Origin of the sequence: Alcaligenes sp. SORT26, from assembly GCF_017377875.1 — a bacterium.
Taxonomy (GTDB): domain Bacteria; phylum Pseudomonadota; class Gammaproteobacteria; order Burkholderiales; family Burkholderiaceae_B; genus Alcaligenes; species Alcaligenes parafaecalis.
On the sequence record NZ_CP070975.1, the window covers coordinates 2697868 to 2928553 of the forward strand.

Annotated in this window: 197 protein-coding genes, 4 tRNA genes and 1 pseudogene (2 of these 202 running past the window's edge); 68 read left to right on the forward strand and 134 right to left on the reverse strand. The window is 55.6% G+C overall.

Features of this window, described 5'->3' with window-relative positions; genetic code table 11:
* Positions 1 to 1278: the 3' portion of a TonB-dependent receptor gene (locus tag JYG33_RS12365; protein ID WP_207872523.1), read on the forward strand. 1065 nt of this gene lie to the left of the window's left edge; the window shows 1278 of its 2343 coding nt (coding positions 1066-2343); its start codon lies beyond the left edge, outside the window; its stop codon occupies positions 1276 to 1278.
* A 35-nt stretch (positions 1279 to 1313) separates the two neighbouring features.
* The gene (locus JYG33_RS12370; RefSeq protein ID WP_207872524.1) at positions 1314 to 2462 is read left to right on the forward strand and encodes a YncE family protein; all 1149 of its coding nucleotides are present in this window, start codon (positions 1314 to 1316) and stop codon (positions 2460 to 2462) included.
* A 129-nt stretch (positions 2463 to 2591) separates the two neighbouring features.
* On the opposite strand, the gene JYG33_RS12375 is transcribed toward JYG33_RS12370, so the two are convergent.
* The 6 genes from JYG33_RS12375 to JYG33_RS12400 form a co-directional block, all read right to left on the reverse strand.
* Positions 2592 to 2930 (reverse strand): DUF6616 family protein, encoded by a 339-nt coding sequence (locus tag JYG33_RS12375; protein WP_207872525.1) that lies wholly within the window; start codon positions 2928 to 2930, stop codon positions 2592 to 2594.
* Between the two features lie 198 nt (positions 2931 to 3128).
* The gene (locus JYG33_RS12380; RefSeq protein ID WP_243430170.1) at positions 3129 to 4370 is read right to left on the reverse strand and encodes a hypothetical protein; all 1242 of its coding nucleotides are present in this window, start codon (positions 4368 to 4370) and stop codon (positions 3129 to 3131) included.
* Positions 4371 to 4401: 31 nt separating this feature from the next.
* A complete protein-coding gene (locus JYG33_RS12385) occupies positions 4402 to 6936 on the reverse strand; it encodes a TonB-dependent siderophore receptor (RefSeq protein WP_207872526.1) in 2535 nt (844 codons plus the stop codon).
* A 139-nt stretch (positions 6937 to 7075) separates the two neighbouring features.
* Positions 7076 to 7258, reverse strand: coding sequence for a hypothetical protein (locus JYG33_RS12390; RefSeq protein ID WP_207872527.1), 183 nt, complete (start codon positions 7256 to 7258; stop codon positions 7076 to 7078).
* Positions 7228 to 8232: a FecR domain-containing protein gene (locus tag JYG33_RS12395; RefSeq protein ID WP_207872528.1), complete on the reverse strand. Its 1005-nt coding sequence runs from the start codon at positions 8230 to 8232 to the stop codon at positions 7228 to 7230. Before JYG33_RS12395 ends, JYG33_RS12390 begins: the two co-directional genes overlap by 31 nt.
* 5 nt (positions 8233 to 8237) lie before the next feature.
* A complete protein-coding gene (locus JYG33_RS12400; RefSeq protein ID WP_266120609.1) occupies positions 8238 to 8807 on the reverse strand; it encodes a sigma-70 family RNA polymerase sigma factor in 570 nt (189 codons plus the stop codon).
* A gap of 305 nt (positions 8808 to 9112) precedes the next feature.
* Between JYG33_RS12400 and JYG33_RS12405 the strand changes: the two genes are divergently transcribed.
* Complete coding sequence (locus tag JYG33_RS12405) at positions 9113 to 10633, forward strand: Fic family protein (protein ID WP_207872529.1); 1521 nt, start codon at positions 9113 to 9115, stop codon at positions 10631 to 10633.
* A gap of 135 nt (positions 10634 to 10768) precedes the next feature.
* Here JYG33_RS12405 and glmS read toward each other — a convergent pair whose 3' ends face one another.
* Complete coding sequence (gene glmS, locus JYG33_RS12410) at positions 10769 to 12595, reverse strand: glutamine--fructose-6-phosphate transaminase (isomerizing) (RefSeq protein WP_207872530.1); 1827 nt, start codon at positions 12593 to 12595, stop codon at positions 10769 to 10771.
* A gap of 201 nt (positions 12596 to 12796) precedes the next feature.
* Here glmS and JYG33_RS12415 point away from each other — a divergent pair, with 201 nt between their 5' ends.
* A complete protein-coding gene (locus JYG33_RS12415; RefSeq protein WP_207872531.1) occupies positions 12797 to 13273 on the forward strand; it encodes an Lrp/AsnC family transcriptional regulator in 477 nt (158 codons plus the stop codon).
* Between the two features lie 7 nt (positions 13274 to 13280).
* Here JYG33_RS12415 and JYG33_RS12420 read toward each other — a convergent pair whose 3' ends face one another.
* From JYG33_RS12420 to JYG33_RS12435, 4 genes are all read right to left on the reverse strand, one after another.
* Complete coding sequence (locus tag JYG33_RS12420; protein WP_207872532.1) at positions 13281 to 14399, reverse strand: glycosyltransferase family 4 protein; 1119 nt, start codon at positions 14397 to 14399, stop codon at positions 13281 to 13283.
* A 108-nt stretch (positions 14400 to 14507) separates the two neighbouring features.
* Positions 14508 to 15878 (reverse strand): bifunctional UDP-N-acetylglucosamine diphosphorylase/glucosamine-1-phosphate N-acetyltransferase GlmU, encoded by a 1371-nt coding sequence (gene glmU, locus JYG33_RS12425; protein WP_207872533.1) that lies wholly within the window; start codon positions 15876 to 15878, stop codon positions 14508 to 14510.
* A 26-nt stretch (positions 15879 to 15904) separates the two neighbouring features.
* On the reverse strand, positions 15905 to 16789 hold the full coding sequence (locus JYG33_RS12430) for a PhaM family polyhydroxyalkanoate granule multifunctional regulatory protein (RefSeq protein WP_207872534.1): 885 nt from the start codon (positions 16787 to 16789) through the stop codon (positions 15905 to 15907).
* Positions 16790 to 16833: 44 nt separating this feature from the next.
* Positions 16834 to 17661 carry a DUF4743 domain-containing protein gene (locus JYG33_RS12435; RefSeq protein WP_207872535.1) on the reverse strand — a complete coding sequence of 276 codons (828 nt, stop codon included), beginning with the start codon at positions 17659 to 17661 and terminating at the stop codon, positions 16834 to 16836.
* 275 nt (positions 17662 to 17936) lie between these two features.
* Between JYG33_RS12435 and coxB the strand changes: the two genes are divergently transcribed.
* The 5 genes from coxB to JYG33_RS12455 all read left to right on the forward strand — a co-directional run bounded on the left by coxB (position 17937) and on the right by JYG33_RS12455 (position 22063).
* Positions 17937 to 19097: a cytochrome c oxidase subunit II gene (gene coxB / locus JYG33_RS12440; RefSeq protein WP_207872536.1), complete on the forward strand. Its 1161-nt coding sequence runs from the start codon at positions 17937 to 17939 to the stop codon at positions 19095 to 19097.
* Positions 19098 to 19172: 75 nt separating this feature from the next.
* Complete coding sequence (gene ctaD, locus JYG33_RS12445; RefSeq protein WP_207872537.1) at positions 19173 to 20780, forward strand: cytochrome c oxidase subunit I; 1608 nt, start codon at positions 19173 to 19175, stop codon at positions 20778 to 20780.
* A 17-nt stretch (positions 20781 to 20797) separates the two neighbouring features.
* On the forward strand, positions 20798 to 20911 hold the full coding sequence (locus JYG33_RS18675; protein WP_009457495.1) for a cytochrome oxidase small assembly protein: 114 nt from the start codon (positions 20798 to 20800) through the stop codon (positions 20909 to 20911).
* Between the two features lies 1 nt (position 20912).
* A complete protein-coding gene (locus JYG33_RS12450; RefSeq protein WP_207872538.1) occupies positions 20913 to 21137 on the forward strand; it encodes a DUF2970 domain-containing protein in 225 nt (74 codons plus the stop codon).
* A gap of 50 nt (positions 21138 to 21187) precedes the next feature.
* Complete coding sequence (locus JYG33_RS12455; protein ID WP_207872539.1) at positions 21188 to 22063, forward strand: cytochrome c oxidase subunit 3; 876 nt, start codon at positions 21188 to 21190, stop codon at positions 22061 to 22063.
* A gap of 43 nt (positions 22064 to 22106) precedes the next feature.
* Here JYG33_RS12455 and JYG33_RS12460 read toward each other — a convergent pair whose 3' ends face one another.
* A complete protein-coding gene (locus JYG33_RS12460) occupies positions 22107 to 22313 on the reverse strand; it encodes a twin transmembrane helix small protein (protein ID WP_042485541.1) in 207 nt (68 codons plus the stop codon).
* A 28-nt stretch (positions 22314 to 22341) separates the two neighbouring features.
* On the opposite strand from JYG33_RS12460, the gene JYG33_RS12465 reads away from it, so the two are divergent.
* Genes JYG33_RS12465 through cyoE form a run of 4 tightly spaced genes read left to right on the forward strand, consistent with a single transcriptional unit; the run spans position 22342 to position 25664 of the window.
* Positions 22342 to 23124 carry an SURF1 family protein gene (locus JYG33_RS12465; RefSeq protein WP_207872540.1) on the forward strand — a complete coding sequence of 261 codons (783 nt, stop codon included), beginning with the start codon at positions 22342 to 22344 and terminating at the stop codon, positions 23122 to 23124.
* Between the two features lies 1 nt (position 23125).
* Positions 23126 to 23755, forward strand: coding sequence for a hypothetical protein (locus JYG33_RS12470; RefSeq protein ID WP_207872541.1), 630 nt, complete (start codon positions 23126 to 23128; stop codon positions 23753 to 23755).
* Positions 23756 to 23758: 3 nt separating this feature from the next.
* Entirely contained in the window at positions 23759 to 24832 is a 1074-nt protein-coding gene (locus JYG33_RS12475) for a COX15/CtaA family protein (protein WP_207872542.1), read from the forward strand.
* Entirely contained in the window at positions 24771 to 25664 is an 894-nt protein-coding gene (gene cyoE, locus JYG33_RS12480; RefSeq protein ID WP_042485530.1) for a heme o synthase, read from the forward strand. Before JYG33_RS12475 ends, cyoE begins: the two co-directional genes overlap by 62 nt.
* Positions 25665 to 25949: 285 nt before the next feature.
* Here cyoE and JYG33_RS12485 read toward each other — a convergent pair whose 3' ends face one another.
* Positions 25950 to 28571, reverse strand: a complete 2622-nt coding sequence (locus JYG33_RS12485; protein WP_207875847.1) for a cation:proton antiporter — start codon at positions 28569 to 28571, stop codon at positions 25950 to 25952.
* Between the two features lie 288 nt (positions 28572 to 28859).
* Here JYG33_RS12485 and JYG33_RS12490 point away from each other — a divergent pair, with 288 nt between their 5' ends.
* Both JYG33_RS12490 and JYG33_RS12495 read left to right on the forward strand, forming a co-directional pair.
* Positions 28860 to 29297, forward strand: a complete 438-nt coding sequence (locus JYG33_RS12490) for a DUF2946 family protein (protein WP_207872543.1) — start codon at positions 28860 to 28862, stop codon at positions 29295 to 29297.
* Between the two features lie 98 nt (positions 29298 to 29395).
* On the forward strand, positions 29396 to 31447 hold the full coding sequence (locus JYG33_RS12495; protein WP_207872544.1) for a TonB-dependent copper receptor: 2052 nt from the start codon (positions 29396 to 29398) through the stop codon (positions 31445 to 31447).
* Positions 31448 to 31699: 252 nt separating this feature from the next.
* Here the strand turns inward: JYG33_RS12495 and rpoH are convergent, their stop codons facing one another.
* The 11 genes from rpoH to JYG33_RS12550 all read right to left on the reverse strand — a co-directional run bounded on the left by rpoH (position 31700) and on the right by JYG33_RS12550 (position 43949).
* A complete protein-coding gene (gene rpoH, locus JYG33_RS12500) occupies positions 31700 to 32596 on the reverse strand; it encodes an RNA polymerase sigma factor RpoH (RefSeq protein ID WP_207872545.1) in 897 nt (298 codons plus the stop codon).
* 287 nt (positions 32597 to 32883) lie between these two features.
* Positions 32884 to 33777 carry an S-formylglutathione hydrolase gene (gene fghA, locus JYG33_RS12505; protein WP_207872546.1) on the reverse strand — a complete coding sequence of 298 codons (894 nt, stop codon included), beginning with the start codon at positions 33775 to 33777 and terminating at the stop codon, positions 32884 to 32886.
* 130 nt (positions 33778 to 33907) lie between these two features.
* Positions 33908 to 35014: an S-(hydroxymethyl)glutathione dehydrogenase/class III alcohol dehydrogenase gene (locus tag JYG33_RS12510; protein WP_207872547.1), complete on the reverse strand. Its 1107-nt coding sequence runs from the start codon at positions 35012 to 35014 to the stop codon at positions 33908 to 33910.
* A 152-nt stretch (positions 35015 to 35166) separates the two neighbouring features.
* Positions 35167 to 36408, reverse strand: coding sequence for a cardiolipin synthase ClsB (gene clsB / locus JYG33_RS12515; protein WP_207872548.1), 1242 nt, complete (start codon positions 36406 to 36408; stop codon positions 35167 to 35169).
* A 47-nt stretch (positions 36409 to 36455) separates the two neighbouring features.
* Positions 36456 to 37307: an endonuclease/exonuclease/phosphatase family protein gene (locus JYG33_RS12520; protein ID WP_207872549.1), complete on the reverse strand. Its 852-nt coding sequence runs from the start codon at positions 37305 to 37307 to the stop codon at positions 36456 to 36458.
* A gap of 18 nt (positions 37308 to 37325) precedes the next feature.
* Entirely contained in the window at positions 37326 to 39113 is a 1788-nt protein-coding gene (gene aspS / locus JYG33_RS12525; RefSeq protein ID WP_207872550.1) for an aspartate--tRNA ligase, read from the reverse strand.
* A gap of 42 nt (positions 39114 to 39155) precedes the next feature.
* Positions 39156 to 39815 carry a DUF502 domain-containing protein gene (locus JYG33_RS12530; RefSeq protein WP_189392817.1) on the reverse strand — a complete coding sequence of 220 codons (660 nt, stop codon included), beginning with the start codon at positions 39813 to 39815 and terminating at the stop codon, positions 39156 to 39158.
* An 11-nt stretch (positions 39816 to 39826) separates the two neighbouring features.
* Positions 39827 to 40030 (reverse strand): zinc ribbon domain-containing protein, encoded by a 204-nt coding sequence (locus JYG33_RS12535; RefSeq protein ID WP_347708952.1) that lies wholly within the window; start codon positions 40028 to 40030, stop codon positions 39827 to 39829.
* Positions 40031 to 40294: 264 nt separating this feature from the next.
* Positions 40295 to 41554 (reverse strand): putative Na+/H+ antiporter, encoded by a 1260-nt coding sequence (locus JYG33_RS12540; RefSeq protein WP_207872552.1) that lies wholly within the window; start codon positions 41552 to 41554, stop codon positions 40295 to 40297.
* 43 nt (positions 41555 to 41597) lie between these two features.
* Positions 41598 to 42542, reverse strand: a complete 945-nt coding sequence (gene ubiA / locus JYG33_RS12545; protein ID WP_207872553.1) for a 4-hydroxybenzoate octaprenyltransferase — start codon at positions 42540 to 42542, stop codon at positions 41598 to 41600.
* 210 nt (positions 42543 to 42752) lie between these two features.
* Positions 42753 to 43949, reverse strand: a complete 1197-nt coding sequence (locus tag JYG33_RS12550) for a PLP-dependent aminotransferase family protein (RefSeq protein ID WP_207872554.1) — start codon at positions 43947 to 43949, stop codon at positions 42753 to 42755.
* A 296-nt stretch (positions 43950 to 44245) separates the two neighbouring features.
* Here JYG33_RS12550 and JYG33_RS12555 point away from each other — a divergent pair, with 296 nt between their 5' ends.
* Genes JYG33_RS12555 through JYG33_RS12565 form a run of 3 tightly spaced genes read left to right on the forward strand, consistent with a single transcriptional unit; the run spans position 44246 to position 47503 of the window.
* Positions 44246 to 44851, forward strand: a complete 606-nt coding sequence (locus JYG33_RS12555; RefSeq protein WP_207872555.1) for a HutD family protein — start codon at positions 44246 to 44248, stop codon at positions 44849 to 44851.
* A 4-nt stretch (positions 44852 to 44855) separates the two neighbouring features.
* Positions 44856 to 46085 (forward strand): imidazolonepropionase, encoded by a 1230-nt coding sequence (gene hutI / locus JYG33_RS12560; protein WP_207875848.1) that lies wholly within the window; start codon positions 44856 to 44858, stop codon positions 46083 to 46085.
* Complete coding sequence (locus JYG33_RS12565; RefSeq protein WP_207872556.1) at positions 46082 to 47503, forward strand: formimidoylglutamate deiminase; 1422 nt, start codon at positions 46082 to 46084, stop codon at positions 47501 to 47503. The genes hutI and JYG33_RS12565 overlap by 4 nt, the downstream gene beginning before the upstream one ends.
* Before the next feature lie 11 nt (positions 47504 to 47514).
* Here JYG33_RS12565 and JYG33_RS12570 read toward each other — a convergent pair whose 3' ends face one another.
* From JYG33_RS12570 to hutU, 3 genes are all read right to left on the reverse strand, one after another.
* Entirely contained in the window at positions 47515 to 47817 is a 303-nt protein-coding gene (locus JYG33_RS12570; protein WP_035269706.1) for a DNA-binding transcriptional regulator, read from the reverse strand.
* A gap of 325 nt (positions 47818 to 48142) precedes the next feature.
* Complete coding sequence (gene hutH / locus JYG33_RS12575) at positions 48143 to 49678, reverse strand: histidine ammonia-lyase (RefSeq protein ID WP_207872557.1); 1536 nt, start codon at positions 49676 to 49678, stop codon at positions 48143 to 48145.
* Between the two features lie 17 nt (positions 49679 to 49695).
* Entirely contained in the window at positions 49696 to 51426 is a 1731-nt protein-coding gene (hutU, locus tag JYG33_RS12580) for a urocanate hydratase (protein WP_207872558.1), read from the reverse strand.
* Between the two features lie 192 nt (positions 51427 to 51618).
* Between hutU and hutC the strand changes: the two genes are divergently transcribed.
* Complete coding sequence (gene hutC / locus JYG33_RS12585) at positions 51619 to 52350, forward strand: histidine utilization repressor (protein ID WP_207872559.1); 732 nt, start codon at positions 51619 to 51621, stop codon at positions 52348 to 52350.
* Between the two features lie 13 nt (positions 52351 to 52363).
* Positions 52364 to 53197, forward strand: coding sequence for an aminoglycoside phosphotransferase family protein (locus JYG33_RS12590; RefSeq protein ID WP_207872560.1), 834 nt, complete (start codon positions 52364 to 52366; stop codon positions 53195 to 53197).
* 17 nt (positions 53198 to 53214) lie between these two features.
* On the opposite strand, the gene JYG33_RS12595 is transcribed toward JYG33_RS12590, so the two are convergent.
* Complete coding sequence (locus JYG33_RS12595) at positions 53215 to 54069, reverse strand: helix-turn-helix domain-containing protein (RefSeq protein ID WP_207872561.1); 855 nt, start codon at positions 54067 to 54069, stop codon at positions 53215 to 53217.
* A gap of 133 nt (positions 54070 to 54202) precedes the next feature.
* Here JYG33_RS12595 and JYG33_RS12600 point away from each other — a divergent pair, with 133 nt between their 5' ends.
* The gene (locus tag JYG33_RS12600) at positions 54203 to 54757 is read left to right on the forward strand and encodes a GNAT family N-acetyltransferase (RefSeq protein WP_207872562.1); all 555 of its coding nucleotides are present in this window, start codon (positions 54203 to 54205) and stop codon (positions 54755 to 54757) included.
* A gap of 126 nt (positions 54758 to 54883) precedes the next feature.
* On the opposite strand, the gene JYG33_RS12605 is transcribed toward JYG33_RS12600, so the two are convergent.
* Complete coding sequence (locus JYG33_RS12605) at positions 54884 to 56395, reverse strand: MFS transporter (protein ID WP_207872563.1); 1512 nt, start codon at positions 56393 to 56395, stop codon at positions 54884 to 54886.
* A 169-nt stretch (positions 56396 to 56564) separates the two neighbouring features.
* Between JYG33_RS12605 and JYG33_RS12610 the strand changes: the two genes are divergently transcribed.
* Entirely contained in the window at positions 56565 to 57446 is an 882-nt protein-coding gene (locus JYG33_RS12610) for a LysR family transcriptional regulator (RefSeq protein WP_207875849.1), read from the forward strand.
* Positions 57447 to 57489: 43 nt separating this feature from the next.
* Here JYG33_RS12610 and JYG33_RS12615 read toward each other — a convergent pair whose 3' ends face one another.
* From JYG33_RS12615 to JYG33_RS12635, 5 genes are all read right to left on the reverse strand, one after another.
* Positions 57490 to 58344, reverse strand: a complete 855-nt coding sequence (locus tag JYG33_RS12615) for an arylamine N-acetyltransferase (protein ID WP_207872564.1) — start codon at positions 58342 to 58344, stop codon at positions 57490 to 57492.
* Positions 58345 to 58501: 157 nt separating this feature from the next.
* Positions 58502 to 58822, reverse strand: coding sequence for a thioredoxin (gene trxA, locus JYG33_RS12620; RefSeq protein ID WP_207872565.1), 321 nt, complete (start codon positions 58820 to 58822; stop codon positions 58502 to 58504).
* Between the two features lie 77 nt (positions 58823 to 58899).
* Positions 58900 to 59436 carry a GNAT family N-acetyltransferase gene (locus JYG33_RS12625; RefSeq protein ID WP_243430171.1) on the reverse strand — a complete coding sequence of 179 codons (537 nt, stop codon included), beginning with the start codon at positions 59434 to 59436 and terminating at the stop codon, positions 58900 to 58902.
* A gap of 113 nt (positions 59437 to 59549) precedes the next feature.
* Positions 59550 to 60737 carry an MFS transporter gene (locus JYG33_RS12630; RefSeq protein ID WP_207872566.1) on the reverse strand — a complete coding sequence of 396 codons (1188 nt, stop codon included), beginning with the start codon at positions 60735 to 60737 and terminating at the stop codon, positions 59550 to 59552.
* A 28-nt stretch (positions 60738 to 60765) separates the two neighbouring features.
* Complete coding sequence (locus tag JYG33_RS12635) at positions 60766 to 61257, reverse strand: DUF2938 domain-containing protein (protein ID WP_207872567.1); 492 nt, start codon at positions 61255 to 61257, stop codon at positions 60766 to 60768.
* An 80-nt stretch (positions 61258 to 61337) separates the two neighbouring features.
* On the opposite strand from JYG33_RS12635, the gene JYG33_RS12640 reads away from it, so the two are divergent.
* Together JYG33_RS12640 and cml are read left to right on the forward strand one after the other, a co-directional pair.
* A complete protein-coding gene (locus JYG33_RS12640) occupies positions 61338 to 61781 on the forward strand; it encodes a helix-turn-helix domain-containing protein (RefSeq protein WP_207872568.1) in 444 nt (147 codons plus the stop codon).
* A gap of 316 nt (positions 61782 to 62097) precedes the next feature.
* On the forward strand, positions 62098 to 63297 hold the full coding sequence (gene cml / locus JYG33_RS12645) for a CmlA/FloR family chloramphenicol efflux MFS transporter (RefSeq protein ID WP_207872569.1): 1200 nt from the start codon (positions 62098 to 62100) through the stop codon (positions 63295 to 63297).
* A gap of 180 nt (positions 63298 to 63477) precedes the next feature.
* Here cml and JYG33_RS12650 read toward each other — a convergent pair whose 3' ends face one another.
* The 3 genes from JYG33_RS12650 to JYG33_RS12660 are packed head-to-tail and all read right to left on the reverse strand — an operon-like array spanning position 63478 to position 65638.
* Positions 63478 to 63954, reverse strand: a complete 477-nt coding sequence (locus JYG33_RS12650) for a GNAT family N-acetyltransferase (protein WP_207872570.1) — start codon at positions 63952 to 63954, stop codon at positions 63478 to 63480.
* 18 nt (positions 63955 to 63972) lie between these two features.
* Positions 63973 to 65004, reverse strand: coding sequence for an LLM class oxidoreductase (locus JYG33_RS12655; RefSeq protein ID WP_207872571.1), 1032 nt, complete (start codon positions 65002 to 65004; stop codon positions 63973 to 63975).
* Between the two features lie 10 nt (positions 65005 to 65014).
* Complete coding sequence (locus JYG33_RS12660; RefSeq protein WP_207872572.1) at positions 65015 to 65638, reverse strand: glutathione S-transferase family protein; 624 nt, start codon at positions 65636 to 65638, stop codon at positions 65015 to 65017.
* Positions 65639 to 65782: 144 nt separating this feature from the next.
* Here JYG33_RS12660 and gcvA point away from each other — a divergent pair, with 144 nt between their 5' ends.
* Positions 65783 to 66667, forward strand: coding sequence for a transcriptional regulator GcvA (gene gcvA, locus JYG33_RS12665; RefSeq protein ID WP_207872573.1), 885 nt, complete (start codon positions 65783 to 65785; stop codon positions 66665 to 66667).
* 75 nt (positions 66668 to 66742) lie between these two features.
* On the opposite strand, the gene JYG33_RS12670 is transcribed toward gcvA, so the two are convergent.
* Positions 66743 to 67936 (reverse strand): FAD-binding oxidoreductase, encoded by a 1194-nt coding sequence (locus JYG33_RS12670; protein WP_207872574.1) that lies wholly within the window; start codon positions 67934 to 67936, stop codon positions 66743 to 66745.
* Positions 67937 to 67941: 5 nt separating this feature from the next.
* Positions 67942 to 68985 carry an aromatic ring-hydroxylating dioxygenase subunit alpha gene (locus tag JYG33_RS12675; RefSeq protein ID WP_207872575.1) on the reverse strand — a complete coding sequence of 348 codons (1044 nt, stop codon included), beginning with the start codon at positions 68983 to 68985 and terminating at the stop codon, positions 67942 to 67944.
* Positions 68986 to 69139: 154 nt separating this feature from the next.
* Between JYG33_RS12675 and JYG33_RS12680 the strand changes: the two genes are divergently transcribed.
* Positions 69140 to 70090 carry a LysR substrate-binding domain-containing protein gene (locus JYG33_RS12680; protein ID WP_207872576.1) on the forward strand — a complete coding sequence of 317 codons (951 nt, stop codon included), beginning with the start codon at positions 69140 to 69142 and terminating at the stop codon, positions 70088 to 70090.
* Positions 70091 to 70427: 337 nt separating this feature from the next.
* Here the strand turns inward: JYG33_RS12680 and JYG33_RS12685 are convergent, their stop codons facing one another.
* On the reverse strand, positions 70428 to 71621 hold the full coding sequence (locus JYG33_RS12685) for an amino acid aminotransferase (RefSeq protein WP_207872577.1): 1194 nt from the start codon (positions 71619 to 71621) through the stop codon (positions 70428 to 70430).
* 476 nt (positions 71622 to 72097) lie between these two features.
* Here JYG33_RS12685 and JYG33_RS12690 point away from each other — a divergent pair, with 476 nt between their 5' ends.
* On the forward strand, positions 72098 to 72847 hold the full coding sequence (locus JYG33_RS12690) for a tyrosine-protein phosphatase (protein WP_207872578.1): 750 nt from the start codon (positions 72098 to 72100) through the stop codon (positions 72845 to 72847).
* Here JYG33_RS12690 and JYG33_RS12695 read toward each other — a convergent pair.
* The 4 genes from JYG33_RS12695 to JYG33_RS12710 form a co-directional block, all read right to left on the reverse strand.
* A complete protein-coding gene (locus tag JYG33_RS12695) occupies positions 72844 to 73944 on the reverse strand; it encodes an MBL fold metallo-hydrolase (RefSeq protein WP_207872579.1) in 1101 nt (366 codons plus the stop codon). The two genes, JYG33_RS12690 and JYG33_RS12695, sit on opposite strands and share 4 nt — an antisense overlap.
* Positions 73945 to 74309: 365 nt before the next feature.
* Positions 74310 to 74900: a TetR/AcrR family transcriptional regulator gene (locus JYG33_RS12700; protein WP_207872580.1), complete on the reverse strand. Its 591-nt coding sequence runs from the start codon at positions 74898 to 74900 to the stop codon at positions 74310 to 74312.
* Between the two features lie 63 nt (positions 74901 to 74963).
* Positions 74964 to 76199, reverse strand: a complete 1236-nt coding sequence (locus JYG33_RS12705) for a multidrug effflux MFS transporter (protein WP_207872581.1) — start codon at positions 76197 to 76199, stop codon at positions 74964 to 74966.
* A 184-nt stretch (positions 76200 to 76383) separates the two neighbouring features.
* Positions 76384 to 76932 carry a ferritin-like domain-containing protein gene (locus JYG33_RS12710; protein WP_207872582.1) on the reverse strand — a complete coding sequence of 183 codons (549 nt, stop codon included), beginning with the start codon at positions 76930 to 76932 and terminating at the stop codon, positions 76384 to 76386.
* Positions 76933 to 77477: 545 nt separating this feature from the next.
* Here JYG33_RS12710 and JYG33_RS12715 point away from each other — a divergent pair.
* Both JYG33_RS12715 and JYG33_RS12720 read left to right on the forward strand, forming a co-directional pair.
* On the forward strand, positions 77478 to 78020 hold the full coding sequence (locus JYG33_RS12715; RefSeq protein WP_222669157.1) for a Chromate resistance protein ChrB: 543 nt from the start codon (positions 77478 to 77480) through the stop codon (positions 78018 to 78020).
* The gene (locus JYG33_RS12720; protein ID WP_207875851.1) at positions 77995 to 79230 is read left to right on the forward strand and encodes an MFS transporter; all 1236 of its coding nucleotides are present in this window, start codon (positions 77995 to 77997) and stop codon (positions 79228 to 79230) included. Before JYG33_RS12715 ends, JYG33_RS12720 begins: the two co-directional genes overlap by 26 nt.
* Before the next feature lie 39 nt (positions 79231 to 79269).
* Here JYG33_RS12720 and JYG33_RS12725 read toward each other — a convergent pair whose 3' ends face one another.
* The 6 genes from JYG33_RS12725 to JYG33_RS12750 form a co-directional block, all read right to left on the reverse strand.
* Positions 79270 to 79656 carry a RidA family protein gene (locus JYG33_RS12725; protein ID WP_207872583.1) on the reverse strand — a complete coding sequence of 129 codons (387 nt, stop codon included), beginning with the start codon at positions 79654 to 79656 and terminating at the stop codon, positions 79270 to 79272.
* 61 nt (positions 79657 to 79717) lie between these two features.
* Positions 79718 to 80692: a tripartite tricarboxylate transporter substrate binding protein gene (locus JYG33_RS12730; protein ID WP_207872584.1), complete on the reverse strand. Its 975-nt coding sequence runs from the start codon at positions 80690 to 80692 to the stop codon at positions 79718 to 79720.
* A gap of 11 nt (positions 80693 to 80703) precedes the next feature.
* Complete coding sequence (locus tag JYG33_RS12735; protein ID WP_207872585.1) at positions 80704 to 81621, reverse strand: fumarylacetoacetate hydrolase family protein; 918 nt, start codon at positions 81619 to 81621, stop codon at positions 80704 to 80706.
* Positions 81621 to 82295 (reverse strand): GntR family transcriptional regulator, encoded by a 675-nt coding sequence (locus tag JYG33_RS12740; protein ID WP_207872586.1) that lies wholly within the window; start codon positions 82293 to 82295, stop codon positions 81621 to 81623. The genes JYG33_RS12735 and JYG33_RS12740 overlap by 1 nt, the downstream gene beginning before the upstream one ends.
* 146 nt (positions 82296 to 82441) lie before the next feature.
* Entirely contained in the window at positions 82442 to 82966 is a 525-nt protein-coding gene (ssb, locus tag JYG33_RS12745) for a single-stranded DNA-binding protein (protein WP_207872587.1), read from the reverse strand.
* 261 nt (positions 82967 to 83227) lie between these two features.
* Positions 83228 to 84439: an MFS transporter gene (locus JYG33_RS12750; protein WP_207872588.1), complete on the reverse strand. Its 1212-nt coding sequence runs from the start codon at positions 84437 to 84439 to the stop codon at positions 83228 to 83230.
* Between the two features lie 111 nt (positions 84440 to 84550).
* On the opposite strand from JYG33_RS12750, the gene uvrA reads away from it, so the two are divergent.
* On the forward strand, positions 84551 to 87469 hold the full coding sequence (uvrA, locus tag JYG33_RS12755; protein WP_207875853.1) for an excinuclease ABC subunit UvrA: 2919 nt from the start codon (positions 84551 to 84553) through the stop codon (positions 87467 to 87469).
* Between the two features lie 34 nt (positions 87470 to 87503).
* On the opposite strand, the gene JYG33_RS12760 is transcribed toward uvrA, so the two are convergent.
* The 3 genes from JYG33_RS12760 to JYG33_RS12770 are packed head-to-tail and all read right to left on the reverse strand — an operon-like array spanning position 87504 to position 90328.
* Positions 87504 to 88628 carry a deoxyguanosinetriphosphate triphosphohydrolase gene (locus JYG33_RS12760; protein WP_207872589.1) on the reverse strand — a complete coding sequence of 375 codons (1125 nt, stop codon included), beginning with the start codon at positions 88626 to 88628 and terminating at the stop codon, positions 87504 to 87506.
* A gap of 5 nt (positions 88629 to 88633) precedes the next feature.
* A complete protein-coding gene (gene aroB / locus JYG33_RS12765; protein WP_207872590.1) occupies positions 88634 to 89722 on the reverse strand; it encodes a 3-dehydroquinate synthase in 1089 nt (362 codons plus the stop codon).
* Positions 89723 to 90328, reverse strand: coding sequence for a shikimate kinase (locus tag JYG33_RS12770; protein ID WP_042485349.1), 606 nt, complete (start codon positions 90326 to 90328; stop codon positions 89723 to 89725).
* A 118-nt stretch (positions 90329 to 90446) separates the two neighbouring features.
* Here JYG33_RS12770 and JYG33_RS12775 point away from each other — a divergent pair, with 118 nt between their 5' ends.
* From JYG33_RS12775 to JYG33_RS12790, 4 genes are all read left to right on the forward strand, one after another.
* Positions 90447 to 92894: a PBP1A family penicillin-binding protein gene (locus JYG33_RS12775; RefSeq protein WP_207872591.1), complete on the forward strand. Its 2448-nt coding sequence runs from the start codon at positions 90447 to 90449 to the stop codon at positions 92892 to 92894.
* A 96-nt stretch (positions 92895 to 92990) separates the two neighbouring features.
* Complete coding sequence (locus tag JYG33_RS12780; protein ID WP_080655585.1) at positions 92991 to 93125, forward strand: lipoprotein; 135 nt, start codon at positions 92991 to 92993, stop codon at positions 93123 to 93125.
* Positions 93126 to 93166: 41 nt separating this feature from the next.
* Positions 93167 to 94435, forward strand: coding sequence for a diaminopimelate decarboxylase (gene lysA, locus JYG33_RS12785; protein WP_207872592.1), 1269 nt, complete (start codon positions 93167 to 93169; stop codon positions 94433 to 94435).
* Between the two features lie 200 nt (positions 94436 to 94635).
* Positions 94636 to 97548: an EAL domain-containing protein gene (locus JYG33_RS12790; protein ID WP_243430172.1), complete on the forward strand. Its 2913-nt coding sequence runs from the start codon at positions 94636 to 94638 to the stop codon at positions 97546 to 97548.
* Between the two features lie 759 nt (positions 97549 to 98307).
* Here JYG33_RS12790 and ccsB read toward each other — a convergent pair.
* The 3 genes from ccsB to JYG33_RS12805 form a co-directional block, all read right to left on the reverse strand.
* The gene (gene ccsB / locus JYG33_RS12795) at positions 98308 to 99666 is read right to left on the reverse strand and encodes a c-type cytochrome biogenesis protein CcsB (protein ID WP_207872593.1); all 1359 of its coding nucleotides are present in this window, start codon (positions 99664 to 99666) and stop codon (positions 98308 to 98310) included.
* A gap of 15 nt (positions 99667 to 99681) precedes the next feature.
* A complete protein-coding gene (locus JYG33_RS12800; RefSeq protein WP_207872594.1) occupies positions 99682 to 101724 on the reverse strand; it encodes a cytochrome c biogenesis protein ResB in 2043 nt (680 codons plus the stop codon).
* Positions 101725 to 101951: 227 nt separating this feature from the next.
* Positions 101952 to 102656, reverse strand: a complete 705-nt coding sequence (locus tag JYG33_RS12805) for a c-type cytochrome (protein WP_207872595.1) — start codon at positions 102654 to 102656, stop codon at positions 101952 to 101954.
* A gap of 157 nt (positions 102657 to 102813) precedes the next feature.
* Between JYG33_RS12805 and yihA the strand changes: the two genes are divergently transcribed.
* Together yihA and hemB are read left to right on the forward strand one after the other, a co-directional pair.
* Positions 102814 to 103437 (forward strand): ribosome biogenesis GTP-binding protein YihA/YsxC, encoded by a 624-nt coding sequence (yihA, locus tag JYG33_RS12810; protein WP_207872596.1) that lies wholly within the window; start codon positions 102814 to 102816, stop codon positions 103435 to 103437.
* A complete protein-coding gene (gene hemB / locus JYG33_RS12815; RefSeq protein ID WP_207872597.1) occupies positions 103434 to 104453 on the forward strand; it encodes a porphobilinogen synthase in 1020 nt (339 codons plus the stop codon). The genes yihA and hemB overlap by 4 nt, the downstream gene beginning before the upstream one ends.
* A 118-nt stretch (positions 104454 to 104571) precedes the next feature.
* Here hemB and dsbD read toward each other — a convergent pair whose 3' ends face one another.
* The 31 genes from dsbD to JYG33_RS12970 form a co-directional block, all read right to left on the reverse strand.
* The gene (dsbD, locus tag JYG33_RS12820) at positions 104572 to 106497 is read right to left on the reverse strand and encodes a protein-disulfide reductase DsbD (RefSeq protein ID WP_207872598.1); all 1926 of its coding nucleotides are present in this window, start codon (positions 106495 to 106497) and stop codon (positions 104572 to 104574) included.
* Between the two features lie 36 nt (positions 106498 to 106533).
* Positions 106534 to 106920, reverse strand: a complete 387-nt coding sequence (gene cutA, locus JYG33_RS12825) for a divalent-cation tolerance protein CutA (RefSeq protein WP_207872599.1) — start codon at positions 106918 to 106920, stop codon at positions 106534 to 106536.
* Between the two features lie 47 nt (positions 106921 to 106967).
* Positions 106968 to 107942, reverse strand: coding sequence for an AraC family transcriptional regulator (locus JYG33_RS12830; RefSeq protein WP_207872600.1), 975 nt, complete (start codon positions 107940 to 107942; stop codon positions 106968 to 106970).
* 132 nt (positions 107943 to 108074) lie between these two features.
* Positions 108075 to 108620 (reverse strand): flavin reductase family protein, encoded by a 546-nt coding sequence (locus JYG33_RS12835; RefSeq protein ID WP_207872601.1) that lies wholly within the window; start codon positions 108618 to 108620, stop codon positions 108075 to 108077.
* Between the two features lie 124 nt (positions 108621 to 108744).
* A complete protein-coding gene (locus JYG33_RS12840; protein ID WP_207872602.1) occupies positions 108745 to 109830 on the reverse strand; it encodes an LLM class flavin-dependent oxidoreductase in 1086 nt (361 codons plus the stop codon).
* 366 nt (positions 109831 to 110196) lie between these two features.
* The gene (rplQ, locus tag JYG33_RS12845) at positions 110197 to 110583 is read right to left on the reverse strand and encodes a 50S ribosomal protein L17 (protein WP_207872603.1); all 387 of its coding nucleotides are present in this window, start codon (positions 110581 to 110583) and stop codon (positions 110197 to 110199) included.
* A 203-nt stretch (positions 110584 to 110786) separates the two neighbouring features.
* Positions 110787 to 111770 carry a DNA-directed RNA polymerase subunit alpha gene (gene rpoA, locus JYG33_RS12850; RefSeq protein ID WP_003805337.1) on the reverse strand — a complete coding sequence of 328 codons (984 nt, stop codon included), beginning with the start codon at positions 111768 to 111770 and terminating at the stop codon, positions 110787 to 110789.
* Positions 111771 to 111922: 152 nt separating this feature from the next.
* Positions 111923 to 112546 carry a 30S ribosomal protein S4 gene (gene rpsD, locus JYG33_RS12855; protein WP_207872604.1) on the reverse strand — a complete coding sequence of 208 codons (624 nt, stop codon included), beginning with the start codon at positions 112544 to 112546 and terminating at the stop codon, positions 111923 to 111925.
* An 11-nt stretch (positions 112547 to 112557) separates the two neighbouring features.
* Positions 112558 to 112956: a 30S ribosomal protein S11 gene (gene rpsK, locus JYG33_RS12860; protein WP_003805343.1), complete on the reverse strand. Its 399-nt coding sequence runs from the start codon at positions 112954 to 112956 to the stop codon at positions 112558 to 112560.
* Positions 112957 to 112970: 14 nt separating this feature from the next.
* A complete protein-coding gene (gene rpsM, locus JYG33_RS12865; RefSeq protein WP_189392888.1) occupies positions 112971 to 113336 on the reverse strand; it encodes a 30S ribosomal protein S13 in 366 nt (121 codons plus the stop codon).
* A 36-nt stretch (positions 113337 to 113372) separates the two neighbouring features.
* On the reverse strand, positions 113373 to 113486 hold the full coding sequence (rpmJ, locus tag JYG33_RS12870) for a 50S ribosomal protein L36 (RefSeq protein WP_003805360.1): 114 nt from the start codon (positions 113484 to 113486) through the stop codon (positions 113373 to 113375).
* Positions 113487 to 113519: 33 nt separating this feature from the next.
* A complete protein-coding gene (gene infA, locus JYG33_RS12875) occupies positions 113520 to 113738 on the reverse strand; it encodes a translation initiation factor IF-1 (protein ID WP_003805361.1) in 219 nt (72 codons plus the stop codon).
* Positions 113739 to 113747: 9 nt separating this feature from the next.
* Positions 113748 to 115073: a preprotein translocase subunit SecY gene (gene secY / locus JYG33_RS12880; protein WP_003805363.1), complete on the reverse strand. Its 1326-nt coding sequence runs from the start codon at positions 115071 to 115073 to the stop codon at positions 113748 to 113750.
* A 12-nt stretch (positions 115074 to 115085) separates the two neighbouring features.
* On the reverse strand, positions 115086 to 115526 hold the full coding sequence (gene rplO / locus JYG33_RS12885) for a 50S ribosomal protein L15 (protein WP_094198139.1): 441 nt from the start codon (positions 115524 to 115526) through the stop codon (positions 115086 to 115088).
* Positions 115527 to 115537: 11 nt separating this feature from the next.
* Entirely contained in the window at positions 115538 to 115723 is a 186-nt protein-coding gene (gene rpmD, locus JYG33_RS12890) for a 50S ribosomal protein L30 (RefSeq protein WP_003805366.1), read from the reverse strand.
* A 3-nt stretch (positions 115724 to 115726) separates the two neighbouring features.
* Positions 115727 to 116248, reverse strand: coding sequence for a 30S ribosomal protein S5 (gene rpsE / locus JYG33_RS12895; RefSeq protein WP_003805367.1), 522 nt, complete (start codon positions 116246 to 116248; stop codon positions 115727 to 115729).
* A 12-nt stretch (positions 116249 to 116260) separates the two neighbouring features.
* On the reverse strand, positions 116261 to 116614 hold the full coding sequence (rplR, locus tag JYG33_RS12900) for a 50S ribosomal protein L18 (RefSeq protein ID WP_009459977.1): 354 nt from the start codon (positions 116612 to 116614) through the stop codon (positions 116261 to 116263).
* Between the two features lie 21 nt (positions 116615 to 116635).
* Positions 116636 to 117169 carry a 50S ribosomal protein L6 gene (gene rplF / locus JYG33_RS12905; protein WP_207872605.1) on the reverse strand — a complete coding sequence of 178 codons (534 nt, stop codon included), beginning with the start codon at positions 117167 to 117169 and terminating at the stop codon, positions 116636 to 116638.
* A gap of 12 nt (positions 117170 to 117181) precedes the next feature.
* Positions 117182 to 117577, reverse strand: a complete 396-nt coding sequence (gene rpsH, locus JYG33_RS12910; RefSeq protein WP_026484822.1) for a 30S ribosomal protein S8 — start codon at positions 117575 to 117577, stop codon at positions 117182 to 117184.
* 11 nt (positions 117578 to 117588) lie between these two features.
* Positions 117589 to 117894, reverse strand: a complete 306-nt coding sequence (rpsN, locus tag JYG33_RS12915; RefSeq protein ID WP_207872606.1) for a 30S ribosomal protein S14 — start codon at positions 117892 to 117894, stop codon at positions 117589 to 117591.
* 10 nt (positions 117895 to 117904) lie between these two features.
* Positions 117905 to 118444, reverse strand: coding sequence for a 50S ribosomal protein L5 (rplE, locus tag JYG33_RS12920; RefSeq protein WP_042489408.1), 540 nt, complete (start codon positions 118442 to 118444; stop codon positions 117905 to 117907).
* Positions 118445 to 118456: 12 nt separating this feature from the next.
* On the reverse strand, positions 118457 to 118777 hold the full coding sequence (gene rplX / locus JYG33_RS12925) for a 50S ribosomal protein L24 (RefSeq protein WP_153231432.1): 321 nt from the start codon (positions 118775 to 118777) through the stop codon (positions 118457 to 118459).
* 12 nt (positions 118778 to 118789) lie between these two features.
* The gene (rplN, locus tag JYG33_RS12930; protein WP_153231433.1) at positions 118790 to 119158 is read right to left on the reverse strand and encodes a 50S ribosomal protein L14; all 369 of its coding nucleotides are present in this window, start codon (positions 119156 to 119158) and stop codon (positions 118790 to 118792) included.
* Positions 119159 to 119436: 278 nt separating this feature from the next.
* Positions 119437 to 121377 carry a LapD/MoxY N-terminal periplasmic domain-containing protein gene (locus JYG33_RS12935; protein WP_207872607.1) on the reverse strand — a complete coding sequence of 647 codons (1941 nt, stop codon included), beginning with the start codon at positions 121375 to 121377 and terminating at the stop codon, positions 119437 to 119439.
* 100 nt (positions 121378 to 121477) lie between these two features.
* On the reverse strand, positions 121478 to 122110 hold the full coding sequence (locus JYG33_RS12940) for a transglutaminase-like cysteine peptidase (protein WP_207872608.1): 633 nt from the start codon (positions 122108 to 122110) through the stop codon (positions 121478 to 121480).
* A gap of 424 nt (positions 122111 to 122534) precedes the next feature.
* Positions 122535 to 135914: an Ig-like domain-containing protein gene (locus tag JYG33_RS12945; RefSeq protein WP_207872609.1), complete on the reverse strand. Its 13380-nt coding sequence runs from the start codon at positions 135912 to 135914 to the stop codon at positions 122535 to 122537.
* A 175-nt stretch (positions 135915 to 136089) separates the two neighbouring features.
* A complete protein-coding gene (locus JYG33_RS12950) occupies positions 136090 to 136704 on the reverse strand; it encodes a response regulator transcription factor (protein WP_207872610.1) in 615 nt (204 codons plus the stop codon).
* Between the two features lie 108 nt (positions 136705 to 136812).
* On the reverse strand, positions 136813 to 138099 hold the full coding sequence (locus tag JYG33_RS12955) for an HlyD family type I secretion periplasmic adaptor subunit (protein ID WP_243430350.1): 1287 nt from the start codon (positions 138097 to 138099) through the stop codon (positions 136813 to 136815).
* A gap of 71 nt (positions 138100 to 138170) precedes the next feature.
* Positions 138171 to 140354, reverse strand: a complete 2184-nt coding sequence (locus tag JYG33_RS12960; RefSeq protein WP_243430173.1) for a type I secretion system permease/ATPase — start codon at positions 140352 to 140354, stop codon at positions 138171 to 138173.
* A complete protein-coding gene (locus JYG33_RS12965; protein WP_207872612.1) occupies positions 140338 to 140559 on the reverse strand; it encodes a hypothetical protein in 222 nt (73 codons plus the stop codon). Before JYG33_RS12965 ends, JYG33_RS12960 begins: the two co-directional genes overlap by 17 nt.
* Positions 140560 to 140600: 41 nt before the next feature.
* Positions 140601 to 141986, reverse strand: a complete 1386-nt coding sequence (locus JYG33_RS12970; RefSeq protein WP_243430174.1) for a TolC family outer membrane protein — start codon at positions 141984 to 141986, stop codon at positions 140601 to 140603.
* A gap of 980 nt (positions 141987 to 142966) precedes the next feature.
* On the opposite strand from JYG33_RS12970, the gene JYG33_RS12975 reads away from it, so the two are divergent.
* From JYG33_RS12975 to cysG, 12 genes are all read left to right on the forward strand, one after another.
* The gene (locus JYG33_RS12975) at positions 142967 to 144394 is read left to right on the forward strand and encodes an NAD-dependent succinate-semialdehyde dehydrogenase (protein WP_207872613.1); all 1428 of its coding nucleotides are present in this window, start codon (positions 142967 to 142969) and stop codon (positions 144392 to 144394) included.
* A gap of 106 nt (positions 144395 to 144500) precedes the next feature.
* Positions 144501 to 145154, forward strand: coding sequence for a TetR/AcrR family transcriptional regulator (locus JYG33_RS12980; protein WP_207872614.1), 654 nt, complete (start codon positions 144501 to 144503; stop codon positions 145152 to 145154).
* Between the two features lie 213 nt (positions 145155 to 145367).
* Positions 145368 to 147713 carry an acyl-CoA dehydrogenase gene (locus JYG33_RS12985; RefSeq protein WP_207872615.1) on the forward strand — a complete coding sequence of 782 codons (2346 nt, stop codon included), beginning with the start codon at positions 145368 to 145370 and terminating at the stop codon, positions 147711 to 147713.
* Positions 147710 to 149005, forward strand: coding sequence for an acetyl-CoA C-acetyltransferase (locus JYG33_RS12990; protein WP_207872616.1), 1296 nt, complete (start codon positions 147710 to 147712; stop codon positions 149003 to 149005). Before JYG33_RS12985 ends, JYG33_RS12990 begins: the two co-directional genes overlap by 4 nt.
* Positions 149002 to 150945 (forward strand): 3-hydroxyacyl-CoA dehydrogenase NAD-binding domain-containing protein, encoded by a 1944-nt coding sequence (locus tag JYG33_RS12995; protein ID WP_207872617.1) that lies wholly within the window; start codon positions 149002 to 149004, stop codon positions 150943 to 150945. The genes JYG33_RS12990 and JYG33_RS12995 overlap by 4 nt, the downstream gene beginning before the upstream one ends.
* 125 nt (positions 150946 to 151070) lie before the next feature.
* Positions 151071 to 152396, forward strand: coding sequence for an outer membrane protein transport protein (locus tag JYG33_RS13000; protein ID WP_207872618.1), 1326 nt, complete (start codon positions 151071 to 151073; stop codon positions 152394 to 152396).
* 9 nt (positions 152397 to 152405) lie between these two features.
* Positions 152406 to 152924 carry a DUF4442 domain-containing protein gene (locus JYG33_RS13005; RefSeq protein WP_207872619.1) on the forward strand — a complete coding sequence of 173 codons (519 nt, stop codon included), beginning with the start codon at positions 152406 to 152408 and terminating at the stop codon, positions 152922 to 152924.
* Positions 152925 to 152943: 19 nt separating this feature from the next.
* The gene (locus tag JYG33_RS13010; protein ID WP_207872620.1) at positions 152944 to 153516 is read left to right on the forward strand and encodes a chalcone isomerase family protein; all 573 of its coding nucleotides are present in this window, start codon (positions 152944 to 152946) and stop codon (positions 153514 to 153516) included.
* A 23-nt stretch (positions 153517 to 153539) separates the two neighbouring features.
* On the forward strand, positions 153540 to 155204 hold the full coding sequence (locus JYG33_RS13015) for an AMP-binding protein (RefSeq protein WP_207872621.1): 1665 nt from the start codon (positions 153540 to 153542) through the stop codon (positions 155202 to 155204).
* Positions 155205 to 155358: 154 nt separating this feature from the next.
* Entirely contained in the window at positions 155359 to 157191 is a 1833-nt protein-coding gene (locus JYG33_RS13020) for an assimilatory sulfite reductase (NADPH) flavoprotein subunit (RefSeq protein WP_207872622.1), read from the forward strand.
* Positions 157192 to 157202: 11 nt separating this feature from the next.
* Positions 157203 to 158912 carry an assimilatory sulfite reductase (NADPH) hemoprotein subunit gene (gene cysI, locus JYG33_RS13025; protein WP_207872623.1) on the forward strand — a complete coding sequence of 570 codons (1710 nt, stop codon included), beginning with the start codon at positions 157203 to 157205 and terminating at the stop codon, positions 158910 to 158912.
* Positions 158913 to 158914: 2 nt separating this feature from the next.
* A complete protein-coding gene (gene cysG / locus JYG33_RS13030; RefSeq protein ID WP_207872624.1) occupies positions 158915 to 160369 on the forward strand; it encodes a siroheme synthase CysG in 1455 nt (484 codons plus the stop codon).
* Between the two features lie 304 nt (positions 160370 to 160673).
* Here cysG and JYG33_RS13035 read toward each other — a convergent pair whose 3' ends face one another.
* From JYG33_RS13035 to JYG33_RS13055, 5 genes are all read right to left on the reverse strand, one after another.
* Positions 160674 to 161423, reverse strand: coding sequence for an ABC transporter permease (locus JYG33_RS13035; RefSeq protein WP_207875857.1), 750 nt, complete (start codon positions 161421 to 161423; stop codon positions 160674 to 160676).
* An 86-nt stretch (positions 161424 to 161509) separates the two neighbouring features.
* Complete coding sequence (locus JYG33_RS13040) at positions 161510 to 162706, reverse strand: ABC transporter substrate-binding protein (RefSeq protein WP_207872625.1); 1197 nt, start codon at positions 162704 to 162706, stop codon at positions 161510 to 161512.
* Positions 162707 to 162716: 10 nt separating this feature from the next.
* Positions 162717 to 163526: an ABC transporter ATP-binding protein gene (locus tag JYG33_RS13045; RefSeq protein ID WP_207872626.1), complete on the reverse strand. Its 810-nt coding sequence runs from the start codon at positions 163524 to 163526 to the stop codon at positions 162717 to 162719.
* A complete protein-coding gene (locus JYG33_RS13050; RefSeq protein ID WP_207872627.1) occupies positions 163523 to 164614 on the reverse strand; it encodes an acyl-CoA dehydrogenase family protein in 1092 nt (363 codons plus the stop codon). The genes JYG33_RS13045 and JYG33_RS13050 overlap by 4 nt, the downstream gene beginning before the upstream one ends.
* Entirely contained in the window at positions 164599 to 165159 is a 561-nt protein-coding gene (locus JYG33_RS13055; RefSeq protein ID WP_207872628.1) for a carboxymuconolactone decarboxylase family protein, read from the reverse strand. The genes JYG33_RS13050 and JYG33_RS13055 overlap by 16 nt, the downstream gene beginning before the upstream one ends.
* A 129-nt stretch (positions 165160 to 165288) precedes the next feature.
* On the opposite strand from JYG33_RS13055, the gene JYG33_RS13060 reads away from it, so the two are divergent.
* Positions 165289 to 166251 (forward strand): AraC family transcriptional regulator, encoded by a 963-nt coding sequence (locus JYG33_RS13060; protein WP_207872629.1) that lies wholly within the window; start codon positions 165289 to 165291, stop codon positions 166249 to 166251.
* Positions 166252 to 166343: 92 nt separating this feature from the next.
* On the opposite strand, the gene rpsQ is transcribed toward JYG33_RS13060, so the two are convergent.
* From rpsQ to rpsL, 18 genes and pseudogenes are all read right to left on the reverse strand, one after another.
* Positions 166344 to 166619, reverse strand: coding sequence for a 30S ribosomal protein S17 (gene rpsQ / locus JYG33_RS13065; RefSeq protein ID WP_009462428.1), 276 nt, complete (start codon positions 166617 to 166619; stop codon positions 166344 to 166346).
* Position 166620: 1 nt separating this feature from the next.
* The gene (rpmC, locus tag JYG33_RS13070) at positions 166621 to 166812 is read right to left on the reverse strand and encodes a 50S ribosomal protein L29 (RefSeq protein WP_003803032.1); all 192 of its coding nucleotides are present in this window, start codon (positions 166810 to 166812) and stop codon (positions 166621 to 166623) included.
* A 9-nt stretch (positions 166813 to 166821) separates the two neighbouring features.
* A complete protein-coding gene (rplP, locus tag JYG33_RS13075; RefSeq protein ID WP_003803033.1) occupies positions 166822 to 167238 on the reverse strand; it encodes a 50S ribosomal protein L16 in 417 nt (138 codons plus the stop codon).
* A gap of 3 nt (positions 167239 to 167241) precedes the next feature.
* Positions 167242 to 168015 (reverse strand): 30S ribosomal protein S3, encoded by a 774-nt coding sequence (gene rpsC, locus JYG33_RS13080; protein ID WP_207872630.1) that lies wholly within the window; start codon positions 168013 to 168015, stop codon positions 167242 to 167244.
* A gap of 9 nt (positions 168016 to 168024) precedes the next feature.
* Entirely contained in the window at positions 168025 to 168354 is a 330-nt protein-coding gene (gene rplV / locus JYG33_RS13085; RefSeq protein WP_009462426.1) for a 50S ribosomal protein L22, read from the reverse strand.
* A 3-nt stretch (positions 168355 to 168357) separates the two neighbouring features.
* Positions 168358 to 168633 (reverse strand): 30S ribosomal protein S19, encoded by a 276-nt coding sequence (rpsS, locus tag JYG33_RS13090; RefSeq protein ID WP_003803039.1) that lies wholly within the window; start codon positions 168631 to 168633, stop codon positions 168358 to 168360.
* Between the two features lie 12 nt (positions 168634 to 168645).
* Positions 168646 to 169473 (reverse strand): 50S ribosomal protein L2, encoded by an 828-nt coding sequence (gene rplB, locus JYG33_RS13095; protein ID WP_207872631.1) that lies wholly within the window; start codon positions 169471 to 169473, stop codon positions 168646 to 168648.
* A 1-nt stretch (position 169474) separates the two neighbouring features.
* Positions 169475 to 169771 (reverse strand): 50S ribosomal protein L23, encoded by a 297-nt coding sequence (gene rplW, locus JYG33_RS13100; protein ID WP_003803043.1) that lies wholly within the window; start codon positions 169769 to 169771, stop codon positions 169475 to 169477.
* Positions 169768 to 170388 (reverse strand): 50S ribosomal protein L4, encoded by a 621-nt coding sequence (gene rplD / locus JYG33_RS13105; RefSeq protein WP_094198176.1) that lies wholly within the window; start codon positions 170386 to 170388, stop codon positions 169768 to 169770. The genes rplW and rplD overlap by 4 nt, the downstream gene beginning before the upstream one ends.
* 3 nt (positions 170389 to 170391) lie before the next feature.
* Entirely contained in the window at positions 170392 to 171066 is a 675-nt protein-coding gene (gene rplC / locus JYG33_RS13110; protein WP_003803046.1) for a 50S ribosomal protein L3, read from the reverse strand.
* A gap of 240 nt (positions 171067 to 171306) precedes the next feature.
* Positions 171307 to 172149 carry an ATP-binding cassette domain-containing protein gene (locus tag JYG33_RS13115; protein WP_207872632.1) on the reverse strand — a complete coding sequence of 281 codons (843 nt, stop codon included), beginning with the start codon at positions 172147 to 172149 and terminating at the stop codon, positions 171307 to 171309.
* The gene (locus JYG33_RS18760; RefSeq protein WP_347708953.1) at positions 172146 to 172964 is read right to left on the reverse strand and encodes a proline/glycine betaine ABC transporter permease; all 819 of its coding nucleotides are present in this window, start codon (positions 172962 to 172964) and stop codon (positions 172146 to 172148) included. The genes JYG33_RS13115 and JYG33_RS18760 overlap by 4 nt, the downstream gene beginning before the upstream one ends.
* A 207-nt stretch (positions 172965 to 173171) precedes the next feature.
* Positions 173172 to 174080 (reverse strand): annotated as a pseudogene (locus JYG33_RS18765) (glycine betaine ABC transporter substrate-binding protein); the annotation flags it as partial.
* Between the two features lie 139 nt (positions 174081 to 174219).
* Positions 174220 to 174531, reverse strand: a complete 312-nt coding sequence (gene rpsJ, locus JYG33_RS13125) for a 30S ribosomal protein S10 (protein ID WP_003803053.1) — start codon at positions 174529 to 174531, stop codon at positions 174220 to 174222.
* A 150-nt stretch (positions 174532 to 174681) separates the two neighbouring features.
* Positions 174682 to 175872, reverse strand: a complete 1191-nt coding sequence (gene tuf, locus JYG33_RS13130; RefSeq protein ID WP_207872634.1) for an elongation factor Tu — start codon at positions 175870 to 175872, stop codon at positions 174682 to 174684.
* Positions 175873 to 175949: 77 nt separating this feature from the next.
* Positions 175950 to 178052, reverse strand: coding sequence for an elongation factor G (gene fusA, locus JYG33_RS13135; protein WP_207872635.1), 2103 nt, complete (start codon positions 178050 to 178052; stop codon positions 175950 to 175952).
* 17 nt (positions 178053 to 178069) lie between these two features.
* On the reverse strand, positions 178070 to 178540 hold the full coding sequence (rpsG, locus tag JYG33_RS13140; protein ID WP_035269562.1) for a 30S ribosomal protein S7: 471 nt from the start codon (positions 178538 to 178540) through the stop codon (positions 178070 to 178072).
* Between the two features lie 139 nt (positions 178541 to 178679).
* Positions 178680 to 179051, reverse strand: a complete 372-nt coding sequence (gene rpsL / locus JYG33_RS13145; RefSeq protein WP_042489490.1) for a 30S ribosomal protein S12 — start codon at positions 179049 to 179051, stop codon at positions 178680 to 178682.
* 420 nt (positions 179052 to 179471) lie between these two features.
* Between rpsL and JYG33_RS13150 the strand changes: the two genes are divergently transcribed.
* The 6 genes from JYG33_RS13150 to azu all read left to right on the forward strand — a co-directional run bounded on the left by JYG33_RS13150 (position 179472) and on the right by azu (position 185496).
* The gene (locus JYG33_RS13150) at positions 179472 to 180176 is read left to right on the forward strand and encodes a response regulator transcription factor (RefSeq protein WP_207872636.1); all 705 of its coding nucleotides are present in this window, start codon (positions 179472 to 179474) and stop codon (positions 180174 to 180176) included.
* A 6-nt stretch (positions 180177 to 180182) separates the two neighbouring features.
* Entirely contained in the window at positions 180183 to 181274 is a 1092-nt protein-coding gene (locus JYG33_RS13155; protein ID WP_207872637.1) for a FecR domain-containing protein, read from the forward strand.
* A 19-nt stretch (positions 181275 to 181293) separates the two neighbouring features.
* Complete coding sequence (locus JYG33_RS13160; RefSeq protein WP_243430175.1) at positions 181294 to 183261, forward strand: CHASE2 and HATPase_c domain-containing protein; 1968 nt, start codon at positions 181294 to 181296, stop codon at positions 183259 to 183261.
* Positions 183251 to 184045, forward strand: coding sequence for an AraC family transcriptional regulator (locus JYG33_RS13165; RefSeq protein ID WP_207872638.1), 795 nt, complete (start codon positions 183251 to 183253; stop codon positions 184043 to 184045). Before JYG33_RS13160 ends, JYG33_RS13165 begins: the two co-directional genes overlap by 11 nt.
* A 114-nt stretch (positions 184046 to 184159) precedes the next feature.
* A complete protein-coding gene (locus JYG33_RS13170) occupies positions 184160 to 184795 on the forward strand; it encodes a LysE family translocator (RefSeq protein WP_207872639.1) in 636 nt (211 codons plus the stop codon).
* Between the two features lie 254 nt (positions 184796 to 185049).
* Positions 185050 to 185496 carry an azurin gene (gene azu, locus JYG33_RS13175; RefSeq protein WP_207872640.1) on the forward strand — a complete coding sequence of 149 codons (447 nt, stop codon included), beginning with the start codon at positions 185050 to 185052 and terminating at the stop codon, positions 185494 to 185496.
* Between the two features lie 146 nt (positions 185497 to 185642).
* Here the strand turns inward: azu and rpoC are convergent, their stop codons facing one another.
* The 17 genes from rpoC to mnmG all read right to left on the reverse strand — a co-directional run bounded on the left by rpoC (position 185643) and on the right by mnmG (position 204067).
* On the reverse strand, positions 185643 to 189908 hold the full coding sequence (gene rpoC, locus JYG33_RS13180) for a DNA-directed RNA polymerase subunit beta' (protein ID WP_207872641.1): 4266 nt from the start codon (positions 189906 to 189908) through the stop codon (positions 185643 to 185645).
* Positions 189908 to 194020, reverse strand: a complete 4113-nt coding sequence (rpoB, locus tag JYG33_RS13185) for a DNA-directed RNA polymerase subunit beta (protein ID WP_207872642.1) — start codon at positions 194018 to 194020, stop codon at positions 189908 to 189910. The genes rpoC and rpoB overlap by 1 nt, the downstream gene beginning before the upstream one ends.
* Positions 194021 to 194182: 162 nt before the next feature.
* Positions 194183 to 194560, reverse strand: a complete 378-nt coding sequence (gene rplL / locus JYG33_RS13190) for a 50S ribosomal protein L7/L12 (RefSeq protein ID WP_003800851.1) — start codon at positions 194558 to 194560, stop codon at positions 194183 to 194185.
* A 78-nt stretch (positions 194561 to 194638) separates the two neighbouring features.
* Positions 194639 to 195163 (reverse strand): 50S ribosomal protein L10, encoded by a 525-nt coding sequence (rplJ, locus tag JYG33_RS13195; RefSeq protein WP_207872643.1) that lies wholly within the window; start codon positions 195161 to 195163, stop codon positions 194639 to 194641.
* Between the two features lie 235 nt (positions 195164 to 195398).
* Positions 195399 to 196094: a 50S ribosomal protein L1 gene (gene rplA, locus JYG33_RS13200; RefSeq protein WP_042489519.1), complete on the reverse strand. Its 696-nt coding sequence runs from the start codon at positions 196092 to 196094 to the stop codon at positions 195399 to 195401.
* 3 nt (positions 196095 to 196097) lie between these two features.
* Entirely contained in the window at positions 196098 to 196532 is a 435-nt protein-coding gene (gene rplK, locus JYG33_RS13205; protein WP_009464323.1) for a 50S ribosomal protein L11, read from the reverse strand.
* A gap of 67 nt (positions 196533 to 196599) precedes the next feature.
* Positions 196600 to 197133: a transcription termination/antitermination protein NusG gene (gene nusG, locus JYG33_RS13210; protein ID WP_009464325.1), complete on the reverse strand. Its 534-nt coding sequence runs from the start codon at positions 197131 to 197133 to the stop codon at positions 196600 to 196602.
* 9 nt (positions 197134 to 197142) lie between these two features.
* Positions 197143 to 197523, reverse strand: coding sequence for a preprotein translocase subunit SecE (secE, locus tag JYG33_RS13215; RefSeq protein WP_009464327.1), 381 nt, complete (start codon positions 197521 to 197523; stop codon positions 197143 to 197145).
* A 45-nt stretch (positions 197524 to 197568) separates the two neighbouring features.
* Positions 197569 to 197644: transfer RNA gene (locus JYG33_RS13220), tRNA-Trp, on the reverse strand.
* 95 nt (positions 197645 to 197739) lie between these two features.
* Complete coding sequence (gene tuf, locus JYG33_RS13225) at positions 197740 to 198930, reverse strand: elongation factor Tu (protein WP_207872634.1); 1191 nt, start codon at positions 198928 to 198930, stop codon at positions 197740 to 197742.
* A gap of 45 nt (positions 198931 to 198975) precedes the next feature.
* Positions 198976 to 199050 (reverse strand) — tRNA-Thr (locus JYG33_RS13230).
* A gap of 39 nt (positions 199051 to 199089) precedes the next feature.
* Positions 199090 to 199163 (reverse strand) — tRNA-Gly (locus JYG33_RS13235).
* Between the two features lie 56 nt (positions 199164 to 199219).
* Positions 199220 to 199306, reverse strand: a tRNA-Tyr gene (locus tag JYG33_RS13240).
* Between the two features lie 390 nt (positions 199307 to 199696).
* The gene (locus JYG33_RS13245) at positions 199697 to 200635 is read right to left on the reverse strand and encodes a ParB/RepB/Spo0J family partition protein (RefSeq protein ID WP_207872644.1); all 939 of its coding nucleotides are present in this window, start codon (positions 200633 to 200635) and stop codon (positions 199697 to 199699) included.
* 29 nt (positions 200636 to 200664) lie between these two features.
* Positions 200665 to 201480: a ParA family protein gene (locus JYG33_RS13250; protein ID WP_207872645.1), complete on the reverse strand. Its 816-nt coding sequence runs from the start codon at positions 201478 to 201480 to the stop codon at positions 200665 to 200667.
* Between the two features lie 2 nt (positions 201481 to 201482).
* Positions 201483 to 202154 (reverse strand): 16S rRNA (guanine(527)-N(7))-methyltransferase RsmG, encoded by a 672-nt coding sequence (gene rsmG, locus JYG33_RS13255; protein WP_207872646.1) that lies wholly within the window; start codon positions 202152 to 202154, stop codon positions 201483 to 201485.
* Positions 202151 to 204067 (reverse strand): tRNA uridine-5-carboxymethylaminomethyl(34) synthesis enzyme MnmG, encoded by a 1917-nt coding sequence (gene mnmG, locus JYG33_RS13260; RefSeq protein WP_207872647.1) that lies wholly within the window; start codon positions 204065 to 204067, stop codon positions 202151 to 202153. The genes rsmG and mnmG overlap by 4 nt, the downstream gene beginning before the upstream one ends.
* Positions 204068 to 204973: 906 nt before the next feature.
* Between mnmG and JYG33_RS13265 the strand changes: the two genes are divergently transcribed.
* Positions 204974 to 206143 carry a methionine aminotransferase gene (locus JYG33_RS13265; RefSeq protein ID WP_207872648.1) on the forward strand — a complete coding sequence of 390 codons (1170 nt, stop codon included), beginning with the start codon at positions 204974 to 204976 and terminating at the stop codon, positions 206141 to 206143.
* Positions 206144 to 207308: 1165 nt separating this feature from the next.
* On the opposite strand, the gene JYG33_RS13270 is transcribed toward JYG33_RS13265, so the two are convergent.
* Positions 207309 to 208367, reverse strand: a complete 1059-nt coding sequence (locus tag JYG33_RS13270) for a metallophosphoesterase (protein ID WP_207872649.1) — start codon at positions 208365 to 208367, stop codon at positions 207309 to 207311.
* 1463 nt (positions 208368 to 209830) lie between these two features.
* Between JYG33_RS13270 and JYG33_RS13275 the strand changes: the two genes are divergently transcribed.
* The 3 genes from JYG33_RS13275 (at position 209831) to JYG33_RS13285 (ending at position 213376) form a co-directional block, all read left to right on the forward strand.
* Positions 209831 to 211198 (forward strand): diguanylate cyclase, encoded by a 1368-nt coding sequence (locus JYG33_RS13275; protein ID WP_207872650.1) that lies wholly within the window; start codon positions 209831 to 209833, stop codon positions 211196 to 211198.
* A gap of 220 nt (positions 211199 to 211418) precedes the next feature.
* Positions 211419 to 212267 (forward strand): archaetidylserine decarboxylase, encoded by an 849-nt coding sequence (gene asd / locus JYG33_RS13280; protein ID WP_207872651.1) that lies wholly within the window; start codon positions 211419 to 211421, stop codon positions 212265 to 212267.
* Positions 212268 to 212389: 122 nt separating this feature from the next.
* Entirely contained in the window at positions 212390 to 213376 is a 987-nt protein-coding gene (locus JYG33_RS13285) for a DUF4105 domain-containing protein (protein WP_243430176.1), read from the forward strand.
* Between the two features lie 206 nt (positions 213377 to 213582).
* On the opposite strand, the gene JYG33_RS13290 is transcribed toward JYG33_RS13285, so the two are convergent.
* Positions 213583 to 214500: a pyridoxal-phosphate dependent enzyme gene (locus JYG33_RS13290; RefSeq protein WP_207872653.1), complete on the reverse strand. Its 918-nt coding sequence runs from the start codon at positions 214498 to 214500 to the stop codon at positions 213583 to 213585.
* A gap of 561 nt (positions 214501 to 215061) precedes the next feature.
* Between JYG33_RS13290 and JYG33_RS13295 the strand changes: the two genes are divergently transcribed.
* From JYG33_RS13295 to JYG33_RS13310, 4 genes are all read left to right on the forward strand, one after another.
* A complete protein-coding gene (locus JYG33_RS13295; RefSeq protein WP_207872654.1) occupies positions 215062 to 215415 on the forward strand; it encodes a winged helix-turn-helix domain-containing protein in 354 nt (117 codons plus the stop codon).
* 273 nt (positions 215416 to 215688) lie between these two features.
* On the forward strand, positions 215689 to 216477 hold the full coding sequence (locus tag JYG33_RS13300; RefSeq protein ID WP_207872655.1) for a PhzF family phenazine biosynthesis protein: 789 nt from the start codon (positions 215689 to 215691) through the stop codon (positions 216475 to 216477).
* Positions 216478 to 216842: 365 nt separating this feature from the next.
* Positions 216843 to 217661 carry a hypothetical protein gene (locus tag JYG33_RS13305; protein ID WP_243430177.1) on the forward strand — a complete coding sequence of 273 codons (819 nt, stop codon included), beginning with the start codon at positions 216843 to 216845 and terminating at the stop codon, positions 217659 to 217661.
* A gap of 281 nt (positions 217662 to 217942) precedes the next feature.
* Positions 217943 to 218695: a DUF4880 domain-containing protein gene (locus JYG33_RS13310; RefSeq protein ID WP_207872657.1), complete on the forward strand. Its 753-nt coding sequence runs from the start codon at positions 217943 to 217945 to the stop codon at positions 218693 to 218695.
* A gap of 27 nt (positions 218696 to 218722) precedes the next feature.
* Here the strand turns inward: JYG33_RS13310 and JYG33_RS13315 are convergent, their stop codons facing one another.
* Positions 218723 to 222025, reverse strand: a complete 3303-nt coding sequence (locus JYG33_RS13315) for an autotransporter domain-containing protein (RefSeq protein WP_207872658.1) — start codon at positions 222023 to 222025, stop codon at positions 218723 to 218725.
* Between the two features lie 279 nt (positions 222026 to 222304).
* On the opposite strand from JYG33_RS13315, the gene JYG33_RS13320 reads away from it, so the two are divergent.
* Complete coding sequence (locus tag JYG33_RS13320) at positions 222305 to 222727, forward strand: hypothetical protein (RefSeq protein WP_243430178.1); 423 nt, start codon at positions 222305 to 222307, stop codon at positions 222725 to 222727.
* 129 nt (positions 222728 to 222856) lie between these two features.
* Here the strand turns inward: JYG33_RS13320 and JYG33_RS13325 are convergent, their stop codons facing one another.
* The 4 genes from JYG33_RS13325 to JYG33_RS13340 form a co-directional block, all read right to left on the reverse strand.
* Positions 222857 to 223246: a DUF6180 family protein gene (locus tag JYG33_RS13325; RefSeq protein ID WP_207872660.1), complete on the reverse strand. Its 390-nt coding sequence runs from the start codon at positions 223244 to 223246 to the stop codon at positions 222857 to 222859.
* Between the two features lie 112 nt (positions 223247 to 223358).
* Complete coding sequence (dinD, locus tag JYG33_RS13330; RefSeq protein ID WP_207872661.1) at positions 223359 to 224222, reverse strand: DNA damage-inducible protein D; 864 nt, start codon at positions 224220 to 224222, stop codon at positions 223359 to 223361.
* 101 nt (positions 224223 to 224323) lie between these two features.
* On the reverse strand, positions 224324 to 225697 hold the full coding sequence (mnmE, locus tag JYG33_RS13335; protein ID WP_207872662.1) for a tRNA uridine-5-carboxymethylaminomethyl(34) synthesis GTPase MnmE: 1374 nt from the start codon (positions 225695 to 225697) through the stop codon (positions 224324 to 224326).
* Between the two features lie 253 nt (positions 225698 to 225950).
* On the reverse strand, positions 225951 to 226553 hold the full coding sequence (locus JYG33_RS13340; protein WP_243430179.1) for an XRE family transcriptional regulator: 603 nt from the start codon (positions 226551 to 226553) through the stop codon (positions 225951 to 225953).
* A 109-nt stretch (positions 226554 to 226662) separates the two neighbouring features.
* Here JYG33_RS13340 and argE point away from each other — a divergent pair, with 109 nt between their 5' ends.
* The 4 genes in view from argE to JYG33_RS13360 are tightly spaced (at most 30 nt apart) and all read left to right on the forward strand, a layout consistent with a single transcriptional unit that may run on beyond the window.
* Positions 226663 to 227859 (forward strand): acetylornithine deacetylase, encoded by a 1197-nt coding sequence (gene argE, locus JYG33_RS13345; protein WP_207872663.1) that lies wholly within the window; start codon positions 226663 to 226665, stop codon positions 227857 to 227859.
* A gap of 30 nt (positions 227860 to 227889) precedes the next feature.
* The gene (locus JYG33_RS13350) at positions 227890 to 228864 is read left to right on the forward strand and encodes a threonine/serine dehydratase (protein WP_207872664.1); all 975 of its coding nucleotides are present in this window, start codon (positions 227890 to 227892) and stop codon (positions 228862 to 228864) included.
* A 2-nt stretch (positions 228865 to 228866) separates the two neighbouring features.
* Complete coding sequence (locus JYG33_RS13355; protein ID WP_207872665.1) at positions 228867 to 229871, forward strand: ornithine cyclodeaminase family protein; 1005 nt, start codon at positions 228867 to 228869, stop codon at positions 229869 to 229871.
* A 30-nt stretch (positions 229872 to 229901) separates the two neighbouring features.
* Positions 229902 to 230686: the 5' portion of a tripartite tricarboxylate transporter substrate-binding protein gene (locus JYG33_RS13360; RefSeq protein WP_207872666.1), read on the forward strand. It continues 187 nt past the right edge of the window; the window shows 785 of its 972 coding nt (coding positions 1-785); the start codon lies at positions 229902 to 229904; its stop codon lies beyond the right edge, outside the window.

Sequence of the window (230686 nt, forward strand, 5' to 3'; positions counted from 1 at the left end):
GCGGGCGAGCCGTGGTCGGTCTATAACACCAGTGGCGACCTGTTCATGCTGAAGGGCGAATACGACCTGAGCGATGACACCACCATCTGGGCCAGCGTAGGCCGTAACGACCGCAAAATGACTGCCAACGTCATGAACTGGCGTCTGCTGAACACCGATGGTGACTTTGCGCGCGACTCCGTGCTGGTATGGAACTCCAAGTTCGAGAACATTGCCGCCGATATTGGAGCGCAAACAAAATTCGTCACCGGGCCGATCAGCCATCAGTTGTCGTTCAATGCCAATGCGTCTGAACGAACCGTGTATCAGGCCCGAGCCAACTACCCGGTGGCCGGTCTGCCTTCCGGCAATATTTACGACCCCACCTACGTCTCCAAGCCCAACGTCGACTATTCGCCTGACATGCCCAAGAGCAACGAAAACACGCTGCAAAGCCTGGGGATTGCCGACACGCTATCCATGCTGGACGACCGTTTGCAGTTGACGGTCGGGGTACGCCAACAGCGCGTCAAACAAAAGACCTTTGATGCCGTCACGGGTCAGGTCAAAGGCGATGTCTACGACGAACGGGCGACCACACCTGCCTTTGCGGCTCTTTTCAAACTGACGGACCAAGTCTCTGTTTACGGAAACTACATTGAAGGCCTGAGTGCAGGCGCTCAAGCCCCCGCGACCGCCGTCAACGCCGGGCAGATGTTCGCCCCCTACAAGTCCAAGCAAAAGGAAATTGGCCTGAAGTTTGATGCCGGTAGTGTAGCCAGCACCCTGGCCGTATTTGAAATTACGCGCCCCAGCGCCATCACCAATGCCGACAACGTCTACAGCTTTGACGGTGAGCAACGCAACCGAGGCATTGAATGGGAAGTCTTTGGTGAGCCCGTCAAAGGTCTGCGCCTGATTGGGGGCTTGAGCTGGAAACAAGCCAAGCTGACCCAAACCCAGGGCGGGCTGTATGACGGTTACGACGCGCCCGAAGTGCCACGCTTTGAAGCCAAACTGGGCGTCGCCTATGACGTGCCTCAAATCAATGGTCTGACATTGACAGCCAACGCCATCCACACCGGCAAGCAGTACCTGGATCAAGCCAATAGCCAGTCCATCCCTAGCTGGCGTCGATACGACCTGGGTTTTGCCTACGCCACCAAAATCGCCTCTACCCCGGTGACCTTCCGTGGCACGGTCTACAACGTGGCCAACTCGCACTACTGGTATGGCGCCTTATGGCGCGGTGTCAGCCAGCCCCGTACCTTCAATCTGTCCGCCTCGTTTGAGTTCTGATGGCGCTGCCCACCCTTTTTATACGGCCTGACTCCATGACCCGAACTTTTGCCTCTACCTTGCTGTACGCCGCCCTTGCTGCCAGCCTGATGGCATGCAGCACGCCTGCCCAGAATCAGCATGCCAGCGCTCCCACATCAGTAGAAAACCGCGCCGAGCCCGTGCTGACTCGTGCACAGATTGCCCAGGGCATTTACGAACTGGTTTACAGCGACAAGCTGGACCTGCTGTTTGTCGCGTCTGCAGGCAGCTTTAGCGATAGCTCCGTACCCTATCAAATCCTGGTCGTGAACCCGGCGGATCTCAAGGTCGTGAGCACCATCCCCTTGACCCGCAAAGCCTTCAGTCTGGCCCTGGATGACCAGGCCAATCGCTTGTATGTAGGCAATACCGGCGAAGGTGCCATCACCATTGTCGACACGCAAAACCGCCAGGTGCTGCAGACTGTGCAAGTAGCCTCCATGCTCAAGGGCAAGGACGGCAAGGAACGGCCTGAATATCACTTCCGGCAACTGATGCTGGACCCCGCCAAGCACCGTCTGTACATGCCTGCCTTCGACAACACGCAAGGCAAGCTGTTCGTGATTGATACCCAGGCCAACAAGGTAGAAAAAATCATTCCAGGCTTTGGCTTTACGGCAACCGGGATTGCTTTGGATGCCAAACATCAACGCCTGTATGTCTCCAATATGCAGGGCGAGGCCGTGGTGGTCGACACGCAATCCAATGAGATCGTGAAACGCTTTAGCCTGGGCGCAGAGCAGCCCCTGAACCTGGCCTATGACGAGATCAACCACCGTCTGTTAGCGGTAGACCAAGGCCACCCCAAAATGCGTGGTTTCCAGGAACGTGGCATTCCCGGCTATCAATCCCGCCACCCAGGCAACCGGGTAGTCGCCATTGATCTGAACACCGAGAAAATGGTGGCTGAGATGCCCGCCTCCGGCCCCGTCAATTTGAAGCTGGACCCGGCCCGACAGCGCTTGCTGGTGACCAACCGTGAATCCGGCGAGATCACCGTATTCGACAGCAATACCTACCGCAAGCTGCACAGCATCAGCACACCCGCCCATCCCAACACCCTGGCCATCGCCAAGAAAAGCGGCGATGTGTATGCCACTGTGAAGAACGGCGAAGATGCCGCCAAGGGTACGTTTGAGAGCGTGGCACGCATTCAGTTCTGATGTTCAAAACGGATCGTAGATATTGATGATGAAATTGGGAGCAGGTTTTCACACCTGCTCCCAACTCCAACTTGCGTCACCTTTTCAGGTCCTGACTGCCAGAGCATCACACAGGAACAAAGCCTACGATCAGGCTTGGGCCAGCTCGACCAAGTGTTGGGCAAACCCTCCCTCTGCCCCCGACGCATTGACGTGGTCAAAATACTCGTACCAGCCGCTGGCTTTGATACCCGACAGTAAAGCCTCACATGCCTGTTGATCGGGAAAGCGCCACACGCCCATAAAGCGATGGTTACTGGCGCGATCAATCTCAGGCTCGGTCGCTGTCAGGGCCAACACTTCGATGCCAAGACTGGATAGACCCCCCATCGCTTCTTGAAGACCTGCCAGGAAATTCTGACGCTGCTCGACAGGCAGTGCATTCCATTTGGCATTAGGCGTGTAAAGCTCGATCAGGTAGTGAGACATGGGCGGTTTTCCTTTAGCTGAAAAGGCACACTAGGTGCTGAAAATTAATTTAGTTAGACATCTAATCTTATAGTTTGATAGCAAATACTGCAAGTCATCCAGATACAAAAAAAGCCCGAGTTCGGCATGACGCCGAACCCGGGCTTTTGGACCCACCTTGTCAATCAGTCTTGCAGCCTTGCTGCGTGCCAATCCCGTTTAGAACTGGATACGCACCATACTTTCCTTAGTCCCTTCTTCCTTGCTGTTGCCGTCATTCTTCACCGACACGTACAAGGCTTTTTCAGCAGGAATGTATTCCAGGCTATTGGGGTGCGGAGCCAGTTCAATCGTTTGCAGTGGCGTGTAGTTCACCGTATCAAACACGCTGACCGAACCCTTGCCTTCCCTCTCGCGTACACCACCGCGGTTGGCTACGAACAGACGCTGCGATTCAGCATCAAAACGTACGCCAATCGGCACTTCACCAGTAGGCATGACAGCCAGAGTTTTGCCATTGTCTGCGTTCAGCACAAACACTTGGTGGCCTGAGCTGCGGCGTTTGTATTCACGCTCCAGATGCAGGTTACGTGCATCGTCACGATCAATACCCTGATCCACACCGAACAGGCGATTTTGCGCAGGGTCGTAGGCCATGTTCAGAAGCTGATCGGCCTCGATTTCCCAGACCTGATCAATGTTCAAGGTCTGGGTATTCACCACCATAAGCTGACCTTGCATATTGGACACAAACAGACGGTTATTGGCTTCGTCCAGGGTGATACCCACGACGTTGTAGCCAAAGCCGGGCAGCACTTTTTCCAGTTCCAGAGTCTGTGTATTCACCACGAACAAGACACTGTCAAAACCCAGGCCCAGGCCGGGTGCAAACACGCGGTGGTTTTTCTTGTCCACCACCAGCTCACGCGTCTTGTACTTGTAGTCGTCCGTCACCTTGAAGCGTTCCATCATCTTCAACAAGCCATCTTTACGTGCCTGACCAAAGTCGGCAGCCGCAATAGCATCCTGAAAATTGATTTTGTCCTGCATGGGGATACGCTTGATCACCTCATTCTTGCTGGTATCCACCACGGCCATGCTGCCGTTGAAACCTTGGGTCAGATACAAGCGGTTGGCGGCATCATCCAGCGCCACCCCGAAGCTCTTGGCCTGCATCGGAATTTCTTGCTTGATGGCCAGCGTTTCCGGGTCCAGCACCAGCGTGCGAGACAAGGTTTCATCCTGCCAGTTGGGCGAGGACACATACAAGCTGGATTGCTTGGGACTAAACACAATTTCCAGCACTTCAGCGGCAGTCGGTTTTTGCATGATCTGGGCTTGAGTAACGGCTTGGTAGCCCGCAGGAGCAGGCGTTTTGGCGTGTACGTAGCCGGTCGACATGCTCATTGCCATAGCAAGGTACAGACCACGAACAAGATGGCGAGTAGTAGACGACGTCATAATTCAGGCTCGAAAAAAGTAGTTGGAGGAATTACCACTGGTAATCAATGGACAGATGCACATTGCGCGGCGCGCCGTAACGTGCCCGGAAGATCACGAAGTTGTCGTAGTAACGCTTGTCAAAGAGGTTGTTGACGGTCAGCTTGGCGTTCCAGTGCTGATTCACGCGGTAATTGGCATGCAGGCCAACCAGGGCATAGCTGCTGTGGGTGTCTTCCAGCACCTTGCCATTGCTGGCGGTGTAAGGACGACCAGCCGTCCACAGATCACGCTTGCCGAACCAGTTCACGGTGGCACCGGCGCTCAGGCCCTGGAGTGCACCGGAGAATTGGTACATGGTGCCCAGACGGAAGGTTTGGCTGGGAATGTAGGTGTTGATCCGCTCACCTTCACCATTCTTGGTGCTGGCGTAGCTGTAGGAGGCAAACACGTTCCAGTTATTGGTCAGCGCACCGTTCAGCTCCACTTCAAAACCTTTGGTTTTATTGCCATCACCCGAGGATACGTAAGGGCGGCTGCCATCAGGCAAGAGGAAGTCATCCGGTACCGAAGGGTCCAGCACGGCCAGGTTGTTTTGACGGGTCTCGAAAGCAGCCAGGGAGAACTGCAGGGCCTCCTCCATCAAGCTGCCTTTCAGACCGATTTCACGGTTAACCCCGGTGATAGGGTCCAGGAAGTTCTCGTTGATGTCCTTGTAGCTTTGCGGCTGGAACAGGCGGGTATAGCTGGCGTAGGCCGTCAGGTTCGGGTTGATGTCATACGTCACCCCAAAGTACGGCGTAATTTCATTGCGATTACGCAGCTCGTTGGACACGCCGGTGAACTGGCCGTCTTTACCGTAGTTGTCGCGGTAGGTTTTGTAGTCCGACAAGCGCATGCCCATGATCACATTCAGCGGATCAATAATGTTCAGGCGCGTGCCTGCAAAGAAGCCGTATTCGCGTGTGTGGGCCCGGTTCCATTCACCTGTGCGGCTGACGCTGGGCTCGGGCATATAGCCGTCCCAGTCGTAAATATTGGGAATGAACCAGTTGCGGGTATCGCTGACCTGCATGGTGTACGTAGTGTCACGCTTGCGAGTGCCGTTAAAACCAAACATCAACTGGTGCTCACGGCCAAACATCTTGAAAGGACCATTGGCCGACAACTCCAGGTTGTCCTGCTGGCGATAGCCATTGGCGGCCAGGTTGGCGCGAATGCCAATGCCGGATCCGTCCGGGCGCACCACGGGATTCACACCCTGCCCCAGGCCTGTAATCAAGGCATCACCATCGTCACGTTGATGGCTGTAGCTGAGCTTGGCATTCCACTTGTTTTCAAACTCATGCTCGACCGAGAAGAAGGCGTTTTGATGCTTCTTGTCCCAATAGGTCCAGTCCGGCACCAAGGACATGGAACGCGAGACATCGATACGGTCGCCCTCGCTGGTAAACAAAGGCACGCCCATATTGCCTTCGCCCCGCAGCTTCGCGGTCTGGTAGTCGTAGCCTGCAGTCAGCAAGGTACGGTCGGTCAGGTCATATTCCAGCATGCCGGACAGCAAGTCGTTCTTGTTGTCCTGGCCATCCATGAAGGAGTCCGCCTGCTTGCGAGAACCAATAACGCGCATGCGTAAACGGCCGTCTTCAGTCAGCGGGCCGGTCACGTCTGCCGTCACACGCTTGTCGTTCCAGGAGCCGTATTGGGCACTCAATTTGCCACCAAATTCTGCTTGAGGACGTTTGCGAATCAGGTTGATCAAGGCCGATGGTTCGCCAGTAGGAGACAACAGCCCGGTCGCACCGCGCACTACCTCCACGCGGTCGTATAAATCCATATCCAGAGAAATAGGATTGAACGCACCACGCCCGGCAGCACGGTAACTGCTTTGCACGCCATCCACCTGCACATTGCTAATGTCAAAACCGCGCGCCTGAAACTGAAACCCGCCACCCACAGCCGCCGTATTAGCGGTAACACCAGTGGTGAAGTTCATGACGTCATCAAAGCTGGTCAGCCCGAAGTCATCCATTTGCTGACGCGTCATGACACTGACCGATTGCGGCGTGTGCTGGGTGTCCATGTTCAAACGGGTGGCTGTGCTGCTGGTGCCGTTCAGTGTGTACAGGCCGGTGTCTTCCGTCGGCCGGTTCAAGCTGCCCTGAACCCGCACGGGTTCGAGCTGTGTGGTTTCTGTGACAGGCCACAAATTGACGGTATTGGCATCACGCGAATAGCGAATGCCTGTCCCTGCCAGCAGGGTATCCAAGGCCTGCACCACGCTGTAATTGCCTTTCAGACCCGCACTTTGCTTGCCTTCGGCCACACTGCCCGCGCCCACCAGATACACCCCGCTCTCTTGCGAGAAACGCATCAACACACGGCTCAAAGGGCCAGCAGGAATGTCATAACGCTGTGTCTTGTCCGCCGCCGGGCTGTTTTGCGTAGCCGCCTGGGCAGCCTGAGTACTGATGACAAAGGCACTGCCCGCCATCAGCAGGTACAAAGCCAGAGCCAATGGGCGCAAGGGAGTGCGATGCAATCCCGTTTCCCGGGATACGGAAAGTGGATCGGGGCGACGATGCATAAGGAGACATCCTTCAAAAACACGGGTCAGTCACAATAAAAACGATGAACCTGAACGATGTTCTTGCGTTGATGTTCAGTACTGAGCGAGCGCTGCGGCCCGCCTCCTGCTTCATTGGCGTCACGCCAATCAGGTCCTCTTACTGTCTAAAACCACCAAGTCTCCAAAACCCGGAACCTGCTTTTGCCTGTTTTTTTGAATTTTTTGTTAAAAAAACGGCAAGCCATTGAATTTCATAGGCTTTTATTTTTATATTTTTTGCTGAAAGCGGTGCTGAAATACCCTGAGCTATCAGTTCAGGGCTTCCACATTGGTCCACCATGGCAAGGGCTGGCCGATACGAATCGGCAGTGCCGAGGCCAGCATTTTCAACACACGGTCGGTATCGTGGATGGGGAAACTGCCATAGACCTTCAGGTCGGCAACGGAATCATCTACCCCCAAATAGCCTTTGCGGTAACGGCTCAATTCCTGAATCACGCTGCGCAACGTAATGTTGTCAGCCACCAGTACACCTTGCGTCCAGGCCTCCCGCGCCTGATCAGCATCCATGCTCTGCTTGATACGCTGAGCACTAAAATGCACCTGCTTGCCCGCCTGTACCGTGGCGGTGTTTTGACCCGTTGCGGTAGACACCTGCACAGCCCCTTCGTAGACAGCCAACTGCGTACAGTCCTTGTCCATACGCACATTGAATTTCGTACCCAAGGCACGCATATTGCCCTGCTGGGTCTGAACAGTGAATGGCCTTGCCGTGTCGTCCTTGGCCGTCTGAATGAAGATCTCGCCCGAAATCAACACGATATGACGAGCCTGGGCCGTGAACTGCACATCAATTGCAGAAGCCGTGTTGAGCCAGAGCCGGGAGCCATCAGCCAGAACAATCTGATTTTGCTCGCCTGTTTGCGTGGAGTGGTCGGATGCCAACGCCAGGACACTGGACGGCAGCCAGGACTGACGCCAGCTCAACCAGCCTAAAACCCCGGTCCCCGCCAGCGCGGCAACACTAGTCAGCACACGGCGGCGTTGATGCAAACGCTCATTGGCGCTGTGCAGTTTCTCCACCACGCGGCGCGAATCCGGCGCCGTGCGTACCGGCTCAAAACTGCGGCTGACTTCTTCCACATAGCGCCAGGCGGTGCTATGCATCTCGTCCTGCTTCAGCCAGCTTTGCCAGGCAGAACGCTCGGCCGCACTGGCTTTGCCATCACGCAAGCAGGCATACCACTCGGCGGCTTGCATCAAGACAGCATGGGGAGGCGTTACGGAAGAAGAAAAACTGGAACTGTGCTTCATGGGGCTTAGTACTGGGGTTCCTGACGCAGCTCGGCCACTGTCTGGCACGCATGCAGGCTGATGCACCCCAACATGGCTTGGGCCACGTACTTACGCACCATGCGGCCGGAAATACCCATTTCTGCACCGACTTCGTCGTCAGTCAGCTCGCAAATGACGGCAAGCGTAAAGGCTTTGGCAGCTTTGGGAGACAAGCTGCTTAGCATGGTGCTGATCTCTTCGAGCGCCTGCAAAATCATGGCTTGCCGCTCTGCTGAAGGGTAGAAAGTCTCCGGCGTCGCGGCCAGAATATCCAACCAAGCCTGCTCAATTTCCTGACGTCGCCAGAGATTGATGCACAGATTCTGCGCGGTCTTGCGCAAATAAGCCCGAGCTTCACCCGGGCTGGAAAACTGCCACTTGGAGCGGCTGCTTAACAAGCGTACAAACGTGTCCTGCGCCAAGTCAGCCGCCTGGTCTGCCCCACCCAATCGATGATGCAGCCAGCGCTGCAACCAACTGTGGTGGTCGCAGTAAAGTGACTCGACCGAATCGGCCGAAGACACACCTGACAAGGGTAGAACTGAAGATGACACGAGGGTACTCCGCACTGACAGCTAATGAGAATCGTTATCAATTATTATATGTTGCTGTCCGTCCAGTCCGCTAGCGGTGTGTGTTTGGGGCGACAAATGGGGCTATTTTGAGGGACTCCGCTCGCTTCTCCAGACCTTCAAATACAAAGTAATCAGCCTTCCTCTACTGGGCACAAATATCACGATTATCTCCATCCGTAGATGATAGGCAGGTAAGCTCCAAGTAAATCATTATTAATGAAATTCTGGTTTTTTGATTATTTGTGAATAAAATCTTGTAACGGTTAACTTTTTTTGAGTACAGCATGGCTACCCAAAATTATGGAGAGATCGGCTACGGCCACTTGGTAAACCTACTGGGGTTAAATGTGTCCGGCTACCGACTGCACGCCAAAATTGACAGTGGTGTGTTGTCTGTACGAGAACAGGGCAATGATCTGCACATACCCACCGCTGTAGCACCTAATACTGACGATCCATTGGCTCATCTCGAGTTCGCCCTGAAATACCAAGGCGTCGAACTCGAAGTCATTCAGGCTGCATGTACCAAATTGGAGCCAGGGCATATCCAGGCTCGACTGGATGCCTCCCCAAACGGGAAATATATCCGGACCATCGCGGCCCTCTATGAGAGCTTCACGCAACAATCTCTTCAAGCCAAAGCGATCTCCGCCCCTTACGTTAACTTGTTTGATCCTGAGGTTTATGTCTGCGGAACAAAGCGTCGTCAGAGTAAATTTCGGGTGAATTTTAACGGCATTGGAAACTTGGATTTCTGCCCCGTTATTCGCCGCAGCGCTACGCTGGAAGCATTACTCGATCGCGACATTTTTGCGGACCTGGATGCATTCGTAGAATCAATCGGCGGGGCCCAGAACCTGGATCGCGCTCTAGGCTGGGCCTATCTGGATGAAACACGCGGATCCTTCGCCATTGAGCATGAGGCGCCCTCAGAGGACAAAGCCAGGCGTTTTGTCCAATTACTGCGCAGTGCGCACGAGGGACGACCACTATCAGAGGACTACCTTACTGAATTACAGCGCGATACCATCACCAATCCCTTGCTGGAGGCAGTCGCTTTTCGCCACGAACAGAACTGGCTCCAGCAAGGTGGTCGACTGCGCGCATCAAACATTACCTATCTTCCCCCACCGCCCGAAGAAGTCAGGCCCTTGATGAATGCCTTGACCCGTTTTGCGAATGCTCCCGAATCGATCCACCCACTTCTGAACGCATTCCTGATCTCGTTTGCCTTTGTTTTCATCCACCCCTTCATGGATGGCAACGGTCGCATTTCCCGATTTCTGATACACCATGCTCTATGTCGGTCTGGCAAGCTCGATCAAGGTCTGATATTGCCTATTTCAGTTGCGATGTCACACCATGAATCCGAGTATCTAACTGCGCTGCAAAGCGTTTCAAAACCGATTCGTACTCTTTGGGAAGTCATGGTTCTGGAGGAAGATCGCATCCACGCGACCTTTATCGGCAGCGGCACACCCTATCGTTATTGGGACGCAACCGAATGCATGGAGTTTGGGCTGCGGATGACGCACTACGCGTTGGACACATCACTTATCAAGGAATCGGACTATCTGAAACGCTTTGATGCTGTCTATGAGCGCATCAATACGCATCACGATATTCTGAGCAAGGATCTACACGCCTTGATCCGAATGGCCCACAGCCAAGGGGGTACGATCTCACAGAACCGACGCAAGCAGTATCTGTATCGCGTGCCACCCCACGTCCTGGATGACATTGAGACGCAGGTCAAAGCAATCTTTTTTGACGACAGCGACACTGAGAGCACACTATCCAATTAAGTTGCCCAACAGCTTAAAAACCAACATCCACCGAGATGAACATCACTTCGGTGGATGTTGATAAAACTCGAGCAACGTCAATCGAAACTAGAGCCGGATAGACTTTGCTTCCGGTTCTCAGCAATCAATTGTCGCTCACTCCACCGTCACACTCTTAGCCAAATTCCGTGGTTTATCCACGTCCGTGCCACGCGAGCAGGCCGTGTGATACGCCAGCAATTGCAGCGTCACGGTATGCAAGATTGGGGACAGCTTGCCGTAGTGCTCTGGCATACGAATGACATGCACACGTTCGCTGCTACCGATACGGGTATCGGCGTCGGCAAACACGTACAGTTCGCCACCGCGTGCGTGGACTTCTTCGATATTGGATTTCAGCTTTTCCAGCAGCTCATCGCGTGGGGCGATGGTGACCACGGGCATGGCTTCGGTGACCAGAGCCAGAGGGCCATGTTTCAGTTCACCAGCAGGGTAACCTTCGGCGTGGATGTAGCTGATTTCTTTCAACTTCAACGCGCCTTCCATGGCGATGGGGTAATGCATGCCACGGCCCAGGAACAAGGCGTTTTCCTTGCTGGCGAAACGGTCTGCCCATGCCATGATTTGCGGCTCCAGAGCCAACACGGCAGCGATTGCGGTAGGCAGGTGACGCAAGGCTTTCAGATAATCGCCTTCCTGCTCCTGATTCAAATGGCCTTTGACTTGAGCCAAGGCAATGGTCAGCAGGAACAAGGCCGTTAGCTGGGTAGTGAAGGCTTTGGTGGAAGCCACGCCAATTTCCACGCCAGCGCGGGTGATGTAGGACAGTTTGCACTCGCGCACCATGGCGCTGGTGGCCACGTTGCAAATGGTCAGGGTCTGTTCCATGCCCAAGCTGCGAGCGTGCTTCAGAGCGGCCAGAGTATCGGCGGTTTCACCGGACTGGGAAATGGTCACGACCAGGGTGCGAGGGTTAGGCACACTGTCGCGGTAGCGGTATTCGCTGGCGATTTCCACATTGACGGGGATCTTGGCCAGAGACTCGATCCAGTAACGGGCAGTCAGACCAGCGTAGTAGCTGGTGCCGCAAGCCAGGATCAGTACATTGTCGATATCCTGAAAGACCTTATAGGCCTGATCGCCAAACAGTTCAGGCGTGACACTTTCGATGTCTTGCAAGGTATCGCCCACAGCACGAGGCTGCTCGAAGATTTCCTTTTGCATGAAGTGGCGGTATGGGCCTAATTCAGCGGCGGCGGTATGCAGATGCACGGTGTGTACGGGACGATCAACAGAGCGGCCGTCCTTGTCCATGATCCACACTTTGTTGATTTGCAGATCAATCACATCACCGTCTTCCAGGTAGATGATTTGATCGGTGGTGCCAGCCAAAGCCAAAGCGTCCGAGGCCAGGAAGTTTTCGTTCTGGCCTACGCCAACAACCAGCGGTGAACCGTGGCGAGCGCCGACGACGCGATGTGGCTCGTCCTGACAGAACACGGCAATCGCGTAGGCTCCGGTCAGGCGGCGAATAACCTGCTGTACCGCCTCGAACAGATCACCGTTGTACAGATGATCGATCAGGTGGGCGATGACCTCGGTGTCGGTCTGGCTCTCGAACACATAGCCAATACCTTGCAATTCAGCACGCAAATCGTCGTGGTTCTCAATGATGCCGTTATGCACCAAAGCGATGCGCGCTTTGCCTTTACCGGAGAAATGCGGGTGAGCGTTATGGGTAGCTGGCGCACCGTGTGTGGCCCAGCGAGTGTGAGCAATGCCGGTGAAGCCTTGCAGATGATCTGCCTGGACCTGTTCTTGCAGCTCGGCCACGCGCTGAGTACTGCGTGCCCGCAACAACTGGCCCTGCGCATGAACAGCAACGCCGCAAGAATCGTAGCCCCGGTATTCCAGACGCTTCAGACCTTCCAGCAGCACGGGGACAATATCGCGTTGCGCAACAGCGCCAACAATTCCACACATAGCCAACTCCTGTTCATGGCCCCTTCGGGTGGGCCAACTAATCAATTCAATCTGCTTATTCTGATCTGAAACACCAAAAATTTTATTTCTATTTTTCTTTTGAAATGAATTAAAATTTCACTTAATAATCAATATGAAATAAGAACAAAATTTAATTTATTTCTCGAAATTTAATTTCATAATAGATAGATAAACATTGTCATGATTGAACTGGACGAGCTGGATTTGCGAATTCTGGAGCAACTACAAAATGATGCTTCTATCAGCAATCAGGAGCTGGCGGCACGTGTGCATGCGTCCCCTCCAACCTGTCTGCGACGCGTGCGTCGTTTAAGCGAACAAGGGGTGATTCGGCGGCAGGTTGCCTTGCTGGACCCGGAGCAATTGGGCTCCAGTTTGACGGCGATTGTGGAGATCACACTGGACCGTCAGGGTGAAGAATACTTGCAGCAGTTCGAGCGCCTGATGACACCCGAGCCTGCTGTGACGCAGTGTTATCGCGTCTCTACCGGGGTAGATTTCATTGTGATTTTGCAGGTCAATGATATGCAGGCGTATCACAAGCTGGCTCACGCTCTGTTCACCAGCCAGGCGAATATCCGCAACATCCGCAGCTTCTTTTCGATTCATCAGGCCAAGTTCGAGACGCGAGTGCCTTTGCCTGCACCGAAGGTATAAGCCGGAATCAGGCCCGTACGCGTTGCTGTACCAGTTGCTGATACAGACGCAAATAACGCTGCACCATGACGGCAGGATCATGTTCCTGCTGCACCCAGCGATGAGCCAAATCGGCTTGCACACGCGCTGCAACAGGATTGCTCAAGGTGTCATCCAAGGCCTGGGCAATTGCTCGTGCATCGCCTACCGCGCACAAATTGCCGCGCCCATTATCCAAAAGCTCGCTTAAGCCACCAGCCATCGTGGCCGTAACGGGGACACCGTATACAAAGGCATCCAGAACGCTGGACCCCAGGGCTTCATGTCGAGAGCTCAGAACAAAGCCATCCATTAATCGATACGCTTGTTCGGGACGGGATTCAAAGCCAGCCAGTTTGTAGCAGGACTCCAAGCCCAACTGCGCAATCAGTTCCTGTGCCGCCGAAGATTCAGAGCCGGGCGCGCCAAAGTGTAAAAACACAAAGTCCTGACGGCGCTGATACAGGGCGTGAACAGCACGGATCAGGGTCAGGGGGTCTTTCTCGGACGTCAATGCAGCCATCGTCCCCAAAACACGGAAACCTTGCGGGTTCCAGCGCTGCCGCAGGTGATTGACGTAGACCTCGTCCTGCTCCACATATTCAATGGCACTGGGAATCAGATCCACAGAGAAGCCCAGACGACGCGGCTCTGCTGCTGCCGCCTGACTGATCGCCACCAGGCGATCTGCCTTGCTCCACTTCCAGCGCGTGCGCCGTTCTTTGGACGTTAACGGGCTGCTTGTCTGCAGTCCGCTACGCTGTTCAATCCGTTTACGGTCAACGGGGAAAGCCGTGCGACGGGTAAAGACCACCCGCTTGGGCAGCCAGAAATGCAGCACAGCCAACCAGCTCATGCAGGACGCGGTTTGGGAATGGACGATATCAAAGCCACGGCCATGCACCAGCAAGTAGCGCAGCGCTGCACCCACGGAGGCGCATTCGACCACGCTCAAACCCTGCTCTTTGGCACGCTTGGCCAGTTCTTCATCACGTCTGGCCAGCAAACTGACCTGGTGACCCGCCTGCTGCATATGCTGCAGACTCAGCAAGGTTTGCCGTTCGCCACCGCGCCAACCGCGCTCGAAATTAAGCTGCAGAATGCGCATGGCGACCATCCAGAATCAGCCCATCCGGGCTCGCTGCGCTACCCAAGCACGCAGCACGACTCCCCTTGCAAGGCAAAGGGGGCCATACCAAAGATGGGCTAAAACACATCAAGATTTACGGACCGGGCGCTTCCAGCCGGACACACTGCGCTGTTCCGAACGCGACAGGGTCAACTGATCATCCGGTGCATTGCGCACCAAGGTCGTACCCGCACCAATCGTTGCGCCACGGCCTACGGTCACAGGGGCTACCAACTGCGTATCGGAGCCGATGAACGCATCGTCACCAATCACGGTGCGGAACTTGTTCACGCCGTCGTAATTGCAGGTGATGGTGCCCGCGCCAATGTTCACACGCTGCCCCACATCGGCATCACCGATATAGGCCAGGTGATTGGCTTTGGAGCCTTCGCCCAGTTGGGTGTTCTTGATTTCCACAAAGTTGCCAACGTGGGTGTGATTGGCCAGAACAGCACCCGGACGCAGACGAGCGTATGGGCCAATACGGGCTTCTTCACCGACCTGAGCTTGCTGCAGATGGCTGAAGGCTTCGATTTGTGTACCGGCACCGACAGTAACGTCACGCAGAACACTGTGAGGACCAACACGCACGCCGTCTTGCAAGACAACCTTGCCTTCAAACACGCAGCCCACGTCAATGAACACATCACGGCCACATTCCAGTGTGCCGCGCAGATCAAAGCGGGCCGGATCGGCCAGTGTCACGCCTTTTTCCAGCAAGCGACGTGCCTGCTCGGCTTGCCACAGACGCTCCAGCTCGGCCTGTTGAATACGACTGTTCACACCCAGGGTTTCCCAGCCCGCAGCAGGTTGTGCCGCTTGCACAGACACGCCATCAGAAACGGCCAAAGCGATGATGTCGGTCAGGTAGTACTCGCCTTGAGCGTTGTCGTTGGTGATGCGAGTCAGCCAGTCTTTCAGACGGGCCGTAGGTGCCACCAGAATGCCGGTGTTTACTTCTTTCACGGCACGTTCGGCGTCGCTGGCATCTTTGTGCTCAACAATGCGCTGCACGGAGCCGTCTGCACCGCGAATGATGCGGCCATAGCCGGTGGAGTCTGCCAATGTCTCGGTCAACACGGCTACGCCTTGACCACGGGCTTCCAGCAAGCGGCGCAGGGTGTCGGCCTGGACCAGAGGTACGTCACCGTACAGCACCAGCGTGGCGTCGTCTTCCTGGTCGCCACCGACCAGTTCAGGCACTGCCTGTTGCACAGCGTGGCCCGTGCCATGCTGGGGTTGCTGCAGGGCAAAGGCCAGCTCGGCCTGTGCGAAGGTTTGCTGAACGCGCTCGGCGCCATGACCCACCACGACCACAACTTTTTCCGGCTCCAGTTCACGTGCGCTATCAAGCACGTGGGCCAGCATGGATTTGCCGGCGATAGGATGCAGTACTTTGGGCAGGTCAGACTGCATACGCTTGCCCATGCCTGCTGCCAGAATCACGATATTAAGCATAAAAATTTACCTACTAGGTTGGTCGATCAGTTCTTTTTGGTACTGCTTTTGGTGCTACGCGTAGCGGTTTTTTTAGCCACCGTTTTGGTGGCCGCCTTGGTTGCGGTTTTAGTGGCTGCTTTCGCTGCCGTTTTTACCGTCTTGGCCGCTGCCGGAGCACTGGTCTTGGCCGAAGTCTGGGCATTGGCCGCCGCTGGTTTAGGGGGCTTGGCCGACCCGGTCGATTTGGCCTTGGTCGCTTGCTGGCGATAGTTTTCTACCTGCTGCATTGATGCGGCTGTGGCGGTCGCCATGGCATCAAATTGCTGTTGCAGCATGTTCCACCACGCTTGCGCAGCGGGATTGCCTGCCCCGGCCTCCTGCTGGGCTCCAGGCTGTTTATCTTTTGGGGTGTCCTGCTTGGCAGCCGCTTCGGGCTGTGGTGCAGCTTGTTGATGCTGTGGCGAGGGCTGAGCCGCTGCTGACTGGGATGCCGTGTGCGCTGCCGCCTCCGGCTTGCTGGCCTGCGCCTTGGCACCTGCTGCACTATCTGCGCTCGCAGCACCCGCTGCCATAGGATTGAAAGCCATGAAGGCTTCAAAGGGATTTGCCCCACCCGCCGCCTGCGTTCCTTGCTGCGCCATCGCCTTGATCGCTGCCAAGGTGGAGCGCTGAATTTCCAGCCCTTGAATGGTCGTGCCCAGCATGGAGAGATTCAACTGCAGCCAGCTTTCCACGGCACGCAAATCACGAATGCGGCGGTCCAGATCATCGGGCGACAGGCTGGGCATCATGCCTGAGCCCAACTCACCCGCGCCACCGCTGGCCATGTTTTTCCAGGCCTGCGCCATCATGTCCATACTGCGCAGCAAAGGATTATTGCCGCCGCCCAGGGCATTGAAATCAGGTATACCAAAAGGATTCGGGTTCATGCGTAGCTCCCATCGGGTTGATGCCTGCCCGGTGATTCCCAGGTTCAGGCCAGCTTGTCCAGATGCTGCTTGATGCTGTCGATCAGCACCACTTGCGCTTCCAGAGTGAACAAATCTGCTTCTATCATTTGCCAGGCTTCATCCAGCGTCAATAAGCGAAACTCACTAACCTCGCCGTCCATATTGCGGGGCCGCACATCATCGGCCAGTACGCAGTCGCTGACCAGGGCGTTCTCCACCTGATAGCCTTCCGGCAGGCGACGGTGCATACGCAAGGACACGCGCAAGGGAGTGCAATCAGCCAGCACAGACTCGGGCAAGCCCGCTTCTTCATAACTTTCACGTATGAGGGAGGTATGCAGGGATTCCCCGCTGACCGCCAGGCCACCGACCAGCGTGTCCCACATATTCGGGTCTGTCGATTTGGTGGGGGAACGGCGCGCGGCCCAGATGCGACCGTCTGTGGACCAGCCATTCAAATGCACAGCCTGGGTCAGAAACCCCAGGGGACGCACAGCGCCGCGTTCAATACGGGACAGGCATTGCCCCTCACCAACGACATCCAGCAACTCGTCACGCCAGGCCCGGATGCAACCGCCTTCCTGCAAACGCAAGGCGACCTGATCCAGGACCTGAGCCAAGCTCAATTCCTGGCTGGGGCATTCGCTCAGACGCAAGACATCTTCTTCAATCAAGACCCCCGGCAAGGGCTCGATACAGCGGGCAGCCTTGGGGGTAATCCATCCGGCAACACGTCCATCAACAGTGACAGGACGGCTGCCCGGCGGGGGCAATTGTTGCAGTTGACTGGTCAAGCTGGCCATGCGTTGACGCAGGGCCTGAGTAAGTGATCGGTTCTGGAACAAAGTCATAGTCGGCGATTGTAATTCAAGCCTTGCCCCATTACGGCTTTTGTAGCGTTTAGTCCAACCTTGTCGTCTAGGGACATACCCTGCCCTTGAAGGCTAAAGCAAGTTCTATATAATTTCCGTGAACAGATAAGCTACTAAAAACTTCGAGCGGACCAGCACTTAGCTGCGACAAGCCCGCCACTGCAACACAGCAGTTTCTTCCAGCGTTGGATTTTTCGGAGCGTTGACGCAGCCGAACCCCGGTTTGGCATGGCAACACCAAAAGAGGGACAACAATGAAGATGTGGAGAAGTTTATTTGCTCTGACCGCCTGTTCGACGGCAGGGCCAAGCCTGGCTCAGATCACCCATATGGAGGGTGGTCCCCGTGTCAATCAGCTCAATTTGCATAACGGGGTTACCCCCATCGCCCAGGACATTGCCTGGCTGCATTGGATGATGCTGATCATCTGTACCATCATCTTTATTGGTGTGTTCGGCGTGATGTTCTATTCCATCATCCGGCACCGCAAGTCCAAAGGCGCAATCGCTGCCCGCTTCCACGAACACCTGGGTGTGGAAGTGGCCTGGACCATCATCCCCTTTCTGATCGTGATCGGCATGGCGCTACCCGCCACCAAAACGGTGGTCGCCATGAAGGACACCAGCAGCGCCGACCTGACCGTTAAAGTCACCGGCTATCAGTGGAAATGGGGCTACGAGTATCTGGACGGCCCGGCCACTGGCGTCAAATACCTGTCCAACCTGTCGACGCCCCGCGCCCAGATTGAAGGTCGCGAGCCCATTGGCCCGAACTATCTGATGGAAGTGGACAAGCCGCTGGTCGTGCCGGTTCACAAGAAAGTACGCGTCATGCTGACTGCCGAGGACGTCATCCATTCCTGGATGGTGCCCGAGTTTGGCGTCAAGCAAGATGCCATCCCCGGCTTTTTGCGCGACACCTGGTTCCGCGCCGACAAGGTCGGCACGTACCGCGGCCAATGTGCCGAGCTGTGCGGCAAGGACCACGCCTACATGCCCATCGTGGTGCAAGTGATGGAGCAAGAGGATTACGACAAGTGGGCCAAAGAGCAAAACGACTTGCTGACCGCCCAAGCCGACGATCCCAATAAAGAGTGGAGCAAAGACGAGCTGACCGAACGCGGCAAGCAGATCTTTGCGCAGAACTGCGTGGCTTGCCACCAGGCCAACGGCAAAGGTATGCCCGGCACCTTCCCCGCTCTGGATGGCGATACAAAATTTGTGCTCGCCCCAAAGAAAGGCCAGATCGACACGGTGTTGAATGGTCACCCTGGCACTGCGATGGCGGCCTTCCGCAATCAGCTTACTGATGTACAGATTGCAGCGGTCATCACCTACACACGTAACGCCTGGGGCAACGCTGGCAAAGGGCCCGACCCGGTCGTGATGCCCGCCGACGTCAAGGAACAGCGCTAAGTCTGCGCTCGCCGCCTATCACACTATCAATCTATCCCTGACTACGGCCAGGGGGAGTGCAGCAAGGAGTCAAGCATGAGTAGCGTCACCGTCGACCATGTAGCGAACCCGAGCGGACATGATGATCACCATCATGCCCATGCCACCCCTAGCGGCTGGCGTCGCTGGTTGTTCGCCACCAATCACAAAGATATCGGGACCATGTACCTGATCTTCTCCTTTGTGATGTTGCTGGAGGGCGGCGTGCTGGCTTTGCTGCTGCGTACCGAACTGTTCCAGCCGGGCCTGCAGTTTTTCCGGCCCGAGCTGTTTAACCAGTTCACCACCATGCACGGCCTGATCATGATTTTCGGTGCGATCATGCCGGCCTTTGTGGGCTTTGCCAACTGGATGATTCCGCTGCAGATTGGCGCATCGGACATGGCCTTTGCCCGCATGAACAACTTCAGCTTCTGGCTGCTGCCCGTGGGCGCGATTCTGTTTACCGCATCCTTCTTTGTGCCGGGCGGCGCACCCGCCGGTGGCTGGACCATGTACGCCCCCCTGTCCTTGCAGATGGGACCGGGCATGGACTTCACGATTTTTGCGGTCCACATTCTGGGCGCGTCCTCCATCATGGGGGCCATCAATATTGTGGTGACGGTATTGAACATGCGCGCCCCCGGCATGACGCTGATGAAAATGCCTCTGTTTTGCTGGACCTGGCTGATTACTGCTTACCTGCTGATTGCCGTGATGCCCGTACTGGCCGCTGCGGTCACCATGCTGCTGACAGACCGTCACTTTGGCACCCACTTCTTTAACGCTGCCGGTGGTGGTGACCCGGTTCTGTACCAGCACATCTTCTGGTTCTTCGGCCACCCCGAGGTCTACATCATGATCTTGCCGGCCTTCGGGATTGTGTCGGCCATTGTGCCGGCCTTCTCCCGCAAGGCTTTGTTTGGCTATGCCTCCATGGTGTATGCCACGGCCGCTATCGCGATTCTGTCTTTCCTGGTCTGGGCTCACCACATGTTCTCCACCGGGATGCCAGTGACCGGGCAGCTTTATTTCATGTATGCCACCATGCTGATCTCCATTCCTACCGGGGTGAAGATCTTCAACTGGGTGGCTACCATGTGGCGCGGTTCGCTGTCCTTTGAAACGCCCATGCTGTTTTCCATCGGCTTTATCTTCGTGTTCACGATTGGCGGCTTTACCGGCCTGATTCTGGCCGTGGCCCCGATTGATATCGCCGTACATGACACCTATTACGTGGTGGCTCACTTCCACTATGTACTGGTAGCCGGTTCCTTGTTCGCCCTGTTTGGCGGTGCCTATTACTGGCTGCCCAAGTGGACAGGCCGCATGTACAACGAGCGTCTGGGCAAGATCCACTTCTGGTCCACCATGATCTCGTTCAACGTGACCTTCTTCCCCATGCACTTTCTGGGTCTGGCGGGCATGCCGCGTCGCTATGTGGACTATGCCGGTCAGTTCACGGACTTCCACCAGATTGCCACCATTGGCGCCTTCTGGTTTGGCCTGTCCCAACTGCTGCTGATCTACATCGTGATTCAAGCTGCCCGTGGCAAGGGTGAAGTTGCCAGTGCCAAGCCCTGGGAAGGCGCAGAGGGTCTGGAGTGGACGGTGCCATCGCCCGCACCACACCACACCTTTGAAGTTCCACCTGTCATCAAATAACGCTGGAGGATCGCCGTATGACTCCCGAACAACGCCGTCGCAACCGCCGTCTGGGATTGCTCCTGGCCGTGTTCGTTATTGCCGTCATGGCCTGGACCTTTCTAAAAGGCAGTCAATTTTTAGGACAGTGATATGGATGACGATTTTCGGGACCTCACACGGCGCAAGCTCAGTTTTTTCCAGACATTGAAAGCCATTGCCTGGGGATTTTTTGGAGTCCGTCGTGGCAGCGACCATGAACAGGACATTGCCAAGATCAATCCGGTCTATCTGATTGTTGCCGCCTTGATCGCCACGGTTGTTTTCGTTGTGGGCCTGATTATGGTGGCCCGCTGGTTCATCGGTCAGGCCAGCTAAACCCTGGCCGGATACTGCGCCCAAGGGCACATGATCCGAAGGAGAACACTATGCATGTCGAGACTACGGCTCACCCGTCCAAGGCGCCGTATTACTACGTCCCCGGTTTATCGGGGCATCCGGTACGCGCCAGTATTTCCCTGTGCCTGACGCTACTGGGTGCGGCCATCTGGATCAATAACTGGCCCGGTGGCTTCTGGGTATTTCTGGTCGGGATTCTCAGCTTTTTGCTGGTGCTGTTTTTCTGGTTCAGCGAAGCAGTCAACGAGTCCGAAACCGGCCTGAACAGTGCGCGCGTAGACGTCTCCTATCGCTGGAGCATGTCCTGGTTCATCTTTTCCGAAGTCATGTTCTTTGCGGCTTTTTTCGGGGCACTTTGGTACACCCGCGAAATTGCCACGCCGCTGTTAAGCGACCTGGATCACCGCGCCCTGCTCTGGCCCGACTTTACCGGCACCTGGCCAAATCAGGGCCCGGCTGGCACTGTCGCCCCGTTCCAGACCGTAGGCCCGCTGTGGCTGCCTACGATCAATACGGCCTTGCTGCTGACCTCGGGCGTCACCCTGACCATTGCTCACCACGCCCTGCGTGCCAGCAAGCGTGGCGGCGCAATCTTCTGGCTGTTCATGACCGTGGCGCTGGGCTTCGCCTTTGTGGCCTGCCAAGCCTACGAATACATGCACGCCTACGCCGAACTGAACCTGAAGTTCACCTCTGGCGCATACGGGGCCTTGTTCTATATGTTGACGGGCTTTCACGGCTTTCACGTGATTATCGGTGCCACCATGCTGACGGTGATGCTGATACGGCTGATGCGCGGGCACTTTACCGCCGAACACCACTTTGGTTTTGAAGGTGCCGCCTGGTACTGGCACTTTGTGGACGTGGTGTGGCTGGGCTTGTATCTGTACGTGTACTGGTTCTAGTGGTCCATGCTCCAGGCCCGTACTGCGGGCCTGGATTTTTACTTCACGCCAAGGGCACTCCGGTGCTTTCAATCCAACCCAGGTAATGGGCCAGCAGCACGAACAGGAACAGGGCCACGGACAAGCCCACTCGCCAGGTCAGAGCATAGGCCATGCGATTGGAATTACCCCGGTCCCGCATCAAATACACCAGGGCTGAACCCAGCGAAACAATAATCCCCAGAAACACGATCAGGACTAGCACACGCATTACGTCTCCCCCGCTTCAGGTTGAATTGATGTCCAGCAACAATCCTCGTTCTTCTTCGACTCGATCCCTGCTTGCCCTGGTTTGTCTGGGTTTGCTGATGCTGCTGTTCATTAGCCTGGGGCGCTGGCAACTGAGCCGCGCGCAGGAACGTCAAAGCCTGGCACAACAAATAGAACAAGGCCGCCAACAAGCTCCCCTTCATATTGATTCCCAGGCCAGCCTGGATAAAGGTGCCTTGTGGCAGTCTGTCGCGGTGCACGGCTCCTGGCGCAGTGAGTTAACTGTACTCCTGGATAATCGCAATTTCAAAGGTAAGCCAGGCTACTGGATTGCCACCCCATTTGTGCTGGATGAGGGCGATTTGGCGGGCTCCAGCCTCTTGGTGCTACGTGGTTGGCTGGCTCGCATACCGGGGCAAACCCCTAGCGTTCCGGCTGCCCCTTCCGGCTCCGAAACCATTTCCGGCGAATTGATGGAACGGGTGCCACGCCTGTTTGAACTGGGCAGCAGTCCCTTGCCCGAGCACTTGCCCGGCCCATCAGGCACGCCCCCTGTCGTCCAGAACCTTGCCTTGGAAGATCTGCGTACACGCATCGATCTGCCGGTGCTGCCGCGTGTACTGGCGCAGACCGCTCCCGCCTCGGAACTGCAAACAAACTGGCCTGACCCGAACATCGACTTTGAAAAGAACCGTGGCTATGCACTGCAATGGTTCGGTTTTGCCCTGATTGCCCTGTGTGCCTGGATCGGTGTAGCGTGGAAATGGCTGCGACGCTCCAGGCCCAACTCTGCTCCTACAAGGAAAACCTGACGTGGACACGACTCAATCCCCTGCCCGCCCGCGTTCCATGACCCCGCTGTACCTGCTGATGGCCATCAGCCTGGCACCGGTGCTCTTTGCGCTGGCAGCCTACTACATGCCCTCCCTGGGATTGCGGCCCGATGAAAGCAATGCCTATGGTCAGTTGATTGAGCCACAACGCAGCACGCCAGAGCCAAGTGCACTCGCTTTGCAGAATCTGCAAGGTGAAGCCTTTGATCTGAAATCGCTGCGTGGTCGCTGGGTGCTGCTCAGCGCCGATGAAAGCGCCTGCCCCGAAAGCTGCGTGCGCAAGCTGTTCATCCTGCGCAACTCCCATGCCAGCCAAGGCAAGAATGTGGAGCGTCTGGCACGTGTCTGGTTCATCACCGACCAGGGCCAACCCTCTGCACAAATTCTGGAGGCCTACCAGGGCACGCACATGCTGCGCGCTGACCCACGCCAACTGGCCGCTTTCCTCAGCCCTGAAGCCGTGGATAAAGCACCCGAGCAGGCCGTTAAAAATGGCATGTGGATCATCGATCCCAATGGCAATTTGATGATGCTGTTCCCCGGTGATGCCGACCCGCTCAAGGTCCGCACCGATATACGCAAACTGCTGAACAATTCACGGATCGGATAAAGCATGGCCGATATCCGCCAACGCTACCGCAAGCTAGTCTACCTGACCTGGTTTCTGACCCTGGACCTGATCATGTTCGGCGCCTTTGTGCGCCTGACAGACTCCGGCCTGGGCTGCCCGGACTGGCCCGGTTGCTATGGCAAGCTCAGCCCTCTGGGCGCAGGCGCACATATCGAACAGGCTTATCAGGCCATGCCCTATGGCCCGGTTAGCTGGGGCAAGGCCTGGATCGAAATGATTCACCGCTATGTAGGCGCGGCCTTGGGCATGCTGATTATTGCCATCGTCTGGATGGCCTGGCGGCACCGCCATACGCTGGGGCATTCGGCCCGGCTGGCTCTATTCACCTTGCTGGCCGTGTGCGTGCAAGGAGCCTTTGGCGCCTGGACCGTGACCCACAAGCTGATGCCCATTATCGTCACCACCCACTTGCTGGGCGGCATGAGCGTTCTGGCCTTGATGACCTGGCTGGCCGTGCGCGAGAACCCCGGGCCGCCTGTGTCTCCAGTCACCCGCCGCTGGCGACCCTGGTTGATCGGCGCATTTCTGCTGCTGACAATTCAGATTGGCCTGGGCGGTTGGGTCAGCACCAACTACGCCGCACTGGCCTGCATGGACTTCCCGCAGTGCCACGGACAATGGATACCCGATATGGATCTGCATGGCGGATTCTCGCTTTTCCGTGCCCTGGGCGAGCTGCCTTCCGGTGAAATGATTTCCCAGGCCGCACTGACCGCCATCCATTGGGTACACCGCAATATGGCGTTTGTCGTCTTTCTGGTTCTGGGCTCGGTCGCCTGGAAATTACGCGCCGATCCCGTCCTGCGCCGCCCCGCCACACTGGTCCTTTTACTGTTGCTGGCCCAGCTCATCACGGGGTTAACCACGATCTTTTTCCAATGGCCTCTTTTGATTGCCGTCCTGCATAATGGGGGAGCTGCCGGTCTCGTTTTATGCTGCGTCACCCTGTTGGTACGGCTTTCCCGCAAGTCGACTGTCCCCCAAGGAATACAGTATGACAAACACCGCTACCCTGGCTCCCGCCTCGCTCCTGCGCCAGTATCTGGTACTGACTAAACCAAGAGTCACCCAGTTAGCTGTTTTCTGTGCCGTTATCGGCATGTTTCTGGCTGCTCCCGGCCTACCCGATCCGGGTACTGTGGTCGCAGGCACGCTAGGCATATGGATGCTGGCCGCCGCCGCCTTTGCCATCAACTGCCTGATCGAAAGTCAGATTGATGCCCGGATGCTGCGCACCGCCCGACGCGGTACGGCACGTGGCACCATTACCCCACCTCAAGTGCTGGCCATGTCCGGTTTGCTGGGCGGCATGGGCATGCTGGTGCTGTATTACTGGGTGAATCCGCTAACCATGTGGCTGACCTTGGCCACCTTCATTGGTTACGCGGTGATCTATACCGTGATCCTCAAACCCCTGACCCCACAAAACATCGTGATCGGCGGTTTGTCCGGGGCCATGCCCCCTGCCCTGGGCTGGGCCGCCATCGCCAACGCCGTACCGGCTGAAGCCTGGCTGCTGGTACTGATCATCTTCATCTGGACGCCCCCACACTTCTGGGCATTGGCGCTCTACCGTCAGCACGACTACCAGCGCTCCGGCCTGCCCATGCTGCCTGTCACCCACGGCAAGACCTTCACGACATTGCATGTGCTGCTCTACAGCTACATTCTGATGGCTTCCAGCCTGCTGCCTTTCATTATCCGCATGAGTGGTGTGCTGTACCTGGTGGCTGCAATCTTGCTGGGTGCGCGCTTCATTCAATACGCCCATCAACTGCACCGCAACTACAGCGATGAGCTGTCCCGCAAGCTGTTCCGCTTTTCCATTATTTATCTGGCAGTTTTGTTTGGGGCACTGCTGCTGGATCACTGGGTGCGCTTGATCTGATTTCCAGAGCGGTGTCATTCCCAAGCCTTGGGACATGTTGAAGAAACGATTTTTTTTCGACATGTCCTAAAAACATGTTTATGGCGTGTACACATCAATCTGATATGTCTAAAAAATAGAAGAAAATCGACACCTAGGTGAACAAGGAATAGCACAACGGCAAACCGCATCAAAAATCCTGAAAGCGCTTGTAGCCCACAATGTGCTGCGCGAAGTTACCTTAGGACGCGAGAAAGTCTTCATCAACTTGGGCTTGATGGACTTGTTAAAGGGCGACAATCCCAACTAAGTAGTCGCTTGCTCACCCAAGGTTTCCTGCGTTTTAGGAGGCAAAGGCGGGCCTACAAAATTTTCCGCTTCACTCAAAGCATGAGCCAAACCAAACAGCGGTGGCAGTTCCTCGTGCTGACGTTGGCCTGATTCAAACTCCTGCCACACTTGATAAGCCCGCTGGCGTTGACGCACCACGGCCTCGATCTTTTCACTGAATCCTGGGTCTTTACCTCGCAAGGTATCGAAATCACGCTCAGTCAGCATCAGCAGGCGGCTATAGCCCAGGGAGCGCACTTCACCGGCATGGTCACTGTGCTCCATCACATTCACTTCACCAATGGTCTGGCCGGTTCCCAACTCCACCAAGCTGCCATCCGGCAAGGTGACTTCCAGCGCCCCGGAGGCCACAAAGAACATGACGCGCATGCCGCCGTAGCGCAAATGAATTTTCTGGTCTGGCAGGGACAGACGCGGGCGCAATCGTCGCGCCAGATCTTTCTTGGCTTGATCGGAAATACCGTCAAACATGGGCACCTGAGCAATCAGCTCCGTGGCGCTCATGGTCATGTCCAAGGTGGGCCGCTCATCCAGATAGCGCCAGCGCTGCGTGATCTGCTTGACCAGATCCGCGTACATCTCGCTGGTAATCAAGGAGTGCGACAACATGGTGCGATAGTGAGCCCGCTCCTGCGAGGCCGCTACACGTGCCAGATACGATTCCTGCAACCACTGCGCGAACACCGGGTATTGCAGCGTCAAAGAGTGCAAGGCATCTTCCAGTTGGGACAGACGCAATTGGTGAGCCTGCACAATGGTGCCGGTGGCGGGCTGTCCCAATAAAGGGGCCAGCTCAGTTTGGGCGAAACGGATCAGCCGTTGAGCCACTGAACGCTTGGCAATCAAATTGGAGAAGCGCTTGTCCAGTTCCCGTACCAGCCAGCCTTGCATACCAAAGAGGTAATGCAAACGCAAGGCGGCACGAAAGCCTCGGGAGTAACGCAGGTCGTTTGCAATAGCGGCCTCAAAACCTGCCAAACCGGCTAAACGCACCGTATCGTTCATGCGCTCGGCCCGACTCAGCAAGGACTCGGCAGTTTTCCAATCCACAATCTGCGATTTGAGCAGCTCGTAAAACAGCTCAACCTCGCGGGCCGACAGAATCGCCATGCCCATTTTTACTTTCTGCGCTTCGGTCAGGCTTTGGATCTGGCCTGACGCCACACCGGCCTGGCTGGCATCAAAAACCGTACACAAGCGCTCGATCACCTGTGGTTTGATCTGCTCCTGCCGCCCCAGCTCTTCGGTCTTGTCGCGCAACTCTTCCAGGGCCAGGCTCACCGCCTGATCTCGTAAATGACGCTCCAAAGGGGTTAACTGATTCAAACCCAGGCGGCGAATCAAAGGCCGCAGGCTGATCCCGTTTACAAACAGGGTCAGCAGCACAAAGCCCGTGGTCGCCACACCGATGAACTGGCGCACATCATGCGGGATGGCGTGCTGCTCCGTAACGGCCAAGGCCAATGCCAGGGACACAGCCCCACGCAGGCCACCCCACAGAATCACCACTCGGTAAGGACGACTGACTCGGGTGCCAAAGCGGGTTCGCCCCAGTAGAGGCAACACCGCAAACACCATGACGGCACGTGCCAGCAAGGTCACGGCAAACAGCAAGGCGACCAGCCCGATCTGCATCCAAGTGATTTCGGCCATCAGACGCGGAATCAGCATGGCGGCAAACAAAAAGATCAGGGAATTGGCCAGAAAACCCATCTGCGTCCAGGAACTGCTCAGCAGCTCGAAGGTAGCAGGCGACATGCGCGTTCGACCGGTGGAGCCCACGACCAGCCCCGAGATCACCGTCGCCACCACGCCTGATACGCCCAGATAATGCTCGGAGACAAAGAAGGCCAGGTAGGCCAAGGAAATCGTTAGTGTGACTTCGGCTGCAGGCCAACCACGCAACAGCACGAATAGGCCACTGGCTAAACGCCCCATCAGAAATCCGGCGACCCCGCCGCCCAGGAAACTGAACAGAAAACTGCCCAGCACCGTGCTGCCGCGTAACTCGCCACCGCCCGTCAAGACAGCCAGCAGAACCGAATACAAAGCGATAGAAGCGGCGTCGTTAAACAGGGCCTCGCCTTCTACCAAGGTGGATAAGCGCTTGGGGGCACCCACTTCGCGAAAGATACCCACAACAGCCACAGGGTCCGTGGTCGCCACAATCGCACCCAGCATCAGGCACACCACCAAACCATAGGAAGAGGCGGCATTCAGGGCGTAGCCCACGGCAAAGGTACAGACCACCACGGCCACAATAGCCATCATCAAGATGGCGCCAATATCGTCGAGCAAGCGGCGCAAATTCATGGCCAGCGAGGTCTCGAACAGCAAAATTGGCAAAAAGGCGTAAAGAAAGGTCTCGGAGGAGATGTCGAAGGCCTGCAAGGTATTCAGGAAGTCCGACACCATTTTTGGGGCCCAGGCATGCAGGTGCAGCAAGATGCCTAATGCAAAGCCGATCAGAGCCAGGAGTACGGAATACGGCAGTCGCAAGCGTCCGGCCAAAGGCGGCATAAAGGCAACCAGCCCCAGCAGGCCTGCCAATCCAAAAACAAACTGCCCAATCTGCATCGCGACATCCTTTGTCATCTGCATTGAGTCGATCGGCATGGGCATGCGCACTCAGGCATGGGCAGGCCAGATCGGCACGGAAAATCCCCCCGCTTTCCGTATGAATCAGGATAGCGCCTTTTTCTTGCAGCACAGCCGCCAAATTACCTTTTTCCTGGAAAATTTACTTTTTTTGGCCTATCGCCTCACTTCGGGGAACACCAGGCGACACCAACAAGTTAATACGGCGGCTCACTCTCTGCGCCAGCGCAAATTAAGCGCAGAAATAACTGGTTATACTTTCGCATCATGAATTTCCCGCGCACCTTCCTCGCTGCGACACACTGGCCCCACCGCGTGGGCCTGTGTTTGTTACTGCTGGCAGTGGTGTTGCGCGGCATCGTGCCTGCGGGCTATATGCCCAAACAGACCGATCAGGGTTACGCCCTGGCCTTCTGTCTACCCTCGGGGCAAAGCCTGCCCCCGGAAATGGTTCAGCACTGGGCTGCGCTCTTTGGCGACGACACGACGGCCCATTCGGACGAGGCCACTACCAGCGCCACCTGTCCGTTTTGCGTCATGCTGCAAGCGGCGCTGACACCGGCACCTGTCACGATTCTGACACCCTTGAGCATCGGCCACTTCCGGCCTTTCTTGCTACCCCCGCTTAATCCCGCACTGGCCCAGGCCTTTATCCGTGGCCCGCCTGTGGGGCAACGCGCACCACCCGCCCTTCTTTCTGTCTGATTCCCCGCGTTCGGCCCTGCCGCTACGCCCTCCACCTTTTGCTGCTATCGACCAAGCGGGCTTGCCGCTGGACGATGGTCGCCCTACGGAATTTAGTCATGAAGAAATTGTTGACCCCCGGCCTGATCAGCGCAGGTGTTCTGGCCTGCGTACCCACCGCCGTACTGGCCCAAGCCACGGTAATTGAACAGCTCAGCCCCATTGTGGTGACAGGTGTTGCGCCTGAATCCCCCTTGCAGTTCAGCACCAACCCCAAACTGCCCCGCCTGCCCCTACCCGCCAGCGACGGCACGGATTATTTGAAAACCATCCCCGGCTTTGCAGCCATCCGTAATGGCGGCAGCAATGGCGACCCCGTACTGCGCGGCATGTTCGGCTCACGTCTGGCCGTGCTGACCAACGGTAGTTCCATGCCCGGTGCCTGCCCCTCGCGGATGGACGCCCCTAGCTCCTACATTTCACCCCAGTCCTTTGATGAACTGACCATTATCAAAGGCCCACAAAGCGTACGCTGGGGTCCCGGTGCCTCTGCCGGAACAGTACGGTTCGAGCGTAAAGCGCCCGGTTTCACAGAAAAAGATGCCACCTTGGACGCCAGTATTCTGGGCGGTTCGGCGGGCCGTCACGCGGGGAATGTGGACTTTGCTGCTGGCAATGCCTCCTACTATGCCCGCCTGACCGCCAATCAGGATCGCGCACAGGACTATAAGGATGGTGACGGAGAACGTGTCCCCTCGCGCTGGAAAAAATGGAATACGGATGTAGCGATTGGCCTGACTCCCGATGCCGACACTTTGCTGGAATTAAGTGCCGGAACAGGCGACGGCTATGCCCGTTACGCCGGTCGTGGCATGGACGGCACGAAATTCAAGCGTGAAACCCTGGGTCTGCGTTTCAAGAAAGACATGCACGAAGGCGTGCTGCGTAATGTAGAAGCTCAGCTCTATTACAACTACGCCGACCACGTGATGGATAACTACGAGTTGCGTCCCTTCAAACCCGGTGGCGGCATGTCCATGCCCATGGCCTCCAATGTGGACCGCCTGACCTGGGGCGGCCGCTTCAGCATGGACTGGGCGCTGAGCGAGGACCTGACGCTAACCACCGGTGCGGATGCCATGCGCAGCCGCCATCGCAAACGCAGCGGGATGGGGATGCAGGATTACCGCGATCAGGATTGGGTAAAAGACGCGGAATTCGACAATATCGGCATCTTCACCGAGGCCCGTTGGGATCTGAATGATTCCAGCCGCCTGATTGGTGGGGCACGCCTGGACTGGGCCAGCGCCCGCGATCTGCGCCCCACACTGGGTAGCGGCATGATGAGCAAACCCAACCCTGGCGCCAATGAACGCCGCAAGGAAACCCTGCCCAGCGCCTTCCTGCGTCTTGAGCATGACCTGGAATCCCTGCCCTTGAGCCTGTATGCCGGTGTTGGTCATGTACAGCGCATGCCAGACTACTGGGAAATGATTTCACCTGCCAGCGGCCCACAAGGCAGCGGCAGTGCCTTCCTGGGGATTCAACCTGAAAAGACGACGCAGCTCGACATCGGGGCGCAATACAAGGGCGAGACGGTCTCGGCCTGGGCTTCCGCCTATATCGGCCAGATTCAGGACTACATTCTGTTTGATTACCTGCCCGGCGGCATGATGGGCACCAAAACCCAGGCCCGCAACGTCAACGCCCGCATTATGGGCGGTGAATTAGGAGCGGATTGGAAAGCCAACGCGAACTGGACGCTGGGCAGCAGCCTGGCCTATGCCTGGGGGCGCAACAGCACGGATGGCCGTGCTCTGCCGCAAATGCCACCGCTGGATCTGCGCCTGACGGCGGACTATGTGCAAGGCCCCTGGTCCGCAGGCGGTGTCTGGCGCATTGTGGCCAAGCAAACTCGCTACGCACAAGGGCAAGGGAATGTGGTGGGCTATGACTTCGGGCCTACGGGTGGATTCAGTACCTTGTCGCTGTATGGGGGCTACAAAATCAACCGTAATCTGTCCCTGACTGCGGGCGTAGATAATCTGTTCGACAAAACTTACGGCGAACACCTGAATCTGGCCGGGAACAGTGGTTTTGGGTTTGGAGCTGCCACGCGCTTTAACGACCCTGGTCGTACCGTCTGGTTGCGTGCGGCCTTGTCCTTCTGATCCTTGTGCGCTGTTCGGGCCTTTGCGGCCCGACGGCCCAATAAGCAGGAAATTTCAGGGCAAAAAAAAGGGACACCTAGCTGGTGTCCCATAAACATCCGCTTCAAAAGGGAGGGGAAGAGGAGAAGCCGAAGCGGATGCGCAAATGCCGAATTGCATAGGTGGCAAAAATCAGCAAATGTATTGTTTAGTCCGCGAAAATCAGCTTAAGTTCTTCGGATTCCCCGAAAAGTTGTAACTCTTTAAAACGACTTAAACCACGCCAGCCAAAGCGACGCGCAGCTTCTTGAATGCAGCCACTTCGATCTGACGGATACGCTCTGCCGACACGCCAAATTCGGCGGCCAGATCGTGCAAAGTGGCACCGCCATCGTCCTGCAACCAGCGGGCGCGCACAATGCGCTGCGAACGCTCGTCCAGCGTATCGATAGCTTCTTCCAGGCCGCTGCCTTCCAGCATGTCCTGAGCACGGCGCTCCAGCACGCGTGTCGGCTCCTCGTGTCCTTCATCGGACAGGTAGGAAATAGGTGCGAAATGTTCATCGTCGTCGTTGGCCGGGGCTTCCAGAGCCATATCGTGACCGGACAGACGTACTTCCATTTCGCTGACATCCTGCGGGCGTACGTCCAGTTCACGCGCAATGGCGTCAACCTGAGCAGTATCCAGCGTTTGACCATCTGGACGCATGCGACGCAGATTGAAAAACAGCTTGCGTTGGGCCTTGGTGGTCGCCACTTTCACCATGCGCCAGTTGCGCACGACATATTCGTGGATTTCGGCCTTGATCCAGTGAACGGCAAAGGACACCAGACGCACACCGCGATCGGGGTCAAAGCGTTTCACGGCCTTCATCAGGCCCACATTACCTTCCTGAATCAGGTCGGCGTGAGGCAAGCCATAACCCAGGTACTGGCGGGCAATGGAAACCACCAGACGCAGGTGCGACAAAATCAGTTCTCGTGCAGCGTCCAGGTCATCCTGGTCGCGCAGGCGCTGACCCAGCTCGGTTTCGCGTTCAGCGCTGAGCATGGGCAGGCGGTTAACAGCAGAAATGTACGCTTCGATCGTCCCCAGTGCGCCTGGATTAGACACGGCGGCGACCAGATCATTACCAGACGTCAGGGCCAAAGCGTTCGCTTGTTGTGTCATGGAAAATCCTTCAAAAGTCAGCCGGCGAGAGCACAAAAACAAGGCCCTCAAACCGTACAAAACGTATTTCAACAATCATTGAGTTTAGCACTCGATGCTCTGGAGTGCTAAAAATTTCGAATACAGGAATAAGAGTGTCGCAGCAAGAAAAAGTTCACTACTGGAGGGAAAACTGCAGCAAATCGGTGGGCAGAACACCACAAACAGGCAAAAAACTGTGGTTGACTGAGCGTAACGCCTTCTTGCCCACCGAAAAATAACAAAGTGCGACCTTATTTATCCAGCGATCACAGTCGCTCGGCGTGGAAATTCAGATGGTCCTGAATGAAGGTCGAGATGAAGTAGTAGCCGTGGTCATAGCCTTCGTGACGACGCAGGGTCAAAGGCTGTTTGGCCTGCTCGCACGCCTGCTCGAATACTTCCGGATACAGTTGTTCGGCCAGAAAACCATCGTTCAAACCCTGATCGACCAAAATACCGGCGGGATACGGCGTGCTGGTCTTGGCCATCAAGGCACTGGCGTCGTGCTGTTCCCAATCCTGGCGATCCTGACCCAAGTAGGCACCAAAGGCTTTTTCGCCCCAGGGGCAGCGTGTTGGCGCCGCAATGGGAGCAAAGGCCGACACGGAGCGGTACTTGCCGGGATGGCGCAGAGCCAGCGTCAAGGCACCGTGGCCACCCATGGAATGACCAAAAATGCCTGCGCGGCTAGCATCGCCCGGCAGGATGGTGGTGACCAGATCAAACAGCTCCTGGGTCACATAGCTTTCCATGCGGTAGTTCTTACTCCAGCCAGCTTGGGTCGCATCCAGATAGAAGCCGGCACCGGTTCCCAGATCCCAACCCTCGTCCTCCCCTTCTACACCGGCGCCACGCGGGCTGGTGTCGGGGGTGACCAGCATGATGCCGTGCTCGGCAGCATAACGCTGGGCACCGGCCTTGATCATGAAGGTTTCTTCGGTGCAGGTCAGGCCTGCCAGGAAAAACAGCACAGGCACACGGCCTTGGCCGATGGCGTCTGCCAGGCTGGCGGCACCCTTCTGGGCGCTGGCCTGTAATTGCGGCGGCATATACACAGAAAAACGCATGGGCAGGCCAATTGTCTGCGAAGCGTGTTGGTAGTAGCGCTGCCAACCATCAAAACAGCGGTGTTCGTTGAGCAGTTCCAGTGTCTGAGTCATAGCCCCCTCGTATTCTCAATTGCAGATCCGGCCCCAGGTCGGGTGACACGCCCAAAGGCTGCACACACGATCTCTGAGGCCGGGATAAAGGGCACAGGCTAGTGCCTGCCCCCTCTTCAAGCGACTTCTATTAGTACATCACCACCGAACGGATGGATTTACCGGCATTCATCAGGTCGAAACCTTCGTTAATGCGTTCCAGCGGCAGAGTGTGGGTGATCAGATCGTCGATATTGATCTTGCCGTCCATGTACCAATCCACAATTGTCGGTACGTCGGTACGACCACGAGCGCCACCAAAGGCGGAGCCCTTCCATTCGCGGCCGGTCACCAACTGGAATGGACGAGTGGAGATTTCTGCACCGGCTTCAGCCACACCAATAATGATGGACTGGCCCCAACCACGGTGGCAGCACTCCAGCGCCTGACGCATCACCTTGGTGTTGCCGATACATTCAAAGGAGTAATCCGCACCGCCGTCTGTCAGTTGAATAATGTGGTCGACCACGTTTTCAACTTCATTGGGGTTCACAAAGTCGGTCATGCCAAATTGGCGAGCCATGGCTTCGCGCTCAGGGTTGATATCCACGCCAATGATCTTGCCAGCGCCAACCATCTTGGCACCCTGGATCACGTTCAGGCCGATACCGCCCAGACCGAACACCACGACGTTAGCGCCTGCTTCCACTTTGGCGGTGAACAGCACGGCGCCCAAACCTGTAGTGACGCCACAGCCGATGTAGCACACCTTGTCGAACGGCGCGTCGTTACGAATCTTGGCCAAGGCAATTTCTGGTACCACGATGTGGTTGGCGAAAGTCGATGTGCCCATGTAATGGTGCACAGGCTTGCCGCCGATGGAGAAACGCGAGGTGCCATCAGGCATCAGGCCCTTGCCCTGGGTAGAGCGAATCGCCGTACACAGGTTAGTCTTGCGCGACAGGCAGGATTTGCACTGGCGACACTCGGGCGTGTACAGAGGGATCACGTGATCCCCGGGACGCAGGCTGGTGACCCCCGCGCCCACATCCAGCACCACGCCTGCGCCTTCATGGCCCAGGATGGCAGGGAACAAACCTTCCGGGTCAGCGCCAGACAGGGTGTAGTAATCGGTATGGCAAATGCCCGTCGCCTTGATCTCGACCAGCACTTCGCCCGCTTGGGGACCTGCCAGATCGACCTCTTCAATCGTTAGCGGAGCGCCCGCTTTCCAGGCAACTGCTGCACGTGTTTTCATGTGGTCCACCCTCCGGGTAAAAGTAATTATGGTTACGGCAAACTCGGTCCTTCGGGACCAAACTCTTAAAGTATAGAGAGTATTTTATAAGGCTCTGCCCGGCTGTCGGCACCTTGTATGGATAAAGGCCCGCGCAAACGGCCCGACAAGCCTCAATACAGAGACGATTTACCTGTTAACAGCACGCCCAGGCGCAACATACCATAGGCCAGATAATCGCCCATCCGGCTAAACAGGCCCAGACGCTGGTACTGCTCCTGGTAAACCCGCGCGGCATTGTGCTCGATTTCGTACTCCAGCCTGGACTGCAGGTTTTGCGTAAAAGGCGCGTCCTGAATCAGGACATTGGCCTCACGCGCCAACAGCAGGCTGAACGGGTCCAGGTTGGACGAACCCACCATCGCATAATCATCAATGACAGCGACTTTGGCATGCAAATAACTGGCCTTGTACTCGTACAGCTCAATGCCATGATCCAGCAACTGGCCATACATGAATCTACAGGCCCGATATTGCAGGAAATACTCGGCATGGCCTTGCAATAGCAAGCGCACTCGCACACCACGCTCGGCGGCCTGTTCAATACGCCGTCGCAATGTACGACCAGGAAAGAAATAGGCATTGGCCAGGATGACTTGCTCTTGCGCCTTGCACAGCAATTGCAGATACGCCTGCTCAATTTGCTGGCGATGCCGCACATTATCCCGCAGCAACAAACTGGCCCGTATCCCGTCAAACACCTGACCAGCCTGCTCCGCCTTCTTGCGAGCCTGACGTCGCTTGCGCCATTCGCGCCAGGTGGTAAAGCGCTGCGTGAAACTGTCCCAGTCCTTGCGTCTGCGCCAGGCCATGCGCAGCCACAAGGCCTGCTGCGCACGCACCATATCATCCACAATCGGGCCTTCACAGCGCACGGCGAAATCAAAGCGCGGCCTGCCCTGCCCGTTGATCAAGGGCACATCATCAAAATCATCCAGAATATTGATGCCACCGACAAAGCCAATGCGCTCATCGACCACCAGCATCTTTCGATGCAATCTGCGCAGACGACGCAAGGACAGGCGCGGCTCACGCCAGCCTTGTGGCTTGGGGCGATAAATCCGGTAGCGGGCGCGCATTGCCTTTAATTGCTCGGCAATCTGCAAGGCATGGACATCGCTGCCAAAACCATCGATCACCACACGCACGCGCACACCGCGCTCACAGGCCCGCCGCAAGGCGTCCAAAACGCTGTGGCCGCTGTCATCCAGATTGAAGATATAGGTTTCCAGATGCAGGCGCTTTTGGGCCTGATCGATAGCCTCGCAAATAGCCGGAAAGAACTCCTGGCCGTTTTGCAGCAAGGTAATGTGATTACCTTCGTGCCAAAGTGGATCGCGCTTCAGACTTGGCATGCTTGCTAGGCCCATGCGTTAAGAAACCACTGAACGGCAAAGCCCCTTTAGGGCAGCTCCAGCTCAGTCAAAATAGGGGCGTGGTCAGAGAGCTGCTTCCAGGGCTCGCCCACCAGCACACGGGCATTACGCACCGCGAAACCACGCTGATAGACACGATCCAGACGCAACCAGGGGAACGCTGCCGGGAAGGTGCGTGGTGGTGGCGTCATGCGTGCCGCCCCATTCACGCCAAGCTGGATACCTTGATCCGGCACCACCAAACCGCTTTTACGCATGGTGCGCAGCCACTGAATGGGTTGGCGCAAGCGGAACCGCTTGTCAGCCTGACCACGAGGCGAGAAAGAAAACACTTCGTACAGATTCAATTGCTGCACAAAGATCGGCGCCAGCCGGTTGTTCCAGTCGTTGAAGTCGCCTGCGATCAGCAAAGGTTCATCCGCCGGGACAATACGCTTGATGCGATCGAGCAAAGCCTGAACCTGACGAACCCGCCCGCCATTGAACAAGCCCAGATGGACCACAATGCAATGCACCGGACGGCCACCGACATCCACAACGGCATGGAGCAAACCGCGCTGCTCCATACGGTGGTCGGAAATATCCTGGTTTTCGTACTGCAAGATGGGGAAACGCGACAAGAGCGCGTTGCCGTGGTCCGTATGAGGACGAACCACGTTGCACCCGTAGGCCGTATTCATGCGCAAGGCAGCGGCCAGGGATTCGTGCTGGGCGTCCAGACTACCTTGTAGCTGGTTACGCCCCTGCACTTCCTGCAAGAACAACAAGTCAGGGGACAGTCCGTAAAGTCCCAGGCGCAGATCTGCCAAAGACTCCCGTTTGCCCGAAGCCGAGCGGCCTTTGTGAATGTTGTAGCTAACTACCCGAATCACTGACACGCTGTCCCCCGATCTGACTTACTTGTTTTCAACAGCCCGCAGACGAATGTGCAACTCGCGCAGTTGCTGCTCATCCACAGCCGATGGGGCCTGGGTCAGCAAACACTGAGCACGCTGTGTCTTGGGGAAAGCAATCACGTCACGGATCGAATCGGCACCGGCCATCAAGGTGACCAGACGATCCAGGCCCATAGCCAGACCACCGTGAGGAGGCGCACCGTATTGCAGCGCATCCAGCAGGAAGCCGAACTTCAGTTGTGCTTCTTCAGGACCAATGTTCAGAGCATTGAACACTTTGCTTTGAACGTCGGCACGGTGAATACGGACCGAACCGCCACCCACTTCCCAACCGTTCAGCACCATGTCGTACGCCTTGGCGAAGGCTTTGCCGGGATCTGTTTCCAGCAGGTCTTCGTGGCCATCTTTGGGGCTGGTGAACGGATGGTGAGCCGCAAAGTAACGGTTTTCGCCTTCGTCGTACTCGAACATCGGGAAGTCCACGACCCACAGGGGTTTCCAGCCTTGCTCGACCAGACCGTTTTCTTTACCGAATTCGCTGTGACCAATTTTGATGCGCAGAGCACCAATGGCGTCGTTCACGATCTTGGCTTTGTCAGCACCGAAGAAAATCAGGTCGCCATTCTGGGCGCCGGTGCGCTCCATGACCTGCTTCAGAACCTCGACGTTGATGTTCTTGACGATAGGCGACTGCAGGCCTTCAGGAATCGAGGTGACATCGTTGACCTTGATGTACGCCAGACCCTTGGCACCGTAGATACCCACGAACTTGGTGTAGGCGTCGATTTCGCTGCGGGGCATGGCGCCACCACCGGGAACACGCAAGGCCACCACGCGGCAGGAAGGATCGTTGGCCGGTGCGGAGAAAACCTTGAAGTCCACTTCACGCATCAGGTCAGCCACGTCCACGAACTCCAGCTTGACGCGCAGGTCAGGCTTGTCCGAACCGTAGCGCTGCATGGCTTCAGTCCAGCTCATGGTGGGGAATTTAGGCAGTTCCACGTTTTGCACGGTACGGAAAATGTGCGTGACCATGCCTTCAAAGATCTCGCGAATCTGCTCTTCGTTCAAGAAGGAGGTTTCGCAGTCGATCTGGGTGAATTCTGGCTGACGGTCAGCGCGCAAGTCTTCGTCGCGGAAGCACTTGGTGATCTGGTAGTAACGGTCAAAGCCGGACACCATCAGCATTTGCTTGAACAACTGGGGCGACTGGGGCAGCGCGAAGAATTCGCCTGCGTTCACACGCGAGGGCACCAGGTAGTCGCGAGCGCCTTCAGGGGTGCTCTTGGTCAACATGGGGGTTTCAATATCGATGAAACCCAGGTCGTCCAGATAACGACGGGACTGCATGGCCACTTTGTAGCGCAGCATCAGGTTGTTCTGCATTTGCGGACGGCGCAAATCCAGAACACGGTGCGTCAGACGCGTGGTTTCGGACAGATTGTCATCATCCAACTGGAAAGCAGGCGTGACCGAAGCGTTCAGGATTTCGATTTCGTCGCAAACGATTTCGATCTCGCCCGAGCGCAGATCAGGATTAACCGTGCCTTCAGGACGAGCCTGAACGCGGCCGGTAATGCGCAAGCAGTACTCATTACGGATACGTTCGGCCACTTCAAAGGCCTGCACGTTGTCGGGGTTGACGACAACCTGCGCCAGACCCTCACGGTCGCGCAGATCAATGAAAATCACACCCCCGTGGTCGCGGCGACGATGTACCCAGCCAAACAAATTGACCGTCTGGCCCAGGTATTCTTTGGAAACCTCGCCGGTATAACACGTACGCATCTAGGATGACTCCGAAATAGTAAAAACTGCAAATTGGAAAATTCAGGTTCCAGCCAAGGGGGGTGCCCCATCGGGCCCTTCCGGCTGGTCAGAAACAGGGGGTAAAGCGATCGGCTCGGTAGGGCCAACCACTCCCATGGATACGATGTATTTAAGCGCCGCATCCACTGTCATGTCGAGCTTGTGTACATCAGCCCGAGGCATCATCAGGAAAAAACCGGAAGTCGGGTTGGGCGTGGTGGGCACGTAGACGCTGACAAAATCGTCTCCCAATATCTGCGCCACTTGTCCGCCCGGCGTACCAGTCAAAAAGGCAATGGTCCAGGAACCGGCCCGGGGATACTGCACCAGGACGGCCTCGCGAAACGCCTGACCATCGGGTGCCAACACCGTATCACTGACTTGCTTGACCGAATTATAAATGGAACGCACCAAAGGAATACGCCCAAGTAGCAATTCCCAACGATCCACCACTGCGCGGCCCAGGTAATTGGCCGCCAGCAAACCCGTTCCAAACAAGACCGCCAGCACCAGCACAATTCTAAAGCCGGGAATCCGCAGGCCAAACAGGGCCTGCGAGGACAGAAACTCCGGCACCACGCTCTCCAGCGTTTCGATCAGCAAGGTCATCACCCATACGGTGATGACCAGGGGCACCCAGATGAGCAGGCCAGTGACGAAATAACGCTTGAAGGGGCGCATAAGAAGTGGTCTTAGCTGGATGATGAGGACGAAGGTGTCGTCGAAGGTGCGGGCGTGGACGTAGAGCCACTATCCGCAGACTTGCTGCCACCCTGATTACGAAAATCCGTTACATACCAGCCCGTACCCTTGAGCTGGAATCCAGCCGCCGTTACCTGTTTGGTAAAGGTAGGCTGTTTACATTCTGGACAGACCTCTAAAACCGGGTCCGACATTTTTTGCAGCACATCTTTTTCGTATTGGCACGAGCTGCATTTATACGCATAGATAGGCACGACTCATCCTAACAAAAAGCCGAAACAAACTTCGAGATATCAATAAGTAGGGTCGAAACCAGCCAATTTCAAGCCGGAGACCCGCTCAAGCGGAACCTTCAAAGGGTTCCCAGGGGCGCTTCTGCCGTGATTTTAGCCCTTTTGGCGTTCAATCGCACTGAACTTCGCCCCAGCCAGACAGGCCGCCTATGGCGGCCATCCGGTTCAGATCAAAAACAGGCAGGCGGCGACCAGGGTCGGCACAGCGGCACTCATCAACAAACGCAAGGGCGAAATCGCACCGTCCGGGAAACTGCCTTTCAGAATGGAGAAGCCAGCGGGGTTAGGCGCATTGGCAATCACGGTCAGGCCACCGCCGGTAACAGCACCAGCCACCAGCATGTAGCGCCAGATATCCGAGGTGCCTTCCACCAGCGAACCCAGATAGGTCAGTGCCGCATTGTCGGTCACCGCTGTCAGGGCCGTTGCACCCCAGAACAGCACGGTGGGCGACAAACCACCCAGCAGATCCTGCAGCCACCATTTTTGCAGGCCGCCCAGCACCACCAGACCGGCCAGGAAGAAACCAACCATCAGGCCTTCACGCACCAGCAGCGGGTTCTGGTAATGCTTGTAAGAGTGGGCATAGCCAATAAACAGCATTAACAAGGCCATGAATACGATGGGGTGATGCGCACCCAGCACAATCGCCACAAGAAAGGCCACATGAATCGCCATGACGGTAATCGGCACTGCACGTTGAGCCTGTTTTTCTTCGGGCATGCCCTGCCCCATTTCCAGCAAGGCTTTACGGCAAATCAGTGTCACCAGACTGGCATTGATCACAACGGCCAGAACAGCCCGCCAGCCGAAATGAGTGGACATGTAAGCGGTATCCCAACCAAACGTGCTGGCTACCATCAGCACGGGCGGTGCCGCATAGGCCGTCAGCACACCGCCAATGGACACGTTCACAAACAGCACGCCCACAGTCAGGTACTTGAAACCGGCATGGCCCTGATGACGGAAGTAGGCTTTGCGCAGCAACAAGGCGGCCAGGGTCATGGCAGCAGGTTCGGTAATCAAAGAACCGGCCAAGGGCACGACTGACATGGTAATCAGATAGGTGGAAATCTTGTCCGGCATGGGCAAAGCACGTGCCAGGACCGATACCGTCTTGTTCACCAGCTCAAGAATAGGACGGCTGGCGGCAACCACCATGATCGCGAACACGAACATGGGTTCGGTAAAGTTGCGCCCTTCCAGGTATTCAATCGCTGATTTCAGATCCACAAAAACGGCCATATAGGCCACCAGCACACAGGCCCAGACGCCAAACACGGCCTCGACCTCGGACAACATGTGCCACAACCCGGCATGGCTGCCGCCTTTATTAGCCAAACGTGCAAACACCGGAACCGAGAAGGTGTGGACGATGGCAATGGCAAACAGCGCCGTTGCAACGTACTCAAGAGGAGAGGCCATTCTTCAAACCTTTATAGCTTTACGTAAATTGCTTGAATGCGTATCAAGCCAGACTGATGGTGCCTGCCAAAGCGGCCACCACCAGCAAAACACCAACCCAGATGTTGGCACGGAAAAGGCGCAAGCCTCGTTCGGGATAGCGCACATCAAAATGCCGCATCTGCCACAGCAGATGCATGCCAATGACGGCCATCACCACGTAATACAGAATCCGCTCGTTAAGCAGAAAACCGCCCACCAGCCAGCAGGCCATGGCGGCTATGTAAAAACCGCTGATCCAGGTTTTGCCTGCCTCGCGGAAACGCAGGGCCGTGGAGTGCAGGCCCAGCTTGGTATCGTCAGCCACATCGATATAGGCATAGATGGAGTCATAGCCCACCTGCCATAGAATCGCGCCCACCCACATCAGAATGGCGCCAAAAGGCACCACATTCTGCGTGTCGGACCAGGCCATCAACATGCCCCAGTTAAAGCAGATACCCAGGACCACTTGCGGCCAGTAGGTGAAACGCTTGCACAGGGGGTAGATCATTACAACGGGGAACAGGGCCAATGCCAGCCAGCGGCTGTACTCATTGATCGCCAGCAGCAGCAAGGCACACACGGCCATCTGCGCCAGCACGAAGATCACGGCCTTGCGCATGGTGAGCTGCCCGCTGGTCAGCGGTCGAAAGCGGGTGCGCTCGACCTGGTGGTCGAAATTGCGGTCCGCCATATCGTTAAAGCAGCAGCCAATACCACGCATCAACAAGGCGCCCAGCGAAAAAATCACGATCCGCCATAAAGTGGGGATGCCGTCCGCCGCCTGCACCAGGGCCGCCAAGGCAGGCAGCAAGGTCAACCAGGTGCCTACGGGACGGTCCAGGCGGCACAAGCGCGCATAAGGTCCCCAGGAAGCAGGCAGATAGCGGGCCACCCAATCATTGTTGGGGCGCATATCAGACAGATCAGGACGCGGGGAAGATTCCGAAGCGGAGGGAGATGTCATAGAGGTAAAACCTAAATCCAGGCGTCAGGCCATAGACTGAAAACAGGCATACCCTCTGGCAGAGGGTATGCAGTGGATTCCTGGAACCTGTTCATGCTCTTGGAGCAAGAGGCGCTGGCTTGGTCGGCTCTGAAAACCACAGCGCTGGCCAAGCCAGCGCATGAAAAGCGCAGACCAGTCAGTCTGCGCCCATTGCCTGCCAAACAGCCATCAGGCTTCTTTGATGAGTTTACCCAAGATGGCGATGCCTTCGCGAATTTTTTCCTCGGGCACCGTCGCAAAGCTCAGGCGCAAGGTGTTGCGCTGAACGTCGTCACCAGCGTAGAAAGGCTCGCCAGGAACAAAGGCCACCAGATTTTCAATGGCTTTTTGCAGCAGGGCCGTGGCATTCACATGCTCGGGCAAGGTCACCCAAATGAACATGCCGCCTTCGGGGCGAGTCCACTGAGCCGTATCCGGGAAGTGCTGATCCATCGCATCCAGCATGATGGCGCACTGTTTTTGGTAAATATCACGCACTTTGGGCAGGTGCTTGTCCAGGAAACCGTTATGTACGGCTTCGTAAACAGCCATCTGCGTCAGTGTGGAGGTGTGCAAGTCCGTGGCCTGCTTGATCTGCACCAGTTTGTCGATGATCTTGGCGGGCGCCACGATGTAACCCAGACGCAGGCCGGGAGCCAGAACCTTGGAGAAAGTGCCCAGACGGATAACCGTAGCACCCGCCTTGCGGCCCAAGGACAGCAGGCTAGGCAGACGCTCGCCCGCGTAACGCAGTTCACCGTAAGGATCGTCCTCGACGATAGGGATATGCGCAGCCGCACATCGCTCCACCAGATCCTGACGACGCTCCAAAGGCAGGCGCAGGCCGGTAGGGTTCTGGAAGTTGGGCAGTGCGTACAGCAGACGGGCACCCATCGCTTCAGGGGCAGACACGTATTCAGGAATCATGCCCTGACCGTCGGTAGGGATAGCCACAAAGGAAGGATCGTAGACGGACAAGGCCTGCAAAGCGCCCAGGTAGGTTGGCGATTCAACCAGCACCTTGCTGCCTTCGTCGATGAACAGCTTACCCAGCATGTCCAGGGCTTGCTGCGAACCGTTCACCAGCAGGATTTCGTCGGCGTGGACAGCGGCACCTTCGGCGCTCATCTGCTCGGCCAACCACTGACGCAAGGGCAAGTAGCCTTCGGTGGTGGTGTATTGCAGCGCCACACGACCCTGCTCGCTCAGTACCTTGTTGAACGCACTTTGCATTTCCTCGACAGGAAAGCCGACTGGAGTAGGCAGACCGCCCGCAAAGGAAATAATCTCGGGACGCGCAGTGACCTTGAGAATTTCACGAATTGCGGAGCCACTCAGTTTCTGGGCACGTTGGGAAAAGGTAAAAGACTGCGAGAGGGTATCCATGATTCGGGGAAGTCCTGAAGAAGAACGATTAAATACTTCATATGCAAACTTTTATAGCTTGCAATAAATAACGCAGGATGCCGAAAAAACCAGGCATCCTGCACCTTTGAATGAATTATGACTCGGGTTTATTAGCGTATACCTTGCCACCAAGCGGCTTGCAGCGCAAGTAGCCCAAGGGTTTGTGCTCGGGATTTACCCTGAAAAAACGGCCTGCCCTTCCAGGCAATCGTCGCGCTTTGTCTATACTCCGCTATTGTATATACAATTAAAAATCCGCCCGGAGCCATGCCGCCATGAGCCAGCCCCACCCTGCCACTTTGCTTCGCCTGCTGAACATCAGCAGCCTGCCCGAGCAGCCCTGGAAAAATGGTGGCGGCACCACACGTGAAGTGCTGTGCTATCCGGCCAAGGCGGGATACGAGAACTTTGACTGGCGTATCAGCCTGGCCCAAGTCCGGACCCCCGGCGATTTTTCCCGCTTTCCGGGCATAGACCGCCACATCATGCTGATCGAAGGCGACAGCATGCCCTTGATACACGAAGAACAAGTTCATGTACTGCACCCGTTCCAGCCCTACCGCTTTGCGGGCGAGGACAAGATGGCTTGTTTGTTACCACAAGGCCCGACTCGGGATTTGAACCTGATGCTGCGCCGAGGGCGCGCCCAAGGGTGCTTGCAAGCCTGGCAAGGGCGAAGCGCTCCCGAAACACTGGCCGCTGGCACGCACTTTCTTTATGCACCGCAAGGCGGCTACCGCATCCAGTCCGGCACGTACAACTGGACCCTGGCCGCCGGGCAAGCCCTGACGGGGAGCACACCAAGCCCCCTGCCTCTGGAACTTAAGGCAGACTGTGCCGATGCCGTACTGGTCTACGCCTATATCGCCCCCACGGAATGAAATGATGAGCTACACACTCTGGACTGATTTACGCCTGGCCCCCAGCGCCGACCCTGAACAGGTCATTGAGGATGCTTGTCTGGTCGAACAGGCAGGCCGCATCGCCTGGCTGGGTCCACGTCACGCCTTGCCTGCCCAATGGCAGCAGCCTGCACAAGAGCACAAACTGGGAAATCGCTGGGTCACCCCCGGCCTGATCGACTGCCACACCCATCTGGTTTACGGTGATAACCGCGCTCAGGAATTTGCCCTGCGGCTGGCGGGTGCCTCCTATGAAGAAATCGCCCGCCAGGGTGGCGGCATTGTCTCTTCAGTCAAAGCCACCCGATCATTGAGCGAAGACGAGCTGCTGGCCCAGGCCCTGCGCCGTCTGGATGCCTTGCTGGATGAAGGCGTCACCGCAATTGAAATCAAATCCGGCTATGGCCTGAACCTGGAGAGCGAGCGCAAGATGCTGCGCGTGGCCCGTCGTCTGGGTGAGTTGCGCCCGGTCACGGTGCGCACCACCTTTTTAGGTGCCCATGCCCTGCCCCCCGAATTTGCCGGGCAAACCGATGCCTATCTGGATCTGGTCTGTGATCACATGCTGCCCACGCTGGCGCAAGAAGAGCTGATCGATGCCGTTGACGTCTTTTGCGAGCGTATCGCCTTTGATTTGAAGCAGTCCGAGCGTGTCCTGAAAGCAGCCCAAGCGCTGGGCCTACCCGTCAAAATGCACGCCGAGCAGCTTTCCAACCTGGGCGGCACGGAAATGGCGGCACGCTACCACGCCCTGTCTACCGACCATCTTGAGTATCTGGATGAAGCAGGCATCATCGCCATGAAGAAGGCCGGAACCGTCGCCGTCCTGCTGCCCGGCGCGTACTACTTCCTGCGTGAAACCCAGCTCCCCCCAATTGAACTACTGCGCAAACACGGAGTGCCCATGGCCCTGTCCACCGACAGCAACCCCGGCACCTCCCCCTGTGCGTCCCTGCTGCTGATGCTGAACATGGGCAGCACGCTATTCAAACTGACCGTACCCGAAGCGCTGGCGGGGGTGACCCGTCACGCCGCCCAAGCCCTGGGCGCCCCGGACATTAGCGGTGAGCTGACCATAGGCGCACGCGCCGACTTCGTCGCCTGGGACATCGAGTCCCTGCCCGAACTGGTTTACTGGCTGGGCCTGCCGCGCTGTGCCCTGGTCGTGTACCAAGGCAGCATCAGCCGTGATCTGCGTAAGGAATCATCATGAGCATCCCCCAGCAACATGACGCACTCTGGGCCCCCTGGGCCTATCTGGACGGCCAGTGGCAGGCCAATGTGCTGCTGCGCTGGGATCCGCAGGGCACGCTGACAGACGTTCTGCCCGGTGCCAACCAGCAGGCGATAGACGCAGCAGGCCGCGTCCACAGAACACAAGGCGCCGTGCTGCCCGGCATGCCTAATCTGCATTCACACGCATTCCAAAGCGCCATGGCTGGGCTGACTGAATTCCGGGGACAGGGCCAGGACAGTTTCTGGAGCTGGCGCGACCTGATGTACCGCTTTGCCGCCCGACTGGAGCCTGAGCATATGTACGCTATCGCTCAATGGCTTTATATACAGATGCTGAAAGCGGGCTACACCAGCGTGTGCGAATTCCACTATCTGCATCACCAGCGCGATGGCCAGAACTACGACCCGATTGGCCTGCTGGCTCAAGGCGTGCTGGATGCCGCCAGTTCCAGCGGACTGGCGATCACTATGCTGCCCGTGCTGTACCAATACAGCGACTTCGGCAGCAAAGCACCGCGTCAGGATCAACAGCGCTTTCTGAACAGCCCCACGCAGTTGCTGTACTTGCTTGAATCCTTACACAGCAGCCATCCCTTGAATGCTGACCGGCGTTACGGTGTTGCGCCCCACTCCCTGCGCGCCGCCAACGTAGGCGCCATCAATACTCTGATCGACGGCCTGCACAGCCTGCCCTCGCGCCACCCTATTCATATTCACATTGCCGAACAAATGGTCGAAGTCCTGGCTTGCCAAAATATCAAAGGCAGCCGCCCGGTGGCCTATCTGTATGACAACTTCAATGTGGACGAACGCTGGAGCCTAGTTCACGCGACCCATATCAACGAGCAGGAGCGCCAGCAAATTGCCCGTAGCGGCGCAGTGGCGGGCTTGTGTCTGACAACCGAAGCAAATCTGGGCGATGGCCTGTTCCCGGCCGCCCCCTTTCTGGCTGAACAAGGACGCATAGGCATAGGTTCGGACAGCCATATCTGCGTGGACTGGCGCGCTGAACTGCGCTTGCTGGAATATGGTCAACGATTGCTCAGCCAGCAACGCAATGTGCTGGCTTCGTCCAAACAACCTTTTGTGGCGGATTACTTGTTTGATACCTGCGCACGCGGTGGCGCACAGGCATCCGGGCGAGCCAGCGGGCAACTCAGCCCCGGCTATCAGGCGGATTTAATGGTGATTGATCTGGAACACCCCAGTCTGGCGGGGCTGGATAGCCAGCACTGGCTCTCTGCTCTGGTCTTTGCGGAACGCGCCCAGGCCAGCCCGATTCGGGATGTATTCGTCAGCGGGAAAGCCTGCATCAGGGATGGCCATCATCCGCAGGAAGAAGCGGCATTTGCGGCTTATCAACAAGCATTGAGTAGTCTACTGAACAAGGCTTAGAGACAAAAAAATCAGATAATGGCCTGTAAGCCCTTGTCGGCAATGATGTTCAGCAGCTTGAGCGCCGGGCCGGTAGGATGGGTTTCACCTTGCTCCCACTTGCGTATGGTCGATGCCGTGGTATGCAAATAAAGCGCAAATACCGGCTGGCTGAACTTCAAGCCTTCCCGCAGCCGCTTGATGTCGGCTGCATCGAACTCCCGAACTGGCGGCGGACAAATCGCGTCAAACTCACGCATCGTCACCTTGCCGATCGCTCCTGCCTCCTGGAGCGCCGCCAGGTCGCCGCGTAGCGATTCGATGATCTTGCTCACAATGCACCTCCAATAACACATCAGCCTGCCATCGTGCAAAGTCTTTGCGCTTGAGAACGCGCGTCATATCGACCTCCAAAATATACCCGTATCGGGCATACTTATCAATCTCTCGCCGTGGAAGAGCCGACTCGCCACCCGCTCAGCCGCATCCCACGCCTCGTTATGAACATAGCGCATACCCATCGCCACAGCCATGTGACTTGTGAGCTTTATATCCATCTTGATTGTGGTGTCGCCGTGAAGCAAAAAAATCCCCGGCTTGGTGATCCAGGCCAGGGACAAGTTCGTGGAGACAAAAACAATCAGCAGTACTTCATGAAAACTAGAACAGATCAGCCGCCGTCGCCGCCAGACTTTCATCCAGCACCAGGGCTTTCAGGGCCTCGATATCGGGAGCCAGATAACGGTCTTGATCGTAGAAAGGCACGGCCTGACGAATCGCGTCCTGCACCTTCTTCAAACGCGCCGAGGTCAGCAGAGGCGCATGGAAATCAATACCCTGTGCCGCGCACAGCAACTCAATGGCCACAATCGCGGCTGTGTTCTGCGCCATGTCTTCCAGCCTGCGCGCCGCAAAGGTCGCCATGCTGACGTGATCTTCCTGGTTAGCCGACGTCGGCAAGCTATCCACACTGGCTGGATGTGCCAGCGACTTGTTCTCCGAGGCCAACGCCGCCGCCGTCACATGGGCAATCATGAAGCCCGAGTTCAAACCTGCGGACGGGACCAGAAACGGAGGCAAGCCGGAAATACTGGCGTCGATCAGCAAGGCCACTCGGCGCTCTGCTAATGCACCAATTTCCGCAATCGCCAGAGCCAAACCATCGGCAGCGAACGCCACTGGCTCGGCATGGAAGTTACCGCCGGAGATCACCTGATCTGGCTCGCCGTTCTGACCAGGGAACACCAAGGGGTTATCCGTAACGGCATTGGCTTCGGTCAGCAAGGTACGTTCGTTTTGCGTGATCAGATCCTGAATTGCACCCATGACCTGGGGCTGGCAACGCAAGCTGTACGGGTCCTGCACCTTGTTGTCGTTATCGCGATGCGACTGACGAATCTGGCTGCCTGCCAACAACTCCCGATACAGGCGTGCGGCGTAAATCTGCCCTGGCTGTCCACGTACCTCATGGATACGCGCATCAAAAGGCGCATCACTGCCTTTGGCGGCGTCCACACTCAAGGCGCCGGCCAGAATCGCATTGCGGAACAAGGTCTGGGTGCGGAACAGGCCGTTCAGCGCCAGGGCTGTAGACACTTGCGTGCCATTGATCAGCGCCAGCCCTTCTTTGGCCGCCAGCACAATCGGGGTGATACCCGCCTTGGCCAAAGCCTGCTGGGCAGGCATCCATTCACCCTGCCACTTGGCTTGCCCTTCCCCGATCAGCGTCAGCGTCATGTGCGACAAAGGTGCCAGATCCCCCGAGGCTCCCACCGACCCCTTGGACGGAATGAACGGCACCACACCGGCATTCAAAATATCCAGCAAAGTCGTGACCACATGCGAGCGTATGCCCGAAAAGCCCCGCGCCAGACTGGCAATCTTCATGGCCATGATCAGCCGTGCCACCGCATCGGAAACCGGCTCGCCCACACCCACGGAGTGCGACAGAATCAGGTTCTTTTGCAGTTGCTCCAGATCGTGATCAGGAATGCGTTGCTGGGCCAGCTTGCCAAAGCCGGTATTGATGCCATAGGCCGGATTACCTTCACGGATGATCTTGGCGACAATGGCCGAAGACGCATCCATCGCCCCAATCGCCTCGGGCGGCAGAGTCAGAACAGCCGGTTCCTGCCAGATCTGGCGTAGCTGTGCCAAAGTCAGTGCGCCGGGAGAAAGCTCGATACTCTTGCTCATCATTCTGTCCTGTTTTCTTATTTGATCATGGGCAGTGTCAGCCCGAAATTCTTGGCGGTTTGAATCGCCAGCTCGTAGCCTGCATCAGCATGACGCATCACACCACTGGCGCAATCGTTAATCAAGACCCGCTCCAGACGAGCGTCGGCTTGCTCGCTACCGTCAGCCACAATCACCATGCCTGCGTGCTGGCTGTAGCCCATGCCCACCCCGCCCCCGTGGTGCAGCGATACCCAACTGGCTCCGCCTGCGGTATTTAACAGAGCATTCAACAACGGCCAGTCCGACACGGCATCCGTGCCGTCACGCATGCTTTCAGTCTCGCGGTTGGGGCTGGCCACCGAGCCGGTATCCAGATGGTCGCGGCCAATCACGATGGGCGCTTTCAGCTCGCCGTTGCGCACCATCTCGTTAAAGGCCAAACCGGCGCGGTGACGCTCGCCCAGACCCAGCCAGCAAATTCGGGCGGGCAGACCCTGGAAGGCAATACGTTCCTGCGCCATATCCAGCCAGCGATGCACGTGTTCGTTGTCCGGGAACAGCTCTTTGATTTTTTGATCTGTTTTGTAAATATCTTCCGGGTCGCCCGACAAGGCCACCCAGCGGAACGGACCTTTGCCCTCGCAGAACAAGGGGCGAATATAGGCGGGGACAAAACCCGGAAAGTCGAAAGCGTTTGCCAAGCCTTCATCCAAGGCCACTTGTCGAATGTTATTGCCGTAGTCCACGACCGGAATATCCATTTTCTGGAAATCCAGCATGGCTTGTACATGCACCACGCAAGACTTGGCAGCCGCTTGCTGAATACGAGCATGTTGAGCGGGATCTTGCTGCGCTGCTTGCCACTGTTCTACCGTCCACCCCGAAGGCAAATAGCCATTAAGCAAATCATGGGCGGAGGTCTGGTCTGTGACCAGATCAGGTTTCAAGCCACCGGCCTGCGCGCGTCGCACCAGTTCAGGCAGCACATCAGCCGCATTACCCAGCAAGCCAATCGACACGGCTTCTTTGGCAGCCGTGTGTTGAGCAATCAGCTCCAGCGCATGGTCCAGGTCACGTGCCTGTTTATCCAGATAGCGAGTCTGCAAGCGAAAGTCGATACTGCTTTGCTTGCATTCAATGGTCAGCGATACCGCTCCAGCAAAGGTCGCGGCCAAGGGCTGCGCACCGCCCATGCCACCCAGCCCCGCCGTCAAAATCCAGCGCCCGGCCAGCGAGCCACCAAAATGCTGGCGGCCTGCTTCGGCAAAGGTTTCGTACGTGCCCTGCACAATGCCCTGGCTACCGATATAGATCCAGCTACCTGCCGTCATCTGCCCGTACATGAACAGACCGGCCTGATCCAACTCGTGAAATTTCTCCCAATTGGCCCATTTGGGCACCAGATTGGAGTTAGCCAACAGCACACGCGGCGCATCACTATGCGTACGGAACACCCCCACCGGCTTGCCAGACTGAATCAGCAAAGTCTGGTCATCTTCCAGTTCCCGCAGGCTGGCCAAAATCTGGTCGAAACACTCCCAGTTCCGGGCTGCACGCCCGATACCGCCGTACACCACCAGATGCTGGGGATTTTCCGCCACGGCCGGGTCCAGATTGTTCTGAATCATGCGGTAAGCCGCTTCGGCCACCCAGTTCTTGCAACTGAGCGTTGTGCCCGTCGGGGCATGAACCTGCCGACTGGCATCAAAACGAGGGTCTTGGCTGGCCGCCGAGGGGTGATGATCAGGCATGGTGCTGTCCTCCATCTGAGGTGTCTCTGGATACGCGCTGGTTCTATCTGGCAGGCTGTTTCCACACCGTAAAGGCAGGTTCAAGCGCCGACAAAACAACGGTTTTCTTGTAAGCTCATGCCAATGTATAGTCATTTGCATTAGTTGTCTATACATATACAGGAAAGCGCTGCGGACGGTGTCCGTCCCCTATAGGAAAGCACAAGAATGGATGCCCCCCTGACGAGTCCTTCGTCCTCCGAATCGGCCCTGCCCGCCTATCTGCAAATCAAGAATTTTGTGCTGGAAAAAATCCAGTCCGGGCAATGGCGTGAAGGCGACCTGATTCCCACTGAGCTGGCTTTATGCGAGCAGTTTGGCGTCTCGCGCATGACGGTCAACCGCGCCCTGCGCGAGCTGACTAATGATGATCTGCTTGTCCGCATCAAAGGCTCGGGCACCTACGTGGCACAGCCCAAATTCCAGTCCACGCTGATCGAGATACGCAGCATCGCGCAGGATATACGGGAGCGTGGCCATCAACATAGCTGTCAGGTGCTGAGCATGGAGCGTCTGCACGCCAGTCCCGCCCAGGCGCGGCTATATGGCATTGCACCCGGCGCGGCCTTGTTCCATTCCATTATTGTTCATGCTGAAAACGGCTTGCCCATTCAGTACGAAGATCGTCTTGTGGATGCGCAAATGGCTCCGGACTATCTGGAGCAGGACTGGAACCAGATCACGCCTAATGAATATCTGGTGCGGGTTGCGCCCCTGCCTACCGGTTTTTACAGCATCGAGGTTCTCGTCCCGCCCGCCGGAATCGCGCAGGCATTGCAGATGAAAGAGCAGCAGCCCTGTTTGGTGATGGACCGCCGCACTTTTTCCAGCGATCAGTTCACCACCCATGCCCGCTTATGGCATCCGGGGGATCGTTATAAATTCACGGGACGGATGTAAGAATCACTCGCCCATGCATCCAAACCCAGACTCCTATTTGCAAGACTGGAACCTCTTGCCTGACGGCCCCTCCATTGAAACCGGCAATGCAGTCTTGCTTCCGGTGCAATGGCGTGGTCAGGCGGCCATGTTGAAGGTCTCTACCTCACCCGAAGAAATCCAGGGCTACGATCTGCTGGAATGGTGGCAAGGCCGGGGTGCCGCCAAGGTACTGGCCCGCACACACCATGCCTTATTGATGGAACGCGCTACCGGGACGCGCAGTCTGGCGGCCTTATGCCATGCGGGTCAGGATGAGCAAGCCAGCCACATTATTTCCAATGTCGTCGCCCAATTGCATCAAGCGTCGTCCACACAAGAGAACACGCACACACATCGTCCCCCTCCCCACACGCTGACCCCGCTGCAAGACTGGTTTCAACCGCTCAATCAGGTCGATATTCGCCTGCACCCTATCTTGCCTGGCGCCCGCCAGACAATGCGGGAACTGCTGGCTGAGCCCCGCGATAGAGTTTGCCTGCACGGCGATATTCATCATCACAATATTCTGGATTTTGGGCCTCGCGGCTGGCTGGCAATCGACCCTAAAGGCTTGATCGGGGAACGTACTTTTGACTACGCCAATCTGTTCTGCAACCCGGATGCGCAAACAGCTATCCATGCAGATCGATTTCTGGTGCGGGTGAACACCGTTGCGCAGCACGCCCAGCTAGACAGACGCAGGCTACTGCAATGGGTTCTGGCCTGGTGCGGCCTATCGGCCACCTGGCATTTTGAGGATGAGTCAGACCCCACTATTGCGCTACAGGTCGCCACCCTGGCGGCCCACGCCTTAACGGCGGCCTGAAGCCGACCGGATCCTTCTTAATCCGGCCCATCCCCTGCCTGCTCGCTCTTGCGATAGCGAGTCAGCGACAGTCCGGTATGACGCTTGAAGTAGCGGCACAGATAAGACGGATCTTCAAAATTAAGCTGATCGGCAATCTGCCCGATTGCCAACTGGCTGTAGGAAAGCAGCGCTTTGATCTCCAGGATCACCTGTCTGTCGATCAAGGCTTTAGGGCTGTCGTTAAACAACTCTTTGCTCAGTTGCGACAGATAAAAAGGCGTGATGTTGAGCGCATCTGCATAGAACTTCACATCGCGATGTTCCCGGCACTGTTGACCAATCAATTCCCAGAACCGCCAACTGATCATCTCTTTGCGGCTGAACTGCTGGCTACCCTGATATTCCGTCGGAATCTGCTCGGCAATCCTCAAAAAGAAGTTCTGCAACTGATTGCGCAGCATGATGGGCTGATACAGCGTGCGAACACGCACAATCTCGCGCATCTGCACAAGCCAAGCAGCCAGCAAGGCCTTGTCTTTCTGCGGTGGTGTACACAAGGGATGGTCATGCAAGAACACAAACAAGGGATTGGGCAACTGATAAGCCACTTCAGCCGCAAACTCCTTGGGCATCAACAAGAACAACACCTTGAAACCACGGGATCGCCGTTTCAGCAGCGCAATCGTATCTTCCGCCAGCACCAGCACATCGTCACGCTGCACCATCTGGTCCTTGAAATTCAGACTGATCAGCGCACGGCCCGAGACGCAAATCATCAAGGTCATATAGGCATGCCCAAAAGAAAGGGGCATCCCCACGCCTTCGGCCAGCGTTGTCTCGCCGCTTAGCAGCCCCTCTGTAGCGCTGAATAATTGTGGAATGTGATGCATGCTCTGTATGGCCTCCGCCACCCCGCAGAAATAAACCGGACTTTCCAAAAGTACCGAAACTGCCAAGGTACTGCTCTGTTCCCTGATCCTGCCAGGTTCTATTCTGTTTCCTACTTAATTGTGAGTACAGAAAATGAAACTTCAAACAGAAAGACTGATTTTACGCCCTTGGCAGGACAGCGACGCCGAGGATTTATATGAATACGCCAAGGACGAGCGTGTGGGCCCGATTGCTGGTTGGCCCAGCCATACCAGTGTTGAGGAAAGTGCCGAGATTATCCGCACAGTTTTCAATATGCCCGAAGTCTACGCCGTGGTGCATAAGGACAATGGCCGGGCAGTAGGCTGCATTGGCATCCTGATCGGCAAAAACAGCAACTTCGAGATCAGCGAGGAAGAAGGCGAAATTGCCTATTGGATTGGCGTCCCATACTGGGGCCAGGGCCTGATTCCCGAAGCTGTACGCGAGGTGATGCGACACGCTTTTGAAACCATCAAGCTGAAAGCGCTGTGGTGCGGTTACTTTGCCAACAATGCTCAATCCCAGATTGCGCAGACCAAGTGTGGCTTCCGCCATCATCACACCGAGGAAAACAAGTACAACCAGTTCCTGCAAGACTATCGGACTGAACATATCAGCCGCATTACTGCCCAGGAATGGCTGGCCTTGCCCAAACAACAGGCCTGAACGCGGGCTTTGAACCCACACCCACGCCGCCGCTCTGGGTGTAGAACAGCCCCAAAAGCTGGATTTCTGTCCAGACTTTTGGGGCTGTTCACGTTCGAGATCAAGGCCTCTTCAGACCTGGCTGATTCAAGCGGTCTGCAAGGCGCGCTTGGGCTGTCTTAACAAAAGGAAAAGCAGGCCTGCAATCAAGGCGGCCAGCACGGCCAATGCGTGTAGAACCGTCAAGAATGAAGCAGCATAGCTCTTGGCCAATTGCGCCTCCAGCCCCGGCAATTGTTGGGCAGCCAATTGCAATTCACCCAAAGCAGCCCGGCCTGCGGCTTCCAATACCGCCTCTTGCGTGAACAGGCTCGCATCCACGCTTATGCGATGCTGGATCAAGGTTGCCAACAACACACTGACCACGGCAATCGCCACGCCATCTGCAGAAATCCGCACCGTATTAAAAATACCCGTCGCCATGCCGACTCGATCCGGGCTGACGACGCTGACCGCCATCCCATCCATCAAACCCCAAGGCAAACCAATCCCGATACCGATCAGCAGCAAGGGCCAATGCAAGGCCTGACCGCCCCCTGCCTCAAAGCCCTGCGCCAGAGACCACAGACCAGCCGCCACCAGGAGCAAGCCCACGCTGGATAAGGTGCCTGCCGTCAACCAGCGCGTCAGCAAGGCGGCCAGAAACGGCACCACCAACAAGGGTGCGGCCAGCCACACCATCATCTGCCCGGCCTGCAAGGCCCCATAGCCATCAATACCAATAAAGCGACCCGGCAAGATCACAATCAGCACGATGAACAAGAAGGCCGGAGCAGCGGCCAAGGCCTGTACACCGACAAAGCCTGGATCGCGGAAAAAACTTAAATCAATCATGGGCTGGGCCACACGACGCTCTATGCCGATAAAGCTCGCAAACGCCAAGACCGCCGCCACTAATGCCGCCAGCACCCAAGTATCAGACCAGCCCCGCTCCGGGATCAGCAACATGCCATAGGTAAACAGGCCCAGAGCCAGCGTGAAGCTGATGGCCCCCGGCCAATCCAAGGCGCCTTGCGAACCGCCCTGACTTGGCGAGGTGCTGATAAAAACCAGCAACAAACCCACAGCTCCCAAGGCCCCGGTGGCATAGAACACACCTTGCCATTCAAGCGCCTCCACAATCCAGCCGAAGAACCAGGGGCCGAAAGACAGGCCCAGGCCAAACGACGTGCCTAACAAGCTGAAGGCACGCGCACGGGCACGCCCTTCAAACAAGGGGGCCAGGGAAGACATGGCAGCCGCAAAGGCCGCGGCACCGCCCAGACCTTGCAGCAAACGCAGGATATCAATCCAGAATACGGACGGCATCAAAGGAATGGCCAGGGTGAAGACGCAAAACCACGCCAGGCCCAAGAGCCAGATGCGGCGCTGCCCGTAAATGTCAGTCAGGCTGCCCGACACCATCATGGCTCCGCCATAACTCAGAATGTAGGCGTTCATGATCCAGCTCAGTTGCGCGGCGCTACCCCCTAATTGCGCGCTGATGGACGACAGCACCACCGCCGGTCCTGTAAAGCACAGGGGGATCAATAAAGCCGTTAAACAGGCAGACAATAGCTGCAGCCGACGCAGGGTCGGCAAGGAAAAATGGGAAAACATGGTTCTCGTTGGCTACTAAAGCACTGATGCCCGACAGAGGTGAGCACAGAATGAAATACCCGCCTGATGAGCGGTCGATTTCAAGAGCTTAATCGCCACCGCCACAAAGAAAAATACACTACAGTTATTAATACTTAGGAAATAAATTCTTAAATAGGTCGGCACCATGATGGAAAATCTAAGCAATATCGGCTTGTTTGTACGAGTCGCCGAACGCCTGAGCTTCTCGGCCGTGGCCCGCGAATCCGGCCTTTCCCCCTCCACCGTCGGCAAAGCCATCGCCCGCCTGGAAGAGCGTCTGAAAGTGCGCCTGTTTCACCGCAGCACCCGCACTCTGGCCCTGACCGCCGATGGCAAAGTCTTTCTGGAGCGCTGCCGCCGCATTCTGAGTGAAATCGAAGCGGCGGAACTGGAGATGTCCCAGGCCAGCCAGATGCCACGCGGCACCTTGCGTATCAGCCTGCCGCGCTACAGCGGCCTGTTTCAGCAGGCCATTACCCTTTTCATGCAGCGTTACCCTGCCGTGGAACTGGATCTGGACTTTTCAGACCGTCTGGTCGATGTGATTGGCGAAGGCTTTGACGCAGCCATTCGTGCCAGCGCCTTGCGTGACTCCGGCCTGATGCGCCGTCGCCTGGGGACGTTTAGCCGTGTCCTGGCTGCCTCGCCCGACTACTTGCAAGCCCATGGCCGCCCCCTGCAGGCCAAGGATCTACAACACCACGCCTGCCTGCACTACCGTTTTCCGAACACAGGGCGGCTGGAGCAATGGCCGCTGGCTGACACGCAGGACATGCCGGATCTACCGCGAACCCTGGTCTGCAACAGTGTGGAAATGCGAGTGCATTTAGCCTTGCAAGGTCAGGGCATTGCGTGCCTGCCCGATTTCACGGTGGGGGAGCATTTAAGCAGCGGACAGCTACAAACCATTCTGGATGACGACACCCACAATACCGTGCCACTGTGGATTGTCTGGCCTGCCAGCCGCAACCTGTCACCCAAGCTGCGCGCCTTTATTGACTGCATGCACAGCACGGTGCTGAAGGCTTAAGCAGGCAAACGCCCAGCCGCGTTCAGCAAACCGGCCGACAGCCTTAACCCCCTGTCAGTTCAGCAGCAGCCGTTTGAGGCTGGCTGACGCACTGGAACAGATCCGCCGCTTCTTCAGGGCTTAATTGCAGGCCCAATCGCGTCTGCAAACACGCTGCCCACGCCGTGGCATCCGTGTATTGATGTCGCTCAGAAAGCCCCGCATTGTCCCGCTGCGTATACGTGTCATTGACCATCAGCTCGCGCACGCCCGGCTGGGTACGACTGATCAACAAGCTATTGAGAAAGACCGACTGCGGATAGGTCGAGGTATACCAATTCCCGATTTCAAAATCGATCTGTGATGCCGGAGCCAAGGTGTAGTGATACACCGTCTGCCACCCGCTACGGGTTTCAAACTGCAGGCTCAGTTCTTCGCCCGTCTGCGTAATCCGATACACGCCATGCGGCGTTGTTTGCGGTGTATCCAGCACAAACTCCAAGGGCGCGGTCTGGGTCGTGGAGCCAAAGGCCACATCCACAAACCAGCTTCGCCCACCCAGATCCACCCGCAACAGCATATGGGTCAAGCCGGTTTCTACCTCGGCAGGCACTTGCCAGCGTACGCGGGCAATCAGCGGGGTGACGGTAAAGCCCATGTGCTGCAACACCGCCAGAAACAAGGTGTTGTGCTCAAAGCAATAGCCGCCACGTTGACGCCGGATCAGCTTGTCGACAATGGCCTCCAGATCCAGCGGCACGCTATCACCCATATAAGGGGCAATATTTTCAAAGGGGATGGCTTGTGGATGCAGCAGGTGCAGTTGCTGCAAGACCTCCAAGGTCGGCTCCACCGGCCCCTGATAGCCGATACGGGCAAAGTAAGGATCAAGAAAAGCGGCTTTTGAAAGGACAGTCATCTGACACCCCCAACATCACGATTAAGAAACAGAAGGCGGCTCATTCAGCCTGTTGGTACCGGCTAAACGGCCGCCCCCACCTGTCTTGTAACAGGAGAGCCGGATCTGCTACCCCACTGACACCCCATTGCCAGCAGCGCAGCAGATCCTTAGTGGCTCAAACGGTGTGCTGACTGACAAAGTTCGCCAAATTCTGTTTGGGAACTGCGCCAACCAAGCGATCAATCACCATGCCGTCCTTGAACAGCAAAACCGTAGGGATACTCTGGACGCCATAGCGCGTCGCCAAATCAGGCGACTTGTCCAGATCCACCTCACCAAACTGGGCCTGATCCTGCATGTCTTCGGACAGAGCAGTAAAGATCGGGGCCATCACGCGGCAAGGGCCACACCATTGCGCCCAGAAGCGCACGGCATACACATGGGATGCCTGGCCCAGCTCGGCATCAAAATTGTCGTTATTAAGTGTCTTGAGCATGAATGAAGACTCCAAAAAGTAAGAACGGTATCGGCTGCGATAGGCAGTGGCGGTGTCGTGCCAGCCCAGCGCGATCATCAGACAGGCAGACGACGCCCCAGCAATTGGCCAGGCCAGTCGTCTACCTGAAAAGTGGCCAGACGCTCATAGCCACACGATTCATAAAAACGCACTAAAGCACCGGTGCCGCCGCCATAGCAGTCCACACGCAACTGCTGTACGCCCGCACGACGCGCCTGGCCTTCGGCAAAATCCAGCAAACTGCGGCCCAGGCCGCGTGCCTGTGGATCACGTGAGCTGATCAAGACACGCACATAGACCTCTGGCTCGCTTGCGGGGGGCACATAGGGCATGGCCTCACCCAGAATCAAGGCACCCTGCACACGGCCTGTCTGATCTTCTGCCACCCAGGCCCCGGGCAAAGCACACGCTTCGCTAATCCGTGCAATCTGATGCGGCTGAGTCGACCAGGCTTCTGTACCCCATTGCCCCTGATTCTCTATTTCCCCAAACCAGGCAATGGCTTCATCAAACAGCGCGAGCACGGCCGCCACATCGTGTTGGGTAGCACGACGTATCAGCCATTGCTCCATATAGACCCCGATTCTGTTCATTGCTTTACTCCTGACTCTATTCATGACCCTGGTAATCAGACACAGCGGCGCTGTGCTGCTAAAGAGGGGTTTCAAGCACCCAAACCTGCATGGGCGGGAACGCTATCTACCGATCAAGCCGGGACCAGGCGACGGCTTAGCTTCGCATCCAGCAAAGCCAGCCCCAGCGAGATCAGCGCAATGATGACGCCCACCCAGGCAACCGACGCCAGGTTGTAGCCCAGACTGATCGGGATACCGGCCAATAAAGGCGCCAGTGTCAAACCAGCCTGGAAGGCCGACGCATTGGTGGCTCCGGCCAACATAGGTGCATCGGGAGCCAATGCATAAACTCGACCCCACACCGCCGGATTCAACAGGAAACCCGCCAGCCCCAACATGAACACCATCGCCACTGTTACCCACCAGGAGGCCGCAAACAAGGCAATCACCACAGAACTGGCGATCAAGCCCATAATCCCCACCACCAAGGTGCCCAAAGGCTGGCGATCTGCCGTGCGTCCTCCAATCGTCAAACCGATAAGGGCACCCACACCAAACAAAATCAGCACAGCGGGCAACCATTCAGAGCTCAAACCACTGACATCCATCAGCAAGGCGGCGATATAGCCAAACGTGCCCATATACGCGGCCGTCGTGAACATGGTTGTGCCGTACGCCACCCACAAAGCAGGGCGCTTCATGGCACGCAGCTCCGTGGCCAGATCAGGGGTTTGTGCATCGCTGGACGTGTGCTTGGGCAAGGCCAACAACACCGCTGCGGCTGAAATCACAGTTACCACGATCACCGCCCAGAAGCCCCCACGCCAGCCGGTCAGCTCACTGATGTATGTCCCGGCCGGGCCACCAAACACCATCGCTACCGTCAGGCCACTGACCACAATGGACAAGGCCTTGGCGCGACGATCAGGAGGCGACAACTGCACCGCCGTGGCCGCTGCCACTGACCAGAAGCAGGCATACGCCACACCCATGCCAAAGCGGGCGAGCAAAATCGACCAATAGCCCTGTGCCAGCAAACTGACCACGGTAGCCACGATAAAAGCCACCTGACTGAGAAACAAGGCACTACGGCTAGGCCAGCGCAAAGCCAGAATCGCAAAGGGTGGCCCACCAATCAGCGCACCCACCGCAAAGGCGGAAATCAGGGTGCCTGCGGTGGGCAGGGAGATGCGCAGATCCTCTGCAATCATGGGCAAGATACCGCCCATCAAAAACTCTGCACTGCCCATGGCAAACAGACTCAGGGCCAGCAGATAAACCGCAGACGGAATGGTCCCGGTGGTTTTAAGACTACTCATGACAGGTGTCCCAGCAAATTACATCGCCCTAAGCCACTTGCTGGAGCAGCAAAGCGCTAAGGTACATACCCAAACCAAAAATGGCGTGCGTCATCAAACTGCGCAAACGGTTCGTCCAGGGCGCAGGAGTGCGCGAAGCAGCAACACCTGCACCCATCGCGGGCTGCATCACAAAAAAGGGCATCACCACCGTGACTGTGCCCACAAGGACAGCAGGCAGCCAACGGGGATCTTGCAGCCACGCTGTTCCGTACACCGCGATCAGCAAAAAGGCGAAAGCGATACCCACGGCGTAGTGAATAACCCAGCCCAGCGGAGATTCACCCGCAATCGGCGCCGCCTTGCCGATATTGCTGTGCGCAACCTGACCACGCAGCAAGTGCCCCGCCCAACGGCCCACCATGGCGTAGTTCAGCGTGGCAACACCCATCGCCTTTTGAATCAGGCCCCAGATATCCATAAAAATGGTTGCCCCGACCCCGATCAGAATCACGTGTACCCACTCATTCATCGATAACATTGGTAATCCTTTTCGTTGATAAGAACATCGTTTTGAGTAATCATAGAAGTTGAAGTCAACTTCAAGTCAATAGGTGCAAGATGGATATTTCAGAAGTCGCCAAACAGACTGGCTTGCCCTCCTCCACCGTGCGTTATTACGAAAAAGAAGGCTTGATCCGCGCGGTCAGCACCCCCGGCGAGCGGCGACGTTTCACCCCGCAAGTGCTGGATCAACTGGCCCTGATTGCATTAGGTCAGGCGGGCGGACTGTCGCTGGAAGAAATACGCGCCATGCTGCCTCCCGACGGAGCCCCACAGGTAGACAGGCAATTGCTGCTGTCCAAGGCCGATCAAATTGACGCCACCATCAAACGCCTGATTGCCATGAGCGAAGGCCTGCGTCACGCGGCCCACTGCCCGGCCACCAACCACACGCAATGCCCACAATTCCAACGCTTGTTGAAGGTGGCGGCCATCCGCGTCAAAAAGAACAAGACAAGTGGTTCCAGCGACACAATGGCGCGCATCGCCAAAGCGATGTAAATGCAAAAAACCAACACCTGTCACCACACAGGTGCTTGGAGACCTTGGACAACATCGCTCTATAATGGGCCTTTGTCGCGCTACTTTCTTGCTGCACGCCAACATCGAGCAGCCTCGTGCCAGCCAAAGCGCCAAGCACTAGTGTCGACAAAACTTCAACGTATTTATGTGAGGAGCCGTCTTCATGACGAGCACTGAATCAGCAACTGAGTAGGCCGCAACAAGCATTTTTCTTGTTGCGGCGTTCTGTACTTCCAATCCCGCTGATTGCTAACAAACAGACGCCGCCCGATCTCTTTTTCGAGTGGTAATTGTTATGTCTTCCTCACGCTCTTCCTGGGCTTATACGCTGCCAGCCGCCTTGCTGCTGATGGCGCCGTTCGACATCCTCGCCTCCTTGGGGATGGATATTTATCTGCCTGTCGTGCCAGCCATGCCAGGCCTGCTGGGTACGACTCCGGCCATCATCCAGCTCACCCTTAGCCTGTACATGCTGGTCTTGGGTGCTGGGCAACTGATCTTTGGCCCTCTGTCTGATCGCATTGGCAGACGCCCTGTTTTACTAGGGGGTGCCACGCTGTTTGTGCTGGCCTCCGCAGCCGCCGCCCTGTCCAGTTCTGCCTGGGTGTTCGTGGGATTCCGCCTTCTGCAAGCACTGGGGGCATCGGCCACCATCGTGGCCTTGTTTGCCACCGTACGTGATGTCTATGCTGATCGCCCCGAAGGCGTGGTGATCTACAGCATCTTCAGTTCCATCCTGGCCTTTGTCCCGGCGTTGGGGCCTATTGCTGGCGCCTTGATTGCACAGCTAGGCGGATGGCAAGCCATCTTCCTGACTCTGGCAGGCTTGGGTTTGCTGGCCTGGTTCCAGGCGCTCTTCCGATGGCATGAAACCTTGCCTGCCAAAACGGCTCACTCCCCACAGTCCGCACTGGCGGTATTCAAAAGCCGTGCATTCTGGGTCTATACCCTGGGTTTTTCCACCGGGATGGGGACATTTTTTGTCTACTTCTCCACCGCGCCCCGTGTCCTGATCGGGCAGGCAGGCTATTCAGAAATGCGCTTCAGCCTGGCCTTTGCCAGCGTCGCCTTGGTGATGATTGCGACCACTCGCCTGTCCAAAACCTTTGTGGCTCGCTGGGGGATTGCGGGGAGCCTGGCACGAGGCATGGCTGTCATCGCCCTTGCCGCCCTGTTGCTGGCAGCAGGCCAGCTCTGGTTTGAGCCGTCCTTTGCCAGCTTTATCGTACCCATGTGGCTGGCTGCCATCGGCATTGTGATGACGGTATCCGTTACCGCCAACGGCGCCCTGGCCGAGTTCAATGATGTCGCCGGTTCAGCGGTTGCTATCTACTTCTGCGTGGAAAGCCTGATCGTCAGCGTGGTCGGCACCTTAGCGGTCACCTTGCTTGACGGTGATACCGCCTGGCCTCTGGTGGTTTTTGCTCTGTTCATGAGCAGTGTGGTCTTGATTGGTTTGAGGACGCTGAGAGCGACAAACGAAGACAAGGGATAGCCATCAAGAAACAGGGAAGGTTTTCTATAAACCTTCCCTTCACTGGCCTCACCTATCAACACTGATTGCACATAATTTCATGTGCGAACTACGGTGGACCGCAGAACAGGCAAGAGTTCATATGTCCGTAATACCAGTCCCAAGAGCACTAAAGGGCGGTTATTACGAACATTGAATCAGCTAGCTCAAACTCAAGTCATACGTCACCCACGCCGTTGCCTGGGCCATGCCGTCGTAGAGATGCCGCGCCTGAGCATTATCAGCCGCCGTAATCCAGCGCAGAAAAGGCCAACCCTGCGCTTGGCCGACCAAAGCCACAGCTTGAATCAAACTGCGGCCCAGCCCGCCGCCACGTTGCTCAGGAGACACAAACAGATCATCCAGAAAACCGGCGTCCTTGCCCAGCAAAGGCTCTGGAAAAGGACGGTAGTGCGCCAGACCGAACAGCTTTCCATTCACCGTCGCGACTTTGCCTTGCAGGGGATGCTGCGCGTCCATCAGCCAGGACCAGGTATGGCCCAGGATCTCCTCATTCATAGGCTCTCTGTAAAACTCGGCATACTGCCGATAAAGAAACTCCCATTCGCCCCGATCCTGAGGCTGCAGATCCCGGATTTCGATACTATCGGCGACTGACTTCTCCGCATGGCTATTCACGCTTGTGTTCTCCTGTCACTACCACGCTGTTGCAAGGGCGGGCGGCTCCTGATGTGAGGCAAAATGCGGCAGCACATATTCAGCCAGCTCCTGGATAATTTCCGCCGCAGGCCGCTCCGCAAACTGGATACCTAGCGCCGCGTGATTCACTCCCGCTGCCTGCCATTGTTCCAGCAAAGTAATCAGGCCCTTGCGCCCGGTACGCAGTGTAAAACCTCCGCGCAACGGTGTGCGCGGATAATCGGGGTCCTCCACCAAATCCAGCCACTCGTTAGTCATATGCGGGCGAAAACCACCATCCGGAATCCGAGAGCGCCAAGCCTGGATTTTCGCGGCCAGTCGTTGTGGGCCCAGCGGCGTATGGGTGGCCTCCGGGTAGGTCAGCCAGCCATCAGCCTGTTCCGCAATCCATTGGGGCGATTGCCCCGAAGAGCTGGTGACAATCAAGGGAATAGAGCCATGCACCGGCTTGGGCAGTAGCTCTGCCGTATCAAAACGGCCTAGCGGAGAATCGATATTCAATTGACCAGACTGCATTAACTGACGGAAATAGCTGACGGCCTGGGCAAAGCGCTCCCCCCTTTGGGCTCGCTCCACCCCATAGGCGGGAAACTCTACCGGTCTGTCACCGGACGCAATGCCCAACACCAGGCGACCGCCTGACAACTGATCAATGGTGAAGGCCGATTTCGCCAGATCAATGGGATGGCGCAAAGAGAAAATTGTGCTGCCCGTTGCCAGAGCCACACGCTTGGTTCGAGCCGCCAGAAAAGCCAGATAGCTAAAGGGGTCGAAAACCTGCCCCGCATCGCCAAAGCTGGGGTCGTACAAAGGCACATCACGTACCCAGACCGCTGCAAAGTCATGGCGGTCTATGGCCTCTACCAGCTCGGACTGCCCGGCCAGCACGCTCATATCGCCCTGATAAAAGCGCAGCGGTAAAAAGATACCCACCGTCAGACGGTTGGGCGCAAACATGCGGCGATAGCCTGGGTGATCGGCAAAAGCGGGGAAGGACGCACCTTGAATGGGGGATGTTGGAATCGTCATGGTGTGCTCCTTAAGCGCCAGTAGCCGGTTCGGGCAAGGTGATGCCTTTACGAACGGCGGGACGTTGCGCCACACGCTCATGCCAATCGCTCATGTGTCGGTATTGGCTGAAATCAAAGTCGATGATTCGCGCAATATGTGTCCAGCCAAAGTGAGCAATATCGGCAATGGAAAAATCCTGCCCCGCCAGATAAGGTCGCGTCGCCAAGTGCGTATCCAGCACGGTAAACACGTCATCCACCAGGCCGCGATAATGCTCAATTGCAGGCGGAATCTTGTCTTGGGCAAACAGCTCGAAATGCACACGCTGACCTAAAATCGGCCCCACGCTGGACGAATGAAATTGCAGCCACTTGATGGTTTCCCAGCGCTGCGCAGGCTCTTTTGAGAGCAATTGACCTGTTTTTTCTGCCAGATACAGCAAGATAGCAGCGGACTCAAACAGGACAATACCCGCTTCATCATCCTTGATCACAGGGATACGGCCATGCGGATTCAGGGCCAGAAACTCCGGCTGTTTATGCTCCTTGGCTTCGATACGAACATGGTGCAGACGATACGGCAGCGCCATCTCCTCCAGGGCGATGGTCGCCTTGAAGCCGTTAGGCGAACTGTCGGTGTACAGGTCAATCATGGTGTGGCTCCCAAACTTGAAATTCACTCTTCTTTTGGATATAGATAAGCTAAACTTCAAAACTAGTCATAAACCTATTTTCCTGCCTCTACTTGGCGAAGAAAAACGATTAAATCTGTCTTATAGATTTAGAAAAACTAAATCATGAACCCTATCTTCCCTTTGCTGGCCCTGCGTGCGTTTACCGAGGTCGGGCGACACGGCAGCATCAAGCTTGCCGCCCAGGCACTGGGCGTCACCTCCGGCGCTGTCAGCCAGCAGATTCGGCAATTGGAAGATCGTTTGGGGGTGACGCTGTTTATACGCAGTCATCACAAAATGAGCCTGAGCGAAGCCGGTGCACAGGTCTATCCAGAGCTGCTAAGCGCCTTCGATCAGATCGAAAATGCCCTGCATACCCTGGATGCCACCAAGCAGCGCAAAGCGCTGACGATTAGCACCGTGCCCTCCTTTGCCGCTTCCTGGCTGATTCCTAGACTGGCCGACTTCAAGGACCGGCACCCCGATATTGAAATCCGCGTGGAAGCATCCCCGACACTGGTGGACCTGCGCCGCGACAAGGTAGATATCGCCATTCGTCACGGCTTGGGGGTGTATCCGGGTTTGCAGGCCGAGCCCTTAATGGCACCTGTCTTGCTGCCCGTTGCCAGCCCCGGTCTGTTGGCGGGCAAGCCCGCTATTCAGGAGCCAGCGGATTGTCTGGAATGGCCGCTACTGCAAGATGCAGATCGGGCGGATTGGTCGCTCTGGTTGTCTGCTCATGAAGTGGCGGACGACGCACGCGCTGATCGAGGTACGGCATTCGAGGACGACTATTTGCTGATTCGTGGCGCAATTGCTGGCCTGGGGCTGGCTTTGATACCGCAGGAATATGCACAGGATGAAATCGCGGCAGGACGCCTGGTACAAGTGCTGGACAAGCCCTGGCCTGCCCGCTTTGCGTACTATCTGGTGAGCTTGCCGGATACACGGCAAAGAACAGAGGTTCGTGCCTTCGCTGATTGGATCAGCGAACAAGCGCAGCTCTAGCAAGGTCAGGCAAAAAACCATAAAAAAAGCCCCGTCCCAAAGGACGGGGCAAACCTCAACAAGCAAGTAAATCGTTCAAGCCAGCTCCACCGCCACCGGACCACGGGGACGGGAACAGCACAACAAGACTTTGCCTTCTGGCACCGGGTCCAGAGGCTCTTCAAAATAGTCGACCTCGCCCGACACCAGCGTGCACATACAGGTATTGCACAGGCCCGCACGGCAGTTGAAGTCCGGGCTCAAGCCGGTTTCTTCAGCCAGGTCCAGCAAGGACGGGCAGTCCTCATGCCATTGAGCCTGACGGCCATCGGGCAGAAAGGTCACCGTCTGGGCAGCATTACCTGCAACCGCTGCTGCTTCTGCAGACGTAGCCTGCTCTGGTGTAGCCGCCGCAGTACTAGTGACAGCAGCGGGCTGTGCATCGGCCTGAGTCGTGCTGGACACGCCCTCATCCGCCAAGGTGTTTTCCAGCACCGTTGCCGGGCCAAAAAACTCGTAGTGAATACGCTCGCGCACCACACCCAAACTACGCAATACACCGTAATTGCTCTGCATGAACGCACTGGGTCCACACAGGTAAAACTCGTAATCATCCAACGGGAGCCAGCTTTGCAATTGCTCCCGCGTAATCAGTCCTGAGACGTGATGCAAACCAGCTTGCAGGTCGTGCTCATTGGGATTGCGATAGCAGAAGTAAATCTGCACCCCCGAACGCAAAGCGGCCAATTCGCGCAGCTCATCGGCAAAAGCATGCACTGCGCTGTTGTCACAGGCATGGATCACATACACCTTACGCTGACTGCGTTTAAGCAAGCGATGCAGCATGGCCAGCAACGGGGTCTGACCCACGCCACCACTGAGCAGCACCACAGGCCGCTGGCTGCTTTCATCCAGCACAAACTCGCCCATAGGCCCGGCAGCGCTGAGCAGATCGCCAGGCTGCACCTGTTCATGCAGGTAGGAAGAAGCCACCCCATCCGCCACGCTTAACCCCACCGGGGCTTTCTCGTGTTTGACGGAGATGCGCAGCCGATTCGTGCTGTCTGGATCACCCGACACACTGTAGTTGCGCAGCACCGTTTGCCCATCAATCGACAGGCGAAACACCAGATACTGGCCCGGCTGATACGGCGGGATATCACCGTCCACCGGCTCCAGCACAAACGAAGTAATCACCTCGCTTTCGCGCTGTTTTTCCAGTACACGATAGTCCCGGAAACGGCGGCTGGCCGTGCTGTCTGTGCCCACAGGTGATGCAGTCGTGCTCATTACGCTCAAGCCGTTGCAGTCTCGCTGGCAACAGCCTGCTCGGCCTGGATCATTTGGCTGATCTTGCGACGGAAGCGCAAGGGGCCGGAATCCAGCGGCAGGTCCAAGGCAGCAGGACGTTCTTTCAGTGCCTTATGCACTTCTTCCAGGACCACCTTATCTTCCAGGAAGGCATGACGCACGTCTTCGTTGAAAATCTTGGAAACAGCCTCGTCATCCGGGCTGAAATTACGCAACTGGAACCAGAAGTAGCGGGTGTGCTCTTCATCGATAGGCGTGAGGAAGTTATACGAGTCCATCAGGAAAACATCCTTGTGGTACTCGCTGGGCTCCTCTGTCGCTGCACCGGCGGGCAAGAAGATGGCCTTGATCACCGCCAGCGAAGGAAAACGCACTTCGTATTGCTGTTTACGGTCGCAATTACCTTCAAATTGCACGAACTGCTTGTAAAACGGCGCGACTTCCACATTTTTGGACCAGCGCGAGACAGTCACGCCGTTATCTTCTACCTTCACGGTCAAAGGCAGGCCAATAATGTCAGGGCTACCAAAGGAGCTTTGGTGCACCCAGGACACGTGCGAGGGGTCCAGCAGATTGTCGGTCACATACAAGTAGCTGCAATCCAGTTCCATGGCATCACCACGGTTCACGCCCCAGTCAGGATTATTCCACTCGGGGATGTCAATCAGCTTGGCGGTGTCGGCCAGTTCGGGATCGCCCATCCACACCCAGACCAGGCCATAACGCTCCGTACAGGGATAGCTACGCACAACGGCACTTTTGGGGATCTGCGCCACACCTGGCGCTTTGGTACAGGAGCCGCTGCAATCAAAGGTCAGACCGTGGTAACCGCATTCCACCTGGTCGCCAATCAAGCGTCCTTTGGACAAAGGCAGACGACGGTGCGGACAGGAATCTTCCAGGGCGACAGGCTGGCCGTCTTCACGGCGATACATCACCAGGTTTTCGCTAAGCATACGCACAGGCTGCAAGCTGCGACCGAGCTGCGTAGCCAATGCGCCTACATACCAGGCATTGCGTACAAACATGATTTACCCCCAACGCTATATATGGTGCACGATGGCAACAGGGCCATTCATGCGCAATTTCCTGCCATGATAGTCTCAATCAAACTCAGCCTACTATCCATATCGTTTAGAATTTCTAAAGTTAAACCACTTCTTTAGACGGGGTCTGCCCATCATGGATACCTTGCCTCCGCTACGCGCCCTGCAGGTCTTTGAAACGCTGGGCCACAGCCAAAGCCTGCAAGAAGCTGCACGTCGTCTGAAAATTACGCCTGGCGCCATCAGCCAGCAATTACGCCTGCTGGAAGAGACGCTGGGGTGTCGTCTGACCTACAAAGAGGGCAAGCGTCTGCGGCTGACAGCGGCAGGGGTGCGCTTTCACGAGATTTGCACGCAAGCCTTTGAGCTATTGCGTGAAGGGCAGCAGGAAATGGAGCGCTCGCGCAACACCAGCCTGTTATCGATCAGCGCCCTGCCCTCCATGCTTAAAACCTGGATGGCCCCGCTGGCGTTTCAGTGGCAAGAGCAATACGACCCCGAGCTGACCTTGCACCTGAAAGGCAGTCATGCCGAGCCGGATCTGGAAGCGGAGCAAATCGACTTTCGGATTACCTACGGCCAGGCCGCCGCCCGCCCCCGCAGTTTTACCGAGCTGTATACGGACAGGGTCGTGCCCGCTTGCAGCCCGGCACTATTGCAGGGACATGCTGCCTTGCGGCATCCCCGTGATCTGCTGGCCTACCCCTTGCTGTCGTCGGACTGGCAACCGCGCTTTACCTCGCCGCCGTCCTGGCGGGACTGGTTTGAGTCTCTGGATATAGAGATCGGTGACACACCGCTGGATCGCTTCCGCGTGTTTTCCCTCTCGCATATGGCGCTGGAGTCGGCCATAGCAGGCCAGGGATTCGTATTGGCGCAATGCTCGATGATAGAAAAGGAAGTGCGCAGCGGGCAGTTGGTTCTGCCCTTCTCCCATTCCCTGCCACTACCCTGGCCCTATGTGCTGACACGGCGGGCGGGCGCGTTTGAGTCGCCTCATAGTCAGGACTTTCATCGCTACTTGTTGAATCGGGCACGGCAGCAGGAGCGGATTAATCAGGAACTGTTGCTGAAAGCATTGGCCTGAGCAATGCTGCCGTACGACGAAAGACGACCAGCTTGCCGATAGACCTGCTTGCCTGGTCATGGCCAAGCACTAAACCATTGAGTGCGTTGGGCGTGTAAGCACGCCGCTATTCGATGGTTTAGCTCTACACCGTTCCGCTTTTTAGTTCAGGCCCAAGCACCCAGCCAGGAGAGCAAGACTAGTCGAGCGCCTGGATCAGAGAAGTACGTATCAGCGCTTGCTAGCACCCGATCAACGCAGCTGAGGATACATTCCAGCATCAACAAAAAAGCGTGTTTACCGCCCCCGAAGGGGCCATAAACACGCTCTTTAATCCTGCTGGAAAGACTTCAGTGTCTTAGGCCACCACAGCAGCCAAGGACTCCGCGAAGTAATCCACGTTGGACTGGTTCAGGCCAGGCACGCTGATGCGGCCAGACTCCAGAACGTACACACCAAAATCGTCACGCAATTTCTGGATCTGCTCCTTCGTCAGGCCGGTGTAGCAGAACATGCCTTGCTGTTTGACGAAGTAGCTGCTGTCGTACTGGGGAGCCAGTTCTTTCAGACGATCGTGCACGCGCTTGCGCATGGCAGCGATACGTTGACGCATGGCTTCCACGTCTGCGGTCCACTCGGCCAGCAAGGACTCATCGGACAGAATGGTAGCAATGGCCTGACCACCGTGCGAAGGCGGGTTGGAGTAAATGCGGCGCACCACTGCTTTCAACTGACCCAACACGCGGTCGGCTTCATCTGCGCTCTTGCACACCACCGACAAGCCACCGCAGCGCTCCGAGTAGTAGGAGAAGTTCTTGGAGAAGGAGTTGGCCAGCAAGAATGTCAGGCCCGCATCCACCATGGCACGCACAGCAAAGGCGTCGTCATCCAGGCTGCGGCCAAAACCCTGGTAAGCCATGTCCAGGAAAGGAATCAGCTTGCGCTCTTGCAGCACTGGAATCAGTTGCAACCACTGCTCGTCGCTCAGATCGGCCCCGGTGGGGTTATGACAGCAGGGGTGCAGCAGCACAATGCTGTGCTCTGGCAGGACGGAAATGTCTTCCATCAGGCCGGTGAAATCCAGACCGCGAGTGGCCGGATCGTAGTAACGGTATGTGTGGGTAGGAATGCCCGATCCACGGAAAATGGAGTGGTGGTTATCCCAGGCGGGGTCGCTGATCCACATTTCGCTGTTGGGGTACGCATCGTGCAGGAAGTCGCCACCCACTTTCAAGGCACCCGAGCCGCCCAGCGTCTGGATAGTGGCCACACGGCCTTCTTGCAGCACTTTGCTGTCCGCACCAAAAACCAGTTTTTGCACAGCGCTACGGTAAGAAGCCAGACCTTCGATAGGCAGGTAACCACGTGGCTGGCCCTTGGAGGCCCATTGTTCTTCAGCCCGGCGAGCCACATCCAGCAAAGGCAGGCGGCCTTGCTCGTCGTAATACAAACCAATGGTCAGGTTGACCTTGCGATCACGCGGATCGGCGTGAAAGGCCTCGTTCAAACGAAAAATCGGATCGCCACCATAGGCCTGCAAATGCTCAAACATGCTTGTTCCTTGAAAAATTACGGTTGTGGGCCGCCCGGTCTGGTCGACGGTCTATTCAAACAACCATTGACCTTATACCCTGGGCCTACTTTAGCCAATATATCGGGGATCTTTTTGCAGCACATGGGCACGCAAGCGCGGCGTGAATGCGTCATCAGACTTGTCCCCCCCTGGCTAGGCGCAGCACCTGTTCTTGTCTAGTTCGGTGCAAGCAATCAGAAGTCAGCGTCCACCTGCAAGTCTGTTTACACCCTGTGAAGGCTGGGATGCAAAGACCTGAGCGCCGTGTGCCAACCTGTCTGCCTGGGCCATGCCAGCAAAGAATATACATGGCTTTTTCACGATACAGGAGGCTGTACCTGCATTCACCCTCGTTTTGTCCGAGACGTATTGCCCACATGCCACCGCATTGTCATATGCAGATCCCGCCCAAGACCGTTAACATGAGACTTTCACCGTTTCAACAGGAGTCTGCCGTGTCCGTATCGCCGCTGCCTATCCCCGTATCCTGCCCTTTAGAAGGGGCCAGCAACTTCCGCGATATAGGCGGCTATGCCACAGACTCCGGCTCCTTTCGTAAAGGCCGTGTCTACCGCTCGGATCACCTGGCGGACTTGAGCAGCCAGGACCTGGACACCTTGCAGGAACTGGGCATTGCCCGGTCGCTGGATTTTCGGGGCGCACACGAGCGCCAGCGTTCGCCTTACCAGTACAGCTTTTTGACCAGCCACGCGCTGACCGTCGAGCCTACCGTCCTTCCGGATTTTATGGATATGCTGGCCCAAGGTCAGATAGATGTAGAAGCGGCGCATGGCACCATGAACAAGACCTATACCGAGTTCGTGACCGGGCATGCCGCCACCTTTGCGCGCGTCTTTGATCAATTGCTGGAAGCGGATACACCCGTAGTCATGCACTGCACCGCAGGCAAGGATCGCACCGGTTTTGCCGTGGCCTTGCTGCACCGCGCTACCGGGGTGCACCCTGACGATGTCATGCATGACTATCTGCTCACCAATCAATTCTTCCGCCGCCCTGATCTGCCCGACAACCGGGGCATCAGTGACGAAGTGCTGAATATTCTCTGGGGTGTTCAGCCCGAGTTTCTGGAAACCGCCTTCAAGACCATTGATGAGACGCACGGCAATCTGGAGAATTTCTTCCAGAACGTCTTGAAGCTCAGCCCCACCCGACGCGAGGCCTTGCTGGAACGCTACACCGCCTAAACCACGCCCACGGAGGTCGCTGGCAGCTCCCAGTGACCTTCCAGGCTCAGGGCAGGCCCCATCACATTGCGCCAGGTCGGCAGATCATGCATTTGCGTGAACAAAGGCATGCAATAGCGCGGCTGCACGATGTCCACCAACCAGCGCAAATCCGTCAGACGCGGGTGTACATTCCAGCACAAAGTATGGGTGCCACGCGGCGCGTGCGGGGCGACATAACCGGTATGAATCAAGAGACGCTCGCCGGGCTCTGCATTCAGGTCTGAAACCCGTGCCTGATGCTCCCGAATCAACTCCCCTGCCTTGCCCTGACAACCATCTGGCTCGCCTGCCAGAAGCAAATGCGCCTGCGGATCAAAGACTGCCGCTCGGGGCATCAACTCACGCAACGCCTGCTGCACACCGGGCAAGAGCAAATCGCTGCTTTGGCTGATCATGCGGGTCAGATTCTCGTAGCAGGAGGCGTCCATGCTCCAATCCTCAAACCCTTGCTGCTGACGCCAAAACGCAATCTCTACGGCTCGGCCCGAAGGAGGCACCGGCAATAAAGCAGCTTGGGACTCCAGCAAGGATTCCAGAATGCTCCAGGCCACATGATGGGACTGGTCGTACAGGCCATACGACGCATCCAGCAAAGCCAGATACGCTGGAGGTGGCAAATCAAAGGGAAACAGCAAGGACTCGCAGGAAAAGTCCCCGCTATAAAACAGTCCACCGCCCACATCCAGATGCAGCCAGACACCCCCTAAAGCGTGTCCGGACAAGCCGGTACGCACGGCAATATCGCCAATATAGGTCGTACCCCGTGTAGGGAGTTCGCGCCAGATGCGCCCGGCAGGCAAGCTGCGGGCGGTAGAGGCCGTGGCATAAATAGGAATGTGTTCCGGCAGCTTGGACAAGGAGCCGATATGATCCTGATGGTCGTGCGTCACCAGAATGGCATCCACCTCCAGCCCTTCATACCAGTCGCACACCTGCCCAGGGTACAAAGGCCCGCCCGCATCCAGCAGTAACCGCAAGCCACATGCCTGCACCAAAATGGCGGCAGGCGCTTTGCCTCCATAACCGCTTAACACCGTCACCAGGGTCTGGTTCATGCTCCGTCCCCTACAAGGCATTCAGGCAAAGGTAGTACCAAGCCACACCCAGCATCCTGCTTTGCGGCACGGCTGGACACCGGGCACAAGAACAAAGCATCAATAAGCGCAATGGGCCGCAGCACAGGCTGCCGGACAGAAAAAGGCATCAACTTAAAGAACCAGAGTCACCGAAGTGCCCTGCCTTAAAAAGACTACGACAGGCTCAGGTTAAACAAGTGTTCTTTCAGCCCTGTTACAGATTTATGGCAGTTCGATGGCAGTGCTTCCCGCCTGCGTTTCACCTGTCAAAACCAGAAGAGTCTCAAGCGCCGATGCAGACAAAAAAGAGCGCCTTACAAGGCGCTCTGACAAGCTGTTTGAAACTAGAGCTGGGCGGATCCAAACACGGCTTTATCAAAAACCAGCCAAACGGATTCCAACCTGCGCCGGTACCTGTGCACACCACCAAACAAAAGCTCGCTTTGCAGACTGTCGATCAAGGCCATGTAAGTCTTGGCCAAGGTCTCCACGCTTAAACCCGTTTCAGGCTTAGCCAGGGCAGACTGCGCCACTGCTTGATGAGTGATGCGCTCCAGATCCGCCATGAACACATGCATGGGTTCCATCACCACATCGTACAAATGCACAGGCGGCGCAAATAAGATGCGAATCCAGAAACGTACTTGATGCGATTGCTCAAAACGCTCCTGCATCCCTTCCAGATACGCCCGCAACTGCTGCTTGATCCCTTCCCCTCCCTGCAGAACCTGACGGGCATGATTCAGTTCATCTTCAACAATTTTTGGGATCAGGCTCAGAAACAGCTCGTCCTTGTTGCGAAAATGGGCATAGACCGAGGGCTTTTTAATGCCTACATCAGCGGCAATCTCGTTCATGGTGGTGGCATCAAAGCCCTGAACGGCAAAGCGCGCCAACGCCGCATCCTGCAGTTTTTCAGTAGTGGTTTTGCTCACAGTCCAACAAGCTCTCAGTCAAAGGCCAATGATCGGGGCCGCTTTCGCGGCCCGCAGAAACTACTATTTTACAACCCCCAGCTCACTGACTGGTCGTGTCACCGTGCGGCAACGGCCAGCCAGAACATACAGCAAAATAGCCAGCAAACCGCAGCCGCCAATCGCCAAGGGCAAAACCTGCGGCCCAGGCACCGCCAAGCTGACGATGTAGCCCACCACTGCCGAAATCAGGTAATGGAACATACCCATCAAGGCGGCAGCCGTACCTGCCTGTGGGCCAGCCACATTCATGGTCAAAGCCGTTACGTTACCAAACACCATGCCCAAAGAGCCAACCGAAACGGCAATCAAAGCGGCATACAGGATCAGTCCAGCCGCATCTGCTTGCACCACCGCATACAGGAGCAAGGCCGAGGCCGTATGAACAATCAAGCCCAAGGCCAGTACCCGAGAAGTGGGCATGCTGGCCTTCAACAAGTAATTGCTGACGAGCCCGCCCAACACCAGTGCCACCGAGTTACCGGCAAACACATAACTGAACACGGCAGGCGACAAGGAAAAATGCTGTGTAAACACAAAGGCCGAGCCACTGATATAGACAAATAAGGCCGCCAATGCAAACCCACCGGAGCCGGTATACGCCATGAATGCCTTATTGCCCAACTCGCGACCATAAGCGCGAAGAATATGGCCTGGATTCAAAGGCACACGCTGACTCACAGGCAGGGAATCCGGTATGGCTTTAAGTCCCCAAAACAGCCCCATCGTCCCTAATGCAGCCAGCATCCAGAAAATGGCACGCCAGTCTGCATGGCTCAATAGATAGGCACCCAAAATGGGAGCCACAATCGGTGCAATCATCATCACCTGCATCAGCAGAGAAAAGATGCTGGCCGACTCTTTGACATCACACAAGTCCGCCACAATGGCACGCGGTGTAACCAAGCCTGCTGCAGCACCCAAAGCCTGAATAAAACGCGCTGCCAACAAAGCCTCAACCGATGTGGCCAAAGCGCCAAAAACCGAGCCCACCACAAAAATAACCACGCCCAACAGCAAGGGCACTCGACGCCCGAAGCGATCCAGCAAAGGGCCGTAAATACCTTGGCCCAAAGCCAGGCCCGCCAAAAACACGGACAAGGTTTGCTGAATCCGGCCAGGAGAAGCACCCAGTTCCTGCGCGATCGCGGGCATGCCCGGCAAATACATATCAATTGCCATGGCATCCAATGCGGTCAACAAGGCCAGCAACAAGATCAAAGGCCAGGCCAGGCTTCTGGTACGTGACAGCTCGCTCATGTCACGCTCTCTACAATGCGGAAAAACAGAAACTCAAACACGCTCACACTCCCGTATATAGCGTTACCAATTAAACTACCTACCTACCGATAGGTAGGATAGCCGTAACTATACTCCTTTTAAAGATTCAGGTAAAAAAAAACCCCGGAAATACCGGGGTTTTTTGAGAGTCTGTGCAAATAAGCTAGATATCCAGCAAATCGCTCATGTCGTCGGCATGCTCTTCTTCCACCGCCATGATTTCAACCAGCATCTGCCGTGTTGTCGGATCGGTATCGCCAATACGTTCAATCATCTGGCGATAGGACTCAATAGCAATACGCTCGGCAATCAGATTGGCACGAATCATGGACTTGATGTCACCGCTGTCGTCATACTCCGCATGACTGCGCTGGACCAGGTTTTTAGGGTTGAAATCCGGTTCGCCGTTCAGTTGCACAATACGTTCGGCAATGCGGTCGGCATGCTCGGCCTCTTGCTGAGCGTGCTCCAGAAACTCGGCTTTGATGGGCTCATTGTTCAAGCCGGTGGCGGTGAAGTAATGGCGCTTGTAGCGCATCACACAGACCAGCTCGGTGGCCAGGGCTTCATTCAACATCTGAATGATTTCTTCGCGATTGCCCTTGTAGCCGGACGCTACGGCACCATCGTCCACAAACTTTTTGGCGGCTGCCCGGATAGCGGCAACATCAATGGGACCGTGGCTGGATTGAACTGCTTTCTGCTTGCTCATTGCATTCCTCCGTATTGATTCCCGCCGCGAAAGTGCGGCGCTGTATCGCGCAACCGCCGGAAACGAACACACTGACTTCAAAAGCAATAAGAGCTTGTTCAAAGAACAAGCGCTTTACCTAAACCTGAGCTTGAAGTCTGCACGCTGCATGTGTTTAAAACCGGCCGTGCAAGAAACTGAACAAAGTGGATAGGTCTTTTCATGGTAACGACGGCTCCCTGGCTTGAAAAGCTCAAAACTGCTTGTTTTAGTGGCAGTAACACGGGGGTTCTGTGCAGAAAAGGCCAAATTTACTGAGCGTGCAACGAGCGGGGACTCACGAGCCATGCGGGTTACGCGATGAAACACTACGTTCACTACGGCAGGAAAAACCGGCTTGAACTCGTTCAAGCCGGGATACAAGACCAAACACTTGGATACATGCATCCAGCCGCTGAACGCTCTTGGCAAGTTGAAAATTGAGCCTGCACTGAATTATCGATTCTTCTTTTCAGAACCTATCAGTTCGACTAATATGAAACGGTCGTTACTTTTAAATCAAGACCATGACTTCAATAACCTGGTTACTGCTGACCTACAAGGTGCCCTCCGAACCCAGTGCAAAACGGCTGGCCCTGTGGCGACGCCTGAAAGCCCTTGGAGCGGTCTATCTGCAAAACGGTGTCTGCGTACTGCCCAAAACAGATGAACACATACGCCGCCTGAAAGTGCTGGAGAACGACATCACCACCATGGAAGGCGACTGCGTGTTGCTGGAAACCATTGCGCTGGACAAGGCACAGGAAGAAAAAGTCATTACTCGTTTTACGGACGACCGCAACGAGCAATACCAGGAACTGCTGGGCCGTTGCAAAGACTTCGAGGCCGAAATTGCCAAAGAAATTTCGATTCAGAAATTTACCTACGCCGAGCTGGACGAAGAAGAAACCGATCTGAAAAAACTGGAAAACTGGTACGAGAAAATCCAGAAACTGGATTTTTATGGCGCCCCCCTGGCACAGGTTGCTCAAGCGCGCCTGCAAGAGTGCAAGGCAAGACTGGATGAGTATGCCCAAATGGTCTATGACGCTCATGAAGAAAACCGCTAAGCCTGCGTCAACACCGGCTTCCGATGCGCCGCGAGCCAAAATCCACCGCAGTGTCTGGGCCTTGGGTTTTGTGTCCATGTTCATGGACATTTCATCGGAACTGATCCACGCCCTGCTACCTATCTACATGGTCACCGTCATGGGTACGTCGGTACTGGCCGTGGGCTTTATTGAAGGCATTGCCGAAGCCACAGCCTCCATCATGAAAGTGTTTTCCGGAGCGGTCAGCGACCGTTTTGGAAAGCGCAAACTGCTGGCCGTGATTGGCTATGGTCTGGCCGCCCTGACCAAGCCCATTTTTCCGCTGGCAAATTCGCTGGATTGGCTGGTCGGTGCCCGCTTCGTGGACCGCATAGGCAAAGGCATACGCGGCGCACCCCGCGATGCTTTGGTTGCTGATGTCACCCCGCCCGAACTGCGAGGCGCCGCCTACGGTTTGCGGCAAACGCTGGATACGATTGGCGCCTTTATCGGCCCCTTGCTGGCTATTGCCCTGATGTGGTGGACGGCCAATAACTACCAGCTCATTTTCTGGGTCGCTGTCCTGCCTGCTTTTGCGGCCATCGCCGTGCTGGTGTTCTTTGTGCGCGAGCCCAAAATACCGGCCACCACCCGCCCCCGCAAACTGCCCCTGAACCGGGAAGATTTGGGTCGGCTGGGTTCCCGTTACTGGTGGGTCGTCGCGATTGGGCTGGCCTTCACCCTGGCCCGTTTCAGCGAAGCCTTCCTGATTCTGCGCGGCGAATCCAGTGGCCTGCCGCCCATGTGGGCACCCGCCGTCCTGGTCGTCATGAGTGTGGCCTTCTCCCTGTCTGCCTACCCGGCGGGTGTCTTGTCAGATCGCATGCGCAAAACGGATCTGCTCCTGATTGGCGTCGCCTTGCTGATTGCCGCAGACCTGACTCTGGCCTTCGTACCCGGCTTGCTCGGCCTGGGCCTGGGCGTTGCCCTATGGGGCCTGCACATGGGCTTCACACAGGGTCTGTTCAATGTGCTGATTGCCGACAGCGCCCCCGCTGAACTGCGCGGCACCGCCTTTGGCATGTTCCATCTACTAACCGGCATCGCCCTGCTGCTGGCCAGCGTCATCGCCGGTCTACTCTGGGACACCATCGGCTTCCAAGGCACCTTTGCGGCCGGGGCAATCTTTGCAGTACTGACCGGCTTGGGATTGCTGACCTTAAGACGAAGCTCCCAAGGGGCGTTCTAATCAAAAAGGCCGACTTCATGTCGGCCTTTTTTCATTTCATCATTCCGCGACGGCGGCGATGCACTCGATTTCCAGCAGGAACAGGGGATTGCCCATATCCGCCGCAATCGTGGTGCGTGCTGGATACTCGCCATCCTTGAAGTAGGTGCGATAGATCTCGTTCATACGAGCAAAGTCACCGGCATTCTTCAGAATCACATTCGCTTTGACGATATGGTCCAGACTGGAGCCTGCTTCTTCCAGCAAGGCTTGCACATTGGCCATGACCTGATGCATCTGGGCATCGAAGTCGTTTTCAGCAATCTGGCGGTCGTCAAAAAAACCGGGTTGGCCAGAGACAAACACGAAGCCATTGGATCGCACAGCAGGCGACAAGGGTGCACGTGGGGGAGTCACTTTGTCGGAACGGATAATTTCTTTAATCATATTCATCTCCTAGTTAGTAGCTTGAGCTCGACTGGCTCTTTTCTTGTGTTCTGTGACAGGTTTACTGGGCACTGGCGCCGGATGCCTTGACGACGGTAGCGGCCATTTCCATTTCAGATTTCAGATACTGGGCAAACTCGGCCGATGTGGTGCCAGCAGGCTCCAAACCTTGAGCCAACAGGCGCTCGCGGATTTCGGGCAGATTCACGATGCGGACAAACTCAGCACTCAGCTGCTCCACAATCGCTGCGGGGGTCCCAGCAGGAACAATCACGCCATACCAGGAGTTGGAGTTCATATTGTCCACACCCGCTTCTTTGAACGTGGGCACCTCCGGGATGGACTCCAGACGGGTGTCATTAGCCAAAGCAATGGCACGCAGCTTGCCGGATTTCACATGAGGCAAAACATCCGGCGTATTGGCAAACATCATGTCCACATGACCGCCCAGCAAATCGTTCAAAGCCGGAGCCTGGCCTTTGTACGGAATATGCAGCACATCAATCTTGGCTTCTGACTTCAGGCGTTCGATAGCGATATGCGGCGATGTACCAGCACCAAAGGATGCAAAAGACAGCTCGCCCGGTTTGGACTTGGCAGCGGCAATCACATCCGCCAGGGTTTTGACCGGAACATCGGGATTCGCCACCAGCAAATGCGGCGTGTAAGCCACCCGGCTAACTGGCGTAAAGTCTTTCACCGTGTCGTAGCGCAAGTTGTCATACAGGCTGGGGTTGATGGCAAAACTATTGGCCACCATGCCCAAGGTGTAGCCATCCGGGGCTGCACGAGCCACGATTTCCGTACCAATCACCGTACCGGCACCCGGCTTGTTATCGATGATGACGGGCTGCTTGAAGTCATCCGACATTTTCTGCGCCAGACTGCGGGTCAGATTGTCCAAGGTACCGCCCGCCGGGAACGGGACAATAATGGTGATAGGTTTGGTGGGATATTCCTGTGCCGACACAAGCGAGGGCACAGCCGTTAAAGCGCTTAATGCAGCCACGCCTGACAGGATTAATTTAAAGCGCATAGTCGTCAACCTTACTCAATAGTAGTGACCAGCTCGCCAATGGCAGAGATGCGAGCCTTGATGACATCGCCCGGCTCCAGAGAGCGAGGGGGTTGCAGGGCAAAGCCCACCCCAGAGGGTGTGCCTGTCGCAATAATGTCCCCCGGCTCCAGGGTCATGCCCGCCGACAACTGGGCGATGATGTTGGACACATCGAACAACATGTCCGAGGTATTGGCGGATTGGCGCAGCTCGCCGTTCACTTCCAATTCAAGATCCAGCGCGTTGGGGTCTGCAATGGCAGTCTTCAGGGTCACGACAGGCCCAATCGGGCACGTGCCGTCCAGGGATTTGCCCTTGAACCATTGGCCATGCAGCGCTTGCAGATCACGCGCCGTAATATCGTTGATCACCGTGTAGCCAAAAACATAATCCAGCGCGTCCTCCGGGCTGATGTCGCGGCCTTCCTTGCCGATCACAATGCCCAGCTCCACTTCGTAATCCAGCATCTTGGTATGGGCGGCGTGACGGCTGACCAAGGCCTGATGCCCGACTACCGTCGTAGGCGGTTTGCTGAAAAACTCCAGCGCTTTGGGGAAGTCATCGGCGGCACGACCACGTGCCAGATTGCCTTCCACGATATGGGCGCGGTAGTTGCGGCCTACACAGAAAATGTTCTTGGAGGGGTTGGGGATCGGGGCCAGAATGCACAGATCCTGGGCCGCATAGATAGCGACATTGGCCTGGGCGGCCTGCTCCATCAAAAGCTGCAGGCTGATCAATACCTCATCGCCCATAAAAATGGCATCAATGACTTCCGTAGGGGCCTGCCGACCGCTCAAGGGGTGATCCACCCTGCCCCAAGCCTGTGTCAGATCCACGACGCGATCATCGTCCAGCATCCCGCCCAAACGCGTTTCCCCCGCGTCTACAAACGTCAGTAACCTCATTACAGCGACCCTCCCGATTGGATGTTGTTGGAACTGTTCAGGGTTTGGGTCAACAGCCCTTGCACGTGCTCGCGTGCCAATCGGTCTGCCAGCGCCCCATCCCGTTTTTCAATAGCGTCGATCATGGCCAGATGCTCGGCCAAGGATTCATGCGCACGCTTCAGGCGTTCGATGGTCTTGGTCTTGAGCATGTCGCGGTGCCCAAACGACTTCCAAACCTTCTCCAACAAGCTATTGGCGGCCAAACGCATGATGGCGGCGTGAAACTCCACATTGGCTGCCGCGTATTCGCTGACACGCTCTTCCACATTCTCTTGATTGAAGGGCGCAAACAGAGCGCGCAAGGCATCCACATCCCGCTGCGAGGCATTCAAGGCGGCCTCACGGGCCGCAAAGGCTTCCAGTTCAATACGCAACTTCAGCCATTCGATGTAGTCCTGTTTGGTCAAGGGCGAGAGCAAAGCCCCGCGCCGAGGTTCCATGGTCAAAATGCCTTCCTGCCCCAAACGCAGCAGCGCTTCGCGTACCGGCGTACGGCTGACATTGAGCATCTTGGCCAGTTCCTCTTCCCGAACCCGCACCGGCTCATCAATGTTTTTCACCAGGCCAAGAACGTGAGCACGCACCGACTCATACACCCCATCGCTGTGACTTGTTGTTTTGATCGTGGTCATTGCTTTCCTATTTTGCATTCATTTTTCATTAATTGTATACAAGACTGAAAGTTGGTACACATTGGTGTTTATACGGACGAAAAAAAAGCCCTGGCAAGCAGATGCTTGCCAGGGCTTTGATGTTCAGTCCCGCTAAGAGCTAGGCCTTAGAACGGAATATCGTCATCCATATCGGCCAGATTGTCCGACATAGGAGCTGTATTACGTGGGGCCTGTTGCTGTTGTTGCTGCTGGGGAGCAGGACGCTGTGCACGTTGCGGTGCAGGAGCACCACCGCCACCACCACCGCCGTATTCGCCACCACCCATGCTGCCACCGCCGCCGCCCATATCGCCGTCACGACCACCCAGCATTTGCATTTGCTCGGCAATGATTTCAGTGGTGAATTTGTCCTGGCCATCCTGACCCGTCCATTTACGGGTGCGCAGACGACCTTCTACGTAAACGGGACGGCCTTTGCGCAGGTACTCACCCGCGATTTCAGCCAGACGGTTGTAGAACACCACACGGTGCCATTCGGTTTCCTCGCGGCGCTCGCCGGAGGTACGATCTTTCCACTGCGAAGTCGTGGCAATGGAAATATTGCAGATAGCCGAGCCTTCTGCGCTGTAGCGTACTTCTGGGTCGCGGCCGAGGTTGCCCACCAGAATGACTTTATTTACCGATGCCATGAAAAAAATCCTGTAGTCAAAAATTCAATATCAAGCCGTATTATCGTGGATTCGTGCCTTAATTAACACTCCCTCCCCGCTCCAGGGAGGGCAGTTTTGTCCATGCAAACGATCCGCGTACGGCGCTTTGAACGGCACATCAGACTCACAACCCTGGCGGTGCCGCCTGCTATGCCCAGCTCTTAATTCTTAGGGCCAATCCGGCCACTTTACTTGCTGCTGCCTGCTACGTCTTCGTGCAAGCGTAACAGGCAATGCCTTTTAATATTTATCTTTGAAGCCGCGCGCCGTCAGCAACCAAAGCAAGGCCAGCGCGGCACCGGTCCACAACACCCATTGGGTATGCCCTCGCCCAGCCAGGACGCCCCCAATCAAACCACCGGCAAACACGCCTAGCGATTGAGAGGTGTTGTAAAAACCCAGCGCCAAACCTTTGTATTCCGGTGGCGCCACGCGCGACACCAAAGACGGCTGCAAGGCTTCCAAAACATTGAAACCAATGAAGAACAAGGTCAGCGCCGCCACCATGGGAGCCAGCGAATCTCGCGCCCAAGGCATCAAGGCCAGCACCACCACTAGCAACAACACAGCCAATTCCAGCGCATGTTTGTGACGCTTGCGGGTTTCAGTCCAGAACACCGCAGGCACCATCAGCACAAAAGACACCAGAATGACGGGCAGATAGACCTTCCACAAATCCTGCGTACCGTAGCCGCCCAAAGTCGCCAGAATACCTGGCACCACAATGAACAGAGACATCAGGATGAAGTGCAGACAGAACACGCCAAAGTTCAGGCGCAACAAGTCCATGTGACGCAGCACCTGTCCTGCGGTGACCTGCACGATGGATGCGGGCGCTTTGGGCGCGCTGGGCACCACAAAGGCTGCAATCAGCAAACAGACAAAACCCAGCAAGCTGATGGCCCAGAACAAACCAGACAAGCCAAACTGTCCCACCAGGACGGGCGAGAGCACCAGCGATACGGCAAAGGACAAGCCAATTGAACCGCCCACCATCGCCATAGCGCGTGTCCGCACTTCGGGACGGGTAGAATCCGCAACCCAGGCGGAAATAGCGGCAGATACCGCACCCAGACCCTGAATACAACGGCCCACTGTTACCCAATCAATATTCTGGGCCAAGGCCGAGATCACCCCGCCAATAACAAACAAGGCCATGCCAATGACGATGATCGGCCTGCGCCCAAAGCGATCCGAGGCCATGCCCAAGGGGATCTGCAAGACAGCCTGAGTCAGACCATACGCACCCAATGCCAGGCCAACGCGGGCGGCATCGTTACCGCCGGGCAAAGAATGGGCTGCAACCGCAAAGACCGGAGTCAGCAAAAACAGACCCAGCATCCGACAGGCGAACAGCAAAGCAAGCAAGATGCTGGCCTTGCGCTCCTGCTGAGTCAGACTCAGACGCACAGGGCGCGACTCGGCCGTATTCATGGTTTGGTGTGTACTCATTTAATACTCTGTCACAACTGGGCTGCCAGAGAGCCCGGCTACCCGATCACATAAATCCTGACGCAACGCGCTATAGTAGCAAGTTGCCTTTTGACAAGCCTAAATAAAGCGATGGAAGCCATCCGCATTCGTGGTGCCCGCACCCACAACCTGAAAAATGTCTCCGTAGACCTGCCACGCCACCAGTTGGTCGTGCTGACGGGGCTGTCCGGTTCTGGGAAATCGTCTCTTGCCTTCGACACTTTGTATGCCGAAGGCCAGCGGCGCTATGTGGAAAGCCTGTCCGCTTATGCACGTCAGTTTTTGCAACTGATGGACAAGCCAGATGTGGACTTGATCGAAGGTTTGTCGCCTGCCATTGCCATCGAGCAAAAGGCAGCAGGCCATAACCCGCGTTCCACCGTGGGAACCACTACTGAAATCCACGATTATTTGCGCCTATTGTACGCGCGGGTCGGGACTCCTTACTGCCCTGAACATCACTTGGCCCTGCAGGCTCATAGCGTGAGCCAGATGGTAGACCAGATTCTGCAATGGGAGCCTGAATCCCGTATTGCGGTGCTGGCTCCCATGCATCGTGGCCTGGTGGGTAACTTGCAGCTAGAGCTGCGCGGGCTGCAGGCCCAAGGCTTTGTGCGGGTACGAGTAGATGGCGAGATGTCCAGTATTGAAGACCTGCCTGCGCTGAATGCCGAGCAGGCCCACGATCTGGACCTGGTGATAGACCGGCTGCGTATTCGGCCCGATAGCCAGCAACGTTTGGCAGAGAGCCTGGAAACCGCCCTGGCCACCAGCAACGGACGTTGTCTGGTGGTGAATCTGGATACGGGTCTGGAACAACCTTATTCCAGCCACTATGCTTGCCCGGTCTGCGATTATTCCCTGCCCGAATTGGAGCCGCGCCTGTTCAGCTTCAATAACCCGGCAGGTGCCTGCCCGGACTGTAGCGGCCTGGGGCAAGTGGATGTATTCGACCCCGAACGCGTGGTGGCCTTTCCCGAACTGAGTCTGGCGGGCGGTGCCATTGCGGGCTGGGATCGCCGCAATGCCTTTACCTACACCTTGCTGACCAGTCTGGCGGCCCACTATCACTTTGATATTGAGGCCCCGTTTGAGTCCCTGCCAGCCGAACTGCGTCACACCGTGCTGTACGGCTCCGGCGCTGAAGAAATCCCCTTTCTCTATTTGAATGAGAAAGGTCGCACCACGGTTAAAACTCACCCATTTGAAGGGGTGATTCCGAATCTGCAACGTCGTTGGGCCGAAACCGATTCCAGCGCGGTACGTGAAGAGCTGAACAAGCTGCGTCGCACCCAGACCTGCCCGGCCTGCCATGGGGCACGCCTGCGCCTGGAAGCACGCCACGTACGTATCGGGGACGATCCCGTGCCCAGCCATGCAGGGTGCAAGCACCATGCTGGCACTGCCGCTGTCAGCACAGCAGCCGCAAGCTCGGCAGCCCAAGGACAAGCCAAGGGACTGGCTATCTACGAAGTCGAAGCCCTGGCCCTGTCGGACTGCTTGCAATGGTTCAAGAACCTGTCACTGACGGGTGCAAAAAAAGAAATTGCCGATCGCATCGTGCACGAAATCCAGCTACGGCTGGAGTTCTTGAACAATGTGGGACTGAACTACCTGTCGCTGGATCGCAGTGCCGACACTATTTCCGGTGGCGAAGCCCAGCGTATTCGCTTGGCAAGCCAGATCGGCTCTGGTCTGACCGGCGTAATGTACGTGCTGGACGAACCATCTATTGGCCTGCACCAGCGTGATAACGACAAGTTGATCCAGACCTTGCAGCACCTGCGCGACCTGGGCAATAGCGTGATCGTGGTCGAGCACGACGAAGACATGATTCGCACGGCCGACTATGTCATTGATATGGGACCCGGCGCTGGTGAACATGGTGGACAAATCACCGCCCAAGGCTCGCCTGCTGAACTGGCTGCGAACCCGGAGTCTCTAACGGGCCAGTATCTGTCCGGCAAGCGTCAGATTGCCATCCCCACACGTCGCCCGGTGGATGACAGCCTGAACTGGCTGCGTCTGTACGGTGCCAGCGGCAATAACCTGAAGTCGGTGGACCTGGCGATTCCGGCTGGGCGACTGGTCTGCATTACCGGCGTATCCGGCTCGGGCAAGTCCACGCTGATCAACGACACACTGGCTACCGCTTTCTCGCACCTATTGCACCGTGCCCATGCCGAGCCCGCGCCTTACGATCGCATGGAAGGCCTGGAGCATTTCGACAAGATCATCACGGTCGACCAAACCCCGATTGGTCGCACCCCGCGCAGTAACCCGGCCACATACACAGGCATGTTCACCGCTATTCGTGAGCTGTTCGCCAGTGTGCCCGAGGCGCGTCTACGTGGTTACGACCCAGGGCGCTTCTCTTTTAACGTCAAAGGTGGCCGTTGCGAAGCGTGTCAGGGCGATGGCGTGGTCAAGGTAGAAATGCACTTTCTGCCAGACGTCTACGTCCCTTGCGATGTATGTCAAGGACGTCGCTATAACCGTGAAACACTGGATATACGCTATCGCGGCCGCAACATCAGCGAAGTGCTGGAGCTGACGGTTGAGCAGGCAATGGAGTATTTCGATGCCGTGCCTAGCGTGGCTCGCAAGCTGACTACCTTGATTGATGTGGGCCTGTCGTATATCCGGCTGGGCCAAAGCGCCACGACCCTGTCGGGCGGTGAAGCACAGCGGGTGAAGTTGTCACTGGAACTGTCCAAACGCAGCACTGGCCAGACGCTGTACGTGCTGGACGAACCTACAACAGGCCTGCACTTCCAGGACATCGCTGTCTTGCTGGAAGTGTTGGACAAGCTGGTGGAGTCCGGCAATAGCGTGGTTGTCATTGAGCACAATCTGGATGTCATCAAGACGGCAGACTGGATTGTGGACATGGGCCCGGAAGGTGGACACGGTGGCGGTCAAATCGTGGTGCAAGGCACCCCGGAGACAGTCGCGGCCTGCGAGCAAAGCCATACAGGACGTTATCTGAAGCCTTTGTTGCAGCGCTAAGAGCCAGCCGCCTGGCAAAGTCGAGCTATCAGGCCTACATCTTGAAAATAGCGTCGTGCTCGCGGATGGCGTGGCGGTCCGTCATGCCAGCGATGTAGTCAGCTACAGCACGAGCCTGTGCAATCGGGTCTTCACGCCGATGTTCTGCCGCCAACAAGCGCGGATCATCCACAAACGCCTGAAACAGGTCTCGCACAATGTGTTGCGCCTTGTTCATCATGCGCACCACTTTGTAGTGACGGTACAGATTGGCGTGCAAAAACCGCTTGAGCTCATCTGCCTGGGCGCGCATCTCTGGCGAGAATCCGGCAAGGCGTGGCAGATGTCGAATCGCATCGACACTATCAGGGCGGTGCTCTTCCAGCTTGGCGCGAGTCATGTCCGTTAAATCCACCACCAGGGTGTTGATCATGCCGCGAATGATTTCAGCCACCAGCCGCTGCCCTTTCAAACCCGGATACTGGGCCTGCACACGCTCGTAGTGATCACGGAACAAACGCAGTTCCAGCAATTGTTCCAGCCGGATCAGGCCGGAGCGCAAGCCATCATCAATATCGTGATTGTTGTAAGCAATTTCATCGGCCAGATTGGCCATTTGTGCTTCCAGAGACGGTTGCGTGCGTTCAATAAAACGTTGACCGACCTCGCCCAACTCGCGAGCGTGCCTGAGCGAACAGTGCTTCAAAATCCCCTCGCGGGTTTCAAAACACAGGTTCAAACCATTGAAGGCGGCGTAACGCTCTTCCAGCTCGTCCACAATGCGCAGACTTTGCAAATTGTGCTCAAAGCCCCCTGCTTCGGGCCGCAATTCCTGCATACAGCTATTAAGCGTGTCCTGGCCTGCATGTCCAAACGGGGTGTGGCCCAGATCATGGGCCAGAGAAATCGCTTCGATCAGATCTTCGTGCAAACCCAGATTGCGGGCAATGGCCCGCGCCAACTGGGCCACTTCCAGACTATGCGTCAATCGTGTTCGGAATAAATCACCTTCGTGGTTAATGAAAACCTGTGTTTTGTATTCCAGCAGACGAAAGGCATTGCAGTGAATAATGCGGTCGCGGTCCCGCTGAAAGGCGTTGCGGCCTTGGGGCGCTGCTTCTGCATAACGCCGACCGCGGGACTGTTCAGGGTGACAGGCATAAGCGGCAAGCATCTGCATCGGCTTTACTCCTGTTCCACCGTTGTAAAACGGGCCAGCACCTGGCGCACCACATCCGGCGCAACAGCCTGTACCTTGGCATGGCCTAATTTATCCAGCAGTACAAAACGCAGTTGGCCGCCCTCGTTTTTCTTGTCCACCTGCATCAGCTCCAGCCAACGGTCCGCAGGCCATTGCGGCGGGTTGATCGGGCAGCCACTGGCTTGCACCAGGGCTTTGATACGGGCCACATCCTGCGCAGGCAAGCCGCAAACCAGGGCGGACAACTCGGCAGCCATAATCATGCCGCAACCCACGGCCTCGCCGTGCAGCCACTGGCCGTAGCCCATACCGGACTCGATTGCGTGACCAAAAGTGTGACCAAAATTCAGAATGGCGCGCAGGCCGGATTCGCGTTCGTCTTGAGAAACGACTTCGGCCTTGACCTCGCAGGAGCGGCGAATTGCATAGACGATCTGCTCTTGCTCCAGGGTGCGCATGGGGCCGATCTGCTCTTCACACCAGTGAAAGAAATCCAGGTCATAAATCATGCCGTATTTGATGACTTCTGCCAGACCGGCAGAAATCTCGCGGGCGGGCAAGGTCTTGAGTACATCGGTGTCCACTTCCACCGCGATAGGCTGGTAGAACGCGCCCACCATATTCTTGCCCAACGGATGGTTGATCGCAGTTTTGCCACCGACCGAGGAGTCCACCTGCGCCAGCAAGGTCGTAGGCACTTGCACAAAGCGCACGCCACGCATGAAGCAGGCAGCCGCAAAACCCGCCATATCGCCAATAACGCCACCGCCTAGAGCCACAATCAAGGCCTTTCGGTCCAGATGATCACCCAGCAACGCGTCAAAAATCAGGTTCAGGGATTCCCAGTTCTTATAGGCTTCGCCATCAGGCAACTCAATGACATGGATAGGCTTGCCCGTTGTGGCCAGGGCTTGCTTCACAGGCGCCAGGTACAAGGCGGCCACCGTGGGGTTGGTGACAATGGCAATAGCAGACGTATCGGCTGGCACCGTGTCTGCAAGCTGCGCCAGACGCCCGGCGGCGATATGGATGGGGTAAGCGCCACCCTGGGCGTCAACATGCACTACAGACATTTAGCAACCTCGTTCTTTCAACAGGGACAATAAGTGGCGCACCGCATGATGGACTGGCGCCGAGCCAGTCTCAAAGCGGACGTCTGCCACTTCTTCATAGAGGGGTTCGCGCGCTTGCAGCAGTTCCTGGATACGGGCGCGTGGGTCCGCCGTTTGCAACAGCGGTCGGTTACGATCTCGGGCCACGCGGCGATACAGTTCATCTACCGTGGCGCACAAGTACACTACGATACCGCGATCTTTGATGATCTGGCGATTGGCCTCGGACAAAATGGCCCCACCTCCGGTCGCCAGCACAATACCGGTCTGGCGCGAACAAATATCGAGCACCGCAGATTCACGTTTGCGGAACCCTTGCTCACCTTCGAACTCAAAGATAGTGGACACTCGCACGCCGCTACGGGCTTCCAGCTCGTGGTCCAGGTCCATAAACTCGCGCTTGAGCTCTCTCGCCAATTGACGACCAATGGTCGTTTTACCGGCACCCATCATGCCCACCAGAATAATGGGACGTGGGCCAGTTTGTTGTAAATGGAGCAGCTCGGCGTCTGATAAGGGATCAGGATGTTCTACAGGCATCAGCTCGGCGGGTAAAGAGTGGTTCATTTGTGTATTATCCCATTAGCCTTCCCTAAGCAACGCCCGTCGCTTAGTATTATTTTGTTACATTGATACTTGGTTTGAGGCCCAGTCCTGCTGCGTTTGGACTTTAAAATCAGCCCTAATGAGTTCTTCTTCCCGCTCCCCTAATTCAAAACCCGAGCAAAGCTCCGGTTCCTGGCTTGCCCGCCTCATCATCAAGACCTCGGTCTTTTTTGTGGGGCTTGGTCTGTGTGCCGCCCTGCTCGGATCGCTGGCGTTGGCGCTGGCCTGGCCAAACCTGCCTGACCTTAGCGCCATGATCGACTACCGCCCCCGAGTGCCACTGCGCATTTATACGGCGGACAAAGTGCTGATCGGCGAATTTGGCGAAGAACGCCGCAATGTGTTGCGTTTTGACGAAATCCCCGATGTCATGAAATCGGCCATTCTGGCGGCCGAGGACGACCGTTTCTACCAGCACGGTGGCATTGACTGGATGGGCGTGGGTCGCGCAGCCTTGGCCAATATGACCCATATGTCCAAGACACAAGGGGCCAGTACGATCACCATGCAGGTAGCACGTAACTTCTACCTGTCATCAGAAAAGACCTATACCCGGAAGTTCTACGAACTGCTGCTGACCTTCAAGATTGAGGCCACGCTGTCCAAAGACCAGATTCTGGATCTGTACATGAACCAGATTTACCTGGGGCACCGCGCCTATGGTTTTGCCGCGGCCTCACGTACGTATCTGGGCAAACCGCTGGGCGAAATTACCACGGCGGAAGCCGCCATGCTGGCCGGTATCCCCAAGGCTCCTTCGCGCTTTAACCCTATTGCCAACTTTGAGCGTGCAAAAACACGTCAAGGCTATGTGCTGGGCCGTATGCGCACACTGGGTTACATCACCGAGCAGGAATACCAAGAAGCTCAGGCCCAGGAAATCGTTGTGAAATCGGCCTTGGGTACCCCTGCTGGCGGTTACGCCATTCATGGTGAATACGCGGCTGAACTGGCTCGCCAACTGCTGTACGGCGTCTACCAAGACAATGTGTACTCGCGCGGTTTCAACATCTACACCACCATCAAGTCCAGTGACCAGGAAGCCGCTTACCTGGCGGTGCGCAATGGTATTTTGGACTACACCCGCCGTGCGCCTTACACCGGCCCACAGGGCCAGGTAGATTTACCAGCCGGTATTGAAAACGATCACGCCCAACTGGACACGATTCTGGACGACCTGCAAGACAAATACCCGGATACCGGCGATCTGCTGACGGGTGTCGTGCTGGACGCCAACCCCAACCAGATTCGGGTTGCTCGTACTGCCCAGCAAATTATTGACGTCAATGACAAGCGCGCCCTGAAAATCGTGGCTCGCGGTCTGGTCAACAATGCCAAAGCAGACGTGCGCATTCAGCGCGGCTCCGTGATTTATCTGTTCCGCAATGGCGATTACTGGGAAGTGATCAATATGCCTGCGGTCCAGGCGGCCTTTGTGTCGGTACGTCCACAAGACGGCGCGATTCAGGCCATGGTCGGTGGTTTCCACTTCTCGGACGGGAAGTTCAACCGTGTGACCCAAGCCTGGCGTCAACCCGGTTCAGCCTTCAAACCCTTTATCTACGCCTCCTCGCTGGAACGCGGCCTGACTCCTGCTACCCAGATTTCGGATGAACCTTTTGTTCTGACAGCGGCCCAGACCGGCTCCAAGCCCTGGACACCCAAGAACTACGGGCGCACCTACGAACCCATGCTGACCATGCGTCAAGGTTTGTACAAGTCCAAAAACATGGTGTCCATCCGTATCATGCAGGCCGTTGGTCCCAAGTACGTTCAGGAATACGTGACCCGCTTTGGTTTCGATAAAGCTCGTCAACCTGCCGTTCTGCCGCTGGCCCTGGGTGCCGGTAGCGTGACGCCACTGCAGATGGCCGGTGCTTACTCGGTCTTTGCCAACGGCGGTTACCGTACCGAGCCCTTCCTGATCGACTACGTTACAGACAGCACCAACAAAGTCATCATGCGAGCCAAACCGATTGTGGCTGGCGATGCCGCTGCCCGCGCCATCGACGCCCGCACGGCTTATGTCATGAACGATTTGCTGCGCGGTGTGGCTACCTCCGGTACAGGCGCCCGTTCCTCACGTGAATTGAAGCGTACGGATATCGGCGGCAAGACCGGGACCACCAACGACTCGCAAGACGCCTGGTTTGCCGGTTACACGCCAGACTTGGTCGGTATTGCCTGGATGGGCTTTGACAAGCCACGCAGCCTGGGTTCGGGTGAAACCGGCGGCGGTGCTTCCATGCCTATCTGGATCAACTACATGCGCGCTGCGCTTAAAGACAAGCCTATCGTGCCTCCCGGCCCTATGCCTTCGGGTCTGTCGCGCATCAATGGGGACTTCTACTTTGACGAATTCCCGCCCGGACAAGCCATTGCCCGCGTCGGTCTGCCCGCTCCGGGTGACGGCGCCCTGCAACAGGGCGGTGGGGATCCAAACGACGGTATTGGCGATCTGCTGCGGCAACTGGACTCTGACTCCGGTTCCTCGGGTGCCCAAGCACAACCTTTCGTCCCCTTTTAATTATCTGTACCCAAACGCCGGCCTAGCCGGCGTTTTTTATGCTTTGCCCTTCCCAATGGCATAATGCTCTGTATTGCCCGCACTAGCTCACCACTTATGAACAAACTACGTTCCTCCCGCCTGCTGGCCTTGCTGGCACTTAGCGTTTTTCTTAGCGCTTGCGGCTACAAAGGCCCCCTGTACCACCCTCCTGCGCAGGAAGCAGCGGACGCCCAAACAGCGCCGCGCTGATTTCCGCCCTGCTCGCTTAACCTCTGTTATTTGACGACACCATGACCGTTGCACCTCACTTCCAATTTCAGAACAACACGCTGCACGCCGAGCAAATTCCCCTGAACAAGCTGGCTGAAGAATTCGGCACCCCTCTGTATGTGTATTCCCGCCAAGCCTTGCGCGACGCCTGGGAGTCCTATCGAGTGGCAGGTCAAGATCGCAAGTTGTTGGTGTGCTATGGCATGAAGGCCAACTCCAATCTGGCCATTCTGCAAGAATTCGCCCGCCTGGGTACCGGCTTTGACATCGTCTCCGGTGGTGAGCTGGCCCGCGTGATCGCCGCGGGTGGCGACGCCGGTAAAGTGGTGTTCTCCGGTGTTGGCAAACAGGTTTGGGAAATCGAAGCCGCCCTGAAAGCAGGCGTGAAGTGCTTTAACGTCGAATCCGAAGACGAGCTGGAGCGTGTCGCCCAGGTTGCTGAACGCATGAATGTGAAAGCGCCTGTTTCCTTGCGCGTGAACCCGGACGTGGACGCGGGCACCCACCCGTACATCTCCACCGGTCTGAAAGACAATAAATTTGGTGTGCCTATTGATCAGGCCCCACGCATCTACGCACGCGCTCAAGAGCTGCCTAGCCTGAACATTGTGGGTGTGGACTGTCATATCGGCTCGCAGATCACCGAAGTGAGCCCCTATCTGGACGCGCTGGACAAGCTGATCAAGCTGATCCTGGCCCTGAAAGAGCAAGGCGTTAACCTGATCCACCTGGACTTGGGCGGCGGCTTGGGCATTCGCTACACCGACGAAACCCTGGTGACCCCCACCCAGTTGCTGACCGAAGTCTTTGCCGCTCTGGACAAGAACGGCCTGGGCCACCTGGAAATCGTGCTGGAGCCCGGCCGCTCCATGGTGGGCAATGCCGGTGTGCTGCTCAGCCGCGTGGAGTACCTCAAGCATGGCGAGACCAAAAACTTCGCCATCATTGATGCCGCCATGAACGACTTGATCCGCCCCACGCTGTACGACGCCTGGCACGGCGTGGAAGCGGTAGAACCTCGTCCAGTGACCGAGGCTACTCCCCGCTACGATTTGGTTGGCCCTATCTGCGAAAGCGGCGACTGGATAGCTCGTGACCGTCAGTTGGAGCTGAAACAAGACGATCTGGTCGCCATCATGTCCGCCGGTGCCTACGCCTTTACCATGGCCAGCCAGTACAACACCCGCCCCCGTGCGGCTGAAATTCTGGTCGACGGCGACCAGGTTCATGTGATCCGCCCCCGCGAAACCCTGGAAAGTTTGTTCGCCACCGAACGATTGCTCCCTTAAGAGCAAGGCAAGAATACAGGTAACAACCATTCAGCCTTAAAGAACTCTCGAATCTGACCGTAAAACAGGCCGGGACTGCACTGCCATCAGCAGGCATCGCAGTCCCGGCCTGTTGCGTCCTGTCCTAGTCGGGAAAGCACAGATTTCGCTGTCAGTGGCCAGACAGTTCGATGGTAAGCGCTGGAGGCTGTACCACCATCATGACCACCCCAGGGATACCGACACACGGCTTTGAGCCTGTTACTTCGGCCAGCGAGCGCCTGATTCGCGGCTTAAGTCTTTACGTCATCCCTTTGTTTCTGATCATGCTCACTTTATGGGCATTACTGTTCCTGCCGAATCGCTACCCTGCCGTTCCCGGGCAAAGTTTGGGCATTCAGGCGCTGGCCAGCCAGCAAGAGCATGCGGATCCAGAGTTACTGACGCAATTGGAAAGTGCCCCGTCCCGGCAACGGTTGCACCTGAGCGAGCCTCATTGGCTGCTGCTGACCCTGCCTGCTCCTTTCCCCCAGCAGGACCAGGTCCTGCACTTTCCCGCCTCCCCGATTTCCTCGCTGCACTGTCAAGACGCCCGCAGCGGTCAGGCCCTGCGCAATAGCGAACTGGACCCGCCAACCCCGCTATCACCCGCCCCGGTCAAAAGCTACACCCTGGAGCTGGGCCAGGCGAACCACCCCGACACCGTGCTGTGCCGTGTAGAAACCTCCCGTCCCACCCTCTTGCAAGCCCAGCTCTGGGCCAGCGCTGACGTCACCAACTCCTCCATTCGTCTTAGCCGTGGCATAGGCCTGCTGGAAGGCGGCTTGCTGACCATGGCCATGTTCATGCTGGTGCTGGCCGCCACCAACCGCGCCTGGATCTACCTGCTGCTGTCGGTCTGGTTGATTGGCAACCTGCGATTGGGTTCGATGGCCATGGGTTGGGATACCCAGTGGTTAGGCCAGATCCTGCCCTCGCAATACATGCCAGTACTGCGGCAAGTCACCATCGCCTGCTACTTCATCCTGAGCTATTCCCTGTTCACTGTCTTGCTGGGCAACTCCATCACCACCGCACGCCTGCAACGCTTGCTCCCCACCGTCGGCATCCTGGGCCTGATCCTGCTGCCCGTGTCCCTGCTGGCCCCGCCCTCGGTGTTCCAGCCCGTCATGTGGATCAGCACCATCTACGCCCTGTGCTGCGTGTCTGCCGTCCTGTTGTCCATTCTGCTGCACACCCGCTCACGTATCTTGCTCTGGCAACTGGTACTGCTCAGCATGGCCCTGTGCATGCTGATCTCGGCCATCTTCCTGGTGGCCTTTGGTCGCTCCAGCTTTGTTGAAAACTTCAACGGCGTCATCGCCTTCCTGCTATCCAATCTGATGGTGGCCCTGGCCGTGGGCGAGCGCCTGCGTGAAGACCGCAGCGAATCCCTGCGTGCCCGCAACGAACTGATGGCGCATTACCTGCTGACCCCCGTGGGCATGTTCACCTTGAACGAGTCCGGTGTCTTTCTACGCATCAGCCCCATCTTAGCGCGCATGCTGAACATCGAAGCCGACCCGAGCGAGAGCACCATTCACTGGACCAACTTCTTCCCGGAACAAGACTGGAAAGCCGTCGCCCAAAGTACCCAGAATGGCCAGGACGTCACCATTACCTACTACGACAGCGACGCCCAACCCTGCCAATTCGCCTTACGCGTCGCTATCGTCAACCAGTGCATCGAAGGTTCCCTGCAAGACACCACCGCCCGCGCCGAGACCTACCGACAACTGCGCCTGATGGCCGACAACGACCCGGTCACCAACGTCCTGAACCAACGCGGCATCGAAAAAGTCCTGGATGGCCTGCTGAGCCGCAGCCAGGACGACAAGCCCTGCCTGCTGGCCTACCTGGACCTGAACCACATCAAATACGTCAATGGCACCTTCGGCCACTCCTCGGGCGACGCGCTGCTGCTGAAAGTCTGCGAGCAACTGGAATCCGTCCTGCGCAGCAAAGACAAAATCGGCCGCATTGGTAGCGACGAATTCGTCATCGTCTTTGAAGACTGCGAACCCGAACAGGCCCGTGTGCTAGCCAATAGCGTGCTGGAGTCACTAAACAAGAGCCCCTTGATCGCAGGCAACCGCAGCTTCAACCTGCGTAGCACCCTGGGCCTGGTCGAAGTGGCACCTGGCATGGCCCCACAAGAAGCCATTTCCGCCGCCAGCCGAGCCGCCCGCGACGCCCGCCGCCTGCATCAAGACATGATCATCTACGAGCAGGACTCCAACGCCCTGCAAGAACACGCCGAAGAACTGCGTCTGTTTGAAGAACTGGAAGGCGGCTCCTCGCGCGCGCTGTACCTGGAAATGCAGCCCATCGCGGCGCTGCGTCGCCCCATGGACAGCCTGAACTTCGAGGCCCTGCTGCGCGTGCGGGACTCCTCCGGCCAACTCATCCCCACCGGCCGCATCATTGCAGCAGCCGAAGAAAGCGGCACCATCACCATCATCGACAAATGGGTGTTCTCGGCCACGCTGGAGTGGATGTCCAAACACGAAGCCCAACTGACAAAAACCCAATGGGTCACCATCAACCTGAGCGGCGTGTCCCTGAACGACGACACCTTCATCCAATGGTTCTTCGACATCCTGGCCCGCTTTGAACACCTGGCTCGCCGCCTGTGCGTAGAAATCACCGAAGGCGTCGCGCTGGACGACCTGGAACACACCCGCAACTTCATGCGCCGCCTGCAGAAAATGGGCGTACGCATCGCATTAGATGACTTTGGAGCGGGCTACACCTCCTTCTCCTACCTGCGCGAACTGCCCGCCGACGCCATCAAAATCGACGGTGCGCTGATCTGCGACATGCTCAAAAAAGAGACCAACGTCGCCATCGTGCGCACCATCGTCGAACTGGCCAACAACCTGGGCATGATAAGCATCGCCGAATGGGTAGAAGACGTCCCCACCCTGAAAGCCCTGCAAGAACTGGGCGTGGACTACGTACAAGGCTTCATCATCTCCAAAGCCTGCACCCCCGCAGACCTGCTCAAAGCCAAAGCCATGCCCGACCTGGTCAACGACCCGGCAGCCCGCCAGTTCCTGATCGAATCGCAAGATAAACACCCGCCCGCCATGTAAACAAATAGCCACCCAAGCCCCATAGAAGGCTTGGGTGGCAAATAACTGGGCCTTCCGCCATCTGTGGACGCGCACTCGTTTCAAATGCAATGGGAAAGCTATAAATGCTTTCCTAACATCATCACCGTCACTCCGACACCCAGCCAAGCCATATCAAAGCCCTGAGTCAACAAGCCTCATCACGCCACTTACTACCGCGTGATACCCGACTCTAAATTTTGCATTTCGGGCCGGTTACCGCTCCAAGTGCAGACGCGTATCTAAGGCAAAAGCAGTAAATAGATCCAAGGTTCAATACAAACGCCCCGCTAGCTTTGACTTTGACGGCCTGGGTCAGGGGCGACATAAATAAACACTGTGAGCCGCTGGTGTGCTGGGCGGGGGTGTCGGGGCGATTCAGAGAGCTTGCCGCAGGCAGAAGATCGCGTAGGGATACAAGCATCCTGCTGTTTGAGCACGACGCTTATAGTTTGTCCGGGGGACAAACTATCGTGCGAGTTCAGGATGCGCCCTACGCGATCTTCTGACCAGGGCACCGGTGCGCAGCACCGGCAAGCGCTCAAGCCCCGGCACCCCCGCCCAGCACACCAGCGGCGTCTCCCAGCGCTTATTCCCCCTACGAAGACCTCCCCACCAAGCGTCCGAAACAAGCGACCACAAAAAAACCCGAGTCCGGCATCCAGCCAAACTCGGGTTTCCCAATTCTAAAACCACCATTCCGAAGCCCCAACACAAGCACCTCAGAACGGCAAAAAAACCTTACAGCTCCCCGTAGGAATGCAGCCCCGACAAGAACATATTCACGCCCAGGAACGCAAAGCTGGTAATCAGCAGCCCACCCAGCGCCCAGTACGCCGCCATCGTGCCACGCAGCCCCTTCAGCAAACGCAAGTGCAACCAGGCCGCATAGTTCAGCCACACAATCAAAGCCCAAGTCTCTTTCGGGTCCCACTGCCAGTACGTACCCCACGCATCAGCGGCCCACAAAGCCCCCAACACCGTCGCCACCGTAAAGAAGGCAAAACCCACCGCAATCGCCCGGTACATGATGTCATCAAGCACCTCCAGCGAAGGCAGCTTGCGCGAAATCGGACCACGGAAATACAGAATCGTGCCCACGATCACACTACCGATACCGAAATACAACATCCAAGTAGGCGACAACTCGCGCGAACCAAAAATCATGGGCTCGGCACACAGAATCGCGCCGAGCAAAAACACCGGAATCAGCTTGGCACGCGAACGCGTCTCGCCATTTTCCTTGACCAGATACGCAAAGCCCACCATGGCCGCCAAGGAGAACGTACCGTAACCAATAAAGTTGGCCGGCACGTGCAGCTTCATCCACCAGCTTTTCAGCGCAGGCACCAAAGGCTGAATCTGATGCGCATCACGCGTGAAGGAATACCACAGCAGGAAAATAACCAGCGAGCTGATCGCCAACAGCACAAAGCCACCCAAGGCACGCGTGTTGTAACGACGCTCGTAATACATGTAGAACAAGGCCGTAATCAGCGCCAACAACACAAACACTTCATACAGATTGCTGACCGGAATATGACCAATATCCGGACCCAGCAAGTGACCTTCGCGCCAGCGCACCAGCAAACCCGTCATCCCGGCATAAACCGCTGCCCAGGTCAGCCCCGAACCCATCCAGGCTGCCGTATTGCTGAAGAAACCAGCCCAGTACATCACCGTAGCCAGAATAAACAGCGCACACATCCACAAAATAGCGGACTGGGAAGAGAACAAATACTTCAGCAGAAAAACAGAATCGGCCTTCTCAATGTCACCTGTACTGAGGCCATCGCCCGTGCTGTACAGCCAGACCGCCAGCAAAGCCGTCAGACCCGAGAGCACCAGCAAAGTGCGCAGTGGACGCCACAACCACCCCAGCCAGGCCACAAAGGGCACGAACGCCACCAGAATGATCTTCTCGTAGTAATCCATGCTGGTGCTGTAAGCATTGAGCGCATACGCCGCACCCAAAGCCAGCACGATCAGATACAGCACATCCGTCCAGTCCGGACGGCCACGGATACCGCGCCGGTCACCACTGGAAGCGATATTGTCTTGCCACATCGAGGGAGTGGCCGAAGAAAGGGTCTGCGCCATAGTAGCTACACCTTGTCAGACAGATAGCCGGTTGAAAGCCGCTTTCAGGCGATCAAACTCGAGGTTAAAGTCCAAGTTGCGACGTTGAGAGGTCATGGCAGCCATCAAACGGCTACCTTGGTTGTGAGGGCGAATCCAGACCCACACGCGGCGATCCCGGATATAGAACATCGAGAACACGCCAATAATCAGAAACAAACAACCCAAGTACACAATGTACATGCCTGGGCTGCGTGCCACCTGGAATACGCTGGCCTGAACTTGCTCAAAGCTGTCCAAGGTCAACATAACTGGAGCGGGGTAATCGGGCAGGTTGGCAAACGCCAGTACAGCAGACTGAATCCAGCGATTGGCATCGCTGTTTTCCTGACTGTAATCCAACTCTGGCAAACCTTGTTGCTGTCTGACCAAATCACGCAATTCCGACAGTGTGAACTGAATCATGGGAATCGCAAAACCCAGAATACGCTCGCGCTCGGCCTCCGGGACACGGCTGATCAAGCCGTCAAAACCGGCACGTACAAAAGTCTGCAAAGCCGTCCTGGAAGCGGAGAGCATCAGCTCTTTTTGCTCGGGCGAAGAAGAATTACGTTCGGCAAAACGCTCGGCCGCCTGATTCACCAGGGCTTCGTTCTGCGTAGCCGCACGCAAATCCATGAATTCTTTCAAGGAACCCTTGTCGTCAGCCGGGAAACGCACATAGCGGAACGGCTCGGCGGGCGAGAAGCGCATACCAGCCAGGAACACCAGGGTGCCATCCAGCTCCACAGGCAGCATGTAGTTCACAAACTCGCGGGACTGACCTTGATCGTCAATCAAGCGATAGTTCACGCTGGGGCCGACGTTCTTCAAATGCTGATCTTTCTTGTTGGCAGCGCTACCGGTCACAGCGGCAACGTGTTCAATCATGGCCTTGGGCTGAGGATCGCCCTCAGTCAGGTTTTCCACGTTGATGGGGCGCAGCTCGGTCAGTTGCACCGTCAAAGCATGTTCGTTGGGGCTTTCCTGGGCCGCAATGCCTACGGTCTCGCCCACTTTACCGTTCAGAGCAAACGTCTTGGAACCAGTACCGACCAAGGGATAGCCCTTCAGGCTAAGAATACTGCCACCATCGTCAAAGCCGGACTGATAAACCGTAACGCCCTTGTAGCGCAGGGGCTCGTTCACCTCGATGGTGCGCTCGAACGTATCGCCCGTGACCGGATCGGTTACTTCCACTTCGCTCTTGAAGCTGCTAGGCATGCCGGTCGAGTAGTACTCCACCAGGAAACGCTTGAGTTCCAGGGCGAAAGGCAGGGGCTGAATCAGGACGCCATCACCAGAATTGATAACCGCCGTTGCCGTACGGGCGCCCTCAGGCACCAGCATATTGGCGCGGAAGCTGGGATTGCCCAGACCCAGTCGACCCGACTCGGGCACCTGGGAAATCAGCATGTTTTCAGTAATGGGCTGTTTGCCACCCAGCCACACTTGCACTCGCACGGGCAATTCGCTGTCCAGCAGACCACCCACACAGATCACCACAATGGCCAGGTGAGCAAAGATGTAACCCAGCTTGTTGGCGCTGCCCTTCTTGGCCGCCATCATCATGCTGCCGTCGTCATCCTGACGCACGCGCACGGCGTAACCCTGGGACTGCAACCATCCCTGCACCTGCTCGCGACTATGGGCAGGCGCACCGGCACTTTCCAGTTCGACACGATGGGGGAAGGCTTTCAGACTGCCGCCGCGCACATGTTCTTTGAACGTGCGCATCTCGCGGATCATCTTGGGGGCATTGCGAATGACGCACAGCGTGGTCGAAACCACCAGAAACGTCATGATGACCATGAACCAGCCACTGTTGTAGATGGACCAGATCGAGAAATGATCGAAAAACTCAAACCAGTACGGCCCGAATTGATCGATATACGTATTAGCAGGCTGATTTTGCGCCAGAACAGTGCCGATCAGGCTGGCTACGCAAATGAACATCAGCAAGCTGATGGCAAAGCGCATCGAACCGAGCAATTCCAGGAAATCGGCCGCAAAGCGACGTACAGGGGATACTTTTTTCACAAAGGCTAGCTTAGGAGGTGGGGGGTTTCACCGGAAACATCCAGACTTGGAGCGCAGAACACGCACAAAGTTCGATTACTGGACAAAACACCAACACGAGACCCGGCCCAAATCGGCACTGCCCGTTGTTAAGGCACCCAAACCGCCACGACCTTCAGGAAGAAGCTGGGGCCCAAGCGAATGTCAGGGTGTAGACAGTCAGGGGGCCAATGGCCCCCTTTGACTGATTAACGCAGGCCGGCTGCGAAATCTGACACAGCAGCAATGTCGGAGTCCGACATACGGTCTGCGATGTCATGCATCATCGGGCCATTGGCACGGTCGCCACTGCGGAACAATTTGAGCTGTTCGGCGATGTAGGCAGGGTGCTGACCCGCAAGACGGGGGAACTGACCGGGCATACCAGCGCCATCAGGCGAGTGGCAAGCGGCACAGGCCGCAACACCGCGCTCGGGCAAACCGCCGCGCCAGATCTTTTGGCCGCGTTCCATGGTGTCTTCTTTGCTGGCGTTAGCAGCCTGTTCCCAGTCCACGGACTGTTGGGACAGATACAACGACACGTTTTTCATGTCTTCTTCAGTCAGGCCAGCCGCGATAGCCGTCATCAGGCTATTGGCGCCTTCTGGGCCACGACGCGAGGGCTGGGACTTTTCGTCCTTGGCACGGAAATCGTGCAACTGCTTGACCAGGTACTCGTACGGCTGGTGAGCCAGCGACGGGTTCACTGGAATAATGCTGTTGCCGCCATCCCCGTGACAGGTCACACAGGCCAGCACACCACGCGACATCTCACCTTGCAGGTAGAGCTGCTCGCCTTTGGCGGCATCTGGCTTGGCCAGACCGGCTGCATTGGCCACGTTAGCGGTAAAAACCACAGAGCAAGCCATCGTCAGGCTGCTTGCGATAACGACTCGGGAAAGCGCACGCTTCATTTGGACCTCGATAATCGCGAATCAATCGGGGTGCCGCATGCGCCCCGCAAAAGCCACCGTAAGCCGCTGGTCAGTACCCAGTGGAATACGACATTACTGTTTCAAATCGAGAGATTATACAATAGGCTCTGAACCAATATGGAATTACGCTGCAACCATGTCGATACTGCACCGCGCTCACTTCACGATTTCTGCTGCTCAGATCGATCAGCTACCTCCTCCCGGACCTCCCGAGGTCTGTTTTGTGGGGCGCTCCAATGCGGGCAAATCCTCCGCCATCAATGTGTTGGCCAACCAACGGAAACTGGCTTTTTCCAGTAAAACGCCGGGACGAACACGCCTGATCAATATGTTCGGCATCCCCGACCCGCTCACACCGGGCGACTACCTGGGCCACCTGGTGGACTTGCCCGGATACGGCTATGCCGCCGTGGCCCGTCACGAAAAGCAGGACTGGGCCGAGATCCTGGGCGACTACCTGGCAACACGGCCTTCGATTGCCGGCATTGTGTTGTTAATCGATATACGCCGCGGCGTCACCGAGCTGGATATGCGTCTGGCCCAATGGATTGCGCCCACCGGAAAACCGGTACTGACGCTTTTGACCAAGGCGGACAAACTGCCGTATGGTCAACGCATCAAGGCCGTTGCCGAAGTGCGCCGCCAACTCAGAGAAATTGGCGCTTTGCACGCGCTGCCCTTCTCCTCCACCGATCGTATCGGCCTGACCGAAGCGACCGAATACATCGAAAACTGGATTTCTCCGAAGGTTGTTCCATGACTCGTTTTATTCCTCCTGCCGACTTTCCTAATACTCGCCTGCGCCGTAACCGCCGCGATGAGTTTTCCCGCCGTCTGGTGCGTGAAAACCGCCTGTCCACAGACGATCTGATCTACCCGGTCTTTGTCCGTGAAGGCGAGAAAGTTCAGGAACAAGTCGGCTCCATGCCAGGCGTCATGCGCTATTCGCCTGATGAACTGATGCGTGTGGGCGAACAATGTATGGAGCTGGGCATCCCCGTGCTGTCCCTGTTCCCTTCTATCGATCCGTCCCTGAAGACCCCGGATGGCAGCGAAGCCGCCAACCCGAACGGCCTGATCCCGCGTGTTGTAGGCATGCTCAAGCAGCAATTCCCCGAGCTGGGCGTGCTGACTGACGTGGCGCTGGACCCCTACACCAGCCACGGCCAGGACGGCATTCTGGACAATGACGGCCACATCCTGAACGAAGAAACCGTTGCCATGCTGATCCGTCAGGCCCAGACCCAAGCCCAAGCGGGCGTGGATATTGTGGCCCCCAGCGACATGATGGACGGCCGTATCGGCTCCATCCGCGCTGCTTTGGACAAGGATCAATTCATCCACACCCGCATCATGGCGTACTCGGCCAAGTACGCCAGCGCCTTCTACGGCCCCTTCCGCGACGCGGTAGGCTCGGCTGCCAATCTGGGCCGTTCCAACAAGAACACCTACCAGATGGACCCGGCCAACCGTAACGAAGCCCTGCGCGAAGTGGCTGCCGACATCCGTGAAGGCGCCGATATGGTCATGGTCAAACCTGGCCTGCCTTACCTGGACATCCTGCGCGACGTGAAAGACGCCTTTGGCATGCCGACCTACGCCTACCAAGTCAGTGGCGAGTACGCGATGATCAAAGCCGCTGCCCAGAACGGCTGGCTGGATCACGACAAGGTCATGATGGAGTCCCTCTTGGCGTTCAAACGCGCTGGCGGTGACGGCATTCTGACCTATTTCGCCATCGAAGCAGCCAAGCTGATGCGCGAACAGAACTCCTGATTCACATCAATCAGAACGCAAAAAACGCAGCCTGTGAGCTGCGTTTTTTGTTGCTTGTACACGACGATCTATCGCCTCTTAGACCCAGATAGAGGAAATTTCGACCCGATCAAGCCGGTCAGGCACCCGCCAACACCTCATCGAGCACCTTGGAGAAGCGGCTGGCGTCCTGAAAACCGATAACGCGCAGTTGCTCCAACTGTTTCCCCTTGGAATCAAAAAACATGATGCCGGGCGGGCCGAACAGGCGGAAATGTTTGAGCAGTTCACGATCCTCTGGCGTATTGGCGGTGACATCTACCTGCAGCAGTTCAAACTGCGCCATGCGTTGTGCAACCGAGGGATCGCTGAAGGTGAAGTTCTCCATCTCAATGCAGGACACGCACCAGTCCGCATAGAAATCCAGCATCACAGGACGAGTTGCTTTGGCCAAGCGCTCCTCGAGCTCCTGCAAACTGTTCACACGCTGGAATTCCACTTTGCTTTGTGCCGCCGCTACAGTGCCGGTGGATTTCAGGCCTTCCAAAGGACGAATCACGCTGGGGCGGCTCAATGCAATGCTGACCAGCATCATGATGGCCCAGACAGCCAGCAGGACGCCCACACCTTGTCGCAACCCCGACCAGGGCGTGCGCTCCGCCGTCCCGCGCCCAAAGGCCCCCAACAAAGCGGCAGCCCACAAAGCCAATACAACCCAGCCAAACACAGCGACGGTGCCGGACATCAAGGGCGACACCATCCACCAGGCAGTGGCCAGCAACAAAACACCAAACGCGGTTTTGACGCTTTCCATCCAGGCACCGGCCTTGGGCAACACCCGACCAGACCCCGCACCCACGACCAGCAGCAACACACCCGAGCCCCAGGCCAAGGCAAACAAGGCCGAGCCACCCAGAACCACATCACCCGTCTGCGAAATAAACAGCAGCACGCCCGCCAATGGGGCCGCCACGCAAGGGCCAACAATCAAGGCGGACAACATGCCCATCAGGAACACGCCGCCCAACTGACCGCCGGGCAAGCGATTCATTCGCTCGTTCAGGCGTGTCTGCAAACCGGCCGGAGCCTGCAAGGTAAAGACGTCCAGCATGGACAGGGCCAATGCCACCAGAATCAGCGCGAACAAGCCCAGCACCCAAGGGTTCTGCAACCAGCTCGCTAAACCTGCACCTAGCAACCCGGCAGCAACACCCAGCAAGGTGTAGACCAGCGACAGGCCCAGCACAAAAGCGAAGGCCATTTTCAGGCCGTGCCAGCGCGACGGTGCAGGCTGATTACGGCCTGCAATAATCGACAGCAGAATAGGCACCATAGGCAGGACGCAAGGCGTAAAGGACAGCAGCAAGCCGAACACAAAGCTCAGCAGCACGATCTGGCCCCAACCCGCCTGTTTCAGATAATCCGCCAAACCCACATCGCTCAGGCTCAGTGCAGAGGCCATGCCACCTGTGCCGGGTGTGGCAGAGGAACTGGACGTTGCTGTGTCAGTCTTCTGGGTGGCGCCTTCGCCCGGAGCAGGCACCGACAACACTCCAAAAGGTCCCGCCACTTCCCAGCCTTGCCCGGTAGGAATCAAGGTCAGGGTTTGGGTAGAGGGGGAATAACATAGGCCCGCATCCGCGCAGCCCTGGCTGACCACATCAATTTTCAGATCCTGGCCAATAGCGCTATCAGCCAAAACCGGGACGCGCAGAGTCACCGAATTTCGGTAAACCTCCATGACCTCGTCAAAGGTAGGGTCGTACACCTTTTCGCCATCGGGAAGCTGGGGGCTGCCCAAATGCTCCGCCTTCTCGGTCGAGATCTCGAAGCGCTTGCGATACATATAGTATTCAGGCGCGATCTGGAAATGGATATCCAGTTGATCTGGCTGACTCATGGCCGCAGTCAGGACAAAAGCCTGCTCCGGGTCCAAGAACTCTTCTTCTGCCTGGGCCGTCAAAGGGACCGCTGCCAGCCAGGCCAGCATCAAGACAAAGAGAACGGCAAACCAGGCGCCAGGACGCTGGGCGGGAAACAGGGAACGCTTCAAAGACAAGGACACAAATCTATTCCGGTTTTTTAGGCTGGGCCATCTGAATCAGGCAGGACGCGTCTGGGTCCGCACCCAATCAAGATAAGCGGTGAAACCACCAACAACAGGAAGAACAATCAGTTCAGGCAATTCGTACGGATGCTGCTCTCGCAAGCGATCTGCCAGTTCCGGTAGCCGGGCTACTGTGGTTTTGAAAGTCAGTGTGATTTCCTCATCGCCCTGTAACTCCCCTTGCCACATGTACATAGACAAACTGGCAGGCGCAAGGTTCGCACAAGCTGCAATTCCATCCTCAACCAAGTGATGAGCCAGGTATTTGGCCAGCATCATATCGGGCACAGTCGTCTGCACCAGCACCACATACTGGGCATCCAGATCGGGCACAGTCAGGTCCAGCTTGGGTTTGGAATGGGAGGGACTATCAGAGGACATGCAGGGCTCCTAATCAGAGCCCTTAGTGTAGCGCTTCAGGCTCCGGCTTAGAGGCCGGAGCGGGCTCGACTCAAGCCACTTAAGGTCTCGGACGGGCGCTCGCCATAGCTATGCCGATAATCGGCCGAAAACTGCCCCAAATGGGTAAAACCACAGGCCATGGCGACCTCGGTCACCGACATGCCACCTTCCTGCAAATGACGCCGAGCCGCCTCCAAACGCATCTGCTTCAAGCGCGCCATCGGTGCCACTCCCAGATGCTCCCGGAATCCGGCATACAGACTGCGTACGCTGACACCAGCGGCCTGGGCAATATCGCCAATCGTGATGGACTGACTGGCCTGGCTTTCCATGAAGTCCAAGGCGCGACGCAAAACATGCGGCACCGCAGCAGCGGTTTTGTGAGCAGGCTGATTGTGCTGATGCAGCTCGAACAAAGCATAAATCAAGGTTTGCTCGAACTGCTTCACCTGACGGGCCTGGTCAAACAAGGTCCCGTCCGACACCTCGGCAAACTGCCAATCCAGCAAACGGCGCAGGCTGGCCCCACCGGGCGCATCCAAAGGAATAGACGGCTGAAACTCCAAGGGCCCACGCACAGGCTGCGCAAAATAATCCTGATAATGACGCTCCAGCCCTTGGCGTCCAATACGCACAAACAGCTTATCGGCCTCCAGGCTGTGTTCCATGCTGAAAGCTTGAGTCGGGCTAATGATGGAAGCCAGGCGCGAGGTGGACGCAAAACGCCCATGCACCGTATGGATCTGCTCTTGACCCGACAAGGGGATTTGCAAGAGATAGAAATCGTCCAGAGGTTGAGGCTCAATTTGCACCTGCGCCCCATAACGCAATCGACCATAAGCGACATCCTGACCTTGGCGCAGATACAGACGTGCATTCAGGCGCTGACGCGTATCCGTCAACGTCAGGCTGTGTGGGCAGAAAACCTGGGAGATATAGTGCTGAACGCAGTCCACATCCTGCGAATGCAGCTGGGCATAGCGATTCAGTATGGTGGTCATGAGCGTCGCGACAAGCGATAAAAAAAGCTGTGCCCTAGTGTGACACAGCCTCTTGCACTGCAACATCGAGACAATCCCTAGGCCACCCCCTCACCAGGCATGCGCCAGGCCAGGAACGGCCATCTCGACGGTTTACTGGCCCTGAAAACGGCCAAAGCGTCCTTGCCAATACAGCAAAGGCGAATCCTGCTCCTGCTCGGCATGGTGTACTTGCAGCACCCGGCCCAATACCAGGGCATGGCTATGGCGCTCAATCACTTCCACAATCTGGCAGGCCAAAGCTGCGGGCGCTTGCCGTGCCAGCCAAATACCGTGCTCGGTCCGCAGCCAATCATGACCGGCATAGCGGGCATCGCCCTGTTCGCCTTTAAAACCGGCAAACTGCAACGCCAGGCCAGCCTGCTCAACGCCCAGAATATTCACGCCAAACAGACCGCTGTCGCGCATCAAAGGCCAGGATGACGAGCTTTGATTGACGCAGACCAGCACCTCCGCCGGGTCAGCCGCAACCGACGTCACCGAAGTCGCAGTCAAGCCGCTACGCTGGCCCTGATGGTCGACCGTAATGACATTGGCCGTACCGCCCAGATGGCGCATGGCCAGTTTGAATTGCTCGGCAGAAACCCCCGGCGCTTGTAACACTTGGTCTGTCGGCAAGGAAGCCAATTCCACAGGCATGATTCACCTTTTTTAATCTTATGGGCAACACCGCCATCACGACGGCGTTGCCTGCATGGCTTACGTGTACTGGCCATCCCCCCGTGGCAGAACCCAAGCCTGCCGGATAGCCCGCGTATCGCTATTAGCGAATGCCACGCTGCTGCAACAAAGGCAGCACAGTATCACGGAAATACGGGAATTCCTTTACATAGTCCACAAAGGACAAGGTTGTTCCACGGAAACCAGCGGCGTGCAGAGCACACAAACTATCGGCAACTTGCTCGGGTGTCCCCACCAACGGGAAGCCACCATGACCAGCTGCCATGCGTTCACGAATCTGCTCCAGCAACTCGTGCGGGAAGGAATGAGCATGGGCAAACTGCAAGTTCATCAGATTGTCCACGGCGCCATTGTCGATATTGCCCATGATGCGCTCCCACTCCGCCTTGGCTTCAGCTTCCGTAGGACGGCAAACCACGTGCGAGAAGGTCATGACATCAACCTTGCGGCCCTGTGCATCCCCTTGTGCCTTCAGTTCAGCTACTTCCTTCTTCGAGCGCTCCAACTCCATGGCCGGGGTGAACAGGAAGTTGGCATTGCGGCTGGCAAACTCGCGGCCTTGACCGGAACCAGCGGCGTTAAAGATAGGTGGGTCAAACTCTGGACGAGGGTTGCCGTACACGCCTTTGGCCTGGAAGTACTTTCCATCCCAATCGAAACGGCCATCGTGATGCCAGATTTTCTTGATCAGGTCGAACCACTCTTGCGCGTAGCCGTAGCGAGTTTCGTGATCATCAGGCAGCTTCACACCCAGAGCATCGTACTCAGGCTTGTTCCAGCCAGCCACGATATTCAAGCCCACACGGTTGCCGCTCATCTGCGCCATAGTGGCGATTTGCTTGGCCACCACAACAGGATGGTTGGCAACAGTATGCACCGTGGCAAAAACGCTGATATTGCGTGTATTGGCCAGCAAGGCGGTCGCCCAGGTCACGGTCTCCAATACATAACCGTGGAAATCGGTTTCGCCACCGTAACCAATCCAGCGAGCGATGGGCAGCATGAAGTCCATACCGGCATCATCCAGCAGCTTGCCCAGCTTCAGATTGTTTTCCCACGTGGCTTGCCAGCGATCAGGCAAAGTGGATACCGTCATGCCACCACCACAGTTAGTGGCAAAGGTGCCCAGCAAAAACTTATCGTGTGTGAGCAATGTATTCTGTGCCATCGCCAGTCTCCTGAAAATCGTCGTTCTTTACAGCTCGCCACCATGACGAAGCTGATATAGCGCAGATTTTATGGAGCGGCCCAAAGGCCCACTATCAGATCCCTGCCGGTTTTATCAATTGCCTGCAATTATTTGAACCATAAAGTGATGCAAACTGCGGAACCTGGTGAAAACCCTTATATAACAATGCATTGCCGATACTTCTCAAGCGGCTTTTAACACTCATAAGTTCCTGCTTTGCTCCCCCATCCTAAAGCTGGAGCAACTCCAAGAAAGAGCCTTACCTTGAGGCTACAAATAATTAGCACATAAAAAAACGGACTCCTGAGAGTCCGTTTTCAATACTACTTTAGAAACAAGCGGCGCTTATTCAGCAGCGGCTTCTTCCTGAACTTCTGGACGATCCACCAGTTCCATGAATGCCATAGGAGCGTTGTCGCCCTGACGGAAACCCATTTTCAGAACACGGGTGTAGCCACCGTTACGCTCTTGGTAACGTGGGCCAATCACTTCAAACAACTTGGTAACGGCATCGCGGTCGCGCAGACGGGCGAAAGCCAGGCGGCGGTTAGCCAAAGTTGGGTTCTTAGCCAAAGTGATCAGGGGCTCAACCACGCGACGCAGCTCTTTAGCTTTAGGCAGTGTGGTTTTGATGGCTTCGTGAGTCAGCAGGGACACGGACATGTTGCGGAACATGGCCAAACGGTGGCTGCTGGTACGATTCAGTTTACGTAGACCGTGACGGTGACGCATGATGATTTTCCTAAATAATGAATCTAATTGGCACGCCGCTTATGCGACATGCGTAAATCCGGTTCTTCTATCAGCTAAGCTGCGGACCAGATGGACAGCGCAAAACAATAACACGTTTTTAGCCACCACTGACACTTTTTGCAGGTGTACAACACCCAAAAAAGTGCCAGCAGTGTCTAAGAAACTACCGTCTTGATGACGACTTATGGACGCTCAAGGCCCAGAGGTGGCCAGTTTTCGAGCTTCATGCCCAAAGTCAGACCACGTGCAGCCAGGACTTCCTTGATTTCGTTCAAGGACTTGCGACCCAGGTTTGGAGTCTTCAACAGCTCGTTTTCGGTACGCTGGATCAGATCGCCGATGTAGTAAATATTTTCGGCTTTCAGGCAGTTTGCGGAACGAACCGTCAATTCCAGATCGTCGACAGGACGCAGCAGCACTGGATCGATCTGTGGAGCGCCACGTACTGGAGCTTCGTAGGCATCGCCCACACCTTCCAGAGCAGCAAACACCGAGATTTGATCCATCAGGATGCGAGCGGACTGACGCACTGCTTCCTCGGGCGAGATCACGCCGTTGGTTTCAATGTCCAGAACCAGCTTGTCCAGGTCAGTACGCTGTTCCACACGGGCGTTTTCGACCGCGTAGCTAACACGACGCACTGGGCTGTAAGAAGCGTCCAGCACAATACGGCCGATCGTGTGAGTGCGATCATCAGCCAAGGCACGGACGTTACCAGGCACGTAACCACGGCCTTGCTCAACCTTGATCTGCATTTCCAGCTTGCCGTCGTCGGTCAAGGTGGCAATCACATGATTGGGGTTGATGATTTCAACGTCGTGCGGCAGTTCGATGTCGCTAGCCAGAACCTGGCCGGCGCCTTCTTTGCGCAGGATCAGGGTGACTTCTTCACGGCTGTGCAGCTTGAACACCACGCCCTTCAGGTTCATCAAGATATCAACCACGTCCTCGCCCACGCCTGGCAGCGTGGAGTACTCGTGCACCACACCGGTGATTTGCACTTCAGTTGGTGCATAGCCGGTCATGGAGGACAGCAAGATACGACGCAGTGCGTTACCCAGAGTGTGGCCGTAGCCGCGCTCGAAAGGCTCCATGATCACTTTGGCGTGATTTTTGCTGATCGGTTCAACTTCGATGGAACGGGGTTTCAAAAAACCTTGAGACATTCGATTTCCTTTTCAATACCCTCGGCTCGTTACACCGATAAGGCTGACGGAAACTGGCCTAAGCCAGCAGAAAGTATCGCAAAGCCCACTTGCCGAAAAACGGGAAGTGGGCTTGCTTTACTGCATTGTGTAAGCAGTCTTCGCGTAAAAGATTAACGCGAGTACAACTCAACAACCAGCGATTCGTTGACGTCTTGAGCGACATCAGCGCGGTCTGGAGCTTGTTTGAACACGCCGGACAGCTTGGCAGCGTCAACTTCCACCCACTGAGGCAAGCCAATGCCAGTAGCCAGATCCAGGGATTCCTTGATACGGCCTTGGGATTTAGCTTTTTCGCGGACGGCAACAACGTCACCAGCCTTGATCAGCATGGAAGCGATGTCAGCGGTGTGACCGTTGACTTCGATGGCGCGGTGGTTAACCAACTGACGAGCTTCGGCACGTGTAGAGCCAAAACCCATGCGGTATACCACGTTGTCCAGACGCGATTCCAGCAATTGAATCAGCGTTTCACCGGTGTTGCCACGGCGGCGGTCAGCTTCAACATAGTATTTGCGGAATTGCTTTTCCAGCACGCCGTACATACGCTTGAGCTTTTGCTTTTCGCGAAGCTGCAGACCGAAGTCAGACGTACGAGCACCAGAGGTGCGGCCGTGCTGACCAGGACGCGATTCCAGTTTGCACTTGGAATCCAGCGAGCGACGGGCGCTCTTCAAAAACAGATCAGTACCCTCGCGGCGCGAGAGTTTGCACTTTGGTCCAATATAACGAGCCACTTTGCTTCCCCTTAGATGCGACGACGCTTGGGTGGACGGCAACCGTTATGCGGAACCGGTGTGATGTCTGCAATGCTGGTAATTTTGATACCCAGAGCATTCAGAGCACGCACAGACGATTCACGGCCGGGGCCGGGACCCTTGATGCGAACTTCAAGATTTTTAATACCGTATTCCATGGCAGTACGGCCGGCTGTTTCAGCGGCAACCTGCGCGGCAAACGGCGTGGATTTACGAGAGCCTTTAAAGCCCGCGCCACCCGACGTTGCCCAGGACAATGCGTTGCCCTGACGGTCAGTAATGGTGATGATCGTGTTGTTAAAAGAAGCGTGGACGTGAGCAATCCCGTCCGACACGCTTTTTTTGACTTTCTTGCGTGCGCGTGAAGCGCTGCTAGAAGCTTTGGCCATCTTCTATTCCTCGATTATTTCTTCAGGGACGCGGCGGCGCGACGCGGACCTTTACGGGTGCGAGCGTTAGTGCGTGTACGTTGGCCGCGCACTGGCAGACCGCGACGGTGACGCATGCCACGGTAAGTTCCCAAGTCAGCCAAACGCTTGATCGAGAGCTGAACTTCACGACGCAGGTCACCTTCTACGGTGAACAGGCCAATCTGTTCGCGAATGCGCTCGAGTTCCGCGTCGGTCAGATCTTTGACCTTCTTGGAGTATTCAATGCCCGACGCAACGCAAATCTTGCGAGCGCGGGTGCGACCGATGCCGAAAATCGCGGTAAGACCGATTTCGGCGTGTTGATGCGGCGGGATGTTAATGCCGGCAATACGGGCCATGGTTATTCCTTGTTAAATCGGTTGCGTTTCGGCAACTTAGCCTTGACGCTGCTTGTGGCGTGGATCGGTGCAGATGACTCGCACCACGCCATGACGTTTAATGATTTTGCAGTTGCGGCAGATCCGCTTTACTGATGCCATTACCTTCATGGTTTGACTCCTAGTTTCCTGTAACCGGGCCGCTTATTTGGAGCGGAACACAATTCGTGCTCGGGATAGATCATAGGGCGTGAGCTCCACAGTGACCTTGTCGCCCGGCAGAATCCGGATATAGTGCATACGCATTTTGCCTGAAATGTATCCAAGCACTACGTGACCATTTTCCAGCTTGACGCGAAAAGTTGCGTTGGGAAGGTTCTCAAGAACCTGTCCCTGCATTTGAATAACGTCGTCCTTTGCCATTTTCGTGAATTACCGCATCGGCAAGCTCGAGCCTTTGAAGTTAGCCTTCTTGAGCAGCGAGTCGTATTGTTGTGACATGACATAGGCCTGGGCCTGCGCCATGAAGTCCATGGTTACTACAACAATAATCAGCAAGGATGTGCCGCCGAAATAAAACGGTACATTCCAGCGCATTTGCAAGAACTCTGGTACCAGACATACCAAGGTGATGTAGATAGCACCGGCCAACGTCAAACGCATCAAAATCTTGTCGATATAACGCGCTGTCTGATCACCGGGACGAATCCCTGGTACGAAAGCTCCACTCTTTTTCAGGTTGTCTGCAGTTTCGCGGCTGTTAAACACCAGGGCCGTGTAGAAAAAGCAGAACAAAATGATCAGCGCGGAGAACAAAGTAATGTAAAGCGGCTGACGCGGCGACAAAGCAGCCTCGATTTCACGCAGCCAACCCAGACCGGGCGTGCTGGAAAACCAATTAGCAATCGTCGCTGGCAACAGAATGATGGACGAGGCGAAGATCGGAGGGATCACACCAGCCATATTCAGTTTCAGCGGCAAATGCGAGCTTTGACCACCATAGATACGGTTACCTACTTGCCGTTTGGCGTAGTTGACCGTGATACGACGCTGACCACGCTCGACAAAGACGACGAAGTACGTGACGGCGGCTACTAAAACGAGGATAAACAGTGCCGATAGAATCGACATGGAATCCGTACGCACCAGATCAAGCATGCCGCCCAAAGCATTAGGCAGACCCGCTACGATACCGGCAAAGATCAAGATGGAAATACCATTACCCAATCCGCGTTCAGTGATCTGTTCACCCAGCCACATGACGAACATGGTGCCAGTGACCAGTGTTACCACTGTCGTGAAGCGAAACAACATCCCTGGGTCGATAACCAGACCGGGCTGTGATTCTAGAGCGATGGAAATCCCAACTCCCTGGAACAAGGCCAAAAAGACTGTTCCGTAACGGGTGTACTGCGTGATCTTGCGACGACCTGACTCACCCTCTTTCTTGATTGCTTCCAGCGTAGGCACCACAGCGGTCATCAATTGCATGATGATGGACGCCGAGATGTAGGGCATGATTCCCAGTGCGAACACTGAGAATCGCTCTAAAGCACCACCGGAGAACATATTAAACAAACCCAGAATACCACTCTGGTTTTGAGTAAACAGTTCGGACAAGGCATCAGGATTGATGCCTGGTACCGGAATGTGCGTACCCAAGCGGTAGACAATCAGGGCGAGCAACAGGAAAACGAGACGACGTTTCAAATCGCCGTAGCGCGGACCCGACTTACTCTGTGCCTGAGCTTTTGCCACCGTGACCCCTTGTTATTCCAGCGAGCCGCCGGCTGCTTCGATCACGGCGCGAGCGCCGGCCGTTGCATTAATGCCTTTCAGCGCAACTTTACGGGAAAGTTCACCGGACTTGATGACTTTAGCGTAACGCACCATTTGGCCAACCACGCCAGCCTGCTTCAGTGCCTGGACGTCGATAACTTCGGCATCCATTTTTTGCAGTTCGGACAGACGTACTTCTGCGTACAGGTGGTCGTCCAGGGTGGTGAAACCACGCTTGGGCAAACGACGTTGCAAAGGCATTTGACCGCCTTCGAAACCGACTTTATGAAAACCACCCGAGCGGGATTTTTGGCCTTTATGACCACGTCCGCCGGTTTTGCCCAAGCCGGAACCGACACCGCGACCAACACGACGTGCTGCGTGTTTGGCGCCAGCGGCGGGCTTGAGATTGTTTAATTGCAATTCAGACATCCCGATTCCTTTCAGGCTTCCGAGACCGTAACCAGATAATCCACCTTGCGGATCATCCCACGAACCTCAGGAGTATCAACCAATACACGGCTGGTGTTGACTCGGCGCAGACCCAGGCCGCGAACGGTGTCGCGATGGCTTTGCTTTGTACCGATGACCGAACGCACCAACGTAACTTTGATTTGTTTCTGTGCCATGACTTACCCCAGAATTTCTTCAACTGTCTTGCCGCGCTTGGCAGCAATGTCAGCAGGTGTCGAGCAAGCACGCAAACCGTTCAATGTAGCGCGAACCATGTTGTATGGGTTGCTGGAACCCAGGCTCTTGGCTACGACGTTGCGAACGCCCATCACTTCGAAGATAGCGCGCATTGGGCCGCCGGCGATAACGCCAGTACCTTCAGCTGCGGGAGAGATCAGAACGGTGGCTGCACCGTGCTTACCAACTACGGTGTGATGCAGAGTGCCGTTTTTCAGAGGCACTTTGATCAGACCGCGACGGGCCTGTTCCATTGCCTTTTGAACAGCAACGGGTACTTCGCGGGCTTTGCCCTTACCCATGCCGATGCGACCATCGCCATCACCGACTACGGCCAGCGAAGCAAAGCTCATGGTGCGACCACCTTTAACGACTTTGCTGACGCGGTTGACCGCAATCATCTTTTCTTTCAGGCCGTCATCGCGCTCTTGCTCTGGAGCCTGTCTGCCTTGTGCTTTAGCCATTTGATAATTCCTTTAGAATTTCAAGCCGGCTTCACGCGCGGCCTCGGCCAGCGCTTTCACGCGGCCATGGTAACGGAAGCCCGAGCGGTCAAAAGCAACCGTCTCGATGCCCGCAGCCTTCGCCTTTTCGGCGACGCGCTTGCCAACCAGGCTGGCTGCCGCTACGTTGCTGCCAACGGCCAATTCTTTGCGAACTTCGGTCTCGACAGTGGAAGCACTGACCAGAACGCGGTCGCCTTCGGGCGAGATGATGCTCGCGTAAATATGCGTATTCGTGCGATGCACCGACAGGCGGTGTACGCGCAGCTCGGCGATCTTGCGGCGAGTAGCCACTGCACGACGCATACGGGATTGTTTCTTGTCCATGATTCGTCCTTGCCTGCGGGCTTATTTCTTCTTGGTTTCCTTGAGGATGACGCGTTCGCCGACGTAACGTACACCCTTGCCTTTGTAAGGCTCTGGTGGACGATAGCCACGAATTTCTGCGGCAACCTGACCAACCACCTGCTTGTTCGAGCCCTTGATCACGATTTCAGTCGGAGTAGGACACTCGGCTTTGATGCCTTCAGGCAGGTCGTGCACGATGTCGTGCGAGAAACCAAGTTGCAACTTCAAGGCATTACCCTGGACGGAGGCACGGAAGCCCACGCCAACCAGACTCAGCTTGCGTTCGAAACCGGCGCTGACACCAACAACCATGTTGTTGACCAGTTGGCGCACGGTGCCGGACATTGCGTTTGCGTGACGGGTTTCGTTCGCAACTGCAAAAGACAGCTGACCGTCTTGAAGTTCAATGGTGACGTCGCCAGTCAGAGCTTGAACCAAAGTGCCCAGAGGGCCTTTGACCGTGATCTGATCAGCGGCAATAGTCGTTTCTACGCCCTTAGGCAGGGAAACGGGATACTTAGCGATACGTGACATATGATGTTCTCCTTATGCCACGTAGCACAGCACTTCGCCACCGACGCCAGCTGCACGAGCTTTGCGATCGGTCATCACGCCGCGAGACGTGGACACGATAGCAACACCCAAGCCGTTCATGACTTGAGGGATGTTTGTGCTGCCTTTGTAGATGCGCAGTCCAGGACGCGAAACGCGGTCGATGCGCTCGATGACTGGCTGGCCGGCATAGTATTTCAGGGTGACTTCCAGCTCTGGCTTGGCTTTTTCGCCAACGATGCGGAAATCTTCGATGTAGCCTTCGTCTTTCAGCACAGCAGCAATAGCTGCTTTCAGCTTCGAGGAGGGCATGCTGACCGATGTCTTGTTGACCATTTGCGCGTTACGCACGCGGGTCAACATATCGGCGATTGGATCGCTCATGCTCATGTGTATTTCTCCTACCAGCTGGCCTTGGTCATACCGGGGATCTCGCCGCGCATTGCCATTTCGCGCACTTTATGGCGAGTCAAACCGAATTTCTTGAAAACACCACGGGGGCGACCGGTGATAACGCAACGGTTGCGTTGACGGGTCGGGTTCGAGTTGCGTGGCAATTGCTGCAACTGCAAACGAGCCTCGTAGCGTTCTTCGTCAGACTTGGACTGGTCGTCAATGGTCGCTTTCAGTTCGGCACGTTTAGCGGCGAATTTCTCAGCCAGCTTGACGCGCTTGATGTCGCGATTGATGAGGGAAAGTTTAGCCACGTTGCGCCCCTTAGTTGCGGAACGGGAAGCTGAACGCGCTAAGCAGCGCCTTGGCCTCTTCGTCCGTCTTGGCAGAAGTAGTGATGCTGATGTTCAGACCACGCACTGCGTCGATTTTGTCGTACTCGATTTCGGGGAAAATGATTTGCTCTTTAACCCCCATGTTGTAGTTGCCACGACCGTCAAACGCACGACCCGACACACCACGGAAGTCACGTACGCGAGGCAGAGCCACAGCGACCAGACGATCCAGGAATTCGTACATGCGTTGACCGCGCAGGGTCACCATACAACCAATCGGGTAATCTTCGCGAATCTTGAAACCGGCAATAGCTTTGCGGGTTTTCGTGATAACGGGCTTCTGACCAGCAATTTTGGTCATGTCCGATACCGCGTTCTCGATGATCTTCTTGTCAGCAACGGCTTCCGAGACACCCATGTTCAGGGTGATCTTGGTGATGCGCGGTACTTCCATGATGCTCTTGTACTCGAACTGCTTTTGCAGATCGGCAACCACTTTTTCGCGGTAGAACTCTTGTAAACGTGTCATGTTATCCGCCCCTTATGCCTTGGCGCCAACGGCTTTGCCGCTGGAACGATAAATACGCGTCTTCTGACCGTCGATCACCTGGATACCAACGCGGTCGCCCTTGCCGGTTTCTGGGTTGAACAGAGCAACGTTCGAGATATGGATAGGCATGGTCTTGTCGACGATCCCACCTTGCGTGCCAGCCATAGGATTGGCTTTAACGTGTTTTTTGACGACATTGATGCCTTCCACGATAACGTGGTCTGCATCGACGCGTTGCAGTACGGTGCCACGGCGTTTTTTATCACGGCCGGTCAGCACAATAACTTCGTCGCCTTTACGAATTTTTTGCATTTTTCGCGCTCCTTACAGCACTTCGGGAGCCAGGGACACGATCTTCATGAACTTCTCGGTACGCAGTTCACGCGTCACGGGTCCGAAGATGCGGGTGCCGATAGGCTCCAGCTTGGCATTGAGCAATACGGCGGCATTGCCACCGAAACGAATCAGCGAACCGTCTTTACGGCGCACGCCCTTAGCGGTACGAACCACTACAGCGTTGTAGATTTCGCCTTTTTTGACGCGTCCGCGCGGGGCCGCTTCTTTAACGGTAACTTTGATAACGTCACCAATTGCGGCATAACGGCGCTTCGAGCCGCCCAGCACTTTGATGCACATTACAGAACGCGCACCTGTGTTGTCGGCCACGTCCAGCGTGGTCTGCATTTGAATCATGATTTTTCCTGTTCCAACTTAATTGCAACGATCCAGCCAAAATGACTGGGTCACACAACCAGTTTTGGTCCCGTCAGATTCGGATCCAGCCAGTTCGATACCGTAAACCCGATCTCGATCTGGTCCGGCAAGCCGAACCCTAGGTTGAAATCTTGCGAGAGACAAAACGTTGTATTACCAACTTCAATCCGGATAGGCGACTAAGCCTCTCCGGTCAAAATAAAGAGGTAAGCCACATATACTAGCAAATAAGGCCCGACAAAACAAGGATTTATTTCCTAAGGCCTTGGCACGACGGCGTTTTCACGCAACAACTCATCCAACTGGGCACTATTGCTGGCTCGCGTTACTCGACGCAAACCAATGCCCAGTTCCTGCAAACTTTGCAAGAATGCCATCAGTAAATGTCGCCCACCCACCTCGGCCTGCAGAGTCTGGGCACGCTCATCGTCCAGGACAATGTACTTCAGTGCCATCATGTGCAACCACAGGATAGACTCGGGCTGTTCAAGCACCCGGCGCAGACCGAATTGCACACCCAAGGGGCGCAATTTATCCACAAAAGCGACCGTTTCCACATCATGCTCGCTCAGGCAGTAGGCATCCAGCTCAATAATCAGACGCTGCGCCGTATCCCCTGCCGCAGCCAACACCTGAGCCACCTGATCCGCAAATCCGGGCTTGATCACCGATGCCCAGGACACTCGAACGCTTAAACTGCCTTCGTTTTTAGCCAGCCAATCACCTGCCAGCTCCATCGTACGCAAATCGCATTGCCCGGACAGACCCAAACGAACCGCAACGGGGATAAACAAATAAGCAGGCAAACTGGCCTGGCCCGACTGCTCGGGCAGCAAATTCAAGGTAGCGTCGTGAATCTTGCCAGCCTGGCCCCACACTTCGACGCCCGGCTTCACATTCAGTTCAATCCGTCCCTGCTCCAGGCCCCGCTCAATACGCGAGTGCCATTCCTGCTCGCCAATAGAGGAACCCGCCTCGCTATGGGCACCTTCAGAAGGACGGTACTCCACTTCCTGGTGCCCTGCCCCTTCGGCACGCATCAAGGCATTATCCAAGCGCGTCATCACAGCGCTGAGCGAATCCTGGCCCTCGTAGTTTGTCATCGCCATAGACCATCGGCACAGGCTGCCATCGGGCAGGGGCTGACGCAACTCCTGCAAGGCGGTACGCAATTCCTGAGCAAAGCCCATCACCTGAGGACCCGTCTGACCTTTAAGCAGCACGATAAAGTCGGAGCCATTCAAACGAGCCAGATTGCCCGCATCCATGCCATTTTTCTTCAAAAGCTCTGTACAACGCTGGGTCACCAGGTTCAGCCAGGCATCTACCGCGTCGCGCGACAAGGAGGTATTTAAAGGCAGCAAGTCCCGCTGACGGAACAGCAATACATGGCCACCCTCCTCTTGCTGCAATACCTGACGGAACAAGTTCACGAAGTACTTGCGGTTGGCCAGGCCCGTCACCGGGTCGCAGTTCAGCTCCAACTGCAATTGCTCGATTCGGGCATTTTGCTCCTGGCTACTGACACGGATACGGTTTTGCACCGTACTCAAGGTATGTGTCACGGCCTCCAACTCGGGAATCGTGCGCACTTTCTTGCGGCTGGGCACAGATTCGCTTTGGTCCATCTGTTGCAGCTCGAACTGTACGTGCTCACGCAAGGCACGGCGCAACCAGGCCATCACCATCAATACAAATACGCCCCAGGCAATCCCGGCACCCAGAACCAGCAAAGTGACACGTACAAAACTTTTCCACAGACTGGCGCGAGCGTACTCGTCGGCAGGCTTGACCTCGATCGTGCCAATCTGATTCCAGCCATTACTGACATGCGCAGACGCCAAAGGCACATCAATTGGCAAGGAGTTGGCGAACCACGCAGGAGAGGAGCCACTGACCTGGGTTTCCTGCTGAGCGCTGCGCTCTACCAGGACGGTATCGGAAGTGTCGTAAAAACGTATGCGTTCAAACTGACCGGTATCGTACAAAGCTGCGATCAGCAGCTCTTGCGTAATCGGGTCCTGGTTGCTGGGCTGAGACAAGGTCAAGGCCAGCGAGGTCGCCGCCGACTCGCCCTGAGCCTGCAATTGGCTACTTAAGTACTGCCTTGCCGAATCCACGCTAAACCACAGCGTGCCAATCAAAATAGCAAGAATCGCGCACGAGACACTTAGCAAGAGCTGTTTAAGTAAAGACATAGCGCTTCCGTATATTCCATAAATTCTGGTCTAGCCCACCCTGAGGGGTGTCTGGGATTTGTTCCTGATCTGTCATCACACACAAAGACTGTGTTCATCATCAAGGCACAAAACCTTCCTTACGCATTTTTTCCAGCAAACCGCGCCAGCGGCTAATACTGTCTACCGAACCTTTTTGGGCATTACCCACATACACCCCTTGTGAGTTAAAGCTGAACACAGGGGTCAGATCAGGACGTTGGCTGGCGGGGCGAATTGAACCGCTTAAATTATCGAGCAACAAAGGCTCGGACTGCGGCGTGGGATAGTAGCCCAGCACCATGTGCGCAATACTTTGGCCACCGACCTGCGCACGTACATAGATCAATCGCAGTTTTTCATTAGGCACACCCAGGTGCAACAAGGAAAAATACTTGCCGATGACAAAATCTTCACAGTCACCCGCTGCTTTGCCCAGAGTTTCTATGGGCGTTGCCCAGTAATCCAACTGGCCCCAGATATGAATGTCCTCGCCCGCCATCACATTCATATTCCAGAAATCATTAACGGCATCTAGCTGGCGACGCTCGCTTAAACCACGAGCGGATTCCAGATTGGCCATCCACCGATCCACGGCAGTCCCGGCACGGGCGCCAAAACGGGAAACAGCGGTCTGACGAATCTTGCTTGCCTCGAACTGCAAGGCAGGCGCCGACAAGGGCAGCCACACCAATACCAGCAGTGCGACCAGCACAAACAGCGCAACCCTAGATCGAAGAAAAAGGCGTAGCCAGGCAAAAGACAAGAGCACGTCAATCCCAAATAAGCAAACCCTTATAACGGCGTTATAGCTTGCCTATTTAGTGAACGCTTGGCAATCGACAAAGCGCCTAATCCCTCTATATATAGAGCAGGCTGTTAAACGGCCCTGAACTATCCCTGAAAAGAGAGGCCACCACGTGGCAACCCGCAGAACAGCGCACTTACCGGCTAAGCGTGGTCAATAGCCCTGCTGCATGCGCCCTCTTTCTTGCGACACATCACGATCATAGTCACAAATGCCAGGTGCCCACTATTGGCGCTGACGACAAGCCACAGACATAAAAAAACCCCACAAACCCAAATAGGTTTGTGGGGCTTGGACACTACCCGCAGGTAGTGCCTATCCAGTGAACAGCTTAGAAATCAGAAGACTTCAAGGTACCGTCTTTCAGCGAGTTGGCGATCTGAGCTGCCTTCTCTGCGTCAAAGTCGATGTTGTCCAGAATGATCTTCTGATCGATCTGGCCATTACCTTGAGAACTGATACCAATTTCCATCTTGCCGTTAGCCGAGCTGCCTACCGTCAGGTACTGGCTCAGGTCGCCGTTGTTGAGGTCGTGGCCCGACAACAGATCAGTGATATCCAAGGTGTCGGTACCCGAATCACCAAAGTCCATCACGTAATCCACAGCCGGTTTGCTAGTAGTGCCTTGATCGCCCTTGTTCCACACAAAGGTGTCATCACCCTCACCACCGAACATGATGTCGTCACCGGCACCACCGATCAAGGTGTCGTTACCGCCCTGACCGTACAGGATGTCGTTACCTGCGCCACCGTCAAGGATATCGTCACCGCCACGCTTGTCGCCGTCGACGTTGAAGTCGGCGTGGTTTTCCTTGATGTACTCGTACAGATCATTACCTGTTGCTGGAGTGCCGTTGTTCTTCATCTGCAAGAACACTTCCAGCGCCTTCAGACCGGAGCCATCAGGCAGGTTGTCTGGACGACCACCCACTTCATGCCATGGCAAAACCGAACCGTCGGTGTTGATCGTGTCACCGAAGATGATGTCATTACCATCACCACCGATGATGTGATCGTTACCAACAGGGGCTGGATCGTTCGTTATGGAACCACCCTTCAAGGCTGCATCCAGGTCTTCCTTGGTGTTGACGATGTCGACCTTGTTGACCTCTTTCCAATCATTCGAATTGCCGGAGGACAACATCGTGACGTCGTCAATGTAGACCTTGTAGTTACCGCTGCTGGAACGATCATCCACCAGGAACTCGAAGCGGTACTGGCCTTCGCCAACTGGCTTGGTCGTGATAGTGCCGGAGCTACCTGGGCGGCCACCTTCCTGCACAACTTCCCAGTTACCTGTTTTCACGTTGAACTTCTGCAGTTGCCACTGGAACACGTCCTGGCTATTACGGCCATTCTCTGCATAGTGGAAGCTCAGTTTGCCATAGCTGCCCGCAGCGACTGTCATCCCTGGGCCAGCCACCGTGGTCGCGGTATCGCCATTACGGCTATAGGTATCGGTGATTTCCAAACGGTTATCAGGATTACGGCTGCTACCCAAATTCTGAACACCCAGAGAACCGTTGCCACTGACTTTATCCCAACCGTCATGACGACCGTTTTCAAAGTCAGTAACGTCCTTAGTGCCACGAATAACATCAACAACCTCAGTACCGGTGTTGTCGTACTTGCGCAGAACATCCACGCTGACGTCGTTACCAATACCCACCGCGTACACCTTGCTACCCGAAGAAGTAACCAAGCTGTCGTAAGCAGTCTTACCACGCGAGTCAGCAGTAGCGTCATAGCCACTACCAGCACCTTGGCCAGTACCGTACTGGGTTGGATTACCGTCAGTCAGGAAGTACGTAACGTTTTCATAAGCGTTGCCGTTCTTGTCTGTTGCCGGTGCATCGCCAGTCTTGAACCATGCTTCAGCCGCTTTGAAGGCTGCTTCGTAGTTGGTACCACCAACGTTGGAGTTCCAACCAGAGTTGTAACCGTTCAAGGTATCGATCGAATTCAGCAGTTTTATCAAATCTGCATGAGTCAGATCCTTGAACACGATAGGCGTATCAGCCTTGGTACCAAAGCCGATGATACTCAGGTTCACCGTGCCGCCTTCGTGGTTGGCCAAGCTTTCAGCCAAGGTCGTCAGCGCAGCCTTCAGCAACTGCATACGGTTCATGTTGTCCGTACCAGAAGCCTCTTTCATGCTGTTGGAACGGTCAACCAGGATGGCAATGTTGTAGCTCTGGCCGTGAACGATGTTCTCTTGCACACCGCCGCGGTCACCAATAATGACGTCGTCGCCCACGCCACCATTCGGATTGCCACCACCGTTACCATCAATGATCAACTGATCCACATCCAGCGTGTATGGGCCAGAGTCGTTGGCAGAAGCGCTGTTACCAGCCGAGTCTGTCGTCGTTACCTTGGCATCAACCGTATCGTTCTTCAACAGATCCTGTACAGGTACTGGGATCTTGAAGGTCAGATCATTGCCAACGGTACCGGTGTATTCCTTGCCACCGATAGTCAGAGTCACGGTATCGCCAGGCTGTACATCCTTGCCAACCGTACCGGTCACGTCAATCGTGCCCTTGCCGTCGCCAGCTTCCTTATGATCCAGCACGCCGTCACCAGCGATCGGATCCAGAGTGATCTCGGCTTCAGGCAATGTGGTCTGCACACCGTAGTCGCGGTCGGCTTCAGCGCTAGCGCTGTTACCGGCAGCATCCTTGGTCTCAACCTTGGCGTGGACGTTGTCATCCAGAGCCAGCTCGGAACCAGGAACGCTCACACTCCAGGTCTTGCCATCGGTATTAACCGTGGTTGTGTAGTCCTTGCCGTTCACGGTCACGGTGACTTTGTCACCAGCCTTGACGTCCTGACCAACCGTACCCGTCAGGGTGATGTTGGATTCGGACTCAGCCTTGTTGATCACGTCGTCACCAGCAATGGTGTCGATAGCAATCTCGGCCTTAGGCAAAGCGGTCTGAACGTCGTAGCCGCGGTCAGCTTCAGCCGACGCGGGGTTACCAGCGGCGTCTTCGGTCTCAACCTTGGCGTGGACGTTGCTGTCCTTAGCCAGTTCGGCACCGGGAACGTCCACGTTCCAGGTCTTACCGTCGGCGTTAACAGTAGTCGTGTAGTCCTTGCCGTTCACGGTCACAGTAACCGTGTCGCCAGCCTTCACGTCCTTGCCAACTGTACCCGTCAAGGTCACGTTGGACTCGGACTCAGCCTTGTTGATCACATCATCACCAGCAATGGTGTTGATGGTGATCGAGGCTTCGGGCAGATCGGTGTCTACGCCGTAGCCGCGGTCGGCTTCAGCGCTAGCTGGGTTACCAGCGGCGTCTTCGGTCTCAACCTTGGCGTGGACATTGCTGTCCTTGGCCAGTTCGGCACCGGGAACGTCTACGTTCCAGGTCTTGCCGTCGGCGTTAACAGTGGTCGTGTAGTCCTTGCCGTTCACGGTCACGGTGACGGTGTCACCAGCCTTGACGTCCTTGCCAACCGTACCCGTCAAGGTCACGTCGGACTCGGACTCAGCCTTGTTGATCACATCGTCACCAGCAATGGTGTTGATAGTGATCGAGGCTTCGGGCAGATCGGTATCGACACCGTAGCCACGGTCGGCTTCAGCGCTGGCTGGGTTACCAGCGGCGTCTTCGGTCTCAACCTTGGCGTGGACATTGCTGTCCTTGGCCAGTTCAGCACCAGGAACGTCCACGTTCCAGGTCTTGCCATCGGCGTTAACAGTGGTCGTGTAGTCCTTACCATTGACCGTCACGGTCACGGTATCACCGGCCTTGACGTCTTTACCCACGGTACCGGTGATGGTCACGTCGGACTCGGACTCAGCCTTGTTGATCACATCGTCACCAGCAATGGTGTTGATGGTGATCGAGGCTTCTGGCAGATCGGTATCGACACCGTAGCCGCGGTCAGCTTCAGCGCTAGCTGGGTTACCAGCGGCGTCTTCCGTTTCCACCTTGGCGTGGACGTTGCTGTCCTTGGCCAGTTCGGCACCAGGAACGTCCACGTTCCAGGTCTTGCCATCGGCGTTAACCGTGGTCGTGTAGTCCTTGCCGTTCACGGTCACAGTCACGGTGTCACCAGCCTTGACGTCCTTGCCAACCGTACCCGTCAAGGTCACGTCGGACTCAGACTCGGCCTTGTTGATCACATCGTCACCAGCAATGGTGTTGATGGTGATCGAGGCTTCTGGCAGATCGGTATCGACACCGTAGCCGCGGTCAGCTTCAGCGCTGGCTGGGTTACCAGCAGCGTCTTCGGTCTCAACCTTGGCGTGAACATTGCTGTCCTTGGCCAGTTCGGCACCAGGAACATCCACGTTCCAGGTCTTGCCATCGGCGTTAACGGTGGTCGTGTAGTCCTTACCATTGACCGTCACGGTCACGGTGTCACCGGCCTTGACGTCTTTACCCACGGTACCGGTGATGGTCACGTCGGACTCGGACTCAGCCTTGTTGACTACGTCGTCTTCAGCGATCACGTTGATCGCGATCTCAGCTTCTGGCAGGTCGGTGTCTACGCCGTAACCACGGTCGGCTTCAGCACTGGCTGGGTTACCAGCCGCGTCTTCGGTCTCAACCTTGGCGTGAACATTGCTGTCCTTGGCCAGTTCAGCACCAGGAACGTCTACGTTCCAGGTCTTGCCGTCGGCGTTAACAGTGGTCGTGTAGTCCTTACCATTGACCGTCACGGTCACGGTATCACCGGCCTTGACGTCTTTACCCACGGTACCGGTGATGGTCACGTCGGACTCGGACTCAGCCTTGTTGATCACATCGTCACCAGCAATGGTGTTGATGGTGATCGAGGCTTCTGGCAGATCGGTATCGACACCGTAGCCGCGGTCAGCTTCAGCGCTAGCTGGGTTACCAGCGGCGTCTTCCGTTTCCACCTTGGCGTGGACGTTGCTGTCCTTGGCCAGTTCGGCACCAGGAACGTCCACGTTCCAGGTCTTGCCATCGGCGTTAACCGTGGTCGTGTAGTCCTTGCCGTTCACGGTCACAGTCACGGTGTCACCAGCCTTGACGTCCTTGCCAACCGTACCCGTCAAGGTCACGTCGGACTCAGACTCGGCCTTGTTGATCACATCGTCACCAGCAATGGTGTTGATGGTGATCGAGGCTTCTGGCAGATCGGTATCGACACCGTAGCCGCGGTCAGCTTCAGCGCTGGCTGGGTTACCAGCAGCGTCTTCGGTCTCAACCTTGGCGTGAACATTGCTGTCCTTGGCCAGTTCGGCACCAGGAACATCCACGTTCCAGGTCTTGCCATCGGCGTTAACGGTGGTCGTGTAGTCCTTACCATTGACCGTCACGGTCACGGTGTCACCTGCCTTCACGTCTTTACCCACGGTACCGGTGATGGTCACGTCGGACTCGGACTCAGCCTTGTTGACTACGTCGTCTTCAGCGATCACGTTGATCGCGATCTCAGCTTCTGGCAGGTCGGTGTCTACGCCGTAACCACGGTCGGCTTCAGCACTGGCTGGGTTACCAGCCGCGTCTTCGGTCTCAACCTTGGCGTGAACATTGCTGTCCTTGGCCAGTTCAGCACCAGGAACGTCTACGTTCCAGGTCTTGCCGTCGGCGTTAACGGTGGTGGTGTAGTCCTTGCCATTGACCGTCACGGTCACGGTATCACCGGCCTTGACGTCTTTACCCACGGTACCGGTGATGGTCACGTCGGACTCGGACTCAGCCTTGTTGATCACATCGTCACCAGCAATGGTGTTGATGGTGATCGAGGCTTCTGGCAGATCGGTATCGACACCGTAGCCGCGGTCAGCTTCAGCGCTAGCTGGGTTACCAGCGGCGTCTTCGGTCTCAACCTTGGCGTGGACGTTGCTGTCCTTGGCCAGTTCGGCACCAGGAACGTCCACGTTCCAGGTCTTGCCATCGGCGTTAACGGTGGTCGTGTAATCCTTGCCGTTCACGGTCACGGTCACGGTGTCGCCAGCCTTGACGTCCTTGCCAACCGTACCGGAGACAGTGACATCTCCTTCCGATTCGGCTTTGTTGATGACGTCATCTTCAGCAATCACGTTGATCGCGATCTCAGCTTCAGGCAGATCGGTGTCGACGCCGTAACCGCGGTCAGCCTCAGCCGACGCTGGGTTACCAGCGGCGTCTTCGGTCTCAACCTTAGCGTGGACATTGCTATCCTTGGCCAGTTCAGCACCAGGAACGTCTACGTTCCAGGTCTTGCCATCGGCGTTAACGGTGGTCGTGTAATCCTTGCCGTTCACGGTCACGGTGACGGTATCGCCAGCCTTGACGTCCTTGCCAACCGTACCGGAGACAGTGACATCTCCTTCCGATTCGGCTTTGTTGATGACGTCATCTTCAGCGATCACGTTGATCGCGATCTCAGCTTCTGGCAGATCGGTGTCTACGCCGTAGCCACGGTCGGCTTCAGCGCTAGCTGGGTTACCAGCGGCGTCTTCGGTCTCAACCTTGGCGTGAACATTGCTGTCCTTGGCCAGTTCAGCACCAGGAACGTCCACGTTCCAGGTCTTGCCATCGGCGTTAACGGTGGTCGTGTAGTCCTTACCGTTGACCGTCACGGTCACGGTGTCACCGGCCTTGACGTCTTTACCCACGGTACCAGTAATGGTCACGTCGGACTCGGACTCGGCCTTGTTGACCACGTCGTCTTCGGCGATCACGTTAATGGCGATCTCAGCTTCAGGCAGATCGGTGTCTACACCGTAGCCACGGTCAGCTTCAGCGCTAGCTGGGTTACCAGCGGCGTCTTCCGTTTCCACCTTGGCGTGGACATTGCTGTCCTTGGCCAGTTCAGCACCAGGAACGTCTACGTTCCAGGTCTTGCCGTCGGCGTTAACGGTGGTGGTGTAGTCCTTGCCGTTCACGGTCACGGTGACGGTGTCGCCTGCCTTGACGTCTTTACCCACGGTACCAGTAATGGTCACGTCGGACTCGGACTCAGCCTTGTTGACTACGTCGTCTTCAGCGATCACGTTGATCGCGATCTCAGCTTCAGGCAGATCGGTCTCTACGCCGTAACCGCGGTCAGCTTCAGCGCTAGCTGGGTTACCAGCGGCGTCTTCCGTCTCAACCTTGGCGTGGACATTGCTGTCCTTGGCCAGTTCAGCACCAGGAACATCCACGTTCCAGGTCTTGCCATCGGCGTTAACGGTGGTCGTGTAGTCCTTGCCGTTCACGGTCACAGTCACGGTGTCACCGGCCTTCACGTCCTTACCAACCGTACCAGTAATGGTCACGTCGGACTCGGACTCAGCCTTGTTGACTACGTCATCTTCAGCGATCACGTTGATCACGATCTCGGCTTCGGGCAGATCGGTGTCGACACCGTAGCCACGGTCAGCTTCTGCCGACGCTGGGTTACCAGCGGCGTCTTCGGTCTCAACCTTGGCGTGAACATTGCTGTCCTTGGCCAGTTCGGCACCAGGAACGTCTACATTCCAGGTCTTGCCATCAGGGTTAACGGTGGTCGTGTAGTCCTTGCCGTTCACGGTCACAGTCACGGTGTCACCGGCCTTCACGTCCTTACCAACCGTACCAGTAATGGTCACGTCGGACTCGGACTCAGCCTTGTTGACTACGTCGTCTTCGGCGATCACGTTGATCGCGATCTCGGCTTCAGGCAGATCGGTGTCTACGCCGTAACCACGGTCGGCTTCAGCCGACGCTGGGTTACCAGCGGCGTCTTCGGTCTCCACCTTGGCGTGGACATTGCTGTCCTTAGCCAGTTCAGCACCAGGAACATCCACGTTCCAGGTCTTGCCATCGGCGTTAACGGTGGTCGTGTAATCCTTGCCATTGACCGTCACGGTCACGGTATCACCGGCCTTCACGTCTTTACCAACCGTACCAGAGACAGTGACATCCCCTTCCGATTCGGCTTTGTTGATGACGTCGTCTTCGGCGATCACGTTAATCGCGATCTCAGCTTCGGGCAGATCGGTGTCTACGCCGTAACCACGGTCAGCTTCAGCCGACGCTGGGTTACCAGCGGCGTCTTCGGTCTCAACCTTAGCGTGGACATTGCTGTCCTTGGCCAGTTCGGCACCAGGAACGTCCACGTTCCAGGTCTTGCCATCGGCGTTAACGGTGGTCGTGTAATCCTTGCCGTTCACGGTCACGGTGACGGTATCGCCAGCCTTGACGTCTTTACCAACCGTACCGGAGACAGTGACATCCCCTTCCGATTCGGCTTTGTTGATGACGTCATCTTCAGCGATCACGTTGATCGCGATCTCAGCTTCTGGCAGATCGGTGTCGACGCCGTAGCCACGGTCGGCTTCAGCGCTGGCTGGGTTACCAGCCGCGTCTTCGGTCTCAACCTTGGCGTGGACGTTGCTGTCCTTGGCCAGTTCGGCACCAGGAACGTCGACGTTCCAGGTCTTGCCATCAGCGTTAACGGTGGTCGTGTAATCCTTGCCGTTCACGGTCACGGTGACGGTATCGCCAGCCTTGACGTCTTTACCAACCGTACCGGAGACAGTGACATCCCCTTCCGATTCGGCTTTGTTGATCACGTCGTCTTCAGCGATCACGTTGATCGCGATCTCAGCTTCAGGCAGATCGGTGTCTACGCCGTAGCCACGGTCGGCTTCAGCGCTAGCTGGGTTACCAGCCGCGTCTTCGGTCTCAACCTTAGCGTGGACATTGCTGTCCTCGGCCAGTTCAGCACCAGGAACGTCGACGTTCCAGGTCTTGCCATCGGCGTTAACGGTGGTCGTGTAATCCTTGCCGTTCACGGTCACAGTAACCGTATCGCCAGCCTTCACGTCTTTACCCACGGTACCGGTGATGGTCACGTCGGACTCGGACTCAGCCTTGTTGACTACGTCGTCTTCAGCGATCACGTTGATCGCGATCTCAGCTTCTGGCAGATCGGTGTCTACGCCGTAACCACGGTCGGCTTCAGCACTGGCTGGGTTACCAGCAGCGTCTTCGGTCTCAACCTTGGCGTGAACATTGCTGTCCTTGGCCAGTTCGGCACCAGGAACGTCTACATTCCAGGTCTTGCCATCAGGGTTAACGGTGGTCGTGTAGTCCTTGCCGTTCACGGTCACAGTCACGGTGTCACCGGCCTTCACGTCCTTACCAACCGTACCGGAGACAGTGACATCCCCTTCCGATTCGGCTTTGTTGATGACGTCATCTTCAGCGATCACGTTGATCGCGATCTCAGCTTCTGGCAGATCGGTGTCTACGCCGTAGCCACGGTCGGCTTCAGCGCTGGCTGGGTTACCAGCCGCATCTTCGGTCTCAACCTTGGCGTGGACATTGCTGTCCTTGGCCAGTTCAGCACCAGGAACGTCTACGTTCCAGGTCTTGCCGTCGGCGTTAACGGTGGTGGTGTAGTCCTTGCCGTTCACGGTCACGGTGACGGTGTCGCCGGCCTTGACGTCTTTACCCACGGTACCAGTAATGGTCACGTCGGACTCGGACTCAGCCTTGTTGACTACGTCATCTTCAGCGATCACGTTAATGGCGATCTCGGCTTCAGGCAGATCGGTGTCGACGCCGTAACCGCGATCAGCTTCAGCGCTGGCTGGGTTACCAGCCGCATCTTCGGTCTCAACCTTAGCGTGGACATTGCTGTCCTTGGCCAGTTCAGCACCAGGAACGTCTACATTCCAGGTCTTGCCATCAGCGTTAACGGTGGTCGTGTAGTCCTTGCCGTTCACGGTCACGGTGACGGTGTCGCCAGCCTTGACGTCTTTACCAACCGTACCAGAGACAGTGACATCCCCTTCCGATTCGGCTTTGTTGATCACGTCATCTTCAGCGATCACGTTGATCGCGATCTCAGCTTCAGGCAGATCAGTATCCACACCGTAGCCACGGTCGGCTTCAGCGCTAGCTGGGTTACCAGCCGCGTCTTCGGTCTCCACCTTGGCGTGAACATTGCTGTCCTTGGCCAGTTCGGCACCAGGAACGTCTACATTCCAGGTCTTGCCATCAGCGTTAACGGTGGTCGTGTAGTCCTTGCCGTTCACGGTCACAGTCACGGTGTCACCGGCCTTCACGTCCTTACCAACCGTACCAGTAATGGTCACGTCGGACTCGGACTCAGCCTTGTTGACTACGTCGTCTTCGGCGATCACGTTGATCGCGATCTCGGCTTCAGGCAGATCGGTGTCTACGCCGTAACCACGGTCGGCTTCAGCCGACGCTGGGTTACCAGCGGCGTCTTCGGTCTCCACCTTGGCGTGGACATTGCTGTCCTTAGCCAGTTCAGCACCAGGAACATCCACGTTCCAGGTCTTGCCATCGGCGTTAACGGTGGTCGTGTAATCCTTGCCATTGACCGTCACGGTCACGGTATCACCGGCCTTCACGTCTTTACCAACCGTACCAGAGACAGTGACATCCCCTTCCGATTCGGCTTTGTTGATGACGTCGTCTTCGGCGATCACGTTAATCGCGATCTCAGCTTCGGGCAGATCGGTGTCTACGCCGTAACCACGGTCAGCTTCAGCCGACGCTGGGTTACCAGCGGCGTCTTCGGTCTCAACCTTAGCGTGGACATTGCTGTCCTTGGCCAGTTCGGCACCAGGAACGTCCACGTTCCAGGTCTTGCCATCGGCGTTAACGGTGGTCGTGTAATCCTTGCCGTTCACGGTCACGGTGACGGTATCGCCAGCCTTGACGTCTTTACCAACCGTACCGGAGACAGTGACATCCCCTTCCGATTCGGCTTTGTTGATGACGTCATCTTCAGCGATCACGTTGATCGCGATCTCAGCTTCTGGCAGATCGGTGTCGACGCCGTAGCCACGGTCGGCTTCAGCGCTGGCTGGGTTACCAGCCGCGTCTTCGGTCTCAACCTTGGCGTGGACATTGCTGTCCTTGGCCAGTTCAGCACCAGGAACGTCGACGTTCCAGGTCTTGCCATCGGCGTTAACGGTGGTCGTGTAATCCTTGCCGTTCACGGTCACAGTAACCGTATCGCCAGCCTTCACGTCTTTACCCACGGTACCGGTGATGGTCACGTCGGACTCGGACTCAGCCTTGTTGACTACGTCGTCTTCAGCGATCACGTTGATCGCGATCTCAGCTTCTGGCAGATCGGTGTCTACGCCGTAACCACGGTCGGCTTCAGCACTGGCTGGGTTACCAGCAGCGTCTTCGGTCTCAACCTTGGCGTGAACATTGCTGTCCTTGGCCAGTTCGGCACCAGGAACGTCTACGTTCCAGGTCTTGCCATCGGCGTTAACCGTGGTCGTGTAATCCTTGCCGTTCACGGTCACGGTGACGGTATCGCCTGCCTTGACGTCTTTACCAACCGTACCGGAGACAGTGACATCCCCTTCCGATTCGGCTTTGTTGATGACGTCATCTTCAGCGATCACGTTGATCGCGATCTCAGCTTCTGGCAGATCGGTGTCGACGCCGTAGCCACGGTCGGCTTCAGCGCTGGCTGGGTTACCAGCCGCGTCTTCGGTCTCAACCTTGGCGTGGACGTTGCTGTCCTTGGCCAGTTCAGCACCAGGAACGTCCACGTTCCAGGTCTTGCCGTCGGCGTTAACCGTGGTCGTGTAGTCCTTGCCATTGACCGTCACGGTCACGGTATCACCGGCCTTGACGTCCTTACCCACGGTACCGGTGATGGTCACGTCGGACTCGGACTCAGCCTTGTTGATTACGTCATCTTCAGCGATCACGTTAATAGCGATCTCAGCTTCAGGCAGATCGGTATCCACACCGTAGCCGCGGTCAGCTTCAGCGCTAGCTGGGTTACCCGCGGCGTCTTCGGTCTCAACCTTGGCGTGAACATTGCTGTCCTTGGCCAGTTCGGCACCAGGAACGTCTACGTTCCAGGTCTTGCCATCGGCGTTAACAGTAGTGGTGTAATCCTTACCGTTCACGGTCACGGTGACGGTGTCGCCTGCCTTGACGTCTTTACCAACCGTACCAGAGACAGTGACATCCCCTTCCGATTCGGCTTTGTTAATGACGTCGTCTTCAGCGATCACGTTGATCGCGATCTCGGCTTCAGGAGGCGTAACGTCTACGTCGTAAGGCTTCTCGTCGGTAGCGGTCGTTGTGTTGCCAGCGTCATCAGTCGTGGTGACTTTGGCTTCAACCTTGTCGTTGTTGACGAGTTCGGAGCCAGGAACGTCCACGCTCCAGGTCTTGCCGTCTGGGTTAACGGTGGTTTCGTATTCTTTGCCACCTACGGTCACAGTGACCTTGTCGCCAGGTTTGACGTCTTTACCCACCGTACCGGTGATCGTGACGTCGCCGCCCGACTCTTCCTTGTTGATAACGTCGTCGCCCGTGATCGGATCAATCTTGATCTCGGCTTCAGGAGGCGTAACGTCTACGTCGTAAGGCTTCTCGTCGGTAGCGGTCGTTGTGTTGCCAGCGTCATCAGTCGTGGTAACTTTGGCTTCAACCTTGTCGTTGTTGACCAGTTCGGAGCCAGGAACGTCCACGCTCCAGGTCTTGCCGTCCGGGTTAACGGTGGTTTCGTACTCTTTGCCACCTACGGTCACAGTGACCTTGTCGCCAGGTTTGACGTCTTTGCCCACCGTACCGGTGATCGTGACATCGCCGCCCGACTCTTCCTTGTTGATAACGTCATCGCCCGTGATCGGATCAATCTTGATCTCGGCTTCAGGAGGCGTGACGTCTACTTCGTAAGGACGATCGGTAGTGACAGTTGTGCTGTTGCCAGCCTCGTCAGTCGTAGTGACTTTGGCTTCAATCTTGTCGTTATTGACCAGTTCGGAGCCAGGAACGTCCACGCTCCAGGTCTTGCCGTCCGGGTTAACGGTGGTTTCGTACTCTTTGCCACCGATGGTCACGGTGACCTTGTCGCCTGGCTTGACGTCTTTACCCACCGTACCGGTGATGGTGACGTCGCCGTCGGACTCGTCTTTGTTAATCACGTCGTCGCCCGTGATGGGGTCGATGGTGATTTCGGCTTCTGGAGGCAGAGTGTCGACCGTGGTCGTGTCTTCGCCGCCGTTACCTGGTGTGCCCACTTCGTTGGTGTAGCTACCGTCAGGTACTTTGACGGTGATTTCGCCTTCGTAGTTCGGTGGGGGAACCAGTGTGCCGGTCCAGGTCTTGGGATCTTTATTGTCAGGCGTCAGGCCTTCGATGCGACCACCGCCGGTGACCACGATGTCTTCGATGTCGAAGCCAAATGGCACTTCAGTGAACGTGAAGGTAACCGTGCCGTCGTCGTTGATCTTGACGGTAACGGAGGGGGGAACCAGGGGACCGGCTTCTTCTTCGCCTGTACCGCTGTAGCCACCCAAGCGCACGTTTTCAACATTAGGCACGCCAGGACGTGGGTATTCCAGTGCCAGTGGGCGCGTGGTTTCCACAATGCTGACCAGACGAGTGAAGCTGCTGCCACCGCCTTCGCCACCACCGGTCAATACGGCAGCGGTTGGGTCAAGTTGGGAGAATGGGTCATTGCCGGCTTCCAAAGCGGCCAACACAGCCGTAATGGCTGGGTCGTTGGGGTTGGCCAGGGCGGCTGCCACAGGGTCCACATCCGTTTCTGCGATATCTCCGCTAACCAGGAAAGACCGGTTATCGGAAATCGTCATGGGTGGGCTGCCTGGGATTTCGAGTTCGACGCTGGCGCCGGTCTCGGTGATGATCTCGGCGTTAACAGGGACACGCATCCCTTCTTTTACAGCTACTTTTGAACCATCGCTGGTACGAATCCATGCCGTACCTTCAACTCGGGTTACTAAAACAGTATCCAGTGCCATGACTGTCTGATTCCTAAAAAAAGACCGCGGCGACGCAGCAGTCTGAAATTGACTTTCTTTGATCAGAGAATAGCGAGTTGACCCGCTGCTCGATATTGGCGTCGCCGCCAGTTCGCTGTTTTATTTATTGTTATTGACTTAACTTAACAATACGAACGGGACGGCGAGCAGGCGCTTAGGCTATGCCGTGTACTTTTAGCGCCAACATCAAACGATCTGTTACATTCAGCTTCTCAAAAACAGCCTGGAGATGGGCGCGCACCGTTCTTTCGGTGATTCCCAGATCGTTTGCAATCAACTGATTGGAGTGACCCAGCGAGGCGCGTTGCGCAACCTCGACTTCACGGCTGGTCAAGGTGCTTTCCCAACCCGCCTTCGGTTCCAGACGACGGGTGACATCGCTGAGCAAACGGCTCAGCAAGGACTCGCCCACCCAGACCTGGCCACTGGCCACATGATCCAGCGCCTGCACCAGCAGCGGGGAGGAACTGTAAGCATGAATGTAACCACGCGCACCCAAAGCCAGAACAGACTGGCCTTCCGTATCCAGTGGCCGGGGGCTGGCGATAATTACTTTCATGCCCTGCACGGCCTGGGCCCACTGAGGATGGTTCCACAAAGCCAGGGCGCTATCGACCACCACCAGATCACGATGCTGTTGTTTCCAACGCAATAAATCGTCCATGCCCTGCCCTCTGGCGGGCAGCCAGGTCACGGATTCCAGATGACGCCAATGCTGCCACAACGCCTCATCGGCAGTCAGAAATAAAACCGAATTTACTTGTCGCATACCGCTTTTCCCTTACTGGTAACACGAGCTATAAGCCATCAGCTCTTGGTCTGACTCGGGTGTTACACCTCTATCGTCAGCGCTACTCCCCCAACGGACCGATCGGCCTTAACGCTCCCTGAAGGCGTTGGATCTGGCCCTGAGAATAGGTTTGAGTAAGTACTGCATAACTGTCCGCTTGCCCGTCAGGATGTGCACATCGGCCACCATACCGGGCAAGATTGGACGGTTATCGTCACCGACGTAAACCGTGTCAGTACGTACCTTAGCTATATAGAATGAATTGCCTTTTTCATCGGTAATGGTGTCGGCACTGGTTTGCTCCAGCACGCCAGGCAAGCCACCATAGATGGCGAAGTCATAAGCCGTGAACTTGACCTCGGCAGTCTGTCCCGAGTGCAGAAACCCGATATCGCGCGGATTAATACGTACTTCCAGCAACAAGGTGTCATCGGTAGGCACGATTTCCAGAATATCTTTACCGGGTTGCAGCACACCGCCCACCGTATTGGCAGACAGCGTCTTGACCGTGCCGCGCACAGGCGAGCGCACTTCAGCCAGTCGCACACGATCAGCCAAGGCGCGTTGGCCTTGTTCCAGAGAAGCCAATTTGGCGCGTGTTTCAGCCAGCTCGGTACGGGCCTGGTTGCGGAAGATGATTTCCACTTCGCCAATACGGTTCTGAGCTTCCTGAATGGAGGCTTGAATACGGCTGATCTGTGCGGTAGCTGCTTTCTGTTCACCGCAGTAACGAGCCACATCACGTTGCAAGCGCAGCAAGTCCACTTCGGACACCGCTCCGCTCTTAAGCAAAGGACGAGTCATTTGCAGCTCTTGCGAAGTCAGCCCGCAACTGGATGCCGCTTGGTCACGGTTAGCCTGCGTTTCACGCAATTCCTGTTGACGCTGGTTCAACTGCTCTTGAGCCACCGAAATATTGGTGCGAAGCTCTTCTGTCCGAGCCTGCCAGACACGGCGCTCCATTTCAGCCAGATCCGGTGCTTTCTCCAGAACTTCGCTGGGCATATCAAAGGGCTGGTCGGCCGCAATGGCTTCCAGACGAGCCGCCTTGGCCATCAAGGACAAGGATTCGGCTTCGTTCTCACCCAGAGACGACGAGGCACGCGTAGGATCAACTCGCAGCAGCACTTCACCGGCTTCCACGGATTGACCGGGCCGCACCAGAATTTCTTCAACAACGCCGCCGTCCAGGCTTTGCACAATCTGCACCTGGCGAGAAGGCACCACTTTGCCTTCACCGCGCACAACTTCATCAATACTGGCCAGGCTTGCCCAGACGATCAGCACGCATAACGCCAAAAGGCTTAGCCAGATCAGCAAGGTAGAGCCGCGCACTTCCTGGTAGCGAGCTGTCCAGGAAGCGTTCTTGACCATATTGTTGCCAATAGGTGGCGAATCGGAATTGTCGAGCTGAGTACGCACCCAAGCGATCAGATTTTTGATCTTCATGATGCACTCCGGGCTTTACCGATCTGCCCACTACGCAAGGCAGCAACAACCTGATCTTTCGGACCATCGGCCACAATGCGGCCCATATCCATCACGATCAGGCGATCCACCAGCTCCAGCAAGGCCGTACGGTGTGTCACCAGCACCACCGTTTTGCCTTCGCACTCTTTATGCAGGCTACGGCGCAATGCGGATTCGCTCTGGTTATCCATATTGCTGCTGGGTTCGTCCAGCAACAGAATAGACGGGCTACCAATCAGGGCACGCGCCACGGCAATGGCTTGGCGTTGACCTCCCGACAGGGATTCGCCACGCTCGCCAATCATCATGTCGTAGCCATCAGGATGGAGTCGGGCAAAATCGTCCACCCCGGCTTGGCGAGCTGCTGCCAGCATCTGCTCGTCGGTCGCGTAAGGCGTACCCATGATCAGATTGTGTTTCAAGGTGCCATAAAACAGCATGGGGTCCTGCGAGACATAACCCATGGAGCGACGTACGTCAGCCGGGTCAATCTGCAAGCTATCAATGCCATCCAGCACCACGGTGCCGCCGGTCGGTTTGTACAGCCCGAGGATCAATTTGGACAGCGTGGTTTTACCGGAACCGATACGCCCAATAATGCCGATCTTCTCGCCCGCTTTTAAGGAGAAGCTGACCTTGTCGAGCACGTTCTGAGTTGCACCGGGATAGGTGAAACTGACGTTCCGAAACTCAATCGAGCCTTCCAGATAGGGACGAGGCACAAAGTGACGCTCTTCGGGATGCTCAACCGGCATCTGCATGTAGGAATCCACCGAACCCAAAGAGGTACGGGCATTCTGATACTGCATCATCAAACCTGCCACCTGCCCCAAGGGAGCCAGACAGCGGCCAGCAATCATGGAGGAAGCAATAATGCCACCCATGGTCAGCTTGGTTTCCTGAACCAGGTACACCCCGATAATGACTACGCTGATGGTGACCATCTGCTGCAGCATTTGCACCGTGTTAACGGTAAGGGTGGAGGTCATCTTGATTTTGGCGCCCTGGCGAGCCAGATACTCGGTGGACTGTTCCCAGGCCCGCTGAGCATTGCTTTGGGCATTCAACACTTTCAGTGTTTCCAGCCCAGCCAGAGACTCGACCAAACCTGCGTTACGCTGAGCGGCCGCCTGGAAGGTCTGTTTGGTCAAACGCTCCATACGAGCCTGGGCGAACCAGGAAATACCCAAAATAATAAAAATGGCTACAACCGGCGGAATCAGCATCCAGGGTGAAATCCACGCCAGCACAGCCAAAAACAACAGCACAAAAGGCAAATCGACCAGTGTGGTCAAACTGGCCGAAGCGATGAAATCACGCACGGATTCAAACGAGCGCAGGTTGGCAGCAAAAGAGCCCACCGACGGCGGTCGGTTCTCCATACGCAAGTCCAGCACCCGCTCCATAATGCGAGCCGATAACTGAATATCCACACGTTTGCTGGCGGCATCGACCACATAGGCCCGCACGCTGGTCAGCAACATGTTCATCAGTAACACCAGACCAATCCCGATCGACAGCACCCACAGGGTTTCAATCGCTTTATTGGGGACGACCCGGTCATACACGTTCATGGTGTAGAGCGGAATGGCCAGGGCAAACAGATTAATCAGAAAGGCGGCGCCAATCGCATCGCGATACAGACGCCAGTTCTGCACCACGGCAGCCCAGAACCAGTGCTTGCCCTTGATCGGGGCCACACCATCTTTAGCACGTGCTTCAACCCGAAAATCCGGCTGCACAACGGCCAACAGCCCGGAGTACTGCGCTTGCAGAACGTCCAGACTGATTTCACTGGGGCTACCGCTTTCCGGAAAGTGCACCCGCGCCTGCTGATCATCCAGACTCAGCAAGACACATGCCCGGTTATTGTTCAGCAACAAAATAACCGGGAACAGGTTGGTGTCCAGTTCGGTGAACGGTCGACGCCAGATTCGGGCCGTGCAATGGCCTCGCGCCGCTGCCCGACTAAGTAGCGCGGGCGTCAGTCGCCCTCGCTGCAAAGGCAGACCCGCCGACAAGTGCTGCGGCGTGCAGGGATTACCGTGGATACGGGTAATCTCTGCCAAGCAGGTCAGGAGCGGATCATCATGGGTCAGATGAGGCGGGATACTGAATTCCCCGCTTGTGGGTGTCGTGCTATCAGATGAGTGGTTCATCGTCATTAATCAAATCCAGCGAATCCCGCAGGCGCTGGCGGGTCAGTTTGCGCTCATTCAATTTGGCCAAAGCCTGCGGAGGCAGATCAGTCATACGAAGTACACCGTTTGCAATCAGTGCATCAATCAAATCCTCCAGCACCCGGATAAAACCTGCATCCGAGGCAGAAAGCTCTTGCTTGTAATCATCTTCGTTCTGACTCATACGTGCCTCCTTCACTATCTAATACGCCAAGTAGCAGAGACTTACAGCCCGGCTGCTTTCTCGCGCAGGACGGGCGGAGCCATACCATCGCGATAGTCAACCGACACAGGGGTCAAATTGGACGTATCTGGAACTGGCGTCATGCAAGCCTGGAATGCCTCTTCGGGGAAATCCAGCTTGGTGGCTTCTTCAGGCTGCTCCGAGTAAGGCTGGGCCAGGCCAACCGCCGACACCAGACGGTGCGACAGGGTCAACCAACGGTATTCAGCTTGCTGCAAGTCGTACGTGGCGTTGGCCAGAGCACGGCGAGCATCAAACAATTCGTTTTCCGTATCCAGCAAGTCCAGCAAGGAGCGCTGACCAATCTGGAACTGCTGCATGTAAGCAACGCGAACCTTGGAGGTAGCCAGTTCGTGTTGTTTCAGGAATGGCAACTGAGCACGCAAGCGCTCGATGTTGTTCCAGGCGACAGCCAGATCTTGCTGCACGTTACGGCAGGTGTAATCACGCACGTCGCGGGCGGCATATTGCTGAGCCGTGGTTTGGCGGATACGGGCTGCATCAGCACCGCCACGGAACAGGTTGTACGACAGCATCAACTGCACGTTGCTGCTTTGCGAATTGCGGTAAGCGGAACCGGGAGGATCATTTTTGTCTTTACCCGTAGCAGCACGGAATTCCAGCGTAGGCGACATGCGGCCTTGGGCCACGTGCTTGCCGGACTCAGCCGCTTGGTACAGCGCTTGCTTGGCCAAGATCATGGGACTGGTGCGCAGCGATGGCAAAAAGTCCTTGGTATTGGCGGGAATGGATTCGCTCAGGCTGGGAGCGGTTTGCATGACTTCAGGAGCGGCCACGCCAACAATACGGCGGTAGCGTTGCAACACGTCGTTCAGGTTGCCTGCTTCGGTCATCATGTTGCTTTGAGCCAAGGACTGACGACCATAGGCCTGTTCCAGGTCAACGCCACGGCCCACGCCGGATGCGGAACGCTCCTGGATCTGGCCCAGGATGTTCATGTGCATGCCGTAGTTTTCACGAGCCAGCTTTTCCATTTCGCGGTAACGCAACACGTCAATGTGTGCATTGGCCGCTTCCAGCGCCAAGGAGTCGACCGAAGCCAACAGCTCGTAATAAGTCGCCAGTTTTTCGTAACCGAGCTGACGGACCTGGTTGATCGAGGAGAAACCATCAAAAATCAACTGACGCAGTTGCAGGCTGTAGCCATTGCGCGACCAGTTGGTCGACGGAGCACCCGAGGTGCTGCCACGCCATTCTTTGCCAACCCAACCCTGGGCATTAACTTCTGGCATCAAGGCGCCACGGCTGACATTCTGGCCTTCAAGCGCAGACTGGAAATCCTGAAAGCGAGCGCCAAGTTCAGGATTGGACATGATTGCCCGCTCAATACTGTCCTTGAAGCTCAAGCTGCTTTCCTGGGCTAGCACTGGTTGCGCCAGCAGTAGCGCTGTCAGTAGCGAACTTACCGTTAGAGTTTTATTACCACGCACGTCGGCCTCCGTAAGATCCTGTGCAACATCGCACGACAGACGTCATCACGTCATCGTTGCAACGCATTGCCAGATCAAATTTAAGTACAAAAATGAAAGAAGAATGGGTTCGGTGTGCCACTTAAACCAAGTGAAAGGAACACCACCCGAGGGCCCAACACCTATGTATTGCACATGGGCTTTACATCTAAGGTTGGCACGCACATCGCCAACCGCAGCAGTATGTTCATAATGGACCGGGGCAAGACAAGGCGGAGCTACAGGCTTCTGACCTGTATTCTTGGAGCATAACCTTGTGTCTGATTGTGACCTTTTGCGTGACGTAGAGTGCAACTGTTCACGTGGATCACGGGACAAATTGTATCTTAGATTACAAGGGCCTTCGTCGATCACAATGTTAAAAATGATAAATAGCCTGTGACAAAAACAGCAACAAAGCCATGAAATTAAACGATTCTGAGCAATTAGGCGCTTAACCAAGAATTGTTGTGTCATGTTCGCCGCTGACAACCGTTGGTAATAATCTACAAAAAACTTTCACCATAATAAGCATTTAGGTTACATCAAGAGAAATCCAAGTTCTCATCAAACGATAAAAATAATTTCTGTGTCGTAAACATAACAATCATTCCAATTAAGAATGCTGCACTTGTAACGATTTCTTATTGCATTTTGATGTCTCTTTTCATCTCTCCGTCAGGTTTTTAAAAAGAGATTGAATATCAAAAACTTATAACAATCGAACCAGTCCTTCGCTTTTTTGCACTCCTTTGTTGCTTCTCTGAACAATCCGTTGCTGCGATCCCTACCACCCATGCTTGTCCCGCTTCTTCCCGCCCGATACCATCGGAAAGGTACGTATCTAGTTAGCAACACAGACAACTTGGAGGCCGCTCATGTATCAACACCTGGCCCTGTATATCAATGGTCAATTTCTGGATGGACAAGGTCGCCAGACCCAGGCCGTCATCAACCCTGCCAATGGCAGCACGCTGGGCCAACTGCCCCTGGCATCCCAGGCAGATCTGGATGCGGCACTGGATGCGGCTCAGACCGCTTTCAAAAGCTGGCGTCATAGTTCACCCATGGACCGCAGCGCGATCTTGCGCAAGGTTGCTGAACTGTCGCGCGAACGCGCTCAGGAAATCGGCCGCAATCTGACCCTGGATCAGGGCAAGCCACTGGCCGAGGCAGTGGGTGAAATTCAGTCCTGCGCTGACCATGCAGATTGGCACGCCGAGGAATGCCGCCGTATTTATGGCCGCGTCATCCCTGCCCGCAATCCCAAAGTGCAGCAAATGGTCTTGCGTGAACCCATCGGGGTCTGCGCGGCGTTTACACCGTGGAACTTCCCCTATAACCAGGCCATCCGCAAAATCTGCGCGGCTATTGGAGCGGGTTGCACCATTATTCTGAAAGGCCCCGAAGATTCGCCCAGTGCAGTCATGGCGATTGCTCAAGCCTTCCATGACGCAGGTCTGCCTCCTGGCGTACTGAATATTGTCTGGGGTGTGCCACAAGAGGTGTCGGATTACCTGATCCGCTCGCCTATCGTGCGCAAAGTCTCGTTTACCGGCTCTGTACCCGTGGGCAAGCAACTGGCCGCGCTGGCCGGTGCTCATATGAAACGCATCACCATGGAACTGGGTGGCCACTCTCCCGTGCTGGTCCTGCCTGATGCCGATGTGGCACGTGCGGCTCGTCAACTGGCTCGCTTCAAGATTCGCAATGCCGGGCAAGTCTGCATTTCCCCCACGCGCTTTTATATCCACGACGATATCTACACGGCATTTGTGGATCGCTTCACCGAAGAACTGGCGAATGTGAAAGTGGGCGATGGTCTGGACCCGGATACACAAATGGGCCCCTTGGCCCACGAGCGCCGTATCCCCATGATGCAAAAATTTGTCGACAACGCCCGCTCACTAGGCGGCAAAGTGTTGCTTGGCGGCGAACAGATCAAGCGCGACGGTTTCTTTTTCTCGCCCACGGTGCTGACGGATTTACCCGACGATGCCCTGGTCATGACTGAAGAGCCTTTTGGCCCCATCGCCCCTCTGACTCGCTACAGTGATCTGGACGATGCTATTGCCCGTGCCAACAGCCTGCCTTTTGGTTTGTCGGCCTACGCCTTTACCCAATCCTTGCAAGATGCGCATCGACTGGGCACAGAACTGGAATCGGGTATGGTCAATATCAACCACTTTGGCAGCTCCCTGCCCGAGACTCCGTTTGGTGGTGTCAAAGACAGTGGCATTGGCAGCGAAGGCGGTGCTGAAACCTTTGACGGATACTTAGTCACCAAATTTGTGACCCAGATCTAAGACTGGCTCCTGGCCCCGCTTTGCGGGGCTAGGGTGAACCCCTACTGTACTAACTACGCATTCCCGTTACATTATTCAAACACTCGTTTGAAATTAGGAATTAACGGTGAAACGCTCTGATCGGACACAGTCCTCTATTCTCGATGCAGCCGAACATCTGTTCGCGTTGTATGGTCACGAAAATACCTCCATGCGCCAGATTACGGCGCAAGCCAAGGTGAACCTGTCGGCAGTCAATTATCACTTCGGCAGCAAAGACGGACTTACACAGGCCGTGTTTCAACGCCGCCTGAACAGCATCAATCAAGAGCGTCTGGAAAAGCTGGCCTGTTATCGCCAGCAAGCCGGTGAAGGCCCTCTGAAAGCCTCCCAGGTTGTGGATGCTTTCTTTGGCCCCCTGATCCGGCTGGCTGGCTCGGGCAACGGCGCCCCCCGCTCGTTTATTCCTTTGCCTGGACAAGACCGCCCGGCACCGCAGGACTTCATCCAGTCTATCTGTTGGGATGAACAAGTCGCCATCTTCCTGCCCTTCAAGCAGGCTTTGCACGAAGCCCTGCCCACGGTGCCGGAAGAAGAAATTATCTGGCGATTCCATTTCATGTTGGGTGCCACTTCCTACGCATTGATGGGCACCCAATCATTGCGTCGGGCTTTGCAATTACCCCTTAGCGACAGCCCCGAAAGTGAACAGCAACTGCAACAACGCTTGATGAGCTTCCTGCTGGGTGGATTACGAGCTCCTTTACCCGCCAACGCCTGAACTGAGCGGTCGTCCCGACTGCCAAGCTGTACCCAGGTGAACCATGCCCCTTTTAGGGGCAGCAAGTCGAAGGTGCAGCGTGGGGGCATTTTTTACCGCCGGGCCGCTCCCAAGGCTCGGCGCCCCCGGTAAAAGCACCCCCTCGGGGGGCAGCAACCCAAAGGCGCAGCGTGGGGGCCTTCTTTTCTTTTTTTTAGCTAGTCCGGAGTTTCTATGTTTGTGACCTTGCTATTGATAGTGCTGGTGCTAGGCTGCGTCTACGTTCTCAAAAACCGGAGCCTACGCAGCAAGTGGCTAAGCCGCCCCATCTACCGCGCGTTTTCGCGCGTTTTGCCCGCCATGTCCCAAACCGAGCGCGATGCGCTGGAAGCAGGCACGGTTTGGTGGGAAAGCGAACTGTTTCGCGGCAAACCTAACTGGAACACCCTGGCCTCTTACCCAGCCTACCGGCTGAGCGAAGAAGAGCGTCAGTTCATGGACAATGAAGTCAACGTGGCCTGCGCCATGATTGACGACTGGCAAGTCAGCCAGGAAGACTTCGACATGCCAGCCGAGGTCTGGAATTACCTGAAAGAGAACCGCTTCTTTAGCCTGATCATTCCCAAGGAATACGGCGGTCGCGGTTTTTCGGCGCAAGCGCACTCGGCGGTGGTCGCCAAACTGTCGACTCGCAACTCGGCCTTGTCCGTATCGGTGATGGTGCCCAACTCCTTGGGACCGGCTGAACTGCTGTTGCACTACGGCACCGACGAGCAAAAGCAACACTACCTGCCCCGCCTGGCTGACGGCCGTGACATTCCCGCTTTCGCCCTGACCAGCCCTTGGGCCGGTTCCGATGCAGCCTCTATCCCGGATGTGGGTATTGTGTGCAAAGGCGAATGGGAAGGTCAGGAAGTCCTGGGTATGCGCGTTACCTGGGACAAGCGCTACATCACGCTAGCTCCTGTTTGCACCTTGCTGGGTCTGGCCTTCCGTCTGTATGACCCGGACGGTTTGCTGGGTGGTGAAAAAGATATTGGCATTACCTGCGCCCTGGTCCCTAGCGACCACCCCGGCGTGGACACAGGCCGTCGTCACTTCCCCTTGAACGCCATGTTCATGAACGGCCCTACTCGTGGCAAAGACGTCTTCATGCCGCTGGAATTCATTATTGGTGGCCCGGCTATGGCTGGCCAAGGCTGGCGCATGTTGATGGAATGTCTGGCTGCTGGCCGCTCCATCTCCCTGCCCTCCTCCTTTACCGGTATGGCCAAACTGACCAGCCGCGCCGTGGGTGGCTACTCTGCCGTGCGCACTCAGTTCCGTAGCGCCATCAGCAAGTTTGAAGGTGTGGAAGAAGCCCTGGCCCGTATCGCTGGTCACACTTACGCGATGGATGCCGCCCGCACCATGACGGCTGCTGCCGTAGACTTGGGCGAGAAGCCTTCCGTGGTCTCGGCCATCGTCAAATACCACGTGACTGAACGTGGACGTATCGTGGTGAACGACGGTATGGACGTGATTGGCGGTAAAGGTATTTGCCTTGGCCCATCAAACTTCCTGGGCCGTGCGTATCAGCAAATCCCTGTCGGTATCACGGTAGAAGGCGCCAACATTCTGACCCGCAGCCTGATCATCTTTGGTCAAGGCGCCATCCGCTGCCATCCCTTCATTCTGGAAGAGATGACCGCGGCCCTGAACCCCGACCGTGAAGCTGGTCTGCGCAAGTTCGACGAAGCCTTCTGGGCACACATTCGCTACACCCTCGCAAACACTGGCCGCTCCTTCTGGCTGGGTCTGGGTGGCTGGCGCTTGTTAAGTGGCCCCACTGGCACATCCAAAGCCATGCACACCTACTACAGCCAGGCCAGCCGTTACAGCGCTGCGTTCTCTCTGCTGGCTGATGCGTCCATGCTGGTACTGGGCGGTTCGCTGAAAATGCGTGAGCGTCTGTCCTCGCGTCTGGGCGATGTGCTGTCCGAGCTGTACATGCTTAGCGCCGTACTCAAGCGTTACCAAGACGAAGGTCGCCAGCAAGAAGATGCACCTTTGGCTCACTGGGCGGCTCAAGACGCTCTGATGCGTGCTCAACATGCTCTGGACAAGGTACTGGAAAACTTCCCGAACCGTCCTTTGGCTGCCGTGCTGCGCTTCCTGGTCTTCCCTCTGGGTCAGCGCCGTCTGGGCCCGGACGACCGACTGGATCACACCGTTGCCAAACTGCTGACCAAACCCGGCCCAACTCGTGATCGCCTGACTTACGACACCTACTTGCCTGAAGACGACCAAGAGCCCGTCGGTGCGATTGAAGCGGCTTTGCTGGCTTCGCTGAACACCCGCGACATCGACGCCAAAATCCGTCAGTTCGAGAAAAGTGGCCAGTTGCAGGACAACCCCAAAGCCAACGTACGCGATCTGGCCGAAGCCGTCTTCCAGGCCGGTGGCATCACCGCTCAGGAATACGAGCAAATCCAGGCCCGCGACATTGTGCGCGACCGGGTTATTGCCGTGGATGATTTCCCCTTCGATCTGCGTCGGGAAAAGCCCGCCGCTGACGCCGCCAGTGGGAGCCAAGTATGAGTTTTCAACCGGTCTATATTATTGACGGCGCACGCAGCCCGTTTCTAAAAGCGCGCAACGCGCCCGGCCCTTTCTCGGCTGGAGATCTGGCCGTGCAAACAGGCCGCGAGCTGCTGCTGCGCCAACCCTTTGAGGCCCCGCAGCTTAGCGAGGTCATTCTGGGTTGCGCCGCCCCCTCGCCCGATGAAACCAATATCGGCCGGGTACTGGGTCTGCGTCTGGGCACAGGTCACAAAGTGCCCGGCTGGACCGTAATGCGTAACTGCGCATCGGGCATGCAGGCCCTGGATTCCGGCGTTCAAGCCATTCAAACCGGACGCTCGGATTTGGTATTGGCCGGTGGTGTAGACGCCCTGTCTCACGCCCCCATTCTGTTCAGCGACGAAATGGTGCGTTGGCTGGCCGTGTGGGGTAAAGCCCGCAGTGTGAGCGCGCGTATCAAAGCGCTGCGTGGCCTGCGCCTGTCCTACCTGAAACCCGTTATCGGCCTGCTCAAAGGACTGACTGATCCCGTGGTCGGTTTGTCCATGGGGCAGACTGCTGAAAACCTGGCGCACGAATTCGGCATTACTCGCCAGGAGATGGACAAGTTTGCCGCGCGCAGCCACCGTTTGACCCTGCAAGCTCAACAAGAAAACGCCTTTGAAGAAATTGTGCCGCTTAGCGATCAGCGCGGTAATAACTACCCGCAAGATGACGGTGTGCGCGAAGACTCCACCCCGGAAAAGCTGGGCAAGCTGCGCCCCGTATTTGATCCCCCCTGGGGCAATATCACCGCGGGTAACAGCTCCCAGGTGACTGATGGTGCAGCCCTGCTGATTCTGGCCAGTGAGGCCGCAGTCAAAGAGCATCAACTCAAACCCATTGGCCGCATTGTGGATGCGCAATGGGCCGGTCTGGACCCCGCCACGATGGGCCTGGGCCCCGTGTTTGCCGCCACCCCTATTTTGGAACGCAACCGTCTGGCCTTAAATGGTCCGGACTTGTGGGAAATCAACGAGGCTTTTGCAGCACAGGTACTAGCATGTCGTGCTGCATGGGACGACCAGGAGTGGTGCCAAAAGCATCTGGGTCGTGATGCTTTGGGACTGCTGGATATGGACAAGCTCAATGTGGACGGCGGCGCTATTGCGATTGGCCACCCGGTGGGTGCCTCTGGTGCCCGGATTGTGCTGCATTGCTTGAATGCCCTGCGACGTCGCAACTTGCGTCTGGGCATGGCCGCTATTTGTATTGGCGGCGGTCAAGGCGGCGCCATGCTGATCGAATCGCTGCAAGGAACTGAATCATGATGCCCGTCGCTAACTTGGATTTGCAAAATTTCACGCTATACACGGACGATCAGCAAATTAACTGGCTGAAGATCGATTGCGTGGGCAGTTCGGTCAACCGACTGTCCGCCGCCGTGTTGCAAGAGCTGAATCAGGCTTTGGACTATCTAAGCAGCCATCAACCCAAAGCGCTGATCATTTACTCCGGCAAGGCCGCCGGTTTTGTGGCTGGTGCGGATATTGATGAGTTCTCCGAGCACAACAACAACCCTGAAAAGGGCTTGGCACTGGTCACACGCGGCTGGACGGTGTTCAACAAGCTGGCCAAGCAAAGCTATCCCACCTTGGCCTTGGTGCAAGGTCACTGCCTGGGCGGTGGCCTGGAGCTGGCCCTGGCGTGCCGTTACTGCCTGGCCGTGGAGCAAGACGACACGCGTCTGGCTCTGCCTGAAGTGATGCTGGGTATTTTCCCCGGTTGGGGTGGCATGTTGCGTTTGCCTGAATATATAGGCCCCGCCGCAGCGATGGACTTGATGCTGAGCGGCAAAAGCGTGGATGCACGCAAAGCGGCCCGCCTGGGTATGGTCGATGCCTGCGTTCCTGCACGGCTGGCCAAGCAAGCCGCCGTCAAGCAGGTGCTCAGTGGCAAGAAGCCACGTCGCGCCAAAGGGCTGCCCCGTCTGATGAATACCAAGCTGCTACGCCCCCTGGTCGCGAATCAGGTACGCAAGCAACTGGCGAAACGCGATCCCTATCAGCACTATCAAGCACCCCGTGCGATTCTGGAGATCTGGGAAAAGCACAACGGCAATGCCTTGAAGGCACCCGAGCTGATTGAGCAAATAACCCGCTCCAACACCGCCGCTAATCTGCTGCGTGTGTTCCATCTGCAAGAACGCCTGAAAAGCGTGGGCAAGCATTCGTCCACTCAAGAGGTCAAACATATTCATGTGGTCGGTGCGGGCGTCATGGGGGGCGATATTGCCGCCGTATGCGCGCTGAAAGGCATGCGTGTGACTCTACAGGACCAGGACCGCAAACGTATTGCTCAGGCCCAGGGTCGTGCTGCCAAGCTGTTCCAACGCCGTCTGAAAGACCGCAGACTGGTACAAGCCGCATTGGATCGATTGATCCCGGACCCGGACGGCCACGGTATCCCCTCGGCGGATCTGGTTCTGGAAGCCATCTTCGAGAACGCAGATGCCAAGCGCAGCCTGTACGCCAGCATTGAACCCAGCCTGAAACCGGGTGCCGTTCTGGCGACTAATACCTCCAGCCTGCCTCTATCCGAGCTCAGCTTGAATCTGATCAATCCCGAACGCCTGGTGGGCATTCACTTCTTCAATCCGGTGTCTCGCATGCCGCTGGTCGAGGTCGTGGAAAGCGAGCTCCTGTCCCCCGAGGTGCGCAGTGCCGCTTATGCCTTTGTGAACCAGATTGGCAAGCTGCCCCTGCCCGTCAAGGACAGCCCCGGCTTTCTGGTCAATGCGGTCCTGGCTCCCTACATGTTGGAAGCCATGCACTGCGTGGACGAAGGTCTGGACCCAGCAACGGTAGATAAAGCCATGGTGCAGTTCGGCATGCCCATGGGCCCGCTTGAATTGGCCGACACCGTGGGCCTGGATATTGCCCGTGATGCGGGTGCTCAACTAAGCCAGCAAGCTGCCATGCCAGCCTGCCTGAAAACCCACCTGGATCGTCAGGAACTGGGCCGTAAAACCGGCCAGGGTTTCTACACCTGGAAAGATGGCAAAGCCCAGAAACCTCCTGCAGGAACCATCCCAAGCGGTCTGGCTGATCGTTTGATTAAACCCCTTATTGAACAGACCGAACATCAGGTCCGTATCGGTGTGGTGGAGAACGATGATCTGGCCGATGCCGGTGTAATTTTCGGTACCGGCTTTGCCCCATTCAGAGGGGGGCCTCTGCATTACAAAGCAACACAAAAACAACGGAATTAACCCAGATTGGCACAAATACCTATACGCCGATTGGCCTAGGTCATGCACCATAGAAAACAAACAGGTGTTTTAAAACCTGTCCCAAGCCTCTGTCAGACGTCGCACCTATACCTTGGAGAAGAGACATGAAAAAGATGGTTGTAGCTTTGCGTACCATTCCCGCCTTGCTGATTCCGCTGGGAATGAGCGTTGGTATGGGTCAAGCCCATGCGGCTGGTTTTAACTTGCTGGAACAAAATGCGAGCGGCCTGGGTAATGCCTATGCAGGCTCGGCCGCCATTGGTGACAATGCCAGCACGATCTACTTCAACCCGGCTGGCATGACCTTGCTGCCCGAGACAAACTTCTCGGCAGGTTTTAATGCGATTAAACCCACCTTCAAATTTTCCGATAAAGGCAGTACCGACCCCTTGGCTCTGACAGGTGGCGCCAGCCGTCCAGCCACTGGTGGCTCGGGTGGTGATGCGGGTAAAGTCGCTGCCGTTCCCAATATTTATCTGTCCCATCAGCTCTCCCCCAAATGGTGGGTAGGCCTGGGTATTGGCGTACCTTTTGGTCTGACAACCGAATATGACGAAGGCTGGGTGGGTCGTTACCACTCCGAAAAATTTGCCATTGAAACCATCAACGTCAACCCATCGGTGGCCTACAAGGTCAACGATCAGTTGTCCTTCGGCGTGGGCGTGAACTGGCTGCACATTGATGCGGATTACCGTCTGGCCACGCCCGTCGGTTATCACCCGGCACTGGGCCCACTGGACATGGACACCCGCGTCAAGATGAAAGGCGACGCATGGGGCTGGAACGCAGGCTTGCTGTACCAGATCACCCCCAGCACCCGTTTGGGTGTGTCTTACCGTTCGCAAATCAAGGTCACGGCTGACGGCGATACCAAGCTGCGCAACCGTAACGTGCCCGCAGGCATTCCGGCTCCCAACATCAACTGGGATGCAGAAGCCACTATCAAGCTGCCTGATACCGCTATTGTCAGCTTGGTGCACGACCTGAACTCGCGCTGGCAGTTGCTGGCCGACGTGTCCTGGACTGGCTGGAGCAGCATCCCACGCCTGACCATTGAAAACAGCGGCCCCGGTGCCAAGGATTCCGGCCTGGAGCTGAAATTCAAGGACGCATGGCGCGTAGCCCTGGGCGCCAACTACCACTACAACGAACAGTGGACCTTCAAGGGTGGTGTGGCTTGGGACCAATCGCCCGTACGCGACAAGAACTACCGCCCAACCGCCCTGCCTGATAGCGACCGTTACTGGGTGTCCCTGGGTGCCCAATACCGTGCCAGCAAGAACGCCACCTGGGATATCGGCTACACCCACTTGTTCCTGAAAAACACAGACATGAACAACAACACAGACCTGAAAGGCCGTGGTCTGACTCGCGGTACCTACAAAAACAGTGGTGACATTCTGGGCGTGCAGTTCAGCTATCGCTTCTAAGGATGCACTATGGCCCGCAGTCGCCGCATGGAGCTGCTCGCACACCTGCCTCCAACATGGCGTGCGCGCTTTTTGCAGTTGGGCTTTAACTGGCACCCTGCCTTCCGGGCAACCGGAGGGCGGGTCCACAAAGTTTCAGCGAACTTGCAGCACATCGTCGTACGCCTGCCATTGCGTCGTCGAACCCGAAACATCAATGGCTCTTTATTTGGCGGGTCCCTCTTTGCCATTACAGACGGCGTACACGCCACCATGCTGCTCGCTGGCTTGCAACGTCACGTCGTTGTCTGGGACAAAAATGCAGAGATCCAGTATCGCCGCCCGGGCTACCAGACTCTGTATGCCAACTTTCAAATCAATCCAGAAGAACTGGACGCAATACGAGGACAGCTAGACCAATACCACGAGGCCGAAGCCACATTTACCGTGCAGATCCAGGACCCTGAAGGCCAGATCTACACCACGGTAGAACGCACCATCTACATCGCCGACGCCCACTTCTACAAGCAGAAATCACAATCACGCTAATTTGCCGGAGGACCGCTTCATGTTTACCCCCCGCTGTGCCGCTCTGATTTTAAGTCTGTCCCTAGGGCTACCCGCCGCCCAGGCCGCTACTGTCGCAAATGTCACCGTCCCCGATACGGTCACCGTCGAGCAGCAAAGCCTGAAACTGAATGGAGCGGGCCTGCGCAAGAAAGTAGTTTTTGATGTGTACGTTGCCGCCCTTTACACCGCGTCGCCTTCGCAAGACGCGCAAGCCATTATCCAGTCCCCCGGACCACACCAGATACGCCTGGTTCTGAAACGCGACCTGGACGCCCAAACCCTGATCGATGCCCTGAAAGATGGCATTCACAGCAACCTGACTGATCCTGAAAAACAAGAACTGGATCCCGTCATCAAGCAATTTGAAGACCTGATGCGCCAGGTTGGCGAGGCCAAAGAAGGCGATATCGTGGTGCTGGACATGAACGCCCCCCAGGTCAAGATTCTGTTTAACGACAAGACGCTGGGCGAGCTTTCTCACCCTGATCTGACCGCTGCTTTGTTGAAAATCTGGTTAGGCAAGAAACCTGCCCAGGAATCGCTCAAAAAGGCCCTGCTGGGATTGTCTTGAACCTACACGCCTTGGAGCGCTTCATGGATAAAGTCTGGCTGCAGAACTACCCCACCGGTATTCCTGCCACTATCGAAGATCAGGCCCAGCAGTACTCGTCCTTGCTGGATGTATTTGAACAAAGTTGCAAAGAATTCGACCAACGCACTGCCTATATCAGCATGGGCAAAGGCATGAGCTACCGCGAGCTATCGGACAATGCCTTGGCCCTGGCCAGTTGGCTGCAAACTGCCGGTGTAAAAAAAGGCGACCGCGTCGCCCTGATGATGCCCAATATGCTGCAGTACCCCATCAGCCTGTATGGGGTGCTGCGCAGTGGGGCCACCATTATCAATACCAACCCACTGTATACCGCTCGTGAACTGCGCCACCAACTGCAGGACAGCGGCGCAGAAACCATCATCATTGCTGAAAACTTTGCGCATGTACTGCAGGAAATTCTGCATGAGACGCCCATCAAGCGGGTCATTGTGACCAGTGTGGGTGATTGCCTGGGCAGCTTTAAAGGATGGCTGGTCAATCAAGTGGTACGCCACGTTAAAAAAGGTGTGCCTGCCTGGTCCTTGCCCGGTGCCATCCCCTTTAAAACTGTGTTGGCAAAGGGCCGTACCCGCCCCCCAAGCCCCGTCACCCTGACGCACGATGACATCGCTTGCCTGCAATACACAGGCGGTACCACCGGGGTCGCCAAAGGCGCCGTCCTGACACATGGCAACCTGGTCTCCAACCTGAATCAGGCATTGTCCTGGATTCGTCCTTATCTGAAAGAAGGCCAGATCGACTGCGTTGTCACCGCCCTGCCGCTCTACCATATCTTCGCATTCACCGCGAACCTGCTGGTGTTCCTGCGTCTGGGTGCAGAGAACCTGCTGATCATCAATGCACGTGATATTCCGTCCATGATCAAGGACATGTCCAAGCTGCGTTTTACCGCCATTACCGGGGTGAATACGCTGTTCAATGCCATGCTCAATAATGCCGAGTTTCGCAAGCTGGATTTCTCCTCGCTGCGCTTTACCTTGGGCGGAGGCATGGCGGTTCAGGAAGTGGTCGCCAAGCGCTGGCTGGAAGCAACGGGCAAACCCCTGGCCCAGGCCTATGGTCTGACTGAAACCTCGCCTGCCGCCACCATCAACCCGCTGGATAAGAAAGAGTTCACCGGTTCGATTGGCCTGCCCGTGCCATCCACTGACATCCGCATACGCGACGAAAACCAGAACGATCTGCCCCTGGGAGAAACGGGCGAGCTGTGCATTCGCGGACCGCAAGTCACCCCCGGTTACTGGCAACGTCCCGATGAAACCGCCAAGGTCTTTGACCGTGACGGCTTTTTACGCACGGGCGATATTGGCTATATGGACGAGCACGGTTATGTGTTCCTGCTGGATCGCAAAAAAGACATGATTCTGGTCTCGGGCTTTAACGTCTACCCCAATGAGGTGGAAGCCGTAGCCGCGCAGCACCCCGATATTGTCGAAGCCGCCGCCGTCGGTGTCCCTGATGAAAAAGCAGGCGAAGTCGTCAAGCTCTATGTGATCAGCCGTAATCCTGATCTGACTGAAAAAGACGTTATTGCCTTCTGCCGCAAGAATCTGACCGGCTACAAATGCCCGCGCATTGTGGAATTCCGCGACGATTTGCCTCGCACCAACGTAGGCAAAATCCTGCGCCGCGAGCTGCGTCCATAACAGATATTCAGCACGCGCTTAGACCAAGAAGAAAGGGGCTTATGCCCCTTTTTCATTAACCGGAGGATTCATAAACAAATAAGAATCAGATCGTTCGTAGCCCTGATACCGCTCTTTAGAATGGGACAAACTATTTATATAAGCGAGTGTCAGAATGCACGCCCTGTCCCGCCTTTCGGACGCAAATCGCACGGCGATTGCCCAAATTACCGACGAGCTTGATCCGCTGTCCCTGAACTGGCTGTCCGGCTACCTCGCGGGTGTCGCCCAAGTGCGCCACAACGGCCTTCCGGCTCAAGTGCCGGGTTCTCCTGAGCTGTCTTTGGTGCCTGCCGCTACAGCGCCCGCCCAACGACCCGCCACGATTATTTTTGGCAGCCAAACGGGCAATGCCCAACGCGTCGCCGAGGCCTTTGCCCAACGCTGCGAAGCCGCCGGAATCCCTGTGCGCCTGCTGCGCGCTGATCGCTACCCCACACGCGAACTGAAAGACGAACGTCTGCTCTATGTCGTTATCAGCACCCAGGGCGAAGGTGACCCACCGGATGACTCCATTGCCTTTTTCGAGTTCCTGTCTGGTGCCCGCGCCCCCAAGCTACCAGAACTGAAGTTCGGTGTGCTGGGTCTGGGTGATTCCAGCTATCCCCTGTTCTGTGGGATCGCAGAAAAGATTGATCAACGTCTGCTGGCTCTGGGTGCAGAACGCATTCTGGACGCAGGCCTGGCCGATCTGGATATTGATACCGTCGCCGCCCCCTGGCAGGACAAGGCCTTTGGTTTTCTGGAAACCGATCACCAAGCCCACGCCGCAGCCGCCATTCCTGCCGCTCAGACCAGCAATGTCACTGTGCTGGAAACACAGGCCCGCAGCAGCTTTACGCGTGACAATCCGTTCCAGGCCACGGTCCTGCAAAGCCAGAACATTACGGGCCGTGACAGCACCCGCGATATCTTTCACTACGAATTGTCTCTGGAAGGCAGCGGCCTGAAATACCAACCGGGTGATGCCTTGGGTGTATGGCCGACCCAGAACGCCACACTGGTCGAAGCCGTTATCCAGACCTTGAAACTGGACCCGCAAGAAGTCGTCACCATTCAGGACAAATCGCACACGCTGCAAGAATGGCTGAGCCACTACCGTGAGCTGACCCAGCTAACCAAACCTTTCCTGGTGGAACTGGCCAAGCGCAATAGCGATGCAACCTTGCAAACCGCTGTTGGCACAGAGGGTTTGAGCACCCTGCAAGAGCTCCTGAAAACGCATCAGGTTCTGGATGTCCTGGAACGCTTCCCTGCCACCTGGAGCGCGACTGAACTGGTGCAGTCTCTGCGACCTTTGGCACCACGCATGTACTCCATAGCCTCCAGTCAGTCCGAGGTGGACGAAGAAGTACACCTGACCGTGGCCAATGTGCATTACGAATTCAATGAACAGGATCGTTGGGGCGTGGCCTCCGACTATCTGGCACGCCTGAATGAAGGCGATACCGTGCCTGTATTTATTGATCCCAATACCCGTTTCCGCCTGCCTGAAGATACCAGCCGTGACGTGATCATGATTGGCCCAGGCACTGGCGTTGCCCCGTTCCGCGCCTTTGTTCAGGAACGCAGCATCCAGGGTGGTGAAGGCCGCAACTGGCTGTTCTTTGGCAACCCCCACTTTCACTCCGATTTCCTCTACCAGACCGAATGGCAACGCGCCTTGCAAGACGGCCAGTTGCAGCACCTGGATCTGGCCTTCTCACGCGATCAGGAAAACAAAGTCTACGTTCAACATCGACTGCTGGAAAAAGCCGCCGATGTCTACGCCTGGATTCAGGGTGGCGCCCACATTTATGTGTGTGGTGATGCCAACCAGATGGCCAAAGACGTGCACCAGACCCTGCAAGAGATTGCCCGCAAAGAAGGCGGACTGGACGCGGACCAGGCACGTAGCTGGTTGGAAGAACTCTCGGCGCAGGGCCGTTACGCCCGCGACGTTTACTGAGAAGCAAGGACATGACAACAAAGAAAATTGCCGCTATCGAGCAAGTCAAAATTGATAGCCGCTACCTGCGCGGTGGCATTACCGAGGGTCTGGCTGACCCGATTACGGGTGCCATCAGCGAAGACGATAACAAGCTGCTGAAATTTCACGGCAGCTATCAGCAAGATGATCGCGACCAACGTGAAGAGCGACGCAAGCAAAAACTGGAGCCCGCATTCAGCTTCATGATTCGCGCCCGCTTGCCCGGCGGCGTAGTCACACCGGCCCAATGGCTGGCCTTTGACCAAATTGCCTGTGAATGGGCCCAGTTTGGCCTGCGCATCACCACCCGTCAGACCTTTCAATGGCATGGCGTGCGCAAGCCTTTTTTAAAACCCACACTGCAAGCCATTAACAACGCCATGTCCACGACACTGGCTACTTGCGGCGACGTGAACCGTCAGGTGGTCAGCGCCACCAATCCCTTGCTGTCCGAGCAACATGGTCTGGTTCAGGAGTGGGCCGACAAGATTTCCGAAGCCTTCCTGCCCAAGACCCGCGCCTATGCCGAGATCTGGCTGGATGGCAAAAAAGTCGAAGACGCTATTGATGGCGAGGACTTTGAACCGCTGTACGGCAAGACCTATCTGCCCCGCAAATTCAAGATTGGCATTGCCGTGCCTCCCTTGAATGATGTGGACGTGTTTGCGCAGGACATCGGCCTGATCGCGATCATCGAAAACAATCAGCTACAAGGCTTTAACGTCGCCATTGGCGGCGGCATGGGTGCCACACATGGCGATGACACCACCTACCCACGACTGGGCAGCGTGATAGGCTTTGTACGTCCCGAGCAATTGCTGGCCGTTTGCGAAGCCGTCATCACCACACAACGTGACCACGGCAACCGCGACGAACGCCGTCATGCCCGCCTGAAATACACCGTGGATAAGCTGGGTGCCGACTGGTTCCTGGAAGAAGTGCAAAACCGTAGTGGTCAAACCCTGGAGCCTTCGCGCCCCTACCATTTTGACCACAATGGCGACCGCTTCGGCTGGACGCAAGGCAGCAATGGCCGCTGGCACCTGAGCCTGCGTATCGATTCGGGCCGCATCATGGATACCGAAGTCGGTCCCTGGCTGACGGGTATGCGTGAGATTGCCAAGATTCACCAAGGACAATTCCGCCTGACCTGCAACCAGAACCTGATAATTGCCGATGTGCCTGAAGAAGATAAGACCAAGATCGACAAGCTGGTAGCAGACCACAAGCTGGATGTGTACCAGACACAAAGCGGCATACGCAGCAGCACGATTGCCTGTGTTTCTCTGCCCACCTGCGGCCTGGCCATGGCGGAAAGCGAACGCTACGCCCCCATCCTGCTGCCCAAGCTGGAAACCTTGCTGGACAAGTATCAACTGCGTGATGAGCGTATTGTGCTGCGTATTTCCGGCTGCCCCAATGGCTGCGCCCGTCCTTATCTGGGTGAAATTGCCCTGGTGGGCCGTGCGCTGGGTCGCTACGACTTGCGTTTGGGCGCGAACTTCAGCGGCGAACGCCTGAACGTGATCTATCGCCAGAATATTGCCGAGCCTGAAATTCTGAGCATTCTGGATGAGCTCTTTGCCCGCTTTGCTGCCGAGCGTCTGGAAGGCGAGCACTTTGGGGATTTCCTGGTTCGTGCTGGCGTGGTTGCCGAGCCTTCAAGCCGCTTGATTCCTCTGGTTTTACAACCGGCCTGACTATGAATCTCTTTCCCTTATTCGCCAATTTGAAACAGCGCGCGGTGCTGGTGATCGGCGGTGGAGAAATCGCCGAACGCAAAGTGCGTCTGGTACTGGCTGCCGGGGCCCAAGTGACGCTGGTCGCCCCCTATGTAGTGGACAGTCTGGAAGAGCTGGCCCGGCAAGGACGCATCACCCTGATTCGGGAGCGCTATCAGGCCCAGCATCTGCAAGGGGCCTGGCTGATTATTGCGGCTACGGACAAACGGGATGTGAACCAGGTCATCGCCCAGGATGCACAAGAGGCCCGCATCCTGGTCAATGTGGTGGATGATCCTGAGCTGTCCAGTTTCCAGGTGCCCGCCATTGTGGACCGCTCTCCGCTGATTATTGCCATATCCTCCGCCGGGTCGGCCCCCATGTTGGCACGGCGAGTACGGGAGCAATTGGAAACCATGTTGGACCACAGCTTGGGCGCGATTAGCCGCTTGGCGCAGGAGTACCGCAGTACCATCCGCCGCGCTCGCCCTGAGCTGGGTGCCCGTCGCCGGTTTTACGATTGGCTGCTGGATGGCCCGGTTGGCGCAGCACTACGCAGCCATCAAACAGAACAAGCCCGCCTAAGCCTGGAAAACGCGCTGCAACAGCCTGAATCGCCCCGTGCCACACAAGGTCGTGTGATTCTGGTGGGAGCCGGTCCGGGCGATCCTGGCCTGCTGACACTGCATGCGTTGCGCGCCCTGAACCGTGCCGATGTGATTCTGTACGACCGCCTGGTTTCCGACCAGGTCATGGAACTGGCCCGCCGTGATGCCCACCGTATTTTTGTCGGCAAGCAACTGGGCGAGGACCATCACCAGACTCAAAACCGCATTCATCAACTGATGATCGAACACGCTCGCGCAGGACAAACCGTGGTGCGTCTGAAAGGTGGCGATGGCTTTATTTTTGGCCGGGGCGGTGAAGAGCTGGAATATCTGGCTGAACACGGTGTCGCATTTGAGGTGGTGCCCGGCATCACTGCGGCTATCGCATGTGCAGCCTATAGCGGTATTCCCCTGACACACCGTGATCATGCCCAGTCCGTGCAGTTCGTGACAGCACATCGTAAAAGCGGTCACGGTATTGAGGACTGGAATCCGCTGCTGGATACCAGCCAGACGGTCGCCGTCTACATGGGCTTGCAACAAATTCTGGGCTTTAGCCATGAGCTGGTACAGCGTGGCCGTAGTGCCACTACGCCCTGCGCCTTGATTGAAAATGGCTCGCGCCCTGAACAGCGCACCTTGCTGTCCACACTGGAAAATATTGCCCAGGATGCACAACAACATCAGTTTGCCAGCCCCTGCATTTTGGTGATTGGCCAGGTCGCCACTTTGGGCACTACCTTGTCCTGGTATGGCGAGCTGATTGATCAGCTAAGTCCACGTGTAGCGATTACGCAGGACGCGGATAATACCTTGGTCGCTGCCTGAAGACAGTCATCAAGGCAGGGCTAGAGTCCCTGCTTTGCACGACACTCCAACCAGTACGGCAGTAGCGTCCTTAAATACTGCGTCAAGCTGAATCTAAAAAGGCCCTCAACATCTAATCATGTTGAGGGCCTTTTTTATCTTCTGCAGCTTCTGAAAAAGCCACTAAGCACAAGGTAAAACTGTCGGCGTCTATAAGAGCAAAATAGACAACGACAGGTGGCATGATGATTCTCTGTCACTTATTTTTCCCAAAGACAAAAAACAGCCACAGCTTGTCACCCGCCTGCCCCAAAAGGCTACTTATCTAACGCTGTCCAAAAGCCGCAAACAAGGCTCGCAAAGCACTATCCAGCAAGTAACCAATCAGGCCAATCAAAACAATCACCGCCATCAGTTCGGAATACGCCATGCGATCACGTGTATCCAGAATCAGGTAGCCCAAACCGGCTGATACGCCCAGCATTTCGCAAGGCACCAGCACAATCCACAAGACACCAATAGCCAGTCGGCTACCTGTCAGCACCGAGCCGACAATGCCGGGCAAAATCAGATACAGCAGTGTTTCCAGTTTGGTGGCTGCCAGACTACGGCCAAGCATCAACCAACGCGGATTCAAATGACGTACGCCCGAAGCGGTATTGAGCAAGACAGGCCAGACACCGGCTACACCCAGCAGAAAATAAATCGGCGCGTCCCCAATCCCGAAGGCCATGACGGCAATAGGCATCCAGGACAGGGGCGAAATCATGCGAAGGAACTGGAACAGGGGTGTCAATGCGGCATGAGCACGGGCAGACAAACCCAGTAGCAAACCGGCGGGCACGCCCACACCCAAAGAGATCGCCAACCCTACAAAGATGCGCTGCAAGCTGGCGCCTACGTGCATCCAGGTCTCTGACCAGCCCAGTATCTCCAGCAAGCTCTGAAACGCGGCGGCAGGCCCGAACTGTTGCATCAAAGGGCTGCTGGACCAGGCTGTAGCCAGATACCACAGCACGACTCCAGCCGACAGACCACCCAGACCCCACAGGGTGCTGGCAATCCAGCCATTCATTTTGGGACGTGGTAAAGACGCAGCCGATCGCGGATCGGACTGCGTCAATGGCGTCACGCTAGTAGAGGAAACAGACGCACTCAAGCTCATACAACAATGCTCTCGTTGCGGGTGTACTGCTCTGCCAGACCAAACTGCGCCAGACCACCCTGTTTTTCCAGAGCTGCACGTACAAAGCGGTCATCCACCAAATCACTGGCTACGTGTTGCGGGGACAAACCTTCCAGAAAACCACGCTCTCCCTGAATCAGGGTCCCTTGCAACATCTGCACCAAGGACTCGGTATAGCTGGGGAAAGGATAAGGCTGGAAATCGATACGTTGATCGTCCCAATCCGGGTGACGAATCACACCCGACTTCACGTATTGAGCACGATCTGCCGGATCTGGAGACAGCACTTTCAAGAGGTTCTCCTGGGTATGCGGGGTATAGCGATTTCCACCTTCACGCGACAGGATTTTGGCTGCCTCAGCACGGTTACTCCGTATCCAGATCTGCGCCTTGACCAGGCCATCCACAACAGCTTGTGACCACTGGGGACGTGTCTGCAAATCCTGCTCATGCATAAAGGCCACGCAACAGGCGTGATCGCGCCAGACATCGCCGGTAAAGCGCAGGATACGGCCCATGCCTTGCGTTTCAGCCAAGGCATTGAACGGTTCAGCTACGGTAAAACCGGCAATTCGCCCCGATGCCAAAGCGGGGGGCATATCAGCAGGTGCCATCACCACCAGATTGACCTCGTTGGGAGCCGGCGCACCGGAATTTTTCACCACCGGCGTCAGGCCATGCGCTTTGAGCACATGCTGCAAGACCACGTTATGGATGGAGTACCAGAAAGGAATGGCCACTGTCTGCCCACCTAACTGCTCGGCAGAGCTGATGCTCTGGGCCACAGTGATTGCAGAGCCGCTCATATGATTCCAGGCGACCACTTTTGCAGGCACTTTGCTGCCATAACGCGCCCACACCGTCATGGGCGAGAGCAAGTGCACCAGGTTGACCTGACCTGAAATAAAGGCCTCGATCAACTGGGCCCAACTACGCACCATCACAGGCTTTTCAACCGCAATGCCTGCTTCTTCAAAGTATCCATTGTGATGCGCTACCAGCATGGCGGTGGCATCGGTGATGGGCAAATAACCAATACGCAAGGGCGCATTCGACTCGCTTTGTGCACGGGCAGCCCCTTGGGCCAGCAAAGGTGCAGCGCCCGCAACGGTCAGCAGGGACGCCAGTTTCAGCAAGTCACGACGGGTACGGGACGTAGGAGATTCAATCATGAAGTGCACCTTACAAAACAGAAGCGTGAACCGCCTGGGAGAGGCTTTGCTCCAGGCTGGCCACAATTTCCAGGCGTATGGCCTGAAGCCAGTTGTCCAAATGAGATCGGGGATGTGCCGGGCAGCTCCACTCACGCTGCAAACCGGCAGGACGGCCACCTAAGAGCAGGACCCGATCGGCCAGCAAGAGGGCTTCATCAATGTCGTGTGTGACCAGCACAATGGCGCAGCCGGTCTGGTCGCGTATCGACAGAATCAGCTCCTGCATCTGACGACGGGTTACTTCGTCCAGCGCACCAAAAGGCTCATCCATCAACAAGACTTGTGGACGTCGAGCCAGACAACGCGCAATGGCGACACGCTGTGCCATACCGCCCGATAAGGCACCAGGACGCTGATGACGGCTTTCATATAGTCCAACCTGGCGCAGCGCCTGTTCAACTCGCAGGCGACGCTCAGCGGCGGATACGGTGGGTTGTCGCGCAAAGCCCAGGCCAAAGCCGGTATTGGCCTGCACATTCAGCCAGGGCAGGAGAATGGCCTCCTGGAACGCCATCGCCAAAGCAGGATGAACTCCACGTACGGCTTGCCCCAGGAAGGAAACTTCACCCAATGTGGGAGTCTGCAAACCGGCCAGGACTCGCAACAAGGAGGACTTGCCCACTCCACTAGGCCCCAGCAACGCCACGATCTCGCCTGCGCGTACGTTCAAGTCCAGGTTCTGCAAGATAGTCTGGCCACCATAGGCCAGACTGATGCCCTTCGCGGCTAAAAGCCCGACCCCTTCAGAATCAAGATGAGAGGGGGCGGTAAGACTCATGGCGCATCCTGCCCAAGTTCGGCCTTCAACTGCGCCACGGTGGGCGAAATCAAAGGCACCAGCATGGCTTCGCGATAGCGACGCAGCAGTTGGGGATGTTTACCTTGCATATAGGTCGCACCACCAATGGCAGAGCTTTCCAGAGCTACGGCTTGCGAGGCCAGACTGCTGAGCTCAATGCGGACCTTGAACAGATCCGGAGGGGTAGCCGAACCGGGTTTGCGTACGGCATCCACCAGCACATTCGAGAGTTCCTGCACGCGATCCAGCAAGCGGCGCGCGGGCTGTTCCTGCACCCACTGGCAGCGTGGCGCCTCCAGCACTTGCTTCAAAGAACGTCGTGCCAAACCCATCGTCATGCCGCATTGCAGCGCCATGAAACGGGGGCGCACCGCGCGTACGAAGTGGCCCGCCTCGGGATGCAGCAGACGCTCTTTGCCCAAACGCACGGCATTGAAGGTCAAGGCCGCGGTATTGCTGCCACGCAGCCCAACCAAATCCAGATCTTCCGAGCGCTCCAGACCTTGGTCACCCAACTCTGCTACCCAAATGCCTGCCTGCTGTTCAGGCATGGCGGCCACAATGGCCACCAGACATTTTCCAGGGCGCAGATTGGTAATCCAGGGCAAGCGACCTTGAAACTGCCACTGCCCTTGCTCGGGCTGTGCGCGCACTTGCAGCTCTTCAATGCCACCCAAAAACTTGATGGCATTAGACAGGCCCGTCGCACCGGCAATGCTGCCATCCAGCAAACCGGGCAAATAGCGCTCGCGCATAGCTGGGTCCTGCACATCGCGCAGGTATTCAATGAACGTACGCTGGCTCCACAGGACAAAGCCTGCCGTCAGGGAGTGCTCGGCCACCTCCACAATGGACTGAACCGCATCACCAAAGTCTGAAAAGTCCGCTTTCAAGCCCAGACTTAACAAACCATCCTGCGCCAGACGTGGCAGCAAGGCCTGCGACTGGGAGGCATCGCTATCCAGGCACAGAGCATGCTCTTCCAGCCACTGGGCCAGGCCGGGCGACAAAACAGGCTGTTCTGAGGCCAGCACAGCCCGCTCAGACTGCGTTAAGACGCTTCCCATGCGTAGGCCTCCAACTGGCTATTAAGCGGCGTACGGGCCAGATTATTGGCAAAGTTGCAGATAGTCGCCAAGCCAATACCGGTAATCACTTCCAGTGCCTGTTGATCGCCATAACCAGCCCCACGGAAATCCGCCAAAGCCTGGTCAGACACTTGACCACGGGTATCAATCACGGCGCGGCTGAACAAGGCCAAAGCCTGCAGGCGTTCGTCATTGATCTGGTCAAAGCCACGAGCACGCAAGGCGGCCAGGATTTCGGGGTCCAGCTTGGCTTTATTAGTCGCAATGGCCGTATGGCCTGCCACGCAGAAACGGCAACCATGAGTGGTCCCAGCCACCAGTTGCACCACCTCGCGCTCGATCAGCGACAGGCTGGCCGTAGCGTTCAAGGCGGACATATCCTGATAGGCTTGCAAGGCAACCGGGGCATTGGCCAAAATAGCCAGCAAATTGGACAAAAAGCCGCTACCACGCACCGCTTTTTCAAGGGCGGGTTTGACCGCGTCAGGAGCGGAGTCCACAGTATGCAAAGTTAGGCGGGTCATGATCGCGTCAATTCCTTAGTTAATCCGAGAAGGTTTTATTGTCGATCGACTGGTGCCTTATCTCCATGTGCGAACATAGCGGTATTCCTATTAAAAATATCCACGAAAAGAAATAAGCATATTTTCCACATGAGCGACTCTGCCTTTCCTGACGGCCATTGCGCCATCGACTCCAAGGACACGGGACACCCTGTGGAGGAATTGTTGTTGTCCGGGCTGGAGATCTCGGCCAGCCTGTTTCACTTGGGCCAATACTGCAATCAATGGGAAAGCAGCCTGCACGGGCATCAACGGGCAGGCTTTCATGTGGTCTTGCATGGACCATGCTGGCTGCATATTCAACATCAGGAAGCCCTGGCCCTGCAGGCAGGCGATGCGGTGTTCTTTTTAAGGGACGTACCCCATCGTTTAAGCTCATCACCCACACCACCCGACTGGAATGCGGCGATGCGCCGTCAAACCATGCAAAGCCTGGAGCCCAATGTGGCACACAGCACGGGGCTGCTCTGTGGCTTTCTGGATCTGGGCCGTGGCTTGAGTGAGCTGCTACTGGCAACCGTGCCAGATGTCTTGCTGATTGATGGCTCGCAGGCTGATGCCGATTCCGGGCGGCCGTTGCTGGATTTGATTCAGGCGGAAATGGGACGTCAGCCGCAGGCTAACTCCAGCTTGCTGGAAAAGCTGGTAGAGCTTTTATTGTTCTATACCTTGCGCCAGCAAATCGGCCAATCACCCGCAGAAGGCGCTCTGCCAGCGGGCCTGATTCATCTGGCCAGCGACCCTGCTTTCGGTGGTTTGATCGAACAACTGCTGCGCGAACCGGCCAAAGCGTGGTCGGTGGACGACATGGCCGCCTATCTGAACATGTCTCGCGCCGCCTTTCATCGTCGTTTTACCCTACTCTGCGGGATGGCTCCGGCCCAGGTGCTGCTGCAACTGCGCATGCAACTGGCCAAACGCCAACTGGAGCAGGGCCTGACCATGGAACAGATTGCCGAACGTATCGGCTATAGCTCGGCAGCCGCCTTTAGCGCCGCGTTCAGGCGTAGTGCCGGCGTCAGCCCGGCACAGTGGCGCAAGCAACAGCCATAGCAATACGTTTGCCCATAAAAAAACCCCCAAGCTGTAAACAGATTGGGGGTTTCTATCAGAGCCAAGCCTGAGCCTGGCATCTGGGCAAGCGTTTAGATCACGCGGGCTGCTTCGATCAGACGCACAACAGTCCAGGACTTGCTGCGGCTGATAGGACGGCCTTCGGTAATCTCAACGGTATCGCCTTCGTTGTACTGGTTGGTCTCGTCGTGCGCTTTGTATTTATTGGAGCGGACGATGATCTTGCCATACAAAGGATGTTTAACGCGGCGTTCAACCAGAACGACGACAGTTTTGTCCATCTTGTTGCTGACAACTTGACCAATCAGGGTACGTTGACGTTTTGCGGTAGTTTGAGTTTCGCTCATCTTACTTTCCTGCGGTCTCAGCCATGACGGTACGGACGCGAGCGATGTCGCGACGTACTTTGCCCAGTTGGCTGGTGTTGGAAAGCTGTTGAGTAGCACGCTGCATGCGCAGGTTAAATTGTGCTTTCAACAGGCTCTCGAGCTCTTTTTGGAGCTCGGCGGCATCTTTAGTACGGAGTTCGCTGGCTTTCATGACGTCTCCTTAAGCACCGATCTGACGCGTTACGAACGTCGTCGAGATAGGAAGCTTGGCAGCGGCCAGACGGAATGCTTCACGTGCCAGCTCTTCGCTAACACCTTCCATTTCGTACAGGACTTTGCCTGGTTGAATCTCAGCGACCCAGAACTCTGGATTACCTTTACCGTTACCCATACGAACTTCAGCAGGTTTCTGCGAAATTGGCTTATCGGGGAAGATACGGATCCAGATGCGGCCACCACGTTTGATGTGACGGTTAATTGCACGACGTGCTGCTTCGATCTGGCGAGCAGTCAGACGGCCACGGTCAGTGGCTTTCAGACCAAATTCGCCAAACGAAACTTGCGCACCGCGAGTTGCCAGACCGGTGTTACGGCCTTTGTGCTCTTTGCGGTACTTTCTGCGAGAAGGTTGCAGCATGTTTTATTCTCCTTCGGACGGAGCAGACGCCGCGTCTTTACGAGGACCGCGACCACGACCACCTGGACGGCGGTTTTCAGGACGGTCACCACGTGGACGACGTGGGCGGCGCTCTTCAGGGGCTACGGTGTCAACAGGCATTTCGCCGTTAGGCAGCATGTCGCCCTTGTAGACCCAGACCTTGATACCGATGATCCCGTACGTCGTGTGCGCTTCGGAAGTGCCGTAATCGATGTTAGCGCGCAGGGTGTGCAGAGGCACACGGCCTTCGCGGTACCATTCGGTACGAGCGATTTCGATGCCGTTCAAGCGACCCGAGCTCATGATCTTGATGCCTTGGGCACCCAGACGCATGGCGTTTTGCATGGAACGCTTCATCGCACGACGGAACATGATGCGCTTTTCCAATTGCTGAGCAATGGAGTCGGCGATCAGTTGAGCGTCGGTTTCAGGTTTGCGAATTTCTTCGATGTTAACGTGCACTGGCACGCCCAACAGACGCTGCAGGTCAGCCTTCAGGCTTTCGATGTCCTCGCCGCGCTTGCCGATCACTACACCAGGACGAGCCGAGTAAATAGTGATGCGAGCATTTTTGGCAGGACGCTCGATGACCACACGGCCAACCGAGGCGCTTTTCAGCTTGCGTTTCAGGTATTCGCGCACACGGATGTCGTCAGCCAACATCGTACCGAACTCAGCACCGTCAGCGTACCAACGCGAGCTCCAGTTACGGTTAACAGCCAGGCGGAACCCAATTGGGTGGATTTTCTGTCCCATTGTGACTCCTTAAGCGCCGACTTTGACCACAATGTGGCAAGTCTGCTTCTCAATACGGTTACCGCGGCCTTTGGCTCGTGCAGAAAAACGCTTCAACGACTGAGCCTTGTCCACGTAAATGGAGGTGACTTTCAGTTCGTCGATGTCGGCGCCGTCATTGTGCTCAGCGTTGGCAATAGCCGATTCCAGAGCTTTCTTGATGATGCCAGCGGCTTTCTTGGGAGTGAAAGTCAGCGTATTCAGAGCGTGAGCGACGGACTTGCCGCGGACCATGTCCGCAACCAGACGTGCTTTTTGCGCCGAAATATGGACTCCACGAATAATTGCTGTAGTTTCCATCACTTATCTCCGGGCCTTTTTGTCCGCAGCGTGACCCTTGAACGTACGGGTCAAAGCGAACTCGCCGAGCTTGTGGCCAACCATGTTCTCGTTGATGTAAACGGGAATGTGTTGACGGCCATTGTGAACGGCAATCGTCAGCCCAATGAACTCGGGCAGGATGGTAGAGCGGCGCGACCAGGTTTTGATTGGTCGCTTGTCGTTACCCACAACGGCTGCATCAACCTTTTTGATCAGGTGAGCATCAACGAATGGGCCTTTTTTGATCGAACGTGACATAGTGTTCGCCCCTTACTTGCGCTTACGGCGCGAAACAATCATGTTGTCTGTGCGCTTGTTACGACGGGTGCGGTAGCCCTTAGCAGGAGTACCCCATGGGCTGACTGGCTCACGGCCTTCACCCGTACGACCTTCACCACCACCGTGCGGGTGATCGACTGGGTTCATCGCCACACCGCGAACGGTTGGGCGAATACCACGCCAGCGAACAGCACCGGCTTTACCGATTTGACGCAGGCTGTGATCGTGGTTGCTAACTTCGCCAATCGTGGCGCGGCAGTCGATGTGAATGCGGCGAACTTCACCGGAACGCAGACGCACTTGAGCGTACGTGCCTTCACGAGCCAGCAACACAGCGGAACCACCAGCGGAACGAGCGATTTGAGCACCCTTACCAGGCAGCATCTCGATGCAGTGAATGGTTTGACCCACAGGAATGTTGCGGATAGGCAATGTGTTGCCGGAACGGATTGGAGCTTCCGCGCCAGAGAACACCGTTGCACCCACTTCCAGACCACGAGGGGCGATGATGTAACGACGCTCGCCGTCTGCGTAGCACACCAATGCGATGTGAGCGCTGCGGTTAGGGTCGTATTCCAGACGTTCTACTTTCGCAGGAATACCGTCCTTGTTGCGACGGAAGTCGACAATACGGTAGTGCTGCTTGTGACCGCCGCCACGGTGACGAACCGTGATGTGGCCGTTGTTGTTACGGCCAGCAGTACTGGATTTCTTTTCCAGCAAAGCCGCGTGAGGAGCGCCTTTGTGCAGTTCAGGGTGAACTACTTTGATCATGCCACGGCGACCTGGCGACGTTGGTTTTACTTTTACCAATGCCATATTAGTTCACCTCAGAAAAGTCGAGTTCCTGACCGGGCTTGAGCGAGACATATGCCTTGCGCACACTGCGGCGGCGACCCATGAAACGGCCAAAGCGCTTTTCTTTGCCCTTCTGATTGAGCACCTGCACCGACTCAACTTCTACTTTGAACAGCAGTTCAATAGCAGCTTTGATTTCAGGCTTGGTAGCATCAGGAGCGACGCGGAAAGCGATTTGCTGATTTTTTTCGGCAACGTACGTGGCTTTTTCAGTCACGACAGGTGCCAGAATGACTTGCAATAGACGTTCGGCGTTCATCCCAACATCTCCTCAAACTGAGCGACAGCCGCTTTGGTGACCAACACTTTTTTGTAGTGGATCAGGGACAGCGGGTCAGCGTAGCGTGGCTCAACCACAGCAACGTGAGGCAGGTTACGCGTAGCCAAGTACACGTTCTCGTCCAGCGCGTCGGTGATGATCAGCACGGATTCCAGGCCCAGGTCTTTCAGCTTGTTGGCTGCCAGACGGGTCTTGGGTGCTTCCAGAGTGAAGGAATCAACAACCAACAGACGCTCGTCACGGACCAACTGAGACAGAATCGCGCTGATACCGGCGCGGTACATCTTCTTGTTGACCTTGTGCGTGTAGTTTTCTTCACCGGTGTTGGGGAATGCACGACCGCCTCCACGCCACACGGGCGAGGATGTCATACCAGCACGAGCGCGGCCGGTGCCTTTTTGGCGCCATGGCTTCTTGGTGCTGTGGTTGACTTCGGCACGAGTCAATTGCTTGCTGTTACCGCTGCGAGCATTGGACTGGTATGCAACAACGATCTGGTGAACCAGGGCTTCGTTGAATTCACGACCGAAAACGGTTTCGTTGGCCTGCAATGTGGATGCAGCTTGGCCTTGTTCGTTCAGGAGCTTCAGTTCCATGGATTAGGCTCCTTTCACAGCAGGGCGCACAACGATATTGGCATTCTTGTGACCTGGGACAGCGCCCCGGACCAACAACAAGCCACGCTCGGCGTCGACGCGGATCACGTCAAGATTCTGAACCGTACGGGTAACGTCACCCATATGGCCCGACATTTTTTTACCTTTGAACACACGGCCTGGATCCTGGGCTTGACCAATGGAACCGGGTACGCGGTGCGAGCGCGAGTTACCGTGGCTGTTACGCTGGCCGCCAAAATTGTGGCGTTTGATGGTACCGGCAAAGCCTTTACCGATCGTGGTGCCTGTAACGTCAACCTTCTGACCCGCTTCGAAAATGCTTTCCACAGCAACTACGGAACCGGCGGAAAGCTCGGCGATAGCGGCGGGGTCGAGGCGGAATTCTTTCAGGATGCTGCCAGCTTCAACGCCAGCTTTTGCATAGTGCCCTGCCTGGGGCTTGGTAACGCGTGTTGCACGACGGGTGCCAAAGGCAACCTGTACAGCAGCGTAACCGTCAACTGCGGGCGTCTTGACCTGGGTGATGCGGTTGTTGGACACGTCCAGCACGGTCACAGGGATGGACTCGCCTTCCTCTGTAAACACACGGGTCATGCCAACTTTACGCCCAACAAGGCCCAGCCGCCACGCGGCAGGCGTAGGTGTCGAGTTCGACATCGTTTTCTCCATTCCCAACTACGATTGGTCGGGGCTAACTGAGAGTACACGCAATGATTTGCGCGACGACCATAGCCAAAACTTTTTGGCTAAGCTAGTAAATATAGCACGCGGCTGTAAAGCCAAGCAAGATTTACTGCAAAAATCTACCCTAAACTGCTTGATTGACAACAGTTTTTTCAGATTCGGAGGGCTTGGCTATAAAGACGAGATCAGAAAAATTGATCAAGACCTCAGTTTCTATTGATGCGCCTTATTCACAAAGCGGGCTACGTATTCGTTCACCGGCTCATCACGAATTTGGGCCGGAGTGCCGCTTTGTTCCACCCTGCCCTCGCGCAAAACCACAATGTGCTGACCCAGGCGCAATGCCTCATCAATATCGTGGGTAATAAAGATGATGGTTTTGTTCAGGCTGCTTTGCAGACGCAAAAGCTCATCCTGCATCTCGTAGCGAATCAAGGGGTCCAGAGCCGAGAAGGCCTCGTCCATCAGCAGAATATCGGCATCGACGGCCAAGGCTCTGGCCAAACCTACCCGTTGCTGCATTCCGCCTGACAACTCATCAGGGTAGTTATCGGCATAGTCCTGCAAGCCCACTCGCTCCAGCCATTGCCGAGCCTGCTCTCGGGCTTGTGAGCGCTTGTCACCTCGCACCTCCAGGCCAAAGGCGACATTCTCCACCACCGTCAAATGGGGCAGCAAACCAAAGGCCTGGAACACCATACTGATTCCAAAACGGCGAAACTGCCGCAAGCTGGCCATATCCAGTTGCAGTATGTCCTGTCCATCTACCAATACTTGCCCGGCGCTGGGATCAATCAGGCGATTGATATGGCGTACCAAGGTAGATTTGCCCGAACCGGATAGCCCCATCACGCAGGAGATCTGTTGCGCTGGGAAGCAGGCATTCACACCAGCCAGACCCACAATGCAATCCGTCTGCTTTTGCACGGCTTGCTTGTCGGCCCCCTGCTTTAGAAGCTCCACGGCTTCTGTGGCCCGATTACCAAAGACCTTATAAACATCGCGCAGCTCTATCTTGCAGGCCTGCTCAATGGTGACGTTGGAGTCTGTGTTCATGCTTGCCTCCTGACCTTGCGACGGTGACGCTGGGAGCGACCAAAGGACTGGGAAATCCGGTCAATCACAATGGCCAGGATCACAATCGCTACCCCCGCCTGCAAGCCACGCCCTATATCCAATGTCTGAATACCCGCCAATACATCCTCCCCCAAACCTTGGGCACCGATCATGGAAGCCACCACCACCATGGACAGAGCCATCATGGTGGTCTGATTGATACCCGCCATGATGCTGGGCCGAGCCAACGGCAACGTAACTTTAGTCAGCATTTGCCAACGCGTAACGCCATACGCCTGTGCGGCTTCCATGACGTGTTTATCTACTTGCCGTAATCCTAGGCTGGTCAAACGAATCAAGGGTGGCACCGCATAAACGACAGTCGCCAAAACGGCAGGCACCTTCCCCAAGCCAAACAGCATCAGCACCGGAATCAGGTAAACAAAGCTGGGCATGGTTTGCATCACATCCAGCACGGGCGTCAGTACTTTTCTAAGCAGGCGACTGCGGGCGCTAAAGATGCCGACCGGCACACCAATCAGGACTGAAAAAACAGTCGCTACCAACACCAAGGTGAAGGTTTGCATCAGCTTGTCCCACAAGCCCATTGCACCTATCAGATACAGGCCACCGACATAGAGCAGCACGGGGAAAAAGCGCCGTTGCCCCCACCAGGCGAGCAAACCAGTCAAAACCAGAATGGCCCACGCAGGCACCTGCTGCAAGACACGCTCTACGGGCAAAATAGCATGCGTCAGAATCCAGGCGCTGATCTGGCGAAAGCCAGTTCCCCAATCCTGCACAGCAACCAGCAATTGACGATTAACCCAATCTGCCGCTGACCACTCGGGGAAGAAGCGGGACTGCGCCGTAGCCACCGGTTTTGTTGCTTGGGGTTCCAAGGCTGCCTGCAAACGATCTGCCTGAGCCACTGGCATCCACTGACGCCATTGCTCGGTGTTCTCTTTCAGGAACTTCTGTACCTGCGTGCTGGCGTTCTGCCCGCCTTCCGTCATGCCCAAAATGATCTTGTTCATCTGCTCGGGCTCTAGCTGAATCTTCTCAAACAAAGCCACCAGCTCGGGATGGGACTCTACAAAAGGGGTGGAAGCCGCTACGCCGATATGCGCCAGGATAAAGTCCGTCGGGCAAATCGCGCCCTTGCCTGACACAGCGGCCTCCCAGCAGCTTTCATTGAAAGGCGCGCTGGCCAGTTTCTTGAAGGAGTACTTGGCCATCAGGCCTGCAGGCTGCCAGTAGTAAAACAGAATGGGTTCACGTCTGTCGTAGGCAGCGCTGATAGCCGCATCCAGAGCCGCACCCGTACCAGGCCGGAAATTTTGATAATGCTCGCCCAGACCATAGAGATCAAACAGGCGGCTATTGAAGGTCTCACACACCCAGCCAGAGGGGCAATTATAAAAGCGGCCCTTGTCAGGCTGCTCGGGATCACTAAAGACCGTGGCGTAGCGTCCCAAATCTTCCACTTTCTGCAGGTCGGGGGCTACTGGCTTGATACCCTTTTCCGGGTCGCCATCGACCACATAGTCCGGGACGTACCAGCCCTGCTCGGCTCCACCCTTCAACGTATTGCCAATCACCTGCACCTGACCGGCTTTAATGGCCTTCTCGATAATCTCGGTCCGCCCGGACCAGATCTCGCCAATCACTTGGATATCGTTTTGTGCCAGTGCACTTTCCAGAGCCGCTGAAGAACCCGGGACACGCTCGGTTTTGCAGCCGTAGGCCTTCTCCAGAATCTGCTGATAGAGCTCAGTGCTAAACGCGGCGCTTTCCCAGCTCAGGTCTGCCAGTCGTATGGGTTTATCTGGCTGACACGCTTGTGCCGATGCATTGCCCCCCCACAGGCACAGCCACAAAACCAGGAAGCACCATAGGCCCAGGAACGGCGTTCGTCTCCGATTTATCATTCTTGTCCTCCTTCACCTTGCCCATCGTCGCATTTGTTGCCAACGCAAAGTGTGTCCGGTCGTAAGAGAATGGACGAAAAAAAACGCCATGCTTTTGCATGGCGTTTCTTTCGATGTATCTCGAACAGCTAAGCAGAAATTACTGCAGAGCGATTTCGACGTCTACACCGGCTGGCAAATCCAGACGCATCAGAGCGTCGACGGTCTTGTCTGTAGGATCGACAATGTCCATCAAGCGCTGGTGGGTACGCATTTCAAACTGATCGCGCGATGTCTTGTTGACGTGCGGCGAACGCAGAATGTCGTAGCGACGGATACGTGTTGGCAGTGGTACTGGACCACGAACAACAGCGCCAGTGCGCTTGGCGGTTTCTACGATCTCAGCAGCAGACTGATCGATCAACTTGTAATCGTAAGCCTTCAGACGGATGCGGATTTTCTGGTTTTTCATGGGTAATCCTAAAGAACGATATAAGTGGGGGCTTTTTATCACTGGCATCCGGGATTCCGAATGATTCAGGGTAAAAAATCCCCTTTTTGGGGGTAGCAAACCAAAACTGCAGCGCGAAGGTTTGACCCTTCACGCTGCAGGCAAGGCTTATTACTTCAAGATTTTTGCAACCACGCCAGCGCCAACGGTACGGCCGCCTTCGCGAATAGCGAAGCGCAGACCTTCTTCCATGGCGATAGGAGCGATCAGGGACACTTTCATCGAAATGTTGTCGCCTGGCAGAACCATTTCTTTGTCTTCTGGCAGTTCGATCGTGCCGGTCACGTCAGTCGTACGGAAGTAGAACTGAGGACGGTAGCCCTTGAAGAAAGGAGTGTGACGACCACCTTCTTCTTTGGACAGAATGTACACTTCGGCGTCGAAGTCGGTGTGTGGCTTGATCGAACCGGGCTTGGCCAGAACTTGACCACGTTCCACGTCTTCACGCTTGGTACCACGCAGCAGCAGACCGACGTTATCGCCAGCTTCGCCTTGGTCCAGCAGTTTGCGGAACATTTCAACGCCGGTACAAATGGTCTTGACCGTGTCTTTGATACCCACGATTTCGATTTCTTCGCCGACTTTAACGATGCCGCGCTCAATACGACCGGTCACAACCGTACCACGGCCGGAGATCGAGAACACGTCTTCAACAGGCATCAAGAAGGTACCGTCAACGGCACGCTCAGGCGTAGGAATGTAGCTGTCCAGCGCTTCGGCCAGAGCCAGAACGGCTTGGCTGCCCAGTGGGCCTTCGTCGCCTTCCAGAGCCAGTTTGGCCGAACCCTTGATGATTGGGGTGTCGTCGCCTGGGAAGTCGTACTTGGACAACAGCTCGCGAACTTCCATTTCAACCAGTTCGATCAGCTCTTCGTCATCCACCATGTCGGCCTTGTTCAGGAACACGATGATGTAAGGAACGCCAACCTGACGGCTCAGCAAGATGTGCTCACGAGTCTGGGGCATTGGACCGTCAGCGGCCGAGCACACCAGGATCGCGCCGTCCATCTGAGCGGCACCAGTAATCATGTTTTTAACGTAGTCAGCGTGACCGGGGCAGTCAACGTGAGCGTAGTGACGGTTAGGCGTCTCGTACTCAACGTGCGACGTGCTGATGGTGATACCACGTGCTTTTTCTTCAGGGGCGTTATCGATCTGCGAGTAATCGCGCGCTTCGCCGCCGTATGCCTTGGACAGAACCGTGCAGATTGCAGCGGTCAGAGTGGTTTTACCGTGGTCAACGTGACCGATAGTACCGACGTTGACGTGCGGTTTAGTCCGTTCAAACTTACCTTTTGCCATGATTTATCCCAATTATGTTTTACAGGAAAACAAAAAAATTGTTGAGCAGCCCGCCATAGGGCGGGCTGGTATTGCTATTACTTACCGCGAGCGCTGATCACTTCTTCAGCTACGTTCTTTGGAGCTTCAGCATATTGCTTGAATTCCATTGTGTACGTAGCGCGACCTTGTGTTTGCGAACGCAGGCTGGTCGAGTAGCCGAACATTTCAGCCAAAGGAACTTCAGCCTTGATGACCTTGCCACCACCGACCATATCGTCCATACCCTGAACCATACCGCGACGGGACGACAAGTCACCCATCACTGTACCGGCGTAATCCTCAGGTGTTTCGACTTCTACAGCCATGGTCGGCTCCAGCAGAACTGGGGCAGCCTTACGCATACCGTCCTTGAAGGCCATCGAAGCAGCCATACGGAAGGCGTTTTCGTTCGAGTCTACATCGTGGTACGAACCGAAGAACAGCGTTGCTTTGACATCCACCACTGGGTAACCCGCAACCACACCGGCGTGCAGTGTTTCGCGAATCCCTTTTTCAACGGCTGGAATGTATTCGCGAGGAACCACACCGCCCTTGATGGCGTCGACAAACTGGAAGCCACCACCTGGCTCCAGGGGCTCGAGCTTGAGCACCACGTGACCGTACTGACCACGACCACCGGACTGTTTGACGAATTTACCTTCGATTTCGTCGCAAGTCTTGCGGATGGTTTCGCGGTAAGCCACTTGTGGTTTACCCACGTTGGCTTCTACGCCGAATTCACGGCGCATGCGGTCAACCAGAACTTCCAGGTGCAACTCGCCCATACCGGAAATAATGGTCTGGCCGGATTCTTCGTCGCTGCTGACGCGGAAAGAAGGATCTTCCTGAGCCAGACGGGACAAGGCCACGCCCATTTTTTCTTGGTCGGACTTGGTTTTTGGTTCCACAGCCTGCGAAATCACGGGCTCTGGGAACTCCATGCGTTCCAGAATGATATGCTGACCGGCGTCACACAGGGTTTCACCTGTCGTTACGTCTTTCAGACCCACCACGGAAGCGATGTCACCAGCAACCAGTTCTTTCAGTTCGGCACGGTTGTTCGCGTGCATCTGCAAAATACGGCCGATACGCTCTTTCTTGCCCTTGATAGGGTTGTAGACGGTATCGCCCGAACGCAGAACGCCCGAGTAAACGCGCACGAAAGTCAATTGACCAACAAAGGGGTCAGTCATCAGCTTGAACGCCAGAGCGGACATTGGCTCTTCGTCGTTGGCTTTACGATGAATGACTTCACCGTCATCGTCCGTACCTTCGACAGGTGGAATATCCACTGGCGATGGCAGGTAGTCGATCACGGCGTCCAGCATGCGCTGTACACCCTTGTTCTTGAACGCGGTACCGCACAGCATTGGCTGAATTTCGCAGGCAATGGTACGTGTACGCAGACCCAGGTTGATGTCCTCTTCGGAGAGGTCACCGTTTTCCAGGTACTTGTTCATCAGGTCTTCGCTGGCTTCAGCAGCCGACTCGATCATCTTTTCGCGCCATTCTTCGGCCGAAGCTTGCAGCTCGGCTGGAATGTCGGTGTATTCAAACTTCACACCGTTGCTTTCTTGATCCCAGATGATCGCTTTCATCTTGATCAGGTCAACCACACCCTGGAAGTTGTCTTCAGCGCCGATCGGGATAACGACAGGCACAGGATGGGCTTTCAGACGCAGCTTGAGCTGGTCGTAGACCTTGAAGAAGTTAGCGCCAGTACGGTCCATCTTGTTGATGAAAGCCAGACGAGGCACGCCGTACTTGTTGGCTTGACGCCATACGGTTTCGGACTGAGGCTGAACACCACCCACCGCGCAGTAAACCATGCAAGCGCCGTCAAGCACGCGCATGGAACGCTCAACTTCAATAGTGAAGTCAACGTGGCCGGGGGTATCAATGATGTTGATACGGTGTTCGGGGTAATTGCCCGCCATACCACGCCAGAAAGCGGTGGTAGCAGCCGAGGTAATGGTGATCCCGCGCTCTTGCTCTTGCTCCATCCAGTCCATGGTGGCCGAACCTTCGTGGGTTTCGCCCAGCTTGTGGTTCACACCGGTGTAGAACAGGATGCGCTCGGTAGTGGTCGTCTTCCCGGCGTCGATGTGAGCCGAGATACCGATATTGCGGTAGCGCTGAATGGGGGTTTTGCGGGCCATGATTATATGTCCTCAGATTACCAACGGAAATGGCTGAATGCTTTGTTGGCATCGGCCATCTTGTGCGTGTCTTCACGCTTTTTCATTGCACCGCCACGGCCTTCAGCCGCATCGGACAATTCGCCGGCCAGGCGCAAGTCCATCGATTTTTCGCCGCGCTTTTTAGCAGCTTCGCGCATCCAGCGCATGGCCAGAGCCAGACGACGGACAGGGCGCACTTCGACAGGAACCTGGTAGTTAGCACCACCAACACGGCGGCTCTTAACTTCAACAACAGGTTTTACATTATTGATGGCAGCATTAAACACTTCGAGCGGATCTTTGCCGGTTTTCTGCGCAATTTGTTCCAGCGCGCCATAAACAATACGTTCGGCAACAGCTTTCTTGCCGGACAGCATGACCACGTTCATGAATTTGGCCAGCTCAACGCTGCCAAATTTTGGGTCAGGTAGGATTTCACGTTTGGGTACTTCGCGACGGCGAGGCATGTTTAACTTCCTTGTGACTATTCAGTTGAACCGCTTTTTGCGGTCTCGGCCATTCATGACAAATGACCACTTACCTACCATGGCACTAGGCCACGGTTGCACGGATCCAGATCAGTGAACTGATCGATGGATACATGGATTACTTGGGACGCTTGGCGCCGTATTTGGAGCGGGACTGTTTACGGTCCTTGACGCCTTGCAGGTCAAGTGCACCGCGAACGATGTGGTAACGAACACCAGGCAAATCCTTGACACGACCACCGCGGACGAGAACGACCGAGTGCTCTTGCAGGTTGTGGCCTTCACCACCGATGTAAGAAATGACTTCGAAGCCGTTGGTCAGACGCACTTTGGCGACTTTACGCAGAGCGGAGTTAGGCTTCTTAGGGGTCGTGGTGTATACACGGGTGCAAACACCGCGGCGCTGTGGGCAGTTCTCGAGCGCTGGGCTCTTGCTGCTAACGCGGCTGACTTCGCGCGGTTTACGCACGAGCTGGCTAATGGTTGGCATGACCTTTACGTATCCTATAACGTACTTTACGTACTGGTTGACGTATGTGTTTTGAAAAACGCCGTCCAGTTGGCAGGTTTTGAAACCCTGTACCGGAAGCGGCATTGCGCAATACCACTCCCCATAAAACACGAAAAAGAGCGGTCTTGCACATGGCTTGGGCTTGATTTCAGGCACTAAAAAAGTGCCCGCAGCCCTGAAAATCCGGGCTGCTATCAAATTACTGCAAGGTGTACCGGCAAAGGATCCTTAAAGTAAGCTCTAAAATTTACCACAGTAAACCCTTATAGGTCAACGATTTGGAGACCGATTCGCCACTTTCCCGTTGTCACGGCACACGCATGGAAGCACTTGGTCACTCGCTATCTACATATCGTTATACTGCAGGGCTATTGCACTTCTGCGACAAGGACCATACCCATGATCATCGCTTCCCTGGAAGACGACCTCGTCCAGGCAGAACTGATTGCCCGGATTCTGAGCGAAGCCGGCTATGAGTGTCGCTCCTTCCATCAAGGAAAGGATCTGCTGGCCGCCTTGGCCAAGCCACATGATTTCGGTTTATTGCTGCTGGACTGGGAACTGCCGGATGTCAGTGGCCTGGATGTGTTGCGTTGGGTTCGCACCACACTGGGTCATGCCCTGCCCGTTCTATTCCTGACCAGCCGTACCCAGGAAGAGGATCTGGTCACCGGTCTGCAGGCCGGAGCCGACGACTATATTAATAAGCCTGTCCGCAAGGGAGAGCTGGTTGCGCGCGTTAACGCGGCTGCCCGGCGCATTAATCTAAGTACCTCAACAACCCAGGACAACCGCTTCTCGTTTGCGGGCTACGATATTTTTCCTGAACAGGGCCATATTGTGCTGGGCGGCGAAACGGTCACCCTCGCACCCAAAGAGTTTGAACTGGCCCTTTTGCTGTTTCGCAACCCCGGTCGCCTGTTCTCGCGCGATGTCTTGAGCTCTGCAGTCTGGAACCGGGAAATTCCTGCCACCTCCCGTACGCTGGATACTCACCTGTCCAACATACGCCGTAAACTCCAGTTGCGACCCGAGAACGGGGTGCGCCTGACAGCGTCCTACGCTCTGGGCTATCGCCTTGAACTTTTGACCGACCCTAGCTGAATTTCTATGATTACTTTGCGTATCGCCGCGCCCCTTGTCTGCGGCCTGATTTGGGGTGGCGTCGTCTCAGCCCAACCCTCCGGCGCCCGCGGCGAGAACTTCGTCTACAAAGTGCTGGCCGGCGACACCTTGCTGGGCATTTCCCAGACCTACACCCGCCAGGACCGCAACTGGTCCGAAATCCAGCAACTGAATGCCGTGGCCGATCCGTATCGTCTACCTATTGGCAAAGAGCTGCACATTCCGTTTCGCATGATCCCGGAAGTGGCCGCCCCCGCCCGCATTACCCACCAGACCGGTCAGATTTTGGTTAATGGCCAGACTTTGGGCGCAGGCACAACCCATCTGCAAGAAGGCGATTTGATTCGCACCGGCAGCAATGGCTACCTGACCCTGGAATTGCAAGACGGCAGCCAGCTTAGCGTTCCCGCCCAGGCTTCCCTGAGCGTGACCCGCATGCGTGCTTTTGAAGGCACAGGCCTGACCGACTCGATCATCGCGCTGGACGATGGCGATGTGGAATCGCGCGTTTCCCCAGAGAAAACCGGCGTCGGCCGCTTTGAAGTGCGCACGCCCGTCAGCATTACTGGCGTACGAGGCACCGAATTACGTGTACGTACCCAGCAAGGTATGGCGCACAGCGAAGTGCTGGAAGGTCGCGCAGAACTGGGTACCCAACAACGCAGCACTCCCACTGCCCTGAAGCAGAACCAGGGTGCTGCAGTGGGTACAGACGGTAATATCCTGGCACTGGAACCCCTGCTGCCCGCCCCCGAAATTTCCACACCCGAGCGTCGCGGCGGTCAATGGAACAGCACCATTCAGGCAGTACCGGGTGCTCAGGCCTATCTGGTCCAGACCTCCACCGACCCCCAGGGTGCCAAACTGCTGTCCCGCGACATTACGACGGATACCGATATTCAATTCGGCGCCTCGCGTCCCGGCACCTATTACGTCACCGTGCGGGCGATCGACCGTCACGGCCTGATGGGCCCGGACACGGTGGAAAGCTTTGAAGGCGCAGCCAGCCTGACCAGCTCGGACGGCCAAGCCGTGGTCAGCAACTTTGGCGACCCCATCCTGCTGTCCCAGTTCTAAAACCTGAACGGCGTACGGCATGAGCAGCCCAGCCCCCAGAAACAGCAAGCTACTCTCTGACCGGATACGGAAAGAGTGGCATCTGGTCTCGGGCTTGCTGGTGCTGCTGACCTTATTGTTCAGCTCCCTGCGCGACGATTTTGCGCTGGGCAAACTGAACAACCTGATTTACGACTTCACCATGGCAGCGGCGATTCCACAGGCCGCCCCTCAAGACATTGTCATTGTCGCCATTGACGACTACAGCATTGCCAATCTGGGTTTCTGGCCTTGGCGACGCATCAACCACGCGCAACTATTGGGCCGCCTTCAGCAAGCCCGTGCGGTTGGTATAGACCTGGTATTCCAGGAACCAAACCCCGCCTACCCGGATGATGACCTCGCCCTTGCGCAAGCGATTCAGCGACATGGACGTGTTGTGCTGCCCCTGGTCTATGACACCCAGCGCGATGCCGTCCTGACCGCTATTCCCATGCTGAGCCAGGCGGCCAAGGCATCGGGCTACATCAATATTGAACCTGACCCGGACGGTGTTGTGCGACGTGTCGCTCTCCAGCGGACCACTCTTTCCGACCGCGTCTTGCCGCACTTTACGATTGCCATGCTACTGACGGGCGGGGATATGGATCCGGCCTTGCATGCGCTTGACTCCAGCCAGAAGGACATCCCCCATATCCCTTTTCTGGGGCGTAGTGGCCACTTTCAGACCGTCCCTTACGTCAATGTCCTGAACGGTGATATTCCCCCCTCCTTCTTCAAGGACAAATATGTCCTGGTCGGCGCCTGGGGCAGTGGACTGGGCGATACCTTCCCGACTCCTCTATCCAAAGCGGGCATGAGCAGCATGTCCGGCGTGGAAATTCTGGCTAATACCCTGCAGGCCGTCCGCAGCGACCAATGGGTGCGTACGCCACCGGCCTGGTTCATTGCATTGGCTAGCTGCTTGCCTGTACTGCTGGCCTGCCAGGTGCTGATCTACCTGTCACCACGCGCAACCTTGCTAAGCCTGATCGGTCTGGTCTTTGCCATTTTGCTGGTGAACTGGATTGCCATGCATGGCTTTAACCTGTGGATTCCCCCACTAGCCAGCCTGATTACGGTTTTACTGGCCTATCCGCTTTGGCACTGGCGCAGTCAGGAAGCAGCCTTGAATCAGGTCACTGAGGAACTGAACAAGCTGCAGTTGGAATACCCTGACGTCAGAACGGCCATGAACGAGCGTGTATCTGGCTTAAGCGCGCGTAATTTACCCCATCGTCTGACTCAATTGCACAAGTCCATCGACCTGTTGCGCCAAGCCCAAACCAAGCGCGAAGAGACCTTGCGCTTTATTTCACACGATATGCGGGCCCCCCAGAACTCCATCCTGGCCCTGGCCAGTTTGCAGCGTCAGGATGACAGCAAGCTGGCACCGGACCAGTTCCTGCACAAAATGGAAGGCTATGCCGAGCAAACCCTGGAACTGGTGGATAACTTCATCAGCCTGGCACGGGCAGAAGCCATGGAAATGGTACTGAGCCCGTTAAACCTGTCCGATCTGCTGGCTGACTGTATGGATGATGCCTGGGCCAGCGCCAGCAAGCGCTCCATCAGCCTGAACCTGAACGACTCAGAGCTGATCTGGGTAAACGGTAATGCCCCCATGCTGCGCCGCGCCTTTACCAACCTGATTCAGAACGCAATCAAGTACGGACCGGATGGGAATCAGATTGATATAGACCTTGTTCTGGATAAAAAAACAGTGCAGGTCTTCGTCAAGGATCAGGGCTGGGGGATTCCAGCGGAAAATCAGGCAAGTATTTTCGAGCCCTATCACCGTGCCCATGAAAACGCAGCAGGTACGCCATCGGGCAGTGGCCTGGGCCTGGCCTTTGTCAAAACGGTGATCAATAAGCACGGTGGCGATATCGCACTGCAGAGCACCAGCGAGCAAGGCTGTACCTTTATTGTTTCCCTGGCCAGCATTGACGTGTCCGATGAAGACTGAGTTCTGGCGTGACCCCGCCCTGCCCTATATAGAAAGCCGACGCGCCTGCGACAGCCGTATCTGCTATCAAGCACATAGCCACCCCACCTACTCTATAGGGGCTGTCGACGGCGGTGGCAGCCTGTTCACGGGTGCGCCCGGCGGTCCTGTGCAACTGGCTCCGGGCTCCCTGGTTTTTGTTCCAGCCCATCGCAGCCATGCCTGCAATCCCCTGCCCGATCAATCCTGGAGCTATCAGATGCTGCATCTGGATGCAGCATGGCTGGATCAGCTTTGGCAGGAAAGTACTGGCTTCAGTATTGATGCCCAAGAGCCTATCCGTGTTTGTCACGAGCCGGAGATTTATGCAGCCTACTGTGAGTTGAACAGCCTCTTGTTTTCAGCAGCCCCCGTACTCAGTAAAGAAGCGGCGTTGATCGACTTCCTGCTGCACTACGGACCTGCCCAGAGCCAAGCCCTGGCACCGGCTCCTCCACCTAGCCCTGTTCTGCAGAAAACGCTGGATCGCTGGGTTCAAGGACAGTTCGTGACGCTCCCCCTGCACGAGCTTGCTCAAGAAACGGGGTTTAGCCGTTATCAATTGATTAGAGCCTTTCGCCGCCATACCGGCCTGACTCCACAGCGCTGGCAGTTGAACCAGCGGGTCAATCTGGCCCGCGATGCCTTACGGCAAGGGGATGAGCTGGCTGACATTGCCTATCGCCTGGGTTTTGCGGATCAAAGCCACTTTCAACGCGTCTTCAAGCACTACACCGGCGTCACTCCTGGTCAGTATCGCGACTGAAAAACATCCCACGCTCTGCTTGCTGGCAGGTATTGAGGGATACAGTGCGCACTTTTATTCAATACGGCCCCTAAACAGCTAGTCACACTGCGGTTTTATCTTGGGTCTACCGCCGTGTCCCTGTTTCTGCTGATTGCCAGCACCCATTTCCTGGCCCTGCTGTCCCCCGGGCCTGATTTCTTCCTGATTGCGCGCAGCACCTTGGCACAAGGTCGGCCAGTGGCAACAGGTGTTTGCGCTGGCGTCGCCGTAGCCAATGGCATTTACATCAGCCTGGCGCTGACAGGCTTTGCCCGCATGAGTGCAACCAGCCCCCTCTTTCTGCTCCTCCAGGGCGCTGGAGGGCTTTATCTGCTGTATTTGGGCGTGAAATTCCTGCAGGCCGCCCGTCAGCCCACCTTGCAGCGAATCAGCGCAACAGGAGCCTCTGCGGGCGGCTGGTGGCACCATGCCGTACTGGGACTGCTCTCCGGGCTGCTCAATCCCAAAAATGCCCTGTTCTACGCCAGCCTGGCCTCGGTGCTGACCAGCAGCCGTGCCAGCACCGGTCTACATGTGTTTTTAGGTTTGTGGATGTTTTTAGTCGTACTGATCTGGGATCTGTTTATCACCGTCCTGATCGGACATCCCCATTGGCAACAACGCATTCAAAGGCATTTACCACGGATCGAGCAGCTCTGCGGCCTGCTGCTGTGCCTAATTGCCGCCGCTGCCCTGTTCAATATGATTCAGCATATACAAACTGCTTGAGCATTGAAAAAAGCAGCGCCATGTCTACGCCGCCGTCAAGCTCTTTAGGCGATAGAGTGAGACTGTTAGAGCCACATCAAACCATGAGAAAACAAATCATTTACGGACTCGGATGGGGCAATATAAGCCGGTAAAATAGTCCGGGTCTTTGTTTTGTTAAGCACCTTGAGTGCGCTACAGTCTATGCTGTAAGACCGGAACAACACCCCCGTGTCCTGTTCCTTTTTTAAGTCAGTTTTCGAGGAGTTACTAGAATGTTTGCCAAACTTGCTTTCACAGCTATTCTTGGATTGGCCAGCGTGCCTGCTTTTGCTGCTTGCGACGTTACCATCGAAGGCAATGACTCCATGCAGTTCAACACCAAGAGCATCGTTGTTGACAAGACATGCAAGGAATTCACGATCAACCTGAAACACACCGGCAAGCTGCCTAAAGCAGCCATGGGCCATAACGTCGTCATCTCCAAGAAAGCCGACGAAAGCGCCGTTGCTACTGATGGCATGAAGGCCGGTCTGGACAATAACTACGTTAAAGCCGGTGACGAGCGCGTTATCGCTCACACTGACGTGGTTGGCGGTGGCGAAAGCACCTCCGTGACCTTTGACGTATCCAAGCTGAAAGCTGGCGAAGACTACGCCTTCTTTTGCTCCTTCCCAGGTCACTGGAGCATCATGACCGGCAAGATCGAGCTGGGCAGCTAAGCTGATCCGCCTCTAGCCGCCAGACGGCCAAAAAAATCCCCACATGGCTTAGCCACGTGGGGATTTTTTTTAGCTGGACCAGCGGTGTATCCGGCTACCGAAGTATCGGCCCCACCCCGCAGGGTGGGGACACCGCTATGTTTCGCTTATTCCTGATCGCCTTCCGGCGCTTCAGGTTGTGCCTGCTCGGACTCGGAGGCACCCGACACAAAGACGGGATCTTCCGTAGGCTCAGGAGCCGATGCGAACGGGTTTTCCAGTTCACGGGCTGCTTTGCGCTCTGCCACTTCAAAGGCTTCTTTTTCACGGCGGGCGGCATGGAAAGCCATACCAGTACCGGCGGGAATCAGACGGCCAACAATCACGTTTTCTTTCAGACCACGCAGATCGTCAGTTTTGCCCATGATGGCGGCTTCGGTCAGCACGCGGGTGGTTTCCTGGAAGGAAGCCGCCGAGATGAAGGAGTCGGTCGACAGCGAGGCCTTGGTAATACCCAGCAGCACGTTTTCGTACGTGGCAGGAATACCGTTTTCAGCCAGAACGCGATCGTTCTCGTTCAACAGTTCGGAGCGTTCAACCTGTTCACCCGTGATGAAGTTGGCATCACCAGCATCCACAATGTTCACGCGGCGCAGCATCTGACGAACAATCACTTCAATGTGCTTGTCGTTGATCTTCACACCTTGCAGACGGTAAACGTCCTGCACTTCGTTAACAATGTAGTTGGCCAGCTTCTCGATACCCTTCAAGCGCAGGATGTCGTGCGGATCGGCTGGGCCGTCCACAATCATCTCGCCCTTGTTCACCACTTGACCGTCGTGAGCCAGAACCTGCTTCTCTTTCGGAATCAGGAACTCGTGGCTGACGCCGTCCAGGTCGGTAATGACCAGACGCTGTTTGCCCTTGGTGTCTTTACCGAAGGAAACCGTACCCGTAACTTCGGCCAGCAGACCGGCGTCTTTGGGGGAACGAGCTTCGAACAGTTCGGCCACACGTGGCAGACCACCGGTAATATCCCGAGTCTTTTGCGATTCTTGAGGAATACGCGCCAGAATCTCACCCACGGACACTTGCTGACCATCGCGAACGGTAATCAGCGCGCCCACTGGGAACGAAATATTGACCATGTGATCGGTACCAGCGATCTTGATCTCCTGACCTTGCTCGTTCAGCAGCTTGATCTGAGGACGCATGGTGATCTTGCCACCACGTGTCTTGGGAGTGATCACCACCAGAGTCGACAGACCGGTTACATCGTCCACCTGACGAGCCACGGTTGCGCCTTCTTCGATGTTCTCGAAGCGAACGGTACCGGTGTACTCGGACACGATAGGACGGGTCAGCGGATCCCAGCTTGCCAGACGTTGGCCAGCCTTGATGACTTCGCCATCGCCCACCGTAATGGTGGCACCGTAAGGCACTTTGTGACGTTCACGTTCGCGGCGGTTGTCGTCAAAAATGACGATTTCACCGGAACGGGAGATTGCAACACGCTCGCCCTTGGCGTTGGTCACATAACGCAGACCAATTTCAAAACCGATCGTACCGGCCGTCTTGGTTTCCACCGAGCTTGCCAGCGCTGCACGCGAAGCCGCACCACCAATGTGGAACGTACGCATGGTCAACTGCGTGCCAGGCTCACCGATGGACTGAGCAGCGATAACACCGATTGCTTCACCACGGTTAACCAGAACACCACGACCCAGATCGCGACCGTAGCAGCTTGCGCACAAGCCATGACGGGTTTCGCAAGTCAGCGGAGTGCGGATCTTGACCTCATCAATACCCAGGTTATCGATCAGGTCGACCAGATCCTCGTTCAGCAAGGTGCCGGCGGGGATAACCAGTTCCTGATTGTCCGGGTTGACGATGTCGATCGCTGCCACACGGCCCAGAATCAGATCGCGCAGGGGCTCGATAACCTCACCACCATCCAGGATGGCTTTCATGGTGTAGCCGCCCTTGGTACCGCAATCGTCTTCGGTAATAACCAGGTCTTGAGTCACGTCGACCAGACGACGAGTCAGGTAACCGGAGTTAGCCGTCTTCAACGCCGTATCGGCCAGACCCTTACGAGCACCGTGAGTCGAAATAAAGTACTGAAGTACGTTCAGACCTTCACGGAAGTTCGCGGTAATAGGCGTTTCAATAATGGAGCCATCAGGCTTGGCCATCAGACCACGCATACCGGCCAACTGACGAATCTGTGCAGCCGAACCACGAGCACCGGAGTCCGCCATCATGTAGATGGAGTTGAAGGACTCTTGGCGTACTTCTTCACCAAAACGGTTAGTCACTGGCTCAGAAGCCAGTTGCTCCATCATGGCCTTACCCACGCGGTCACCGGCTTTGCCCCAGATGTCCACTACGTTGTTGTAGCGTTCCTGAGCCGTCACCAGACCGGAGGAGTACTGCTTGTCAATTTCTTTAACTTCGTTGCTAGCCTGGGCCAGGATGCTTTCCTTGACGGCAGGCACAACCATGTCGTTCATCGCGATGGAAATACCACCACGCGTTGCCAGACGGAAACCGGACTGCATCAGCTTGTCCGCGAAAATCACGGTAGCGCGCAGGCCGCAGCGACGGAAGGACTGGTTGATCAGACGCGAAATTTCTTTCTTCTTCAGCGCACGGTTCAGTGCGGTGAAAGGCATGCCCTTAGGCAGAATTTCGGACAGCAAGGCACGACCAGCAGTCGTTTCGTAACGCTTGATGGTCTTGACCCACTCACCGTCTTCGCCCTTTTCGAATTCTTCGATACGGACGGTCAGACGAGTTTGCAGCTCGACTTCCTTGTTGTCGTAGGCGCGCTGAACTTCAGACACGTCAGCCAGGAACAGACCTTCGCCCTTGCCATTAACCAGTTCGCGGGTCGCGTAGTACAGACCCAACACGATATCCTGGGAAGGAACGATGGACGGTTCACCGTTGGCGGGGAACAGCACGTTGTTGGAGGCCAGCATCAGAGTGCGCGCTTCCAACTGGGCTTCCAGCGACAGCGGCACGTGAACGGCCATCTGGTCACCGTCAAAGTCAGCGTTAAAAGCGGCACACACCAGCGGGTGCAACTGAATCGCTTTACCTTCGATCAGGACCGGTTCAAAAGCCTGAATACCCAAACGGTGCAGCGTAGGCGCACGGTTCAGCATCACGGGATGCTCGCGGATCACCTCTTCGAGGATGTCCCACACCACCGGTTCCTGGCTTTCCACCAACTTCTTGGCTGCCTTGATGGTCGTAGCCAGACCCATCAATTCCAGACGGTTGAAGATGAAGGGCTTGAACAGTTCCAGCGCCATCAGCTTGGGCAGACCACACTGGTGCAGCTTCAACTGAGGACCCACCACAATCACGGAACGACCGGAGTAGTCCACGCGCTTGCCCAGCAAGTTCTGACGGAAACGACCGCTCTTGCCCTTGATCATGTCGGCCAAGGACTTCAGTTGACGCTTGTTGGCGCCAGTCATGGCTTTACCGCGACGACCGTTATCCAGCAAGGAGTCCACGGACTCTTGCAGCATACGTTTTTCGTTGCGCAAGATGATGTCCGGAGCCTTCAGTTCCAGCAGGCGCTTCAAACGGTTATTACGGTTGATAACGCGACGGTACAGATCGTTCAGATCGGAAGTCGCAAAGCGACCGCCATCCAGTGGCACCAGCGGACGCAGGTCCGGAGGCAACACGGGCAGCACTTCCATGATCATCCAGTCTGGCTTGATGCCGGATTTCTGGAAGCCTTCCAGCACTTTCAGACGCTTGGAGATCTTCTTGATCTTGGCATCCGAGCCAGTGGCTTTCAGTTCGGCACGCAGGCGCTCGACTTCGCGATCGATGTCGATCGTGCGCAGCAGTTCGCGCACGGCTTCCGCGCCCATCAGGGCGTGGAAATCGTCACCGTATTCTTCGGTCTTGGCCAGGAAATCGTCGTCGGACATGATCTGACCGCGCTTGAGCGGGGTCATACCAGGTTCGATCACGCACCAGGCTTCAAAATACAGCACGCGCTCGATGTCACGCAGGGTCATGTCCAGCACCATGCCCAGACGGGATGGCAGGCTCTTCAGGAACCAGATGTGAGCAACCGGGCAAGCCAGTTCAATGTGACCCATGCGCTCGCGACGCACCTTGGAGACGGTGACTTCAACGCCACACTTCTCGCAGATGACGCCACGATGCTTCAGGCGCTTGTATTTGCCGCACAAGCATTCGTAGTCCTTGATAGGACCAAAAATCTTGGCGCAAAACAGACCATCGCGCTCGGGTTTGAACGTGCGATAGTTGATGGTCTCTGGCTTGCGGACTTCTCCGAAAGACCAGGACCGGATCTTCTCGGGCGAGGCGATGCCGATCTTGATGGCATCGAACTGCTCGTCCTGAGTGACTTGTTTAAAGAGATCGAGTAGCGCTTTCATTATTTACGCTCCAAATCCATGTCCAGGGACAAGGAACGGATTTCCTTGACCAGAACGTTAAAGGACTCCGGCATACCGGCGTCGATCACGTGGTCACCCTTGACAATGTTCTCGTAGACCTTGGTACGGCCGGCGATGTCATCGGATTTAACCGTGAGCATTTCCTGCAGGGTGTAGGCGGCGCCATAAGCTTCCAGCGCCCAGACTTCCATCTCCCCGAAACGCTGACCACCGAACTGCGCCTTACCACCCAGCGGCTGCTGAGTAACCAGCGAGTATGGGCCGGTAGAACGAGCGTGCATCTTGTCATCAACCAGGTGATGCAGTTTCAGGTAGTGCATGTAGCCTACGGTGACCATACGCTCAAAGGCTTCGCCGGTACGACCGTCAAACAGGCGAACCTGGGTGCGGTGTGGTGCCAACTGCAGGTTCTCGGCGATATCGTCAGGATAGGCCAGACGCAACATCTGGTCGATTTCCTGCTCGGTTGCACCGTCGAACACTGGCGTTGCCAATGGCAGACCTTTCTGCAAGTTGTGGGCCATGTTCATCACTTCGTCGTCAGTCAACTCGTTGATACGAGTTTTCTTGCCGGTAGTGTTATAGACCTTGTCCAGGAACGCGCGCAGTTCGGAAACCTGCACGTTCTTTTCTTCTTGCATCATGTCGTTGATACGGTGGCCAATACCCTTGGCAGCCCAGCCCAAGTGCACTTCCAGAACCTGACCCACGTTCATCCGCGAAGGCACGCCCAGCGGGTTCAGAACGATGTCGACAGGAGTACCGTCAGCCATGTGCGGCATGTCTTCCACGGGAACGATGCGGGAAACCACACCCTTGTTACCGTGACGACCAGCCATCTTGTCACCAGGCTGCAGACGACGCTTGACAGCCAGGTAAACCTTGACCATTTTCAGCACGCCAGGAGGCAGTTCGTCGCCTTGGGTGAGCTTCTTGCGCTTTTCTTCAAAGGCCAGATCGAACTGGTGACGCTTTTGCTCCAAGGATTCCTTGGTGTGCTCCAGCACCAGTGCGTGTTGCTCATCAGCCAAGCGGATGTCAAACCACTGCCAGCGATCCAGATCGTTCAGGTAGTCAGCAGCCAGCTCGGTGCCCTTGGGCAGCTTGCGTGGACCACCGTTGACGGTTTTGCCGACCAGGAACTTCAAGGCACGGTCAAAGGCGTCGTCTTCAACGATTTGCAACTGGTCGTTCAGGTCCTGACGGTAGCGACGCAGTTCATCATCAATGATGGACTGGGCACGCTTGTCACGATCAATACCTTCACGGGTAAAGACTTGAACGTCGATCACCGTACCGACCATGCCCGAAGGCACGCGCAGGGAGGTGTCTTTAACGTCAGAGGCTTTTTCACCAAAAATGGCGCGCAGCAGCTTTTCTTCTGGGGTCAGTTGCGTTTCACCCTTAGGTGTCACTTTACCGACCAGCACGTCGTCAGCACGCACTTCGGCGCCGATGTAAACAATGCCGGAGTCGTCCAGACGGTTCAACTGCACTTCAGACAGGTTGCTGATATCGCGAGTGATATCCTCAGGTCCCAGCTTCGTGTCACGGGCAACAACCGTCAACTCTTCGATGTGAACCGAAGTGTAGCGATCGTCAGCCACGACCTTCTCGGAGATCAGGATCGAATCCTCGAAGTTGTAGCCGTTCCAGGGCATAAAGGCGATCAGCATGTTCTGACCCAGAGCCAATTCGCCCAGGTCAGTCGATGCGCCGTCAGCCAGCACGTCACCACGAGCCACGATATCGCCACGTTTGACGATAGGACGCTGGTTGATGTTGGTGTTCTGGTTGGAACGGGTGTACTTGGTCATGTTGTAGATATCTACACCGACCTCGCCAGCCACGTTCTCGTCATCGTGCACGCGAATAACCACGCGCTGAGCGTCAACGTCTACCACCACACCGCCACGACGGGCTTGTACGGTTGTACCCGAGTCAACAGCAACAGTACGTTCGATACCGGTACCGACCAAAGGCTTCTCAGGGCGCAGGCAGGGAACTGCCTGACGCTGCATGTTGGCGCCCATCAGTGCTCGGTTGGCGTCATCGTGCTCCAGGAACGGAATCAGCGAAGCAGCCACAGACACGATCTGCGAAGGAGCCACGTCCATGTAATGGATGTTCTCTGGCGCAGTCATCATGGTTTCGCCAGCTTCACGGCAGGCAACCAGATCGTCAGCAAAGGCACCGTCTTCGGTCAACTCGGCGTTAGCCTGAGCGATGACGTAATTGCTTTCTTCAATAGCCGACAGGTAATCAATCTGTTCGCTAACCTTGCCGTCAACAATCTTGCGGTAAGGCGTTTCCAGGAAGCCGTACTCGTTCAGACGAGCGTACAGCGCCATGGAGTTGATCAGACCAATGTTTGGACCTTCAGGCGTTTCAATCGGGCACACGCGGCCGTAGTGGGTTGGGTGCACGTCGCGCACCTCAAAGCCCGCACGTTCGCGAGTCAGACCACCAGGGCCCAGTGCCGAAACACGACGCTTGTGCGTGATTTCGGACAGCGGGTTGGTTTGGTCCATAAACTGCGACAACTGGCTGGAACCGAAGAACTCTTTAACAGCCGCAGAGATGGGCTTGGAGTTGATTAGATCGTGCGGCATCAGGTTTTCGGTCTCGGCTTGGCCCAGACGTTCCTTGACAGCACGTTCCACACGCACCAAACCGGCGCGGAATTGGTTTTCGGCCAATTCGCCTACGCAACGAACACGACGGTTACCCAGGTGATCGATATCGTCGATCTGACCGCGGCCGTTACGCAGACTCACCAGCACCTGAATGGTGTCCAGAATGTCTTCGTCGGTCAGGGTCATGGGACCTTCGATGCTGTCACCACGGCCCAGACGGCTGTTGACCTTCATGCGACCCACGCGCGACAAGTCGTAGGACTCTTCGCTGTAGAACAGACGGTTGAACAGGGCCTCAACCGCTTCTTCGGTTGGTGGCTCGCCGGGACGCATCATGCGATAGATCGCGATACGGGCAGCATTGGAATCCGCTGTTTCATCGGTGCGCAGGGTCAGGGAGATAAAGCCGCCCTGGTCCAGTTCATTGATGTACAGGGTCTCGAAATCACGCACATTGGCTGCGCGCATTTCGGCCAGAATGGATTCGGTAATTTCGTCGTTGGCGTTGGCAATCACTTCGCCGGTTTCGGCGTTGATGATGTTTTTGGCCAGCACACGACCCAGAAGGAAATCTTCCGGGATAGAAATGTATTCGATCTTGGCTGCTTGCAGGTCGCGCAAATGCTTGGCATTGATACGCTTGTCCTTTTCAACCAGTACGCGACCGTCGCGGTCGGTAATGTCGAAACGGGCAACCTCTCCCTTCCAATGTTCTGGAACGAATTGCAGCTTGCCGCCTTCCTGGTGCAGTTCGATGTGATCGAACTCAAAGAAGTGAGCCAGGATCTGTTCTGGCGTCAGGCCAATGGCCTTCAGCAAGATAGTGACCGGCATTTTGCGACGACGGTCGATACGGAAGAACAGAATGTCCTTAGGATCGAACTCGAAGTCCAGCCAGGAACCACGGTAAGGAATCACGCGCGCCGAGAACAGCAACTTGCCCGAGCTGTGCGTTTTACCGCGGTCGTGTTCAAAGAACACACCGGGGGAACGGTGAAGCTGGGACACGATGACTCGTTCGGTACCGTTGATCACAAAAGAGCCGTTATCAGTCATCAGGGGCATTTCGCCCATGTAGACTTCTTGCTCTTTTACTTCCTTGACGGTAGGCTTGCTCACCTCGCGGTCCATGAGGACCAGACGAACCTTCGCCCGCAAGGGGGAGGCATAGGTCAAACCACGAAGTTGACACTCTTTGACGTCGAACACCGGCTCGCCGAGCGTATAGCTCACGAACTCTAGCCGCGCCATTTGGTTATGGCTTACTATTGGAAATATGGAACTGAAAGCTTCCTGCAAGCCTTCAACCTTACGCTGAGAAGGCAGCGTGTCCTTCTGCAAGAAGGTTCTGAAAGAATGCAGCTGGGTAGCCAACAGGTAAGGAACCTGCTGTACGTCTTCACGTTTGGCGAAGCTCTTGCGTATGCGCTTTTTTTCGGTGTACGAATAAGGCATGAGCACTCCGACTCAAGGGTTACACGGACCGTCAACCACGGCCCTGGTTTACGACTCTAAAAAACCCGACTTTCTACAATACTAATTAAAAATCATGGGTTTTCTGGAAACGCAAAAGCCCGGGAAGGCTTGAAACGCATTCCCGGGCATCTATCGATACTCTTATTTGAGCTCGATCTTGGCGCCAGCTTCTTCCAGCTTCTTCTGAGCGTCTTCAGCATCAGCTTTGGACAAGCCTTCTTTAACAGCCTTAGGAGCACCGTCAACCAGATCTTTGGCTTCTTTCAGGCCCAGACCGGTGATTTCGCGCACGACTTTAATGACGCTAACTTTGTTTGCGCCAACGTCAGCCAGGAACACGGTGAATTCGGTTTGCTCTTCAGCGGCAGCAGCAGCGCCACCAGCAGCAGGAGCTGCAACAGCAACAGCGGCGGCAGCAGCCGACACACCGAATTTTTCTTCCATTTCTTTGATCAGCTCGGACAGTTCGAGCACGGACATTGCGCCGATGGCGTCAAGGATTTCAGCTTTAGTAGCCATTTTAAGAACTCCAGATATTAGGTAAATGCCAGGTTTGGTTGTCGTTCGCAACGACGAAGTTTCCCGAAGGAAAACTGCTTACGCAGCTTCTTTCTGATCGCGCACAGCCGCCAGGCCGCGAACAAACTTGGTAGGAACTTCGTTAAGCGTACGCACAAAAGTAGCGATAGGTGCTTGCATGGTGCCCAGCAGTTTCGCCAGCAATTCGTCGCGCGAGGGCATTGTGGCCAGAGCCTTAACACCATCAGCATTCAGAACGCTATTGGGCAGCGCACCGCCCATAATGACCAACTTGTCGTTGGTCTTGGCAAAATCTGCAACGACTTTCGCCGCAGCCACGGGATCTTCACTGATGGCGTACATCAGAGGACCCACGAGCTGGCTGGAGAGACCGTCAAAGGACGTACCTTCCAGCGAACGACGAACCAGCGTGTTTTTCATAACACGCAGGTAGACGCCAGACTCACGCGCTTTTTTGCGCAATACGGTTGCAGAAGCGACGTCCAGACCACGGTACTCGGCGATAATGATCGATTGGGCCTTTGCCAGTTCGGCAGTGACTTCTTCGATGACTACCGCTTTCTCTTCACGATTGAGACTCACGGTTGAACACTCCTTCAAACGATGTCGGGAAGGCTTCCCAACATCAACCGAATGCGGCGCACCTGGACGAGTTCTATAACGAATTCTTCCACGGGCGCCGTCTACGTTGGATAGAGCGTTTTGCCCCGATTAAGCAGTGAGATGACAAGTCAGCCCACTGCTCCAACGGTCTTTGACAGCAGCGACCCTGAATAAACAGGATCACAGCCCAAAGTTCTTTTTTTCTAACTGTTGATTAAACAGTCAGAGATGCAATTTCAACACGTGCACCGCCACCCATGGTGGAGGACACGGCAACCTTGCGCAGGTAAACACCCTTGGCAGCGGCTGGACGAGCCTTGTTCAAGGCGTCAACCAGGGCAACCAGGTTGGTTTGCAGTTGTTCAACATTGAACGAAGCGCGACCAATGGTGCTGTGAATGATACCGGCCTTGTCAGTACGGTATTGGACTTGACCAGCCTTGGCGTTCTTGACAGCCGTAGCAACGTCAGGAGTCACAGTACCAACCTTGGGGTTTGGCATCAGGCCACGAGGACCCAGAACCTGACCCAGGGTACCGACAACACGCATGGTGTCAGGCGAGGCGATCACAACGTCAAAGTCCATTTGACCGGCTTTGATTTGCTCTGCCAGGTCGTCCAGACCAACGATGTCAGCACCAGCTTCACGAGCGGCGTCAGCTTTTTCGCCTTGGGCGAAAACGGCAACACGCACGGATTTACCGGTACCAGCAGGCAGAACCACCGAGCCACGGACCAATTGGTCAGACTTGCGAGGATCAATACCCAACTGAACAGCGATGTCGATGGATTCGTCGAACTTGGCAGTGGCAGTATCTTTCACCAGGGCCAGAGCTTCGGCCACAGGGTAGAACTTGTTGCGGTCGATCTTGGCAGCAATAGCGGCTGCGCGTTTGCTTACTTTAGCCATGACTTACACCACCCCTTCAACGTTGATGCCCATGCTGCGGGCGCTACCAGCGATGGTACGCACAGCGGCGTCCAGATCGGCAGCGGTCAGGTCGGGTTGTTTGGTCTTGGCGATTTCTTCAGCCTGAGCGCGGGTCAGCGTACCGACTTTATCCACGTTAGGACGAGCAGAACCGGATTTGATGCCAGCAGCCTTTTTGATCAGGATGGTTGCCGGAGGAGTCTTCATGATGAACGTGAAGCTCTTGTCGGCAAAAGCGGTGATCACCACAGGAATTGGCAGACCGGGTTCCAGACCCTGTGTCTGGGCGTTAAACGCCTTGCAGAATTCCATGATGTTCAGACCGCGCTGACCCAGCGCTGGACCGATTGGAGGGGATGGGTTTGCCTTACCAGCTGGGACTTGCAGCTTGATAAAGCCGACGATTTTCTTCGCCATGCTTAGCTCCTTGCGGGTGATAACGCCTGACACATAACGCGACAGGCTTCCCGGGGTTTGTAATTAATCAGGTCTTTTCGACTTGATCGAAATCGAGTTCAACTGGGGTAGCGCGACCGAAAATAGTAACGGTGACACGAACCTTGTTTTTCTCGTAGTTAACTTCTTCGACGTTACCGTTGAAGTCTGCAAACGGACCGTCCTTGACGCGTACCAGTTCACCCACTTCAAACAGCACTTTGTGCCGTGGCTTCTCAACGCCCTCTTCCATTTGCGACAGGATTTTTTCCACTTCGCGCTCGGAGATTGGAGCGGGACGGTTACCGGAACCGCCCAAAAAGCCGGTGACTCGCGGCGTACTTTTTACCAAGTGCCAGGTCTCGTCGGTCAAAGCCATCTCGACCAGAACGTAACCGGGGTAAATACGTCGCTCTGTAATTGATTTCTTGCCGTTCTTTACTTCAACGACTTCTTCCGATGGAACCAGAATGCGACCAAACGCTTCTTGGAGATCAGCGCGTTCAATGCGCTCCACCAGAGCTTTGTGCACGCTTTTTTCCATGCCGGAATAAACGTGAACCACATACCAGCGTTTGCTCATGTGTGCCCTTTATTTCCAGCCCAGCAACAGGCCATAAATGATCCAGCCGAGCCCTTTGTCAATCAGCCACAACAAGATGGCCATAACGGCAACAAACACAAAGACAATGCCTGTCATTTGCGTTGCTTCTTTACGGGATGGCCAGTGGACGCGACGTACTTCCGTGTATGCATCACGCGAAAAAGCGACCAGGCGGCGGCCTGTATCGCTAAACCAGATGATCAATACGGCGACGATTAGGCTGGCAACAAATACCCCAGCGCGGACCAGTGAATTTTGGCCATCCAGGACGGAATAGCCAACAATACCGGCGGCGACGACTAGGACCGCTAGGCCCAGCTTGATGCGCTCGGAACCTCGGTTAACGGTTTCTACGTTGGTATTCGACATATTCCGACGAGTGACGCCACGCGAGATGGTGACGAGTGACTGTGGTGGCAGGGGCAGAAGGAATCGAACCCTCAACCTTCGGTTTTGGAGACCGACGCTCTGCCAATTGAGCTATACCCCTATACCTTGACAAACCGTAGCGCGTTACTTTGCTACGTTTGGCTTTTAGGCAAAAGAGGATATTAACCTCTTTCACCCAAAATTACTACTCTTTTTTTACTTCAGGATCTTGGCTACGACACCAGCGCCAACGGTACGGCCGCCTTCGCGAATAGCGAAGCGCAGACCTTCTTCCATGGCGATAGGAGCGATCAGGGACACTTTCATCGAAATGTTGTCGCCTGGCAGAACCATTTCTTTGTCTTCTGGCAGTTCGATCGTGCCGGTCACGTCAGTCGTACGGAAGTAGAACTGAGGACGGTAGCCCTTGAAGAAAGGAGTGTGACGACCACCTTCTTCTTTGGACAGAATGTACACTTCGGCGTCGAAGTCGGTGTGTGGCTTGATCGAACCGGGCTTGGCCAGAACTTGACCACGTTCCACGTCTTCACGCTTGGTACCACGCAGCAGCAGACCGACGTTATCGCCAGCTTCGCCTTGGTCCAGCAGTTTGCGGAACATTTCAACGCCGGTACAAATGGTCTTGACCGTGTCTTTGATACCCACGATTTCGATTTCTTCGCCGACTTTAACGATGCCGCGCTCAATACGACCGGTCACAACCGTACCACGGCCGGAGATCGAGAACACGTCTTCAACAGGCATCAAGAAGGTACCGTCAACGGCACGCTCAGGCGTAGGAATGTAGCTGTCCAGCGCTTCGGCCAGAGCCAGAACGGCTTGGCTGCCCAGTGGGCCTTCGTCGCCTTCCAGAGCCAGTTTGGCCGAACCCTTGATGATTGGGGTGTCGTCGCCTGGGAAGTCGTACTTGGACAACAGCTCGCGAACTTCCATTTCAACCAGTTCGATCAGCTCTTCGTCATCCACCATGTCGGCCTTGTTCAGGAACACGATGATGTAAGGAACGCCAACCTGACGGCTCAGCAAGATGTGCTCACGAGTCTGGGGCATTGGACCGTCAGCGGCCGAGCACACCAGGATCGCGCCGTCCATCTGAGCGGCACCAGTAATCATGTTTTTAACGTAGTCAGCGTGACCGGGGCAGTCAACGTGAGCGTAGTGACGGTTAGGCGTCTCGTACTCAACGTGCGACGTGCTGATGGTGATACCACGTGCTTTTTCTTCAGGGGCGTTATCGATCTGCGAGTAATCGCGCGCTTCGCCGCCGTATGCCTTGGACAGAACCGTGCAGATTGCAGCGGTCAGAGTGGTTTTACCGTGGTCAACGTGACCGATAGTACCGACGTTGACGTGCGGTTTAGTCCGTTCAAACTTGCCTTTAGCCATGGCAGACTCCTGAAGGGATAAGCGATATGAGATGAGAGAGAGATGTGGTGCCCATGACGCGGATCGAACGCGTGACCTCTCCCTTACCAAGGGAGTGCTCTACCACTGAGCCACATGGGCATTCAACTTCAGCCAAGAAAAGCCGAAGATTTTAAAACCTGGAGCGGGTGAAGGGGATCGAACCCTCGTCTTAAGCTTGGAAGGCTTCTGCTCTACCATTGAGCTACACCCGCAGACTTTTCTTCACCCTCTCCTAAAGTCGCCTTGCTGGCGGACTTTAGAAAAATGCTGGTGGTGGGAGTTGGATTCGAACCAACGTAGACGCAGGGTCAACAGATTTACAGTCTGCCTCCTTTAACCACTCGGACATCCCACCCTGAGCGAAAATCGAATTATGGACATGTTTTATGAAGTCGTCAAGCCTTTTGGGCCGAAAACTGAATAATTCGATGATTTTTTTAAAAAAACCTGAATTCAAGCGGTTTTCTTACTGGTTTTGTCACTATTTTCGAGGGTCTTTGAGGTCGCTTTTTTACGCGTCTCCCCCCTGAAAATCAGCTTGAAATACGGGTAAACACATAGTTTTTTCTTGTTTTCAGCGTTTATTTTTGTAAACAAAAGATACTAATCCGTCTTTTTCTTCTTTAAATCCGTTTTGAACTGTTGCCCTGCTCCCGGGCGAGTGCCTAGCAAATCACTAACCATGAAAAAAAACCGACCTGATGAGGTCGGTTTTTTAACTGCTATCGCATGGCTTTAGCCAGACTTAATCGTCGGTTTGCTCCAGCAAGGACGACAAGCCCTGCTTTTCCAGCAAGGCATTAAGATGTTCCCAGCCATGAAAAGCGATCTGCAACTGGCCTTTATCCTTGGCACCGACCTTCAAAGTCACTTTGGTACCCAGGTGGTCAGACAGAACCTTTTCAAAGCGCTGCACATCACCATTGCGGCTGGCTTTATTCTGGGCCTGCTTGCTGGCGGGCTCATCATCCTCATGCAAGGCACGGGCAACCAGTTTTTCAGTTTCACGCACCGACAAACGGCGAGCGATAACTTCATTGGCCAGCATGATTTGGCGTGCCGCATCCATCGCCAGCAAGGCACGGGCATGGCCCATATCAATATCACCGGCCAGCAACATGATCTGGACAGGCTCTGCCAGGTTAATCAGACGCAACAGGTTGCTGGTAGTAGACCGTGAACGGCCGATGGCCTGAGCGGCCTGTTCGTGCGTCAGGCCGAACTCATCCAGCAGTCGCTTGACGCCTTGCGCCTCTTCCAGTGGATTCAGATCTTCACGCTGAATATTTTCGATCAGGGCCATGATGGCGGCGTTTTCGTCGCCTACCTCGCGCACCAGGACTGGCACTTCTTCCAGACCTGCAATTTGCGATGCGCGGAAACGGCGTTCACCGGCAATGATCTCGTACTTGCCCTTCTCCTTGCCCGACAAAGGACGCACCAGGATAGGTTGCATCACCCCTTGTGCACGGATGGACTCTGCCAGCTCGTTCAAGGCGCCCTCGTCCATGCGAGTACGCGGTTGATACACCCCGGCCTTCAGCAGTTTGACGGGCAAGCTGGAAGGTGGGCCATCGCTCACCGTTGCTTCGCCCTTTTTCCCTATGGTTGCGATAGCGCCTGCGTCTGCGCCGAGCAAGGCGTCCAAGCCTCGACCTAGACCTTTGGGTTTTCGTGTAGCCATGCTTACATTCCTATTGATTCTTGTGTGCCTTACGCCTTATCGCTGCGGGAGTCTTTCTTCAAGCGCTTGATCAGCTCTTTGCCAAAGTCCATATAGGCCTTGGCACCCCGGGAGTTTTTGTCGTACACAATACCTGGCATACCGTGGCTTGGCGCTTCAGCCAAACGCACATTACGTGGCACAACTGTCTTGAACACCTTATCGCCAAAGTGCGTCTCGATCTGACTGGAGACTTGCTGCTGCAAGGTAACACGACCATCAAACATCACTCGCAGCAAGCCAATCAACTGCAAATCCGGGTTGATATTGCGATAGACCCGCTTGACTGTATTGACCAGGTCCGACAGCCCTTCCAGAGCAAAGTACTCGCACTGCATAGGGATGATGACCCCGTGCGCACTGGCCAGGCCATTTAGCGTCAGCAGGGACAAGGTCGGTGGGCAGTCAATCAGCACAAAATCGTAATCGTCCAGAACCTGGGCCAGCGCCTGTTTGAGTTGTTGCTCACGCTCTTGCATCTGGATCAGGTCAATTTCCGCGCCCGACAGCTCCCTATTGGAAGGCAAGACGTCATACCCACCTGTTTCTGAATGTATCTTTACGTTAGCAATACTTTCATCGCCAATCAGAACCTGGTACAAATTGCCAGACAAGCTGTTTTTATCAATGCCGCTACCCATCGTGGCATTGCCCTGGGGATCCAGGTCAATCAACAGCACTTTTTTCTTCAATACAGCAAGCGCGGCCGCCAAATTGATCGCTGTGGTCGTCTTCCCTACCCCGCCTTTTTGATTGGCGATACAAAACACATAGGCACGGGGAGATTTTTCGTCGTTTTTACTCATGATTATCCTTGCTGCACCAACCACACTAGACAACGCTGTGCCTCTAGCTCCGGTACGGTTAATGATTCTATTCGTTCGACCTGCCAGTTACTTTCAGATTGCAATGCGGCTATTTCTGAATCAGGCTCTTTACCTTTCATAGCTGCAATACGCCCACCTGGGCGAACATGCCTGCCTGCCAAATTTACAAAATCAAGCAGCGAAGAAAAAGCTCGGGAAACCACAATATCAGCCTGCATGGGTTCCTGCTGCTCTACACGCACATGCATTGCCGACAAATTGGGCAAGGCCAAAGCCCCAACCATTTGTTGAACAAATGCCATTTTTTTCTCGACAGCATCAATGCACGTAATGTTCCACGTGGAACATGATGCTGCCAAAACAACACCCGGCAAACCAGCACCTGACCCTACATCCACAATCCGCACTGATTTTTGTGCCGTTTGATTGGTGCTGGCCAGGTACTCCTGGAACGGGCGAACAACCGACAGGCTATCAAAAATATGTTGCACCAGCATTTGATCTGGGTCACGCAGAGCGGTCAGATTATAAGTACGGTTCCAGCGCTGTAGCTGACTAATGTAGTCCAATAGCTTGCGCACCAGGACAGGGTCCTGATCCAGGCCCAAGTCTTGCAGGGCCTGATTCAGCCGTTTTGAAAAAATATCGCTCATGCCGTATGTTTGCTTTTTTGCTTGCGCTTCAGGTGTACCAACAACAAGGAAACTGCCGCAGGTGTCACACCCTGAACACGTCCGGCCTGGCCAATGGTTAAAGGTTTGGCAGCCTTCAAGCGTTGACGCACTTCAATCGACAATCCTTTGATGTCGTCGTAATCCAGATCCTCTGGAATGGCCTGCTCTTCCAGAGCTGCCTGACGAGTCACCTCATCCTGCTGACGCGCCACATAGCCCGCATACTTCACCTGAATTTCCACCTGTTCAACATGCACCGGGTCTTCCAGACCAGGGCCTGCTACGGGCGTGCCTTGGTCATTGAGCACAGCCATCAGTTTTGCATAGTCCACTTCGGGGCGCTTGAGCAAATCGAAGAAGGAGTATTCCCGTTCGATATTTTTACCTAACAGTGCGTTCGCCTGCTCAGCGGGCAGGCTGCGAGGGTTCACCCAAGTACCCTTCAAGCGCTCGATTTCACGTGCGACAGCATCGCGCTTACGATTGAATTGATCCCAGCGAGCATCGTCTACCAAGCCCAGCTCACGCCCCATTTCAGTCAAACGCTGGTCAGCATTATCTTCCCGCAGGCTCAAACGGTACTCCGCGCGAGAGGTAAACATGCGGTATGGCTCGGTCACCCCACGGGTAATCAAGTCATCCACCAACACGCCTAAGTAGGCCTCATTGCGACGTGGGTACCACTGCTCTTTCTCTTGCGCCAAACGAGCGGCGTTCACCCCGGCCAACAAGCCCTGAGCGGCTGCTTCTTCGTAACCCGTCGTGCCATTGATCTGGCCGGCAAAGAACAAGCCACGAATCTGTTTAGTTTCCAAGGTGGGATACAGGGATCGAGGATCGAAATAATCGTACTCAATCGCGTAGCCCGGACGCATGATGCGAGCGTTCTCCAAACCTGGCAGGCTGCGCACCATAGCCAATTGGATATCAAAAGGCAAGCTGGTCGATACACCGTTAGGGTAGATCTCAGTCGTGCTCAAGCCCTCAGGTTCCAAAAACACCTGGTGACTACTCTTGTCCGCAAAGCGATGAATCTTGTCTTCGATCGACGGGCAGTAACGTGGGCCAATACCCTCGATGGTGCCTTGGTCGCTATACATGGGCGAACGATCCAGACCCGAGCGAATAATGTCGTGAGTACGCTCGTTGGTATGCGTAATCCAGCACGGCATTTGTTGGGGATGCATGGAAACATCACCCATATAAGAGAACACCGGAATTGGGTCACTATCGCCAGGCTGAACTTCCAGGCGGGAGAAATCGATGGTGTTGGCATCAATACGCGGAGGGGTCCCTGTCTTCAACCGCCCTTGTGGCAATTGTAGTTCCCGCAAGCGATGCGCCAAGCTGATGGAAGGAGGATCCCCTGCCCGGCCAGCCGAGTAATTATTCAGACCTACGTGGACCAGACCATTCAAAAAAGTACCTGCCGTCAGGACCACGGATTTGGCTTTGAACTCCAGACCTATCTTGGTCTCGGCACCCACCACCCGATCACCTTCCACAATCAGGTCTTCGACCGACTGCTGGAACACCATCAAGTTAGGCTGGTTTTGCAGAACTTCGCGAATAGCCTTGCGGTACAAAGACCGGTCTGCCTGAGCACGAGTGGCGCGCACGGCTGGGCCTTTGGAGCTATTCAAAGTACGAAATTGAATACCTGCATGGTCGGTTGCCAAGGCCATTGCACCACCCAGGGCGTCAACCTCTTTAACCAGATGCCCTTTGCCAATCCCCCCAATAGAAGGGTTGCAAGACATCTGCCCCAGGGTATCCATATTATGGGTCAATAACAGGGTAGACACGCCGGTTCGAGCTGCCGCTAAAGCCGCTTCGGTACCAGCATGTCCGCCGCCTATGACAATAACGTCAAACTCTTCGGGATAAATCATGTCAGAACAGCTAAAAAGTAAAAATCAATTATACGATTACCAGAGCGCTATGTTCCACGTGAAACACATGGAACCACGATCTGTTCCACGTGGAACACAGTTTTTTGCGTAAATACCACTGTGGATAACTTTGTGGAGAAATAGACTATTTTTTATCCCCAGGCTTAGCCATAGGGTGCAGCAAGAGCTTCCTGGAAAAAACTCCACTTATTAAAGACAGCAGGCGCAAGCCATAAAAGGCGCGCTTATCGCCCTTAAATACCGTAAAAGCAGCTATCTATGCGGGGTCTTGCGCTCTACGGCCTTGAAGCCTGTTTGGCAGGGAGCAAAATTGTGGATAACAGAGCAATAAAAAGAAATACTGCCTGAGGAACAGGGAAATTGTTCAACAGTCTAGCGATAAGAAAATTTCCTGAGAATTTAGGGCAAAGAACGTCTCTACCTCCACCCCAAAGTTTCAGATTTCTCTGTGCGGCCTGTCTTCCTGAGCGCTGAAATACTCGTCGTCAGCTACCCAAGGCTTCTGCTCCTAATACCCGGAATTTCAGGAAATGCCCTTCTCGCACTTGGTATCAGCAATCGCGGAAAGGTCACCGGCAGCCCAGCCCTCTGAGCAAAGAAACGAACAAAACCTGGGCATCTGAAAACGGACAAAGGGAGAAAATCGAAATACTGGTCAAGCGAGGTCTTTGCAAGACTGCCCTCATCAATACCAAGAGCATCGGACTCTATATAGACAATAGATATATTGATGTGAAAAAGCATCCTATCGCTGTGGTTCCACGACCAACAGCTAAAGGAGCAATCTATGGTATTTTCGTCAGGACTTTATCCGATACTTCGCCACCCAACTTTTGCTCGAATCTGAACAGCGGGTGCATTTTTATTATTCATGCCAGTAGACCCATGCAGATCACTTCCAAGCTCCCTTCTGTGGGCACCACTATCTTTACGACCATGAGCCAACTGGCTCTGGAACACAAAGCCATTAACCTGGGCCAGGGCTTCCCTGACTTCAATCCCGATCCGGCATTGATAGAAGCCGTACACCAAGCCATGCTGGACGGGATCAATCAGTACCCGGCAATGGCTGGCTATCCGGCATTGCGCGCAGCCATTGCGGACAAGACGCAACGTCGCTATGGGCATCTCTATAATGCGGACACGGAAATTACCGTCACTAGTGGGGCGACTGAAGCGCTTATGGCCAGCTTCCAGGCCTTCGTCCATCCAGGTGATGAAGTTGTTGTTATCGAGCCTTTCTACGATCTGTACATCCCCGCCATTGAGCTAGCCGGGGGTATCCCGGTTGCTGTTCCGATGACAGCTCCAGATGCAACGGTGCCTTATTATCGTGTTGACTGGGACCGAGTAGAAAAGGCCATTAGCGACAAAACTCGCATGCTGGTCATCAACTTTCCTCACAACCCGACTTGCACGATTTTGCGCCCCGAAGATCTGGATGCATTGGAGCAAATCGTAGACAAGCATCCTTTGTTGATCTTGTCTGATGAAGTCTATGAACACCTGACCTTCGATCAAAAAGAGCACCTGAGCCTTGCTAGCCGCCCTAGCCTGGCAGAACGAGCCGTGATCGTTTCGTCCTTTGGCAAAACCTTCCATGCAACGGGCTGGAAGGTTGGCTATTGCTGTGCACCTGCCTATTTAAGTACCGAGATCCGCAAGGTTCACCAATACACCGTCTTTACCGTTCCTAGCCCTTTACAGGCCGGTTTGGCGAGCTATATGCAGGATCCTGCTACCTGGGAGAGCCTGCCCGCGTTTTACCAAGAAAAACGCGATTATCTGAACCAAGGCCTGCAAAATACACGTTTCATCCCTATGCCCAGCGAAGGGACATTTTTCCTGCTGGCCAGCTACGAAAACATCTCAGACCTTTCCGAACTGGATTTTGCCAAACATCTGAATCAGAACTACGGTGTTGGCGCGATCCCCGTCTCTGCCTTCTACCTGGATCCTGGCTCAGAGCAGGCAAATCATCGTTTGCTGCGTTTTTGCTTTGCTAAACAGCTCAATACCCTAGATCAGGCCATTGAGCGTCTACAGAAGGTGTAAAACCGTCTTCAGAGCTTCAATCAAACCGCCGACAGGCGGTTTTTTTTCGTCTTCATTTTTGTGGACAAGTAGCACTCCGGCACTACACGGTCTTTCCGCCAAACACCTCGGTTTCTCGCACTGCAGCACAAAACAGAGCAAACGAGCCACGTAATATCAAACGCAAACCACAAAACCCTTGTTTTGCACCCCACAAGAGATCAAACGTGAAACAGACGCACCCGCACCCAAACCCTGTCCTGTTGATAACTTTGGGGGCAACCCTGATTTTTTGCCCAGTTATTGCTTCTTTTCCCTTGATAAAATCGAAAACTGAGCAAGCAAGCAGGTTTGCTCTTTTGCTTTCCTGAACCAGAGGAAAAGATAAGTTCAATGTTAAAACCAAGAAAAATATAGATATAAAACAAGGACTTATTTCAACATTACAGACTTCAAGCCTATACATTGACTGTGTTTTTTCACAGCAATGAAAACCCAATAAATCAAAGCCAATACCTTACTGCCACACATGCACGCTTTACCCACAAAATGTGGATAAGTCAAAAATTCAAATACGATTGACCTAGTACAAGTTTTGGGCGCAAAGCATCCTGAAGCCATAGCCTGTCCTGGCCAGCCAAGTGGTCCAACAAGAACTCCCCTCTTTTGCTCATGAAACTCTTGATTGAGTTTTTCTCATACTGAAAGAAAAACCAGAGAGACCAGGGCAAACTCGATCTTAGCTAGTTCTGAAAATAAATTTTCAGCCTTTGCGGCTCAGATTTCTGTATGCAAAAGTCGCATAAGCCATCGTTGAGCGAGATCGTGATTTTTGTTCATGGACTGCATCTTAGTCGAGAACTTTTAGCTTGCAAAGGCTTGAGGCCTGGCAGACAAGAGCTTGAACTTATCTTATATAACAAGCACTTAAATCTTTTATTAGAATTAATGGATGGAGGGCTGTTGATAAGTCGAACAAGTGTCTTTAACAATGGAAAAACAAGAGCTTAGCGGTTTTTTTTACGGGGATAGATCTACTGCTTACCGGTGGATGGTTTAGGTACAACTTTTCAGCTCAACAAAGAAGTACCTACTTATGCCTTATGTATCCACACCCTGTTCACAATGGGCTTCCTAGAGCTTATCCACAGAAAAGAAAATTGTAACAGCGGGCAGAAAGGCAGAATTAACGGATGGGCTGCGTAAAACCGGTGTCCGTCATGATGATTTTCTCCGGCCAACGCAAGGCAGCCAGGTGAAATGCAGAATCTTCAGGCGCCTGCTCTTTGCGGCGATCGCGCCAACGAGCCCCGACGGAAAAATCTACGCAGAACGTGTTTTTCTTGATGCCATGCCAGGAAAATGGGTCTATATCCTTGAATAATAAGGAATATTTAGACATTTTTGCTATGGTTTGCGGGAAGAGCTGGCGCCAGTAGTGGCCAAAAACCACAGGAATATCATCCTGATAGCTGTTCCACCAGGGCGTACGATCCGAAAAACGCCAACGATTACCGGCAAAAAAGGGCTGACTGGCAGGCCCTTCGGTTCCAGATGTCAGCAAACGAATGGGGTTGAAGTCATTTTTGACCAAATCGTAGTCAATGTAGGCCTGCAATAAAGGCATAGAGGCCTTTGGATCTTCAATTTTTTCTTTCCATTCTTCTTTAGCAGCCAGATATTTATTCAAAATCCCATTTTTTTCTGCGTAATTATCTGCTTTACGCTCGCATTCAAAGAAAAAATCAAGAAAATCTTTGCTTCTTACCGTTCTAATAGCATCAATAGCTGGATTATTCCAGGCTGCATGCACAATTCTTAGGTCATTTCTTTCTAAAGCAATGGGCAATGAACTTAAAAAGTTTCGGATTTCATCTTTATTTTGAGGTTTTGCACGCTTAAATGGTGAGTAATTCTTTAAATCTGACTGATATCGCTGATCAAAGTACCAGCCTGATCCATCTTTAGCGTCATAAATAAGCAGATTGATTTCATGATTTCCCAATATACCCTTTGCTTTATTATTATTTATCAATGACTTAAGGTATTCAATAACTTCCGGGCTATTTGGACCTCGATCACAATAGTCACCCACAAATATCAGGCTACGGTGGTCTGGATGTGAACCGTCTTCCTGGTAACCCAAGTTTTGGATCAGTTGTTGCAAGGCCTGCAGCTCTCCATGTACATCACCGATGATGTCTAAAGAACCAGTAGGTAAAGGTTGTACAAGAAAGTTGGGCATGGGTGAAGAGATCTTTATTTAATAATAACTATATATATAACTAGTAATGGATAATGGATGTCTGTGGATAAGTCGCATAGATTGAAATTCTTCATTGATTTCAACAATTTATAAGCCATTTTTGCCTGTGTACCACCTTGATGGAGCCGGTGGACCGAAACTGGACAAAATTTGAGGCTCCGAAAAACAGGCGACTTATCCCCCTTTCATCCACAGCACGTCCACAATGGGCCGTCTTGGAGCTTATCCACAGGCTCCAGGAGCCAACAATAGCCTTAAATATAGCTTTTTTGCTCAGTCCCTGACCGGTTTTCTGGGCCAAGTGCGCCCACCTGGGGCCACTGGAGGGTGACGATGTCGGTGTTTGTACCTTCTCTGTGTTTGAGGTCGAATTAAGCCTTTATAATATCCACAAATTATTCACTTTCTTATCAACCGCTGATTTCCGCTCAACCAATATTCTCATTTTTGGTTTAATCTAATTTGTTAATAAGTTTGTGGATTTCTTTCTTATTCTTTTCTGTGGATAAGTTGTCTTATCACGATTGTAATTTATGATTTCCCCGGCAACAAAACCCCGGTTTTGAAAATCAATTCATAGGTTCTGTTTTCTTTTTAATCTTTCTATAATTAATTTTTATAGTTTATTTAAGAAAAATAAGTAAAAATATAATTAATAATCCAATTTAATAAGTCCAGAAGGGTTATCTTTCTTTTATCGTTTTATATGAAAAATAAGATTTTTTCATTTATTTAATTTAATTTCGATAAAAGATCTTTGAAAATAATAAGAAAATTATTTTTTCTATTTTGTTTTTAATTTTTATAGACCTTTATTCAGGTCGTGGTGATTTATAAAGATGAGTTCCAACGACAGTACAAAATAGATTTACCAATTTTGTTTTATGGCAGAACATTTCTGCCGACCCGACCCGACCCGACCCGACCCGACCCGACCCGACCCGTTCCAACTCGGTTTCCTGTGGGCTGTGTATTTACACAGTCAAAAACGCGTTCCGCATTTTTCCCTCTCCAACCTTTCCGCGTCACGCACCAACACATTCGGCTGGCCGTTCCCTGTTCAGCCCCAGAGCGTGGCTTTTTGGCGATAGTGGAGGGATTTCTTGCGTCTGAGCCCCACATGAATAGAGCAATCAGCGCATGTCGGAACTTTAGGGGCGTTTTAGCCGACAAAGTCTTGGGTTTGAATTGCGGATAGTGGTCTAGGTGCGGCGAAACTGGCTCTTTTCTGCAGATGTTGGTGGCACCACTCCCCTGGATCCCAGGGAATCATCCACTTATCTTTAAGGGGTATGTTTTTTCCTGGTGAATGGCGGGGTATTCTCCTGCTAGCCACTGGCTTGAATCGCTATAAGAAATAGCGCGAAATCTCCCCTCATGTAACAATTGCCGCTAAGGCTGTTTAATCCTTAAGTATCGTCTCGCTACCCTCCCCGTACTTCATGTCTCAACCGAATATCGAAGAAGCCGCTCAGGATTGGCACGGCTTGCTCCAGAAAGTGCCACTAGCGGTCCGTGCGCACGTGCTGACTATCACTCAAGATAACCAGGACGAGCTGGCAACCCACTTTTACACGCACATGCTCAAGCACCCTGCTGCGCAGGTGTATCTGTCACACGAACAGGTGCACAAGCGTTTGCATCGTTCTTTGCGCAGTTGGTTGGTGCAGCTGTTTTCGGTTGATGAGCACAGTGACATGCAGGATCAGGTCAAACTGCAGAATCAGGTGGGTGAGGTTCATGCGCGAGTCGGGGTGCCGGTACACCTGGTGCTGCGCGGTGCCCGCTTGCTTAAAGGGCGTTATGCCCGCTTTTTGTTTGAGTCCTCGACAATCAGCTCCGAGCAGGCCTGGGAGTGCTTTCGCTACGTACAGAACTTTATTGATTTGGCGATGGAGCTGATGAGCCATGCCTATGCCAATTCACGAGAGCGCAAATCCCGTGCGGAAGAGTCGTATCGCTTGTTCGCCATTGTGCAAAACGTGGCGGCAGAGCGTGGCCGACAGCGTGCTGCCTTGCTGGATTGGGAAAACCTGTTCATGTTTGCGATGGCGGTCAATAACGGCGTGACGCCCGCACCACGGATCGGGGATTCGGATTTTGGAATCTGGTTCAAACATAAGGGTGCCCATGCGTTTCAGGGTACGGTAGAGAGCCGGGAAATCCTGGATCTGATGAGCTTGATTGATACCGAGCTGATGCCTGCCTTTGAGCAAGATGATCCTAAAGGACAAGTTTTGCGTTTGCACGAGCTGCGCGACCGAACACGAGCCATTGGCTTGCATCTGGACCGCCTGTTTGAGCAGCAAAATGAGCTGGAGTCTGGCCGGGATGTATTGACTCGCCTGTTAAGCCGCAAATACCTGCCTGTGGTGCTTAGTCGCGAGGTAGGCTATGCCCAGCAACGGGGATCACGTTTTGCCTTGCTGGCGGTCGATATAGACTTCTTCAAGCGGGTTAATGATACGCACGGGCATGATGCCGGGGATCGTATCCTGCGTCAGTTTGCCGAGCTGCTCAGTAATAGTGCTCGTGCTGGGGATTATGTATTCCGGCTGGGGGGCGAAGAGTTCCTGCTGGTATTGGTCGATGTGGATGCAGATGGCGCCATGCGTGCGGCTCGTAATCTGCGTCTTCGTATTCATGCGGAAACCTTCCGGGCAGTAGAAGGAGAAAGCATGAATATTACGGCCAGTATTGGTGTGGCTTTGTACGATGCTCACCCGGACTACGAACGCACGCTGCGCCGCGTGGACCGCGCCTTGTATCAAGCCAAAGAAGAAGGACGCGACCGGGTTGTGTTTGTCTGACAGGACAAGCTGGTCTGCCCTTTTATGTCGTATGGCGGCAACCTGTGCTACAAGTGCGTATTGCTTTGTTCCTGCCCGTGTTGCCAGCCTGATTTCTGCTGTGCGGTGGCCTTTGAGATAGGCGTCCCGGCAGAATGTGCGGCGATAAACACATCGATATTTGAATGACATACACGCTTTGGCCCCTGGCCAAGGCAGGTTTTGTTTGTGAGCTGATTTTATGCATCCCAGTTTGGCGGTTCTTCCTCAGTATCTGTTTCCTAAACAGGCGCTGACCGAGTTTTCAGGTAGCCTGGCTTCCAAGCCTATGGGTGGACGTACGACCTGGCTGATCAAGCGTTTTATTGAGCGTTACCAGGTTGACATGAGCGAGGCTGAAAATTCGGATCCAGCCAGCTACGCAACGTTTAACGAGTTCTTTGGCCGAGCCTTGCGCCCCGGTGCCCGTCCGATTGCGGATACCGCGTTGGTCAGCCCGGTGGATGGTGCCATCAGCCAGTTGGGGCTGATTCAGGGTGCCGAGGTATTCCAGGCCAAGGGCCATAGCTACTCTACAACGGCTTTATTAGGGGGCGATGCCCAGGAGGCTGCCCGCTATCAGGATGGGCTGTTTGCGACCCTGTATTTAAGCCCTAAGGACTATCACCGGGTGCATATGCCTTGTGATGGTGTGCTCAAGCGCATGATTCATGTGCCGGGCGATCTGTTTTCGGTTAACCCCACCACAGCGCGTGGTGTGCCTGGTCTGTTTGCCCGTAACGAGCGTGTGGTATGTCTGTTCGACTCCGAGCAAGGCCCCTTCGTTCTGGTGCTGGTGGGTGCCACTATTGTGGGCAGCATGGTCACTGTATGGCACGGCGTGGTGAATGCATCGCGTGATGGCAAAATCCGCGAGTGGAGTTACGAGGATCAGAACATTGCCCTGGAAAAAGGGCAGGAAATGGGACGATTCTTGCTGGGGTCGACCGTTGTCATGTTATTTCCCAAAGAAAGCGGCTATCGCTTTGATGCGGATTGGCAGCCGCAAGGCCTGATTCGCCAAGGCCAGGCGATGGGCTATCAGGGCTAAACCCTGTTTTCTTATGAATAAAACCTGTGTTCAAGTGGACACAGGTTTTTTTTTGGCCGTTCATACGGTCAAATGCAATCTGTATTCAGGATGGATGTGGAGCGTGTATGAAAAGGTGGGGGATGATGGTGATCACAATATTGGTCCTGTTACTGGTCTTGGTGATTACGGCCTGGGGGGCTTTGGCCCTGCAGTTTCAGTTGCCTGCGGGCTGGGGACGCTGGTTGGCACTGGCTGGCTGGCTGGCCTTGGTTGTGTTGAGTCTGTACGCCTTGAGCAAAGGGAAAAATTGGCTCTTGCTGCCGCAGATATTGGGCTTGCTGGTATTGGTCGGGTGGTGGAGCAGTATTGCCCCCAGCAATGAACGGGAGTGGGCACCAGACGTTGCCAGAATGAGTTACGGAGATGTGCGCGGTTCGCTTGTGACCTTGCACAATGTGCGCGACTTTACCTGGCGTAGTGAAACGGACTTTGATGAACGCTGGATCACCGAGAACTACGATTTACAGACGCTCAAGTCAGTAGATATGTTTTTGTCTTACTGGATGGGCCCGGTAATTGCGCATACGTTGGTGTCCTTTGGTTTTGAGGACGGCCGCCATGTGGTGTTCTCTGTAGAGATCCGCAAAGAAAAGCACGAGGCCTTCTCGGCGGTAGGCGGGTTTTTCAAGGAATTTGAGTTAAGCCTGATTGCGGCGACAGAACAGGATATTGTGCGTACCCGCAGCAATGCTCGGGGTGAGGACGTCTACATGTACAGCGTGGATTTATCCAAACCTGCCATGCAGTCGCTGTTTCTGTCTTATGTTGAGCAAGGGCAGCAGTTGCAGACGAATCCCCGTTTCTACAACACGCTGACGGCGAACTGTACCACGATTGTTTATGACATGGTGTCCAAGATTGTGGATGGTGTGCCATGGGACTGGCGTGTCTTGGCGTCGGGTTACCTGGCGGAGTATGTCTACGGTCTGAACGCTTTAGCGCCGGGTCATAGTTTCAATGAACTGCGCCAACTGGGCTATATCAACCCACGTGCTTTGTCTCAGCAGCCGGGGCAGGATTTTTCAGCGCTGATTCGTCAGGATTTGCCTCTTGTAAAGCCATTTTGAGGCTGTTTTAGACGCTTTTGTTCCACGTGAAACATATGTTTTACTTCATTTGATCTGAAAATTAGATCGAATTTAAAACTAATAAAACAAACAAAACCCCATCATATGAAAATCATGTGATGGGGTTTTTTAATCGCTATCGCTTGGCTTTTATATAGAAAAATACAATAAAAATTTGAATGTTTTTAGGGGTTTCCTATGACGGCTCAGGGAGTAGCCCGCCATTGCACCAATTGTTCCAGCGTCATCGTGTTGCCTCCGCACACGACGACCAGAATGTTCTGGTACGGTGCCAGCGCTTCATGATCCAGGTACAGCGTCGACAAAGCCGCGCCACATGCGGGTTCCACCAGTACGCGATGGTCAGTCAGAAAGCGTAAACACGCGCTGACAGCTTGGGCATCGCTGACCTGTACGCAGGTGGTGGGATGGGATTGGCTGATTGCGTAGGCTTGGTCACAGACACGTGGCGCGGCTAAAGAGGTCGCTACGCCGCTGACTTCGCTCAGGGTGATGTGTTGACGCTGTTTGACGGACTCTCCTAGGGAGGCCGTTTCTTGAGTCTCGACCGCAATAATGGTGGTTTTGTCCCAGCCCTGCTCCCGCAGGCCTTGAGCCACGCCGCTTAGCAAACCGCCACCGCCGACTGCCAGCAGTACAGCGTCTGGCTGCACATTCATTTGCGCGACTTCTGTGATCAAGCTGGCATGGCCTTCCCATAGCAAGGGATCATCAAATGGGTGGATAAGCGCATCGTCTTCCTGCACCAGGGTCAATGCGTATTCGTGGGCTTCCTGCCAGTTCTTGCCCATGACATGCAGCTCTGCTTTTTCCCGTTGAATCAAGCGTCTGGCATGCTCACTGGTGCTCTCTGGCACGACAACAAGGGTTGGCATGGTCAAGCGACGTCCAGCGTACGCGACGGCGATTCCCGCGTTGCCACCAGAGGAAATGATGAAGCGCTTCTTGCCCTGCTGGGCGTGGTGCTGGCATAAATGGCCAATACCCCGGATTTTGAATGACCCGCTAGGTTGCAGCGCGTCCATTTTCAGCCAAATTTGTTTTCCTAGCTGATCGCTTAAGGCGTGTGAGTAAATAAGCGGTGTCTCAAGGTGAAGAATCATTTCTTATCGTTCCAGATTTTATAGTGATCTGATGGGGCACATTGGGTGCTCAAGGCCCGGTCCACCCCATTTTATCGGTCTGAAACACGTGTGGCTAAAGATCTTGGGCAGTGTTTTGTGACTGCCGGGACAAGCGGGTGGAAAGCGGTTTGAAAAAGATGCTTATATCATTGGGCCTGCATTTTGTAACTGTCTTTGTTCTCTGTGCTAAGTCCATCAACTAGCGTTTAATGTGAGGCAACTTACTATCTATCTGTCCGTCTGCACCTTCTTACAATTTCGCTTCGTCTGCCTGGCAGTGTTCAAGCTAAATCAAGGGCTTATCTGATAAAATTCCAGATAAATCGCCAGACTCAAGCCCCTTTTCCTGCTGGAATCCTGGGGCTGTCTTAAGCGTTTAATTTTAAGTGCATGATAAGCACAAAAACTCATTCCAATCACTCGGGCCATAAAGCAGCGTTGTTTTTTGCTTTGCCTGAATGGAATAAAAACAATAATAACCAGAACTTATTTCTAAAAAAGACGCTGTGGTAGCGGCTTTAAAGGAATAAAGATTTTGTTATGAAAACTGCCACCAGACCTGCTGATATTTATATGCGTTTTTTGCAGCTCGCCGATTCGCTGCATACCTTGCCTTGCTTGCCTAGTCTGGACCCGCTTGAAGAGCGTATCTTGATCTTGGTTGCCAAGGCGTCTAAAGACTGTTTGCGTTTGTCGGTACGCGATGTCATGGCCGTAGAGCGGCTGGGATCGCCCGCGACCATTCACACCCGGCTCAAATCCATGCGAGAAAAAGGCTGGATTGTCCTTAGTGACACGGAAGACACCCGTCGCAAGCAAGTGGACTTGAGTCAAGCCGCCCTGCTGCACTTTGATCGTCTTTCGGCCTGTCTTTTAGAGGCGGCCAATGCCTGATGGCACAAATTGCATCGCGGTACGGAGTGTCCAATTGCGCAAGCCGCAACAATAAGTCCCGGACATCGGTTTATTAAGTTGGACTCGTCTGGGTCCGGCTTATGGAACAGAAACACGTGGCCTGCCAAAAGGGCTAGTTTGTCTGGCGCTTAAAAGAAACGGAAAGCGGGGGCGGTATTAAAACAATGCCTCTGTTCCATGGATTTACCTGCCTTCAAAGAGTCTATTTTTCTATACTGAGGACTCATCTTGAATTCCATGCCTGGAGGCAGAATGCGCTTACCCATCTATCAGGTCGATGCCTTTACCGACGCCTTGTTTGCGGGCAATCCGGCCGCTGTGGTGTTGCTGTCCGAGTTCCCTGACGATGCCTTGCTGCAATCGATTGCACAAGAAAATAATCTGGCTGAAACCGCGTTTCTGGTTCCGCAAGGCCAGGACTTTCGCTTGCGCTGGTTTACACCAACAGTAGAAGTACCCTTGTGCGGACATGCGACCTTGGCCAGTGCTGCTGTCGTGCTGCAGTATCTGCGCCCACAAGATAGCCAAGTAGTGTTTCATACCCTGAGCGGCGCCTTGACGGTGCGACGTGATGAGGCCAGTTATGTCATGGACTTTCCGGCGCGCCCTGTGTCCCGAGTCGCGGATAATCCGGCACTGGAACGTGCTTTGGGAAGCAAAATTGTGCAATTGTGGCGCAATGACTTCACACACTTGGCGGTGCTGGAGTCTGAGGAGCAGGTGCGCCAGGTAGAGGTAGATATCCCGGCGATGCTGGCCAGTGATTGCGGTGGCTGTATTGTCACTGCACCTGGTTCGGGACAGTTTGATATTGTCAGCCGCTTTTTTGTTCCTGAGCATGGGATTGCAGAGGATCCGGTAACCGGGTCCGCTCATTGCGCTTTGCTGCCGTACTGGGCCCCTATCCTGGGCAAGAACCAGTTGCTGGCGTATCAAGCGTCGGCTCGTGGCGGTGTACTGGATTGCACTTTAAGTGGTGATCGAGTGTTCTTGAAGGGCCAGGCCGTTGTGTATATGGAAGGCCATATCAATGTGGCGTAAGGCACACTAAGGTGTCTTAAACAGGTGCAGCCAGGCTGTGCCTGTGTACTCAGTCCCCTGCTTTACCGCCCTGCCGTTTTGGCGTCTTTGTTACACGGCATGCTGCTTATTTATTTCGACTGTTTTTTATCGCGGCTTTTTATGGTTTTTACGCGCTTATGATTCCCGTCGCCCCGTTTTCTTTGACGCTTTTATTGATAATGACGCTGGGACCACTGGCGCTGATTATCTTGCTGGTTTGGGTTGTTTTACTTTTTGTGCAGCCTCAACGCCGGGCAAATTTTAAGAAAAAACCTTGGCCGCGCATCCTGTTCTTAGTTCCTGTGTTGGCTTTGGCAGGTGTCTTCAGCCTTTTTCAATGGGACATGTATCAGTACGACAAAGCACAGCGGGAAGAGCTGGCCAGTCGTCAGCATGTTTTAAAAGAGCCGGGCCGTTTTGCCGGAGTCGATATGCCGACGGGGACGGTGCTGGAGTTGCAGGTGTGGGGGGATCCGGACAGTGTGTCCTGGGCCCGCTTTCCTGAGCCGGTCATGGTGGGGCATGCTCCTGTATTGTCTTTCGAGCGCCCCCGCCCCGATTTGCAGAACTCCAGTTGGAAATTGCATCTGGCACGTGATACGGAGCTGGAGGGCTGGCAATGCGATGGCAGCCAAGTGCTTGAAATGGAACAGGATCCTGTGACTGAAGGCGGTTTTCGTTTCGTGAGCTGCTTTTTGGCCAAAGGTAATCAGATCACCGGCTGGAGCCCCTATGCCGCGGCAGCCAATATGAGTACGGCCCCGGATTTTGTACTCGATCTGCCTGCAGGTACCTTGGTTCAGGCCAGACCCGATGGGACCTTGTATACCAATGGGGAGCGGGATCAGGACCGCTGGATGCTGCGTGTTGAGGCAGAGGGTCTACAGGTGCATGCATGGAATTTGCCCCTGGAGCGCGCATATTTCTCAGTCGATAAAAATAAAGATCTGCTTTATCTCTTGCACGCTCAATTGGCTCGGGAAATTCAATTCGGTGGATTTACCTATCCGGCCGGTACACGGGTTTCGACACCTAACTATCGTTTTTACCCGCAGTGGCCACTTTTATTGAAAATGGTATTGCCTGGTGGGGGCGAATCGGATCAGAACAAAGAGCAAGCCCATGACCTGCTTAGCGGCCAAATTTTGGACGGCTTTCACTAGTTAACGGCCTGATTTCGGTTTTTTTTACCTGTAATCTGCATTTTTTTTGTGGTGAGTGTAATTAAATAAGGCGAATTTGTTTTGATTGGGTCAATTTGAGTTAATGTAAGCATTTGAAGCGATTGTATAAAATAAAAACGCATCGTTTTCAAAGGTAGACAGCTAGAGAGTTGGTGGCTACTGGTTTCGTTTCCTAAGGTTTTAGTATTGGGCGGAAGGGACAATCCGCCGTACTGAAACCACCCTATTGCTGGCGTAACTGAACAAGGTTAGATGCCGCTATGACGACATATCAAGGGGAGCTGCTGGAGCATACGCAGGCTCACGCGCAGGCCGCTTATTGGTTTACTCGCTTGAACTCCGGCGAGGCCACTGCTGCAGAATTACGGGAATTCGAGGATTGGCGTCGTGACAATCCTGAAAATGAACGCTCGTATCGATACATTTGTTATTTTTGTGACGCCAGCCTGGACGCCCCCGAGCATGAGATACGCCGTTTATTGGCTAACTCGGAAGAGAAAGTGGTTTTGCTCAAGCCTTATTACCGCAGTGTGCTGGCCGGTTTGTTGGTCTTGGCCTTGGCGTTTACGGTATTTTTTTCCTGGCCTGAACATGTGGTGCGAGAACAGCATGTGGTCTCTGGCGCACAAATGCTGGAGCAGCGGTTTATGGATGGTTCTGTGGTGCAACTGGCCCCCGATTCCGCCATTGAGATCCGCGAGTACGAGGACAGGCTGAATGTGCAGCTTTTACGGGGTCAGGTGCAGCTTCTGCTTGCTGATCCGACCCAAAAGAGCGTGACGGTCTTTACCAGTTTTGCCCAGGCCCGTAGTAGTAAAGGACAGTTCACCGCCTTTCTGGACAACAACCAAATGAAGTTTGCGGTGGATACCGGCTCGGTTGAAGTTTCCAGTGGCACCTGGTGGCGTCGACAGATTCGGGTGCTGATCCCCGGTCAGCATATTGATGTGGATCGATGGTCTGGAATGAAACGGGTTCAGCCCGCTCCAGTATCTCCAAATGAGGCCGACTAACAGTCGGCCTCTTACATTTCAGGGCGTTCAGAACATCCAGTTCAGGAACAATTTGCCGTTTATATCGGCACGGCTATCGCCTAATAAACGGGTGCTGGCCGACAGCCCTAAACGCAGGCGCTCGGATTGCTGCAAGCTGATGCTGGTTCCCAGCGACAAAGCATGGCGATCTACCCGTGCATAACGACCATCAAAACCCACAGATTGGGCACTGGTAAAGGCCGCTTCCTGGGTTTGATTACGGCTTAGCAAAGCCTGCTCCCAAGCTACCGACAAGGACGTTTGCAGTTGACGATCCTGGCTTAAATTCCAGTTTTGACGCAGGGCCAGACCGATAGAAGCCTGCAAGGCGTTTTGACGACTGGAGTCCAGATGCAGACGGCTGGCGGCGTCGCCACTTTCTTCCAGTCCAGGACGACGGTAATGGAGATAATCCAGAGCCAGAACCGGCCCGATGCTGCCGTTTTCACCCAGAGCCCAGTTGTAGCCTGTCTGTACCCCCAGCGAGAAGGTATGGCCTGTCCAGTCCGAGGAGGGACGCGCCTGATAGCCCGAGAAGCTGATGTTGCGGTTCATCTTGCCCTGTTCAATACCCACACGTAGCTGAGCCAAACCGTTCCAGCCTTCCTGGCTGTAACCACGGTAACGGGCATGAACACCCAGCCCCAAACCGGTCAGCTTGCTCTTGGCCTGGAAGGGGGCGTCTACGTTGACGCGCTGCTCGTTGGCATTGCCGTGTACGCCCAGGCTCCAGTCACTGCCCTCAGCACGGTGTTCTGCTCCCAGCATCACCCCATAGGTTTCGCTGCGGTGGTCAACATCGTTGCTGCCCAATTGCCAGTGATAGCGGCCACCATAGGTCTGGATGAAGCTCTGCCAGCCGCTTTTGTTGATACCGTCCGTCTGGCGCAGTTGTTCGGATACCAGTTGCTCACGACGCAAGGAGGCCGCCGTTTGGGCCGCGTACGCGCCTGCGCTCAATTGATCCAGTGCCAGCCCAATATCGCTGCCATCCGCACGCGAGAAGTCCAGGGCCTGATACACGGCTGCCAGGGACTGATTGCCCGAGGAGGCTTGTGCCAGGCTGGTCCCCACCGCAGCGGCGTTAGGCGAGGTGGCATATTGTGCATACGCGTCCTGATTACGGCTGACGGACCAGCCATTGCCCGTGCTTTGTACATTCAAGGTGGGGGATGCCAGCGTGGCACTGAGCAAAGCAAACTGCCCTTGTGTCTGGCTGGCGGTGAACACCTTGTCCTGATTTAGAGTCCAGCCGTTTTGATACCAGTCCGGCTGCAGATCTACATGCAATTCGCCATCTAGCTGAGCCAGGCCTTGCACATCAATATGATCGTTCTGGGTGGTTGAGGCCTCCACCAGAATTCGGCCGTCGGCACCTTGGACAAAGTTACCCTTGATCGTCATGTTCCCGTAGGAGTTGCCGGGGCTGAGGGTGCCGTTGTTGGTGAAGTTGTATTCAGGGTTGATGGTGAATTCGCTATTGCCGTACAGGGTGGCACCCTGATCGACGCGCAAGCCATACAGCTCATGCTGCCCATTCAACGATGTCGCGCCCCCGGCAATGACAACAGCCAGATTGTTCTGACCTTTGATATTGCCGTCATAACGCATCTGAAAATCGGGATCAGCCGCATTGGTGGCACGACCTTTCTCATCGGCTTTTTGACCAAAGCTGATGCGGGTCAGCAGCAGCTCCTGGTCTGAGTTGCGACGGTTGTAATCGGAGGTGATATCACCCGTAATCTGCGCGCCTTGCAGAATATTGATGTTTTGCACCCAGGCATTGTCCGCGATATGGATGGCTGCTTTCTGGCCCGACAAGGTACCGGACAGATCGTAATTGCTGATCAAGGCACCTTGCAAAATTGTCGGTACCGCTTGTAGGCGGCCATCCCTTACCACCAGCCAGGAGCCGTGATACTCATCGTCGCTGCCCATGGCGTTCTGGCCGAAATCAAACAAGACGCCTACGCCATCCTGGCCATCTGCCCGGACCTCACCTTGCTGGACAATATTGTGATGGCGGCCATAGCTGAACTGCAGGCCACGACCATACCAGCCTTGGGCATGAATCCGAGTCGCTTCGGGAATGATGAGCGTGTTTTCGCTACCATCCACCCGTACGCCTACCCCTCCTGGACCGGCGCTTAGCAGATCAGCGGCTTGGGTAATGATGTTGCGTTCACCATAAATGTGCAGCCCCAAGCCTTGTGTGGCCATGTTGTACTGACCAGGCAGGTAGGCTGTGCCGTCTTCATTACGCGCAAAGTAGCCATTGGTGTTGTTCAGGGTGACGTTGTCCCCATAGACCGAATAGCCAAAGAAGTTGCGGCGGTCAATGCTCAGCCCGATATCCTGCAAGGCGGCAATTTCAGCTTCCATCAGGTTCACGTAGTTGCGATAGGTCTGATGGCTCATCAAGCTGTTGCGCAGCTCGGTGTGGCTCATGTAGTTGCGGTCCACGCCGTACTGCGGCTGGTTGTGGTCATTCAGAATGCTGACCGGGATGCCTGGCATGGCGCCATTCAGGACTTCCTGTACGTGATCCCCGGTGAAGTAGCCATTGTCCTTGCGCAGGTCAAAAGCGGCAGGATCATACGGGTTGGTGCAGACCGAACACAGGATTTTCTGCCCGGGGCTGGGGGCGCGTCCCTGGTCATCGCGCAAGCCCAAGGCCCAGAGGCTAAGATTGTCCAGGAAGAAGGGATCGGGTGGATCAAAGCTGTTTTCAGGCAGGTTGTCTGTGACCGTATTGCTGATGCCCAAAGCATGGGCCAGCTCGTGGAAGATCACCGCGTTGTAATCAACCTTGCCAGTTAAGGGCAGTTGGCTGGGGTTGACGGGGGCCGTGTCCAGATCCAGCTCTCCAACACCGATAACGGCATCGGGATTATTCGGGTCACCCTGGAAGAATCCTTGCAAGCGTGCTTGCAAAGCCGAGATGGTGAAATTGGGGTGATCAGGGTTGCTCAGCACGGCACCATAGGCATTGGCGTTTTTGCCATTCATGGTGCCCAGGTTGATCACAGCCGGTGTGTAATCTGCTGGCAAATTAATGATTTCAGCCCAGCGCTCCAGTGCGGCACGAATTTTCAGCCGACCATTCTCGTCAATGTCCCGGGGGGAAACGCGAGGGTCAGATTGATCCGACGTATCGTAGCCCCCATCATCAGGCCCATAGATTCTCAGCTCAAAGGCTTGCTGACCTTGTTTGTTCAGAATGAATTCTGTCTCGTAGGCATGCGCGCTGCTGGCCCAGCTCAAGGCCAATAAGGTGTGACCTAGTAGTGCTTTGATTTTGAAGTCCATGGGATTCAGAGGATGGGAAGACAATGGTTAGGAGGCACTTTCGTATAAAAGTAAATAAAAGTGTCTTTTCTTGCTACTTATTTCTGAACAGACCCGAGCGGCTGAGTACAAGGCGCAACATCTGATTGCGCTGACGACGGTAAAGATCTACCGGGTTTCAGCCGTAACCTCTTGTGGACGATGTGTTCAAGAGAGGAAAGTATGCCGATAGAGATCAGTGGACAGGGTTTAATACATAGACAAAATATGCCCGTGGCCGAACCGTTAAACGCGACCGCCATGACGCCCCCTGTGGTGCCGGAGCAAGAAGAAGCAGGTTCCATAGACTCCTCGGGGCGTATCAAGGTAAAGCTGTCACCCTTGGGCAAAGAGCTGTCGCTGACCAGTCAGCAAGCTCAAAAACAAGAGCGCGACAAAGATATTGATGACAGCTCCCTGCCCGATGGCATCAAGGACATCCTTAAGCGCATTCGCGACCTGAAAGAGCAAATTCAACAGAAGTTGATGGAGCTGCAGCGCATTCAAGCCAGCGATAAAGGGAGTGAAGCTGAAAAAATGCAGGAGCTGGAGCGCGTGCAAGGCGAGCTGACCAGCCTGAACGGCGCTCTGTCCAGTGCGCATGCCATGCTGAACAAGATCATGGATGACATCAAGCTCGATGGCGATTCCCGTATGGATGTCGCTGGTTTGCTGATGAAGTAAAAAGCCGTTCGACTGGCTTTGGAAGTCCTTGGGGCGCAGGTGGTTTGTTGGGGGCGGTTTTGCCCGTATGAACCCGTTTACTGCGCCCTTTTTTACGCCTTTGATATTCAGGCGTCGGTTGGATAGCGCTCAGGGTTGAGTCGCGACTGTTAAAGCCTGCGTGATTTTGTGATTGAGCTGATGCGGAGACATCAAATCCGCCGTGACCTGCGCCTTGGTGTGAATGATGTAGGCGGTCGACGGGTTCAAATCAATGCAATACACCACCAGCGAGCCGCCCCCCAGAGGGGCTGCGCCTATATAAACCCCTAATTGATCGTTGGCCGTTGGCTCATTGCGCTGCTGATAGCCTTCCCCAGCTGCCGTTTGCTTGACCGTATCCAGACACTGCGCCACGTTTAAACGAGAGATGGAGCGTTGCTCGGCTTCCAGCTCCAGAGGCAACAGATCCTGAGCCTGGATGGCCCAGGTGGTATGGACCAAAGCGGCCATCAAAACCCACTTGTTGAGTGTGTGCATGACGCCCTCCCGCAGGAGACGATGGAATAGCCAGCATAGTCCTGATCAAGGGGGGCGGGTTTTGATAGGGCTTAATTCAGGGCTAAGTTTCGGGTTTTTACTGAGGCTGACTTTAGTCCTCAAGCTTGTGAACTGGAAGCTTCCCAGTTTGCTTCAGCAGTTTCTTCTCTTCAGTTTTTACGCGACGTTCCAGTTTTTTAATGTCTTCTTCAGCAGGGAGCTGCTCAGGCTGGATGCCACGCTGGCCGAGCATATCGCGCACACTGCGATTGTTTTGTTCGTGTTCGCGGGTGATCAAGGTTTCGCCATGTAGCTGCTCTTGCGTGACGTTGTGGTTTGTTATCTCTGTGGCAAGATTCTTGGCAGCAATAGTTAGCGTAGGTAGAAAGTCAGCCAAAGGGCGTGTCTGGGTAATGCCGTAGCGATCCTTCATCATTTGGGTAGTGTGTCCCCCAAATAGAGCCGCATCACCCTTGGATCGGATGCGGCCAAAGCCTCTATCGTCTACGCCATGTTCATAGAGGTTTTGCGATAGTGTCCTTTCTGACTCTCGAAGACGTTCGCGCGCATCCAGGCGAGCCTGCAGACGCATGCGGTCTTCAATCAGCTCCTGTTTGCGGGTCTGGATGGCAAAGTAGCTTTGAGCCAAGGCAATGGCTGGCTTGCGTGGGTCGCCGTTCTGGGCGATGAGATAACAGGCATAGCGGGTGAGCATGATGTCTTCTATTGAACGATCTGCCCCGCTACCAATCTGGACCATTTTCGTGACGCCACGAAAATGGTCTCCTTCTTCGTAACCCGTTGTTTTACAAGACTCTACAGCCCGATCTATCGCCGTCTTGAAGTTCTCCCAGCGTACATAGCCCAAAGGCTCCATCAGGTCGCGAGCGAACCAGAACTCCACGCCTTCCTCAGGGATGGTGTGGCTCAAGTCATCGAATTGGCTTTTCAGTTGCTTGATGTCCTGGGTTTCCATTTGGTGTCTCCGAGTTGCTAGGCACTGGTCAGGACATCCTTGGACGCCGTCTCAGGTTCTATGGCTAGTGTGATGAGACACCGATGGTGTTCAGGTCTGCATCACTTCCCAATACAAAAACTGGAGAAAATCTCCCCCAGCAAATCATCGCTGCTGAACTCGCCGGTAATCGAGCACAGATCCAGATGTGCCAGACGCAGTTCTTCGGCAAACAGATCCAGCACTTGATCGCTGTGCGTGGCGTGTTCTGCTGCCAGGCCCAGGTGGTACTCCGCGCGCTCCAAGGCTCGCAGATGTCGTTCCCGAGCCAGCCAGGGCGATTCACTGCCGGGGTTCCAGCCTGCGATATCCAGCAAGGTGCGGCGCAGCGTGTCCAGACCGACATCCTTACGGGCAGAAATCGGCAGCACGGTGGCGCCGCTTTCCTGCGCGGGCAAAGCAGCCTGTTGTTCATCTGTCAGCAAGTCTATCTTGTTATAGACACGCAGCACGGGTACATGTGATGGCAGGCGAGTGGTAATGGCACTATCCAGCTCGTCTTGGGGGTTGCGGGCGTCCAGCAGGTGCACGATGACGTTAGCCTTGGCGATTTCGTCCCAGGTACGGGCGATACCAATGCGTTCTACGGTGTCTTCGGTGTCTCGTAACCCGGCTGTGTCCACGATGTGCAGCGGGATGCCGTCGATGTGGATCAGTTGCATGACGCGGTCGCGCGTCGTGCCGGCAATATCGGTCACGATGGCCACGTCTTCACCGGCCAACGCATTGAGCAGGCTGGATTTGCCCACATTGGGTTGGCCTGCCAGTACAACGTGCAAGCCTTCGCGCAGGATTGCCCCTTGGCGCGAATGCTGCAGGATGCGTTCCAGTTCGTCTTGTATGCCTTGCAGGGTCGCAGCCGCCTGGTATTTTTCCAGGAAGTCGATTTCTTCTTCGGGAAAGTCCAGGGTGGCTTCTACCAGCATGCGCAGGTGAATGATGCGGTCGGCCAGGGCGTTGACGTTGTTGGAAAACACGCCGGACAAAGAGGCCACGGCACTGCGGGCGGCGGCCTCAGAGGAAGCGTCAATCAAGTCGGCCACAGCCTCAGCTTGAGCCAGATCCAGCCTGTCGTTCAGGAAGGCGCGCTGGGTGAATTCGCCGGGCTCGGCCAGGCGCAGGCCCTGATCGTTACCCGCTTCCAGGCAGCGATCCAGCAGGCGGCGCAGCACAGCCGGGCCGCCGTGGCCTTGCAGTTCCAGCACGTCTTCGCCGGTATAGGAGTGCGGGCCTTTAAAGAACAGTGCGATGCCCTCGTCGATTGCCTCGCCTTGTGCATCCTTGAAGGGCAAAAAGTGTGCATGACGCGCTTGCAGCGTGCGGCCAAACAGGGTCTGGATCAGAGCATCAAGCTCCTTGCCGGACACACGGATGACACCAATACCACCCCGGCCGGGGGCGGTGGCAATAGCCACGATAGGGGAAGAACTGGACATAGGGAAGATTGATCAAAAAGGCGGAACAGAACTGTATTGTAATGGAGCAGATGGACGGTTCGGGCTGGAAGCGCTAGCCCTTGCTGGTATCTGAAATACTGGTGTTTATGTGCCTGTGGCCCAGGTTCTTGAGGATCGGGCATCAGGCAATCAAGCAAACTGACGTAGGGGATAACTTCAAAGGGGTGAGGGCAAAAAACTTCTGGAGGTGTCATCAAAGCTGACTGAGGTCAGCCGTCTGCGCCTCTTGAGACTAGTGATTGTTCACACAAACCACCAGAATCTCCACGCTCTCCCCGTGCTCGCACAGGTAAAGGTGGCCCAGATTGCTTTTGAAGTAAATGCTGTCACGCGACTGCAGGACATGGCGGCGGCCGTCCTGAAACTGCATGGTCAATTGCCCTTCAATTACAAAAATGAACTCTTCGCCCTCATGCTGACTGAAGTCGGTGGCATCGCGGGGTTCGCCCGCCAGGACACGACCGTGCATGGGCGTCATTTTCTTGTTGATCCATTCTGAAGCCAGCATGCCGTATTCATAGCGGTGGGCATGGTAGGTCACGGTGCGTGAGGCCCGTCCCACCAGAATATCCATGCCGGACTCGTTCTGATCGCGTGGCGTCTTGAACAGGTCGGACAAATCCATTTTCAAGGCTCGGCTGACGGCCAGGAATTTTTCGTAGCTCAGGCCAATCAGGCCGCGTTCGGCCTTGGACAGGGTGGACAAAGATACATTGGATAAGCGTGCCAACATCAACAGGGTTAGGCCCTGTCGTTTGCGTTCATCACGTATGCGCGCCCCCATGGCTGTTTTGCTTAATAAATTGGGGGCGGTGTTGGCTAAGTCTTTTGTCATAACCTAAAGAAGTAATAAACCATCTTCTTATAAATATTATTAATTTTCTTATAAGAAAACTCTGTCCTATTGTATAGAACTACACGCTTTACGCTGGGAGAAAGAAGGCATGACTGCGTTGTTTGATCCTACTGCTTATCCCTCTACCTCGGTGGAATGGATACAAAAACTGATTGCTTATGATACGACAAGCCGGGAATCTAACCTGGAACTGATTCACGACGTACAGGCCTATTTGCAGCAGCAAGGGCTTGAAACCGTGCTGACGCATGACGCCAGTGGCCGCAAGGCCAATCTGTTTGCCACGATTCCGGCAGCCGATGGCACGCGTACCGGTGGCATTGTTCTGTCTGGTCACACGGACGTGGTTCCTGTAGACGGCCAGAACTGGAGCAGTGACCCGTTCAAGGCCGAGATCCGTGACGACCGTTTGTATGGTCGCGGCACCTGCGACATGAAAGGCTTTGTGGGTGTGACGCTGCAATTGGTGCCAGAGATGCTGGCGACCAAACTGGCCAAACCTATCCACCTGGCCTACTCCTACGACGAAGAAGTCGGCTGCGTGGGTGCACCGGTCATGATTGATGATCTGGTCCGCCGTGGCATCAAACCCGAGGGTTGTGTGGTGGGCGAACCCACCAGCATGCGCACTATCGTGGCGCATAAAGGCATTAACGCCTATCGCTGCCGCGTACACGGTCACGCCGCGCATTCCTCGCTGACCCCCAAGGGCGTAAACGCGATCGAGCATGCGGCACGCATCATTACGGCTATTCGTGATCTGGCCGATGACTACAAGAGCATGGGCCCTTACGACCACGATTTCGACGTGCCCTTCACCACTTTGCAGACCAGCATGATTCGTGGCGGCATCGCCTTGAATACGGTGCCTGACCTATGCGAATTCGAGTTTGAATACCGCAATCTGCCCGGCGTGGACCCCGAGCCGATCTTGCAAGAGATCCGTGAATTCATCGACCTGAAGGTTTTACCCGCCATGCGCCGCGAGCATCCAGATGCTTTGGTGGAACTGGAAAAGCTGGCCAGCGCCCCCGGCCTGAATCCTGAAGAGCAAGCCGCCATCACCAAACTGGTGCGCGAACTGACGCGGGACGACACGGTGCGTAAAGTGGCCTACGGCACAGAGGCAGGTCTGTTCCAGCAAGCCGGTATCCCTTCGATTATTTGTGGCCCTGGCAATATCGAGCAGGCCCACCGCCCCGATGAATATGTGGAACTGGCTCAGGTGGAGCAGTGCGAGCAGTTCTTGCGCGCCCTGATTCGCAGCCAGGCCGTGGCCTCTTAAAAACAGACAAACAGGTTTCAACGCAAACCCATGACAACAGAAAAAGTTACCCAGGAAAACGTGGTGCAGGCGCATGAGCGTCTGCGTCCCTATGTGCGCCAGACGCCCGTGTTCGATTACCAGACCGGGCGTCTGGATAGCGCCGTCAATTTCAAGTTCGAGCATTTGCAGGCCTCGGGCACCTTCAAGGCACGCGGTGCTTTCAACAACTTGTTGAGCTTGTCTGAAGAAGCACGCCAGCAAGGGGTGACCTGCGTCTCTGCAGGCAACCATGCCGTGGCCGTAGCCTATGCCGCCCATCAAATGGGTGTGAAAGCCAAGACCGTGATGATCAAGACGGCCAGCCCGGCCCGTGTAGCCTTGTGCCGCGAGTATGGGGCCGAGATCGTCTTTGCCGACAACGGCGAGCAGGCTTTTGAGCTGGTGCGCCAGATTGAAAAGGACGAACAGAAAACCTTCATCCATCCGTTCAGTACCTACCCTACCGTGCTGGGAACCGCCACGCTGGGCTACGAGTGGTTGCAGCAAGCGGGCAAGCTGGATGCGGTGCTAGTGCCGATTGGGGGCGGTGGCTTGGCCGCAGGTGTCTCGGCGGCCGTCAAGTTGTGGCAGCCTGATTGCGTGGTCTATGGCATCGAGCCTGTGGGTGCAAACGTCATGGCGCTAAGCCGCCAGGCTGGCGAGCCGCAAAAAATCGGTGCCATGCAGTCCATCGCAGACAGTCTCATGGCCCCTCATACCGATGAGTTCAGCTTCCGCGTGTGTCAGGACAATATCGACACCCTAGTCACCGTCAACGACGACCAGATCCGCGCAGGCATGCACTTCCTGTTCAACGAATTCAAGATGGCCACTGAACCGGCTTGCGCGGTGGCGACAGCCGCCTTGATGTTCCCCTTGCGCAAACATCTGGCCGATCAACGAGTGGGTGTGCTGTTTTGCGGCTCCAACACGGATACCGACACTTTTATCCGCCATATCACCACGCCACTGGCGCAAGGCTAATCATGCAGCTAAGCGTTTATGTAGCAAAAGCCCAGGAAGTGTACGAGGGGCTGGATATGGGGGCGGCGATTGATCTGATGCGTCAGGGTTTTATCGCCATGCAGCAAGGGCGTATTGACCAGCCCTTGCGCACGATTGTGCGTAGTAATTTGTCCAGCGGCTTTCTGGGCATGATGCCCGCCTGCATCGACATGCCCGAGATTTATCCCGAGCCTTTGTACGGCGCCAAGATGGGCACCCTGTTTCCAGACAATGTGCGCCTGGGTAAGGATCCCCATCAAGGCTGCGTGCTCTTGATGAGCGGCTTGACCGGCGAGACGCGCGCCATTCTGGACGCCAGTAGCGTGACAGCCTTGCGTACCGCAGCGGTCAGTGGCCTGGCCACTGACATGCTGGCGCGTCCGGATGCCAGCGTGCTGACCTTGTTTGGCGGCGGACATCAGGCCTTGTGGCAATTGCGTGCCGTGGCGCAAGTGCGTCGCTTGAGCAAAGTGTTTGTGATTACTCGCTCCACACAGTCGGCGCAGCATTTTATTGAGGAAGCTCAGGCGTATCTGGATTGCCCCTTGATAGCTGGAGTCTCGGCCCAAGAAGCCGTGTCCCAGTCGGATATGGTACTGACGGCCACCAGCTCTGCCACACCTGTCTTGCAGTGCGAATGGCTGCGCCCTGGCACGCACATTACCGCCATGGGTTCCAGCACACCTGCCAGCAGCGAACTGGATGGACCCACCATGACGGCAGGCCGCTTGTTCGTGGACCGTGCGCAATCGACTCGCAACGAGTCGGGCGAGTTCTTGAATGCGTGCAAGCAGGGTTACTTGTCGGCGGATACCGAGTTGAACGAGTTGGGTGCTGTCCTGGCGGGGCAAGCTGCAGGCCGCATCAACAACGAAGAAATCACGATTTTTAAATCCCTGGGACTGGCATTCGAGGATGTACTGACGGCGGCCGCTTTGTTAAGCCGTCATGCCGCACAAGGGAATGGACGAGTAGTAGAACTTTAATAGCGTCATCAAGAGGTAGGGAGACAAGTAATGAAAAAGAAATGGGCGCAGGTTTTGCTGGGAACGGCGTTGGCATTGGCAACGGGCATGTCTGTCGCCAGCAAATTGCCGGACACCATACGTTTGGTTGTGGGCTATCCGGCCGGAGGAACAGCGGATGCGGTCGCGCGGGTATATGCCGAGCAATTGCGCGAAAAGCTGGGTGTGAATGTGGTAGTGGATAACCGTGCTGGTGCGGGCGGGCAGGTTGCCGCTCAAGGTTTTTTGCGCTCGCCTACCGATGGCTCGGTGCTATTGGTCGCCAATAATCACATGATGACGACCTTGCCTCTGACGGTGAAAACGGTCACCTACGATCCCATGAAGGACTTTGCGCCGGTGGCGGTCATCGCCAAATTCGAGCATATCTTTGTAGTGGGTAAAACCACGCCTGCCAATACCTTGCAGGAGTACGTGGAACTGGTGCGCAAAGAACCGGAAAAGTACGGCCATTACGGCATTCCCGCCCCTGGTAGTGCTCCCCAGTTCATGGGCTACAGCATCGCCAAGAAGAACGATATCCAGATGTCTCCCGTGCCCTACAAAGGGGGCGCGCCCTTGATCAATGACCTGCTGGGTGACCATATTCCTGCCGGTGTGGATGCTGTGGGCATGATTACCGAACACGTTGCTGCTGGCTCGGTTCGAGTTCTGGGGATTACGGGTGCAGAGCGTCTGCCTATCCTCAAGGATGTGCCTACCTTTGTAGAGATGGGTTACGGCGATCTGAAGGCTTCGGGCTGGATGGGGATTTTTGCCCCGCTGGGCATGGAGCC

What these genes read in the sequence shown, in the direction of transcription:
- fusA (WP_207872635.1), bottom strand. Translation starts at nt 178,052, where the DNA reads ATGGCCCGCAAAACCCCCATTCAGCGCTACCGCAATATCGGTATCTCG.
- rpsE (WP_003805367.1), bottom strand. Translation starts at nt 116,248, where the DNA reads ATGGCTAAAGCACAAGGCAGACAGGCTCCAGAGCAAGAGCGCGATGAC.
- JYG33_RS12705 (WP_207872581.1), bottom strand. Translation starts at nt 76,199, where the DNA reads ATGAGCGAGCTGTCACGTACCAGAAGCCTGGCCTGGCCTTTGATCTTG.
- JYG33_RS12720 (WP_207875851.1), top strand. Translation starts at nt 77,995, where the DNA reads ATGACGCTCATGAAGAAAACCGCTAAGCCTGCGTCAACACCGGCTTCC.
- JYG33_RS12715 (WP_222669157.1), top strand. Translation starts at nt 77,478, where the DNA reads ATGACTTCAATAACCTGGTTACTGCTGACCTACAAGGTGCCCTCCGAA.
- JYG33_RS13275 (WP_207872650.1), top strand. Translation starts at nt 209,831, where the DNA reads ATGTCTCAACCGAATATCGAAGAAGCCGCTCAGGATTGGCACGGCTTG.
- JYG33_RS12600 (WP_207872562.1), top strand. Translation starts at nt 54,203, where the DNA reads ATGAAACTTCAAACAGAAAGACTGATTTTACGCCCTTGGCAGGACAGC.
- JYG33_RS12540 (WP_207872552.1), bottom strand. Translation starts at nt 41,554, where the DNA reads ATGGCCTCTCCTCTTGAGTACGTTGCAACGGCGCTGTTTGCCATTGCC.
- JYG33_RS12935 (WP_207872607.1), bottom strand. Translation starts at nt 121,377, where the DNA reads ATGTCTTTACTTAAACAGCTCTTGCTAAGTGTCTCGTGCGCGATTCTT.
- JYG33_RS13165 (WP_207872638.1), top strand. Translation starts at nt 183,251, where the DNA reads ATGAAGACTGAGTTCTGGCGTGACCCCGCCCTGCCCTATATAGAAAGC.
- rpoA (WP_003805337.1), bottom strand. Translation starts at nt 111,770, where the DNA reads ATGTCTCAAGGTTTTTTGAAACCCCGTTCCATCGAAGTTGAACCGATC.
- JYG33_RS12385 (WP_207872526.1), bottom strand. Translation starts at nt 6,936, where the DNA reads ATGCATCGTCGCCCCGATCCACTTTCCGTATCCCGGGAAACGGGATTG.
- rpsS (WP_003803039.1), bottom strand. Translation starts at nt 168,633, where the DNA reads ATGTCACGTTCGATCAAAAAAGGCCCATTCGTTGATGCTCACCTGATC.
- JYG33_RS12805 (WP_207872595.1), bottom strand. Translation starts at nt 102,656, where the DNA reads ATGAAGCGTGCGCTTTCCCGAGTCGTTATCGCAAGCAGCCTGACGATG.
- JYG33_RS13010 (WP_207872620.1), top strand. Translation starts at nt 152,944, where the DNA reads ATGTTTACCCCCCGCTGTGCCGCTCTGATTTTAAGTCTGTCCCTAGGG.
- JYG33_RS13055 (WP_207872628.1), bottom strand. Translation starts at nt 165,159, where the DNA reads ATGACCCGCCTAACTTTGCATACTGTGGACTCCGCTCCTGACGCGGTC.
- azu (WP_207872640.1), top strand. Translation starts at nt 185,050, where the DNA reads ATGTTTGCCAAACTTGCTTTCACAGCTATTCTTGGATTGGCCAGCGTG.
- JYG33_RS12945 (WP_207872609.1), bottom strand. Translation starts at nt 135,914, where the DNA reads ATGGCACTGGATACTGTTTTAGTAACCCGAGTTGAAGGTACGGCATGG.
- uvrA (WP_207875853.1), top strand. Translation starts at nt 84,551, where the DNA reads ATGGAAGCCATCCGCATTCGTGGTGCCCGCACCCACAACCTGAAAAAT.
- clsB (WP_207872548.1), bottom strand. Translation starts at nt 36,408, where the DNA reads ATGCCAAGTCTGAAGCGCGATCCACTTTGGCACGAAGGTAATCACATT.
- rplX (WP_153231432.1), bottom strand. Translation starts at nt 118,777, where the DNA reads ATGCAAAAAATTCGTAAAGGCGACGAAGTTATTGTGCTGACCGGCCGT.
- JYG33_RS12390 (WP_207872527.1), bottom strand. Translation starts at nt 7,258, where the DNA reads ATGGTGGACCAATGTGGAAGCCCTGAACTGATAGCTCAGGGTATTTCA.
- rplV (WP_009462426.1), bottom strand. Translation starts at nt 168,354, where the DNA reads ATGGAAACTACAGCAATTATTCGTGGAGTCCATATTTCGGCGCAAAAA.
- rplW (WP_003803043.1), bottom strand. Translation starts at nt 169,771, where the DNA reads ATGAACGCCGAACGTCTATTGCAAGTCATTCTGGCACCTGTCGTGACT.
- JYG33_RS12830 (WP_207872600.1), bottom strand. Translation starts at nt 107,942, where the DNA reads ATGACCACCATACTGAATCGCTATGCCCAGCTGCATTCGCAGGATGTG.
- JYG33_RS12630 (WP_207872566.1), bottom strand. Translation starts at nt 60,737, where the DNA reads ATGAGTAGTCTTAAAACCACCGGGACCATTCCGTCTGCGGTTTATCTG.
- rpmJ (WP_003805360.1), bottom strand. Translation starts at nt 113,486, where the DNA reads ATGAAGGTAATGGCATCAGTAAAGCGGATCTGCCGCAACTGCAAAATC.
- JYG33_RS12750 (WP_207872588.1), bottom strand. Translation starts at nt 84,439, where the DNA reads ATGAGTACACACCAAACCATGAATACGGCCGAGTCGCGCCCTGTGCGT.
- JYG33_RS13325 (WP_207872660.1), bottom strand. Translation starts at nt 223,246, where the DNA reads ATGCACACACTCAACAAGTGGGTTTTGATGGCCGCTTTGGTCCATACC.
- JYG33_RS12555 (WP_207872555.1), top strand. Translation starts at nt 44,246, where the DNA reads ATGAGCCAGCCCCACCCTGCCACTTTGCTTCGCCTGCTGAACATCAGC.
- rpoH (WP_207872545.1), bottom strand. Translation starts at nt 32,596, where the DNA reads ATGACACAACAAGCGAACGCTTTGGCCCTGACGTCTGGTAATGATCTG.
- rplR (WP_009459977.1), bottom strand. Translation starts at nt 116,614, where the DNA reads ATGGACAAGAAACAATCCCGTATGCGTCGTGCAGTGGCTACTCGCCGC.
- infA (WP_003805361.1), bottom strand. Translation starts at nt 113,738, where the DNA reads ATGGCAAAGGACGACGTTATTCAAATGCAGGGACAGGTTCTTGAGAAC.
- JYG33_RS13000 (WP_207872618.1), top strand. Translation starts at nt 151,071, where the DNA reads ATGAAAAAGATGGTTGTAGCTTTGCGTACCATTCCCGCCTTGCTGATT.
- JYG33_RS12790 (WP_243430172.1), top strand. Translation starts at nt 94,636, where the DNA reads ATGACCACCCCAGGGATACCGACACACGGCTTTGAGCCTGTTACTTCG.
- JYG33_RS12435 (WP_207872535.1), bottom strand. Translation starts at nt 17,661, where the DNA reads ATGACTTTGTTCCAGAACCGATCACTTACTCAGGCCCTGCGTCAACGC.
- cml (WP_207872569.1), top strand. Translation starts at nt 62,098, where the DNA reads ATGTCTTCCTCACGCTCTTCCTGGGCTTATACGCTGCCAGCCGCCTTG.
- hutC (WP_207872559.1), top strand. Translation starts at nt 51,619, where the DNA reads ATGGATGCCCCCCTGACGAGTCCTTCGTCCTCCGAATCGGCCCTGCCC.
- JYG33_RS12655 (WP_207872571.1), bottom strand. Translation starts at nt 65,004, where the DNA reads ATGACGATTCCAACATCCCCCATTCAAGGTGCGTCCTTCCCCGCTTTT.
- cyoE (WP_042485530.1), top strand. Translation starts at nt 24,771, where the DNA reads ATGACAAACACCGCTACCCTGGCTCCCGCCTCGCTCCTGCGCCAGTAT.
- JYG33_RS13060 (WP_207872629.1), top strand. Translation starts at nt 165,289, where the DNA reads ATGAGCGACTCTGCCTTTCCTGACGGCCATTGCGCCATCGACTCCAAG.
- rplK (WP_009464323.1), bottom strand. Translation starts at nt 196,532, where the DNA reads ATGGCGAAGAAAATCGTCGGCTTTATCAAGCTGCAAGTCCCAGCTGGT.
- dinD (WP_207872661.1), bottom strand. Translation starts at nt 224,222, where the DNA reads ATGGAAACCCAGGACATCAAGCAACTGAAAAGCCAATTCGATGACTTG.
- cysG (WP_207872624.1), top strand. Translation starts at nt 158,915, where the DNA reads ATGAATCTCTTTCCCTTATTCGCCAATTTGAAACAGCGCGCGGTGCTG.
- JYG33_RS12985 (WP_207872615.1), top strand. Translation starts at nt 145,368, where the DNA reads ATGTTTGTGACCTTGCTATTGATAGTGCTGGTGCTAGGCTGCGTCTAC.
- ssb (WP_207872587.1), bottom strand. Translation starts at nt 82,966, where the DNA reads ATGGCATCGGTAAATAAAGTCATTCTGGTGGGCAACCTCGGCCGCGAC.
- JYG33_RS12370 (WP_207872524.1), top strand. Translation starts at nt 1,314, where the DNA reads ATGACCCGAACTTTTGCCTCTACCTTGCTGTACGCCGCCCTTGCTGCC.
- rplC (WP_003803046.1), bottom strand. Translation starts at nt 171,066, where the DNA reads ATGTCGAACTCGACACCTACGCCTGCCGCGTGGCGGCTGGGCCTTGTT.
- rplA (WP_042489519.1), bottom strand. Translation starts at nt 196,094, where the DNA reads ATGGCTAAAGTAAGCAAACGCGCAGCCGCTATTGCTGCCAAGATCGAC.
- hutU (WP_207872558.1), bottom strand. Translation starts at nt 51,426, where the DNA reads ATGGAGGACAGCACCATGCCTGATCATCACCCCTCGGCGGCCAGCCAA.
- JYG33_RS13245 (WP_207872644.1), bottom strand. Translation starts at nt 200,635, where the DNA reads ATGGCTACACGAAAACCCAAAGGTCTAGGTCGAGGCTTGGACGCCTTG.
- aspS (WP_207872550.1), bottom strand. Translation starts at nt 39,113, where the DNA reads ATGCGTACGTGTTATACCGGCGAGGTTTCCAAAGAATACCTGGGCCAG.
- JYG33_RS12680 (WP_207872576.1), top strand. Translation starts at nt 69,140, where the DNA reads ATGGATACCTTGCCTCCGCTACGCGCCCTGCAGGTCTTTGAAACGCTG.
- glmU (WP_207872533.1), bottom strand. Translation starts at nt 15,878, where the DNA reads ATGCTTAATATCGTGATTCTGGCAGCAGGCATGGGCAAGCGTATGCAG.
- JYG33_RS13035 (WP_207875857.1), bottom strand. Translation starts at nt 161,423, where the DNA reads ATGAATGGCTGGATTGCCAGCACCCTGTGGGGTCTGGGTGGTCTGTCG.
- rplP (WP_003803033.1), bottom strand. Translation starts at nt 167,238, where the DNA reads ATGCTGCAACCTTCTCGCAGAAAGTACCGCAAAGAGCACAAAGGCCGT.
- rpmD (WP_003805366.1), bottom strand. Translation starts at nt 115,723, where the DNA reads ATGGCACAGAAACAAATCAAAGTTACGTTGGTGCGTTCGGTCATCGGT.
- JYG33_RS12995 (WP_207872617.1), top strand. Translation starts at nt 149,002, where the DNA reads ATGATGCCCGTCGCTAACTTGGATTTGCAAAATTTCACGCTATACACG.
- JYG33_RS12590 (WP_207872560.1), top strand. Translation starts at nt 52,364, where the DNA reads ATGCATCCAAACCCAGACTCCTATTTGCAAGACTGGAACCTCTTGCCT.
- ubiA (WP_207872553.1), bottom strand. Translation starts at nt 42,542, where the DNA reads ATGACATCTCCCTCCGCTTCGGAATCTTCCCCGCGTCCTGATCTGTCT.
- rpsJ (WP_003803053.1), bottom strand. Translation starts at nt 174,531, where the DNA reads ATGAAAAACCAGAAAATCCGCATCCGTCTGAAGGCTTACGATTACAAG.
- trxA (WP_207872565.1), bottom strand. Translation starts at nt 58,822, where the DNA reads ATGCTCAAGACACTTAATAACGACAATTTTGATGCCGAGCTGGGCCAG.
- rsmG (WP_207872646.1), bottom strand. Translation starts at nt 202,154, where the DNA reads ATGAGCGATATTTTTTCAAAACGGCTGAATCAGGCCCTGCAAGACTTG.
- cysI (WP_207872623.1), top strand. Translation starts at nt 157,203, where the DNA reads ATGACAACAAAGAAAATTGCCGCTATCGAGCAAGTCAAAATTGATAGC.
- JYG33_RS12740 (WP_207872586.1), bottom strand. Translation starts at nt 82,295, where the DNA reads ATGACCACGATCAAAACAACAAGTCACAGCGATGGGGTGTATGAGTCG.
- ccsB (WP_207872593.1), bottom strand. Translation starts at nt 99,666, where the DNA reads ATGGCGCAGACCCTTTCTTCGGCCACTCCCTCGATGTGGCAAGACAAT.
- JYG33_RS12510 (WP_207872547.1), bottom strand. Translation starts at nt 35,014, where the DNA reads ATGAAAACACGTGCAGCAGTTGCCTGGAAAGCGGGCGCTCCGCTAACG.
- JYG33_RS12955 (WP_243430350.1), bottom strand. Translation starts at nt 138,099, where the DNA reads ATGGTCAAGAACGCTTCCTGGACAGCTCGCTACCAGGAAGTGCGCGGC.
- JYG33_RS12415 (WP_207872531.1), top strand. Translation starts at nt 12,797, where the DNA reads ATGATTGAACTGGACGAGCTGGATTTGCGAATTCTGGAGCAACTACAA.
- JYG33_RS12530 (WP_189392817.1), bottom strand. Translation starts at nt 39,815, where the DNA reads ATGCGCCCCTTCAAGCGTTATTTCGTCACTGGCCTGCTCATCTGGGTG.
- JYG33_RS12960 (WP_243430173.1), bottom strand. Translation starts at nt 140,354, where the DNA reads ATGAACCACTCATCTGATAGCACGACACCCACAAGCGGGGAATTCAGT.
- JYG33_RS12635 (WP_207872567.1), bottom strand. Translation starts at nt 61,257, where the DNA reads ATGTTATCGATGAATGAGTGGGTACACGTGATTCTGATCGGGGTCGGG.
- JYG33_RS12615 (WP_207872564.1), bottom strand. Translation starts at nt 58,344, where the DNA reads ATGACTGTCCTTTCAAAAGCCGCTTTTCTTGATCCTTACTTTGCCCGT.
- JYG33_RS12625 (WP_243430171.1), bottom strand. Translation starts at nt 59,436, where the DNA reads ATGAACAGAATCGGGGTCTATATGGAGCAATGGCTGATACGTCGTGCT.
- JYG33_RS13045 (WP_207872626.1), bottom strand. Translation starts at nt 163,526, where the DNA reads ATGAGTCTTACCGCCCCCTCTCATCTTGATTCTGAAGGGGTCGGGCTT.
- JYG33_RS13020 (WP_207872622.1), top strand. Translation starts at nt 155,359, where the DNA reads ATGCACGCCCTGTCCCGCCTTTCGGACGCAAATCGCACGGCGATTGCC.
- rpsC (WP_207872630.1), bottom strand. Translation starts at nt 168,015, where the DNA reads ATGGGACAGAAAATCCACCCAATTGGGTTCCGCCTGGCTGTTAACCGT.
- JYG33_RS13015 (WP_207872621.1), top strand. Translation starts at nt 153,540, where the DNA reads ATGGATAAAGTCTGGCTGCAGAACTACCCCACCGGTATTCCTGCCACT.
- JYG33_RS12695 (WP_207872579.1), bottom strand. Translation starts at nt 73,944, where the DNA reads ATGAACCAGACCCTGGTGACGGTGTTAAGCGGTTATGGAGGCAAAGCG.
- JYG33_RS12835 (WP_207872601.1), bottom strand. Translation starts at nt 108,620, where the DNA reads ATGCCTGTGGAATTGGCTTCCTTGCCGACAGACCAAGTGTTACAAGCG.
- cutA (WP_207872599.1), bottom strand. Translation starts at nt 106,920, where the DNA reads ATGTCCTCTGATAGTCCCTCCCATTCCAAACCCAAGCTGGACCTGACT.
- JYG33_RS12670 (WP_207872574.1), bottom strand. Translation starts at nt 67,936, where the DNA reads ATGAGCACGACTGCATCACCTGTGGGCACAGACAGCACGGCCAGCCGC.
- fghA (WP_207872546.1), bottom strand. Translation starts at nt 33,777, where the DNA reads ATGACTCAGACACTGGAACTGCTCAACGAACACCGCTGTTTTGATGGT.
- JYG33_RS12565 (WP_207872556.1), top strand. Translation starts at nt 46,082, where the DNA reads ATGAGCATCCCCCAGCAACATGACGCACTCTGGGCCCCCTGGGCCTAT.
- JYG33_RS13300 (WP_207872655.1), top strand. Translation starts at nt 215,689, where the DNA reads ATGCGCTTACCCATCTATCAGGTCGATGCCTTTACCGACGCCTTGTTT.
- rplN (WP_153231433.1), bottom strand. Translation starts at nt 119,158, where the DNA reads ATGATTCAAATGCAGACCACGCTGGACGTGGCCGACAACACAGGTGCG.
- JYG33_RS13150 (WP_207872636.1), top strand. Translation starts at nt 179,472, where the DNA reads ATGATCATCGCTTCCCTGGAAGACGACCTCGTCCAGGCAGAACTGATT.
- JYG33_RS13040 (WP_207872625.1), bottom strand. Translation starts at nt 162,706, where the DNA reads ATGATTGAATCTCCTACGTCCCGTACCCGTCGTGACTTGCTGAAACTG.
- mnmE (WP_207872662.1), bottom strand. Translation starts at nt 225,697, where the DNA reads ATGTCCAGTTCTTCCCCTATCGTGGCTATTGCCACCGCCCCCGGCCGG.
- rpsK (WP_003805343.1), bottom strand. Translation starts at nt 112,956, where the DNA reads ATGGCCAAAGCTTCTAGCAGCGCTTCACGCGCACGCAAGAAAGTCAAA.
- JYG33_RS13355 (WP_207872665.1), top strand. Translation starts at nt 228,867, where the DNA reads ATGCAGCTAAGCGTTTATGTAGCAAAAGCCCAGGAAGTGTACGAGGGG.
- rpmC (WP_003803032.1), bottom strand. Translation starts at nt 166,812, where the DNA reads ATGAAAGCCAGCGAACTCCGTACTAAAGATGCCGCCGAGCTCCAAAAA.
- tuf (WP_207872634.1), bottom strand. Translation starts at nt 198,930, where the DNA reads ATGGCTAAAGGCAAGTTTGAACGGACTAAACCGCACGTCAACGTCGGT.
- rpoB (WP_207872642.1), bottom strand. Translation starts at nt 194,020, where the DNA reads ATGCCTTATTCGTACACCGAAAAAAAGCGCATACGCAAGAGCTTCGCC.
- JYG33_RS12550 (WP_207872554.1), bottom strand. Translation starts at nt 43,949, where the DNA reads ATGGATACCCTCTCGCAGTCTTTTACCTTTTCCCAACGTGCCCAGAAA.
- JYG33_RS12640 (WP_207872568.1), top strand. Translation starts at nt 61,338, where the DNA reads ATGGATATTTCAGAAGTCGCCAAACAGACTGGCTTGCCCTCCTCCACC.
- coxB (WP_207872536.1), top strand. Translation starts at nt 17,937, where the DNA reads ATGAAGATGTGGAGAAGTTTATTTGCTCTGACCGCCTGTTCGACGGCA.
- JYG33_RS12770 (WP_042485349.1), bottom strand. Translation starts at nt 90,328, where the DNA reads ATGAACCACTCTTTACCCGCCGAGCTGATGCCTGTAGAACATCCTGAT.
- rpsG (WP_035269562.1), bottom strand. Translation starts at nt 178,540, where the DNA reads ATGCCTCGCCGTCGCGAAGTACCCAAACGTGAAATCCTACCTGACCCA.
- JYG33_RS12395 (WP_207872528.1), bottom strand. Translation starts at nt 8,232, where the DNA reads ATGAAGCACAGTTCCAGTTTTTCTTCTTCCGTAACGCCTCCCCATGCT.
- secE (WP_009464327.1), bottom strand. Translation starts at nt 197,523, where the DNA reads ATGTCGAATACCAACGTAGAAACCGTTAACCGAGGTTCCGAGCGCATC.
- JYG33_RS13155 (WP_207872637.1), top strand. Translation starts at nt 180,183, where the DNA reads ATGATTACTTTGCGTATCGCCGCGCCCCTTGTCTGCGGCCTGATTTGG.
- JYG33_RS12495 (WP_207872544.1), top strand. Translation starts at nt 29,396, where the DNA reads ATGAAGAAATTGTTGACCCCCGGCCTGATCAGCGCAGGTGTTCTGGCC.
- JYG33_RS12475 (WP_207872542.1), top strand. Translation starts at nt 23,759, where the DNA reads ATGGCCGATATCCGCCAACGCTACCGCAAGCTAGTCTACCTGACCTGG.
- JYG33_RS12380 (WP_243430170.1), bottom strand. Translation starts at nt 4,370, where the DNA reads ATGACGTCGTCTACTACTCGCCATCTTGTTCGTGGTCTGTACCTTGCT.
- JYG33_RS12465 (WP_207872540.1), top strand. Translation starts at nt 22,342, where the DNA reads ATGTCCAGCAACAATCCTCGTTCTTCTTCGACTCGATCCCTGCTTGCC.
- JYG33_RS12605 (WP_207872563.1), bottom strand. Translation starts at nt 56,395, where the DNA reads ATGTTTTCCCATTTTTCCTTGCCGACCCTGCGTCGGCTGCAGCTATTG.
- JYG33_RS13265 (WP_207872648.1), top strand. Translation starts at nt 204,974, where the DNA reads ATGCAGATCACTTCCAAGCTCCCTTCTGTGGGCACCACTATCTTTACG.
- JYG33_RS12490 (WP_207872543.1), top strand. Translation starts at nt 28,860, where the DNA reads ATGAATTTCCCGCGCACCTTCCTCGCTGCGACACACTGGCCCCACCGC.
- rpsH (WP_026484822.1), bottom strand. Translation starts at nt 117,577, where the DNA reads ATGAGCATGAGCGATCCAATCGCCGATATGTTGACCCGCGTGCGTAAC.
- JYG33_RS13270 (WP_207872649.1), bottom strand. Translation starts at nt 208,367, where the DNA reads ATGCCCAACTTTCTTGTACAACCTTTACCTACTGGTTCTTTAGACATC.
- rplQ (WP_207872603.1), bottom strand. Translation starts at nt 110,583, where the DNA reads ATGCGTCACCGTCACGGTCTACGTAAACTGAATCGTACCAGCAGCCAC.
- JYG33_RS18675 (WP_009457495.1), top strand. Translation starts at nt 20,798, where the DNA reads ATGACTCCCGAACAACGCCGTCGCAACCGCCGTCTGGGATTGCTCCTG.
- JYG33_RS12840 (WP_207872602.1), bottom strand. Translation starts at nt 109,830, where the DNA reads ATGGCACAGAATACATTGCTCACACACGATAAGTTTTTGCTGGGCACC.
- JYG33_RS13160 (WP_243430175.1), top strand. Translation starts at nt 181,294, where the DNA reads ATGAGCAGCCCAGCCCCCAGAAACAGCAAGCTACTCTCTGACCGGATA.
- JYG33_RS12420 (WP_207872532.1), bottom strand. Translation starts at nt 14,399, where the DNA reads ATGCGCATTCTGCAGCTTAATTTCGAGCGCGGTTGGCGCGGTGGCGAA.
- JYG33_RS13310 (WP_207872657.1), top strand. Translation starts at nt 217,943, where the DNA reads ATGACGACATATCAAGGGGAGCTGCTGGAGCATACGCAGGCTCACGCG.
- JYG33_RS13340 (WP_243430179.1), bottom strand. Translation starts at nt 226,553, where the DNA reads ATGACAAAAGACTTAGCCAACACCGCCCCCAATTTATTAAGCAAAACA.
- JYG33_RS13295 (WP_207872654.1), top strand. Translation starts at nt 215,062, where the DNA reads ATGAAAACTGCCACCAGACCTGCTGATATTTATATGCGTTTTTTGCAG.
- JYG33_RS12450 (WP_207872538.1), top strand. Translation starts at nt 20,913, where the DNA reads ATGGATGACGATTTTCGGGACCTCACACGGCGCAAGCTCAGTTTTTTC.
- JYG33_RS12660 (WP_207872572.1), bottom strand. Translation starts at nt 65,638, where the DNA reads ATGATTGACCTGTACACCGACAGTTCGCCTAACGGCTTCAAGGCGACC.
- rplB (WP_207872631.1), bottom strand. Translation starts at nt 169,473, where the DNA reads ATGGCATTGGTAAAAGTAAAACCAACGTCGCCAGGTCGCCGTGGCATG.
- JYG33_RS12405 (WP_207872529.1), top strand. Translation starts at nt 9,113, where the DNA reads ATGGCTACCCAAAATTATGGAGAGATCGGCTACGGCCACTTGGTAAAC.
- JYG33_RS12595 (WP_207872561.1), bottom strand. Translation starts at nt 54,069, where the DNA reads ATGCATCACATTCCACAATTATTCAGCGCTACAGAGGGGCTGCTAAGC.
- JYG33_RS13315 (WP_207872658.1), bottom strand. Translation starts at nt 222,025, where the DNA reads ATGGACTTCAAAATCAAAGCACTACTAGGTCACACCTTATTGGCCTTG.
- yihA (WP_207872596.1), top strand. Translation starts at nt 102,814, where the DNA reads ATGTCGATACTGCACCGCGCTCACTTCACGATTTCTGCTGCTCAGATC.
- JYG33_RS12430 (WP_207872534.1), bottom strand. Translation starts at nt 16,789, where the DNA reads ATGAACCCGAATCCTTTTGGTATACCTGATTTCAATGCCCTGGGCGGC.
- rplL (WP_003800851.1), bottom strand. Translation starts at nt 194,560, where the DNA reads ATGGCTACTAAAGCTGAAATCCTTGACGCCATCGGCGCAATGTCCGTG.
- asd (WP_207872651.1), top strand. Translation starts at nt 211,419, where the DNA reads ATGCATCCCAGTTTGGCGGTTCTTCCTCAGTATCTGTTTCCTAAACAG.
- JYG33_RS12455 (WP_207872539.1), top strand. Translation starts at nt 21,188, where the DNA reads ATGCATGTCGAGACTACGGCTCACCCGTCCAAGGCGCCGTATTACTAC.
- hutH (WP_207872557.1), bottom strand. Translation starts at nt 49,678, where the DNA reads ATGAGCAAGAGTATCGAGCTTTCTCCCGGCGCACTGACTTTGGCACAG.
- JYG33_RS12710 (WP_207872582.1), bottom strand. Translation starts at nt 76,932, where the DNA reads ATGAGCAAGCAGAAAGCAGTTCAATCCAGCCACGGTCCCATTGATGTT.
- JYG33_RS13305 (WP_243430177.1), top strand. Translation starts at nt 216,843, where the DNA reads ATGTATCAGTACGACAAAGCACAGCGGGAAGAGCTGGCCAGTCGTCAG.
- JYG33_RS12730 (WP_207872584.1), bottom strand. Translation starts at nt 80,692, where the DNA reads ATGCGCTTTAAATTAATCCTGTCAGGCGTGGCTGCATTAAGCGCTTTA.
- JYG33_RS12685 (WP_207872577.1), bottom strand. Translation starts at nt 71,621, where the DNA reads ATGTTTGAGCATTTGCAGGCCTATGGTGGCGATCCGATTTTTCGTTTG.
- rplD (WP_094198176.1), bottom strand. Translation starts at nt 170,388, where the DNA reads ATGGAACTGAAGCTCCTGAACGAACAAGGCCAAGCTGCATCCACATTG.
- hemB (WP_207872597.1), top strand. Translation starts at nt 103,434, where the DNA reads ATGACTCGTTTTATTCCTCCTGCCGACTTTCCTAATACTCGCCTGCGC.
- hutI (WP_207875848.1), top strand. Translation starts at nt 44,856, where the DNA reads ATGAGCTACACACTCTGGACTGATTTACGCCTGGCCCCCAGCGCCGAC.
- rpsQ (WP_009462428.1), bottom strand. Translation starts at nt 166,619, where the DNA reads ATGAGCGAAACTCAAACTACCGCAAAACGTCAACGTACCCTGATTGGT.
- JYG33_RS12535 (WP_347708952.1), bottom strand. Translation starts at nt 40,030, where the DNA reads ATGTCGGACCCGGTTTTAGAGGTCTGTCCAGAATGTAAACAGCCTACC.
- JYG33_RS12735 (WP_207872585.1), bottom strand. Translation starts at nt 81,621, where the DNA reads ATGAGGTTACTGACGTTTGTAGACGCGGGGGAAACGCGTTTGGGCGGG.
- JYG33_RS12460 (WP_042485541.1), bottom strand. Translation starts at nt 22,313, where the DNA reads ATGCGTGTGCTAGTCCTGATCGTGTTTCTGGGGATTATTGTTTCGCTG.
- gcvA (WP_207872573.1), top strand. Translation starts at nt 65,783, where the DNA reads ATGAACCCTATCTTCCCTTTGCTGGCCCTGCGTGCGTTTACCGAGGTC.
- JYG33_RS12780 (WP_080655585.1), top strand. Translation starts at nt 92,991, where the DNA reads ATGAACAAACTACGTTCCTCCCGCCTGCTGGCCTTGCTGGCACTTAGC.
- JYG33_RS13050 (WP_207872627.1), bottom strand. Translation starts at nt 164,614, where the DNA reads ATGGGAAGCGTCTTAACGCAGTCTGAGCGGGCTGTGCTGGCCTCAGAA.
- JYG33_RS13115 (WP_207872632.1), bottom strand. Translation starts at nt 172,149, where the DNA reads ATGAACACAGACTCCAACGTCACCATTGAGCAGGCCTGCAAGATAGAG.
- rplF (WP_207872605.1), bottom strand. Translation starts at nt 117,169, where the DNA reads ATGTCACGTATCGCTAAGTATCCCGTTTCCCTGCCTAAGGGCGTAGAA.
- glmS (WP_207872530.1), bottom strand. Translation starts at nt 12,595, where the DNA reads ATGTGTGGAATTGTTGGCGCTGTTGCGCAACGCGATATTGTCCCCGTG.
- rpoC (WP_207872641.1), bottom strand. Translation starts at nt 189,908, where the DNA reads ATGAAAGCGCTACTCGATCTCTTTAAACAAGTCACTCAGGACGAGCAG.
- JYG33_RS13350 (WP_207872664.1), top strand. Translation starts at nt 227,890, where the DNA reads ATGACAACAGAAAAAGTTACCCAGGAAAACGTGGTGCAGGCGCATGAG.
- rplO (WP_094198139.1), bottom strand. Translation starts at nt 115,526, where the DNA reads ATGTCTGAATTGCAATTAAACAATCTCAAGCCCGCCGCTGGCGCCAAA.
- lysA (WP_207872592.1), top strand. Translation starts at nt 93,167, where the DNA reads ATGACCGTTGCACCTCACTTCCAATTTCAGAACAACACGCTGCACGCC.
- JYG33_RS13005 (WP_207872619.1), top strand. Translation starts at nt 152,406, where the DNA reads ATGGCCCGCAGTCGCCGCATGGAGCTGCTCGCACACCTGCCTCCAACA.
- ctaD (WP_207872537.1), top strand. Translation starts at nt 19,173, where the DNA reads ATGAGTAGCGTCACCGTCGACCATGTAGCGAACCCGAGCGGACATGAT.
- JYG33_RS13320 (WP_243430178.1), top strand. Translation starts at nt 222,305, where the DNA reads ATGACGCCCCCTGTGGTGCCGGAGCAAGAAGAAGCAGGTTCCATAGAC.
- tuf (WP_207872634.1), bottom strand. Translation starts at nt 175,872, where the DNA reads ATGGCAAAAGGTAAGTTTGAACGGACTAAACCGCACGTCAACGTCGGT.
- rpsM (WP_189392888.1), bottom strand. Translation starts at nt 113,336, where the DNA reads ATGGCCCGTATTGCCGGCATTAACATCCCGCCGCATCAACACGCCGAA.
- JYG33_RS12725 (WP_207872583.1), bottom strand. Translation starts at nt 79,656, where the DNA reads ATGATTAAAGAAATTATCCGTTCCGACAAAGTGACTCCCCCACGTGCA.
- JYG33_RS13285 (WP_243430176.1), top strand. Translation starts at nt 212,390, where the DNA reads ATGATGGTGATCACAATATTGGTCCTGTTACTGGTCTTGGTGATTACG.
- rplE (WP_042489408.1), bottom strand. Translation starts at nt 118,444, where the DNA reads ATGACACGTTTACAAGAGTTCTACCGCGAAAAAGTGGTTGCCGATCTG.
- JYG33_RS12375 (WP_207872525.1), bottom strand. Translation starts at nt 2,930, where the DNA reads ATGTCTCACTACCTGATCGAGCTTTACACGCCTAATGCCAAATGGAAT.
- JYG33_RS13250 (WP_207872645.1), bottom strand. Translation starts at nt 201,480, where the DNA reads ATGAGTAAAAACGACGAAAAATCTCCCCGTGCCTATGTGTTTTGTATC.
- JYG33_RS12675 (WP_207872575.1), bottom strand. Translation starts at nt 68,985, where the DNA reads ATGTTTGTACGCAATGCCTGGTATGTAGGCGCATTGGCTACGCAGCTC.
- nusG (WP_009464325.1), bottom strand. Translation starts at nt 197,133, where the DNA reads ATGAGCAAACGCTGGTATGTGGTTCACGTTTATTCCGGCATGGAAAAA.
- JYG33_RS12950 (WP_207872610.1), bottom strand. Translation starts at nt 136,704, where the DNA reads ATGCGACAAGTAAATTCGGTTTTATTTCTGACTGCCGATGAGGCGTTG.
- JYG33_RS12990 (WP_207872616.1), top strand. Translation starts at nt 147,710, where the DNA reads ATGAGTTTTCAACCGGTCTATATTATTGACGGCGCACGCAGCCCGTTT.
- rpsL (WP_042489490.1), bottom strand. Translation starts at nt 179,051, where the DNA reads ATGCCAACCATTAGCCAGCTCGTGCGTAAACCGCGCGAAGTCAGCCGC.
- mnmG (WP_207872647.1), bottom strand. Translation starts at nt 204,067, where the DNA reads ATGATTTATCCCGAAGAGTTTGACGTTATTGTCATAGGCGGCGGACAT.
- JYG33_RS12965 (WP_207872612.1), bottom strand. Translation starts at nt 140,559, where the DNA reads ATGAGTCAGAACGAAGATGATTACAAGCAAGAGCTTTCTGCCTCGGAT.
- argE (WP_207872663.1), top strand. Translation starts at nt 226,663, where the DNA reads ATGACTGCGTTGTTTGATCCTACTGCTTATCCCTCTACCTCGGTGGAA.
- JYG33_RS12610 (WP_207875849.1), top strand. Translation starts at nt 56,565, where the DNA reads ATGGAAAATCTAAGCAATATCGGCTTGTTTGTACGAGTCGCCGAACGC.
- JYG33_RS12485 (WP_207875847.1), bottom strand. Translation starts at nt 28,571, where the DNA reads ATGCAGATTGGGCAGTTTGTTTTTGGATTGGCAGGCCTGCTGGGGCTG.
- JYG33_RS12975 (WP_207872613.1), top strand. Translation starts at nt 142,967, where the DNA reads ATGTATCAACACCTGGCCCTGTATATCAATGGTCAATTTCTGGATGGA.
- JYG33_RS12760 (WP_207872589.1), bottom strand. Translation starts at nt 88,628, where the DNA reads ATGCAGATGCTTGCCGCTTATGCCTGTCACCCTGAACAGTCCCGCGGT.
- aroB (WP_207872590.1), bottom strand. Translation starts at nt 89,722, where the DNA reads ATGTCTGTAGTGCATGTTGACGCCCAGGGTGGCGCTTACCCCATCCAT.
- JYG33_RS13290 (WP_207872653.1), bottom strand. Translation starts at nt 214,500, where the DNA reads ATGATTCTTCACCTTGAGACACCGCTTATTTACTCACACGCCTTAAGC.
- JYG33_RS12775 (WP_207872591.1), top strand. Translation starts at nt 90,447, where the DNA reads ATGAGTTCTTCTTCCCGCTCCCCTAATTCAAAACCCGAGCAAAGCTCC.